At 42.9% G+C, this 226,997-nt stretch carries 245 protein-coding genes, 1 tRNA gene and 7 pseudogenes (2 of these 253 cut by a window edge); 193 read left to right on the top strand and 60 right to left on the bottom strand.

What is annotated here, in order from left to right; genetic code table 11:
• Positions 1-928, bottom strand: the 5' portion of a protein-coding gene (locus G5B60_RS08535) for a UDP-N-acetylmuramoyl-L-alanyl-D-glutamate--L-lysine ligase (RefSeq protein ID WP_164683625.1). 521 nt of this gene lie to the left of the window's left edge; only the first 928 of its 1,449 coding nucleotides appear in the window; its start codon is at positions 926-928; its stop codon lies beyond the left edge, outside the window.
• Between the two features lie 95 nt (positions 929-1,023).
• Here G5B60_RS08535 and G5B60_RS08530 point away from each other — a divergent pair, with 95 nt between their 5' ends.
• The 25 genes and pseudogenes from G5B60_RS08530 to G5B60_RS08410 all read left to right on the top strand — a co-directional run bounded on the left by G5B60_RS08530 (position 1,024) and on the right by G5B60_RS08410 (position 24,151).
• Positions 1,024-2,658, top strand: a complete 1,635-nt coding sequence (locus G5B60_RS08530) for a putative polysaccharide biosynthesis protein (protein WP_164683624.1) — start codon at positions 1,024-1,026, stop codon at positions 2,656-2,658.
• A 133-nt stretch (positions 2,659-2,791) separates the two neighbouring features.
• Positions 2,792-3,886: a cystathionine gamma-synthase gene (locus G5B60_RS08525; protein WP_164683623.1), complete on the top strand. Its 1,095-nt coding sequence runs from the start codon at positions 2,792-2,794 to the stop codon at positions 3,884-3,886.
• A gap of 10 nt (positions 3,887-3,896) precedes the next feature.
• The gene (locus tag G5B60_RS08520; protein ID WP_164683622.1) at positions 3,897-5,057 is read left to right on the top strand and encodes a MalY/PatB family protein; all 1,161 of its coding nucleotides are present in this window, start codon (positions 3,897-3,899) and stop codon (positions 5,055-5,057) included.
• A 162-nt stretch (positions 5,058-5,219) separates the two neighbouring features.
• Positions 5,220-7,550, top strand: a pseudogene (locus tag G5B60_RS08515) (glycoside hydrolase family 68 protein).
• A gap of 124 nt (positions 7,551-7,674) precedes the next feature.
• The gene (gene upp / locus G5B60_RS08510) at positions 7,675-8,304 is read left to right on the top strand and encodes a uracil phosphoribosyltransferase (RefSeq protein WP_164684263.1); all 630 of its coding nucleotides are present in this window, start codon (positions 7,675-7,677) and stop codon (positions 8,302-8,304) included.
• A 116-nt stretch (positions 8,305-8,420) separates the two neighbouring features.
• Positions 8,421-9,017 (top strand): annotated as a pseudogene (locus G5B60_RS08505) (ATP-dependent Clp protease proteolytic subunit); the annotation flags it as partial.
• A 70-nt stretch (positions 9,018-9,087) separates the two neighbouring features.
• Positions 9,088-9,540, top strand: coding sequence for a YlbF family regulator (locus G5B60_RS08500; protein ID WP_164683621.1), 453 nt, complete (start codon positions 9,088-9,090; stop codon positions 9,538-9,540).
• Positions 9,530-9,835 (top strand): DUF2129 domain-containing protein, encoded by a 306-nt coding sequence (locus G5B60_RS08495; protein ID WP_164683620.1) that lies wholly within the window; start codon positions 9,530-9,532, stop codon positions 9,833-9,835. The genes G5B60_RS08500 and G5B60_RS08495 overlap by 11 nt, the downstream gene beginning before the upstream one ends.
• Positions 9,836-9,971: 136 nt before the next feature.
• Positions 9,972-11,144, top strand: coding sequence for an ABC transporter substrate-binding protein (locus G5B60_RS08490; protein WP_164683619.1), 1,173 nt, complete (start codon positions 9,972-9,974; stop codon positions 11,142-11,144).
• A 103-nt stretch (positions 11,145-11,247) separates the two neighbouring features.
• Complete coding sequence (locus tag G5B60_RS08485; protein ID WP_164683618.1) at positions 11,248-12,117, top strand: branched-chain amino acid ABC transporter permease; 870 nt, start codon at positions 11,248-11,250, stop codon at positions 12,115-12,117.
• Between the two features lie 3 nt (positions 12,118-12,120).
• Positions 12,121-13,074: a branched-chain amino acid ABC transporter permease gene (locus tag G5B60_RS08480; protein ID WP_164683617.1), complete on the top strand. Its 954-nt coding sequence runs from the start codon at positions 12,121-12,123 to the stop codon at positions 13,072-13,074.
• Complete coding sequence (locus G5B60_RS08475) at positions 13,074-13,838, top strand: ABC transporter ATP-binding protein (protein ID WP_115268553.1); 765 nt, start codon at positions 13,074-13,076, stop codon at positions 13,836-13,838. Before G5B60_RS08480 ends, G5B60_RS08475 begins: the two co-directional genes overlap by 1 nt.
• A gap of 8 nt (positions 13,839-13,846) precedes the next feature.
• A complete protein-coding gene (locus tag G5B60_RS08470; protein WP_164684261.1) occupies positions 13,847-14,551 on the top strand; it encodes an ABC transporter ATP-binding protein in 705 nt (234 codons plus the stop codon).
• Between the two features lie 246 nt (positions 14,552-14,797).
• A complete protein-coding gene (locus tag G5B60_RS08465) occupies positions 14,798-15,454 on the top strand; it encodes a CBS domain-containing protein (protein ID WP_164683616.1) in 657 nt (218 codons plus the stop codon).
• A gap of 85 nt (positions 15,455-15,539) precedes the next feature.
• Positions 15,540-16,184, top strand: a complete 645-nt coding sequence (gene tmk, locus G5B60_RS08460) for a dTMP kinase (protein ID WP_164683615.1) — start codon at positions 15,540-15,542, stop codon at positions 16,182-16,184.
• Positions 16,181-17,062, top strand: a complete 882-nt coding sequence (locus tag G5B60_RS08455) for a DNA polymerase III subunit delta' (RefSeq protein ID WP_164683614.1) — start codon at positions 16,181-16,183, stop codon at positions 17,060-17,062. The genes tmk and G5B60_RS08455 overlap by 4 nt, the downstream gene beginning before the upstream one ends.
• Positions 17,059-17,859: a PSP1 domain-containing protein gene (locus G5B60_RS08450; RefSeq protein ID WP_164683613.1), complete on the top strand. Its 801-nt coding sequence runs from the start codon at positions 17,059-17,061 to the stop codon at positions 17,857-17,859. Before G5B60_RS08455 ends, G5B60_RS08450 begins: the two co-directional genes overlap by 4 nt.
• The gene (yabA, locus tag G5B60_RS08445; RefSeq protein WP_115268564.1) at positions 17,852-18,172 is read left to right on the top strand and encodes a DNA replication initiation control protein YabA; all 321 of its coding nucleotides are present in this window, start codon (positions 17,852-17,854) and stop codon (positions 18,170-18,172) included. Before G5B60_RS08450 ends, yabA begins: the two co-directional genes overlap by 8 nt.
• A 2-nt stretch (positions 18,173-18,174) precedes the next feature.
• Positions 18,175-19,047, top strand: coding sequence for a 16S rRNA (cytidine(1402)-2'-O)-methyltransferase (gene rsmI, locus G5B60_RS08440; protein WP_164683612.1), 873 nt, complete (start codon positions 18,175-18,177; stop codon positions 19,045-19,047).
• Positions 19,048-19,192: 145 nt separating this feature from the next.
• Positions 19,193-20,428 (top strand): ammonium transporter, encoded by a 1,236-nt coding sequence (locus G5B60_RS08435; protein ID WP_164683611.1) that lies wholly within the window; start codon positions 19,193-19,195, stop codon positions 20,426-20,428.
• Positions 20,429-20,446: 18 nt separating this feature from the next.
• Positions 20,447-20,788, top strand: coding sequence for a P-II family nitrogen regulator (locus G5B60_RS08430; RefSeq protein ID WP_164683610.1), 342 nt, complete (start codon positions 20,447-20,449; stop codon positions 20,786-20,788).
• A gap of 129 nt (positions 20,789-20,917) precedes the next feature.
• Complete coding sequence (serC, locus tag G5B60_RS08425) at positions 20,918-22,009, top strand: 3-phosphoserine/phosphohydroxythreonine transaminase (RefSeq protein ID WP_164683609.1); 1,092 nt, start codon at positions 20,918-20,920, stop codon at positions 22,007-22,009.
• Positions 22,010-22,060: 51 nt separating this feature from the next.
• The gene (locus G5B60_RS08420; protein WP_164683608.1) at positions 22,061-23,236 is read left to right on the top strand and encodes a phosphoglycerate dehydrogenase; all 1,176 of its coding nucleotides are present in this window, start codon (positions 22,061-22,063) and stop codon (positions 23,234-23,236) included.
• 32 nt (positions 23,237-23,268) lie between these two features.
• On the top strand, positions 23,269-23,778 hold the full coding sequence (locus G5B60_RS08415; RefSeq protein ID WP_206225092.1) for a methylated-DNA--[protein]-cysteine S-methyltransferase: 510 nt from the start codon (positions 23,269-23,271) through the stop codon (positions 23,776-23,778).
• 16 nt (positions 23,779-23,794) lie between these two features.
• Complete coding sequence (locus G5B60_RS08410) at positions 23,795-24,151, top strand: arsenate reductase family protein (RefSeq protein ID WP_164683607.1); 357 nt, start codon at positions 23,795-23,797, stop codon at positions 24,149-24,151.
• A 28-nt stretch (positions 24,152-24,179) separates the two neighbouring features.
• Here G5B60_RS08410 and G5B60_RS08405 read toward each other — a convergent pair whose 3' ends face one another.
• The 4 genes from G5B60_RS08405 to G5B60_RS08390 all read right to left on the bottom strand — a co-directional run bounded on the left by G5B60_RS08405 (position 24,180) and on the right by G5B60_RS08390 (position 27,482).
• Positions 24,180-25,007 carry an exodeoxyribonuclease III gene (locus tag G5B60_RS08405; protein ID WP_164683606.1) on the bottom strand — a complete coding sequence of 276 codons (828 nt, stop codon included), beginning with the start codon at positions 25,005-25,007 and terminating at the stop codon, positions 24,180-24,182.
• Between the two features lie 71 nt (positions 25,008-25,078).
• Complete coding sequence (locus G5B60_RS08400; protein ID WP_164683605.1) at positions 25,079-25,942, bottom strand: arginase family protein; 864 nt, start codon at positions 25,940-25,942, stop codon at positions 25,079-25,081.
• 135 nt (positions 25,943-26,077) lie between these two features.
• Positions 26,078-26,842 (bottom strand): nicotinamide mononucleotide transporter family protein, encoded by a 765-nt coding sequence (locus G5B60_RS08395; RefSeq protein WP_164683604.1) that lies wholly within the window; start codon positions 26,840-26,842, stop codon positions 26,078-26,080.
• Position 26,843: 1 nt separating this feature from the next.
• Positions 26,844-27,482, bottom strand: coding sequence for a deoxynucleoside kinase (locus G5B60_RS08390; protein WP_164683603.1), 639 nt, complete (start codon positions 27,480-27,482; stop codon positions 26,844-26,846).
• Positions 27,483-27,811: 329 nt separating this feature from the next.
• Between G5B60_RS08390 and G5B60_RS08385 the strand changes: the two genes are divergently transcribed.
• Positions 27,812-30,136, top strand: coding sequence for a carbohydrate-binding domain-containing protein (locus G5B60_RS08385; protein WP_164683602.1), 2,325 nt, complete (start codon positions 27,812-27,814; stop codon positions 30,134-30,136).
• A 50-nt stretch (positions 30,137-30,186) separates the two neighbouring features.
• Here the strand turns inward: G5B60_RS08385 and tehB are convergent, their stop codons facing one another.
• From tehB to G5B60_RS08370, 3 genes are all read right to left on the bottom strand, one after another.
• Entirely contained in the window at positions 30,187-31,059 is an 873-nt protein-coding gene (gene tehB, locus G5B60_RS08380; protein ID WP_164683601.1) for an SAM-dependent methyltransferase TehB, read from the bottom strand.
• Between the two features lie 110 nt (positions 31,060-31,169).
• Positions 31,170-31,502: a helix-turn-helix domain-containing protein gene (locus tag G5B60_RS08375; protein WP_164683600.1), complete on the bottom strand. Its 333-nt coding sequence runs from the start codon at positions 31,500-31,502 to the stop codon at positions 31,170-31,172.
• 132 nt (positions 31,503-31,634) lie between these two features.
• A complete protein-coding gene (locus tag G5B60_RS08370) occupies positions 31,635-31,970 on the bottom strand; it encodes a helix-turn-helix domain-containing protein (RefSeq protein ID WP_164683599.1) in 336 nt (111 codons plus the stop codon).
• Between the two features lie 160 nt (positions 31,971-32,130).
• Here G5B60_RS08370 and G5B60_RS08365 point away from each other — a divergent pair, with 160 nt between their 5' ends.
• The 6 genes from G5B60_RS08365 to G5B60_RS08345 all read left to right on the top strand — a co-directional run bounded on the left by G5B60_RS08365 (position 32,131) and on the right by G5B60_RS08345 (position 37,147).
• A complete protein-coding gene (locus G5B60_RS08365; protein ID WP_241154525.1) occupies positions 32,131-34,428 on the top strand; it encodes an SEC10/PgrA surface exclusion domain-containing protein in 2,298 nt (765 codons plus the stop codon).
• Positions 34,429-34,572: 144 nt separating this feature from the next.
• Positions 34,573-35,127 carry an LPXTG cell wall anchor domain-containing protein gene (locus G5B60_RS11485; RefSeq protein ID WP_241154524.1) on the top strand — a complete coding sequence of 185 codons (555 nt, stop codon included), beginning with the start codon at positions 34,573-34,575 and terminating at the stop codon, positions 35,125-35,127.
• On the top strand, positions 35,124-35,573 hold the full coding sequence (locus G5B60_RS08360; protein ID WP_164683598.1) for a hypothetical protein: 450 nt from the start codon (positions 35,124-35,126) through the stop codon (positions 35,571-35,573). The genes G5B60_RS11485 and G5B60_RS08360 overlap by 4 nt, the downstream gene beginning before the upstream one ends.
• 155 nt (positions 35,574-35,728) lie before the next feature.
• On the top strand, positions 35,729-35,833 hold the full coding sequence (locus G5B60_RS08355) for a putative holin-like toxin (protein ID WP_241154523.1): 105 nt from the start codon (positions 35,729-35,731) through the stop codon (positions 35,831-35,833).
• A gap of 229 nt (positions 35,834-36,062) precedes the next feature.
• The gene (locus G5B60_RS08350) at positions 36,063-36,515 is read left to right on the top strand and encodes a DUF3290 domain-containing protein (protein ID WP_164683597.1); all 453 of its coding nucleotides are present in this window, start codon (positions 36,063-36,065) and stop codon (positions 36,513-36,515) included.
• Entirely contained in the window at positions 36,512-37,147 is a 636-nt protein-coding gene (locus tag G5B60_RS08345) for a DUF421 domain-containing protein (RefSeq protein ID WP_164683596.1), read from the top strand. The genes G5B60_RS08350 and G5B60_RS08345 overlap by 4 nt, the downstream gene beginning before the upstream one ends.
• 30 nt (positions 37,148-37,177) lie before the next feature.
• Here G5B60_RS08345 and G5B60_RS08340 read toward each other — a convergent pair whose 3' ends face one another.
• Positions 37,178-37,888: a B3/B4 domain-containing protein gene (locus G5B60_RS08340; protein WP_164683595.1), complete on the bottom strand. Its 711-nt coding sequence runs from the start codon at positions 37,886-37,888 to the stop codon at positions 37,178-37,180.
• Positions 37,889-38,074: 186 nt separating this feature from the next.
• On the opposite strand from G5B60_RS08340, the gene metG reads away from it, so the two are divergent.
• Complete coding sequence (metG, locus tag G5B60_RS08335) at positions 38,075-40,072, top strand: methionine--tRNA ligase (RefSeq protein WP_164683594.1); 1,998 nt, start codon at positions 38,075-38,077, stop codon at positions 40,070-40,072.
• Positions 40,073-40,208: 136 nt separating this feature from the next.
• A complete protein-coding gene (locus G5B60_RS08330; protein WP_164683593.1) occupies positions 40,209-41,441 on the top strand; it encodes an aminoacyltransferase in 1,233 nt (410 codons plus the stop codon).
• A gap of 35 nt (positions 41,442-41,476) precedes the next feature.
• On the opposite strand, the gene G5B60_RS08325 is transcribed toward G5B60_RS08330, so the two are convergent.
• The 4 genes from G5B60_RS08325 to lysS all read right to left on the bottom strand — a co-directional run bounded on the left by G5B60_RS08325 (position 41,477) and on the right by lysS (position 45,194).
• The gene (locus tag G5B60_RS08325) at positions 41,477-42,007 is read right to left on the bottom strand and encodes a biotin transporter BioY (protein ID WP_164683592.1); all 531 of its coding nucleotides are present in this window, start codon (positions 42,005-42,007) and stop codon (positions 41,477-41,479) included.
• Positions 42,008-42,029: 22 nt separating this feature from the next.
• The gene (locus G5B60_RS08320; RefSeq protein WP_164683591.1) at positions 42,030-43,376 is read right to left on the bottom strand and encodes an Nramp family divalent metal transporter; all 1,347 of its coding nucleotides are present in this window, start codon (positions 43,374-43,376) and stop codon (positions 42,030-42,032) included.
• A gap of 22 nt (positions 43,377-43,398) precedes the next feature.
• Positions 43,399-43,542, bottom strand: coding sequence for a hypothetical protein (locus G5B60_RS08315; RefSeq protein WP_164682034.1), 144 nt, complete (start codon positions 43,540-43,542; stop codon positions 43,399-43,401).
• Positions 43,543-43,703: 161 nt separating this feature from the next.
• Entirely contained in the window at positions 43,704-45,194 is a 1,491-nt protein-coding gene (gene lysS, locus G5B60_RS08310) for a lysine--tRNA ligase (RefSeq protein ID WP_164684254.1), read from the bottom strand.
• 156 nt (positions 45,195-45,350) lie between these two features.
• Between lysS and G5B60_RS08305 the strand changes: the two genes are divergently transcribed.
• A complete protein-coding gene (locus G5B60_RS08305; RefSeq protein WP_164683590.1) occupies positions 45,351-46,253 on the top strand; it encodes an HAD family hydrolase in 903 nt (300 codons plus the stop codon).
• Between the two features lie 42 nt (positions 46,254-46,295).
• On the opposite strand, the gene G5B60_RS08300 is transcribed toward G5B60_RS08305, so the two are convergent.
• From G5B60_RS08300 to pepF, 4 genes and pseudogenes are all read right to left on the bottom strand, one after another.
• Entirely contained in the window at positions 46,296-46,934 is a 639-nt protein-coding gene (locus G5B60_RS08300) for a histidine phosphatase family protein (RefSeq protein WP_164683589.1), read from the bottom strand.
• Positions 46,935-46,943: 9 nt separating this feature from the next.
• Positions 46,944-47,423, bottom strand: a complete 480-nt coding sequence (locus tag G5B60_RS08295) for an aminoacyl-tRNA deacylase (RefSeq protein ID WP_164683588.1) — start codon at positions 47,421-47,423, stop codon at positions 46,944-46,946.
• A 55-nt stretch (positions 47,424-47,478) separates the two neighbouring features.
• A pseudogene (locus tag G5B60_RS08290) lies at positions 47,479-48,231 on the bottom strand (glycoside hydrolase family 25 protein); the annotation flags it as partial.
• Positions 48,232-48,488: 257 nt separating this feature from the next.
• On the bottom strand, positions 48,489-50,285 hold the full coding sequence (pepF, locus tag G5B60_RS08285) for an oligoendopeptidase F (RefSeq protein ID WP_164683586.1): 1,797 nt from the start codon (positions 50,283-50,285) through the stop codon (positions 48,489-48,491).
• Between the two features lie 205 nt (positions 50,286-50,490).
• Here pepF and ppc point away from each other — a divergent pair, with 205 nt between their 5' ends.
• From ppc to tuf, 3 genes are all read left to right on the top strand, one after another.
• On the top strand, positions 50,491-53,301 hold the full coding sequence (gene ppc, locus G5B60_RS08280) for a phosphoenolpyruvate carboxylase (protein WP_164683585.1): 2,811 nt from the start codon (positions 50,491-50,493) through the stop codon (positions 53,299-53,301).
• Between the two features lie 112 nt (positions 53,302-53,413).
• On the top strand, positions 53,414-54,703 hold the full coding sequence (gene ftsW / locus G5B60_RS08275) for a cell division peptidoglycan polymerase FtsW (protein WP_164683584.1): 1,290 nt from the start codon (positions 53,414-53,416) through the stop codon (positions 54,701-54,703).
• Between the two features lie 271 nt (positions 54,704-54,974).
• Complete coding sequence (gene tuf / locus G5B60_RS08270) at positions 54,975-56,171, top strand: elongation factor Tu (protein ID WP_115268633.1); 1,197 nt, start codon at positions 54,975-54,977, stop codon at positions 56,169-56,171.
• A gap of 145 nt (positions 56,172-56,316) precedes the next feature.
• Here the strand turns inward: tuf and G5B60_RS08265 are convergent, their stop codons facing one another.
• Positions 56,317-56,664, bottom strand: coding sequence for a DUF3397 domain-containing protein (locus tag G5B60_RS08265; protein ID WP_164683583.1), 348 nt, complete (start codon positions 56,662-56,664; stop codon positions 56,317-56,319).
• Positions 56,665-56,836: 172 nt separating this feature from the next.
• On the opposite strand from G5B60_RS08265, the gene rplK reads away from it, so the two are divergent.
• The 29 genes from rplK (at position 56,837) to G5B60_RS08120 (ending at position 83,432) form a co-directional block, all read left to right on the top strand.
• On the top strand, positions 56,837-57,262 hold the full coding sequence (rplK, locus tag G5B60_RS08260; protein WP_115268639.1) for a 50S ribosomal protein L11: 426 nt from the start codon (positions 56,837-56,839) through the stop codon (positions 57,260-57,262).
• Between the two features lie 97 nt (positions 57,263-57,359).
• Positions 57,360-58,049 carry a 50S ribosomal protein L1 gene (gene rplA / locus G5B60_RS08255; protein ID WP_115268641.1) on the top strand — a complete coding sequence of 230 codons (690 nt, stop codon included), beginning with the start codon at positions 57,360-57,362 and terminating at the stop codon, positions 58,047-58,049.
• A 128-nt stretch (positions 58,050-58,177) separates the two neighbouring features.
• Positions 58,178-58,363 (top strand): hypothetical protein, encoded by a 186-nt coding sequence (locus tag G5B60_RS08250; protein ID WP_115268643.1) that lies wholly within the window; start codon positions 58,178-58,180, stop codon positions 58,361-58,363.
• A gap of 102 nt (positions 58,364-58,465) precedes the next feature.
• Positions 58,466-59,200, top strand: a complete 735-nt coding sequence (gene pyrH / locus G5B60_RS08245) for a UMP kinase (protein ID WP_164683582.1) — start codon at positions 58,466-58,468, stop codon at positions 59,198-59,200.
• Positions 59,201-59,209: 9 nt separating this feature from the next.
• Positions 59,210-59,767 carry a ribosome recycling factor gene (frr, locus tag G5B60_RS08240; protein ID WP_115268647.1) on the top strand — a complete coding sequence of 186 codons (558 nt, stop codon included), beginning with the start codon at positions 59,210-59,212 and terminating at the stop codon, positions 59,765-59,767.
• 64 nt (positions 59,768-59,831) lie between these two features.
• Entirely contained in the window at positions 59,832-60,704 is an 873-nt protein-coding gene (locus G5B60_RS08235; RefSeq protein ID WP_164683581.1) for a CvfB family protein, read from the top strand.
• Positions 60,705-60,786: 82 nt separating this feature from the next.
• A complete protein-coding gene (locus tag G5B60_RS08230) occupies positions 60,787-61,002 on the top strand; it encodes a YozE family protein (protein ID WP_164683580.1) in 216 nt (71 codons plus the stop codon).
• Positions 61,003-61,016: 14 nt separating this feature from the next.
• On the top strand, positions 61,017-61,463 hold the full coding sequence (locus G5B60_RS08225) for a hypothetical protein (protein WP_164683579.1): 447 nt from the start codon (positions 61,017-61,019) through the stop codon (positions 61,461-61,463).
• A gap of 404 nt (positions 61,464-61,867) precedes the next feature.
• A complete protein-coding gene (locus tag G5B60_RS08220; protein ID WP_164683578.1) occupies positions 61,868-62,374 on the top strand; it encodes a PBECR4 domain-containing protein in 507 nt (168 codons plus the stop codon).
• Positions 62,375-62,550: 176 nt separating this feature from the next.
• The gene (locus G5B60_RS08215; protein WP_164683577.1) at positions 62,551-63,174 is read left to right on the top strand and encodes a hypothetical protein; all 624 of its coding nucleotides are present in this window, start codon (positions 62,551-62,553) and stop codon (positions 63,172-63,174) included.
• A 118-nt stretch (positions 63,175-63,292) separates the two neighbouring features.
• Positions 63,293-64,306, top strand: a complete 1,014-nt coding sequence (locus tag G5B60_RS08210) for a PhoH family protein (RefSeq protein WP_430523659.1) — start codon at positions 63,293-63,295, stop codon at positions 64,304-64,306.
• Positions 64,307-64,455: 149 nt separating this feature from the next.
• A complete protein-coding gene (gene ybeY, locus G5B60_RS08205) occupies positions 64,456-64,953 on the top strand; it encodes an rRNA maturation RNase YbeY (protein ID WP_164684253.1) in 498 nt (165 codons plus the stop codon).
• The gene (locus tag G5B60_RS08200) at positions 64,934-65,335 is read left to right on the top strand and encodes a diacylglycerol kinase family protein (protein ID WP_164683575.1); all 402 of its coding nucleotides are present in this window, start codon (positions 64,934-64,936) and stop codon (positions 65,333-65,335) included. The genes ybeY and G5B60_RS08200 overlap by 20 nt, the downstream gene beginning before the upstream one ends.
• Positions 65,336-65,357: 22 nt before the next feature.
• Positions 65,358-66,254 (top strand): GTPase Era, encoded by an 897-nt coding sequence (gene era, locus G5B60_RS08195; RefSeq protein WP_164683574.1) that lies wholly within the window; start codon positions 65,358-65,360, stop codon positions 66,252-66,254.
• Between the two features lie 192 nt (positions 66,255-66,446).
• Positions 66,447-68,840, top strand: a complete 2,394-nt coding sequence (locus G5B60_RS08190; RefSeq protein ID WP_164683573.1) for a DUF7601 domain-containing protein — start codon at positions 66,447-66,449, stop codon at positions 68,838-68,840.
• Positions 68,830-69,360 (top strand): signal peptidase I, encoded by a 531-nt coding sequence (lepB, locus tag G5B60_RS08185; RefSeq protein WP_164683572.1) that lies wholly within the window; start codon positions 68,830-68,832, stop codon positions 69,358-69,360. Before G5B60_RS08190 ends, lepB begins: the two co-directional genes overlap by 11 nt.
• Before the next feature lie 62 nt (positions 69,361-69,422).
• Entirely contained in the window at positions 69,423-71,144 is a 1,722-nt protein-coding gene (locus G5B60_RS08180) for a DUF7601 domain-containing protein (protein WP_164683571.1), read from the top strand.
• Positions 71,144-72,133, top strand: a complete 990-nt coding sequence (gene srtB / locus G5B60_RS08175; RefSeq protein WP_164683570.1) for a class B sortase — start codon at positions 71,144-71,146, stop codon at positions 72,131-72,133. Before G5B60_RS08180 ends, srtB (G5B60_RS08175) begins: the two co-directional genes overlap by 1 nt.
• Before the next feature lie 79 nt (positions 72,134-72,212).
• Positions 72,213-73,112, top strand: a complete 900-nt coding sequence (srtB, locus tag G5B60_RS08170) for a class B sortase (RefSeq protein WP_241154522.1) — start codon at positions 72,213-72,215, stop codon at positions 73,110-73,112.
• Positions 73,109-74,560 (top strand): CHAP domain-containing protein, encoded by a 1,452-nt coding sequence (locus G5B60_RS08165; protein WP_164683569.1) that lies wholly within the window; start codon positions 73,109-73,111, stop codon positions 74,558-74,560. The genes srtB (G5B60_RS08170) and G5B60_RS08165 overlap by 4 nt, the downstream gene beginning before the upstream one ends.
• A 155-nt stretch (positions 74,561-74,715) precedes the next feature.
• Positions 74,716-75,537, top strand: coding sequence for a DNA-formamidopyrimidine glycosylase (gene mutM / locus G5B60_RS08160; protein ID WP_164683568.1), 822 nt, complete (start codon positions 74,716-74,718; stop codon positions 75,535-75,537).
• Positions 75,534-76,139, top strand: coding sequence for a dephospho-CoA kinase (coaE, locus tag G5B60_RS08155; protein ID WP_277423795.1), 606 nt, complete (start codon positions 75,534-75,536; stop codon positions 76,137-76,139). The genes mutM and coaE overlap by 4 nt, the downstream gene beginning before the upstream one ends.
• Before the next feature lie 70 nt (positions 76,140-76,209).
• Positions 76,210-77,379 carry a multidrug efflux MFS transporter gene (locus tag G5B60_RS08150; RefSeq protein ID WP_206225111.1) on the top strand — a complete coding sequence of 390 codons (1,170 nt, stop codon included), beginning with the start codon at positions 76,210-76,212 and terminating at the stop codon, positions 77,377-77,379.
• Positions 77,376-77,522: a 50S ribosomal protein L33 gene (rpmG, locus tag G5B60_RS08145; protein ID WP_115268681.1), complete on the top strand. Its 147-nt coding sequence runs from the start codon at positions 77,376-77,378 to the stop codon at positions 77,520-77,522. Before G5B60_RS08150 ends, rpmG begins: the two co-directional genes overlap by 4 nt.
• A 46-nt stretch (positions 77,523-77,568) precedes the next feature.
• Entirely contained in the window at positions 77,569-77,805 is a 237-nt protein-coding gene (gene secG / locus G5B60_RS08140) for a preprotein translocase subunit SecG (protein ID WP_164683565.1), read from the top strand.
• A 71-nt stretch (positions 77,806-77,876) separates the two neighbouring features.
• Positions 77,877-80,192, top strand: coding sequence for a ribonuclease R (rnr, locus tag G5B60_RS08135; protein WP_164683564.1), 2,316 nt, complete (start codon positions 77,877-77,879; stop codon positions 80,190-80,192).
• A 20-nt stretch (positions 80,193-80,212) separates the two neighbouring features.
• Positions 80,213-80,680: an SsrA-binding protein SmpB gene (smpB, locus tag G5B60_RS08130; protein ID WP_164683563.1), complete on the top strand. Its 468-nt coding sequence runs from the start codon at positions 80,213-80,215 to the stop codon at positions 80,678-80,680.
• 190 nt (positions 80,681-80,870) lie between these two features.
• A complete protein-coding gene (locus tag G5B60_RS08125) occupies positions 80,871-82,727 on the top strand; it encodes a GbpC/Spa domain-containing protein (protein WP_164683562.1) in 1,857 nt (618 codons plus the stop codon).
• Between the two features lie 36 nt (positions 82,728-82,763).
• Positions 82,764-83,432 carry a MucBP domain-containing protein gene (locus G5B60_RS08120; protein ID WP_164683561.1) on the top strand — a complete coding sequence of 223 codons (669 nt, stop codon included), beginning with the start codon at positions 82,764-82,766 and terminating at the stop codon, positions 83,430-83,432.
• A gap of 27 nt (positions 83,433-83,459) precedes the next feature.
• On the opposite strand, the gene G5B60_RS08115 is transcribed toward G5B60_RS08120, so the two are convergent.
• Positions 83,460-84,386, bottom strand: coding sequence for a glycosyltransferase family 2 protein (locus tag G5B60_RS08115; RefSeq protein ID WP_164683560.1), 927 nt, complete (start codon positions 84,384-84,386; stop codon positions 83,460-83,462).
• A gap of 134 nt (positions 84,387-84,520) precedes the next feature.
• On the opposite strand from G5B60_RS08115, the gene G5B60_RS08110 reads away from it, so the two are divergent.
• A complete protein-coding gene (locus G5B60_RS08110) occupies positions 84,521-86,248 on the top strand; it encodes a hypothetical protein (RefSeq protein ID WP_164683559.1) in 1,728 nt (575 codons plus the stop codon).
• 33 nt (positions 86,249-86,281) lie between these two features.
• On the opposite strand, the gene gloA is transcribed toward G5B60_RS08110, so the two are convergent.
• The 3 genes from gloA to G5B60_RS08095 all read right to left on the bottom strand — a co-directional run bounded on the left by gloA (position 86,282) and on the right by G5B60_RS08095 (position 88,541).
• Positions 86,282-86,665, bottom strand: a complete 384-nt coding sequence (gene gloA, locus G5B60_RS08105; RefSeq protein ID WP_241154521.1) for a lactoylglutathione lyase — start codon at positions 86,663-86,665, stop codon at positions 86,282-86,284.
• 14 nt (positions 86,666-86,679) lie between these two features.
• A complete protein-coding gene (locus G5B60_RS08100) occupies positions 86,680-87,354 on the bottom strand; it encodes an NAD(P)H-dependent oxidoreductase (protein WP_164683557.1) in 675 nt (224 codons plus the stop codon).
• A 101-nt stretch (positions 87,355-87,455) separates the two neighbouring features.
• Positions 87,456-88,541, bottom strand: coding sequence for an aminopeptidase P family protein (locus G5B60_RS08095; protein WP_164683556.1), 1,086 nt, complete (start codon positions 88,539-88,541; stop codon positions 87,456-87,458).
• A 229-nt stretch (positions 88,542-88,770) separates the two neighbouring features.
• Here G5B60_RS08095 and ccpA point away from each other — a divergent pair, with 229 nt between their 5' ends.
• From ccpA to G5B60_RS08080, 3 genes are all read left to right on the top strand, one after another.
• Positions 88,771-89,772, top strand: a complete 1,002-nt coding sequence (gene ccpA, locus G5B60_RS08090) for a catabolite control protein A (RefSeq protein ID WP_164683555.1) — start codon at positions 88,771-88,773, stop codon at positions 89,770-89,772.
• A gap of 92 nt (positions 89,773-89,864) precedes the next feature.
• A complete protein-coding gene (locus tag G5B60_RS08085) occupies positions 89,865-90,902 on the top strand; it encodes a glycosyltransferase family 4 protein (RefSeq protein WP_164683554.1) in 1,038 nt (345 codons plus the stop codon).
• 15 nt (positions 90,903-90,917) lie between these two features.
• Complete coding sequence (locus G5B60_RS08080) at positions 90,918-92,240, top strand: glycosyltransferase family 4 protein (RefSeq protein WP_164683553.1); 1,323 nt, start codon at positions 90,918-90,920, stop codon at positions 92,238-92,240.
• 36 nt (positions 92,241-92,276) lie between these two features.
• On the opposite strand, the gene G5B60_RS08075 is transcribed toward G5B60_RS08080, so the two are convergent.
• From G5B60_RS08075 to G5B60_RS08065, 3 genes are all read right to left on the bottom strand, one after another.
• On the bottom strand, positions 92,277-93,290 hold the full coding sequence (locus tag G5B60_RS08075) for a hypothetical protein (protein WP_164683552.1): 1,014 nt from the start codon (positions 93,288-93,290) through the stop codon (positions 92,277-92,279).
• A 33-nt stretch (positions 93,291-93,323) separates the two neighbouring features.
• Entirely contained in the window at positions 93,324-93,875 is a 552-nt protein-coding gene (locus tag G5B60_RS08070; RefSeq protein ID WP_115268817.1) for a DUF1307 domain-containing protein, read from the bottom strand.
• 123 nt (positions 93,876-93,998) lie between these two features.
• Complete coding sequence (locus G5B60_RS08065) at positions 93,999-94,763, bottom strand: (S)-acetoin forming diacetyl reductase (protein WP_164683551.1); 765 nt, start codon at positions 94,761-94,763, stop codon at positions 93,999-94,001.
• A gap of 487 nt (positions 94,764-95,250) precedes the next feature.
• On the opposite strand from G5B60_RS08065, the gene thrS reads away from it, so the two are divergent.
• The 5 genes from thrS to G5B60_RS08040 all read left to right on the top strand — a co-directional run bounded on the left by thrS (position 95,251) and on the right by G5B60_RS08040 (position 101,131).
• Positions 95,251-97,197: a threonine--tRNA ligase gene (thrS, locus tag G5B60_RS08060; RefSeq protein WP_164683550.1), complete on the top strand. Its 1,947-nt coding sequence runs from the start codon at positions 95,251-95,253 to the stop codon at positions 97,195-97,197.
• A gap of 31 nt (positions 97,198-97,228) precedes the next feature.
• Positions 97,229-98,008 carry a nucleotidyltransferase domain-containing protein gene (locus G5B60_RS08055; RefSeq protein WP_164683549.1) on the top strand — a complete coding sequence of 260 codons (780 nt, stop codon included), beginning with the start codon at positions 97,229-97,231 and terminating at the stop codon, positions 98,006-98,008.
• A 91-nt stretch (positions 98,009-98,099) separates the two neighbouring features.
• On the top strand, positions 98,100-98,777 hold the full coding sequence (locus tag G5B60_RS08050) for a response regulator transcription factor (protein WP_164683548.1): 678 nt from the start codon (positions 98,100-98,102) through the stop codon (positions 98,775-98,777).
• Positions 98,722-100,185 carry a sensor histidine kinase gene (locus tag G5B60_RS08045; RefSeq protein WP_164683547.1) on the top strand — a complete coding sequence of 488 codons (1,464 nt, stop codon included), beginning with the start codon at positions 98,722-98,724 and terminating at the stop codon, positions 100,183-100,185. Before G5B60_RS08050 ends, G5B60_RS08045 begins: the two co-directional genes overlap by 56 nt.
• A gap of 106 nt (positions 100,186-100,291) precedes the next feature.
• Positions 100,292-101,131, top strand: coding sequence for a hypothetical protein (locus G5B60_RS08040; protein ID WP_164683546.1), 840 nt, complete (start codon positions 100,292-100,294; stop codon positions 101,129-101,131).
• Positions 101,132-101,173: 42 nt separating this feature from the next.
• On the opposite strand, the gene G5B60_RS08035 is transcribed toward G5B60_RS08040, so the two are convergent.
• From G5B60_RS08035 to G5B60_RS08020, 4 genes are read right to left on the bottom strand one after another with little or no spacing between them, the layout of a single operon-like run.
• Positions 101,174-101,824 (bottom strand): amino acid ABC transporter permease, encoded by a 651-nt coding sequence (locus G5B60_RS08035; protein WP_115268831.1) that lies wholly within the window; start codon positions 101,822-101,824, stop codon positions 101,174-101,176.
• Positions 101,825-101,833: 9 nt separating this feature from the next.
• Positions 101,834-102,538: an amino acid ABC transporter permease gene (locus tag G5B60_RS08030; RefSeq protein WP_115268833.1), complete on the bottom strand. Its 705-nt coding sequence runs from the start codon at positions 102,536-102,538 to the stop codon at positions 101,834-101,836.
• 14 nt (positions 102,539-102,552) lie between these two features.
• Positions 102,553-103,356: a transporter substrate-binding domain-containing protein gene (locus G5B60_RS08025; protein ID WP_164683545.1), complete on the bottom strand. Its 804-nt coding sequence runs from the start codon at positions 103,354-103,356 to the stop codon at positions 102,553-102,555.
• Between the two features lies 1 nt (position 103,357).
• Positions 103,358-104,128: an amino acid ABC transporter ATP-binding protein gene (locus tag G5B60_RS08020; protein ID WP_164683544.1), complete on the bottom strand. Its 771-nt coding sequence runs from the start codon at positions 104,126-104,128 to the stop codon at positions 103,358-103,360.
• 273 nt (positions 104,129-104,401) lie between these two features.
• Here G5B60_RS08020 and yycF point away from each other — a divergent pair, with 273 nt between their 5' ends.
• From yycF to ftsY, 15 genes and pseudogenes are all read left to right on the top strand, one after another.
• A complete protein-coding gene (gene yycF / locus G5B60_RS08015) occupies positions 104,402-105,112 on the top strand; it encodes a response regulator YycF (protein ID WP_164683543.1) in 711 nt (236 codons plus the stop codon).
• Positions 105,105-106,451 (top strand): cell wall metabolism sensor histidine kinase VicK, encoded by a 1,347-nt coding sequence (gene vicK, locus G5B60_RS08010; protein ID WP_164683542.1) that lies wholly within the window; start codon positions 105,105-105,107, stop codon positions 106,449-106,451. The genes yycF and vicK overlap by 8 nt, the downstream gene beginning before the upstream one ends.
• A gap of 2 nt (positions 106,452-106,453) precedes the next feature.
• Positions 106,454-107,266 carry an MBL fold metallo-hydrolase gene (locus G5B60_RS08005; RefSeq protein ID WP_164683541.1) on the top strand — a complete coding sequence of 271 codons (813 nt, stop codon included), beginning with the start codon at positions 106,454-106,456 and terminating at the stop codon, positions 107,264-107,266.
• 353 nt (positions 107,267-107,619) lie between these two features.
• On the top strand, positions 107,620-108,315 hold the full coding sequence (gene rnc, locus G5B60_RS08000; RefSeq protein ID WP_206225110.1) for a ribonuclease III: 696 nt from the start codon (positions 107,620-107,622) through the stop codon (positions 108,313-108,315).
• The gene (smc, locus tag G5B60_RS07995) at positions 108,316-111,852 is read left to right on the top strand and encodes a chromosome segregation protein SMC (RefSeq protein ID WP_164683539.1); all 3,537 of its coding nucleotides are present in this window, start codon (positions 108,316-108,318) and stop codon (positions 111,850-111,852) included.
• A gap of 125 nt (positions 111,853-111,977) precedes the next feature.
• Positions 111,978-113,408: a 6-phospho-beta-glucosidase gene (locus G5B60_RS07990; RefSeq protein ID WP_164683538.1), complete on the top strand. Its 1,431-nt coding sequence runs from the start codon at positions 111,978-111,980 to the stop codon at positions 113,406-113,408.
• Positions 113,409-113,472: 64 nt separating this feature from the next.
• Complete coding sequence (locus G5B60_RS07985) at positions 113,473-113,712, top strand: SemiSWEET transporter (protein WP_164683537.1); 240 nt, start codon at positions 113,473-113,475, stop codon at positions 113,710-113,712.
• Between the two features lie 130 nt (positions 113,713-113,842).
• Positions 113,843-114,157, top strand: coding sequence for a PTS cellobiose transporter subunit IIB (locus G5B60_RS07980; RefSeq protein ID WP_115268851.1), 315 nt, complete (start codon positions 113,843-113,845; stop codon positions 114,155-114,157).
• A gap of 43 nt (positions 114,158-114,200) precedes the next feature.
• The gene (locus G5B60_RS07975) at positions 114,201-116,204 is read left to right on the top strand and encodes a BglG family transcription antiterminator (RefSeq protein WP_164683536.1); all 2,004 of its coding nucleotides are present in this window, start codon (positions 114,201-114,203) and stop codon (positions 116,202-116,204) included.
• Positions 116,201-116,515: a PTS cellobiose transporter subunit IIA gene (locus tag G5B60_RS07970; protein ID WP_164683535.1), complete on the top strand. Its 315-nt coding sequence runs from the start codon at positions 116,201-116,203 to the stop codon at positions 116,513-116,515. The genes G5B60_RS07975 and G5B60_RS07970 overlap by 4 nt, the downstream gene beginning before the upstream one ends.
• A gap of 14 nt (positions 116,516-116,529) precedes the next feature.
• On the top strand, positions 116,530-117,051 hold the full coding sequence (locus tag G5B60_RS07965; RefSeq protein WP_164683534.1) for a hypothetical protein: 522 nt from the start codon (positions 116,530-116,532) through the stop codon (positions 117,049-117,051).
• An 18-nt stretch (positions 117,052-117,069) separates the two neighbouring features.
• Entirely contained in the window at positions 117,070-118,422 is a 1,353-nt protein-coding gene (gene celB / locus G5B60_RS07960) for a PTS cellobiose transporter subunit IIC (RefSeq protein ID WP_164683533.1), read from the top strand.
• A gap of 155 nt (positions 118,423-118,577) precedes the next feature.
• Positions 118,578-119,390, top strand: coding sequence for a Cof-type HAD-IIB family hydrolase (locus G5B60_RS07955; protein WP_164683532.1), 813 nt, complete (start codon positions 118,578-118,580; stop codon positions 119,388-119,390).
• On the top strand, positions 119,371-120,201 hold the full coding sequence (locus G5B60_RS07950) for a Cof-type HAD-IIB family hydrolase (protein ID WP_164683531.1): 831 nt from the start codon (positions 119,371-119,373) through the stop codon (positions 120,199-120,201). The genes G5B60_RS07955 and G5B60_RS07950 overlap by 20 nt, the downstream gene beginning before the upstream one ends.
• Positions 120,202-120,890: 689 nt before the next feature.
• Positions 120,891-121,817, top strand: a pseudogene (gene ftsY, locus G5B60_RS11795) (signal recognition particle-docking protein FtsY); the annotation flags it as partial.
• 62 nt (positions 121,818-121,879) lie between these two features.
• On the opposite strand, the gene G5B60_RS07940 reads toward ftsY, so the two are convergent.
• Positions 121,880-122,443, bottom strand: a complete 564-nt coding sequence (locus G5B60_RS07940; RefSeq protein ID WP_164683529.1) for a TetR/AcrR family transcriptional regulator — start codon at positions 122,441-122,443, stop codon at positions 121,880-121,882.
• 168 nt (positions 122,444-122,611) lie between these two features.
• On the opposite strand from G5B60_RS07940, the gene G5B60_RS07935 reads away from it, so the two are divergent.
• Complete coding sequence (locus tag G5B60_RS07935) at positions 122,612-123,763, top strand: carotenoid 1,2-hydratase (RefSeq protein WP_164683528.1); 1,152 nt, start codon at positions 122,612-122,614, stop codon at positions 123,761-123,763.
• 64 nt (positions 123,764-123,827) lie between these two features.
• Here the strand turns inward: G5B60_RS07935 and G5B60_RS07930 are convergent, their stop codons facing one another.
• From G5B60_RS07930 to G5B60_RS07920, 3 genes are read right to left on the bottom strand one after another with little or no spacing between them, the layout of a single operon-like run.
• Positions 123,828-124,643, bottom strand: coding sequence for a TIGR03943 family putative permease subunit (locus tag G5B60_RS07930; RefSeq protein ID WP_164683527.1), 816 nt, complete (start codon positions 124,641-124,643; stop codon positions 123,828-123,830).
• Positions 124,643-125,545 (bottom strand): permease, encoded by a 903-nt coding sequence (locus G5B60_RS07925; RefSeq protein ID WP_164683526.1) that lies wholly within the window; start codon positions 125,543-125,545, stop codon positions 124,643-124,645. The genes G5B60_RS07930 and G5B60_RS07925 overlap by 1 nt, the downstream gene beginning before the upstream one ends.
• Before the next feature lie 3 nt (positions 125,546-125,548).
• Positions 125,549-125,680 (bottom strand): SPJ_0845 family protein, encoded by a 132-nt coding sequence (locus G5B60_RS07920; RefSeq protein ID WP_115268879.1) that lies wholly within the window; start codon positions 125,678-125,680, stop codon positions 125,549-125,551.
• Between the two features lie 161 nt (positions 125,681-125,841).
• Here G5B60_RS07920 and G5B60_RS07915 point away from each other — a divergent pair, with 161 nt between their 5' ends.
• From G5B60_RS07915 to G5B60_RS07885, 7 genes and pseudogenes are all read left to right on the top strand, one after another.
• Entirely contained in the window at positions 125,842-127,974 is a 2,133-nt protein-coding gene (locus G5B60_RS07915) for a Tex family protein (RefSeq protein WP_164683525.1), read from the top strand.
• Positions 127,961-128,398 (top strand): SprT family protein, encoded by a 438-nt coding sequence (locus G5B60_RS07910; RefSeq protein ID WP_164683524.1) that lies wholly within the window; start codon positions 127,961-127,963, stop codon positions 128,396-128,398. Before G5B60_RS07915 ends, G5B60_RS07910 begins: the two co-directional genes overlap by 14 nt.
• A 65-nt stretch (positions 128,399-128,463) precedes the next feature.
• The gene (locus G5B60_RS07905) at positions 128,464-128,733 is read left to right on the top strand and encodes a PspC domain-containing protein (protein WP_115271596.1); all 270 of its coding nucleotides are present in this window, start codon (positions 128,464-128,466) and stop codon (positions 128,731-128,733) included.
• A gap of 199 nt (positions 128,734-128,932) precedes the next feature.
• Complete coding sequence (gene hprK, locus G5B60_RS07900) at positions 128,933-129,865, top strand: HPr(Ser) kinase/phosphatase (RefSeq protein ID WP_115268885.1); 933 nt, start codon at positions 128,933-128,935, stop codon at positions 129,863-129,865.
• Positions 129,862-130,656 carry a prolipoprotein diacylglyceryl transferase gene (lgt, locus tag G5B60_RS07895; RefSeq protein WP_164683523.1) on the top strand — a complete coding sequence of 265 codons (795 nt, stop codon included), beginning with the start codon at positions 129,862-129,864 and terminating at the stop codon, positions 130,654-130,656. The genes hprK and lgt overlap by 4 nt, the downstream gene beginning before the upstream one ends.
• A 1-nt stretch (position 130,657) precedes the next feature.
• Entirely contained in the window at positions 130,658-131,047 is a 390-nt protein-coding gene (locus G5B60_RS07890) for a DUF948 domain-containing protein (protein WP_115268889.1), read from the top strand.
• A 26-nt stretch (positions 131,048-131,073) separates the two neighbouring features.
• Positions 131,074-131,508, top strand: a pseudogene (locus tag G5B60_RS07885) (YtxH domain-containing protein); the annotation flags it as partial.
• 217 nt (positions 131,509-131,725) lie between these two features.
• Here the strand turns inward: G5B60_RS07885 and G5B60_RS07880 are convergent.
• The gene (locus G5B60_RS07880; protein WP_164683522.1) at positions 131,726-132,007 is read right to left on the bottom strand and encodes a DUF3270 family protein; all 282 of its coding nucleotides are present in this window, start codon (positions 132,005-132,007) and stop codon (positions 131,726-131,728) included.
• Positions 132,008-132,193: 186 nt separating this feature from the next.
• Between G5B60_RS07880 and G5B60_RS07875 the strand changes: the two genes are divergently transcribed.
• From G5B60_RS07875 to G5B60_RS07865, 3 genes are all read left to right on the top strand, one after another.
• Positions 132,194-133,120, top strand: coding sequence for a peptidase U32 family protein (locus G5B60_RS07875; RefSeq protein ID WP_164683521.1), 927 nt, complete (start codon positions 132,194-132,196; stop codon positions 133,118-133,120).
• A gap of 87 nt (positions 133,121-133,207) precedes the next feature.
• Entirely contained in the window at positions 133,208-134,494 is a 1,287-nt protein-coding gene (locus G5B60_RS07870; protein ID WP_164683520.1) for a peptidase U32 family protein, read from the top strand.
• Between the two features lie 29 nt (positions 134,495-134,523).
• The gene (locus tag G5B60_RS07865; protein ID WP_164683519.1) at positions 134,524-134,721 is read left to right on the top strand and encodes a hypothetical protein; all 198 of its coding nucleotides are present in this window, start codon (positions 134,524-134,526) and stop codon (positions 134,719-134,721) included.
• Between the two features lie 38 nt (positions 134,722-134,759).
• Here G5B60_RS07865 and G5B60_RS07860 read toward each other — a convergent pair whose 3' ends face one another.
• Positions 134,760-136,004 (bottom strand): threonine/serine ThrE exporter family protein, encoded by a 1,245-nt coding sequence (locus G5B60_RS07860; RefSeq protein ID WP_164684249.1) that lies wholly within the window; start codon positions 136,002-136,004, stop codon positions 134,760-134,762.
• 110 nt (positions 136,005-136,114) lie between these two features.
• Entirely contained in the window at positions 136,115-137,050 is a 936-nt protein-coding gene (locus tag G5B60_RS07855) for a dihydroorotate oxidase (RefSeq protein WP_164683518.1), read from the bottom strand.
• Positions 137,051-137,281: 231 nt separating this feature from the next.
• Here G5B60_RS07855 and G5B60_RS07850 point away from each other — a divergent pair, with 231 nt between their 5' ends.
• The 5 genes from G5B60_RS07850 (at position 137,282) to csn2 (ending at position 144,432) form a co-directional block, all read left to right on the top strand.
• Positions 137,282-137,974 carry a phosphoglycerate mutase gene (locus G5B60_RS07850; protein ID WP_115268903.1) on the top strand — a complete coding sequence of 231 codons (693 nt, stop codon included), beginning with the start codon at positions 137,282-137,284 and terminating at the stop codon, positions 137,972-137,974.
• A gap of 459 nt (positions 137,975-138,433) precedes the next feature.
• Complete coding sequence (cas9, locus tag G5B60_RS07845) at positions 138,434-142,573, top strand: type II CRISPR RNA-guided endonuclease Cas9 (RefSeq protein ID WP_164683517.1); 4,140 nt, start codon at positions 138,434-138,436, stop codon at positions 142,571-142,573.
• Positions 142,573-143,439 (top strand): type II CRISPR-associated endonuclease Cas1, encoded by an 867-nt coding sequence (gene cas1 / locus G5B60_RS07840; RefSeq protein ID WP_164683516.1) that lies wholly within the window; start codon positions 142,573-142,575, stop codon positions 143,437-143,439. Before cas9 ends, cas1 begins: the two co-directional genes overlap by 1 nt.
• A complete protein-coding gene (gene cas2 / locus G5B60_RS07835) occupies positions 143,436-143,780 on the top strand; it encodes a CRISPR-associated endonuclease Cas2 (protein ID WP_164683515.1) in 345 nt (114 codons plus the stop codon). The genes cas1 and cas2 overlap by 4 nt, the downstream gene beginning before the upstream one ends.
• Positions 143,767-144,432: a type II-A CRISPR-associated protein Csn2 gene (gene csn2, locus G5B60_RS07830; protein WP_206225109.1), complete on the top strand. Its 666-nt coding sequence runs from the start codon at positions 143,767-143,769 to the stop codon at positions 144,430-144,432. Before cas2 ends, csn2 begins: the two co-directional genes overlap by 14 nt.
• A gap of 201 nt (positions 144,433-144,633) precedes the next feature.
• On the opposite strand, the gene G5B60_RS07825 is transcribed toward csn2, so the two are convergent.
• The 4 genes from G5B60_RS07825 to G5B60_RS07810 form a co-directional block, all read right to left on the bottom strand.
• Positions 144,634-145,827: a tyrosine-type recombinase/integrase gene (locus tag G5B60_RS07825; RefSeq protein WP_164683514.1), complete on the bottom strand. Its 1,194-nt coding sequence runs from the start codon at positions 145,825-145,827 to the stop codon at positions 144,634-144,636.
• A gap of 463 nt (positions 145,828-146,290) precedes the next feature.
• Positions 146,291-146,917 (bottom strand): hypothetical protein, encoded by a 627-nt coding sequence (locus tag G5B60_RS07820; RefSeq protein ID WP_164683513.1) that lies wholly within the window; start codon positions 146,915-146,917, stop codon positions 146,291-146,293.
• 17 nt (positions 146,918-146,934) lie between these two features.
• Positions 146,935-147,315 carry an ImmA/IrrE family metallo-endopeptidase gene (locus tag G5B60_RS07815; protein ID WP_164683512.1) on the bottom strand — a complete coding sequence of 127 codons (381 nt, stop codon included), beginning with the start codon at positions 147,313-147,315 and terminating at the stop codon, positions 146,935-146,937.
• A gap of 24 nt (positions 147,316-147,339) precedes the next feature.
• A complete protein-coding gene (locus G5B60_RS07810) occupies positions 147,340-147,699 on the bottom strand; it encodes a helix-turn-helix domain-containing protein (RefSeq protein ID WP_164683511.1) in 360 nt (119 codons plus the stop codon).
• Between the two features lie 303 nt (positions 147,700-148,002).
• Here G5B60_RS07810 and G5B60_RS07805 point away from each other — a divergent pair, with 303 nt between their 5' ends.
• The 4 genes from G5B60_RS07805 to G5B60_RS07790 all read left to right on the top strand — a co-directional run bounded on the left by G5B60_RS07805 (position 148,003) and on the right by G5B60_RS07790 (position 150,152).
• Positions 148,003-148,212, top strand: coding sequence for a transcriptional regulator (locus G5B60_RS07805; protein WP_164683510.1), 210 nt, complete (start codon positions 148,003-148,005; stop codon positions 148,210-148,212).
• A 76-nt stretch (positions 148,213-148,288) separates the two neighbouring features.
• Positions 148,289-149,218, top strand: coding sequence for a DUF3102 domain-containing protein (locus tag G5B60_RS07800; protein ID WP_164683509.1), 930 nt, complete (start codon positions 148,289-148,291; stop codon positions 149,216-149,218).
• On the top strand, positions 149,215-149,631 hold the full coding sequence (locus tag G5B60_RS07795) for an ORF6C domain-containing protein (protein ID WP_164683508.1): 417 nt from the start codon (positions 149,215-149,217) through the stop codon (positions 149,629-149,631). Before G5B60_RS07800 ends, G5B60_RS07795 begins: the two co-directional genes overlap by 4 nt.
• A 239-nt stretch (positions 149,632-149,870) precedes the next feature.
• Positions 149,871-150,152: a hypothetical protein gene (locus G5B60_RS07790; RefSeq protein ID WP_164683507.1), complete on the top strand. Its 282-nt coding sequence runs from the start codon at positions 149,871-149,873 to the stop codon at positions 150,150-150,152.
• On the opposite strand, the gene G5B60_RS07785 is transcribed toward G5B60_RS07790, so the two are convergent.
• On the bottom strand, positions 150,149-150,334 hold the full coding sequence (locus G5B60_RS07785) for a hypothetical protein (protein ID WP_164683506.1): 186 nt from the start codon (positions 150,332-150,334) through the stop codon (positions 150,149-150,151). The two genes, G5B60_RS07790 and G5B60_RS07785, sit on opposite strands and share 4 nt — an antisense overlap.
• A 139-nt stretch (positions 150,335-150,473) precedes the next feature.
• Between G5B60_RS07785 and G5B60_RS07780 the strand changes: the two genes are divergently transcribed.
• The 3 genes from G5B60_RS07780 (at position 150,474) to G5B60_RS11640 (ending at position 151,208) form a co-directional block, all read left to right on the top strand.
• Positions 150,474-150,650 carry a helix-turn-helix domain-containing protein gene (locus G5B60_RS07780; protein ID WP_164683505.1) on the top strand — a complete coding sequence of 59 codons (177 nt, stop codon included), beginning with the start codon at positions 150,474-150,476 and terminating at the stop codon, positions 150,648-150,650.
• Between the two features lie 113 nt (positions 150,651-150,763).
• The gene (locus tag G5B60_RS07775; RefSeq protein ID WP_164683504.1) at positions 150,764-151,027 is read left to right on the top strand and encodes a DNA-binding protein; all 264 of its coding nucleotides are present in this window, start codon (positions 150,764-150,766) and stop codon (positions 151,025-151,027) included.
• Between the two features lie 46 nt (positions 151,028-151,073).
• Positions 151,074-151,208: a hypothetical protein gene (locus G5B60_RS11640; protein WP_277423794.1), complete on the top strand. Its 135-nt coding sequence runs from the start codon at positions 151,074-151,076 to the stop codon at positions 151,206-151,208.
• A gap of 123 nt (positions 151,209-151,331) precedes the next feature.
• On the opposite strand, the gene G5B60_RS07770 is transcribed toward G5B60_RS11640, so the two are convergent.
• Positions 151,332-151,982 carry a DUF4145 domain-containing protein gene (locus G5B60_RS07770; RefSeq protein WP_164683503.1) on the bottom strand — a complete coding sequence of 217 codons (651 nt, stop codon included), beginning with the start codon at positions 151,980-151,982 and terminating at the stop codon, positions 151,332-151,334.
• A 78-nt stretch (positions 151,983-152,060) separates the two neighbouring features.
• Between G5B60_RS07770 and G5B60_RS07765 the strand changes: the two genes are divergently transcribed.
• The 26 genes from G5B60_RS07765 (at position 152,061) to G5B60_RS07640 (ending at position 168,286) form a co-directional block, all read left to right on the top strand.
• On the top strand, positions 152,061-152,885 hold the full coding sequence (locus G5B60_RS07765; RefSeq protein ID WP_164683502.1) for a phage replisome organizer N-terminal domain-containing protein: 825 nt from the start codon (positions 152,061-152,063) through the stop codon (positions 152,883-152,885).
• Entirely contained in the window at positions 152,869-153,660 is a 792-nt protein-coding gene (locus G5B60_RS07760; RefSeq protein WP_241154518.1) for an ATP-binding protein, read from the top strand. The genes G5B60_RS07765 and G5B60_RS07760 overlap by 17 nt, the downstream gene beginning before the upstream one ends.
• Before the next feature lie 145 nt (positions 153,661-153,805).
• On the top strand, positions 153,806-154,153 hold the full coding sequence (locus tag G5B60_RS07755) for a hypothetical protein (protein ID WP_164683501.1): 348 nt from the start codon (positions 153,806-153,808) through the stop codon (positions 154,151-154,153).
• Positions 154,150-154,431, top strand: a complete 282-nt coding sequence (locus tag G5B60_RS07750; protein WP_164683500.1) for a hypothetical protein — start codon at positions 154,150-154,152, stop codon at positions 154,429-154,431. The genes G5B60_RS07755 and G5B60_RS07750 overlap by 4 nt, the downstream gene beginning before the upstream one ends.
• 317 nt (positions 154,432-154,748) lie before the next feature.
• Entirely contained in the window at positions 154,749-155,753 is a 1,005-nt protein-coding gene (locus G5B60_RS07745) for a recombinase RecT (protein ID WP_164683499.1), read from the top strand.
• Positions 155,750-156,550, top strand: coding sequence for a PD-(D/E)XK nuclease-like domain-containing protein (locus tag G5B60_RS07740; protein WP_164683498.1), 801 nt, complete (start codon positions 155,750-155,752; stop codon positions 156,548-156,550). The genes G5B60_RS07745 and G5B60_RS07740 overlap by 4 nt, the downstream gene beginning before the upstream one ends.
• 26 nt (positions 156,551-156,576) lie before the next feature.
• Positions 156,577-156,768 (top strand): hypothetical protein, encoded by a 192-nt coding sequence (locus tag G5B60_RS07735; protein ID WP_164683497.1) that lies wholly within the window; start codon positions 156,577-156,579, stop codon positions 156,766-156,768.
• A complete protein-coding gene (ssb, locus tag G5B60_RS07730; RefSeq protein WP_164683496.1) occupies positions 156,761-157,186 on the top strand; it encodes a single-stranded DNA-binding protein in 426 nt (141 codons plus the stop codon). Before G5B60_RS07735 ends, ssb begins: the two co-directional genes overlap by 8 nt.
• A gap of 113 nt (positions 157,187-157,299) precedes the next feature.
• A complete protein-coding gene (locus G5B60_RS07725; protein ID WP_430523648.1) occupies positions 157,300-157,758 on the top strand; it encodes a RusA family crossover junction endodeoxyribonuclease in 459 nt (152 codons plus the stop codon).
• A 144-nt stretch (positions 157,759-157,902) separates the two neighbouring features.
• A complete protein-coding gene (locus G5B60_RS07720; protein ID WP_164683495.1) occupies positions 157,903-158,325 on the top strand; it encodes a hypothetical protein in 423 nt (140 codons plus the stop codon).
• A 1-nt stretch (position 158,326) separates the two neighbouring features.
• On the top strand, positions 158,327-158,731 hold the full coding sequence (locus G5B60_RS11480; RefSeq protein ID WP_164683494.1) for a DUF3310 domain-containing protein: 405 nt from the start codon (positions 158,327-158,329) through the stop codon (positions 158,729-158,731).
• A 1-nt stretch (position 158,732) separates the two neighbouring features.
• Positions 158,733-159,503 (top strand): DNA-methyltransferase, encoded by a 771-nt coding sequence (locus G5B60_RS07710; protein ID WP_164683493.1) that lies wholly within the window; start codon positions 158,733-158,735, stop codon positions 159,501-159,503.
• A gap of 48 nt (positions 159,504-159,551) precedes the next feature.
• A complete protein-coding gene (locus tag G5B60_RS07705) occupies positions 159,552-159,845 on the top strand; it encodes a hypothetical protein (protein WP_241154517.1) in 294 nt (97 codons plus the stop codon).
• Positions 159,835-160,086, top strand: a complete 252-nt coding sequence (locus G5B60_RS07700; protein WP_164683492.1) for a hypothetical protein — start codon at positions 159,835-159,837, stop codon at positions 160,084-160,086. Before G5B60_RS07705 ends, G5B60_RS07700 begins: the two co-directional genes overlap by 11 nt.
• Positions 160,083-160,499 (top strand): YopX family protein, encoded by a 417-nt coding sequence (locus G5B60_RS07695; RefSeq protein WP_164683491.1) that lies wholly within the window; start codon positions 160,083-160,085, stop codon positions 160,497-160,499. The genes G5B60_RS07700 and G5B60_RS07695 overlap by 4 nt, the downstream gene beginning before the upstream one ends.
• A gap of 67 nt (positions 160,500-160,566) precedes the next feature.
• The gene (locus G5B60_RS07690) at positions 160,567-160,866 is read left to right on the top strand and encodes a DUF1372 family protein (protein WP_241154515.1); all 300 of its coding nucleotides are present in this window, start codon (positions 160,567-160,569) and stop codon (positions 160,864-160,866) included.
• On the top strand, positions 160,866-161,453 hold the full coding sequence (locus G5B60_RS07685; RefSeq protein WP_206225091.1) for an NAD(P)-dependent oxidoreductase: 588 nt from the start codon (positions 160,866-160,868) through the stop codon (positions 161,451-161,453). The genes G5B60_RS07690 and G5B60_RS07685 overlap by 1 nt, the downstream gene beginning before the upstream one ends.
• Complete coding sequence (locus G5B60_RS07680; RefSeq protein ID WP_164683490.1) at positions 161,453-162,556, top strand: DNA cytosine methyltransferase; 1,104 nt, start codon at positions 161,453-161,455, stop codon at positions 162,554-162,556. Before G5B60_RS07685 ends, G5B60_RS07680 begins: the two co-directional genes overlap by 1 nt.
• 355 nt (positions 162,557-162,911) lie before the next feature.
• Positions 162,912-163,382 (top strand): hypothetical protein, encoded by a 471-nt coding sequence (locus G5B60_RS07675; protein ID WP_164683489.1) that lies wholly within the window; start codon positions 162,912-162,914, stop codon positions 163,380-163,382.
• Positions 163,382-163,918, top strand: coding sequence for a DUF1642 domain-containing protein (locus tag G5B60_RS07670; RefSeq protein ID WP_164683488.1), 537 nt, complete (start codon positions 163,382-163,384; stop codon positions 163,916-163,918). Before G5B60_RS07675 ends, G5B60_RS07670 begins: the two co-directional genes overlap by 1 nt.
• The gene (locus G5B60_RS07665; protein ID WP_164683487.1) at positions 163,911-164,177 is read left to right on the top strand and encodes a hypothetical protein; all 267 of its coding nucleotides are present in this window, start codon (positions 163,911-163,913) and stop codon (positions 164,175-164,177) included. The genes G5B60_RS07670 and G5B60_RS07665 overlap by 8 nt, the downstream gene beginning before the upstream one ends.
• A 157-nt stretch (positions 164,178-164,334) precedes the next feature.
• On the top strand, positions 164,335-166,125 hold the full coding sequence (locus G5B60_RS07660) for a hypothetical protein (protein WP_164683486.1): 1,791 nt from the start codon (positions 164,335-164,337) through the stop codon (positions 166,123-166,125).
• Positions 166,118-166,993 carry a hypothetical protein gene (locus G5B60_RS07655; protein WP_164683485.1) on the top strand — a complete coding sequence of 292 codons (876 nt, stop codon included), beginning with the start codon at positions 166,118-166,120 and terminating at the stop codon, positions 166,991-166,993. Before G5B60_RS07660 ends, G5B60_RS07655 begins: the two co-directional genes overlap by 8 nt.
• Before the next feature lie 15 nt (positions 166,994-167,008).
• Positions 167,009-167,218, top strand: a complete 210-nt coding sequence (locus G5B60_RS07650) for a hypothetical protein (RefSeq protein ID WP_164683484.1) — start codon at positions 167,009-167,011, stop codon at positions 167,216-167,218.
• Between the two features lie 3 nt (positions 167,219-167,221).
• A complete protein-coding gene (locus G5B60_RS07645) occupies positions 167,222-167,371 on the top strand; it encodes a hypothetical protein (RefSeq protein WP_164683483.1) in 150 nt (49 codons plus the stop codon).
• On the top strand, positions 167,372-168,286 hold the full coding sequence (locus G5B60_RS07640) for a hypothetical protein (RefSeq protein WP_164683482.1): 915 nt from the start codon (positions 167,372-167,374) through the stop codon (positions 168,284-168,286).
• A 229-nt stretch (positions 168,287-168,515) separates the two neighbouring features.
• Here G5B60_RS07640 and G5B60_RS07635 read toward each other — a convergent pair whose 3' ends face one another.
• The 12 genes and pseudogenes from G5B60_RS07635 to G5B60_RS07580 form a co-directional block, all read right to left on the bottom strand.
• Positions 168,516-168,848: a hypothetical protein gene (locus tag G5B60_RS07635; RefSeq protein ID WP_164683481.1), complete on the bottom strand. Its 333-nt coding sequence runs from the start codon at positions 168,846-168,848 to the stop codon at positions 168,516-168,518.
• Complete coding sequence (locus G5B60_RS07630; RefSeq protein ID WP_164683480.1) at positions 168,838-169,044, bottom strand: hypothetical protein; 207 nt, start codon at positions 169,042-169,044, stop codon at positions 168,838-168,840. The genes G5B60_RS07635 and G5B60_RS07630 overlap by 11 nt, the downstream gene beginning before the upstream one ends.
• On the bottom strand, positions 169,001-169,915 hold the full coding sequence (locus tag G5B60_RS07625; RefSeq protein WP_164683479.1) for a hypothetical protein: 915 nt from the start codon (positions 169,913-169,915) through the stop codon (positions 169,001-169,003). Before G5B60_RS07625 ends, G5B60_RS07630 begins: the two co-directional genes overlap by 44 nt.
• Entirely contained in the window at positions 169,905-170,411 is a 507-nt protein-coding gene (locus G5B60_RS07620; RefSeq protein ID WP_164683478.1) for a hypothetical protein, read from the bottom strand. Before G5B60_RS07620 ends, G5B60_RS07625 begins: the two co-directional genes overlap by 11 nt.
• The gene (locus G5B60_RS07615) at positions 170,408-170,788 is read right to left on the bottom strand and encodes a hypothetical protein (protein WP_164683477.1); all 381 of its coding nucleotides are present in this window, start codon (positions 170,786-170,788) and stop codon (positions 170,408-170,410) included. The genes G5B60_RS07620 and G5B60_RS07615 overlap by 4 nt, the downstream gene beginning before the upstream one ends.
• An 87-nt stretch (positions 170,789-170,875) precedes the next feature.
• The gene (locus tag G5B60_RS07610; protein WP_164683476.1) at positions 170,876-171,253 is read right to left on the bottom strand and encodes a type II toxin-antitoxin system HicB family antitoxin; all 378 of its coding nucleotides are present in this window, start codon (positions 171,251-171,253) and stop codon (positions 170,876-170,878) included.
• Between the two features lie 38 nt (positions 171,254-171,291).
• Positions 171,292-171,483, bottom strand: a pseudogene (locus G5B60_RS07605) (type II toxin-antitoxin system HicA family toxin).
• Between the two features lie 416 nt (positions 171,484-171,899).
• Entirely contained in the window at positions 171,900-172,340 is a 441-nt protein-coding gene (locus G5B60_RS07600) for a hypothetical protein (RefSeq protein ID WP_164683475.1), read from the bottom strand.
• Positions 172,341-172,448: 108 nt separating this feature from the next.
• Positions 172,449-172,664: a hypothetical protein gene (locus G5B60_RS07595; protein WP_164683474.1), complete on the bottom strand. Its 216-nt coding sequence runs from the start codon at positions 172,662-172,664 to the stop codon at positions 172,449-172,451.
• Between the two features lie 27 nt (positions 172,665-172,691).
• Entirely contained in the window at positions 172,692-172,979 is a 288-nt protein-coding gene (locus G5B60_RS07590; RefSeq protein ID WP_164683473.1) for a hypothetical protein, read from the bottom strand.
• Positions 172,980-173,022: 43 nt separating this feature from the next.
• Complete coding sequence (locus G5B60_RS07585; RefSeq protein ID WP_164683472.1) at positions 173,023-173,691, bottom strand: hypothetical protein; 669 nt, start codon at positions 173,689-173,691, stop codon at positions 173,023-173,025.
• 123 nt (positions 173,692-173,814) lie between these two features.
• On the bottom strand, positions 173,815-174,081 hold the full coding sequence (locus G5B60_RS07580) for a hypothetical protein (protein ID WP_164683471.1): 267 nt from the start codon (positions 174,079-174,081) through the stop codon (positions 173,815-173,817).
• A 1,515-nt stretch (positions 174,082-175,596) separates the two neighbouring features.
• Here G5B60_RS07580 and G5B60_RS07575 point away from each other — a divergent pair.
• Complete coding sequence (locus G5B60_RS07575; RefSeq protein WP_164683470.1) at positions 175,597-175,803, top strand: helix-turn-helix domain-containing protein; 207 nt, start codon at positions 175,597-175,599, stop codon at positions 175,801-175,803.
• 7 nt (positions 175,804-175,810) lie between these two features.
• Positions 175,811-175,881, top strand: a tRNA-Cys gene (locus tag G5B60_RS07570).
• Between the two features lie 163 nt (positions 175,882-176,044).
• Here the strand turns inward: G5B60_RS07570 and G5B60_RS07565 are convergent.
• A pseudogene (locus G5B60_RS07565) lies at positions 176,045-177,335 on the bottom strand (IS4 family transposase).
• Between the two features lie 164 nt (positions 177,336-177,499).
• Here G5B60_RS07565 and G5B60_RS07560 point away from each other — a divergent pair.
• The 41 genes from G5B60_RS07560 (at position 177,500) to G5B60_RS07360 (ending at position 213,598) form a co-directional block, all read left to right on the top strand.
• Positions 177,500-177,889, top strand: coding sequence for a hypothetical protein (locus G5B60_RS07560; RefSeq protein WP_164683469.1), 390 nt, complete (start codon positions 177,500-177,502; stop codon positions 177,887-177,889).
• Complete coding sequence (locus G5B60_RS07555; protein ID WP_164683468.1) at positions 177,879-178,628, top strand: phage minor head protein; 750 nt, start codon at positions 177,879-177,881, stop codon at positions 178,626-178,628. Before G5B60_RS07560 ends, G5B60_RS07555 begins: the two co-directional genes overlap by 11 nt.
• A complete protein-coding gene (locus G5B60_RS07550) occupies positions 178,564-180,198 on the top strand; it encodes a DUF1104 domain-containing protein (protein WP_164683467.1) in 1,635 nt (544 codons plus the stop codon). Before G5B60_RS07555 ends, G5B60_RS07550 begins: the two co-directional genes overlap by 65 nt.
• A complete protein-coding gene (locus tag G5B60_RS07545; RefSeq protein WP_164683466.1) occupies positions 180,199-181,560 on the top strand; it encodes a hypothetical protein in 1,362 nt (453 codons plus the stop codon).
• An 11-nt stretch (positions 181,561-181,571) separates the two neighbouring features.
• The gene (locus G5B60_RS07540) at positions 181,572-182,129 is read left to right on the top strand and encodes a hypothetical protein (protein ID WP_164683465.1); all 558 of its coding nucleotides are present in this window, start codon (positions 181,572-181,574) and stop codon (positions 182,127-182,129) included.
• A 76-nt stretch (positions 182,130-182,205) separates the two neighbouring features.
• Positions 182,206-182,535: a hypothetical protein gene (locus G5B60_RS07535; RefSeq protein WP_164683464.1), complete on the top strand. Its 330-nt coding sequence runs from the start codon at positions 182,206-182,208 to the stop codon at positions 182,533-182,535.
• A gap of 4 nt (positions 182,536-182,539) precedes the next feature.
• Positions 182,540-183,121 carry a hypothetical protein gene (locus G5B60_RS07530; RefSeq protein ID WP_164683463.1) on the top strand — a complete coding sequence of 194 codons (582 nt, stop codon included), beginning with the start codon at positions 182,540-182,542 and terminating at the stop codon, positions 183,119-183,121.
• A gap of 177 nt (positions 183,122-183,298) precedes the next feature.
• A complete protein-coding gene (locus G5B60_RS07525; protein WP_164683462.1) occupies positions 183,299-183,646 on the top strand; it encodes a hypothetical protein in 348 nt (115 codons plus the stop codon).
• A gap of 9 nt (positions 183,647-183,655) precedes the next feature.
• Positions 183,656-183,862 carry a hypothetical protein gene (locus tag G5B60_RS07520; protein WP_164683461.1) on the top strand — a complete coding sequence of 69 codons (207 nt, stop codon included), beginning with the start codon at positions 183,656-183,658 and terminating at the stop codon, positions 183,860-183,862.
• Positions 183,863-184,186, top strand: a complete 324-nt coding sequence (locus G5B60_RS07515; protein WP_164683460.1) for a hypothetical protein — start codon at positions 183,863-183,865, stop codon at positions 184,184-184,186. It begins immediately after the preceding gene.
• On the top strand, positions 184,186-185,319 hold the full coding sequence (locus G5B60_RS07510) for a hypothetical protein (RefSeq protein ID WP_164683459.1): 1,134 nt from the start codon (positions 184,186-184,188) through the stop codon (positions 185,317-185,319). The genes G5B60_RS07515 and G5B60_RS07510 overlap by 1 nt, the downstream gene beginning before the upstream one ends.
• Before the next feature lie 3 nt (positions 185,320-185,322).
• Positions 185,323-186,519: a hypothetical protein gene (locus tag G5B60_RS07505; protein WP_164683458.1), complete on the top strand. Its 1,197-nt coding sequence runs from the start codon at positions 185,323-185,325 to the stop codon at positions 186,517-186,519.
• A 15-nt stretch (positions 186,520-186,534) separates the two neighbouring features.
• On the top strand, positions 186,535-187,329 hold the full coding sequence (locus tag G5B60_RS07500; protein ID WP_164683457.1) for a hypothetical protein: 795 nt from the start codon (positions 186,535-186,537) through the stop codon (positions 187,327-187,329).
• Positions 187,320-187,598 (top strand): hypothetical protein, encoded by a 279-nt coding sequence (locus tag G5B60_RS07495; RefSeq protein ID WP_164683456.1) that lies wholly within the window; start codon positions 187,320-187,322, stop codon positions 187,596-187,598. Before G5B60_RS07500 ends, G5B60_RS07495 begins: the two co-directional genes overlap by 10 nt.
• On the top strand, positions 187,576-188,082 hold the full coding sequence (locus tag G5B60_RS07490; RefSeq protein WP_164683455.1) for a hypothetical protein: 507 nt from the start codon (positions 187,576-187,578) through the stop codon (positions 188,080-188,082). The genes G5B60_RS07495 and G5B60_RS07490 overlap by 23 nt, the downstream gene beginning before the upstream one ends.
• The gene (locus G5B60_RS07485) at positions 188,066-188,545 is read left to right on the top strand and encodes a hypothetical protein (RefSeq protein WP_164683454.1); all 480 of its coding nucleotides are present in this window, start codon (positions 188,066-188,068) and stop codon (positions 188,543-188,545) included. The genes G5B60_RS07490 and G5B60_RS07485 overlap by 17 nt, the downstream gene beginning before the upstream one ends.
• Positions 188,542-189,144 (top strand): hypothetical protein, encoded by a 603-nt coding sequence (locus G5B60_RS07480; protein ID WP_164683453.1) that lies wholly within the window; start codon positions 188,542-188,544, stop codon positions 189,142-189,144. Before G5B60_RS07485 ends, G5B60_RS07480 begins: the two co-directional genes overlap by 4 nt.
• Positions 189,145-189,148: 4 nt before the next feature.
• Positions 189,149-189,346 carry a hypothetical protein gene (locus tag G5B60_RS07475; protein ID WP_164683452.1) on the top strand — a complete coding sequence of 66 codons (198 nt, stop codon included), beginning with the start codon at positions 189,149-189,151 and terminating at the stop codon, positions 189,344-189,346.
• A 14-nt stretch (positions 189,347-189,360) separates the two neighbouring features.
• Positions 189,361-190,713, top strand: a complete 1,353-nt coding sequence (locus tag G5B60_RS07470; RefSeq protein ID WP_164683451.1) for a hypothetical protein — start codon at positions 189,361-189,363, stop codon at positions 190,711-190,713.
• Between the two features lie 17 nt (positions 190,714-190,730).
• Positions 190,731-194,627, top strand: coding sequence for a tape measure protein (locus tag G5B60_RS07465; protein WP_164683450.1), 3,897 nt, complete (start codon positions 190,731-190,733; stop codon positions 194,625-194,627).
• The gene (locus tag G5B60_RS07460; RefSeq protein ID WP_164683449.1) at positions 194,627-195,739 is read left to right on the top strand and encodes a hypothetical protein; all 1,113 of its coding nucleotides are present in this window, start codon (positions 194,627-194,629) and stop codon (positions 195,737-195,739) included. Before G5B60_RS07465 ends, G5B60_RS07460 begins: the two co-directional genes overlap by 1 nt.
• Positions 195,740-197,035: a hypothetical protein gene (locus tag G5B60_RS07455; RefSeq protein WP_164683448.1), complete on the top strand. Its 1,296-nt coding sequence runs from the start codon at positions 195,740-195,742 to the stop codon at positions 197,033-197,035.
• Between the two features lie 8 nt (positions 197,036-197,043).
• On the top strand, positions 197,044-198,345 hold the full coding sequence (locus tag G5B60_RS07450; protein WP_164683447.1) for a phage tail tip lysozyme: 1,302 nt from the start codon (positions 197,044-197,046) through the stop codon (positions 198,343-198,345).
• Positions 198,346-198,355: 10 nt separating this feature from the next.
• Positions 198,356-198,568, top strand: a complete 213-nt coding sequence (locus G5B60_RS07445; RefSeq protein WP_164683446.1) for a hypothetical protein — start codon at positions 198,356-198,358, stop codon at positions 198,566-198,568.
• Positions 198,552-198,869 carry a hypothetical protein gene (locus tag G5B60_RS07440; protein ID WP_164683445.1) on the top strand — a complete coding sequence of 106 codons (318 nt, stop codon included), beginning with the start codon at positions 198,552-198,554 and terminating at the stop codon, positions 198,867-198,869. Before G5B60_RS07445 ends, G5B60_RS07440 begins: the two co-directional genes overlap by 17 nt.
• Positions 198,862-200,061 (top strand): hypothetical protein, encoded by a 1,200-nt coding sequence (locus tag G5B60_RS07435; protein WP_164683444.1) that lies wholly within the window; start codon positions 198,862-198,864, stop codon positions 200,059-200,061. Before G5B60_RS07440 ends, G5B60_RS07435 begins: the two co-directional genes overlap by 8 nt.
• Before the next feature lie 12 nt (positions 200,062-200,073).
• Entirely contained in the window at positions 200,074-201,048 is a 975-nt protein-coding gene (locus G5B60_RS07430; protein ID WP_164683443.1) for a hypothetical protein, read from the top strand.
• Position 201,049: 1 nt separating this feature from the next.
• Positions 201,050-201,328, top strand: a complete 279-nt coding sequence (locus G5B60_RS07425; protein WP_164683442.1) for a hypothetical protein — start codon at positions 201,050-201,052, stop codon at positions 201,326-201,328.
• A gap of 11 nt (positions 201,329-201,339) precedes the next feature.
• Complete coding sequence (locus G5B60_RS07420; RefSeq protein WP_164683441.1) at positions 201,340-201,717, top strand: hypothetical protein; 378 nt, start codon at positions 201,340-201,342, stop codon at positions 201,715-201,717.
• A 133-nt stretch (positions 201,718-201,850) separates the two neighbouring features.
• The gene (locus G5B60_RS07415) at positions 201,851-202,672 is read left to right on the top strand and encodes a peptidoglycan recognition protein family protein (protein WP_164683440.1); all 822 of its coding nucleotides are present in this window, start codon (positions 201,851-201,853) and stop codon (positions 202,670-202,672) included.
• Between the two features lie 409 nt (positions 202,673-203,081).
• Complete coding sequence (locus tag G5B60_RS07410) at positions 203,082-203,510, top strand: Panacea domain-containing protein (RefSeq protein WP_241154514.1); 429 nt, start codon at positions 203,082-203,084, stop codon at positions 203,508-203,510.
• Positions 203,494-204,393 carry a hypothetical protein gene (locus G5B60_RS07405; protein ID WP_164682187.1) on the top strand — a complete coding sequence of 300 codons (900 nt, stop codon included), beginning with the start codon at positions 203,494-203,496 and terminating at the stop codon, positions 204,391-204,393. The genes G5B60_RS07410 and G5B60_RS07405 overlap by 17 nt, the downstream gene beginning before the upstream one ends.
• Before the next feature lie 112 nt (positions 204,394-204,505).
• On the top strand, positions 204,506-204,697 hold the full coding sequence (locus tag G5B60_RS07400) for a hypothetical protein (protein WP_164682033.1): 192 nt from the start codon (positions 204,506-204,508) through the stop codon (positions 204,695-204,697).
• 383 nt (positions 204,698-205,080) lie between these two features.
• Entirely contained in the window at positions 205,081-206,448 is a 1,368-nt protein-coding gene (locus G5B60_RS07395; RefSeq protein ID WP_164683438.1) for a UDP-N-acetylmuramoyl-tripeptide--D-alanyl-D-alanine ligase, read from the top strand.
• A 117-nt stretch (positions 206,449-206,565) separates the two neighbouring features.
• Entirely contained in the window at positions 206,566-207,378 is an 813-nt protein-coding gene (locus tag G5B60_RS07390; protein ID WP_164683437.1) for a dihydrodipicolinate synthase family protein, read from the top strand.
• A gap of 85 nt (positions 207,379-207,463) precedes the next feature.
• Entirely contained in the window at positions 207,464-209,008 is a 1,545-nt protein-coding gene (locus G5B60_RS07385) for a peptide chain release factor 3 (RefSeq protein WP_164683436.1), read from the top strand.
• Between the two features lie 10 nt (positions 209,009-209,018).
• Complete coding sequence (locus G5B60_RS07380; RefSeq protein WP_164683435.1) at positions 209,019-209,399, top strand: PH domain-containing protein; 381 nt, start codon at positions 209,019-209,021, stop codon at positions 209,397-209,399.
• 122 nt (positions 209,400-209,521) lie between these two features.
• Positions 209,522-209,902, top strand: coding sequence for a hypothetical protein (locus G5B60_RS07375; protein ID WP_164683434.1), 381 nt, complete (start codon positions 209,522-209,524; stop codon positions 209,900-209,902).
• Between the two features lie 137 nt (positions 209,903-210,039).
• Positions 210,040-211,587 carry a DEAD/DEAH box helicase gene (locus G5B60_RS07370; protein ID WP_164683433.1) on the top strand — a complete coding sequence of 516 codons (1,548 nt, stop codon included), beginning with the start codon at positions 210,040-210,042 and terminating at the stop codon, positions 211,585-211,587.
• A gap of 107 nt (positions 211,588-211,694) precedes the next feature.
• Positions 211,695-213,026, top strand: a complete 1,332-nt coding sequence (locus G5B60_RS07365) for a DUF3114 domain-containing protein (RefSeq protein WP_241154558.1) — start codon at positions 211,695-211,697, stop codon at positions 213,024-213,026.
• Positions 213,023-213,598, top strand: coding sequence for a hypothetical protein (locus G5B60_RS07360; RefSeq protein ID WP_164683431.1), 576 nt, complete (start codon positions 213,023-213,025; stop codon positions 213,596-213,598). The genes G5B60_RS07365 and G5B60_RS07360 overlap by 4 nt, the downstream gene beginning before the upstream one ends.
• Before the next feature lie 28 nt (positions 213,599-213,626).
• On the opposite strand, the gene G5B60_RS07355 is transcribed toward G5B60_RS07360, so the two are convergent.
• On the bottom strand, positions 213,627-214,139 hold the full coding sequence (locus G5B60_RS07355; RefSeq protein WP_164683430.1) for a DUF308 domain-containing protein: 513 nt from the start codon (positions 214,137-214,139) through the stop codon (positions 213,627-213,629).
• A 197-nt stretch (positions 214,140-214,336) separates the two neighbouring features.
• Between G5B60_RS07355 and gdhA the strand changes: the two genes are divergently transcribed.
• The 6 genes from gdhA (at position 214,337) to G5B60_RS07325 (ending at position 218,474) form a co-directional block, all read left to right on the top strand.
• Complete coding sequence (gene gdhA, locus G5B60_RS07350; protein ID WP_164683429.1) at positions 214,337-215,689, top strand: NADP-specific glutamate dehydrogenase; 1,353 nt, start codon at positions 214,337-214,339, stop codon at positions 215,687-215,689.
• A 480-nt stretch (positions 215,690-216,169) separates the two neighbouring features.
• Positions 216,170-216,679 carry a GNAT family N-acetyltransferase gene (locus G5B60_RS07345; RefSeq protein ID WP_164683428.1) on the top strand — a complete coding sequence of 170 codons (510 nt, stop codon included), beginning with the start codon at positions 216,170-216,172 and terminating at the stop codon, positions 216,677-216,679.
• Positions 216,676-217,086, top strand: a complete 411-nt coding sequence (locus tag G5B60_RS07340) for a peptide deformylase (RefSeq protein WP_164683427.1) — start codon at positions 216,676-216,678, stop codon at positions 217,084-217,086. Before G5B60_RS07345 ends, G5B60_RS07340 begins: the two co-directional genes overlap by 4 nt.
• Entirely contained in the window at positions 217,086-217,838 is a 753-nt protein-coding gene (locus G5B60_RS07335) for a class I SAM-dependent methyltransferase (RefSeq protein ID WP_164683426.1), read from the top strand. Before G5B60_RS07340 ends, G5B60_RS07335 begins: the two co-directional genes overlap by 1 nt.
• A gap of 108 nt (positions 217,839-217,946) precedes the next feature.
• Entirely contained in the window at positions 217,947-218,219 is a 273-nt protein-coding gene (rpsP, locus tag G5B60_RS07330; protein WP_115268942.1) for a 30S ribosomal protein S16, read from the top strand.
• 15 nt (positions 218,220-218,234) lie between these two features.
• Positions 218,235-218,474 (top strand): KH domain-containing protein, encoded by a 240-nt coding sequence (locus G5B60_RS07325; RefSeq protein WP_164683425.1) that lies wholly within the window; start codon positions 218,235-218,237, stop codon positions 218,472-218,474.
• 83 nt (positions 218,475-218,557) lie between these two features.
• Here G5B60_RS07325 and G5B60_RS07320 read toward each other — a convergent pair whose 3' ends face one another.
• On the bottom strand, positions 218,558-219,835 hold the full coding sequence (locus G5B60_RS07320; RefSeq protein ID WP_164683424.1) for a 2-hydroxycarboxylate transporter family protein: 1,278 nt from the start codon (positions 219,833-219,835) through the stop codon (positions 218,558-218,560).
• A gap of 16 nt (positions 219,836-219,851) precedes the next feature.
• Positions 219,852-221,474, bottom strand: coding sequence for a malolactic enzyme (locus G5B60_RS07315; protein WP_164683423.1), 1,623 nt, complete (start codon positions 221,472-221,474; stop codon positions 219,852-219,854).
• A gap of 151 nt (positions 221,475-221,625) precedes the next feature.
• Here G5B60_RS07315 and G5B60_RS07310 point away from each other — a divergent pair, with 151 nt between their 5' ends.
• Positions 221,626-222,534 carry a LysR family transcriptional regulator gene (locus G5B60_RS07310; RefSeq protein ID WP_164683422.1) on the top strand — a complete coding sequence of 303 codons (909 nt, stop codon included), beginning with the start codon at positions 221,626-221,628 and terminating at the stop codon, positions 222,532-222,534.
• A gap of 4 nt (positions 222,535-222,538) precedes the next feature.
• On the opposite strand, the gene G5B60_RS07305 is transcribed toward G5B60_RS07310, so the two are convergent.
• Entirely contained in the window at positions 222,539-222,823 is a 285-nt protein-coding gene (locus G5B60_RS07305) for a GIY-YIG nuclease family protein (RefSeq protein WP_164683421.1), read from the bottom strand.
• Complete coding sequence (locus G5B60_RS07300) at positions 222,804-223,559, bottom strand: tRNA1(Val) (adenine(37)-N6)-methyltransferase (RefSeq protein WP_164683420.1); 756 nt, start codon at positions 223,557-223,559, stop codon at positions 222,804-222,806. The genes G5B60_RS07305 and G5B60_RS07300 overlap by 20 nt, the downstream gene beginning before the upstream one ends.
• Before the next feature lie 108 nt (positions 223,560-223,667).
• Between G5B60_RS07300 and G5B60_RS07295 the strand changes: the two genes are divergently transcribed.
• The 3 genes in view from G5B60_RS07295 to G5B60_RS07285 are tightly spaced (at most 59 nt apart) and all read left to right on the top strand, a layout consistent with a single transcriptional unit that may run on beyond the window.
• Positions 223,668-224,408 carry a lysophospholipid acyltransferase family protein gene (locus G5B60_RS07295; protein ID WP_115268954.1) on the top strand — a complete coding sequence of 247 codons (741 nt, stop codon included), beginning with the start codon at positions 223,668-223,670 and terminating at the stop codon, positions 224,406-224,408.
• A gap of 59 nt (positions 224,409-224,467) precedes the next feature.
• The gene (locus G5B60_RS07290) at positions 224,468-225,148 is read left to right on the top strand and encodes a helix-hairpin-helix domain-containing protein (RefSeq protein ID WP_164683419.1); all 681 of its coding nucleotides are present in this window, start codon (positions 224,468-224,470) and stop codon (positions 225,146-225,148) included.
• Positions 225,132-226,997 carry the 5' portion of a DNA internalization-related competence protein ComEC/Rec2 gene (locus G5B60_RS07285; RefSeq protein WP_164684234.1) on the top strand. The gene runs 372 nt beyond the window's last position, so only the first 1,866 of its 2,238 coding nucleotides appear in the window; its start codon is at positions 225,132-225,134; the stop codon falls past the right edge of the window. Before G5B60_RS07290 ends, G5B60_RS07285 begins: the two co-directional genes overlap by 17 nt.

Genomic DNA, 226,997 nt, shown 5'->3' with positions numbered 1-226,997 from the left:
AAGCGAGCGCCGCTGCGGTAGCATTTTCTTGGTTAAAATGCCCGATGAGCTGGATACTGTAGTCCCCTGCACATGTACCCGTCAAGCTAAAGCTGAAGGCTTTAGAATTTGTGATACGGTTATCACTTTGACTTCCGTAAAAGTCATGTGGTTTGTTAGCGACTTGCTCAGCAACGACAGCGAAGTGCTCCATGTCGCTATTGACTACAACAGCTCTGCTATTGTCCATTAAAAGACGCTTGTGGTAGAAATAATCCTCAAAGCTAGGGTGCTCAATCGGTCCGATGTGGTCGGGGCTGATGTTGAGAAAGACACCGACATCAAAGGTCAAGCCGTAAACCCGCTTCATGAGATAAGCCTGACTAGACACTTCCATGACCAGGTGCGTTCTGCCGTTGTCACGTGCCTGTGCCATCATGGCAAAAAGGTCCAAGCTCTCAGGTGTGGTTAGCTGAGACTTAAAAAAGGTCTTTCCATCGAGTGTGGTGTTCATGGTTGAAAGAAGCGCAGGCTTGTGATGTTCAGCTAGGATATTGTAAGCAAAGTAAGCGGCTGTTGTCTTTCCCTTTGTCCCTGTGAAGGCGATGATGGCGAGGTCATCTTGAGGATTGCCATAAAAGGCTTTAGCGATAAGGCTCATGGCTTGTCTGACATCATTGACAAGGATAGCTGGAATACCGACCTGATAGTCTTTTTCAGCGACATAGTAGCCTAAGTCAGCAGCCACTGCCTTTTCTAGGTATTCTGGTTTAAAGTTTGCCCCCTTGACAAAAAAGAGGGTCTCGCTATCGACATCTCTGCTGTCATAAGAGAGCTTTTGAAAGGTTTTGTCTTCTGACCAGTCGTAGTGATAGGTGTCATTTAGGACAATATCTCGAAAATTCTGGTCTTTTTTTAAAATCTCTAAAATATCTGCTATAGTAATCATAAGTCTATTTTAGACTTAATGTTCTCGTTTTACAAGTCTTGTGCAAAAGTTTATAATAACTTTAGGAAATTCAAACTTTTTATAGAAAGAAAACTATGTCAGAAACTAGAAAACTATCTCAACAAGAGACAATGGTGCGTGGGACTGCTTGGTCCACAGCTGGAAACTTTATTAGTCGTCTTATCGGGGCTCTCTACATTATCCCTTGGTACGCTTGGATGGGAAAAAACGGTGCCGAAGCCAATGCCCTCTTTGGAATGGGCTATGAGATTTACGCCATGTTTTTATCCATCTCAACCGTCGGGATACCTGTTGCTGTCGCAAAACTCGTCTCTAAGTACAATACCTTGGGGCAGTCTGAGACCAGCATTTACATGGTCAAAAAAATCCTCCACATCATGGCGCTTCTAGGAGCTATCTTTGCAGCTATCATGTATATCGGAGCACCGTTTTTTGCTTCGCTCAGTCACGGCGGAGAGGATTTGGTGCGGGTGCTGAGGAGTTTGACCTTGGCGGTTCTGGTCTTTCCATCCATGAGTGTCCTGCGGGGGTATTTTCAAGGGTATAATAACTTAAAACCTGGGGCTATGAGTCAGATTGCTGAGCAGATTGTGCGTGTCATCTGGATGTTAGTCACTGCTTTTTACATCATGAAATTCGGCTCAGGCGATTATGTCAGTGCGGTGACGCAGTCTACCTTTGCTGCCTTTGTCGGTATGTTTGCTAGTATCGCTGTCTTGGTGTATTTTTTATGGAAAGACGGCTCACTTGGGCTTATCTTTGGCAAAAGCTCAACCAGCCACTTAGTCATTGATACCAATGCTCTTGTCATCGAGACGGTGCGTGAGGCGATTCCTTTTATCATCACAGGTTCAGCCATTCAGGTCTTTAAGATTATTGACCAGTTCACTTTTGGAAATGCCATGGCTTGGTTTACCGACTACTCAAACACCGAGTTGCAAGTGCTCTTTTCTTACTTCTCAAGTAACCCAAGTAAGGTCACTATGATTTTGATTGCCGTTGCAAGCTCTATTGGTGGTGTGGGGATTGCGCTTCTAACAGAAAACTATGTCAAAAAAGATAGAGTTGCTGCTGCAAGGCTGGTTATCAACAACATCCGCATGCTGATGATATTTATCATCCCAGCGGTTATCGGAGCGACGATTTTAGCAAAACCGCTCTACACGGTCTTTTATGGCGTGCCACAAGGGCAGGCTCTTGGCTTGTTTGTCGTGTCGCTTTTGCAGGTCATTATTTTAGCTATTTACACGATTTTAGCGCCAATGCTACAAGCCCTGTTTCAAAATAAAAAAGCCATCAAATACTTTGTCTACGGTATGGTGATTAAGCTGATTATTCAGATTCCATTTATCTATGTCTTTCAGGCTTATGGACCGTTGTTGTCAACTGCGATTGGGCTTATCGTCCCTATTGTCTTGATGTATCGTGAGATTCATGCCATCACCCACTTCAATCGTGAGGCGGTCAAGAAGTCAACACTTCTCGTTTGTATCTTGACAGCTATCATGGGAGTTGCGGTCTGGATTGCTTACTGGCTGCTAGGATTTATCCTGCCAGAGGGCGGGCGTGCTACCAGCTTTGTCTACCTAGTGGTGATTGGCTTTATTGGCGTGGCTGTTTATGGTAGCCTAGCCTTATTGACACGTCTCTTAGACAAGGTCATCGGCAGTCGAGCTGACATTTTACGTCAAAAATTTCATATTTACTAAAAGAGGAAGGACTTCCTCTTTTTTATAGTCTTAAACTATAGCTAAATATGAAAAATGACAATGTAAAACCCTCTATAAGACTAAGAAAAATCGTGGTACAATAGAGGGCAAACAGATATAGGAGGAGACTATAATGGTTAGAGAACAAGGAATTGATACGATTTTAGCGCATGCAGGGATAAACTCAGATGAAGCAACAGGCGCTTTGACCGCTCCCATACATTTTTCAACGACCTATCAACACCCAGAGTTTGGGCAATCAACGGGATACGACTATACCCGCACCAAAAACCCAACCCGCTCGACCTTAGAAAAGACTTTGGCAGCTATTGAAAAAGCTTCCTATGCCCTAGCGACAAGCTCAGGCATGAGTGCCTTGGTGCTTGCTATGGAGATTTTCCCAGTTGGCTCAAAAGTGGTGGCAGCACGTGATTTGTACGGCGGTTCTTTTCGTTGGTTCAATCAAAAAGAAGCAGAAGGACGCTTTTCTTTTACTTATACCAATACACAAGAGGACATGCTAGCAGCCATCACAGAAGAGACGGATATTGTCTTTATCGAGACACCGACCAATCCTTTGATGATTGAATTTGATATTGCTGCAGTTGCTCAAAAAGCACACGCTGTTGGTGCTAAAGTCCTTGTGGACAATACCTTTTATAGTCCTATCTATCAAAATCCTATCACGCTTGGTGCAGACATTGTCATCCACTCAGCGACCAAGTACCTCTCAGGGCACAATGATGTTTTAGCTGGCGTTGTCGTGACGGATGACGATAGTCTTTACGAAAAGCTCTTTTACAATGCCAACACAACAGGACCAACCTTGTCGCCGTTTGACTCCTACCTGCTCATGCGAGGCCTCAAAACGCTGAAGCTACGCATGGAGCGCTCAACACAAAACGCTCAAGCTATCGTTGCCTTCCTGCAAGAACACCCAGCTGTAAAGGAAGTGCTCTATACAGGCAAGGGCGGTATGGTTTCCTTCAAAGTGAACAATCAAGACAAGATTCCGACTATTTTAAATCACCTTGAGGTCTTTACCTTTGCAGAGAGTCTCGGGGGTGTGGAGAGTCTCATCACTTATCCGGCGACACAGACCCATGCGGATATTCCTCGTGAGGTGCGCTTGTCTTACGGCTTGACCGATGACCTGCTGCGTTTATCGATCGGTATTGAGGATGTTAATGATTTGATTGAGGATTTGCGCTTAGCTTTTGAAGCCTAAGGAGGACGATATGGGATATGATTTTACGACGCTACCAGAGCGTTTTGCAAGCAATGCCTACAAATGGCAAGAAACACAAAAAGATAAGGAGGTCTTGCCTCTTTGGATAGCAGATATGGATTTTGTCGTTTTTCCAGAAATGACAGCTGCGCTTGAAGACTTTGCTAAAAGCCAAGTCTTTGGCTACGACGCTCCCAAGGACAGCCTCTATCAAGCTGTTCTAGACTGGGAAGAAAAGCAGCACGGCTATGTTTTTGATAAAGAAGCCATTCTCTTTATTTCAGGCGTTGTGCCAGCTATCAGTGTCGCTATTCAGGCTTTTTCAAAAGAGGGAGAAGCGGTGCTTATCAACAGTCCTGTCTACCCACCTTTTGCACGAACGGTAAAGCTCAATAAACGCCGTCTCATCAGCAATTCCCTTGTCGAGCGTAATGGGCGCTTTGAGATTGACTTTGAACAGCTGGAAAAGGACATTGTGGACAATGAGGTCAAGGTCTATGTCCTCTGCAATCCCCACAATCCTGGTGGTCGTGTCTGGTCAAAAGAAGAACTGCAAAAAATCGGACAGCTCTGTCAAAAACATGGTGTTATTTTGGTGTCAGATGAGATTCATCAAGACCTGACTCTTTATGGCAATAAACACCACAGTATCAATACAATTAACCCAAGTTTTAAGGATTTTAGCCTTGTTCTGACCAGTGCGACCAAGACCTTTAACATCGCAGGCACCAAAAACAGCTTTGCCATTATAGAAAATCCAAAACTACGCAGAGCCTTTAGCCAACAACAGTTGGTCAACAACCAACACGAGGTCTCAACTCTCGGGCTCATCGCTACAGAGGTCGCCTACACCAAAGGAGGAGCATGGCTAGAAGCGCTAAAACCTGTCCTTGAGGACAATATCAACGAGGTTGTCACTACCCTCAGTCAAAAAACAGCCATCAAGGTCATGAAGCCAGAGGGAACCTATCTGGTTTGGCTGGATTTCTCAGCCTATGGGCTACCACATGAAGAGCTCAAGGATAAAATCCGCAAAGAAGCAAAGCTGGTTCTAAACGATGGACTCAGCTTTGGCGCAGAAGGAGACAAACACTTCAGACTCAATGCAGCCGCGCCAAAATCGCTCATCACAGAAGCGCTTGGTCGCCTAGTTGCCGTTTTTGGAGTGTAATGTTCGGTTTTATCTCTATCAGATGACAAAAAGTTTAAGAAAGCGTTAAGAATCACTTGACAAGTGTCAGAGATTGTGGGTACAATAGGAGATAATAATTTTAATCATTAGGAGAAAAGCATGACTTATTCACGTCTAGCACGCTTGCAAGCCGAACAAGCGATGAAACAGGAAAAACGGAAATACAGCATTCGTAAAGTATCAACGATTGGTGCGACTTCAGCTTTGATTGGGAGCCTTGCCTTTATGTCAACACAGGCAAAAGCTGACGAAGCGACAACTGCTCAGACTGAAACATCAGTTGTTGCGGATAATGCTGTGCAAACCACTGACCAAACAGCAGATGTAGACAATACAGCAACAGCAACATCTACAGCAGCTGAAACACCAGCAGCAATATCAACTACAACAGCGTCAACAGAAGAAGCACCAGTAGTAAGCACAGCTACCAGTGCTGGTGAAGAAAATAACACAACTTCTGAAACTGCTGAAGCTACTGCTACGTCAGAAACAACAGCTGCTACAGCAACAGCAACTACTGTCAAAGAAAATGACGAAAAAGCAAACGCAGCTGACACAAGCAAGGCAGACAAAGTGCAAGCCACAGCAGAAGTGGACAAGCTAGCTGTTGATGAAAATGGACTGACTGAGTAAGCTAAAAAGATTGCTGAGGAAGCAGGACTTGACATCGCAAAATTAACAGACGCTCAAAAAACAGCGCTCAATAAGATTTACATGGATAGCATTGCTGAGACAGGCACTCAAATGACCTACAAGCAGTTCCAAGAAATCGCAGACACCTTGCTTGCCCAAGATGAACGCTACGCTATTCCTTACTTCAACGCTGCCGCTATCAAAAACATGAAAGCAGCAACAACTGTTGATGCGCAAACCAAGCAAGTCGCAGACCTTGATGTGTGGGATTCTTGGCCAGTGCAAGACGTGAAAACAGGTGAAGTGGTCAACTGGAATGGCTATCAACTGGTCGTTGCCATGATGGGTATCCCAAATACTAACGACAACCACCTCTACCTTCTCTACAATGACTACAAAGATAACAACTTTGATAATTGGAGAAATGCAGGCTCTATCTTTGGCTATGGTCTTGACGCAATCACACAGCAATGGTCAGGCTCTGCCATTGTCAACTCAGACGGCACGATCCAACTCTACTATACAAACGTAGACACTTCAGATAACAACTCTAACAACCAAATGCTAGCAACAGCTACTTTGACTCTAGCTGTTGAAAACGGTCAAGTGGTGATTAAGTCTGTGGATAACAACCGTATCTTGACTCCTAAAGGTGGAGACGGCTACTACTATCAAAGCTACAAGCAATGGCGTGCGACCTTTACAGGTGCGGACAACATCGCTATGCGTGATCCACATGTCATCGAAGATGAAGATGGACAACGTTACCTTGTTTTTGAGGCAAGCACTGGTACTCAAAACTACCAAGGCGAAAACCAAATCTACAACTGGAAAAACTACGGTGGTGACGCTGCCTTCAACGTTTCTAGTCTCTTTGATATCTTAGCAAACGAAGACATGCGTATCCGTGCATCCTTTGCCAATGCTGCTATCGGTATCGTGCGCTTGACAGGCAATGAAAAAACACCAAGCATCGCACAATACTACACACCACTTCTCTCATCAACGATGGTGAGTGATGAGATTGAGCGTCCAAACGTTGTCAAACTTGGCGGTAAATACTATCTCTTTGCAGCTTCTCGTCTCAACCACGGTAGTAACGACATTGCTTGGAACAAGGCAAATGAAGAAGTTGGCGACAACGTTGTCATGCTTGGTTATGTCTCAGACAAGCTCACATCAGGTTACAAACCACTCAACAAGTCTGGTGTCGTCTTGACAGCTTCTGTGCCAGCTGACTGGCGTACAGCGACTTACTCTTACTATGCTGTCCCAGTTGAAGGTTCAGATGATACGCTTCTTGTCACAGCCTACATGACAAACCGTAACGAAGTCGCTGGTAAAGGTAAGAACTCAACTTGGGCACCTAGCTTCTTGATTCAAATCTTGCCTGACGGGACTACTCGTGTGCTTGCTAAGATGACTGAACAAGGTGACTGGATTTGGGACGCAAGCAGTGAGACTCAGACAACTGTTGGAACACTTGAGACATCTTATCTCCCAGGTGAAAATGATGGCTATATCGACTGGAACCTCATCGGAGGCTACAACCTAAAACCACACATGCCATATAAACCAACAGACCCAACCCCTCCACACACACCAGAAAATCCAGATAAACCAGACACACCAACACCTGATAGCCCAACTCCAAACACACCAACGCCACCAAACAAAGGTCAAGGCAAAGTGCCAAACGTGCCTGCTATCGCAAAAGCTGGTATCCTACCTACTACTAGAGATAGTGACAACAGCCTAGTTGCAACTATCGGATTTGCTATTCTTGCTTCTATGACAGCTTACGTCGCATACGGTGGTTACAAACGCAAATACCAATAAGAAAAAGAGGGTTCTCCCTCTTTTTTGATAATAGTTAGAAAACGTTCGCAAAATCTGGCTTTTTATGGTATAATGCAGACACATAAGAAGTAGAAACTTCAAAAATTAGAAGGTGGTCATGAAAATGGGAAAATTTCAAGTTATTTCACATCCATTGATTCAACACAAGTTATCAATTTTGCGTCAAACCTCAACCTCAACAAAGGATTTTCGTGAGTTGGTCAATGAAATTGCGATGCTCATGGGTTATGAAGTATCACGTGATTTACCAGTAGAGGATGTTGAGATTCAGACACCAATGGCAAAGACAGTTCAAAAGCAATTGTCAGGGAAAAAACTCGCTATTGTGCCTATCCTACGTGCTGGTATCGGTATGGTTGATGGTCTTTTGAGCTTGGTACCTGCAGCTAAGGTTGGTCACATCGGTATGTACCGTGACGAGGAAACCTTGCAGCCTGTAGAGTATTTGGTAAAATTGCCAGAGGATATTGACCAACGTCAAATTTTTGTAGTAGACCCAATGCTTGCAACAGGTGGTTCCGCTATTCTTGCTATTGATTCTCTTAAAAAACGTGGCGCAGCCAACATCAAGTTTGTCTGCTTAGTTGCCGCACCAGAAGGGGTTAAGGCTCTGCAAGAAGCACACCCAGATATTGACATATACACTGCAGCACTCGATGAAAAACTAAACGAAAACGGCTACATTGTCCCAGGTCTTGGAGACGCTGGCGATCGCCTTTTCGGTACAAAATAAAAGCACACACAAACTGGTTTTTACCAGTTTGTTTTTTATTTAAAATCGTGTTTCTTATTTGACCTTTTTTGACCAATACGTTATAATAATAACAATTATCAAAGAAACGGAGAAAAAGGATTATGGTTCCAGTAGTTATTGAACAAACAAGTCGTGGTGAACGCTCTTATGACATTTACTCACGTCTTTTAAAAGACCGTATTATCATGTTGACAGGTCAAGTTGAGGATAATATGGCAAACTCTATCATTGCACAGCTCCTCTTCTTGGACGCTCAAGATAGCACTAAGGACATCTACCTTTATGTCAATACCCCAGGTGGTTCTGTGTCAGCAGGTCTTGCTATTGTCGATACGATGAACTTTATCAAAGCGGACGTGCAAACCATCGTTATGGGGATGGCGGCGTCTATGGGGACAGTTATCGCCTCAAGCGGAGCTAAAGGCAAACGCTTTATGTTGCCAAATGCGGAGTACATGATTCACCAACCAATGGGTGGTACTGGTGGCGGCACACAGCAAACAGACATGGCAATTGCTGCTGAGCACTTGCTTAAAACCCGCCAAAACCTTGAAAAAATCCTTGCGGATAATTCAGGACAACCCCTTGAAAAAGTACACTTGGACGCTGAGCGTGACAATTGGATGTCTGCTCAAGAAACCCTTGAGTATGGCTTCATTGATGAAATCATGGAAAACAACGCCCTAAAATAAGCGCTAAGTAAGCACCAGTCATTAGTGATTGGTGCTTTTGTTAAGCCCTAAAATAGTGTATAATGAAATTATGTTAATCATTGATGACCAGTTATTAGAGTTAGATAATACGATTGAGGAGCTTGTCACAGCGATCACTCAGACAGAGCAAGCAAGGGCTTATCAAGCGGCAAAGATAGCCTTTGATAGAGATGAGAGCTTACAAGAGATGATAGTTGATTTTACGCTTAAAAAGACAGCCTATGAGCAGGTGGCGGATTATGCTGCTTATCTACCAGAGGTTAAGGACAAGAAAAAAGCGCTCTATAAGCTCAAACGACAGCTTGATTTGCACCCAAAGGTCATAGCCTTTAGACAAGCAGAAGTAGCTCTCCAAGAGCTTTTAGCGAGCGTGACTACAGCTTTAGCGCAGGCAGTTTCACCAAAGGTTTTTGTCGATACAGGCTTGCCCCTAGCGCCTCATAAAGCTCCTCACAAGAAAAATGGTAGCACAATTAGAGAAAGTGACGAACATGATCAATAATGCCAAACGAAAGAGCTTAGCAGTTTATCTGTACTACAATCGTGATGTGAGAAAATTGCAAAAATACGGTGATATTTTGTACCACTCTAGGCGCATGCGCTATGTGATTTTATATCTCGATGCGATTTTATGTGAAGATACGATAGCTGAATTAGAAAAATTAAAATTTGTTAAGAAAGTGAGACCCTCAAAACAAGATGATCTTGATAGAGATTTTGTGGGAAATCTTTCTAGAATCGCAGCAGATGAACAATTAAAAATTACGCCACAAAAGGATATAACGCTACTCAAATAAAGGTGAAAGGGCTTTTTCTGAAAGCCTTTTTCAAATGATTTGCAATAAATTAAAAGAAAAGCCTTGACAGTTTTCTGATAATTCTGTATCCTTATACATGTATTTAATTTTAAGATAGAATTAAGGAGAAGGATAGATGAAGAAAAAATTTGCTCTTGCAGCAGTTGCCTTTATCTCTACTGTTTTTTTAGCAGCTTGTAGTTCTCCGCCTAGTGTCAGCTCATCAGCAGCTGGTACAGAGATTGGTGAGACATTTAAGCTTGGTTTGAACTTTGAGTTGACAGGAAGTGTGTCTGCTTATGGCTCGGCTGAGAAAAAGGGTGCCATGATGGCAGTCGAAGAATTGAACAAAGCTGGTGGTATTAACGGGAAAAAAATCGAAGTCACCTCTAAGGATAATAAATCAGATAACAGCGAGGCGGCGACGGTAGCGACGAGTCTTACGACTCAAGAAAAGGTCAATGCTATCGTTGGTCCAGCGACATCTGGTGCGACAGCGTCAGCAGCGCCAAGCTCACAGCTAGCAGGTGTTCCACTGGTGACACCGTCTGGTACGACAGATGACTTGACGGTTACGAAAAAAGGTGAAACCAAGGAGTACGTCTTTAGAACGACCTTTATCGACAGTTATCAAGGTCAAATCCTTTCAACCTTTGCTTCTAACAACCTCAACGCTAAGAAAGTTGTCCTCTACTACGATAACTCTAGCGATTACGGAAAAGGGATTGCTAAAGAGTTTAAAAAGCACTACAAAGGCACTATCGTTAGTGAGCTTGCCTTCCAATCAGGCGATACCGATTTCCAATCTGCCTTAACTAATATCAAAAAACTTGATTTTGATGCCATTATCATGCCAGGTTACTACAATGAAACAGGTACCATTATCAAGCAAGCCCGTGAAATGGGCATTAGTCAGCCGATTGCTGGACCAGATGGCTTTGCGGATGCCAAACTCATCGAGCTTGCCGGCAAGAAAAATGTCAATGACATTTACTACATCTCAGGATTTTCAGCAGCCAGCTCTGATAAAGCAGCAGCCTTTGCTAAAAACTATGAGAAAAAATATGGCGAAAAACCTTCAATGTTTGCTGCCCTAGCTTATGACTCTGTCTATATGGTCGCAAAAGCGAGTGAAAATGCTGAAAATTCAAAAGATATCGCAAAAGCACTGGCTAAGTTGAAGAATTTTGAGGGTGTGACAGGTAAGATGACTATGAACAGCAAGCACAATCCTGTCAAGTCAGTCCCTGTTATTGGTTTGACAAATGGCGTAGAAAGCTCATCAGTCATCGTCAACCCTGACGAGTAGGAAGTTTACATAGAGTTAGTAAGATGGGAAGTGGAGTGACTGCCAAGTCGTGTCAGGTTTCTTCTGCTTCCCTTATTATTTGTTAGAAAGTTGGGTGAACAACATGTTACAACAGCTCGTTAATGGGCTTATCCTAGGAAGCGTTTATGCGCTGCTCGCTCTAGGATATACAATGGTTTATGGTATCATCAAGTTGATTAACTTTGCTCACGGTGATATTTACATGATGGGGGCGTTTATCGGCTATTATCTCATCAATACCTATCATATGAATTTCTTTGTGGCGCTTGTCTTGACAATGGTTGTCACTGCCTTTTTAGGAGTGGTTATCGAGTTTCTCGCTTATCGTCCACTGCGCAATTCCACACGTATTGCAGCCTTGATTACAGCCATTGGTGTGTCCTTTTTCCTAGAGTACATCATGGTTTACTTTGTAGGGGCTGACAAGCGTGCCTTTCCACAAGCCATTGAGACCGTCAAATACAACCTAGGCTCTATCAGTATCACAAATGTGCAGCTGATTATCCTTTGTGTCTCTATCGTTTTGATGGTTGCCTTGCAGTTTATTGTCAAGCAAACCAAAATGGGGAAAGCCATGCGTGCGGTGTCTGTTGATAGCGATGCGGCGCAGTTGATGGGGATCAACGTCAACCATACTATCAGCTTTACCTTTGCCCTTGGCTCAGCGCTTGCAGGTGCTGCTGGGGTCTTGATTGGACTTTACTATAACTCAATCGACCCATTGATGGGGATGACACCAGGTATTAAAGCCTTTATCGCTGCTGTTCTTGGAGGAATTGGTATCATCCCTGGTGCAGCACTTGGTGGTGTGTTGATTGGATTGCTTGAGACCTTCTCTATCTCAGTTGGTTGGTCAAGTTTCAGAGATGCCGTTGTTTATGCTGTTTTGATTATTATTTTACTCATTCGTCCAGCAGGTATTCTTGGAAAGAATGTAAAGGAGAAGGTGTAAAACATGAAACAAAATCTAAAACCAATACTGTCTTGGGCTGCTGTCATTGTTGTAGTTTATCTTCTGCTCGCCTTTTTGACAGGTACAGGTATGTTAGGTGCCTACTACATTCAGATTATGATGGGAGTGGGTATCTCTATCATCATGGCTATGGGGACAAACTTAGTGCTTGGTTTCACAGGGCAATTTCCTCTTGGTCAAGCAGGATTTATGGCGATTGGAGCTTATGCGACAGCTATTATCACAGGCTACAATGACACTTATGCTGGCTTTTACCTCTCAATGTTAGTTGGTGTATTGATTGCTGGGGTGATTGCAGTCATCGTTGGTTTTCCAACGCTACGTCTAAAGGGAGACTATCTAGCGATTGCTACACTTGGGGTTGCAGAAATCATCCGTATCGCTATCGTCAACGGTGGTGAGCTTACTAATGGTGCGGCTGGTCTTACAGATATCCTCCAGTACACTTCATGGCCAGTTGTTTATGCCTTTGTTGTTGTGATTGCGATTTTGATGTTGAATTTCTTGCGTAGCTCTATTGGACGTGAGGTCATCTCAGTGCGCGAGGACGAGATTGCAGCTGAGTCTATGGGGGTTAATACGACCAAGATTAAGGTCATGACCTTTGCCTTTGCGGCTATGACAGCAAGTATCGCAGGTTCTCTTTATGTCGGCTACATCGGTACCGTTGTACCAAAAGACTTTACCATTATGAAGTCCATTGACTATCTCATCATCGCTGTGCTAGGTGGACTAGGCTCTATGACAGGAACCATTGTGGCTGCGATTGTGCTTGGTGTATTGAACATGTACTTGCAGAATTTCTCTGACTTGCGTATGGTCATCTACTCTCTAGCGCTTATCTTAGTCATGGTCTTTCGTCCAGGAGGTCTCCTTGGCACTCGTGAGTTGAAATTATCAACGCTCTTTAAAAAAGATAAGGAGGGCAAAAACTAATGGCACTTCTTGATGTCAAACATTTAACGAAAAACTTTGGCGGACTGACAGCTGTAGGGGATGTGACCTTGGAGCTAAATGAGGGTGAGTTGGTTGGTCTTATCGGACCAAACGGTGCTGGTAAAACAACACTCTTTAACCTTTTGACAGGCGTCTATGAGCCAAGTGAAGGGACGATTACACTGGATGGCAATCTCCTAAACGGCAAAAAGCCCTATCACATCGCAGCTCTTGGGCTTTCACGTACTTTCCAAAATATCCGTCTCTTTAAGGAAATGACTGTTTTAGACAATGTGCTTGTTGGGCTTGCTAACAGTCACAAGCAAAATATTGTCGCAAGTCTCTTGCGCCTACCAAGCTACTACAGTAGCGAAAAAGAGTTGAGACAAAAAGCCCTAGATTTGCTTGCTATCTTTGATTTGGATGGCGAGGCAGACACTTTGGCTAAGAATCTTCCTTATGGACAACAACGTCGTTTGGAAATTGTGCGTGCTCTTGCTACTGAGCCTAAGATTTTGTTTCTTGATGAGCCAGCTGCTGGGATGAATCCGCAAGAAACGGCAGAATTGACCCAGTTGATTCGTCAAATTAAAGAAGAATTTAACATCACAATCATGTTGATTGAGCATGATATGAGTCTTGTCATGGAAGTAACAGAGCGTATCTACGTTCTTGAGTATGGACGTGTGATTGCGCACGGAACGCCAGATGAGATTAAAAACGATAAGCGAGTAATCGAGGCTTATCTTGGAGGTGAAGCATAGTGAGTGCAATGTTAACAGTTGATAATCTATCCATCCATTATGGCGTTATCCAAGCTGTCAAAAATGTCTCCTTTGAGGTGAACGAAGGCGAGGTTGTGACGCTTATCGGAGCGAATGGTGCGGGTAAAACATCTATTTTACGTACCATCTCAGGGCTTGTACGCCCAAGTGAAGGCTCTATCTCTTTCTTGGAAGAATCTATCGAAAAAGCACCTGCTCGAAAAATCGTCGCCAATGGGCTATCACAAGTCCCAGAAGGACGTCATGTTTTTTCAGGATTGACCGTTATGGAAAATTTGGAAATGGGTGCATTCTTACATAACGACCGTGAGCAAAATCAAAAAAATCTGAAGATAATTTTTGAGCGCTTCCCACGCTTAGAGGAACGTAAGAATCAAGACGCTGCAACGCTCTCAGGTGGTGAGCAACAAATGCTTGCTATGGGGCGTGCGTTGATGAGCCGTCCTAAATTGCTCCTTCTTGATGAGCCATCTATGGGGCTTGCTCCAATCTTCATTCAAGAAATCTTTGATATTATCCAAGACATCCAAAAGCAAGGCACAACGGTGCTTCTCGTTGAGCAAAATGCCAACAAAGCGCTAGCTATTGCTGACCGTGGTTACGTGCTTGAGACAGGAAAAATCGTCCTCTCAGGTACTGGACAAGAGCTGCTCGCCTCTGACGAAGTGCGTAAAGCTTATCTTGGTGGTTAAAAAAACAGAAGCCTAGGCTTCTGTTTTTTGCATGGACTTGGTCTGTTGATAGGCTATAGAAATCATAGCCATTTAATCATTTTATTCTATGCGATTGCACAATTTCCTTTTTATCGTCTTTTTTCAGGTGCTATTATAACAAAATATCTTATTTTTGAAAATATGAGCAGAAAACGATGTGAAAACGGTTAAAAAAGTGATATAATAGAATAGAAAAAGATTTCGCTTTAGAAAGAGGAAAGAGCTATGGCAGTTAAAGATTATATGACAAAAAAAGTTGTGTTTATTTCACCAGATACGACGGTGGCGCAAGCAACAGACCTTTTGCGTGAGCAAGGTTTACGTCGTCTCCCTGTGATTGAAAATGACAAACTAGTCGGTATTGTGACAGAAGGCGTTATGGCGGAGGCAACGCCATCAAAAGCAACCAGTCTCTCTATCTATGAGATGAACTATCTGCTCAACAAGACTAAAATCCGTGATATTATGATTAAAAAAGTCTACACGGTGTCACGCTATGCTAGTCTTGAGGACGCTATCTACATCATGATGAAAAATAACGTGAGCATTTTGCCTGTTGTGGACAATGACCAAGTCTATGGTATCATCACAGACAAGGACATTTTCAAAGCATTCCTAGAAGTGTCTGGATATGGTGAAGTGGGAACTCGTCTTGTACTTTTAGGTGAGGATAGTGTAGGCACACTTGCCAAGGCTGTTGACGCTATTTCTAAAGCAGGAATTAATATCAAACGTATTGTGATTGCGGAGCACAATACGAGCAAATCCACTATTGAAATTCAGCTTGAAGGGCACCACTCTGATGATAAAGTCAAGGCGATTTTTTCGGATGTCCCTGTAACCATTGAGGCTGTTGAGCAAACGCAGGCTAAGGCTCTTTAAGTTGAAAACACCGCCACGCTTAGCGGTGTTTTTTTGCTGATTTTTTGGTACAATAGAAGAAATTACAAAAGGAGAACTACAGGCTATGACAAACGGCTACTTGCTATCATTTGAAGGACCAGATGGAGCAGGCAAAACAACGGTTTTAGAGAGGCTGCTTCCTCTTTTGAGAGAAGAAGTATCTCAGCCTATTTTAGTCACTCGTGAACCCGGAGGTGTTCAGATTTCTGAGCGTATTCGTGATGTGATTTTAGATGTCAGTCACACGCAGATGGATAGTAAGACGGAGCTTTTGCTCTACATCGCAGCTAGACGTCAGCACTGGGTGGAAAAGGTAGCCCCTGCACTAAATGAGGGCTGTCTTGTTTTGATGGACCGTTTTATTGATAGCTCGGTGGTCTATCAAGGAGCAGGGCGAGGGCTTGATAAGGCAGCTATTGCTTGGTTAAATGACTACGCTACTGATAAACGAAAGCCTGATCTGACCTTGTATTTTGATGTGCCGTCTGAAGTGGGCTTAGAGAGAATCAATCAAAATGCCAGTCGTGAGGTCAATCGCTTAGACTTAGAAGCGCTAGAACTTCACCAAAAGGTCAGAAATGGCTATCTGGCGCTGGCTGAGAGCGAGTCAGATCGCATTGTGACCATTGATGCGACAAAACCGCTTGATGAGGTCGTCAAAGAGACCTATGATACCGTTCTTAGATTTTTGGAGAAGGCTGTCCTATGACATCAGAGATTGAACAGTTACAACCTCAGCTTTTTCAGCAGTTTAAGACCATTTTACAGACCAATAGGCTCAGTCATGCTTATCTTTTTTCAGGTGGTTTTGCTAGCTTTGAGATGGCGCTATTTTTAGCGCAGAGCCGTTTTTGTGACAATCTCCAAGACAAGCTGCCCTGTGGTAGGTGTCGTTCTTGCCGTTTGATTAGTCAAGGGGAGTTTTCAGATGTCAAGCTGGTGACACCTAGTGGCAATAGTATCAAAACTGAAACTATCAGAAACTTGATTAAAGAATTTTCAAGTTCTGGCTTTGAAGGTGAAAATCAAGTCTTTATCATCAAAGACTGTGAAAAAATGCACGTCAATGCCGCAAATAGTCTCCTAAAAGTCATCGAAGAGCCACAGAGCTCGGTCTTGATTATTTTACTGACTAGCGACGAGAGTAAGGTGCTGGCTACTATCAAGAGTCGTACGCAAGTTTTTCATTTTCCTAGAAATCAAGCCTATCTCGAGCATATGGCGGAGCAAAAGGGCTTTCTAAAGAGCCAAGCTTATCTCCTAGCTGGTGTGGCAAAGGACAGTGCAGACCTCGAGCAGTTGATAGCAAACAATCAGAGCTTAGCGCTCATCAATGAGTGTCAAGAGTTTGTGGACATGCTGCTCAAAAATCGCAATCAAGCCTATCTTGAGGTTTCACGCTTAGCCGCACTTGCTAGTGATAAGTCTGAACAGGAGCTTGCTTATCAGTTTTTGACCTTGCTGCTAGCCAAACACCTCAATGAAAAAGCCGCACGAGCGCTTTTAGAAGGGCTCCATCAGTCCTATGACATGTGGAGAAAGAACGTCAGTTTTCAAAATGCACTAGAATATATGGTATTATCATGACACAAGTAGTAAAGATAAAAGATAGAGAAACAGGGCAGGTGAACTATCTGGAAACAGAAAGCGCCCTTGCTCTAGAGAGCTTTGTTGTTGTCAAGCACAAAAAAGGCACGCACTTGGCACAAGTCATCACAAAACCTAAAGAGATAGAGGCAAATCGCCTGCCAAGTAAACTGCCTACCTTTGTGAGACAGGCAAATCAGCGTGATTTTCAGATAGCGGATGAAAACCGAAAGCAAGCAGCAGACGCTTTTTCTGATGTCAATGAACTCATCAGGCGTAGCAAGCTCAAGATGAACCTAGTGACTATTGTTTTTCCGCTGGATCGTGACCATGTGCTGATTACCTTTACGGCTGATGGGCGTGTGGACTTTAGAGGTTTGTTGCGTGATTTGGCGAGCTATTTTCGTATGCGGATTGAGTTGCGTCAAATCAATAGCCGAGAGGAGTCAAAAGTCTATGGTGGTCTTGGACCTTGCGGGAGAGCGCTTTGCTGTTCGACTTTTCTAGGTGAGTTTCCGCCTGTTTCCATCAAAATGGTGAAAAATCAAGGCCTGTCTATCACCTCAGGCAAGGGCAATGGGCTGTGCGGACGGCTAAAATGCTGTCTCAATTACGAAGAAGCTTTTTATGAGGAAGCAATGGCTGACTTTCCTGATATTGGTGAGCTCATTGATACTCAAGATGGTCAAGGAGAGGTTTTAGCGATTGACATCTTTGCCAAAACCATCAAAGTCTCCTTAAAAGGAGCGGTGGTTCCTGTTATTTATACCCTAGAGGAGTTTCAATCACATGGATAAAAAAGAATTGTTTGACGCTTTTGATGATTTGACCCAAAACTTGATGGTCACTTTAGCAGAAGCTGATACGCTCAAAAAACAATTTCAACAACTCATCGAAGAAAATACCCAGTTGCGCATTGAAAACACCAAGTTGAGAGAGCGCTTGGGTCAGCTCGAGCATGAAAAGCAGGCTAAAAACTCGACGCAAGGAAAAGAGCACTTAGAGAGTATCTACGAGGATGGTTTTCATATCTGCAATTCCTTTTACGGACAGCGTCGTGAAAATGAAGAAGAGTGCATGTTTTGCCAAGAGTTGTTAGATAGGGGCTAGCCATGCAAGTACAAAAAAGCTTTAAAGGCAAGAAAGAGCTGGGGACGCTCTATCTGGTGCCTACCCCTATTGGGAACCTTGAGGACATGACCTACCGATCGATTACAACGCTACAGACCGTTGATTTTATCTGTGCTGAGGATACAAGAAACACAGGGCTTCTCTTAAAGCACTTTGAGATTGACACAAAGCAAATCAGTTTTCATGAGCATAATGCCTATGAAAAGATTCCTTATCTCCTTGATTTGCTAGCGTCTGGAAAATCGCTGGCGCAGGTTTCTGATGCTGGGATGCCATCCATTTCTGATCCAGGGCATGATTTGGTTGTGGCAGCTATTGAGAAAGACATCCCTGTTGTGGCATTGCCTGGTGCTAGCGCTGGTATCACAGCGCTTATAGCCAGTGGCTTAGCGCCGCAGCCGCATGTTTTTTACGGCTTTTTACCTCGTAAGAAAGGACAGCAGCAAGCTTTTTTTGAGGCGAAAAAAGACTATCCAGAGACACAGATTTTCTACGAATCGCCTTATCGTGTCGTAAGCACGCTGGAAAATATGAAAACGGTCTACGGCAATCGACCAGTTGTCTTGGTGCGAGAACTAACCAAGGTCTTTGAAGAGTACCAACGTGGCACCATCACAGAACTTTTAGAAGCCATCAAAGAAACACCTCTAAAAGGTGAGTGCCTGCTCATCGTTTCTGGAAAAATGCAGAATAAAGAGTCAGAAAATCTAACATCTGATGTTGACCCTGTACAGGCAGTAGAGCAGTATATTTCTAATGGATTAAAGCCAACACAGGCTATTAAGAAAGTGGCAAAAGAGCTTGGCAGAACACGTCAAGAGGTCTACGATGCCTATCATCAGCTAAATAAGTAAGAGAATGCAGCATTTCTCTTGCTTATTTTTTTAGCTGACAAGAGATGATAGATTAGAGAGAAAATTCAGAAAAATAAGAAAAAGTCATTGACTTGCCAAAAACATTGTGTTATATTATCTAACATATTATTTCAGGAGGTCATTTATGAATACTGGTAGTTTAGCATTTATCTTTATCTGTACTGGTTTGGTCTTTTTTATGGTACCTGGTTTAGCTTTCTTTTATGGTGGGCTTGGTAGGCGTAAAAATGTCATCAATACCATGATGATGTGTGTGGTGCCGATTGCCATAGGGACACTGTTGTGGTTTGCAGTAGGTTATTCTCTATCTTTTGGTGGAGATGGGGATTTTATTGGAAATTTCAGTCATCTCTTTTTTAATAACGTTAGTGAGACGACGAGCAGTAGAGGATTAGACATTCCAGATGCCTTGTTTGCCATGTTTCAGATGATGTTTTCCATCATAGCAGTAGCCATTCTAACAGGGGCTGTTGCCGGTCGTATGCGCTTCTTGCCAATGGTGATTTTCATGGTTTTCTGGCTGCTGTTGGTCTACTATCCATTTGCACACATGGTCTGGGACGAGGGTTTTCTTGCACAGCTAGGAACCATCGACTTTGCAGGTGGTGATGTGGTACACATCACATCTGGTGTCTCTGGCTTGGTGTTAGCCCTTATGCTAGGAAAAAGACGCAACTATCAGCGCTTAGAATACCGTCCGCACAATGTTCCCTTTGTGTTGCTTGGAGCAGGGATTCTCTGGTTAGGTTGGTTTGGTTTTAACGCAGGCTCTGCTCTTTCTGCAAATAGCCAAGCCGTTCACGCTTTACTAACCACGCATTTATCAGCGGCTGCAGCTATGTTTTCTTGGATAGTGATTGAGGCTTGCCTCACTAAAAAGGTCTCTCTTGTCGGTGCTTCGACAGGGTTAATCGCAGGGCTCGTTGCTATAACACCTGCTGCTGGTTTTGTGTCCACATGGAGTTCTATTGTTATCGGTCTTGCGGTCAGTCCTATCTGTTATGCAGCCATCTCTGTTTTGAAACATCGCTTGGGCTATGATGACGCCCTAGATGCCTTTGGTTGTCACGGTGTCGGCGGAATTTTTGGAGGTTTAGTGACGGGTATCTTTACCCTACCTAGTCTGGCGCTAGATAAAGAAAATGTTGGGATTATCTATGGTAATGGTCATCTTTTATGGGTTACGATTATTGCTATTCTTGTGACGGTGCTATGGTCTGCGATTGCCACTTTTGTGATCATCAAGGGGATTCAAATCTTTATGCCAATACGTGTCACAGAGCGTGCAGAGGCGATTGGTCTTGATGATAGCGAGCATGGTGAGACCGCCTACCCAACCTTTATGGGATTAGACTCGTAATTTAGAGAGGAGTTGTCAATGAAAAAAGTAGAAGCGATTATCCGTTCGGATAAGTTAGAAGATTTAAAAGACGCCATGACAAAACAAGGGCTTGCTAGAGGGATGACCGTCTCACAAGTCCTAGGTTATGGAAATCAAAAAGGTTTTGCAGAGTATGTTCGTGGTCAAAAGGTCATCCCAGCCCTTCTTGCCAAGGTCAAAGTAGAAGTCGTCACCAAAGACGATGAGGTTGAAAAATTGGTTGCACTGGTGCGAGAAGCCGTCCAAACTGGCGACGTCGGTGACGGCAAAATCTTCATCATCCCAATTGACGATGTGATTCGCATTAGAACCGGAGAACACGGCGCAGATGCCTTGTAGAAGAGTAAGATAAAAAGGATAGCGGTGCTATCCTTTTGCTTTTGAGAAAAATATCACAAAAAACCGCTGAAATCTTTACAAAATTCAGAAAATTGTGTTATAATCGTAAAATATAACGGAGGTATTCTTATGACAATTTATAATTTTTCTGCAGGTCCTGCAGTTTTACCAAAACCAGTGCTAGAGAAGGCACAGCGTGAATTTCTTGATTATCAAGGCAGTGGTATGAGTGTTTTGGAGATGTCTCACCGCTCCAGCGAGTTCGATGCCATTATCAAGGACGCTGAGTCGACTTTGCGTGAGTTGATGGCAATTCCAGACAATTATAAAGTCATTTTTTTACAAGGGGGTGCCTCCACTCAGTTTTCGATGATTCCGCTCAACTTTGCAAAAGGCGGCAAGGCTTATTATCTTGTTGGTGGTTCTTGGGGGAAAAAGGCTTACACTGAGGCGGTTAAGCTCTCTGAGACCATTCCTTTTGAGCCGATTTTACTAGCTTCATCCGAGAAAGACAATTATAATCATATCCCGACTTTTGATGCGTCAGCGATTGACAAGGAAGCGTCTTATGTCCATATCACGACCAACAACACCATCGAAGGCACAGCTATTTATGACTTGCCAGATACCAATGGTGTGCCAATTATCGCTGATATGTCGTCTAATATCTTAGCAGTGCGCTATAATGTCGAGGATTTTGCTATGATTTATGCAGGTGCGCAAAAGAATATCGGACCTGCTGGGGTGACAGTAGTCATTGTGCGTGAGGATTTCTTAAACGACACACCAGCCCTATCAAGCATGCTTGATTACCGCATTCAAGCGGACGCTGGCTCACTTTACAATACCCCACCAGCTTACAGTATCTACATCTCAAAACTCGTTTTTGACTGGGTCAAGGAAATGGGCGGTGTGGACAAGATGGAAGCGCTCAACCGTGAGAAGTCTCAACTCCTCTACGACTTCATCGAGCAATCAGACTTTTACACCAGCCCTGTCATCCATAAGGAAGAGCGCTCTGTTGCCAATATTCCTTTTGTGACCCCAAGTAAGGACTTAGACAGCAAGTTTGTGGCTGAAGCGACTCCGCTTGGTTTTAAAAACATCAAAGGACACCGCTCAGTGGGTGGTATGCGAGCTAGTCTCTACAACGCTTTCCCACGTCAAGGGGTTGTGGATTTAATTGCATTTATGGAAAAATTTGAAAAAGAAAACAGCTAGAAGCTGTCAAGAGAAAAGAGAAAGGCGTTAGCAATAACGAGTGTGGTGCGTATGGTTTTTAGTGTCAGAACCTATAACAATATCAATCAAATCGGTCTCAAAGAGCTGGGCAATCAATTTCAAGTGGACGGTGATAAGGCGGACAATCCAGATGCCTTTATCATCCGCAGCCAAAACCTTCACGGCGAGACTTTCCCAGAAAACTTAAAGGCAATCGCAAGAGCGGGAGCAGGAACCAACAACATCCCAATTGAGCAAGCCACAGAGCAAGGCATTGTCGTCTTTAACACCCCAGGAGCCAATGCCAATGCGGTGAAAGAAGCTGTGATTGCTTCCTTGCTCTTGTCAGCTCGTGATTACATCGCAGCCAATACTTGGGTCAATCAGCTAACAGGTGACGACATTCCAAAGCAAGTCGAAGCAGGGAAAAAGCAGTTTGCAGGTAGTGAAATTTCTGGCAAAACACTTGGTGTCATTGGGTTAGGAGCGATTGGAGCACGCATTGCTAATGACGCTAGACGTCTTGGTATGAACGTCCTTGGTTACGACCCTTATGTCTCTATTGAAGCTGCGTGGAACATCTCAAGCCATGTTAAGCGTGTCAATGATTTGAAAGAAATCTTTGCTAACTGTGACTATATCACGGTGCATGTGCCTTTAACGGATGACACCCGTCATACCTTTGACAAGGATGCTTTTGCTAGTATGGCAAAGGGTACAACGATTATCAACTTTGCGCGTGCTGAGTTGGTGGACAATCAAGCGCTCTTTGATGCCATTGAGACAGGTGTTGTCAAGCACTATGTGACTGACTTTGGGGACAAGGACTTGCTTGGTAAAGAGCATATCACAGTCTTTCCTCACGTGGGTGGCTCAACAGCAGAGGCTGAGCTTAACTGTGCCATCATGGCAGGGAAAACCATCCGTCGCTTTATGGAGACAGGTGAAATCATCAACTCTGTCAATTTCCCACGTGTTGAGCAAGCCTTGGTGGCGCCTTACCGCATTACCTTGATTAACAAAAATGTCCCAAATATCGTCGCTCGTATCTCAACAGCCGTGTCAGACCTTGGCATTAACATTGACAATATCATCAACCGCTCTAAAGGCGATTACGCTTACACCCTTTTAGACCTTGATGAAAATGACCAAGCTAAAATTGACCAATTAGTTGCAAAATTTGAAGCAAGTGATAATATTGTACGTGTACGCTTGATTGAAAAATAAAGCAGGACTTTATTTGGGAAAGGCTATTTCATATGACATCTATCAAGGTTTATAAAACCATCTACATCTCACCGATAGGACAATTGTATCTGGTTGCGACAGATAAGGCACTGATAGGCGCTTGGTTTTTAGGGCAAAAGCACTATGAAGCAAAACTAGAGGACGCTGATGTCCAGCAGAGCACAAACCCAATTTTAGCTGAGGCTGTGTCTTGGCTGGACGCTTACTTTGCAGGAAATAGCCTGCCTAGTAAGCCAGCGTTATCGCCTATCGGGACGCCTTTCCAGCAAAAGGTCTGGCAGGTGCTAGCCAGCATTCCACAAGGTTCTGTCATGACCTACGGTGAGATTGCAGATTGTCTAGGATGTCAGTCTGCTCAGGCTGTTGGCGGTGCTGTCGGTCGTAATCCCTTGTCTATTTTCATTCCTTGTCATAGGGTGTTAAGCAGCACTGGAGAGTTGACGGGCTATGCCGGTGGCTTGGATAAAAAGATATGGCTCTTAGAGCATGAGGGTGTCCAACTGAAAAACAGCCTTTCTTAATCAAAAAGGAGAACACATGTTACAATTTTACCAATACCCACCTTGCACGACCTGTAAGCGTGCCAAAAAGGAGCTAGAAGAGTTAGGACTTGACTTTGATAGTATCAATATCAAGGAAAATCCACCGCAAGTGGAGCAGTTTGAAGCCTGGCTTGCTCAAGGTCGCTTTAAGCTCAAACAGTTTTTTAATACCAGCGGTCAAGTTTACCGTGACCTCGGGTTAAAGGACAAGCTCGCTAGCATGGATGAAAAGGAAGCTCTGACTTTACTAGCAAGTAACGGCATGCTCATTAAGCGTCCTTTGCTGATAAAGGACGGCGAACTGCTTCAGATTGGGCATCGCACAAGTTATCAAGATTTATGGAAGCAATAAGAAAAGACTGGTCACTTGACCAGTCTTTTTAGATGTCAATCTCAAGTACAATAGGGGTGTGGTCTTGGCGGCTACCAGAGTCGATCATATCGGATTTTGTGATTTTGTCTGCGATACGATTGCTAGCTAGCCAGTAGTCAATTCTCCAGCCGGAGTTGTTGATTTTACTGGTCTTGCTGCGTTGCGCCCACCAGCTATAGACATTTGGCACATCACCGTGCATGTAGCGGAAAGTATCAGTAAAGCCTTTACCAAGCAGTTGTGTAAAGCCATGACGCTCCTCGTCAGTAAAGCCAGGTGATCTGCGGTTGGCATTTGGATGAGCAAGGTCGATTTCCTTATGGGCAACATTGTAGTCACCAGTAGCAAGGACTGGCTTTTGGCTATCAAGTTTTTCTAGATAATCAGCGTATTTCTCGTCCCAGACTTGGCGCTCAGCCAGACGTTTGAGACCGTCACCAGCGTTTGGCGTGTAGACTTGTGTGACAAAAAAGTCCTCAAACTCAAGGGTGATAATGCGCCCCTCACTGTCCATGGTTGACGGTGCGTCGATTTCTGGATAGGTGATGATGGGCTTAAGCGTTTTGCGGTAGAGAAACATGGTGCCAGCGTAGCCTTTTCTTGCAGGCTCAACAGATGAGCGCCAACTAACAGTATAGTCTGGGAAATAGTCCTCTAAGATAGTCAGGTGTTTTTTAGTTGGTCCTTTGCTAGAGAGCTTGGTCTCTTGAATGGCAATGATGTCTGCATTTTCCTTAACCAAGGTATCAAGCACCTCACGAGATAGCAGTGCACGAGCGGAGTCGCTCGTTAGAGCAGCATTGAGTGAATCAATATTCCAAGAAATGAGTTTCATAAGCATCCTTTAGTCTTTTTAGCTTTATTATAGCAAAAAAGCACAGACTTTGCCGTGTCTGTGCTTGGTTTTTAAGAGTTGAAAATGTCAATCTTCTCAAAGGCTTTGCGCAGGTAAATAGCATCCCAAGGCAAATGCTCTGCAATAGACAAGCCAACGAGTTCGGTTTGTGTACTCATGTCTTTGAAGATACCAACGACTTGGTCAAGCGTCAATTCACCAACAGCTGCTGGGAAAGCCTCAACAGTGCTCTTTGGATCTGCTGGATAGACAGACCTAAAGTCATAAGGCGAGAGCACATCCAAGTCAAGATGGACAGCAAGCACTTCGATCTTATTTTCTTTTATCCAGTTAAGGATAACTTGGTTATTCTCTTTGAGATCGCTAGGCGTAGCGTAAGCGATTTTATCTAAAACGAGTGGGCGTTCTTCCTCACGGAGGTCTTTGTCAATCAGTCCAGCATACATGACTTTTTGGCTATCAATAGGGCGTTTGACCTTGTCATCAAAGCTCTTAGCGCCTTGTCCCATGAGGTTAGCGAGAACCATCTCATGGAGATGGCTTGAAAAGTCAGGTGTGGCAATGTCTGGGTGGGCGTCCAACCAGAGAACACCGAGTTTGTCGCCGTATTTTTCAGAGAGGTAAGCAAACGGTGCTTGAGAGATAGAGCAGTCGCCTCCAAAGGTGATTACCTTTTCAGGAGCTTTTTGGGCTAGAACATCCAAAACGGTCTGCGTTTGGTCTGCTAGCTCATCATAGCGGTCAATCCCATTCTTAGTTGCCAGCGGAGCATCAAAGTTTGTCGGCACGTCCATTTTAATCATTTCATCCTTTGATGAAGGTGGCGCAATAACGCTCAAGAGCTCCGCACCAAGAACATAGTTGGGATTCATGCCTCCTTGCCATTGTGGCAGGAGTAAACGTAGTGTCGTCATAAAAGACCTCCTTATTGAAGTTTTTGTGTGGAAAAGCGCTCTAAAGCACATGCTTTAAGAACGTTGCATATGCACTAAAATGTCCACGGTTACCTATCTTAACAGAAAGAAAGACAAGTGTCAACCCTCAAAGCTTTAATTGCCTTTGCCCTTTTTCCAAATCATAATGCCAACGCAGCCTTGCGCCATCATGCCAAGGTAGCCAAAAGCTGCGATGGGATTGCCAACAGATAAAAAGAGAAAGAAGCTGAGTAAATCCACCAAAAGCCAGATATAAAAGCCGTCGATGTGCCCTTTGACTTGGCGTTGCTGTGCGGTAAAGGACAGCCCGTTTGTGATAGCGTCTAGGATGATACGTGTCCCACCCATGAGATAAGACACCGCACCAAGACCAATAGTCCAAAAGAAAATAGCAATCAACACATCTCGCACACCAAAGTGCTTATCAACGACCAACTCACCCGCTTCGTTGCGGCGTTTTTGCCAGCTATAGTGTCCGACAAACTCGGTAATCAGGTAGTAGACACTGGTAAACATGTGCCCGTAGACATGCTGGATACCAGCTACTGATATGCTAGCGATATTTTGGATACCATTGGCTTTAAAGGTGTGCTGCCACTGCAAAGCCAGCGTCCATGTCCCGATAAAGCCAAAAATGGACATAATAATAGAGAGGGTGTTGAGCAATGTAAAATCCCCTCTCAAGATAGTCGGTAATATCCCATAGCTGGTAAAGCCAAGTGAGACACAAAAGGCGATAACCGCAAAGACTTTTTCCGTGCGGTTAAAGCGTGACCAAGCGATGTCAAAGGCTTTTTTGAGGGATAAGTTGTTGAGATTGTTGTCTGTTTCTACTGTTTTTGTTACGTCTAGTGCTGTGTTTGTTGTTTCTGTGTCCACCTTAGTCTCCTATTCCTAGCTCTTGCATTTTTTCTTTGATTTGCCCAAAGACTTGTTGCCAATCGTCGTCGCAGGTAATGTCAATATCGTCTGTCTTGATGAGCATTTTTGGGCTATAATCGTATTTGTCATACCATTCGTGATAATGGTTGTGAAGCAGACGATAGTAGTCCTCAAGACCATTGGTTTCCGTCGGTTGCTCATAGCTGCGCCCACGTTTTTTGATATTACTCATAATATGCTCAAAACTAGCGTCAAGGTAGATGAGAAGGTCTGGCGCTTTTTTAGGCATGCCGTCAAGCTCTTCCATCATATTGTCTAAAAGCTCAAGGTAGATACCGTACTCCTGCGTTGAAATGCTGCCTTGTAGCGTGTTGATAAAGGTAAAGAGCGCATCTTCATAGATAGAGCGGTCAAGCACATTGTCATCCTTGTGATAAGCTTTTTTGATAGCTTTAAAGCGTTTGTTGAGAAAGTAAATCTGCAAAGCAAAGCCGTATTTTTCAGGATTTTCATAGTATTTATCCAAAATAGGATTGTCCTCGACAGGCTCAAAAAAAGCTTCAGTTCCCAGTTCTTTGGCTAATTGGGCGGTGTAAGTGGTCTTACCAACGCCAATCATCCCTGCTAATATAATCACGATTGTGATACACCTCCAGTTAATCGTGCTAGGATATGCATCTCCTAACACCAATCTATCATCATATGATGTTTTTTAAAATCTCTTTGCAACAACATATTGTGTTACAAATAAAATTTTAGCACTATATATTGTGTATTGCAAGCCTTGATATTTTTTTATTTTGTGATATACTGATAACCTTTAGTCAAAAAAAGGTGTGACATATTTGTCTATTTTATCGACAATTGTGACAAGTATAAGCAAAACTTAAGCTGTTTTTCGGAAATGTTTAAGCTGGGCTCTCTATACTAGCAAACAACTAATTGTTAAAAAATAAGGAGTTCATTATGACATCAAAACACACCAAACAAACCTTTTCTTTTCGTAAGTTTAAATTTGGCTTAGCCTCGGCGCTGATAGGTCTTGCGACCTTTGGGATTATGGCAGGAAGTGCAAGTGCAGATGAAGCAAGTAGTAGCGAGCCTAGCTCAGCTCTTGTCACTCAAACAAGTGATTCAACGACGACAGATACCGAAGCTTCTACGGCTACTACAGATACTACTAGCATAGATACAACACCAAGCACCAACACAGCAGCTTCTACCGAGTCTAGCAGCACAGCTTCAAATAGCAGTGAAAAAGCAAGTGCAGATTCAGTAGAAACTACTACAGAGGTAAGCACAGATGTAAATGCAGAAAGCGAAGCAAACACCAGTCAAGAGTCTACTACAACAGAGAACACCATAGATACAAGTGCTAGTCCAGAGGAGACAGATAGTGTCACTAGTGAGACAAGCACCAACTCAACGTCAGGCAGCGCAACAGACACTCAGAGTGTCACAGTAAGCGCAGATAGCACGACAACTATCGCTGACAATACCAGCTATGTCATCACAAATGCTGGGACTTACACCTTTACAGGTACGGCAGAAAACAGCTCCATCAGTGTCTCTGAGAACGTCTCTGGTCAAGTGACGGTCAATCTTGACAATGTCAACATCACAAATAGTGCGCCAGCTATCTCTTCACAGGGCTTAGCGACTGTACTTCTCGTGACATCTGGCACCAACAACATCACCTCAACCTCATCTGTTGGTATCAACGTTAGTGGTGACCTCAATTTCGCAGGTGACGGCTACACTGCGATTGCTTCTGGCTCTGGTAGCAACGGTATCTATGGCGACACTGTGACCATCGAGTCAGGGACTTATGTCATCTCGTCTGGTAGTGACGGGATTGAAGCCACGACAGCTATCAACTTGCTCGGAGGTGACATCACTATCATCGCTGGTGGGCAAGGGATGGCAACCATTGACACAGAGGACTTGACCATTGGTGACATTACCATTGATGGGGCAAATCTGACCATCACCTCAACCGACCGTGGTATCCACGCTGGGCACAATTTCACGCTTAACTCTGGAAATGTCTCTATCAAGACGGACGATGAAGGTATCGAGGCTTGGTACTTGACCATCAACGGCGGTACGCTTTATGTGGACGCTGCAGATGACGGACTCAACGCTACGCCAAATGAAAATGCTGGCATGCTAGCGACAGACCAGATTGAGCTTAATATCAATGGCGGTACAGTCTATGTCAATGCTGGCGGTGACGGCTTTGACTCTAATGGAAATCTCACCATTACAGGTGGTACTATTGTGGTCTATGGTGGCTCTGGTCAGGACGGTACCGACACAGCGCTTGACTATGACGGTGAGGGTATCATCACAGGTGGCACGCTGATTGCTGGTTCAGCAAATGCAGCTATGGCAGAAGCCTTTGACAGTAGCTCTAGCCAAGATTTCCTAGCGACAAATCTCACAGCAAGCGCAGGGGAAACAGTGACCATTACAGATAGCGCTGGAAATACCGTTACGAGCTTTACCACACCGATTAGCCTAGCGCACTTGGTTTACTCAAGCGCTAGCTTGACAGACGGTAGTGACTATACTATCAGTGCGGGTAGCAATACTACAACAACGACAGCTACCACAGAGTACACTAATACCAATGCCCCAGGCGGTCAAGGTGGTCCGATGAACGGGCAAATGCCAGGTGATGGCACAACCCCACCAGCTCTACCAGATGGTACGACCCCAAGTGATATGCCAACACCGCCAAATGGAAGTGGAGCATTTGATGGCACAGCTCCAAGCGATGTACCGACTCCACCAAACGAAACGAACGGCACAACGCCGCCTGAGCGCCCAACTGGTGATAATAGCAACCAAGCAACGACTACTCAGCCACAAGCACCCTCTGACGCAACCCCAATAGCCCAAACAGGCAAGGAAGCACCATCGACAAACACGGGTTCACAAAATGCTCCTGCTGATATGATGCCTACAGGAACACAGGGCAAACCTTCTGCCAACTTAGGAGCACCAGCTGGAAATGCTATCGGAGGAGGCTTTGCCCCAAGCCAAATGCCACCAGTAGATGGTAAATCAGCTCCAAGCACCCAAGTCCCAGCTATGCAAGCGCTTAGCCAAGTTGGTGAAGGAGGGTTTACGTTAGCTAGTCAGACAAATTTACAAAAAACTGCAACAGCTAGTCTCCCAGAGACAGGAGATAGCACTGTACACTACGAGTATGCAGGACTAGGCGTCATCGGCTTAGCCACAGCTCTTGGCTTAGCAGGGCTTAAAAAGAAAAAAGAAGACGCTTAATCATAAAAACACCGCTAGAGTTCTAGCGGTGTTTTGTGTCTGAAAAAGGGTTAGTTGATTTTGCGTGCCAGCATAGTGGCAAATCGCAGCTGGATACGGTTGCCGTTTTCGTCTAAGCGGTGAAGCTCACCGACATTTTCATTGTACTTGAGCAACTCCCAGTCTTTGTAGTAGTCTTTGAGCTCGCCCTCTTTGAAAGTAAAAGGAAAAGGCATAGGGCATGGATAATCCTTGGTATCCATAGCGCAGACGATGAGATTGTAGCCACCAACCGCAGTGTGTTCCTGCATATTGTGGATAATGTCAGGAATACGCTTAGCGTCTAGAAACATCAGCACAACTGTGGAGATGATAAAGTCGTAAGTCCCACTGATATCAGCAGTGGCGATATCGTAGGCTTTTGTCGTGAGAGATAAGTCTTCACGGCTGGCAAGATTTTCTAGAAAGGCAAGGCTTTCGGCATTCTTATCCACAGCAGTGACATCGTGTCCAAGTAAGGTCAAATAAAGCGCATTGCGCCCTTGTCCACAGCCCAAGTCTAGCACACGACTATTCTCCTTTAGATAAGGAGCGCTAAAGATAGCCTCAGAGTGGGTCTTTGTCAGGTGGTATTTTTTAGCGAAATAATCCTCTTTTTGGCAATAAAAAGTCAGATAAAAGCGCAGGTTGCTGGAGGCTGGCTTGATACGGTGCCAGACCTGCGGCTCCACAAAAGGAATGGAAGAAGCGCTATCAAAGCGAGCCTCAGACACAACCTCGCCCTCCTCATCCAACTCAAAATAATCCAACATCCCCTCTAAAATCGTGAGTTTTCCCCAAGTGCCGACCTTGGTGTTGTGCATATCTAGGAAAAGCTCTGGAATATCGTCCGCCCCCCAGACAGGTAGCTGCTTGTAGGCAATCAAATCTTTGGAATCTATCATAGTATAGTCCTCTCTTATATTAAACTACTGCCATTATACCAAAATTGCGGGCAAGACGCTTGAAAGCTAAACGGAGATTAACACAAAAAGCCAAGTCATTTCGACTTGGCTTATGTGATATTTTTGACAATTTCATTAAAGGAGGAGATGATAGTGCTCTGTTTGTCTTCTGGTAGGTGGGTTATATTTTCCAGTAGCGTTTCAGGTTTTATCGTATCTTCTGAGAATTGAAAATGGAAAAATTCTTCAACTGTGAGGTCTAAGGCGTCGATAACCTTTTGTAAGGTCTGGATTTTGAAATCATACTTGAGATTTTCCATATTTTGAATAGCTTTGATACCCAATCCTGCTTTTTCAGAGAGTTTTTCTTGACTTAAGCTCTTAGCCTTACGACATTCTCGAATTCTCTTTGCGACATGTTCTTGTAGTTTATTGTGTTCCATAGTGTATCCTTTGTATACTATTTTACTATCTATTATTTATCCGTTTAAGTGTAGTTAAAATATCTAAAATTGATAAAAAGTATGTTGTATAGTATGTATATCTACAAAAAAGCCAAGTCACTTCGACTTGGCTTACTCTACTTGTTTTATAATACTTCTGAGGGCTTTTATAATCGGCTCTCTTTTTTCTTTGGGAAGATGTTCGATGTCTTCGATGAGTTGGTTAAATTCAGTCTCTCGTCGTTGCGTTTCGACGTTGAAAAAGGTGTTGACATCAACATCCAATGCCTTCATAATCTTTTCGATAGTGTCTACCTTGACGTTTAGCTGTTTGCTTTCTAAGCGATAAATATAGTTAAAGCCAAGGTTAGCTTTCTCTGCTAGGTACTCCTGTGTGAATCCTTTTTCCAGTCTTAGGTGTCTGATTTGTTTAGCTACAAATTCTTTTAAGCTGTCATTGTTAGTCATGGTGTCACCTCACTAACTATCATACAGATTTTTTCCGTGAGAGTTACCACCTACAAAAGACTGAATTTATTTTAAAAACATAACACAAAAGTCTGTTTAATGTGCTATAATTAGTTTAGGACAGTCTTTTAAGACAGTTAATGAAAAAGGAGAACCAAATATGTTTAAAAATAAGATTCAGGGTCATGGCTCTATTAAGAAGTTGCGTACTGGTGCGGTGGTATCGGTATTGGCTTTGTCTGTTGTTGGTGTTAGTGGGGTAGTTAGTGCTGATGAGGTTACTAGCTCTGATGTAGCTGGTGTGACGGCTGTTTCTAGTTCAGCTAATACAGCTACAGCAACTAATGGAACAGCTACTAATACAGATAATGAAACGGCTACGGCTAGTGAAGTAGCTAAGACTGAAGAGACTAAGGTATCTGCTGAGCAGGTAGCGGTGGCTCAGGAGAGCGCTAACAAGGCTAATCAGGCGGTTACGGCTCAGGAAGGGGTTGTATCTAGTGCTAGTTCTGCTGTCACTTCACAAGAGGGGGTAGTGGCTGACCTTAACAACCAGATTAAGGAAGCTGATGCTATTAGTCAGGCGGATGTTGATTCTGCTCAGGTAACTGCTAATCAGGCTAATTCTGCTTTGGCTAGTGCTAATTCTGCAGTAGCGTCTGCTGAGGCTAGTGTAGCTGATACTTCTTCTAAGGTAGAAGCCCAAGAAGGGGTAGTAGCTGAGGCTCAGGCTAGTGCTAGTGAGACGGCTCAGGCTGTGGCTGATGCTGAGAAAAAAGTAGAAGCTTTGTCTACTGAAACTGACACTAGTCAACTTAAGCAGGACGTAGCTGATTTGACTACTAAGGTAGCTAGTGACACTGAAAACGTTCAGTCTGCTCAGGATAGCCTTGACGCAGCTAAGTTGGCTGAGACTAACAAGGCTCAGGCTATTGAAGACCAGAAAGCGGTAGTAGCTGGTGCTGAAACTAATGTTGACAAGACGGCAGCTACTTATGCTGACGCCCTTAACAACCAAAAAACAGCTCAGTCTGCTGAAGACCAAGCTAAGTCAGTTCTTGATACGGCTAAGGCTGGTACTCAGGTAACTGAACAGGTTAAGGTAGGCGAAAATACTACGGTTACTGGTGATGGGGTAGCCCTTACTAAGGGTATGGCTTATTCTAGCAAGCTTCGTACGAATGGGGTATTCACTACTCAGGCGTACATTGACGCCATTAAAGCCCTTGGTAATGGTACTGGTAGCGTTGAGGCTGTTAAGGCAGCTATCGCTAAAGGCAGTGAAGCTTTCCCTGTATCTCTTGGCACTTTGGCAGCTGCTGGCTCATTCTCTTATAAGTCTTGGTTGAAGCAAACTAAATATACTTTCGCTGACACTGATAGCACTACTAAGTATGCTGTTGAGGACTTATCCGACGAGCAGTTGACTGATTTGTCCTTGTTCTATGTTGCCTTGGTAAACGATATTCGTGCTAAGGTTGGTAGTCCTCTCCTTACTGTTACTAGTGAGAGCGTAGCTTTGGCTAAGCAGACGGTGGCTGAGATTTTCAAGAATGCTTTTCCTGCTTATGCTGGTATGGGTGATGCTGAGCGTAGGGCTAATGGTTTTTGGAATAGTATGAGTGGTCTTGATATTGATGCTGGACCAGGTCATGTTACGGATAACCCTCTTAAGACTGCTGGTAGGGTAGATGCTCAGGAGGCGGTACGTCGTTCTAGTTCTTCTGACAAAACTATTATTGCACAAGAACCTGCTAACTATGTTCAGTACGCTAATAATGACGGTCGTAAGTTGACTATGGCTGAGTTTAAGGGGCATATCCTTAGAGCAGTAGGGGAACAACTTTATGGTACTGAGGGTAATGGCTTTATTGGAGAGGCTTATGGGGGTATGGATGGCGTTGGACCTAAGGATTTCTCTGCGGCTTTGCGTATTCTTGGGTTAGATGGTAGTGGTTTTACTACGGCAGCTTTAGATTTTGAATTTACAGAAATCTTCAATGGTGCTGTAGACCGTGCAGCTCGTATGCATACCGTCCTCGGCAACTCCCAAGGTACTGCCATTGCCAACCCTTATATGGCTGTCACCAACGCTAAGACGGTTGTAACGCCTATTTATGAGACTGTTACTCGTACGGTGGTTGACTCTGCTAAAGTAGCCGAGGCTCAGACTGCTTATGATAGCGCTGTTGCTAATAACAACACTGCTAAGGCAGCGGTAGCTAGTGCTGAGGAAGCTTACACTTCTGCTCAAGAAGCTTTGGCTAATGCTCAAAAACAGCTTTCTGATTTGCAGTCTGGTACTGTAGACATCCCAGCTTTAGAGCAGGCTCTTGCTAATGCTAAGGCTCAGTTGGCTACTGATGAGTCATCTCTACAGACAGCTAAAGAAACGCTTGCTTTGGCTTTGGCTAGTGCGGTAGATAAGGCTAAGGCTCTTGAAACGGCTAAGGCTTAGCTTGCTCAGGCTAGTGCTGACAATGAGAAAGCTCAAGGGGTACTTACTCAAGAGATTGAAACGCTTGAAGTCCTCCGTAAGGCTCGTAGCGTAGCTGGTCAGGCGCTTGAAGACGCTCAGTCTAAGTTAGCTCAGGCTCGTACTGTGGCTGAGTCTGATAATGCTAAGGCTAAAGATTTGGCTGATAAGTTTGCTAATAAGGCTGGGGTATTGGCTACGCTAAACGCTCAGCTTACCGAGGCTAATAGTAAGCTTGCTGGTTTGCGTGCTGAGTTGGAGACTGCTCGTGACCTCCTTGCTACTCTCAAGGCTGATGCCAATGCTAAGCAGGCTGAGTACCTCCGCTTGGCTACCTTGAAGGCTGAGCAGGACGAGGCTGAGGTTCAGCGCTTGGCTCAAATCAAAGCTAAGGCGGATACTATTATTGCTGGGGGTGGTGTCCCAACACCTGTAGTCAATGAAAAAGGTGAAGTTGTTGACTATGTTGATGGCAAGAAATCAGTTTCATCTGTAGCCCCTACCAAAGTTGTGAAGCAAGCAGGGGTAACACAAGTTGGCGACAAGACCACTTACTCACGTGTAGAGCGTGCCAAGACATTACCAAACACAGGCTCACAAGAGTCATTACTAGGTTTACTCGGTGCAGGTATCATCACAAGTGTAGGTCTAGGTTATGTTGGGAAAAGGAGAAGAGGATGAGTAATACAAGAAAATGTTTGAAAGAGTTACTAAAATATAATCTATCTGTAGAAGGTTTTACAGTAACGAATCAAGGCAATTACCTAAAAGCGGTTAGAGAAAAAGAAAAATACCGTATCTTACCAGTAACTAGGACTATTCCAGTTAACTCTGAGACAACTACAGTAGAAGCAAATAAAGAAACTGTTAAAAAATTCCAAAAGAGAAGTGACCCTAGATACATAGACTGTATAGCTTATGTCATTGGAAAAGTCAATAATGAGAGTGTCGAAGGTTTTGAATTATTCATTATCTCTATTGAGGAGTTTGAGAAGTATGTTCAACCAGATAAAAAAACAGGAGATGTTCTATCTCGAGCTTCAGAACATTATCATTATAATTACGCAAAATACACTACAAAAATCAATGAACTTACTCATGTTTCATGGGTGAAAGCAACTAAATAATGTAAAACCTCTTCCTATAAAAGTGTAGGAAGAGGTTTTGCAATATGATATAATATTTTATGTAGAAAAGTGAAGACGGTGGCTCTTGTTTTCTGAAAGAGAGGTGACGCCTATGGGCAATTCATCAAAATCTGACAGAAAGGAGGTAGCCTAATTTGTCAGTAGCAGAAGCACTACAGGTTATGTTTGCTTTTGGTGGATTCATCATCAGCTTACTAACACTCGTTGTTGCTTTGATTATGCTCAATAGACAAAAATAATCCGTCCAAACTTTGACGAGGTGGAACGGATTATCTTTTGATTGTTCTACAAGTCACCGTCTAAACGGTTCTACATAGGAGTTGAGTTCCCGCTCAACTCTTTTTCATTTTTATTATAACATTATTTACAGAAAGTGCAAAGAGAAAGCAAAAGCCCTAGAAAATACTAGGACTTCAATTTACGGGCAAGACGCTTGAAAGCTAAACGGAGATTACTTATAATAAAGCTATGAAATTTTACTCCTATGATTATGTTTTGAGTCAGATTAGCTCGAGCAACTGGCTTATGCTTGGTTTTTTGATTGTTCTTTTGCTCGCAACTATGGCAATGTCTGTGCAGGCTTATCGACACAAAAAGGACAGTAAATATCGTGAGCTGGTGATTATCCTTGTGCTGACAACGGTGCTTATGGCATGTATCAGTATCAGTAATTTCCAGACCAATAGCGCCTCGGACAATCAATACCGCACGTCGCTTCACTTTATCGAGGTAGTCTCAAAGGAGCTGGGTGTGGATAAGTCTAAAGTCTATGTCAATACTTCGGCTGCGACAGATGGGGCTATTCTCAAGGTCGGCAATCAATTTTACCGAGCCATCTCAGGCAGTGAGACGGACGCATATTTGTTGGAAAAGCTAGAGTTGGTGAGTAGTGACGTGGAGCTTGTGGAGGTGGATAAATGACGCTGAATTACCTAGATGTAGCCATTAAGCTGGCTATTGGTTTGCTGTCTTTGATTTTGGTTATCAATATCTCTGGCAAGAGCAATCTAGCGCCGACCTCTGCTAGTGACCAGATTCAAAACTATGTGCTGGGTGGTATTATCGGCGGTGTGATTTACAGTCCAGCTATTTCTATCTTGCAGTATTGCATTATTCTCCTCATCTGGACGGTTTTGGTCTTGTCCCTCAAGTGGCTCAAAACCAACTCCTCTCTTGTCAAGCAGGTGGTGGATGGTAAGCCCATTGTCCTCATCAAGCGAGGGGTGCTGGATGTAGAGGCTTGTCGCAGTGCGGGCTTATCTGCGTCTGATGTGGCGCTCAAACTCCGTGGGCAAGGCATTTTCAAAATCAAGGATGTCAAACGTGCGGTGCTGGAGCAAAACGGTCAGCTCATCGTGGTGCAGGCGGGCGAGGAAAATCCCAAGTACCCACTGGTGACAGATGGCGTTATTCAGCAGGATATTTTGGACAGTATGGATAAGAGCGAGAGCTGGCTTCTGGATAAGCTAGAAGAAGCGGGCTACACTGATGTGTCTCAGATTTTCATTGCTGAGTATAGCAATGGTCAACTCGATGTCGTCTCTTATGATTAAATAACCTCAGCATTCAAGCTGAGGTTATTTTTAGTCAATCGTGTAATCTGGTGCGCCTGTAGTCAGGTGGTGAATGTCACCTGTGACACCGAGTTCGTCAGCTAGCAGTTGCTTGAGTGCTTCCATGGCAGCTCTAGCACGCTCTGCTTGCTCTTGGTTGATAGCTTCGATAACAAGGATAGCGTCTTTTGTCTCCTCAGTTAGCATGGTACGCTTGGCTTCCCGCCAGTTGAGGCAACGGCAGATAGCACCCTCCTCATCGTAGTAGATGAGTTCCTCAGGAAGAGCAGGAGCGTCTTTTTCTGCGCCAAGCGGGAAGAAAGGCTCGCCACCTTTGGCTTTTCCAAGGTGCAAATCACCTTGGATCTTTTCCAAGTCCTCACCCCCACAAGGCAGACCATAGCTTAGCGAGATGCTGTTGTAGAGGTCAACAAGCGGATTGATTGGGTTAAAGCGCTTGCCTTGGCTAACTCTTTTGAGCAACGCTTCAATAGATGACCTTGCCCCTTTTTTGGTTTTGAATTTGGTAAAAGCTTCACGCCATTCTTGGATGACTGTGTTTGATGTGAAAGGCTCTTCGGTGATGAAATGCTCAGCTTTCTTGCTCGCCTTATCTAGAAGCTCCTGAAAATGTAGGTCTTTTGACTCGTCAATGTGATTGTCTAGCCCCTTAACCACAAGGATACTAATCTGTGCTTCTGGAAAGAGTTCCCAAAAAGTGCTATCGATTTTGACTTGCATATATTTACCTCTCTTTTATAATTATAAATCAACTTTATTATAGCACATCAGTTGCAAAATGCAAGGCTTGGTTTTTTTCTATCTCGCAAAATCCTAGTTTCTATGGTATAATAAGGTGCTATAGCAGTTAGCTGACTTTCGTAGTCAGCCAACAAAACAAGCTCATTTGCTTGGAAAGGATTTATCATGACTGAAAAGAAATCATTTTACATTACGACTCCGATTTATTACCCATCTGGTAAGCTCCACATCGGCTCTGCCTACACGACCATTGCCTGCGATGTACAGGCTCGCTACAAGCGTCTTTTGGGATACGATGTTTATTATCTCACTGGGCTTGATGAGCATGGGCAAAAGATTGAGCAAAAAGCCAAGGAAGCAGGCATTGACCCGCAGACTTATGTGGATGGCATGGCTGAGAGTGTCAAAGAGCTCTGGAAATTGCTGGACATTTCCTACGATGTCTTTTATCGTACGACCAATCCTGAGCACGAAAAGGCTGTTCAGCGCATTTTTGAGAAATTGCTAATGCAGGACGACATCTATCTGGGTGAGTATGCAGGCTGGTACTCTGTCTCAGACGAGGAGTTCTTCACTGAAAGCCAGCTGGCTGAGGTTTTCCGTGATGAAAATGGCAAGGTGACTGGCGGGATTGCCCCAAGTGGTCACGAGGTGGAGTGGGTCTCTGAGGAGTCTTACTTCTTCCGTATGGGCAAGTATGCTGACTGGTTATTAAACTTCTACAAGGAACACCCAGACTTCATCACGCCAAATAGTCGTATGAATGAGATGATTAAAAACTTCATCGAGCCAGGCTTAGAGGACTTGGCGGTTTCTCGTACCAGCTTTACTTGGGGTGTGCCTGTGCCAAGCAATCCTAAGCACGTCATGTACGTCTGGATGGACGCCCTCTTTAACTACTACACAGCGCTTGGTTTTGAAAATGATCTTGAAAACCGTGTGGACAAGTTCTGGCCAGCAGACATTCACATGGTCGGCAAAGATATCCTGCGTTTCCACTCTATTTACTGGCCAATCTTCCTCCACGCTCTAGGACAACCTATTCCAAAACGCTTGGTAGCACACGGCTGGTATGTCATGCAAGATGGAAAGATGTCTAAGTCTAAAGGAAATGTCGTCTATCCAGAAATGCTGGTGGAGCGCTACGGACTTGACCCGCTTCGCTACTATCTCATGAGAAGTCTACCTGTAGGCTCTGACGGTACCTTCACACCAGAGGACTATGTTGGTCGTATCAACTACGAGCTGGCAAATGACCTCGGCAACCTCCTCAACCGTACGGTGGCTATGGTCAATAAATACTTTGACGGCAAGGTGCCTGCTTTTGCGTCTGGTGTAACAGCCTTTGACGACAGCCTTGAGACAGAAATCGCTAGCCAATTAGCTACTTACCACAATGAAATGGAAGCCGTAGACTACCCACGTGCGCTCGAAGCTATCTGGGCAATCATCTCTCGCACCAACAAATACATTGACGAGACAGCACCTTGGGTCTTGGCAAAAGACGAGGACAAACGTGACGAGCTGGCTGCGGTTATGAGCCACTTGGTGGCAAGCTTACGCGTGGTAGCGCACCTCATTCAGCCATTTATGATGACAACATCAAACGCCATCATGACACAGCTAGGTCTACCAGAAGTAACTAGCCTTGAAAACTTGGCGCTTAGCGACCTGCCAGAAGGTCTTACTGTCGTTGCCAAAGGAACGCCAATCTTCCCACGTCTTGACATGGACGAGGAAATCAGCTACATCAAAGAGCAAATGGACGCTGGCAAACCCGCTCAAGAAAAAGAATGGGTGCCAGAAGACGTCGAGCTCCTCGAAAACAAAGCGCAAATCAAGTTTGAGGACTTTGACAAGGCAGAAATCCGTGTGGCAGAGGTTATCGACTGTCAAAAAGTCGAAGGCTCTGACAAGCTCCTCCAGTTCCGCTTGGACGCAGGAGACAGTGAACACCGCCAAATCCTCTCTGGTATCGCAAACTTTTATCCAAATCCAGAGGAGCTGATTGGGCTTAAAGTGCAAATCGTTGCCAACCTCAAACCACGCAAAATGATGAAAAAATATATCAGCCAAGGCATGATTCTCTCTGCTGAGCATGAGGGTAAACTGACCCTGCTCACTGTGGATAAGTCTGTACCAAACGGCAGTATTATTGGTTAAATAAAAGCTTAAGATTATCTCAAGCTTTTTTCGTTAAAAAATAATAGGAAAATAAGACAATATTTACTTTCATTTAAGATGATGGTGCTAATCTATAAGTTAATGAGTTTTTAAAAAATGCAATAAGGAGAAGAAAGTGTTAAAAATTTTATCCAAAGAAGCCTATCAAGAAGCTAGCAAGAACTACACAGAGCGCTCTTTTATGCAGACGGTGGAAATGGCAGAGCTGCTTGAGCGCCGTGGTTTTAAGGTCACTTATCTTGGTTGGGTGCGTGACGGTGAGGTGACCGTGTCAGGTATCCTCTACACTATGCCTGAGACAGGTGGTCTTCGTATGGAGGTCAACTCCGGTCCAGGCTCCTCCAAGCCAGAGGATTTAAAGCATTTTTACAGTGCTCTGCGTGATTATGCCAAGGCAAATGGGGCGCTAGAGCTTATCATCAAGCCCTACGACACTTATCAGACCTTTGATAGCAACGGTCAAGCGATCAGCGAGGAGAGAAAAGAGTTGATTGCTGACCTGACGGACCTAGGTTATGCGTTTGATGGCTTGCAGACGGGCTATCCGGGTGGTGAGCCAGACTGGCATTATGTCAAGGACTTGACTGGCTTGACAAAGGAGACCCTGCGCAAGTCCTACAGCAAAAAAGGGCGTCCTTTGGCAAATAAAACCAGCTCTTTTGGTATCAAAGTGCGGACTCTTACACGTGACGAGCTGTCTATCTTTAAGGAAATCACCTCATCGACCTCAGAGCGCCGTGAGTACAAGGACAAGTCTCTAGACTACTACCAAGACTTTTACGATAGCTTTGGCGATAAGGCGGAGTTTGTGGTGGCAACGCTCAATTTCAAAGACTATCTAGCCCATCTCCAAAAAGATATGGCGACTCACCAAAAAGAGCTAGATGAGGTCAATGAAAAGTTGGCAGAAAATCCCGACTCAGCCAAGCAAAAGAAACTAAAAACTCAGCTAGAAAAGCAGTTAGCCACTTTTGAGACACGAGTGGAGGAGGCAAAAGCTTTTATCGACAAGTATGGTGAGGAGGATGTGGTTCTAGCTGGCAGTCTCTTTATCTACACACCGCAGGAAGTCGTCTATCTCTTTAGCGGATCCTACACGGAGTTCAATAAATTTTACGCTCCCGTGGTCTTGCAAGAGCATGTCATGACAAAAGCCATCGAAAAAGGTATTCCATTTTATACCTTCCTAGGCATTCAAGGTATCTTTGATGGGAGTGACGGGGTTCTGCGCTTTAAGCAAAATTTCAACGGCTATATCGTGCGCAAAATGGGGACTTTCCGCTATTATCCAAAACCAATGAAATACAAGATGATTAAAGGCGTCAAAAAACTGCTCAGACGTTATTAGACACCAAAAAATCCCAGTTTCAACTGGGATTTTTTCTATGCTTGGAAATAAGTCATATTTTTCAGACTTTGGCGTAATTTTGGGATAATGAGACTGATAAGAAGGATTTTCACCAGCTCAACAGGGATAAATGGTACAAATCCTGCTAGGATACTTGCTGTCCAAGTTAAGTGCCCGAGGTAATGCAGGGATATAATCCCGCAGACAAAGAGACACAAATCGCCAAGGACATTGGCACCAAAGAGCATGACGATGTTTGTCTTAGGAAGGAGACTAGTCACCAAGGCATAAAGGAGAAAGCCCCAGATAAAGCCAGAGTTGGGACTGGCTAGAGTGGCAATCCCAGACCCACCGCCTGCAAAAACAGGTAGTCCAATAGCACCAAGCAGGATGTAAAGTGCGACCGCAAGAAGGGCTTCACGCCACTTCAAGAGACTAGCGACCAGCCCAACGGCAAATGTCTGCAAGGTAATCGGCGTTGTTCCGATAGGAATGGTCAACTGTGAGAGAACAGCTAAAATAGCTGTTGAGACACTAATCATCAGTAGTCGGTAAATAGTAGGCATGTAAATCTCCTTTATATATCTATTAGAACAGATCAAAGATCAGTTTGATGTTTAAAAAGGTCAGAACGGTCGCCACCGCATAGGCAATGACAGTGTTCCATTTGGCATTGGTGAATTCTCCCATGAGCTTTTTATTAGATGTAAAATAAATCAATGGGAAAATGGAGAATGGCAGAGCCACCGATAGGAAAACTTGTGAGTAGACAATGAGCTGGTCAAGCACGGTTTCCTTGTCACCAAAGAGGATAGCTGCGATGATGACAGGAAGTAGCGCAAGCAAGCGTGTTGTCAGGCGGATGAGCCATTGAGGCATCTTGAGATGTAAGAACCCTTCCATGACGATCTGTCCCGTCAGTGTCCCTGTGATGGTTGAGTTTTGCCCACTAGCTAAGAGTGCAATGGCAAAAAGTGTAGAGAGCAGGCTACTTGCGACGCTTCCAGCGATAGTGCTGTCTGAGAGGGCATTGTACATCTGCGCAAAAGCGCTAATCTGGCTAGCATGCCCATAAAAGAGCGAAGCCCCTAAGATGAGCAAGAGCGAATTAACGATGAAAGCCATAGACAGCTGGAGGTTTGAGTCCCAAGTCATAAATTTCACCGCTTGCTTGATGGACTCAGGCTTGTCATAGTCAACCTTGCGGGTCTGCGAGATAGAAGAGTGCAGGTAGAGATTGTGCGGCATAACAGTCGCACCGATAATCCCTAGAGCTAGTGTCAGCTTGGTATTACCAGCGACAACTTGACTACTATCAAAGACCGACAAGCTTGGGATATAACCCATCAAAATCCCCGAAACGCTAGGTTTTGAGATGACGGTCAGATAGATGAAAATGACTAAAATAGTCAAAATAAGTGTCGAGACGATTGCTTCAATCTTGCGAAAGCCCATTTTCATGATAGACAGTAACAAAAAGACGTCTAATATCGTGATGAAAATAGAAAAGAGCAGTGGCCAGCCAAAGAGCAGGTGCAGAGCTATCCCTGAGCCGATAACCTCGGCAAGGTCAGTCGCCATCAGTGCCAACTCCAAGATGACAAAGAGAATATAGCGAATGCCTCGTGGCAGGTGATTGGCAGTGGCTTGTGCTAGGTCTTGGCGCGTGACGATACCCAGTTTTCCTGCCATTTGCTGCAGTTGCATTGCCATCAGTGATGACAAAAGCACCACAGAGAGCAGGAGATACTTGTAGCTAGCGCCCCCCACGACACTGGTAATCCAGTTACCTGGATCCATGTAGCCAACGGCAACCAGTGCCCCAGGTCCTAAAAAGGCACGCAAAGTCCGCCAGAAAGAGGCGTTTTTAGGGACATCAATACTTTGATTGACCTCACTAAGAGAAATTTTTGACGCCGTGTGATGAGATTTCATAAAACTTCTTTCTAAGAAAAGACTACTTTTTAGATGTCACATAGTCCGCAATCCCTATAATAGCAAAAACAAGCCCCAAGATAAGAAAGACAACCTTTCCAGCTACGAGACCATAGCCCATAAAGATAGCAGCTGATAAAAAAGTAACCCAATATCGTGACATCATACGCAGTTCTTTTCACTCCTAATACTTAATACCCCTATTATAACCTAAAAAAGCACAGATTAAAAGTTAAGCATGCTTGCTTTTTAAAAAAATTAACCGTGCTTAAAAGTAGAAGAGTTGGAGGTTAAGAAAAAAACTGCTGATAAACAGCAGTTCTTGTTTTATTTCATCGTTGGAAACAGCAACACATCACGGATGGTTGTGGTGTCAGTAAGCAGCATGACAAGGCGGTCGATACCGATACCGAGTCCGCCAGTTGGTGGCATGCCGTACTCAAGCGCTTCGACGTAGTCGTAGTCGATGCCAGTCGCTTCGTCATCACCAAGCTCTTTGGCAGCGGCTTGTGCTTTGAAGCGCTCAAGTTGATCAATTGGGTCATTGAGCTCGGTAAAGGCATTACCGTATTCTTTGGTCATGATAAAGAGCTCAAAGCGGTCTGTAAAGCGTGGGTCGTCTGCATTTTTCTTAGCAAGCGGTGATACTTCGACAGGATGACCGTAGACAAAGGTTGGTTGGATAAGAGTTTCTTCGACAAATTCTTCAAAGAAAGCATTGATGATGTGCCCTACACTAGTAAAGTGTTTTTCAACAGGGACCCCCTTGTCAGCAGCTAATTGCTTAGCTTCGTCTAGACTCATTTCACGCCAGAAGTCAACGCCAGTCACTTCTTTGATAGCGTCCACCATGTGCACACGCTTAAACGGCTTGTTAATCATGATTTCAGTGTCTTGATAAGTGATAGGACCGTCACCCTTAACTGCCTTAGCAGCGTGTTGGATGATACCCTCAGTCAGATCCATGATGTCTTGGAAATCCGCATAGGCTTGGTAGACCTCAATAGAGGTGAACTCTGGGTTGTGTGTAGCGTCCATGCCTTCGTTACGGAAGATACGTCCAATCTCATAGACACGCTCCATACCACCGACAATCAAGCGTTTGAGGTGCAATTCTGTTGCGATACGAAGCACCATGTCCATGTCTTGCGCATTGTGGTGCGTGATAAATGGACGAGCAGCAGCACCACCAGCTTCATTGTGCAAAACAGGTGTTTCCACTTCAAGGAAGCCAAGCCCATCAAGGTAACGACGGATTTCAGAGATGATTTTAGAACGTGTGACAAAGCGCTCAAAGCTGTCACGGTTAGAAATCAAGTCGAGGTGGCGTTTGCGGTAAATGGTCTCAATATCAGTCAGTCCATGGAACTTCTCAGGCAGTGGGCGAAGCGCCTTAGAGAGGTGGGTGATGTGTGTCGCCTTGATAGAGAGCTCACCCATATCCGTGCGCATAACCTCACCTTCAACCCCTAAAAAGTCACCAAGGTCAGCTTTTTTGAAGATGTCGTAGTTTTCTTCACCGACAGCGTCTTTTCTGACATAGATTTGGATTTGTCCATCTCGGTCTTGGAGATGTGCAAAGCCAACCTTACCTTTACCACGCTTGGTCATCAAGCGCCCTGCGATGATAGCTGTTTCGTTGATTTCGTGCAATTCTTCTTTGGTTTTGTCAGCATATTTTGCTTTTAATTGACCAGATGTTGCTGTGCGCTCAAATCGTTTCCCAAAAGGGTCGATTCCTTGCTCAGCTAAAGCCGCCATTTTTTCACGGCGGACAATTTGTTGGTCATTTAATGTTTCATTATGTTCGTTTGACATCATTTCCTCCAAGTAGTTTCTCTCCGCTATTATACCATAAATACAAAGAGACTTCACTATATTTTTAGATTGTCAAGGCTTTCTATTGTGATACTTGTCACATTGCAATAATTTTCTAAAAAAGGTATACTAATAAGGAGTAGAAAGGACTAAATAATGATTACTTCCATTGTATTTGATGTTGATGATACTATCTATGACCAGCAAGCGCCTTATCGTGTGGCTGTTGAGAAGTGTTTTCCAGACTTTGATATGACTTGTATCAATCAAGCCTACATTCGTTTTCGTCATTATTCTGATGTTGGTTTTCCACGTGTCATGGCTGGTGAGTGGACGACAGAGTATTTCCGATTTTGGCGTTGTAAAGAGACGCTTCTTGAGTTTGGCTATCGTGAGATTGACCAAGAAAGCGGCAGCCATTTCCAAGAAGTCTATGAAAAAGAGCTGGAAAATATCACTATGCTGGATGAGATGCGCATGACGCTTGACTTTCTCAAGTCCAAAAATGTGCCGATGGGAGTGATTACCAATGGTCCAACAGAACATCAGCTCAAAAAGGTGAAAAAGCTAGGGCTATACGACTATGTCGACCCTAAGCGTGTCATCGTCAGCCAAGCGACTGGTTTTCAAAAGCCTGAAAAGGAAATCTTTAACCTAGCGGCTCAGCAGTTTGACATGAATCCTGCAACGACCCTTTATGTGGGCGATTCCTATGACAATGACATCATGGGAGCTTTTAATGGCGGTTGGCACTCTATGTGGTTCAACCACCGTGGACGCAAGCTAAAGCCAGGTACCAAGCCTGTCTATGACCTTGAGATTGACAATTTCGAGCAGCTTTACGGCGCTGTCAAGGTACTCTTTGACCTGCCGGACAATAAATTTATCTTTGACGTCAATGACAAGAAAAATCCTGTCCTTGAGCTGGGGATTAACAACGGCTTGATGATGGCAGCTGAGCGCCTGCTTGAGAGCAATATCAGCATTGACAAGGTCGTGATTTTACTGCGCTTAACACCCCAACAAGAAAAAGTCCTGCGCATGAAGTACGCACGCTAATCCATATCAAAAAGGATTTTGGAAATGTCCAAAATCCTTTTTTTAAGCGATGGTTTCAACGGTTTCAAGATAAGTCTTGTCGTTCCAAGTGAGGCAGTCGTAGTGCTTGCAGTCTGTGGTTTCAAGGACAGTGACACTGGCATTGTCAAGTCCTCCATTTTGGCGGAGTTCACCGATGTCGTAGCCTAAGAGGGTACGAATAGACGCCGTCAGATTGGCACCGTGCCCGACGATGAGGACATTTTGATAGTCCTTGTCAGCGAGTGTTTGTAAAAAGCGCTTGACCCGTATGGTGGTATCATGTGGCGTCTCTGCTTCAAAATAGCCCGAGTGAAAAGCAGCTAGATTGTGATGAAAAGCGGTCATCTCCTGCGGATAGATGTCTGTGATGACTGAAACCTTTTGCCCTTCGAGTCTGCCGAGATTCCATTCTCGTAGAGCAGGTGTTGTGGTGATTGCGATAGGCTGATTGTTTTGCGCCATGATGACCTCTGCACTGTCCACAGCCCGCTTTAAATCACTAGAAAAAGCAGCGTCAAAAGAGACATTTTGTAAAAATGCTCCAAGCTCTGCAAGTTCCTCACGAGCCTCAGATAGCAGTGGCGAGTCTCCCTTTGCTCCCTGAAAGCGCCCTTCTAAGTTCCACTCCGTTTTTCCGTGTCGTACAAAATAGATTTTCATTATTTTCCCTCAATGTGTTTCTAATAAATCTGCAAAGTCAGCAGAGACAAAGTCAGCTAGTGTCTGGCTGTCAATGCGAATGGAGCGCCCAATCTCACCAGCAGAGACAATCAAAAAGCCCTTGTCTCTTGCGGTATTGTCAATGTAAATCGGAAAGGCATGCTTTTGGCGGATACCGACAGGATTGTTGGCACCGTGGACATAGCCAGTTGTTTTTTGCAGGTCTTTTTGTGGAATCATGCAGACCTTTTTATTGCCAGAGACCTTGGCGAGTTTCTTTTCAGATAGGTGCTCAGTGATAGGGACGATACCGATAAGAGGACCTGTCTTGTCCCCGATAAGGGCTAGTGTTTTGTAAATGTCAGATTTAGCAATGTCGTCTGGAAGGTCATCCTTTAGCGCATTGAGAGCAAGGCTATCGTGCTCTATTTTTGCCTTGTCTAAGATTTGGTCAACCAGTGTTTTTTTGAGTTTTTTTGCTTTTGCCATCTTTATCCTTTCTCGTCTTATTGTCGTAAAAACAGCGCGTCCTAAAAGGTACACGCTAGTTTTTAGAAGTCACTTTGCCAAAGAGTTTTTCGTAGTTTTTTTTAGTGTCCTTGGTCACTGCGATTTGATTGAGGTCAAGGACATTGTCAAATCCAGGCAAAACTCCCTGTGACGTATATTGGTGCAAATCATAGGTGAGTGTCGTGTTTGGCGCAGCCTCATAGTAACCTGAGTCGGTACCATAAGTTGGTATCCAAACAGCGTCAAACCCTTTTGTAGAAATGCCCTGTTCTTCCATAAAGTAAGTACCGATATAAAGCCCAACATTCTTAGCACCTAAGCGTCTCAGCTCGTCACGAAAAGCCTTGACCCCTTTATTCATATTGGACATGGTCTTTTCCTCAACGTCAATCCAGTAAAAGGTTGGGTTGTAAGGAGAAGCGTTTTTATAAAAACTTCTAGCTTCTGCCTTCATCTCCTTGACGCTTTTACCTAGAGCGTAGCTGTAGACAGCGACAGGGACATTACGCTTTTGAAAGGCGGTGATATGCTCTTTAAAGGCTTTATCCACACCTGTTGTATAGGCAGCGTTGTTGCTGCTAGTAATCTGTGAGCCTCCATAGACACGGACAATAGCGCCTGAGATATTGTTGGATAAGGTATCGTAGTCAATCTCGCTAGGACGTTGCCAGCCCGAGACATCAATTATCGGTTTTAGAACAAATTCGTCTTCATCTGTGGTGCTTTTGGTCGTCTTGGTTGTGCTGGTTTTGCTGACAGAAGGGATACTATTTTTAGCGTCGGTCAGCTGCTGCTCATAAGCTTTTTGCATTTTTTGATGGCTATAGAGCAAACAAAAAGCGAGAAAACCAAGAAAGAGATAGACCACAATAGGCTTAATTCTTCTTCTCATTTGGTTTTATTGTACCGTAAAATAGCTAAAATAGCAAAGTTTTTCGCCTGCTTTCTTCTATTCTTGGGAGAAATAGACTAAAAATGATAGCGTTTTACATATCACAAGACATGTCTCACGATAAAAAGCCTCCTTGTGGAGACTTTTGTGAATTATTGTGAGATAGCTTCGCTGTAGGCGATAATGCTATCAACCGTGTCACTCAAGAACTGAATGGTGTCACGCAGTGGCTTATCTGTACTGATATCGGCACCGATGATTTTAGCCGTCTCAAGCGGTGTCTTGCTGCCGCCAGACTTGAGAAAATCAAGCCAGTCAGAAGCGCCATTAGGACTTGACTTGAGGTGGAGATAACCGCTGGTTGCGATCACCAAACCTGCTGAGTAAGTGTAGCTGTAGAGCCCCATGTAGTAATGGCTTTGGCGCATCCAAGTCAGAGCTGCGTCGTCATCAATCTCAACCGCATCGCCCCAGAAGTCGCTCAAAACTTCCTTCATGATAGCATTTAATTGCTCAGCGCCAAAGGTGCCACCCTCTTCGATGAGAGTGTAAACTTTACGTTGAAAGGCAGCTTCCAGCAAGTGCGTGATGAAGTTGTGGAAGTAAGTATCTGTCAGTCTGTGAGCCAGCGCAAAGCGTTTTTGACGAGCTGTGTCAAAGGCATGCTCTAGGTAATCACTGAGCAAAAGCTCATTGAAGGTTGACGGTGCTTCGACATAGTAGGTCGACATGTGCGTGTTAAAGTAGCTTTGGTGATTGTCAGAAAAGATAAACTGTCCAGAGTGTCCAATCTCATGGATGAGCGTGTAGACATCGCTCATACGTCCTGTCCAGCTCATCAGCACATAAGGGTGTACCTTGTAAGGGTCAGCAGCGTAGCCACCAGAGTCCTTGTTGGCGTTGGCTGCAAAGTCCACCCAGCGCTCTTTCTGATAGCGCTCAACCTCTTTTGTGTACTCGCTTCCTAGACTAGCTACAGACTTCATGACAAGGTCGTAAGCCTCATCAATAGTCACATCAGGATTGAGTTCATTGTCAATATCTAGTTTCCAATCGGCAAAGGTCATCTTCTCAAGCCCATTGACCTTGGCGACATGTTTGAGGAATTTTCTAGCGACTGGGGCAAACTCCGTCATGATGAGGTCAATCTGACGGTCAAACATGGAGCGGTCAACCTCCTGCTCAGCAAGGAGGTAGTCAAAGACGGAGTCATAGCCACGCATGTCAGCGATGAGCTTTTCAGACTTGACCTTGGCGAGGTAAGCCGCAGCTGCAGCATTTTGATGTTGTCTCAGACCTTTTGAGAAAGAGCGAAAAGCCTTCTCACGAATATCAGCGTCCTCGTGGTTTTGGTAGAAGTTTTCATAGAGGACAAAGGAGTTGGTGTAGGTCTTACCGTCCACCTCAAAGTCCTCCATGGCAAAGTCGCCAGCCCGCATTTTGGTGTAGATGTCGTAAGGTGCGCCCATGACTTCGTTGAGGTTGGTGAGTGCCTTTTCGACCTCTGGCGCTAGAAGGTGTGCTTTTTGGATTTTTGCCTGACGAATGGCTGCGCTAAAGTGCGGATTTTCCTCTAGTTCATCTAAAATCGCCTCATCAGCCTGCGCTAGAGCCGTGTCAAAGAAACTCAGCTCAACGCTAGCCTTGGTCATAAAGTCACTACCAGCCTTAGCGATTTGGGCAAACTCTTCATTGCTAAAGTCTGTCGTTTGTGGCATGAAAGCATAAGTGTCAATGTGGCTCATCTGGATGTAGATTTGCTCGATTTCCATCAAGGCTTGTGTGAAGTCATCGACATCTGTCAGTTTGTTTTCATAGTTTTTGCGAAAAACACGCACATCCTCTAGCGCTTTTTCAATCGCCAAGAGAAAGTCTTCACGGTCTTTATAGAGAGCGGTCAAATCCCAGAGCTCATTCTCGGGAAATTCTGAACGTTTTTTGAGTTCCATAGGTGTCTCCTTTGATTTTATTCTATTTATTAGTATAACACAATTGAAAACGATAACAACGAATTTTACTATCTTTTTCTGTCAGAATATTCGTAAATAACTGGTAATTTTTCAGAAATAAGTTTACTTTTAAGGTCAAAAAGGGTATGATAATAGCAAGAAGTCTTTAATGTATCATTAAAGCCAGATGAGAGGAGTGAAATCTGTGACGACTAAAAAGTTAGAAAGCAGTAGCAGCAATGGGCATATCACTGAAGAGGTCGCTATTTTGAAGCGTCTGCTGGATGAGACTGCCCAGCAATTGGTAGGAGAGGAAACTTTTGAGACCATTCAGGAGTTGGTGTCTCTCTCAGCTACTGACCAGTATGTGGAGCTTGAAAAGCTAGTAGCTACGATTAGTAATGATGAGATGGTTGTAGTGGCGAGATATTTCTCTATCTTACCGCTTCTTATCAACATCTCTGAGGATGTTGACCTTGCTTACAAGGTCAATTATGCCAATAACACTGACAGTGACTACTTGGGGAAATTATCAGCTACCATTGATACCGTAAGCGACAAGGACAATGCCAAGGAAATCCTAGAGCATGTCAATGTCGTACCAGTCCTAACTGCCCACCCAACGCAAGTACAGCGTAAAACAGTCCTTGAGTTGACCACTCAAATCCATGACCTCTTACGCAAATACCGTGATGTGCAGGCTGGTATCGTCAACAGAGAAAAATGGCTGGATGAGTTGCGCCGCTATGTTGAGATTATCATGCAGACCGATATCATCCGTGAGCGTAAACTCAAGGTCAAAAATGAAATCACCAATGTCATGGAATATTATAACGTTTCCTTGATTAAGGCGATTACAAAACTAACTACAGAGTACAAAAAACTAGCGAGTGAGCGTGGTCTCACACTAGACAACCCACGCCCGATCACTATGGGCATGTGGATTGGTGGTGACCGTGATGGTAACCCATACGTCACAGCTGAGACACTACGCATGTCAGCGACTGTCCAAAGTGAGGTTATCCTCAATTACTACATTGAGAAATTAACCACGCTTTACCGCACATTCTCACTCTCAACCACGCTTTGTCAGGCGTCTGATGCGGTTAAGGAAATGGCAGAGCACTCAAACGACACCTCTGTTTACCGTGAAAACGAGCCTTACCGCAAAGCCTTTAACTATATCCAATCAAAAGTCATTCAAACGCTGATTGAACTCAAGACAGATGGCATTCCAAAACGCACTACGACTCTAGGAGATGTCTACACCAGCACCAACAACGCTAGTGTTGTTGCTCGCTATGTTCAAGACAAATTGACTGAGGTAGCGTCTGAGTTTAAGCAAGAAGTCTTTCCACACTACACAAGTGCAGCTGACTTTAAGCAAGATTTGTTGACCATCAAAGAGTCCCTAGAGGCTAATGGCGACCACGCTCTTATCAAAGGTGACTTTGAAGAGTTATTGCAGGCTGTTGATGTTTTTGGCTTCTACCTAGCAAGTATCGACATGCGTCAAGACTCTAGTGTTCATGAGGCTTGTGTGGCAGAATTGCTCAAATCTGCTCACATCGTTGACAACTACAGTGAACTATCAGAGGATGAGAAATGTCAAGTTCTCCTAAAAGAACTGCTCGAAGACCCACGTCCGCTGTCTGCAACGCATGCGCCTAAATCTGAATTGCTGGAAAAAGAGCTGGCTATCTTTAGGACAGCTCGTGAGTTAAAAGACCAGCTAGGAGATGATGTCATCAAGCAACATATCATCTCACACACAGAAAGTGTCTCTGATATGTTTGAGCTTGCCATCATGCTAAAAGAAGTTGGTCTAACAGACAGCGAGTCTGCTCGTATCCAAATCGTGCCTCTCTTTGAGACGATTGAGGACCTTGACAACTCACGTGCCATCATGACACAGTACCTTGAGTACGATATTGTCAAAAAATGGATCGCAGCCAATAAAGGCTACCAAGAAATCATGCTGGGCTACTCTGACTCCAATAAAGACGGTGGCTACCTCGCTTCTGGCTGGACACTTTACAAAGCACAAAACGACTTGACCAAGATTGGGGATGACCACGGTGTCAAGATCACTTTCTTCCACGGGCGTGGTGGTACTGTTGGTCGTGGTGGCGGTCCATCTTACGAAGCCATCACTTCTCAGCCATTTGGCTCTATCAAGGATCGTATCCGCCTAACTGAGCAAGGGGAAATCATCGAAAACAAATACGGCAACAAAGACGCTGCTTACTACAACCTAGAGATGTTGATTTCAGCTTCTATCAACCGTATGGTCACTCAGATGATTGCTAATCCAAGTGAGATTGACGGCTTCAGAGAGATTATGGACGCTGTGGTACAAGATAGTAATGTCATCTATCGTGATTTGGTGTTTGGTAATCCTCATTTCTATGATTATTTCTTTGAAGCAAGTCCGATTAAGGAAGTTTCTAGCCTCAATATCGGTTCACGTCCAGCAGCTCGTAAGACCATCACTGAGATTTCGGGTCTGCGTGCCATTCCATGGGTCTTCTCATGGTCACAAAACCGTATCATGTTCCCAGGTTGGTATGGTGTTGGCTCTGCCTTTAAGCACTTTATCGACCAAGACGAGGCAAATCTGGCTAAACTCCAACACATGTATAGAACTTGGCCATTCTTTAACTCCTTACTATCAAATGTAGACATGGTGCTGTCAAAATCAAACATGAATATCGCCTTCCAATACGCTCAACTGGCTAAGGAAGAAGAAGTCAGAGACGTCTTTAACATCATCCTAGATGAGTGGCAGTTGACCAAGAATGTGATTTTAGCCATCGAAGGACATGACGAGCTCCTAGCAGAAAGCCCAAGCTTACGTGCTAGTCTTGATTACCGCTTGCCATACTTCAATGTGCTTAACTACATCCAAATCGAACTCATCAAGCGCTTACGTAATGACCAGTTGGGTGAAGATTATGAAAAACTCATTCACATTACCATCAACGGTATTGCAACAGGCTTGCGTAATTCAGGCTAATAGAAAAACCTACAGTGTAAAAGCTGTAGGTTTTATCTTGCTGTTCAACTTTTACTTTGCCTAGCAAAGATGTTATAATGGTAAATGCAAGTTTTGAATGAACGAGGTATTTATGAAAATTGAGAAACGCCATTTGCTAAATTACTCTATCCTCATTCCTTATTTGATTTTGTCGGTGCTGGGCTTGATTGTTATTTATTCGACGACCAGCGTCAGCTTGATTAGTAGTGGGCTCAATCCTTTTAAGTCCGTGCTCAATCAGGCAGGATTTTGGGTAGTGAGTTTAGCAGCTATCGCTTTTATCTATAAACTCAAGCTAAACTTTTTGAAAAACGGCAATGTTCTGCGAATTGCTTTGATTGTCGAGATGATTTTGCTCTTTATTGCTCGTTTCTTTACACGAACGGTCAATGGAGCGCACGGCTGGATTGTGCTTGGTCCTATTAGCTTTCAGCCGGCGGAGTATCTTAAGGTCCTTATCGTCTGGCTCTTAGCCTTTACCTTTGCTAGAAAGCAGAAGTTGATTGAGACCTATGATTACCAAGCGCTGACCAAGCGCAAGTGGATTCCTAGGAGTTGGTCAGACCTCAAGGACTGGCGGGTCTACTCACTTGTTCTTATCGGTATGGTTGTCATCCAGCCTGACCTTGGAAATGCGGCGATTATCGTATTGACAGCGGTCATCATGTACTCTGTCAGTGGGGTGGGCTACCGTTGGTTCTCTGGGCTTTTGACAGCTATAGTGACCGTATCAGCTGCCTTTCTTGGCTTGATTGCCATTGTTGGTGTAGAGACCATGGGAAAAGTGCCCATCTTTGGTTATGTCGCTAAGCGTTTCAGCGCTTTTTACAACCCCTTTAAGGACGTGACAGACTCAGGGCACCAGCTGGCAAACTCTTACTACGCTATGAGTAATGGTGGTTGGTTTGGGTTAGGTCTTGGTAACTCCATTGAAAAGCGGGGCTATCTGCCAGAGTCAACGACCGACTTTGTCTTTTCCATCGTCATGGAAGAACTAGGTGTTATTGGTGCTTGTCTCATTTTAGCCTTGGTCTTTTTCTTGATTTTACGTATCTTTCACGTGGGTATCAAGGCGAAAAATCCTTTTAACTCCATGATGGCGCTGGGTATTGGAGGTATGCTCTTGATGCAGGTCTTTGTCAATATCGGTGGTATCTCAGGGCTCATCCCATCAACTGGGGTTACTTTTCCTTTCTTGTCCCAAGGGGGAAATAGCCTTCTCGTTCTCTCTGTAGCGGTAGGGATCGTCCTCAATATCGATGCCAATGAAAAACGGGACGCTATCTATAGAGCAGAAGCAGAACAAAAAGAGCAAAGACGACAAGCCAAGATGATTTCCCCAACGGACGACAAAATTATCCCCTTTAACCGTCAAGCCTAAAAAAGTTTGAGTGACAACTCAAGCTTTTTTTACTATAATAGAGAAGTCCAATGTGACACTTATCGCATAGACAGTAGAACAAGCAGAAGAAAAAAGCAGCTAAGGTTATCCCACTTCACCCTTTTTTTAAAAACAGAAAACAAGTAAAATTTGAAAAAGGCGTGGTTAAGGCTTGCAATTTTACCGGAATTTGTTAAAATAATAAGGTAAAGTTAGACTGTATTGCCTACCGTCTATCTATAAAATATATTTTATTGGAGGCTTTTCCTAAATGGCAAAAGAAAAATACGATCGTAGTAAACCACACGTTAACATTGGTACAATCGGACACGTTGACCACGGTAAAACTACTTTGACAGCTGCAATCACTACAGTTCTTGCACGCCGTCTTCCATCAGCAGTTAACCAACCACAAGACTACGCTGCAATCGATGCTGCTCCAGAAGAACGCGAACGCGGTATCACAATCAACACTGCACACGTTGAGTACGAAACTGAAAAACGTCACTATGCGCACATCGACGCACCAGGACACGCGGACTACGTTAAAAACATGATCACTGGTGCCGCTCAAATGGACGGTGCTATCCTTGTAGTAGCTTCAACTGACGGACCAATGCCACAAACTCGTGAGCACATCCTTCTTTCACGTCAAGTTGGTGTTAAACACCTTATCGTCTTCATGAACAAAGTTGACTTGGTTGACGATGAAGAATTGCTTGAATTGGTTGAAATGGAAATCCGTGACCTTCTTAGCGAATACGATTTCCCAGGTGATGACCTTCCAGTTATCCAAGGTTCAGCTCTTAAAGCTCTTGAAGGTGATGAAAAGTACGAAGACATCATCATGGAATTGATGAACACTGTTGATGAGTACATTCCAGAACCAGAACGTGACACTGATAAACCACTTCTTCTTCCAGTCGAAGACGTATTCTCAATCACTGGACGTGGTACAGTTGCTTCAGGACGTATCGACCGTGGTACTGTTAAAGTCAACGACGAAGTTGAAATCGTTGGTATCAAAGACGAAATCCAAAAAGCAGTTGTTACTGGTGTTGAAATGTTCCGTAAACAATTGGATGAAGGTCTTGCAGGGGACAACGTTGGTGTGCTTCTTCGTGGTATCCAACGTGACGAAATCGAACGTGGTCAAGTATTGGCTGCACCAGGATCAATCAAACCTCACACTAAATTCAAAGGTGAAGTTTACATCCTTACTAAAGAAGAAGGTGGACGTCACACTCCATTCTTCAACAACTACCGTCCACAGTTCTACTTCCGTACAACTGACGTAACTGGTTCAATCGAATTGCCAGCAGGTACTGAAATGGTTATGCCTGGTGATAACGTTACTATCGACGTTGAATTGATCCACCCAATCGCCGTTGAACAAGGTACTACTTTCTCTATCCGTGAAGGTGGACGTACTGTTGGTTCAGGTATCGTATCTGAAATCGAAGCTTAATTAGTATTAAGTTCCCAAATTAACAATTATAGTCAGACAACTTTAATTGTAACGAGCTCTTTGAGCTCGTTTTTTTGTAGACAAAAACCACTAGCAGAGCCAGTGGTTTCATTTTTGGAAAAAGAAAATGCCACAGTAGTGGCAATCAGATAAGAAAGATGTAGATGACAAGACCAAAGTAAAATAAGAGGGTGACAAGAAAGCCCACTCGCCAAAAGAGTTTGATAAAACGCTTGTAGCTAAAGCGGTGCTTTTTAAAAATCAGAAAAGCAGCAATGGCTAGAGCTAAAAGGCTAAAGAGTGAGATGAGGTAGGGCAAAAGTCCATGGGTCAGAAACTTGTCAGAAACAAGGATAATCTCTAAGACATAGAGTGGAAAAGCAACGTCTGGAAATAGGAGCTTTAAGCGGTTAAGCCCAAAGAGCTTGACGATAATATAGGAAAAAATAGGGGTTAAAACAAGTAGCAGTAGGGCAATAAACTTATACATCATAGTATTATTTTACCTCTTGTGAGGAGACTTGTAAACTTTTTTAAAAGAAAAACTTGGTTTACCTTGATTTATTTTAAAAATGCGTTATAATAGTTAGGTATGCTAAAAAGCATATCTGTGGGAGGTAAAAATCTACAATTACCGAACGAACCACAACAGGAGGATATTTAAAATGGCTAAAAAAGTCGAAAAAGTTGTTAAACTTCAAATTCCTGCTGGTAAAGCGACACCAGCTCCACCAGTCGGACCAGCTCTTGGTCAAGCAGGAATCAACATCATGGGATTCACTAAAGAGTTTAACGCTCGTACAGCTGATCAAGCTGGTATGATCATCCCAGTTGTTATCTCAGTATATGAAGATAAATCATTTGATTTCATCACAAAAACTCCGCCAGCTGCTGTTCTTTTGAAAAAAGCTGCAGGTGTTGAAAAAGGTTCAGGTGAACCAAACAAAACTAAAGTTGCTAGCGTTACTCGTGCACAAGTACAACAAATCGCTGAAACTAAAATGCCTGACCTTAACGCTGCAAACATCGAGTCTGCAATGCGTATGATTGAAGGTACTGCTCGTTCAATGGGATTCACTGTTACTGACTAATAGTCCCCACTAAACCCGCACGACTTCATCAACATCTGATGAGTGACGTGGGAGATTTCACTAAAATCGCTAGACCACATTACAAGGAGAAAATATAATGGCTAAAAAAAGTAAAAACTTGCGTGCTGCTCTTGAGAAAATCGACAGCACTAAAGCATACAGCGTAGAAGAAGCTGTAGCTCTTGCAAAGGAAACTAACTTTGCAAAATTTGACGCAACTGTAGAAGTTGCATACAACCTTAACATCGACGTGAAAAAAGCTGACCAACAAATCCGTGGTGCAATGGTATTGCCAAACGGTACTGGTAAAACATCTCGTGTACTTGTATTTGCACGTGGTGCCAAAGCTGAAGAAGCAAAAGCTGCTGGTGCAGACTTTGTTGGTGAAGATGACCTTGTTGCTAAAATCAACGGTGGATGGCTTGACTTTGATGTTGTTATCGCAACACCAGATATGATGGCTATCGTTGGTCGTCTTGGACGTGTGCTTGGTCCTCGTAACCTTATGCCAAACCCTAAAACAGGTACTGTAACTATGGATGTTGCAAAAGCTGTTGAAGAGTCTAAAGGTGGTAAGATTACTTACCGTGCTGACAAAGCAGGTAACGTTCAAGCGCTTATCGGTAAAGTATCATTTGATACTGACAAATTGGTTGAAAACTTCAAAGCTTTCAACGATACAATCGTTAAAGCAAAACCAGCTACAACTAAAGGAACTTACATCACAAACCTTTCTATCACAACTACTCAAGGTGTTGGTATCAAGGTTGACCCAAGTTCACTTTAATTGTGAAAAGACCCGTTTAGGGTCTTTTTTTGTGGGGAAAATAAATCATGTATTTAGCAGGCTTATAGTGGTATTTTAGAGGACTTGATGATACACTAATAGTAAACTAAAGAAGTAAGGAAATGATTATGAACGAATTTGAAGCATTTAAAAAGACTTTGTCGCAAGAGAGCCTAACGGACATCTACAATGAAACCAAGACAGAAGTGACAGAGGATTACTTGGAAGGAACAGAAGCCTTTTCAGTGGCTCTGGCGACGCAAATGGCGGTCAATCTGGTCGAAAAATACCATGAATGGCTAAAGGAAAAATAAGCTACTTGTCTGCCACTAGGATTGTCAAAAAATCCTGCCTAGGCACTAGGAGAATAATGCAAAATATGATAAAATAGATAGGATAAAACAAGGAGAATTAAAATGGTTGAACCGAAATATCATCGTATTTTGATTAAATTGTCTGGTGAGGCATTGGCTGGTGACAAGGGTGTTGGTATTGATTTGCCGACTGTTCAGGCTATTGCAAAGGAAATCGCAGAAGTACATCAGTCTGGTGTGCAGATTGCGCTTGTTATTGGTGGGGGCAATCTCTGGCGTGGTGAGCCAGCGGCTGCTGCCGGGATGGAGCGTGTCCAAGCGGACTACACTGGTATGCTAGGTACTGTCATGAACGCTCTTGTTATGGCAGATAGTTTGCAACAATGTGGTGTAGACACACGTGTGCAGACAGCTATTCCAATGCAAAATGTGGCTGAGCCTTATATCCGTGGGCGTGCGCTTCGTCATTTGGAAAAAGGACGTATCGTCATCTTTGGTGCTGGTATTGGTTCCCCTTATTTTTCAACGGATACAACGGCTGCGCTTCGTGCGGCTGAGATTGAAGCGGAAGCTATTCTCATGGCTAAAAACGGCGTGGATGGTGTCTACAATGCCGATCCTAAGAAAGATGCCAATGCTATCAAGTTTGACGAGCTGACACACGTTGAAGTGATCAAGCGTGGTCTCAAGATCATGGACGCTACCGCATCTACCCTATCTATGGACAATGATATTGACCTTGTCGTCTTTAACATGAATGAAACAGGTAATATCAAGCGTGTTGTCTTTGGTGAGCAAATCGGGACAACTGTATCAAATAAAGTATCTGAGGAGTAAAAGAGTATTATGGCAAACCCTATTATTGATAAAGCAAATGAGCGCTTTGAGCAGTCGCACCATTCGCTTGCTCGTGAGTTCGCAAGCATTCGTGCAGGACGTGCAAATGCGTCACTACTTGACCGTATCGAAGTGGAGTACTACGGTGCTCCAACACCACTTAACCAGCTAGCGTCTATCACTGTACCAGAAGCACGTGTTCTTTTGATTTCTCCTTTTGATAAAGGGTCTATCAAGGATATTGAGCGTGCTATCAATGAGTCTGACCTTGGTATCAACCCAGCCAATGACGGTTCTGTCATCCGCTTGGTTATCCCAGCTTTGACTGAGGAAACACGTAAAGAGCTTGCAAAAGACGTGAAAAAAGTCGGTGAAAATGCTAAGATTGCTATCCGCAACATCCGCCGTGACGCTATGGATGAGGCTAAAAAGCAAGAAAAAGCCAAAGAAATCACAGAAGACGAACTCAAAGTGCTTGAAAAAGACATCCAAGCAGCTACAGACGCAGCTGTCAAGCACATTGACCAAATGACAGCTAATAAAGAAAAAGAACTCTTAGAAGTTTAATCAGACAGAACTCAGCTGGCTTGGCTAGCTGAGTTTGTTTGCCAAAAGAAGCATGAGATAAGATATGAATACACATTTAGCAACAATGGTCACAGGGCTTGTGACCGATGAAAATACGGACTATTACTTTGTCCAAAAAGACGGTGTGACCTTTGCCCTTGCAAAGCAAGAAGGAGTACACAAGCTCGGGGACATGGTCGAGGGCTTTGTCTACACAGATAAACATCAGAAAAAGCGCATGACGACCGTCAAGCAAGAGGCAAGTCTAACCAGCTACGGCTGGGGTGTGGTGACTGAGGTGCGCCGTGACCTTGGTGTCTTTGTCAATACAGGGCTTCCTGACAAGGAAGTGGCGGTGTCCCTAGACGTCCTCCCAGACCTCAAAGACCTTTGGCCTAAGAAAGGCGACAAGCTCTATGTCCGCTATGAGCTGGACAAAAAAGAGCGCTTGTGGGCGATTCCAGCCAGTCCAGAGGTCTTTCAAAAGATGGCACGTCCTGCCTATGACAATATGCAAAACCAAACCTGGCCTGCCATAGTCTATCGTCTTAAGCTGTCTGGGACCTTTGTCTACCTGCCTGAAAACAACATGCTGGGCTTCATTCACCCTAGTGAGCGCTATGCTGAGCCACGTCTCGGTCAGGTGCTAGAGGCTAGGGTTATTGGCTTTCGTGCGGTGGATAGAACGCTCAATCTCTCCATCAAACCACGCTCCTATGAGATGTTGGAAAATGATGCGCAGATGATTTTGACCTATCTAAAGGCAAATGGTGGTTTTATGACCTTAAACGACAAGTCCTCACCCGCTGACATTAAGGCGACCTTTGGTATCTCCAAAGGGCAGTTCAAAAAAGCCCTTGGTGGTCTCATGAAAGCTGGCAAAATCAAGCAAGACCAGTTTGGTGTCGACTTGATTGAAACAGACGATAAAGACTAATTTGTTTAAAAAGGATGTTTAGAGTTTCTTCTAAGCGTCTTTTTTGTTACAATAAAAGTCAACTTTTAGAAAGGAGAGCGGAATGCGAAAATCATTTTACACTTGGCTGATGACTGAGAGAAATCCAAAGTCAAACGGTCCCAAGGCGAGATTAGCGGACTTGGTCTTTGAGGAGACGACTTTTCCAAAGCACAGTTCGGACTTTGAGACCATAAGCCGTTATCTAGAAGATGAGGCGAGTTTTTCCTTTAACTTGGGTGATTTTGACCAGATTTGGGAGGAGTATCTGGCGCATTAGGAGGTTACATTAGGATGAGTAGGAGTGAGGAGTATTATGACAAGGTGTTAAGCACTTTGGGTGAGTGTTTGCACAAGGATGAGGTTATTTTGGCGAAGTCGCCTGTTGGACGCAAGGGTTCTTTTTATGTGGCTGTTTTTCGGGATAAGTACTATTATAAAGTGCTACGCTTTAGCGACCACAAGGCAGCTGTCCCTTATTTGGCTATCCCAACGATTGACTACACGGTGTCACGGTCGGTTTTACGGGCTCGCATTGAAAAAGCCCTGAACGAGCCGTGGGCACGCTTTACCTTTGAGTCTTTTTATGCGCTCAAGGTGATTGAAAAATGGGCAGAACATCGTGTGTCTATCTTTTATGAAGAGGCTTATCGGCAAAAGTACTATCAAAAGCAGTCTTTTTATTTGCGTGAGGACTATGCTCTTGAGGGCAAGCGCATTTATCTGAGTGAAAATGTCTAAAAAGAGTTGCGCCGTCTCTGGAGTAATCTAGAGGGCTTTTCTGATGTATTAGACAGATTTAATTATTGGAATACTGAAATACATAAATAGGTATTTAGTTAAATGCCTATTTATATATTTGACAAAACGTTCAAAAAAAGCGATAATATTAGTGAACAACACAGGATAATACCTCCTTCTTGTTCCGACCTCATCGTCGTTAAACCTCGGCTATATCTGTGGTGACACAGACGTATGGTAGAAGCGCACTGTACGGCTTGGCAGAGCTTAAAAACTGTTCCCTGGTGATAAGCCTAAAAAGCACTAAAGGGAGTTAGTGACCAGCCATCACTAATCGTTGACCTGGGCAGTGGGTCGAAACCTGCCTAGCGCTTTTTTTTTGAATTTTTGTAATGGAGTTTTGCGTGGACTTAAGAGAGCTTGTTAAAGATTATAGAGAACATTTTGTGGGAAAATCGTGCCAAGTTTCTACCAATTATGCTGATTTAAAAGCCTTGGTTGTTACTTTTCAAGCTACAGATTTGCACCATCTTTTTGGACTTCATAAGCTCACTAAGGACTACGCTAGCCTGACTCTAGAACAAATCGAAAGCAGTGTTTTTGATTTGGGAGAATTTAAACAATCTCCAAATTTTAGAGAGGTGAAACAAAGAATAGGACTGTATCCGTTTATCTCTGATATTTTTATCGAGCAAGCAACCGACTACTGCGTCATACGAAAAGATTTATCTAATAACAGCATGAACCTTGACTTGGTTTTCTTTGAAGGTGACAAACGTAATGTGAAAGTTCTCGGACTGCGAAAAGATAAGGAAGGCATCTATAGGCTGGTGACTCTTCATGAGGCATCCGCCAAGAAGTATGCTCGAGTCAGAAAGACGAAGATAACGAGTATAGTCTGGCTATCATAATACTTAATCCCTCAACACAGCGTTGAGGGATTTTTTGTATATGAGATTGCCCCAAATTCACCCCAAAAGTTTATAAAAAAGTAGTAAATTACAGCAAATACATTGAAGAAAAAACTAGTAAAATTAAGTTTTTTCTGCCTATTCTGTTACAGTTTTTATTTTCAAATTCCCTCTTGGTGACTGGGCTTTTAAATATCAGACGGGATATTGCTAGTCGAGACTTGCCTCTTTATCTGACGACTATCTCGACGGTTTTTAGTCATTATTTTGACCGTGAGTATGGAAAGACATGGACACAAAAAGCTCAGCAAATCAGCTGGCAATTGCCAAACAGCGCCTCCTTTGAAGCGAGAAAAAGTCGTCCCAAAGAAGACGTGAAAGTAGCCTATCAGATTGACATGAGTCGGCTCTATCCTATCTCATCAGAACCTTACTATCCGACCTACCTCTATCAAGTAGCTGCGCTCCCTTTTTGGCGACGCCTTTGGCAAAGGCTTTGTCAGATATTTAATAAAAAGAAGCAAGTGGCAGAAGAAAAGGCGCCTTTTGAAAAAGCAGAAGCGCAGGCAGTAATAGCTCCTCAAGATAAAGAAAAAAGAGAACAAAAGCTATCGCCAGATGATGTGCTACTTGCTGAGAAAAAACGGCTCGAAAAATACAAGAAAAGCACGCACTCGCTAAAGGATGTAGCCGTTAAAAAACGGCATATGGTCGGTATAGAGACGACCATGTCTGCCCAGTCCCTTGAAAAGCTCCAAGCCCTAAGAGATAGTCTAGCCAAAGAAGATGAAAACCACTAAGCCGTGGTTTTCAAGCACCAAATGGCTGATAAAATGGTATAATAAAGTGATACAGAGCAAGGGAGAAAAGAATTTGCAAGATTACTCAATTGATATTCAACTGGCTCATCCGGATGATATGATGAGTCTCTTTGGAACGAATGAACGGCATTTAAAAGTTATCGAAAAGGCGCTAGATGTGACTATTCACGCTCGGGTGGAGCGTGTGCAGGTCATTGGTGAGGAGTCAGCTGTTGAAACAGCGAGACTGGTCATCAATGCCCTCCTTGTCCTTGTCGGGCGTGGCATGCTGGTCAATACCTCTGACGTAGTCACTGCGCTTAACATGGCGCAAAATGGGACTATTGACAAGTTTGTAGCCCTCTACGAAGAAGAAATCATCAAGGACAACTACGGCAAGCCTATCCGTGTCAAGACACTGGGGCAGAAAGTCTATGTCGATAGTGTCAAAAAGCACGATATCGTCTTTGGGATTGGACCAGCTGGTACTGGTAAGACCTTTCTAGCGGTGACTTTGGCTGTGACAGCGCTCAAGCGTGGTCAGGTCAAGCGTATCATCCTCACACGTCCAGCAGTTGAAGCGGGCGAGAGCCTTGGTTTTCTGCCAGGGGACTTAAAAGAAAAGGTCGACCCTTATCTGCGTCCTGTCTATGACGCACTCTATCAGATTTTAGGGAAAGAGCAGACGACACGGCTCATGGAGCGTGAGATTATCGAGATTGCGCCGCTTGCTTATATGCGTGGGCGAACGCTCGATGACGCCTTTGTCATTCTCGACGAGGCGCAAAATACTACCATCATGCAGATGAAGATGTTTCTGACTCGCCTTGGCTTTAACTCCAAGATGATTGTCAATGGTGATACTAGCCAGATTGACCTGCCAAGAAATGTCAAGTCTGGTTTGATTGACGCAACGCAGAAGCTGAAAAACATCGAGCAGATTGACTTTATCTATCTGTCCGCTAAGGACGTGGTGCGCCACCCAGTGGTCGCTGAAATCATCACCGCCTACGAGGAAGATACCGAAAGACCCGACATGCCTAAGGAAAGCCAGACAGAAGACAAAGACACTAGGTCTGGTCTCACCAGCTATGAAGTGATTGGTGAGCTGCCAACTTCTGATAAGAGCTGATATTTACCACAAGTCCCTTTAAAAAGGGGCTTTTTTGGTCTAAGTATGGTATAATTTAACAGATGATGCAGATGATGCAGATGATGCAGATGATGCAGATGATGCAGATATTGCAGATATTACAGAACAGTTGGAATGTGAGAAGAAAGATGTATGTAGAAATGATTGATGAGACGGGTCAAGTCTCAGAAGCTATCAAAAAGCAAACGCTGGATTTGCTGCAGTTTGCGGCTGAAAAAACTGGCAAAGAGGACAAGGAAATGGCGGTGACTTTTGTGACCAACGAGCGTAGCCATGAGCTTAATCTGGAGTATCGTGATACCGACCGTCCAACAGATGTCATCAGCCTAGAGTACAAGCCAGACGAGGCTATCACTATCGATGAGGACATGCTGGCGACTGACCCAGACCTAGCTCTTATGATGTCAGAGTTTGACAGCTATATCGGTGAGCTCTTCATCTCGGTGGACAAGGCTCATGAGCAAGCCCGTGACTACGGTCACTCCTTTGAGAGAGAGATGGGATTTTTAGCGGTGCATGGCTTTTTACATATCAATGGCTATGACCACTACACCCCAGAGGAAGAAGAAGAAATGTTTACGCTGCAAGAAGAGATTTTGAGCGCCTATGGACTTACAAGACAATAACCAAAAAAAGTGGAAAAATCGTGATTTACTAACCAGCATGGAGTTCGCCATGACAGGGGTCGTGACGGCTTTTAAAGAAGAGCGCAACATGCGCAAGCACATGGTGTCGGCTGTCCTTGTGATTATCGCTGGTTTTATCTTTCAAGTATCGGCTATCGAATGGCTCTTTTTACTGCTTAGCATTTTTTTGGTCGTGACCTTCGAGATTATCAACTCGGCTCTTGAAAATGTGGTGGACCTAGCTAGTGGTTACCACTTTTCACTCCTTGCTAAGAACGCCAAGGATATGGCAGCTGGAGCAGTGCTGGTCATTTCAGGCTATGCTGTTTTGACGGGCTTGATTATCTTTGTGCCAAAGGTGCTAAGACTTATCTTTAGATAGAAAGGACGAAAAACAAGGAACGATGTTTAAGTCAGGTTTTGTGGCGATTTTGGGTCGCCCAAATGTAGGAAAATCAACCTTTTTGAACCATGTCATGGGGCAAAAAATCGCTATCATGAGCGATAAAGCCCAAACCACTCGCAATAAAATCATGGGGATCTATACGACAGATAGTGAGCAGATTGTCTTTATCGACACGCCAGGGATTCACAAACCAAAGACGGCGCTTGGGGACTTTATGGTGGAGTCTGCCTATAGTACACTGCGTGAGGTGGATACTGTGCTCTTTATGGTACCAGCGGACGAGGTTCGTGGTAAGGGCGATGACATGATCATGGAACGCTTGAAGCAGGCAAAAGTCCCTGTGATTCTGGTCATCAATAAAATCGACAAGGTGCACCCAGACCAGCTCCTCGAGAAAATCGAGGACTATAGTGCTCAGATGGACTTTAAGGAAATCGTGCCTATCTCGGCTCTGCAGGGCAATAATATCCCAAGACTCCTTGAGATTTTAAAAGATAACCTAGAGGAGGGCTTCCAGTATTTCCCAGCGGATCAGATCACAGACCACCCAGAGCGCTTTTTGGTGTCTGAGATGATCCGTGAGAAGGTCTTGCTCCTCACTCGTGAGGAAGTGCCTCACTCTGTAGCGGTGGTGGTAGATAGCATGAAGCGAGACGAGGAGACCGACAAGGTGCATATCAGAGCCACTATCATGGTCGAGCGTGACAGCCAAAAGGGTATCATCATCGGCAAAAAAGGCGCTATGCTCAAGAAAATCGGTAGTCTCGCCCGCCGTGACATCGAGCTCATGCTAGGCGACAAGGTTTATCTGGAGACTTGGGTCAAGGTTAAGAAAAACTGGCGAGACAAGAAACTAGACCTGGCAGACTTTGGGTACAACAAAAAAGAATACTAAAAAACATTTAATGGCATTTGCCGTTAGATGTTTTTTTGTGCCTGAAAACCCTTAACTAAAGCGTAAGTTAAAAAATAATAACAAAAAAATTAAAAAAATATTGTATAATCGTTGGACAAAAATGACAAAATAATATAAACTATCAGTAAATTAAAAAAATAAAACGTTTACCAAAACGAAAACGGAGGCTATATGATTATAAAAGATAGTATTAGGTTTATCATAGCGAGCATAGCCATGGTGCTCTTTGTCCTCTTTGGATGTGGCACTAGAACGGCTTATGCGAACAGTGCGAGTGATACTGTTCCAGAAATATCAAAAACAATTGAAGCTGTAGAAGTAAAAGGTGAGGAGGATGCCTATGAGTTATCTCTAAGTATAAATCCCAAAAATGTGACGCTAACAGAAGCGGAACCGTTAGATGTTATCTTTGTCATTGACTTGTCTGACAGTATGAATAAAGAATTAGACGATAATGGGACACGTCTTGAACATTTAAAAAATGCCTTAGCAAAAGATGGAGGGTTGATTGATAGTATCTTGTCTAGTTCAGCTAACCGCTTATCTCTAGTAACCTTTGCGGGTAAAAATGCTAAGGAATATGGTTTCAATAAGCCTAATCACAGTGAGGAAACCTATCAGGATGCTACGATACTTAGTAACTGGGACAGTGGTGCCAGCGTAGAAAGTTTAAAAACAGCAGTAGAAAAATTGGAAACAGATAAGACTAGTGAACAAACCAATATTGCTGCTGGATTGTTAAAAGCTAATGACCTATTGAGTAATGCTCGTGATAAGGCTAAAAAAGTAATTGTGCTGTTAACAGATGGTAAAGCCAATCACTACTACGATAGTAGTGGTCACAGTACATATGGGAGTGAGAACAATTCAAGCCTTCTCAAAAGTCTAACGGGTGCTGCAGAAACTCTCAATAAAAGTAGTCTTGACGCTCTCTACTCTATCTCATTTGTAACCACAGACGCTCAAGCACACTTACAGAAAGTTCATGATACTTTAGATAATAAAACAATTGAAAATAAAATTTTCCAAGCTGATGATGAAGAAAAATTGCTTGACTGTCTTAGGGAAATCTCAAAAAATGTTACCAATCTGATGTTTACAAAAGTTGTAATTACTGACGCTTTGTCAGAATGGGTGGAGTTATTAGACGGTGAAACCTCTGATATTCGTTTGGTGAAAGTAGAAAATAACGATGAAAAAAATGAAACTGTACTAGATGATACAGATGTAAAAATCACCACAACGACTAATGAGTCGGGTAAGGTCACGGTCACTGCGACCTTTGCTGAGAACTATTGGTTTACAGAAGGTTATAGTTACATTTTGAAATTCAAAGTGAGGTTAACCCAAGCAGCGTATGATGAGTTCGCTGATGGTGAAACAAAGCCTAGTCGACTACCATCAAATGCTGAGGCAACCCTCAACTACTACTATGGTGATGAAAAACAGGATGAACTAACCTTTGAAACACCGTATATCGATAGCGTAACCCTTAAAATTCCAATCACGGTTGAGTGGGACATGCTAGATGGTCAGGAAGTTTCCGAAACCTCTGTCAAAGTAGAGTTGTTCCAAGATGGCGGTGAAAACTCTTACCGTAAGGAAGACGTAACAGGTGACAAGTGGACAAGTTCATTCACAAGTGTTGCCAAAGGTAAACACACTTATACGGTTGAAGCGCCAGACATCACAGGGTTTACAAAAACGGTTGAAAATGTCGGGACAGACGCTAAGCCAGAGTTTGTCGTCACCTACAGACAAAATCCAACTTTAACCATAAAAAAAGTCCTTGAAGGTCTTGATGGCGAGGATAGCTCTAAAACATTCAACATTGAAGTAGAAGCAAGTGACGGTGAGGGCAATCCACTACATGCCACATACGGTAAAACAATCTTTGTAAACGGTAAGGCGACTGTAGAAGTGAAAGCAAATGGTGAGGTTAAAATCCCATATCTACCAAGAGGGACAAGCTACACTGTCAAAGAAAGCGACGCTTCTAGTGAGGGCTACACAGTCAGCTACGACAAGGAAAAAGGAACATTGGATAAGGAAAACGTGGTGGTCACAGTCACCAACACCAAACTCCCAAGTCTGACCATTTCAAAAACAGTTACGGGGGATTATGGTGATAAGCAAAAAGACTTTACCTTTAACATCACACTATCAGACGAGAACGGATTTATTTCAGGTGAGTTTCAAGCTGAAAAAGGTGATGAAGCGACAACAGTGACCTTTACGGATGGTAAAGCAAGCGTAGAGCTGAAACATGGTGAGAGTATCACTATTACAGATTTACCATTTAAAGCGAACTACGAGGTGTCTGAGGATACGACAAAGCTCAATAATAACTATACAGTGACCTATAACGGTGAGCAAAAAGACAGCGTGACTGGTACGCTTAGCAAAAATATAACGATTGATGTCGTGAATACCATGACTGAAATCACCTCAACAGGTGGCAATAGCTCACACGGCAGTGCCGTTAAGCTAGGTGTTATCGGTGGTTTGGCGGTTCTTGTCGCCTTGGCACTTGTGGCTAGAAAGGTGAGAAAAGATGACCTTTAAGCGCAAAAAGCGCCCTAAAAAACAGCGCTCCCCGCTACTAGCTGACCTGCTCTATCTGCTCAGAAAGCTCCTGCTCATAGCAGTCGTGCTTGCCAGTCTCTATGTCTTTCTCTTTGGGCTTGTGCGCTACCAAGGGACAGACATGAAGCCTGCTATCAAGGACGGGGACTTGGTCGCCTACTATCGTCTCGATAAGTCCTATCAGGTCGGCGACCTCCTAGCCTACGGCTATAAGAGCAAGACCTATATCGGACGAGTGGTGGCGAGTGGCGGAGATGTCGTGGACATCACAGACAAGGGTCTCCTCGTTAACGGCTCTCTCCAGCAGGAGAGCAACATCTACACCGACACGCTCCTCTATGAGGAGGGAATCAGCTTTCCCATCACTGTCCCCAAAGACCACATCTTTGTCCTTGGGGACAACAGGGAGCAGGCGCTTGATAGCCGTATCGTAGGCGCTATACCAAGTAAAAAAACCTATGGAAAGGTGGTGATGCTTATGCGAAGGCGTAACTTCTAACCAAAAGAGATGTAAAAGAAAAAGTCAGATAACATAATAAAATGAATGAAGGAAAGTGAGACATGAAAATGAAAAACAGCTTACTTAAAAAGACAACAGCAGGACTCTTCACAGCAGCAACCATCCTCACCATGGCAGCAGCAAGCACGACAGTGTTGGCGGATAATGAAATCGTAGGTGCAGAAGATAAAGATATTAACGTTACTTTCGGAAAAACGTTGCATTTTTCAAATACTGTAACTTTGCCGGAAGGTAAATCAACAACAATTACACGAGCAGATGGTACTACTTTGACCTCTTCCACGGATTTATGGTTTGCCTTCCAATTTACGGCAGTAAGGTCAACAGTATGTGACGTAAATGAGATGCCTACAATTGGAAAGGATAAGGTTACCGTTGCCACTGATGGAGAGTCGGATAAATCATATAAAAATGTGGTAGCAATTACAGATTTTTCTGGTACAGATAGTAGTGGTAAAATCACCAAATCATCATATGATATCATTGATGATGATGATTTTACTAAATCTGGTCGAGCAGGTGAGTATGTCTATAAGGTATCAGAGCTTAGTAATAGTAACTTCGTAGAGCATGAAAAAACTGAAACAAATGATGGTGCTGGCTGGTTTAAAGACTCTATGACTTATGATGATACAGAATATACAATGCACGTTTTTGTTAAAAATAAAGAAAATGACACTGGTTGTTATGTATCATCTGTTTACTTTGAAAACGGAAAAGGCGAGAAAGTTGATACAAAGGAACTTTTCAACAACACTTATCTTAAAGAAGCTGGTAAAAACCCAGACGCCAATAACAGCAAGTCTTCTCTAGGTATCACAAAAACGGTTACAGGTGAATATGGTGATAAATCCAAGGAGTTTGACTTTAATATTACACTTTACCCACCTACAGAAACAGCAGTGTGGACTGCAATTAAGAATAAAGTTACTAAAGAAAGTAGTGAGTGGTCAAGTCTGAGCAAAGATAGCAACGGTAACATAGTTATAACCGCCTACGTTCAGAATATCGAAGAAGCTGACAATGTTCCAAGTGAGAGCATTAATGATGGCAAATTAACTCTAAGTAACTGTGTTGCAAAAGTGACGTTAACAAAGAAGAATGCTGACACAGACGAATGGATAGCTACAACAGTAGAATATGCTGATAGTAATAAATCAACTGTAAACAAGGATGAAACAACTACTGACGGAGTACCTTTCCAACTCAAAAACGGTCAATACCTCACATTCGTATCACTCCCAGCAGGGTTTTCATACACCGTAACGGAAAAGTATTCTAACAAATACGTCTACGATACCTCTGCAGTGCTATTTGAGAATGTGAATATTATAAATGGTAGCTCATTAAATAGCGACGCAGCAATCAAAGAACGTTTAGCTGTAAATAGTAAATGGTTAGAGAAAGGAATTACAGAATGGCCTACCGACAGCTCTAGTGGTATGTATTACACTGGAACTACTGCACCTCGACTACTTCAATATTCTGAGGATGAAGAAACTAATATGGGTGTGACAATAAAAACTAATGAAGAAACTAATGTTTCAACAGTATCATTTAGTAAGATTATTGATGGCGTTACTACAACCGACAAATTCCTCATCGGTGAGCACGACAACTCCTTTGACGTGACTAATAATTTGGCGGACACTAAACTTCCTACTACTGGTCTTATCGTGAAAAACTTACCATTTATCGTCATGATTGCACTTGGTGTCTTAGCCTTTCTTGGTCTTACCAAGAAACGTCGTGCTAACGACTAATGGAGACGGCAAAAGAAAAAAGGAAAATAGGATACATCCGTAGAGGGATAGCAGTCCTAGACAGCGTGATTAGCCATGTGCTACTCTTTGGCGCTAGTCTCGTCTTTCTCCTTGGCTTTTACGCCCTGTGGGATAGCAACCAAGTCCAGCTAGAGGCATCCTCTAGCCAGTACCAAAGCTATAAGCCCACAAGCGATACCACAGATGAGCTTGCCACCTTCTCTGGCTTTCAAAAGCTCCAAAAGATCAACCCCGATGTCCTTGGTTGGCTCAACATCTATGGCACAAACATCGACTACCCCTTAGTACAGACGACTGATAACGATACTTACCTCAACAAAAACGCCAAGAAAGAGGATAGCGTAACAGGAGCCCTCTTTCTGGACTATCGCAGCAGTCCGAACTTTGATGACTTTAACACCATCATCCATGGTCACCACATGGAAAACGGTGTCATGTTTGGCGATATTGATAAGTTTGTGAAAAAAGCCTACTTCAAAAAACATCGCTACGGCACGATCTACTATAATGGCGAGGAAAAAGGTATCGAGATAGTAGCCATCCTAGAGGCAGACGCCTATGACAGCACAATCTATCAACCAGGTATCTATGGCGAGGAAAACCGCTTAGCATATGTGGACAATCTCCTTTCAAAAAGCTTACACAAACGAAACATCACCCTAACAGCAAACGATCAACTCGTCCTGATGAGTACCTGCTTTTTAGATGTGGCAAATGGACGCTACCTGCTAGTCGCAAGGATAACAGACGACGTACACCCCAACCCCTTTGATAAAAGCAATAACACACCCTTTCCTTACAATCTATTTGATGACTCGCTTTTAGGCAAATGGCTGAAAAAAATTCCCCTATTCGTCTGGTATCTCATCATAGCAGTGCTAGTCATCCTGCTCATAGTGCTTGCTATCATCCTCTACAAACACCTTAAGAGATATTATGAAAAACGTAAACAATTGAAAAAAGCCTAGTAGTATTACTAGCACTACACAGAGGAGTTGATAGGTATCAACTCCTATATTTATAAGGAAACTTAAGAAAGGACTGAATGTGTTGACGAAAAAAGGTTTTCTAGTAGTTGGTCTGGTCTTGCTTGTGTTTAGCTTTGCTGGTCTTGGTGTATCGGCTAGCGACTATGACGACTACAAGCCAGATGAGAGTAGCGAGCTTGCGGGATTTTCCAGCCTGCAGGCGATAAACCCTGAGGTTATTGGCTGGCTGACGCTCTATGATACGCCTGTTGATTATCCGCTTTTGCAGTCAGAGGATAATCACAAGTATCTAAGTCTTGACGCTCTGGGCAATAGCAACAGTGTGGGCTCTATCTTTCTAGACTACCGCTCGTCAAGCGACTTTTCAGACTTTAACACCATCATCTATGGGCACCATGTGGCAGGCGGGCAGATCTTTGGCAGTCTCAAGTACTTTGTGGATGAGGACTATTTTGCTAAGCACCGCTATGGCAGTATCTACTATGGTGGGCGTGAGCGTGGGCTTGAGATACTAGCCATCCTAGAGGCAGACGCCTATGACGAGACCATCTACCAGCCAGCGGTCAAGACGACTGAGGAGCGCCAAGCTTACTATCAGTACCTGCTCTCAAAGGCAAAGCACAAGCGTGATGTGACCGTCAGTGCTAGCAGTAAGCTGGTTTTGCTAAGCACCTGCTTTGTCGATGTGACCAACGGACGGCACCTGCTCGTCGCTAAAATCACAGACAAGGTCACACAGGGAGTAGCGACATCAGCCAGCACAGAAAAAAGTGGCTTTCTCCTTGGTTTAGCTGATCTCTATGACAGGCTGACTCTAGTGCCTGTCTGGCTGCTCTTTGTTCTTGCCTGTGTCCTGCTTGTCCTTGCCCTCATGATGATTGGCGTGATTCTCTACCTAAGAGCACGTCTGAAAACGATCCTAACACTCTCACGAAAAAACAATAAGGAGGCTATATGAACAAACGACAACTCATCGCTCTGGTGACCATCTCAGGCATGCTGCTGTCCCCTTGTGCCTATCCCCTAGAGACGCTCGCAAAGGCAGATACGGTCTTGGAGGATGTGTCTAGCGAGCTAGACAACCTCGAGGAAAAAGATACCAGCCTAGAGGATGAAAAGGCAGAAGACACAGATACTAAGGATACCATTGGCAGCGACACGTCAGACAATGATACATCTGATAGTGCTACAGATGATAGTAGCGACAAAGATATAGAAGAAACGCCAAGTCAGCCTAGCACCCCTAGCCAAGGAGAGGAGACCAAGGAAGATACCGACACGTCAAACTCTACTAGCTCGACCAGCACTCCAGCTGTCGTCCCTATCCCACAGCCAAGCGTGCTACCTAGCTACCAAGCGCCAGCCCTCTATCCTCCTATCAGCTCGAGTACACTTGATGAGGACTACTCAAATGACATCAAGCCCGTCTATGTCAAGGACTGGTCTGGCGAGGATGCTTACAGCCACCACTTGCTTTGCCAGCGCTACGGTATCACAGCAGAGCAGTTGGATGGCTTCCTAGACGCTACAGGTATCGCCTACGACAAGAGTCGTATCAACGGTGAGAAGCTCCTTGAGTGGCAGGAAAAGAGTGGGCTGGATGTCAGAGCCATTGTCGCTATTGCCATCATGGAGAGCTCACTCGGCACGCAAGGTGTTGCTAGCAATAACGGTGCCAACCTCTTTGGCTACGGTGCCTTTGACAATAACCCTGACAACGCCAAAAACTATGACGATGACAAGGCGGTCTGTCAACTGACAGCAGTGACCATCATCAAGCACCAAAATACCAGCTTTAAGCGCCAAGACATCAAGGCGCAAAAGCTAGCAGAAGGAACGCTTGATGTTAGCAGTGAGGGCGGTGTTTACTTCACCGACACATCTGGCAGTGGTAAGCGCCGTGCCGAGATTATGGAGGCGCTCAATGACTGGATTGACTCTCACGGTGGCACGCCAGAAGCACCGAGTGAGCTGATAGAGGCCAGTGGCTCTGCGACTTTACAGAGCGTGCCTGCTGGCTATGCGTTGAGCAAGAAAATCAACGTCTCAAACTACATCAGCCAGACCTACCCTTGGGGACAGTGCACTTGGTACAGTTACAACCGTGCTCGTGAGCTAGGTGTCTTTTACGACGCTTATATGGGTAATGGCGGCAGCTGGAAAGACAAGGCAGGCTACGCTACGACCACTACTCCCAAAGTCGGCTATGCCGTGTCCTTTAGCCCAAACCAAGCTGGCGCAGACAGCACTTATGGACATGTGGCGATTGTCGAGGTGGTCAATGAAGACGGCTCTATCCTCATCTCAGAGTCCAACGTCCTAGGACTGGGTATCGTGTCTTATCGTACCTTTAGCGCCCAAGACGCTAAAAAGCTGACCTACGTCATCGGCAAAACAGCGCCGTAAGTGTCAGTAAGCTGTTCATTTTTCTTTCATGCACTTTAGTCAAAATTATGATAGAATGTATAGGTCTAGTCGGTTAGAAATAGAGAGTGAGTGTGCTGCTGTACACTCTCTTGTTTTTGACTTTGTGACTATTATCCTAGAAAGTGAGAATGTCTATGCCAGAACTTCCAGAAGTTGAGACCGTCAGACGAGGTTTGGAGCGTCTGATTGTCGGACGAACCATCACAGATGTCGAGATAAAAGTGCCAAAGATGATAAAGCTAGATAGCAAGGTCTTTCAGCAAGAGCTTGTGGGGGAGACCTTTCGAGCTGTCAAGCGCCGTGGCAAATACCTGCTCCTTGAACTTTCTGACAAGGTCATCATCTCGCACCTGCGCATGGAGGGCAAGTACCTGCTTTTTTGTGACCAAGTGCCTGAAAACAAGCACTTTCATGTCTTTTTCAGCCTAGATGACGGCTCGACCTTGGTCTATCAAGATGTGAGAAAGTTTGGCACCTTTGAGCTAGTGGCAAAGTCGCAGGTAGACACTTACTTTGAGCGTAAAAAAATCGGACCAGAGCCGACTGTGTCTGACTTTTTGCTTGCCCCTTTTAGGGAAAAGCTGGCAAACTCTCGTAAGCCAATAAAGCCACTGCTTCTTGAGCAGACCTGGGTGGCAGGTCTTGGCAACATCTATGTGGATGAGGTCTTGTGGGCAAGCTCTATTCACCCAGAGCGCCCAGCAAAGAGCTTGACGGATGAGGAAGCGGAGCGCCTGCATGATGAGATTATCCGTATCTTGCAGCTGGCTATCACAAAGGGCGGCTCCACCATTCGCACTTATCGCAACGCTCTTGGCGAGGATGGCACTATGCAGGACTATCTGCAGGTCTACGGCAAGACTGGTGAACCTTGTCCTAGATGTGCCACACCTATCGAGAAAATCAAAGTTGGAGGGAGGGGGACGCACTTTTGCCCGTCCTGTCAAAAGAGATGAGTCATATTATCGGGATAACAGGCGGTATCGCTTCAGGCAAGTCGACAGTTGTCGAGATGATACGTGAGGCAGGCTATCAGGTCATTGACGCTGATAAGCTGGTTCATGATTTGCAAAAAAAAGGTGGCAGGCTCTACCAAGCCTTGCTAGCGCACTTTGGCAGCTCTATCCTAGATGAGAGGGGCGAGCTTAATCGCTCCAAACTTGCTAGGATAATTTTTGCCAATTCTGAAAATCTAGCGCTTTCGTCACAATTGCAAGACAGTATCATCAGAGAAGAGCTGGCAAAGGCACGTGATAGTCTAGAAGAGCGTGAGCAGGTCTTTTTCATGGACATTCCTCTCTTGATAGAGGGTGGCTATGTCGACTGGTTTGACAGCATTTGGCTGGTTTATGTGGATGAGAGGACACAGCTCGCAAGGCTCAAAAAACGCAACCACTACACCGACGAGGAAGCGCACAAACGCTTAGATAGTCAGATGTCGCTTGCAAAAAAGAAAGCTTATGCCGATGTCATCATTGACAACAACGGCAGTGAAAAAGCGCTAAAAGAGCAAGTCGATAGCCTTTTAGCACAGTTAGCACTTGATAAGTCGTGCTAAGAAAACTATAATGTAGAAAGAAGATGATGATATGCCAATTGAAACGGTGAATTGGCGACAAAATTTGAAAATCGCCTGGTTGGGGAATATCTTTACAGGCGCTAGTTTTTCCTTGGTCATGCCCTTTATGATTCTCTATGTGGAGGAGCTAGGGGCACCAAAAGGGATGGTCGAGCTCTATGCGGGGCTTGCAGTTTCCCTATCTGCTCTGGCTTCGGCGCTAGTAGCCCCCTTGTGGGGTTGGCTGGCTGACCGCTACGGGCGTAAGCCTATGATGGTCAGAGCTGGCTTGGTCATGACCTTAACCATGGGCGGGCTTGCCTTTGTGCCCAATGTCCACTGGCTGTTATTTCTAAGGTTACTGAATGGGATGTTTGCAGGCTATGTGCCAAACTCCACAGCACTCATTGCCTCGCAGGCGCCCAAACAGCACTCTGGCTATGCTCTAGGGACCCTGTCGACTGGTGTGACAGGAGGTATGCTGATTGGACCCTTGATGGGTGGGATTTTAGCTGAGTGGCTGGGGATCCGACATGTCTTTTTACTGGTCGGCTTTATCCTCTTAATCTGCAGTTTGATGACTATCTTCTTTATCAAAGAGGACTTTGAGCCAGTCTCACGTGAGGAAGCCATGCCGACGAGAGAGGTCTTTAAGGAGGTCAAGAGCTTACAGATTTTGATTGGTCTTTTTATCACCAGCATGATTATCCAAATCTCAGCCCAGTCGGTCGCACCGATTTTGACCCTCTACATTCGTCACCTAGGGCAGACGGAAAATCTCATGTTTGTCTCTGGTTTTATCGTCTCTGCCATGGGCTTTTCCAGCATGCTCAGCAGTTCACGCTTAGGACGGCTTGGTGACCGTATCGGCAATCACCGCCTCTTGCTCATTGCGCTCTTTTATAGCTTTTGCATGTACTTTCTCTGTGCACTAGCCACAACGCCATTGCAGCTGGGGATTTTACGTTTTCTCTACGGTTTTGGGACAGGAGCGCTCATGCCAAGTATCAATTCGCTCCTGACTAAAATCACGCCAAAAGCAGGGATTTCACGGATTTTTAGCTACAACCAGATGTTTAGCTATCTAGGGCAGGTGCTAGGTCCTATGGTAGGGTCAAATGTGGCGGCTAGTCTCGGTTATCGCTCAGTCTTTTTTGTGACCTGTGGCATTGTCTTTGTCAACTTTTTGTGGAGTTTTATCAATTTTAGAAAATATCTTAGAGTTAAGGAAATCGTGTGAGAGTTAAAATCAATCTAACCTGCACTTCATGTGGCAGTCGCAATTATCTAACCAGTAAAAATAAACAAAATCATCCTGAAAAAATCCAAGTGCCCAAGTACTGTCCCAAAGAGAGAAAAGTGACCTTACATGTTGAAAGTTAGGACACTTTATGATAAAATGAAATTTGACTAGTGTGGAGGAGATAACATGTATAAATTACTCTTGACCTTGTTACTTATTTTGTCAGCAGTGATTGTCATTGCGGTCTTTATGCAACCTCAAAAAAATCCAAGTAGCAATGTGTTTGATAGTAGTGGTTCAGAAGCTCTTTTTGAACGTACCAAGGCACGTGGATTTGAAGCATTTATGCAGCGTTTGACAGCAATTCTTGTCTTTTTCTGGCTGGCAATTGCTCTAGCGCTTGTAGTTTTATCAAGTAAGTAATAAGTGAGCTTGACCGACGTCTGGCTCCTTTTTTATCTTTCTCCCCAAAATCGAAATAGAATTGAGAACACATGAAAGAACGTATATTAGATTATTTAAAAAAAGAAGGCAAAAGCAGTGTCAATGACTTGGCGGCTGCTCTTGAGATGACAGGTAGTAAAGCCTTTCCAAAGCTGATAAAGGACATCTCGCACTTAGAGAGTCAAGGGCTTATCCGATTTGACGATAGTGGCAAGCTCTCATTGCGCACCAAAAAGAAAGCCAAAAAGGAAGTGACGGTGACAGGGACTTTTCGTGCCAATAAAGCTGGTTTTGGCTTTTTAGCGATGGATGATGACGAGGATGATTTGTTTATCGGGCGTGGTGATGTGGGCTACGCTGTGGATGGCGACATCGTTGAAGCGGTCATTAAAAAGCCTGCCAATCGCCTAAAAGGCACAGCAGCAGAGGCTCGAGTAGTCAGTATTGTTGAGCGCAGTCTCAAGACTGTTGTCGGCAAGTTCATCCTTGACGATGAGCGTCCTAAGTACGCTGGCTACATCACCTCTAAAAATCAAAAAATCACTCAAAAAATCTACATCAAAAAAGAACCCATTGTCCTTGATGGGACTGAGATTATCAAGGTGGCTATTGACAAATACCCAACCAAGCACCATGATTACTTTGTAGCTAGTGTGCGTGATATTATCGGACACAAGGACGATGTGGGGATAGATGTGCTAGAGGTGCTCGAGTCCATGGACATCGTGTCTGAGTTTCCAGAGGAGGTTCTAAAGGAAGCTGACGCAGTGCCAGATCGCCCGTCTGACAAGGATCTTATAGGACGTGTTGATCTGCGAGGTGAGACTACCTTTACTATTGACGGGGCGGACGCTAAGGACCTTGATGATGCAGTGCATATCAAAAAGCTAGATAATGGCAACTTTGAGCTGGGTGTGCATATCGCTGATGTGTCTTACTATGTCAAGGAAGGCTCTGCGCTTGACCGTGAAGCGCTAAGCCGTGGGACATCGGTCTATGTGACAGACCGTGTGGTGCCAATGCTGCCAGAGCGTCTCTCAAACGGTATCTGCTCGCTCAATCCAAATGTGGAACGCCTCACCCAGTCCTGTCTCATGGAGATAACGCCTAAAGGCAAGGTCGTCTCACACCAGATTTGTCAATCGGTCATCAAGACGACATTTCGTATGACCTACAGCGATGTCAATAAAATCATCGCTGGCGACAAGGAGCTGATAGAGACTTATCAGCCAATCGTTGAGAGCATTCACTACATGGTCGCTCTGCACAAGATTTTAGAGGGCATGCGGACTTTCCGTGGGGCGCTTAACTTTGATACGCAGGAAGCGAAAATCATCGTGGATAAGAAAGGTTTTCCTGTGGACATTGTCCTGCGTGAGCGTGGGCTTGCGGAGCGTATGATTGAGTCCTTTATGCTGATAGCCAATGAAACGGTGGCTGAGCACTTTGCAAGACTCAATCTGCCTTTTATCTATCGTATCCACGAGGAGCCAAAGGCGGAAAAACTGCAGAAGTTTATGGACTATGCTAGTCTCTTTGGCGTGTCTATCAAAGGAACAGCCAATAAAATTAGCCAGTCAGCCCTGCAAGACTTCATGAAAAAGGTGGAGGGCAAGCCAGGCAGTGACGTGCTGTCTATGATGTTGTTGCGCTCCATGCAGCAGGCACGCTACTCTGAGCACAATCACGGGCACTATGGGCTTTCTGCAGAGTTTTACACCCATTTTACCAGCCCGATTCGCCGTTATCCTGACCTTTTGGTGCACCGCATGATTCGTGAGTACACTCTAGGCGATAAGGAAAAGGCAGAAAGCTTTGCGGCTAAAATCCCTGAAATCGCTAGTCAGACCTCGACCTTGGAGCGCCGTGCTATTGATGCGGAGCGTGTCGTTGAAGCCATGAAAAAGGCTGAGTACATGGAAGAGCACGTCGGCGAGGAGTTCGATGCCGTGGTAGCCAGCGTTGTCAAGTTTGGTCTCTTTGTCGAGCTGCCAAATACCATCGAGGGGCTCATCCACATCACGACATTGCCAGAGTTTTACCATTACAATGAACGCACCATGTCCCTTCACGGTGAAAAGTCTGGTAAAGTGTTCAAGGTCGGACAGCAAATCCGAGTGAAACTCATCCGAGCAGACAAGGAAACGGGCGATATTGACTTTGAGTACTTGCCAAGTGATTTTGATGTAGTGGAAAAAGTGCCTAAGGACAAGAAAGATAAAAAGGATAAGAAAGGCAGAAAGCCACGTCATTCTAAGGAAGCGCACGCTTCTAGCCGTAAAAAAGGACAGGGCGACAAAAAGGGCAAGAACAAGAAACCCTTTTACAAAGATGCCGCACGAAAAAAGCAAAAACGTAAGCGCTAAAGACGCTAGTGGAGGTAGAGATGGCGACAGTAAAAGACAAGACACTTGCGCAAAATAAAAAAGCAAGGCATGACTATACCATTGTGGACACCATTGAGGCAGGGCTGGTCTTGACAGGGACGGAGATTAAGAGCGTCCGTGCCGCAAGAATCACCCTAAAAGACGGCTACGCTCAGATTAAAAACGGCGAAGCTTGGCTGATTAACGTCCACATCACACCCTATGAGCAGGGCAATATCTGGAATCAAGACCCTGATAGGACACGAAAACTGCTTCTTAAAAAACGTGAAATCGCAAAACTAGAAGCGGAGCTAAAAGGGACAGGCATGACCCTTATCCCCTTAAAAGTCTACATCAAAAACGGCTTTGCCAAAGTCCTTATCGGACTGGCTAAAGGGAAACACGACTACGACAAACGTGAGTCCATCAAACGCCGTGAGCAAAACCGTGACATCGCAAGACAGATGAAAGCTTTTAACGGACGATAAAACCTTCAAAGAGAGACGATAGTGTCTCTTTTTTTATAACCACACTAATAATCATATTTTCCTTAAAATAAACTTAAACAGGTTGACAAATGTCAGAATATTTCTTATAATAAATGTTGAAACCGCATACTTTTGTTTCTTGGGAGTTTAGGAGGAGCAAAAGAGAAATGCGTAGGAAAGAAGGAATATTATGAAGAGAGAACTCAACCGTTTTAGCTTTCGCAAGACAAAGGCTTTTGGGCTTTGTTCAGCAGCTATTGCTGTTTTTATCTTAGCCAATGGGGCTAATAGCGCTTTTGCAGATGATGTTCAGTCTGATAATTCAGATAATTTAACCTTAGTCGATAGCTCCATAGCTGATAGCAGTGACACCTCTGATACAGCGGAGAGCACGACGGTATCTGTGCCAGAGAGTGCGATTTCTTATGATGAGAATGACGCATACGTGCCAAGTGAGGTAGAAGAAGCGATTGTGCAAGCTGTCACAGAGGTTAAGGCTGCAGGTGGAGAAGTCGAGGTCGTTGAGGACGAGCCTATTAAGCTAGCTTATGACGAATACTATGATACAGAGGAAAAGGTTGCCTCTATCAAAGAGGACACCAAAACTTACCTAGACGCTCTTAGCACTTACCAAAAAGAGCAAGAAAGTTATCAAGAGGAAAAAGCAAGCTATGATGAGACCGTAGCCCAGCTAACTGCGGACTATCAAGACGCCCTAACCAAGTATCATAACGAACTTGCTAAATATCAAGAAGATCTTGCCAGCTACAATGAAGCCAAGTCTGCCTACGAAGCTTACGTCGCTGAGGTCAAAGCAGGTGGTCAAGCTGCGGTTGAGACTGTGCAAAAACTCACCTTTACCACAGAGCCAAATGCTATAGTCACTGTTGCTGGCATTAGCCAATACCTAACAAAAGAAGCGGTTGAGCGCCTTGGACAATCAGGAATGTGGGCACAATATACTAGTGGCAATGTTTCTGCTAATGATCTCACAACTAGCAGTCCTTATCAAAATGACGAGGATCAGTGGGCTTACATCAAAGAAGGGGATAGCTATACTGTCACTTACACCAATCTGACCAATTCTGCCTACGAAGATAGCGCTATTAAAAAGGTCGTCTACCATTATCATCTCAATTCTAGTACAGCAAGTGATGGTCAGGCGATTGTTCGTATTCACCGTGACCCTACGACAACTGCGACAATGGGTGCTAGTACAGATGATACCAGCAAGTCCCTATCTATGGACGTGACGGTTCAATTCTTTGATGCTGACGATAATGAACTGGCTGTCGGTGATCGTAATAACGCTATTATCTCTATCAATTCGCTTAATCACTGGGAAGGTGCTGCCTATGTGACATCTGAAAAACCAGGTCTTTTGACAGTTGAGACAAGAGCTACAGACGGTACAGTGGTCAGAAGCCAGTACAACCCTTATGAGGGCGACCTTGTCCCTAGTGCTGATGGCGGTCGAGCAGTTAGTCGGTCACAGTTAGCGAGCACTCTATCCTTTACAGATGACAATGGTGAGGTTAAGGTTGTTAACATCAGTGAGGATAACCCTCTAGCTATCGTGGTTGACAATCAAGCAAGTAGCGCAAGCAGTGTCTACGCTAGCGGCGCTGCAAATGGATATACGACCTCAACTGGTCGTCTAACATGGCACAATGATGCTACAGATACGGATATAGAGGATGTGCTTGGGGTGTACACCATTGACCCTGCGACAGGTCTCATCACCTATACGCCCGAGGTTAAGTACGATGGCAGTCACCACATTGAGCGTGTGGGCATTGGTAATAACCAGTTCATCAAAATTCCAGGGTCTTCTATTACCTTACAAGATAATGAAGCCTACGCTGTTAACGACAATCAGTATATAGCACACGGTGCCACCTTTAACGGTGAGTCTAGTGGACAAGCTAGTGATGGGACTGAGGTTACTGGCTGGGATAGTCAGAGCTCGCCTTACTATTATTACGGCGGTGCAGGTGTCCTTTTAGATGATGCTCACCTAACCTTTAGCGTTGATGGCAATCAATAAGGAGACACTAGCGTCTTTTGGTTTGCCATAAACTCTGTGGTTAGCCTGCCTAAGCTCCCAGGAAATCCACCACAAGCGCCTGTTGCCCCTGAAAAGCCAGTCTATCCAGATGAGCCCGAAAAACCAAGCAGTCAAAAGCCAGAAACGTTGACGCTCTACTATGAAGCCATTCTTGAGCCTACGATTCATGTCGGCGATGTTCTCGTACACTACGTGGATGAGGACGGTACTGTCCTTAAAGAGCCTGTAGTTGCAGTAGAGGAGGATTTTGTAGGTGCATCCTATGACACCAGTGCCCACCGCTTAGCCACTATCACAGTAGATAAGGACAGTCAACCAGTGATTTATAACTTTATCAGAGTGCAAACTGGTGACAAGGAAGTTGGCGAGATTGTCGAAGGAACGACGCATGTGACTTACATTTACAAAAAGGTCGTAGAGCCGGTGGACAATCCAACTCCTAAGCCAACGCCAGAACCATCATCTGCCCCTACCCCACCATCTCCTAAAGAGAAGACAGGTATGCCAGTCTATCAAGCTCCTATGTCAAGAACGCCTCGCTACCACAAGCCTTATACAGCGGTCGTTAGAGAATTGCCAAAAACAGGGGACAAGGATGACACTGCCAGCTTCACTTTATTTGGTGCGACTTTGCTAGCAGCAACACTAGGCTTAGCACCACTCTCTAAAAAATCTAAACCATAAGAAAACATCAGGCAAAGCCTGATGTTTTTAACGTTTCTCCTTGACAATATAGACAGGGCGTTTTTTGGTTTCGGTGAAGATTTTAGCGATGTATTTGCCGATGATACCCAGACAGAGTAGCTGAATACCTCCGATAAAGAGGATGATGGACACGGTACTTGCCCAACCAGAGACAGGGTCGTTCCAGATGAGTTTACGAATAACGATAAATAAAATAGCAAGGCAAGAAAAGACAAAGCTCAACGCCCCAATCCATGTGGCGATACTTAGTGGCATATCAGAGAAATTGACAAAACCATCAATGGAGTAGCGCAACAGGCTAAAGAAGTTCCAGCTGGACTCGCCTGCGACACGCTCACGGTTTTCAAACTCGATGTAGGTCACATCAAAGCCAACCCATGAAAAAATCCCTTTTGAAAAACGATTGACCTCCTCAAGCGAGAGGATACTGTCCACCACTTGGCGAGTCATCAGACGAAAATCACGTGCCCCATCGACCATCTCGGTGTCAGAGACGGTATTGATGAGCCTGTAGAAAAGTTTGGCAAAAAAGGAACGAATGGGGGGCTCGCCCTTACGGTCCGTGCGGCGTGTCCCCACCACGTCATAGCCTTCTTGGATTTTTTGGTACATCTCTGGTAGCAATTCTGGTGGGTCTTGGAGATCAGCATCCATGACGGTGATAAAGTCACCTGTCGCCGCTTCAAGCCCAGCGAGGAGCCCTGCTTCTTTGCCAAAATTGCGTGAAAAGGAGATGTAGTGGACGTTAGGATAGCGGTCAGCCACCTCACGTAGCACCTCTAGAGTCTTGTCTTTTGAGCCGTCATTGACAAAGAGATACTCAAAAGAGAGCTGGTTTGCCATGTCTTTTTCGACCTTTTGTGTCGCTTCTAAAAAAGGGTGAATGGTCTCTTCTTCGTTATAACAAGGGACAACAATGGATAATACAGGCATGCTCTTTCCTCACAAGTCTTTTTTACCTATTTTAACACGAAAAGCTTAAAAGTGACAACTTAAAGTTTAAAAATTTCAAAGAAGCATAAAATAGTGTATAATAGAAGAAATATTACATTGTTCCGGAGATGATTATGTTTCAGTACATATCTAAGCACTATCACCGCTTATCAGAAAAGCAAAAGGGCGGACTTGCTATTTTTGCCATCTGCCTTTTTGCTTTTTTACTCTTGCTGCCTCAGCTGATTAGTGGTGGCTCTATCGCAGGGAGTGACTTTTTATTTCACTACAACCGTTTTTACGAAACGGCAGAGCAGATTAAGACGGGAAACTTCAGCTATTTTATCTCGCTGTATGGCTTTAATGGCTCGGCTCGGATTGTCAATGCTCTATATGGTCCTTACTTTGCTTACTTGCAAGGGGCTATTCTACTTTTGAGTAAGACCTGGTACACTTATCAACTGGTGTCACGCTTTCTGATAGCCAGTCTAGCTGGGCTGTCCATGTACCGTTTGCTACGCTTTATTCCTGTTAAGAGGCGGACGTCCTTAGCCATAGCGCTGCTGTTTATGACGACCTTCTCCATCCAATATTGGACCTTTAGACAAGGTTTCAATAGTTGGGGAGCGGCTCTTATGCCTTGGTGTCTCATTCCAGCCATTGATTTTCTAAAGACTGGTCGTGTCAAAGTCATCAGCTTAGCTGTCGCTGTTGCCATCATGACGCAGGTGCATATGCTTAGTACCCTCATGCTGGTTTTGATGTACATTCCTTTTTACCTCTATGGTTTTATCAAAAGTCAGCACAAGCTTGAGGTCTTTCTAAAAGGAACGGCAGCCGCCTTGCTGTGTTTATTACTCACGGCAAATGTCTGGCTAGCGATTCTCCAAGTCGGCTCAGGCAATGAGCTGGTGCAGCCTTTCATCAACTCCAAACTCTACATCATGACGGTCAACCAGCGCAGTATCGAGTGGCTGATAACCCCTTACCCTTTGGTTGTGATTGTGCTTTATGTGCTTTATTTTAGCTTTAGGCACTGGCGCCACTATGATAAATTGCTAAGAACAGCTACGACAGCCTTTTTCATCTTTTTGGTGCTGTCGACCAGTATCTTTCCTTGGTATCAGGTCAATAAACTCAAGCTTAATCTGGTCAATCTCATCCAGTTTCCATTTCGCTTTTTCATCCCGACAACTGTGCTTTTACTCCTTGTCTTAGCCTTGGTTATTGAGCGCTATCTGGATGTCAAGTATAGCAAATGGGTGGCAGCGACTCTTCTTGCGGTCAATATCATTGGCTTTGCGCAAATTTCGTATCGCTCAACCTTGAAGCTCTGGGATTATCACAATGCGGCGCCTATTAAAAACGCTACACACCAGTTTGTGCTGGGTAGTGACAGCGACATCAGAAAGAGTTTTCATAGTCAAGACCTTAGTCGCCTCTTGAGTCTTGCCATCAAGTCAACACCAGACTATCTCCCCGCTCAAAAAGGCAACAAAGAAAATAAATACGTCCTTTATGAGTACTACGTCTTATCCAATGACAACCACTTTGAGGAGTCGCAAAAGGGGGATAAGCTGACAGTGACGTGGACAGGTGACAAGGCTGGGCGTGTTGCGCTTCCTATCACCAAGTACAAGGACACCCAGCTTATCCTAAACGGGCAAAAACTCACCGAGTTTGACTACACGCAGACAGGAATTGGCACCATCAGTGTCAACCAAAAGGTCGGCAAAAACACACTTGTCGTCAGCTACCGTGTCTCTTGGTTCAAGTATGTCCTTATCGGCAATGCCCTTGCTTGGCTAGCGACCCTAGCCACTTGGCTTTATACAGGTTTCAAAAGGAAAAAACAAATCTAGCAAAAAACTCTCTCCGACTAGGAGAGAGTTTTTTTAGAATGCTTTTAAGTTAATGACTTCGATTTTATAGCCGTCTGGGTCTTGGATGAAGTAGTACATCTTTGGACGTCCAGGCAGTCCAGACAGGTCTGTGACAGGATAGCCTGCTGCCTTGTGCTTTTGGTGGCTTTCTTCGAGATTGTCAACGCCAACGGCGATATGCCCATAGCCGTCTCCAAGGTCATAAGCCTCGTGGTCGTAGTTGTAGGTGAGCTCCAGCTCATAGCTAGGGTCATCCTCTAGAGCTAGATACACCAAGGTAAATTTATAATCTGGAAAGTCATTGCGGCGCACTTCCTTAAAGCCAAGCGCTTCTTGGTAAAAAGCAAGTGAAGCGTCCAAGTCCTTCACACGGATACAAGTATGTAAAAATTTCATGTTTATCTCCTTTTCTAGTCTACCCATGTCACCACCGCACTGCGGTCTTTTCTGACACGTTTATGTTTAGGTTCGCTAGCACGATAACCAAAAGATACCATGGTAGCGAGTTTTTCCTTGTCTGGGTCAATCAAGCCGTGCTTGACTAAAACGTCATTGACCTCATCATCGTGAAATCCCTCAATGGGACAAGAGTCAATGCCGATAAAGCTGGCTGCTGTCATCATATTGCCAAGAGCGATATAGGTTTGTTTTGCTGCCCATTCCCACAGCAGGCGCTCATCGTCTGCCATTTTCTTGTGATTTTTTTGGAAATCCTCGTATCTCAAAAGACGACTGGCAATCATGTCCTCGTTAAGTTCTTTACGATAAAGACTGTCCTTGACAGCTTGACTGTCATAGCGAACGTTCTTTTCGGCAAGGAGCAGCACAAAGTGGCTAGCAGTGTCGAGCTGAGAGCCAGCGCCCCAAGAAGCAGGTTTTAAGTCATCAGCGATTTTTGCAATGGCTTTTCTGTCCAAAACGACAAAGCGCCAAGGCTCAAGTCCGATAGATGATGGGCTGAGCCAAGCCATATCAAGGATGTATTCCATATCTTCTCTTGGGATATCCTTGTCATTGTAGACACGAATGGAAACACGGTAGTCAAAGGCTTGTCTGACCTGTGCTTTGATATCTTCTTTGGTCATATCTTACCTCCATTTTTCTTTCTATCATAGCATGTTCACAGGAAAATTGCTAGTTTTGTGCAAGGGACTATAAAAAAGAGACCCAAGGTCTCTTTTTGTGATTAGCCTTCAAAGAAGCGGAGTTCTTTTGGTGTTTGTGTAAAGGCGTTGAAGCCGTCTTTTGTGACATAGCCGCAGTCCTCGATACGCACACCGACTTTTCCTGGGATGTAAATACCAGGCTCGATAGAAAAGCACATGCCCTCTTCAATGACAAGGTCATTTCCCTCCATGATAGAAGGGTACTCGTGGACATCCATACCGATACCGTGACCAAGTCTGTGGTTGAAGTATTCACCGTAGCCAGCTTTTTCGATGACTTGGCGAGCAGCGTGGTCGACTTCGCTTGCGGTAACCCCTGGTTTGACAAAATCTTGCGCAGTGAGTTGTGCTTCAAGGCAGAGATTGTAGATGTCTTGTTTAAACTGGTCAGGTTGTCCAACAGCGACGGTGCGGGTCATATCAGAAGCGTAGCCCTCATACATGACACCAAGGTCAAAGAGGAGCAGTGCATTGTTTTCGATACGGTTAACTCCAGGCTCACCATGTGGGTTTGCGGCATTGTCACCAGTTAGCACCATGGTTTCAAAGCTCATTTTGTTAATGCCTTGCTCTTTCATGCCAAACTCGATTTTCGCTAAAATGTCAGTCTCTGTGCGGTTTAGAGAAATGTTATCAATTCCAATTTGCACAGCCTTGTCAGCATATTGCCCAGCAATCAACATCTTGTCGATCTCATCTTGAGATTTGATGAGGCGCATGCGTTGGATGAAGGGTGTAAGGTTTTCAAAGTGCCCTTCAAAGACCGTTTGAAGCCCTTGGAACTTAGTGACATTCAAGTTGTCAAACTCAGCAAAAAGTTTTTTGCCAGCAGTTGACGGCAGACCAGACTTGATTTTTTCCCAAGGGTTTTCAGAGTCAACATAACCAAAGACAGGGAAGTTTAAGAGACTAGTCGCCTTAGCCAGCTCAAGAGCTGGTACAAAGAGTACAGGTTCACGATCTGCATAGACAAATAAAAACATCTGGCGCTCATGTGGGTCACAGACAAAGCCTGTTATGTAGTTGACAGTGACAGGATCTGAGATGACAGCTAAGCTAGCCCCTTCTTGATTGAGGTAAGTTTGGATTTGAGTAAGTTTAGACATAGGATTTCCTTCTTTCTGTCTACTATTTTTCCAAAAATCACGCTAAAAATCAAGCATTTGTGGCAGAATTGTCCAGCAAAAAAGAGGACTTGAAAACTTTTGCAAAAAAAATAAGACCAAACACTTGAAAGTGTTTACAAAACATGTTAAAATCATATTGAAAGCGAGTTTTCAATTTTTTGAGGTAAGTATCGTTAACCGCTTAAAAGTAAATGAAAGGAAGACAGATATGAATACTGATGATACGATTACGATTTATGATGTCGCTCGTGAAGCCGGTGTTTCGATGGCGACAGTCAGTCGTGTTGTGAATGGCAACAAAAATGTAAAAGAAAACACACGCCAAAAGGTTCTTGAAGTAATTGAACGCTTGGACTACCGTCCAAATGCCGTTGCACGAGGGCTTGCAAGTAAAAAAACAACAACTGTCGGTGTTGTGATTCCAAACATCGCAAATGCTTATTTTTCAAATTTAGCACGAGGTATTGACGACATTGCCGCTATGTACAAGTACAATATCGTCCTTGCTTCTAGCGATGAGGATGATGAAAAAGAAATCAATGTTGTGAATTCTTTGTTTGCTAAGCAGGTGGATGGTATCATTTTCATGGGCTATCACTTGACTGAAAAACTACGTGTTGAGTTTTCACGCTCACGTACACCGATTGTCTTAGCGGGTACTATCGACCTTGAGCACCAATTGCCAAGCGTTAACATCGACTACCAAAAGGCAGTTAGTGAAGTGGTGGATTTATTTGCTAAGACGCATAAGGACATTGCCTTTGTGTCTGGACCTTTGATTGATGACATCAATGGTAAGGTTCGCCTAGACGGCTACAAGGAAGGTTTGAAGCGCAACAACTTGCCATTTAAAGAAGGGCTTGTCTTTGAAGCGAAATACCACTACCAAGACGGCTACAATCTAGCACAACGTGTGCTCAACTCAGGTGCGACAGCTGCTTATGTGGCAGACGATGAGTTGGCAGCGGGTCTGCAAAACGGTCTCTTTGCAGCTGGCAAGTCAGTGCCAGAAGATTTTGAAATCATCACCAGCAACGACTCCTCTGTGACACAGTTTACACGTCCAAACCTAAGCTCCATTAGCCAACCTGTCTACGACCTTGGTGCCGTTAGTATGCGTATGTTGACAAAGATTATGCATAAAGAAGATTTGGATGAAAAAGAAATTGTCCTTAATCACGGTTTGGTCAAGCGTGGTTCTACACGTTAAGTACAAAAAAGCTAGAGAGCGTCACTGCCTCTAGCCTTTTTTATTGTAAGATTGCTGAAAAAAATCAAAAATTACGGTATAATAGTGACATTATGACAAAAGAAAAAATCAAAGTCAATATGCTAAGCTCAAGTGAAACTGTTCCTGGACAAGGTGTTTCAGGAGCCTATCGTGAGCTAATGCGCCTTTTAAAACGAGACGCTAGAGAAGCTATTGACCTTACCGAAAATAAACGTATCAAAGCTGACATTACGCATTATCACACGATTGATATTCCTTTTTATCTGTCGACTTTCCGCAAAAAACGTGTCGGGCGTCGGATTGGCTATGTGCACTTTTTGCCAGACACCTTGCAAGGAAGCCTTCGTATTCCTAGGATTGTACAGCCTATTGTGGCAAAGTACGTGACCAGTTTTTACAACCGCATGGACCACTTGGTTGTTGTCAATCCTAGCTTTATCGAAGACTTGGTTGCTTTTGGAATTGACCGTGATAAGATTACTTACATCCCAAACTTTGTCAACTCAGAAAAATGGTTTAAGCCAAGTGCTGATGACAAAAGTGCGGTGCGCAAGCGTTATGGTTGGAAAGACGAGGATTTTGTCGTTCTTGGTGCTGGACAAATCCAAAAACGTAAAGGCATTGACGATTTTGTCACACTTGCCAAAACCAATCCCGACATCCAGTTTGTCTGGGCAGGCGGTTTTTCATTTGGTGGGATGACAGATGGTTATGACGCCTACAAAAAGCTCATGAAAAATCCACCAGCTAACCTGACCTTTACAGGTATTGTGGACGCTGATGAAATGCGACAACTCTACGGAGCTTGCGATTTGTTTTTACTACCAAGCTTTAATGAGCTCTTTCCAATGACCATTCTTGAAGCTGCAGCGTGCGGAGCGCCGGTTATGCTGAGAGACTTGGAGCTTTACCGTATCATCTTAGAGGGGATGTACTTGCCAGCTAGTGACGTCTCAAAAATGAGCGAGGCGATTAGGCACTTGCGTACACATCCAACAGAGCTTAACCACCTCCAAAGTCAATCCGAAAAAATTTCAGAGACATACTCAGAAGAGCGTTTGCTTGAGACTTGGCTTGACTTTTATCGCCAGCAGGCAGACCTCAAATAACTAAGGAGGGGTAGTATGCGTATTGGATTATTTACAGATACTTACTTCCCGCAGGTGTCTGGTGTTGCGACAAGCATAAGGACACTAAAGGAAGAACTTGAAAAACATGGACATGATGTCTATATCTTTACCACAACGGACCCAGAGGTCAAGCGTTATGAAGATCCGACCATCATTAGGTTGCCTAGTGTGCCTTTTATTTCCTTTACAGACCGCCGTGTCGTCTATCGTGGCTTGATTTCCTCTTACAAGATAGCAAAAGCCTATAAGCTGGATATCATCCACACGCAGACAGAGTTTAGCCTTGGGCTTTTGGGGAAATGGATTGCTAGTGGTCTGCATATTCCGGTTGTTCATACCTACCACACCCAGTATGAGGACTATGTGGGCTATATTGCCAAAGGGCGTTTGATAAAGCCAAGCATGGTCAAGTACATCATCAGAGGTTATCTCAGCGACCTTGATGGGGTGATTTGCCCGTCTCGTATCGTGCTCAATCTGTTAGAGGGCTATCATGTCAAGATTCCAAAGCGTGTCATTCCGACAGGTATCCCTATTGAGGAGTATGTCCGTGAGGACATCACAGAAGAAGACAGAGAAGAGCTGCGCCATGAGCTTGGGATTGCACCAGATGAGACTATGCTGATGAGCTTGTCTCGTGTCTCATCTGAAAAAAACATCCAAGCTATCTTCAAGAGCCTGCCTGATGTCTTAGCGCAAAATCCTAAGGTCAAGCTGGTGGTCGTTGGAGATGGTCCTTACCTCAAGACCTTAAAAGAATTAGCTCGTCACTTGAAGTTAGAGCAGGCTATTATCTTTACAGGGATGGTGCCCCATCAAAAAGTAGCTTATTATTACAAGGCATGTGACTTTTTCATCTCAGCGTCAACCAGTGAAACGCAGGGCTTGACTTATATTGAGAGTCTAGCCAGCCACCGCCCTATCATCGCCCAGTCCAATCCTTATCTAGACGATGTCATTGACCACAAGATGTTTGGGACACTCTATGCCAAAGAGTCAGACCTCGCTGCGGGTATCTTAGACGCTATCGAAAATACACCTGAGATGACCGAGGCTCGCTACCAGAAGAAATTGTACGAGATTTCAGCGCAGCATTTTGCCCGCTCAGTCTACAGTTTTTACCTCGATGTCCTCATTTCTCAGGAAAATAAAAAACGCCGCAAACTTTCTATGGCGATGAAGAAAAATGGACCAAAGGTGAGCAAGACGTCTTATAAACTGCCTAAGCAAGTGCTAAAAATCACCGGCTCAACCTCTAAAAAGGTCATGCGAGCGCCTAAGCGGATGATTATGTCTATCAAAGATTTTCTAGATTAAAAAAGCCTTCTCGTTTACTCGAGAAGGTTTTTAGGATTAGTTAGAAGAGCTAGATGTTGCTTGGTTAATCATGTCGTTAAACTGTTGCAACTGCTCTGCAGTCATGTGCGTCTTGTCATCTGCAAAGGCGCTGTCTAGCTGTTCTTTGGTGAAATCACCAGCGTTTTCTTTGACGTAGTTGTAGAGCTCTTCAAATTGCGATTGGCTGTATTTGTAGTGGGTCTCCATCAGACTTGTGAGCTGTGTTGTGGATAGAACAGAGCTTGCTTCAGGTGCTTGTGGAGAAGTGTAGTCCACATCTTTAACTGTCATTTTAGCATTGAGCGATGAGATACCGAGCGTCTTGCTGTTTTTAAAGACAAGAGAAGCGGTTGCTGTTTGCTTGCCATTTTTGTCAATGCTGATACGCAGGCTTGATTTGTTTGAGAGAAGTGAGCTGAGTGATAAATTGTCGCTAGCCTTGCTGTTACTTGACTTGATAGCGTCATTGAGGAAGCTTGAGAGCGTTTTGACCGTCAAGGTCAAGATAGCATTGTCCTTAGAAGTGCTAAAGTCATCATCGCTAAGAGTTTTGAGCCAAGAAACGTCTGTCAGACTAGTGTAGTCGTCAAACTTGAACTTGTTATCTGAAATGTCAGAAGCATTGATGTATTTGCCTGTAAAGTCCCCACCTTCAAAGGAAATCTGTGAAGATTGGTTGAGATTTTGTAGTTGCATGAGAGCATCAAGGTTCATATAAAGATTGTCCCCGATAGCAATAAACTCATAGCTAGGTAGTTTTGAGTCAAGCTGAGCTAGATCAATTTTAACGCTTGCTTTTTTCCCTTTTGGCGAAATGTTTACTGTGGTTGTAAAGGATTTATTGTTGAGATTTTTCAGCGAGCTATCGTCTGTTTTGATGTCAGAGATAGTCGTTGTTATCTGGTAAGCATGGTTTTTAGTCGTTGCGTTTTCTTCGATACGACTGATAAAGGAGTCTTTAGCGCTCTTGCCACAAGCGACCAGTAAAACCAGCAGTGGCAAAAGAAGAAGTAGTTTTGTTTTTTTCATTTAGTGTATCCTCGTTTGGCGATTGTACGCAGTTTATTCTTCTAGATTTTGGAGCGTTTGAAATTGACCGTTTTTAATCGCCTTATAACCTTGCTCTTTAAGCGTTTTGGCACTGAGTTTGTAGCTGATATAGGCTATTTTTTTGTTTTGGCTGTTGCCGTCCGTTTGAGACCCTTGAAGAGCTAGCACCTCGTTTGGGTCGGCTTTTTTGTAGTTGATAGAGACCGTCTCAAGGACGTAATTTCCTTTGAATTCCAGTGTTTCTTTGACGCCTTTGACACCGTTGTAGGAGTCTTGGACCTTTTTGAGTTTAGCCTTGATAGTGTCTAGATTATCTGTTTTGGCGCTCTTTTTAAGCGCAGCATAGGTGATACGGTTTTCAGCTGTTTGCTTGGTCACCTTATCACTGTCTTTTGCCATATAGTAGGTAATCCGCAAATCAGTACCCTTTTTTTGGCTAAAGAGCTGAAACTCTTTTTTGACTGTTGTGCTAGCAAAGGCGCTAGGTGCGCTAACAAGCGTAGTCGCAACGAGTAGCAGACTCATAAAGAGCAAGGTTGTGATTTTTTTAGGCGTTAATGTCATTTGACGCTTCCTTTCTAGTTTACCATAAAGCGAGTTCTAAACCTAGTGAAATTTGAAAATAAAAGCTAAAACTTTTGCATTAAAAAAGAGTGGAGGACAAAAGCCCTCTCGCTCTGTATAGGTTTAGTGGAATTGCATACCACCATCAACAATAAGTGTTTGTCCTGTTATGTAGTCAGAGTCCTTGCCTGCTAGGAAACTAACGGCATTGGCAACATCCTCGGGCTCAGACAGACGTTTTAGGGCGATGTCTTTAGCAAAGGTTTGCATACCCCACTCGTCATCCTTACCAGCGTTTTTGCCGACTTGGTGGGCAATGTCAAACATCATCGGAGTCTTAACGATACCAGGAGCATAAGCATTAACCGTGATACCTTCATCGGCAAGGTCACGAGCGAGAGTTTGTGTAATCCCACGGATAGCAAACTTAGAAGAGCCATAGACGGTTAGGTTTGGATTCCCAACGACACCTGCTTGTGAGGTGGCGTTGATGATTTTTCCGCCGTGACCTAGCGCTTTAAAATGTTTGTGCGCAGCCTGTGCTCCCCAGATGGTACCTCCGACATTGATGTCAAAGACATTCTGGAATTGCTCTTCTGTGATGGTATCAAGCGGTGTTGTTGGTGCGACACCAGCATTATTGATGACAACATGTAAGTCACCAAATGCTTCAACCACCTTGTCAAAAGCAGCGAAAACCTCGTCACGTTTTGCGACATTTGCCACAACAGCAATAGTGTTCTCGCTTGAGATAGCGTCCACAGCTTTTTGCGCTGTTTCGGCATTATAATCTAAAATCCCAACTTTAAAGCCATCTTCGTGTAAACGCTTAGCAATGGCAAAGCCAATCCCTTGACCTGCTCCTGTTACAATAGCCACTTTAGTCATAATGTATTCTCCTTTTCATAACATAGACCATTAGAAAATTCTAATATAAGTGATTTCTTTCACGTTCAGTATAGTCTTTTTAGCCAGAAATGTCAATGAAAAAAGTAACCGTTTTCTAGAGAGCCATATAGGGCTTGAAAAAGTTTGATTTCGTGATATAATGTTAAAGAAGACATGTCGGGTAGAAAACCTATCTTAAGAGCGAGCACTGGCTGGTGGAAAGGGTGCAAGATAGGCTTACTTGATACTCCTTCCAAGCTGTTATGAAAACATAATAGGGTAGTGCCTTATAGCTAGCAGAGGTCTTACAGGGAGCTATTCTTTGTGTGGACAAATGAAGGTGGTATCACGTTGCGACGTCCTTTTTGGGCGTCGCTTTTTGGTTTTCAAAAATATCGCCTTGAGCATTTGAAAGCTAAAAAGACCGCTGTAAATACCCTTTTAGAGAGCAGCTTGATGTCGACAATAAAACAAAAGGAGAGACTTTATGATTAACATTACTTTTCCAGATGGTGCTGTGCGTAGTTATGATGATGGCAGCACAACTTTTGAAATCGCCCAATCTATCAGCAACTCCTTGGCAAAAAAAGCCTTGGCTGGTAAGTTGAACGGTAAATTGATTGATACGACGCGTCCTATCCACGAGGATGGTAGTCTTGAGATTGTGACACCTGACCATGAGGACGCACTGCCTATTTTGCGTCACTCAGCGGCTCACCTCTTTGCGCAAGCAGCACGCCGTCTTTTCCCAGATATTCACTTGGGCGTTGGTCCTGCCATCGAGGACGGTTTCTACTACGATACGGACAATGAAGCTGGGCAAATCTCAAACGAAGACCTGCCTCGTATCGAAGAAGAGATGAAAAAAATCGTCAAAGAAAACTTTCCAAGCATTCGAGAGGAAGTCACTAAAGAAGAAGCGCGTGAGATTTTCAAAAACGACCCTTACAAGTTAGAGCTCATCGAGGAGCACTCTGAGGATGAGGGTGGGCTCACTATTTACCGCCAAGGTGAGTATGTCGACCTCTGCCGTGGTCCACACGTACCGTCTACTGGTCGCATCCAAGTCTTTCATTTGTTAAATGTCGCTGGTGCTTACTGGCGTGGCGACAGCAACAATGCCATGATGCAACGTGTCTATGGTACCGCTTGGTTTGACAAGAAAGACCTCAAAAACTACCTCAAAATGCGTGAGGAAGCTAAAGAACGTGACCACAGAAAACTGGGTAAAGAGCTTGACCTCTTTATGATTTCTCAAGAAGTGGGACAAGGGCTTCCATTCTGGTTGCCAAATGGTGCGACTATCCGCCGTGTGCTAGAGCGCTACATCACAGACAAAGAGCTAGCGTCTGGCTACCAACACGTCTACACGCCACCTTTGGCTTCTGTTGAGCTTTACAAAACCTCTGGACACTGGGAACACTACAAGGAAGACATGTTCCCAACCATGGACATGGGAGACGGTGAGGAGTTTGTCCTTCGTCCAATGAACTGCCCACACCACATCCAAGTCTACAAAAACCATGTGCACTCATACCGTGAGTTGCCTATCCGCATTGCAGAGCTTGGTATGCAACACCGCTATGAAAAATCTGGTGCGCTTTCTGGTCTTCAACGTGTGCGTGAGATGACCCTTAACGACGGTCACATCTTTGTCGCTCCAGACCAAATCCGTGATGAGTTTAAAAAGACCTTGCAGTTGATTATTGATGTCTATGAGGACTTCAACTTGACAGATTACCGCTTCCGCTTGTCTTATCGTGACCCTAAGGACACGCATAAATATTATGACAATGACGAGATGTGGGAAAATGCACAATCTATGCTCAAAGCAGCGCTTGATGATATGGGTGTGGATTACTTCGAGGCAGAGGGCGAAGCAGCCTTTTACGGACCAAAACTGGACATCCAAGTTAAAACTGCCCTTGGTAATGAAGAAACACTCTCAACCATTCAGCTGGACTTCCTCTTGCCTGAGCGCTTTGACCTCAAGTACACAGGACCAGATGGTGAGGAGCACCGCCCAGTCATGATTCACCGTGGGGTTATCTCAACTATGGAGCGCTTCACAGCTATCCTCATTGAGACTTATAAGGGAGCCTTCCCAACTTGGCTTGCCCCTCATCAAGTGACGGTTATTCCGATTTCAACTGAAGCACACCTTGATTATGCTTGGGAAGTTGCCAAAGTCTTGCGTGACAAGGGCGTGCGTGTGGATGTGGATGAGCGCAATGAAAAAATGCAATACAAAATCCGCCAAAGCCAAACACAAAAAGTCCCTTACCAACTCATCGTCGGGGATAAGGAAATGGCAGACGGCACAGTCAATGTCCGCCGCTACGGCTCAAAAGCTACAGAAGTGCAAACAATTGACGCCTTTGTTGACACTATCCTAGCTGATATTGCCCGCAAATCTCGTGTGGAAAAGGACTAGAAACATTTAGAAATGAGAAAGAGGATTAGATATGGATGTGTTTACACAGCTTTGGAAAGCTTTTGCCGATTTACCAATGGTAGAAGCTATTGCGCTAGGGGGTTCTCGCTCAACTCAGGTTTATGATGAAACGTCTGACTATGACCTGTATATCTACTGTTCATCTGTACCAGATGAGGAAATGCGCAAGGAAATTTTAGCGAAAACCTGCCAATACACAGAAATTGGTAATCACTACTGGGAATTAGAAGATGATTGTACTCTGAAAAATGGCGTTGATATCGACATTTTATATCGAAATATCTCTGATTTTACAGCTGACTTGGCAGATGTTGTAGAAGATGGTCATGCTAGATGTGGTTATACGACATGCTTCTGGCATAATCTCTTGACGTGTAAGCTTCTTTACGACCCTCATAAAAAACTGGAGAAACTCAAGCAGCGCTTTGATATTCCTTATCCTCAAACGCTGAAACAAGCCATTATCAAGCAAAATATGGATTTGTTAACAGGTAAATTGCCTTCCTACGATAAGCAAATGATGAAAGCTAGTCGTCGTGGTGATTGGGTCAGTGTTAATCACAGAATAGCAGCTTATCTTGCTTCTTATTTTGATGTTATTTTTGCTGTTAATGAACTGACACATCCTGGTGAAAAACGTATGGTCAGCTATGCCAAGGAGCATGCGAGCACATTACCAGTTGATTTTGAGGAAAATATCAACAGTCTATTAGAGCTAGCAATGGCTGAGCCAATTAACCTTAGCAAGTGTTTGACACAGTTGCATACTAATCTTAAAGAAATTCTCTAAAACCGAGCCGCTAAGATAGCGGTTCGGTTTCTTTTAAAGACAAGTTAACGATTTTAAGCTATACTAGACATAAAAGCGTCAAGGAGGATGTATGGCTAAGGTTTATATTGCTGATGATGATAAAAATATTAGAGAGTTGATCGCTTCTTTTTTGCGAGAAGATGGCATTGAGGTGGAGCTGTTTGAGACGGGTGACCAGCTTTTGCTGCGTTTTTTAGAGGCGCCAGCAGATGTGGTGGTTTTAGATGTTATGATGCCAGGTAGCAGTGGCTTTACCATTGCTGAGAATCTGCGTAAGCGCTCTGATGTGCCCATTATTTTACTGACAGCCAGAGACGCAGATAGCGACTTTTTAGAGGGCTTTAGCGCAGGAGCAGATGATTACTTTACCAAGCCTTTTTCCCCGCTCAAGCTCAGTCTTCGTATCAAGGCGATTTTGTCTCGTCAGCTGCAGCAAGATAGCACGGGTGAGCTTAGCTATCATGGTCTGCAACTCTCAAGCAAAAACCGCTCTGCTATTTACCAAGATAGTAACATCAAGCTGACCAACACAGAGTTTGAGTTGCTTAAGCTGCTTCTTGAGCGTAAGGAGGAGGCTGTCTCACGTGATGAGCTTTTGGAGCAGGTCTGGGGCTATGAGAGCGATGTGGAGACGAGGGTGACGGATGATACCATCAAGCGCTTGCGCAAGAAATTAAGAGGAGTAGAGAGTCATGTCGTTATTGAAACGGTTTGGGGCTACGGCTTCAAACTCACCTACAAAGACTAAGAGAAACGGGCGCTTGCGACTGCGAACAACTCTCTTTTTGCAACCTTTTACCATTTTGCTGTTTTCTTTTGGCTTGATTTTTCTTTTGTTTAACGGTGCTATGCACTATGTCATTAATAGCCAAGCAGACAAGGCGATTGAGAGTCAATTTCACCAGCTGGATAGGCTGTTTATGGGGGAGAGTAGTGCTCAAAATACTACAAGGACGATATTTAGCAGTACTTATGTTATTGTTGACCAAGAGTTCAAGGTGCAGTATGTCTCGGCAGCTTTAGGAGATGAGGAGGAGGCTTACTTTTCAGAGGAGATTGCCCGCTACGCTCATCAAAAGGACGAAGAAAAGCGCCTGTCTGATATGGACAATATTGGAAAAGTCACGCTTGATGACACCACCTACATGGTCAAAATGGCGACCTACACAGGCAAGCTAGAAAAATACTACATCAAGAAAAACAGTGGCAAACGCTCCCAGACCTACCGTGTCTTTGTCTTTGTCGATGTCAGTCCTGCTAGCTATCTTAGTTGGTGGCTGAACAGCTCACTGCTTCTTTTGATGGTCATCATCGGGCTTATTGCTAGTTTGTTCATTTACCTGACTGGTAAGCGTGTTGATAGTGCTTTTACTAGCTTAAAGGACAGTATCACTCGTCTCGGCAAGCGCCAAAAACTGGGTAAAAAAGAGGAGTTGCCCTACGAAGAGTTTAATGACGTGATGATGACTGTTGCGAAGATGAGTGATATGATTGACGCCAATCAGCGCAGCCAACAGCTCTTTTTCCAGAATGCCTCGCATGAGTTAAGGACACCGCTCATGTCCATTCAGGGCTATGCAGAAGGTCTCAAAGAAGGCGTGCTAAAGAATCCCAAAGAAGCGGCAGGTATCATCTATGATGAGAGTCAAAAAATGACAGAGCTGGTGGATGACATCCTTACGCTATCAAAACTAGAAACCATACAGACACAGCTAAACTTAGAAAAAGTCGTCTTAGATAACCTCCTCTATGATGTCAGCTGGCGCTTAAAGCACAAGGCAGACGAGAGAGGTTTGGTTTTTGACCATGATTTTCACGATGACAATTGTGAGCTGGTGCTGGATGAGACGCTTATGGAGCGTGCCTTTCTCAATATCATCAGCAACGCCGTCCGCTATGCCAAACACACCATCACTCTCAGTACAGAGTTTTTGGAGAACAAGGTTGTGGTGCATATCGCAAACGATGGACCTGAGATTAGCAGGGAAATGCAAGAGCATATCTTTGAGCGCTTTTACAAAGGGGAGAAAGGTCAGTTTGGCATTGGGCTTTCCATGACCAAGGACATCATCGAGCGCCACGGTGGGCAGATTTCTCTAAGGTCACAAGCTGACAAGACGACTTTTAGTGTGGCACTACCACTTGTGGCAAATTAGTCTAAGATTTTGCCACAAATCTGCCACAGTTTTTCCCAGAACTTACCGAGAACTTCTAGCTGGCTTTGAGTATACTAGATATATCATTACAAACGAGGTAACGTATATGTCATTTAAAAAATCACTAAAAGATAATAGCCAAAAAGTACAGAAAAGTTTAACCAAAAACTGGAAGAAAACCGTGTTGTTTAGCTTAGCTTTTCTAGCGGTAGGGGGTGCAGGAGTTGCCATTGGTAGTAAAGTCGCTGACCACCCAGAGCATGGCGACCGCATGAGTCGCAGCTATGATAAGCTAGACAGCTCAAAAAGCTACGGTGCACCCCAATCTAAAAAAGGTATGGGACACGGCTCTTATCAGTACGATAAGCAGAATGTCATGACCTATGACGAGTGGAAGACTGCTGTGGAAAACTCAAGCCTCTCAAGCAGTGATAAAAAGACTTTCCTTGCAGCTCTTGAAAAATCAAAAGATAAAATCACAAAAGCCAGTGACCTATCCACTCAGCTCGACAAACTCTACACCGATAACTTAGAAAAATTGGACAAAGAGCTGGAAACATTGGTGTCAAAAAATAGCAGTCTCTGGCAAAAGGTTGATGACGCTGATGAATTGCGCTCACTTTCTGGCTTGGACCTTGATGATTTGACAGACTTGAAGCAGTCTATCAATGAAAGTAGCCTCTCTTCTAGTGAGAAATCAACCTTGCAAGCAGACTTAGACAGTATCAAAAAGCTCAAAGAGCAATACTCAACAGCCTATGCAACTTATGTTGAAAAATCAGCGGAGCTTGAAAAAGAACTGGAAACCGCACAAAAAGCTGTGACCACTAGCTTAAAAGACAACAAAGTCACAAACAGCATGATTTCAGAAGTTGTCGGTCGCCCGTCCATGTCCTTTGACTGGGATGACAAAGATGACAATGATAGTGACACAGACGAAGATTAAAAAGTAAAAAAGAAACTCATTTTCAAATGAGTTTCTTTTCGTTTATTCTGCCGCCTGTGCCCAGCGTTTTGCCAAGTGGCGTGAGAACATGGAAATAGCAAAGTTAATGACAAAGTACAGTCCAGCAACGATACCGTAAAGGGTAAAGACCTGACTCGCTTCAAAGTAGCGTCCCATCAAGATTTGGCTCTTACCAAATAACTCTTGGATGGCAATAACAGAGTAGAGAAGTGAGGTGTCCTTGATGACCGTTACAAACTGTGAGATGATAGCAGGCAACATCTTGCGAAAGGCTTGTGGAAAGACGATATAGATAAAAATCTGATAGTTGGTAAAACCTTGAGCAAGCCCAGCCTCAGTTTGTCCGTGGTCAACGGCATTGAGTCCTCCACGGATGATTTCAGCAAGAGCCGCTGACGTAAAGACTGTAAAGGCAGTGATACCAGCTGGTACAGATTTCATTTGAAAGACTAGAAAAATAATGAAAATCCACAACAAGTTTGGGACATTACGCACAAACTCGATGTAAATGCTGGCTAAGATTTTGAGCAGACGATTGTGGCTATTGCGCATAACAGCAAGGATGGTTCCAAAAATTGTAGAGAGCACAATAGCAAAAAATGAGATATAAAGTGTCAATCCCAACCCTTTTAGGATAAAGATGAGATTACTTTGGGTTAAAACTTGTGACATAATCCCTCCTTATAGTGAATACGAATCTTTATTGGCTTCTTCCATACGACGTGCCCAAGTGGCAAGTGGGAAGCACATGATAAAGTAGAGAACAGCCGCTCCGATAAAGGCTGGCACGTAGTTAGTGGTGTCGTAAGCCCAAGCCTTTGCGACAAACATGATGTCAGCTCCAGAGATGATGGCAACTGTTGATGTGTTTTTGATTAAGTTAACCACTTGGTTGGTCATCGGAGGTAGGATAGTTCTGATGGCTTGTGGCAAGATAATCATCCCCATGGTCTGTGGATAAGTAAACCCTTGGGACAAGGCAGCCTCAGTCTGACCTCGTGGCACTGCTTCGATTCCTGAGCGGATGACCTCAGCGATATAAGCACCGTGATAAATCCCCACACAGATAATAGAAGTAAAGAAAGCGTTAATCATGATACTACCGTCAGACACGATAGCTAGTCCGTAGTAAACCACCACAAACTGAACCAGAAGTGGTGTATTTTGGAAAATCTCGACGTAGACACGTGCGATAGCACGTAAGAGTTTATTTTTAGTAGATGACATGGCGCCAAAGAGAATTCCAAGTAATAATGCTAGAATCAAAGCGCCAATAGACATCCCTAGCGTGTAGACAAAGCCCTTTGCAAATTCACCAAAGTTGGCAAAGAAATCAGCCCAACGTGACAATGCAAACGGACTCGCAGTTGAAGTTAAATATACCATTAGGCGATTCCTCCTTATGAATTGGCTTTTGCAGGGGTGAGATTGTATTTTTTGTAAATCTTCTCAAGACTGCCGTCTTTTTTCCATTTGGCAAGGAGCTTATTGATGTAGCTCGTGATTTGCGTATTGGATTTTTTAGTGGCAATCCCGTATTCTTGCGTATTAAAGCCGTCTTTTAAAATGGTCGTCTTTGAGCTGACATATCCAGAAAGGATAGACTTATCCACTGAAAAAGCGTCGATACGCTTAGCATAGAGGGCTACAGCTAGCTCAGGATAACTACCAAGCTGCATGTACTTAAAGGTCAAGCCGTGCTCTTTTGCGTAAGCTTCGAGATTACTCTTAGTTGTCGCTCCTTGAGAAACGCCGATGGTTTTACCGTTCAAGTCAGAGATTTTGGTAATGCCGCTGTCTTTACGGACGAGAAAGCCAATCTCATCGTAGTAGTAAGGGTTTGAGATACTGTAGTTTTGCTTACGCTCGTCTGTGATGGTGTAGGTTCCGATGAGGATATCGATTTGCCCATTATCCATCAAAGGTTCACGTGTTTGTGTGGTAACAGGGACAAAGCTGACTTTGACACCCATGGCTTTTGCGATTTTTTTAGCGATATCAATCTCCATACCTTCGTAGGAGTTGCTATCAGCGCTGTAGTAACCAAAGTTTGGGACGTCCTGTTTGACTCCGACTTTTAGAACACCTGCTTCTTGGATTTTTTTGACTTGCGCAGGGGTGCTATCAGCCTTGACAGCTGTTGGCAAGAGCACAAGCAAAGCAAGAAGAGTGAGGATGATGGAGGCTAGTTTTCTTTTTTTCATACTATTCTCCTTTGGCATTGACACGTTCGCTGGTGTGATTGATGATATTACTCAAGAACTGTCTAGCACGTGGCTCAGTTGGATTGTCAAAGAAGCCTTGGACATCCGTTGTATCCACCAAGATTTGCCCCTCAGCCATAAAGATAATGCGGTCAGCCACTTCACGGGCAAAGCCCATCTCGTGGGTAACGACAACCATGTTCATGCCTTCACGAGCAAGGTTTTGCATGACAGTAAGCACATCACCGATAGTCTCAGGGTCAAGCGCAGATGTCGGCTCATCAAAGAGAAGAAGCTTAGGGTGCATAGCCAGTCCACGAGCGATAGCAACACGCTGTTTTTGACCACCAGAGAGCATACCAGGATAAGAGTCCTTACGATCCCACATGTTAACGTAGGTCAAGTATTTTTCAGCGGTTTCTTCGGCTTGTTTTGGTGAAATGCCTAAAACTTTAATAGGTGCAAGTGTTACATTTTCTAACACTGTTTTGTGAGGATAGAGATTGAAATGCTGGAAGACCATACCAACTTCTTTGCGCAATTGAACCAATTCTTTGTTCGATGCGTTAGCAAGTTCGTGTCCATTTACGATTAAACTTCCTGTTTCAATAGACTCAAGCGCATTCATGGTGCGGATAAGGGTTGATTTACCAGAACCTGAAGGTCCTAAGAGAACAACGACCTGTCCTTCTTCAATCTCAAGATTGATGTCACGAAGTGCATGATAATCACCATAGTATTTGTCGACATGTTTGTATTCGATAAGTGCCATAGTATTTCCTCCTACTTTTCAGTAAATAACAGAGAAATCTCTGTTAGATTTTATAACATAACTATTGTAGCATGAATTCTAGCAGACGTCAATGTTTTCAGAAAATTTATAAAATAAATAATGTGATGAGAAACAAAAAGTAAACAAACGTGTTAAGAAATGTCTAATGGTGTATTTATTGTTAAAAATTTGGTATACTATAGGTTAGATTCGTGTATGAATAAATTTTTTGCCTGTTTTCTTACATTTTGCAGGTATTTACAGGAGGGCGATATGAAAAAAATTCTAATCGTTGATGATGAAAAACCTATTTCAGATATTATTAAATTTAATTTGACCAAGGAAGGCTACGATGTGGTCACTGCTTTTGATGGCAATGAAGCGCTTGAGGTCTTTAACCAAGAGTCACCAGACTTGTTGATTCTTGACTTGATGTTGCCAGAAAATGACGGTCTTGAGGTAGCACGTGAAATCAGAAAGACCAGCCATGTGCCTATTATCATGCTATCTGCAAAGGACAGCGAGATTGATAAGGTCATTGGACTTGAAATCGGAGCAGACGACTATGTGACAAAACCCTTTTCAAACCGTGAATTACTAGCTCGTGTCAAGGCACACCTGCGTCGCACAGAAAACATCGAGTCCGCTGTCGCAGAGGAAAATAACGAAGCTGGCTCTAATATCATCACTATCAATAATCTCCAAATCGTTCCAGACGCTTTTGTTGCTCGTAAGCATGGGGAGGACATCGAGCTGACCCACCGTGAGTTTGAGCTTTTGTATCACCTGGCGACACACGCAGGTCAAGTCATGACACGTGAGCACTTGCTTGAGACTGTGTGGGGATATGATTATTTTGGTGATGTGAGAACGGTGGATGTGACGGTTCGTCGCTTGCGTGAAAAAATCGAAGATACACCAAGTCGTCCAGAATACATCTTGACACGTCGTGGTGTGGGTTATTATATGAAAGATTATGGCTAATACCTTAGGAAATCTTAAAACATTTGAGTTTATACTCTTAGTTTTACTGGCTTTTGTTGGACTCTATTTTATCTTTTTGACTTATCGTGATATTCGTTTGGTGAAAAATCTTCGCCTCCTCACAGATAAGGTGCGAGGGATGATTGAGGGAAAACAGTCTGTCGATGTTGAGCTAAAGGGCGAGCCAGAGATGGTTGAGCTTGGCAAGAGCTTAAATGAGCTCAATCAAGCTTACCAAAAGACACACGATAGCCTCGCTCAAGAGAAAAATCGACTGGCAAATATTCTCACCTACATGACTGATGGTGTCCTAGCTACAAACCGAGCAGGGCGTATCACCATGATTAATGAAATGGCGCAAAAGCAGTTCAATCTCTCAGAAAAAGAAGCTCTTGGAAAGTCTATCATGGCTATTTTAGGGGATGATGTGGATTATTCCTTTCGAGAGTTGGTGGAAAAGACGCCTGACTTGACGCTCTACCGCAGGGATGAGATGGGTGAGTTTATCACACTGCGCATTCGTTTTGCCAGAAACCGTCATGACAGTGGTTTTGTGACGGGACTTGTTGCGGTTTCACACGATGCGACAGAGCAGGAAAAGGAAGAGCGTGAGCGCAGACTCTTTGTCTCTAACGTTAGTCATGAGTTGCGCACACCCTTGACCTCAGTCAAGTCTTATCTCGAAGCCTTGGACGAGGGTGCGCTAAAAGAAGAAGTCGCTCCTAGCTTTATCAGAGTGTCGCTTGATGAGACCAACCGCATGATGCGGATGATTTCAGATTTGCTTGCGCTGTCTCGTATTGACAATCAAGTGACGCAGCTAGAGGTGGAGATGACTAACTTCACTGCCTTTATCACAGCGATTCTCAATCGCTTTGACCAAATCACAGCGCAACAATCCACTCATAAAAAGATTGAAATTATCCGAGATTATCCGCTGAGCCCGATTTGGACAGAGATTGACACCGACAAGATGACCCAAGTTTTAGACAATATCCTAAACAACGCCATCAAATATTCACCAGACGGCGGTAAGGTCACTGTTAGTATGCAAACAACGGAAAGCCAGCTGATTTTATCCATCTCTGATGAGGGCTTAGGGATTCCAAAGAAAGATTTGCCTTTGATTTTTGACCGTTTTTACCGTGTGGACAAGGCACGCAGCCGTGCACAGGGTGGTACTGGTCTTGGTTTATCCATTGCCAAGGAAATTGTCAAGCTCCATAAGGGCTTTATCTGGGCAAAGAGCGATTATGGCAAGGGGTCAACCTTTACGATTGTCTTGCCGTATGACAAAGAAACCGTCGTTTATGACGAATGGGAAGAAGAGGAAGATTAAGCATGCTTGAAGAAAAAGGGTTTCAGTACAGTATTTTAGCTTCTGGTTCTAGTGGCAATGCCTTCTACGTCGAAACACCTAAACAAAAGCTCTTGATTGATGCGGGATTGACTGGTAAAAAAATTACCAGTCTTTTAGCTGACATCGGACGCACACCAGAAGATTTGGATGCTATTTTAGTGACGCATGAGCACTCAGACCATATCAAAGGTGTCGGCGTTCTTGCCCGCAAATACAAACTCGATGTCTATGCCAATGAAGCCACGTGGAAAATCATAGACGACAAAAACATGATAGGAAAGCTTGATGTCGCTCAAAAGCATGTCTTTGGGCGTGACAAGACGCTTACCTTTGGTGATTTGGATATTGAGAGCTACGGGGTGAGTCACGATGCGGTTGATCCGCAGTTTTACCGTCTGATAAAGGATGACAAGAGCTTTGTCATGCTGACAGATACAGGCTATGTCAGTGACCGTCTAGCAGGTCTGATTGAAAATGCAGACGCTTACTTGATTGAGTCCAATCATGATATTGATATTTTGCGCTCGGGGAGTTATCCGTGGAGTTTGAAGCAGCGGATTTTATCTGATAAAGGACATCTCTCCAATGAAGACGGCGCAGAAACCATGATTAGAACAATCGGTCAACGCACAAAAAAAATCTATCTTGGGCATTTGAGCCAAGAAAATAATATAAAAGAATTAGCGCATATGACGATGGAGACCCAACTCATGTCAGCCGACTTTGGCGTTGGCAGTGACTTTAAGGTCTTGGACACATCGCCAGATCATGCGACCCCTTTGACACGGATTTAGAGAGTGGGACAAAAATCGGTCATTTCGTAGAAATGCGATTTTGTCGTCCCACCTCCGCAAAATTGAGTAGGGTTCTAAAAGTTGATTTATCAACGTATTAGAGCCCACTAGCAGGGATTGATTGGCACCAAAGTGCCTAATCAATTGTGCATGGGAAACTCTAAAGCGACTAAAGTCACTAGAGTTTCTCCAAACCACTGCGTCTCGCATATAAATCTATAAATTGAGAAGCTGAAAACTATTTGCCTCAGCTTCAAAAGAGGTTTTTCACAAACAAAGCCTCTTTTTCATTTTTTGATATTTTTGGTATAATAAGAAAGACTTTTATATAGACATGAGAGGGAGAATAAAAAATAATGAAAACATTAGAAGAAAAACTGTCAATAGACTATGGCATTGTCTTTGATGATAAATCTTTATTAGACACGGCTTTTACACATACATCCTATGCGAACGAACACCGTCTCCTAAAGATTTCACATAATGAGCGTTTGGAATTTTTAGGAGACGCTGTTCTGCAACTGATTATTTCACGCTATTTATTTGAAAAATACCCGAAAAAACCAGAGGGTGATTTGTCTAAACTGCGCTCTATGATTGTACGTGAGGAAAGTTTAGCTGGCTTTTCACGCTACTGTGGCTTTGACGCTTATGTCAAGCTTGGTAAGGGTGAGGAAAAGTCAGGTGGACGTGAGCGAGCAACGATTTTAGGAGACTTGTTTGAAGCCTTTTTAGGTGCGCTTTTGCTGGATAAGGGAGTGGACGCCGTTGAGACTTTTCTCAATCAAGTAGTCATTCCTCAAGTTGAAAAGGGCAATTACCAAAAGGTGCGTGACTACAAGACAGCCCTTCAAGAGAAACTACAGGTCAATGGTGATGTGGCGATTAGCTATCGTGTCACTAAAGAGTCTGGACCAGCCCATGCCAAGGTGTTTGAGGTGAGCGTCTTTGTCAATGACAAGGCAATCAGCTCTGGTAGTGGCAAGTCTAAAAAACAAGCAGAGCAAGCAGCTGCTAAAGAAGCGCTTGAGCGACTGAGTGAGGACTAAATGTTTCTAAAAGAAATTGAGCTGCAAGGCTTTAAGTCCTTTGCAGATAAGACAAAAATTGAGTTTGACAGAGGTGTGACTGCCATTGTCGGACCCAACGGCTCTGGTAAGAGTAATATCACAGAGAGTCTGCGTTGGGCGCTGGGAGAGTCTAGTGCCAAGAGTCTGCGTGGTGGCAAAATGCCAGACGTTATTTTTGCAGGGACACAGAGTAGAAAAGCTCTGAACTATGCCTATGTTGCGGTGACACTTGATAACAGCGACCAGTTTATCGAGCAGGCGAGTGAGCTGATACGTGTGGAGCGTCGTATTTTTAGAAATGGTGACAGCGAGTATCTCATCGATGGGCGCAAGGTCCGCTTGCGTGATGTGCATGAGCTGTTTATGGATACAGGTCTTGGACGTGATTCCTTTTCGATTATCTCGCAAGGACGTGTCGAGGAAATCTTTAACAGCAAGCCGCAAGAGCGCAGAGCGATTTTTGAGGAAGCTGCTGGTGTCTTAAAATACAAGACCCGCAAAAAAGAAACACAGACCAAGCTCAATCAAACGCAGGACAATCTCGATCGCCTAGAAGATATTATCTACGAGCTGGATACACAAGTCACTCCACTCAAAAAACAAGCAGAGACAGCCAAGCGCTTTTTGGAGCTGGATGGTGAGCGAAAAGTGCTTGATTTGGCGATTTTGGTTGAGGACATCAAGGAGCAAAAGCTGGCACTTAGCACTCAAAAAGAAGAGTTAGCAGCTGTCAAGGAGAGTTTGTCTGCCTATTACGACAAGCGCCAAAAACTAGAGGACAAAAGTCAGAAGCTCAAGGACAGGCGCCGTAAACTCTCAGATAAAAGCCTAACAAAGCAAAAAGAACTGCTGGATGTCACTCAGCTAAGTGCTGATTTGGAGCGCCAGATTGAAGTGACCCAGCTTGCTAGTGACCAGTCCACTCAAAAAGCAGCGCAGCTCACGGAGCAGGCTAAAAAGCTTGAAGAGACGATTGAGCAGACCAAGGCTGCTCTAAGTGAAAAAACAGCTAGTCTAGCTAGCTTAAAAGCCAAGCTAGAGCAGGAACGCTCAAGTATTGCAAAACTAGAGACGGATTTGGAGCAATATCGCCACAATCCCGACCAGCTCATCGAGCAGTTGCGTGAGCAGTTTGTGGATATAATGCAAAAGGAAGCCGAGCTTTCTAACCAAAAAACGGCTCTCAAAGCGCAAAAAAACAGTCAAGAACAGCAGTCTGCCTTTAGACAAGAAGAAATCCAGCAATTAGCGCAAGAGCTCTCTAAGCTCAAGAAGGAAGAAGCCAACCAGCAGGCGCTATTAGAGGACGCCAGTCAGTCTGTCAAAGAGCTACTAGAGCAGTACCAAGAAAAGGCAACAGCGCTTGAAAGCGCTGAAGCAACTTATCGTACTCAGCAAGACCAGCTTTTTAAGCAACTGGATAATATCAAGTCTAAAAAGGCGAAAAAAGCGAGCCTTGAGTCTATCTATAAAAACCACAGCCATTTCTACGCTGGTGTCAAGGCGATCTTGCAAGAAAAGAGTCTGACTGGCATTATTGGTGCGGTTAGCGAGCATCTCTCCTTTTCACCACGCTATCAGACAGCGCTTGAGATAGCGCTTGGTGCGAGTAGCCAGCATATCATCGTTGAGGATGAAAATGCAGCCAAGCAGGCAATTGCTTTTCTAAAGCAAAATCGACGTGGGCGAGCGACCTTCTTGCCACTGACCACGATTTCCTCTCGCCAGTTGGCTTCACATCAGCTTGAAACTTTGGAGACTAGCCAAGGGTTCTTGGGGATTGCCAGTCAGTTGGTCAGCTATGAGCCTAAGCTATCTCATATTATGAGTAATCTCCTTGGTTTGACGGCGATTTTTGATAGCATTGAACATGCTAATCAAGCTGCCAAGCGCCTGTCTTATCGGGTGCGTATAGTGACCTTGGATGGTACAGAGATTAGAGCTGGCGGTTCTTTTTCTGGTGGGGCCAATCGTGGCAATAACACGACCTTTATCAAGCAAGAGCTCGACCAAGTGGAAAAAGAGTTGAAAACACTTGAAGAGAAGCAAATAGCTCATGAAAAAGAGGTCGCTTCGCTAAAAGAAAGGCTGGAATCTGAGAGAGAAAAACTTGCCCTTATCAAGGAAGAGGGCAATCAAAAGAGGCTAGAAGAACAGGCAGCTCAACTGTCCTACAAGCAAGTCACGGAGCGTCTATCAGATGTTGAGGAGACTTATCAAACTCTGAAAGGCCATGTTGAGAATGAGTCAGAGCCTGCTTTCGATACTCTTTGGCAGGAGCTAGAGGAGGAGCTAAATGAGCTAGCGCAGAAAAAAAGTGCGCTCTCACAGCAAATCGAGCAACTCAAGACCGACAAAGACAGCTTTGACACTGGTGTGGCCCGTCTGTCAGAGCAGCTATCGCAGGCAAAATTGCAGGAGCGTGAACTGCTTAGTGAGATGAAGTTTGAAAAAGCCAATCAATCTCGCCTAAAAGCTGATGTAGAGAGTTACCAAACAGAACTCACCAGCCTAACAGCAGCCCTTTCTCAGCAAGACCAAGCAGATGATAGTCTCTTGCCACGCTTAAAAGCACAGCTAGAGCAGGCAAGAGAGCACAAAAGCAGCTTGGAGCAGGAGCAAATCAGTCTGCGTTTTGAGCTAGAAGACCTTGAAGCGCAAATCGATGAGACCAATCAAGCGCTAGCAAAAGAAAGCCAGCAAAACGAGCAATTCATCCGCAAGCAGGCGCAGATTGAAGCTATGATTGAAACCATTGAAAAGCAGCTGCGTCAATTTGCTCGTCGCTTGAGCGAGGAGTATCAGTATACTCTAGAAGACGCCAAGGAAGAAGCACATGTGCTTGAGAACCTTGAGCTTGCTAGAGAGCAGTTGCGCACGCTTCAGCGTCAGATTAAGGACCTAGGTCCTGTCAATCTGGACGCTATTGAGCAGTTTGAGGAGGTCAGTCAGCGCCTTGATTTCCTCAACACGCAAAAAGAGGACTTGGTAGACGCCAAAAATCTCTTGTTGACGACGATTTCAGATATGGATGAGGAGGTCAAACAGCGCTTTAAGCTGACCTTTGAAGCCATTCGAAACAGTTTCAAGCAGACCTTTACGCAGATGTTTGGCGGAGGAAGCGCCGACTTGATGTTGACGTCTGAGGACTTGCTAGAGGCAGGCATTGAGATATCAGTGCAACCTCCAGGCAAGAAAATCCAGTCGCTCAACCTCATGTCTGGTGGTGAAAAAGCCTTGTCCGCTCTAGCTCTGCTATTTGCCATCATCCGTGTCAAGACCATACCGTTTGTTATCCTAGATGAGGTCGAAGCCGCGCTCGATGAGGCAAATGTCAAGCGTTTTGGGGACTACCTCAACCGCTTTGACCAATCCAGTCAGTTCATCGTTGTGACGCACCGCAAGGGCACCATGGCAGCAGCTGACAGTATCTATGGGGTCACCATGCAAGAATCTGGTGTCTCACGTATCGTCTCCGTCAAGCTAAAAGACGCTGAAAACTTGACGACGGCTTAGTTGTCGTGACTTATAGATAGTATGAGAAATTTCCTCATTTTTGAGGAAATTTTTTATATGTTCAAAAGTGTAACCGCTTGCTATAATAAAAGAAAAAGCAAATTCAAACTAAGGAGGACTTGAGGATGTCAACACTACCAAAAGATTTTTTGTGGGGCGGTGCAGTCGCTGCTCATCAGCTAGAAGGTGGCTGGCAAGAAGGCGGTAAAGGCGTCAGTGTAGCAGATGTCATGACAGCGGGTCGTCACGGTGTGGCACGTGAAATTACAGCAGGTGTAGTGGAAGGAAAATACTATCCCAACCATGAGGCTATTGATTTTTACCATCGTTATAAGGAGGACATTGCCCTCTTTGCAGATATGGGCTTTAAGTGCTTTAGGACATCAATTGCTTGGACCCGCATTTTTCCTAAAGGCGATGAGCTTACTCCAAATGAAGAGGGGCTTCAATTTTATGATGATCTCTTTGATGAGTGCTTGAAATACGGCATTGAGCCTGTGGTCACCCTGTCTCACTTTGAGCTGCCTTATCACTTAGTGACAGAGTATGGTGGCTTTCGCAATCGCAAGGTTATTGATTTCTTTGTCCGCTTTGCAGAAGTCTGCTTTAAGCGCTACAAGGATAAGGTCAAATACTGGATGACCTTTAACGAAATCAACAACCAAGCCAATTACCAAGAGGATTTTGCACCTTTTACCAACTCAGGCATTGTCTACACTGATGAGGACAATCGTGAGGCGGTCATGTATCAGGCAGCCCACTATGAGCTGGTGGCGTCAGCCCGTGCAGTCAAGATCGGGCATGAGATTAATCCAGACTTTCAGATTGGCTGTATGATTGCCATGTGTCCTATTTACCCAGCGACTTGCAACCCTAAGGATGTCCTCTTAGCACAAAAAGCCATGCAAAAGCGTTATTACTTTGCGGATGTTCATGTGCATGGCTTCTACCCAGCGCATATCCTTAAATATTGGGAGCGCAAGGGCTACGAGCTGGACGTGACAGAGGAGGATAAGCAGGATTTGCTTGCCGGTACGGTGGATTACATCGGCTTTAGCTACTATATGTCCTTTGCTATTTCTTATCATCGAGACAATCCACATTATGATTACATTGAGACAGAGGATTTGGTGAAAAATGACTATGTCAAGGCTTCGGAGTGGGACTGGCAGATTGACCCAGAAGGTCTTCGCTATGCCCTCAACTGGTTCACAGATATGTACCATCTGCCTTTGTTTATTGTGGAAAATGGTTTTGGAGCCATTGACCAAGTGGCAGAAGACGGCATGGTGCACGATGACTATCGGATCGATTACCTAGCAGCCCATATTGCTGAGATGAAAAAGGCAGTCATTGAAGATGGGGTTGATCTCATAGGTTACACTCCTTGGGGCTGTATTGACCTCGTCTCTGCAGGAACTGGCGAGATGAGGAAGCGCTATGGCTTTATCTATGTAGACAAGCACGATGATGGGACAGGTACCTATGCTCGCAGCCCTAAGAAATCCTACGCTTGGTACAAGCAAGTCATCGCAACAAATGGTGAAGAATTGTAAGACAAAAGAGAAAGTGACAGTTGTTGCTTTCTCTTATCTTTAGGAAAATAGAAAGGAAATCAGCATGATTGGTGCAATCGCAGCGGTGTTAACGACTCTAGCTTTTTTGCCACAGGTGATTAAGACCATCAAAACCAAGGATACGTCGGGAATTTCTCTGGGTATGTATGCTATGCAAGTGACAGGGATTGGGCTTTGGCTGGCACACGGGATTCACATTGGCGATATGCCACTTATCCTAGCTAATAGCATCTCCCTTGTCCTGTCAGGGACGATTTTGTACTATAAGGTTCGGTCTTCGTAGGGATTGATTTTTGACTTGCGGAAATACACGAAAAAATTTCCGCATTGAAGCGGAAGAAAAAGCTATTTACAATGTAAGCGTTTTATATTATCATAATCTTATCATAAAAATAGTAAAAGGAGTCTATATTATGGCAAAAGCATTGATTATTTGTGCAGGTGGGATGTCATCCTCAATGATTGCAAAGAAAACCGCTACACTTCTTCAAGAACAGGGAGAAAACATCGAAATGGATGCTGTAGGTGTCCCAGAAGGTCAAAAACGTATTGAAGCAGATAAATATGACCTTTATCTGGTCAGCCCACAAACAAAAATGAACTTCAAGCAATTAGCAGATGCAGCTGCTAAAACAGGAAAACCTATTGTCCAAATTCCTCCGCAAGCCTATGTTCCTATTCCTATGGGAATTGAAAAGATGGCTAAATTAGTCAAGGAAAATATCTAGTCACTGTTTCTCAAAATGCTTGCCATTTTGGCTGGGGGTTGTGGTGTTACATCAAAAAGAAATGCGGATGCTCCAGTTTTTAGTGGAGAATAAAAAACGATTTGTCACTAGTAAAGAGCTAGCTGCCTATCTTGGTTGTTCTGATAGAACAGTACGCACTTACTATAAGACGATTTTAGATTATCTAAAATCAGCCTATGACGGTGTGACTGTCTCTTCTAAACCAGGTCGGGGCTATCAGCTTAAGGTTGACAATGAGGACGTTTATGCGACTTTCTTAGAAGAAAATCCGATCAATGAGCATGGTATTTGCTGTAGCGAATCCATTGATATCAATGATCGCTACAACTATCTTTTAAACAAACTACTCTTTGAACAAAATGAGATTTACTTTGATGACTTAGTTGATGAGCTTTATGTCAGTCGCTCGACCTTATCAGCAGATTTCAAGAAGATACGATGTAAGTTAGCTCCTTACCATCTCAAAATTGAAAGTAAGGCAAATAAAGGCGTCTTTGTAACAGGCTTAGAGCGTGATAAAAGACGATTTATCATCGATCACTTTATCGATTCTGGTTTTATTCACACCATGCACTCTTATGTGGATAATCGTTTGTTAAATCAGGTGATTTCCTTTGAAGAGTTGACAATCATTGTCTTGGATGAATGCCGTGAGGCTCATTTGAAATGTTCTGATTTTGCGATTCAAAATTTGATTATTCATATTGCATTGACCATTCGGCGGGTGACAGAGGGTTTTCAAATTTTGCAGATTGATGAATCAGCCCATTTACAAAATTTGCCTGAGAGCGAAGTCGCTCATCGTATCTTAAACCGCATTTCAACGGTAACTCATATTGATTTTCCGATAGAAGAGGTGGATTACATTACCCTTCATTTGGTATCTAAAGGTTATGGTTTATCGCATGGGCATTTTAGTAATTCATCTGAGATGATTCGTCAAGAGTTATTGCAAGCGCTTCATAAGGTGAATGATGAGGTGGAAGTGGATTTCCAACTGATTGAGGGACTAGTTGCCCACCTTGCTACCTTGCTTATTCGACTAGAAAATCAAGTCGTTTTGGAAAATCCTTTAAGCGATGACATTCAAACAAAGTATCAAGATATGTTTTGCTTGGGACGTCGCGTTATGGACGCTATGCCAACTTTTAAAGCTTTCAATTTGTCAGACCATGAAATTGCTTATGTTGCCCTACATTTTATGGCAGCAAAGGAAAGGAAGAAAGAGGAGAAGAAGTTCAACATTTTAGTTATTTGTGCAACGGGTTATGGAAGTGCGCAAATGTTAAAAAGCCGCATAATCAACGAATTAGGTAACCTAGTCCATATTGTTGATGTGATTGGTTATTATGAAATTACGGATGAAAAACTCCAAGGGATTGATTTCATTATATCATCCATTGATTTGTCAAATTTAATTTTTAATATGCCTGTTTTTACGGTTTCAGTCTTTCTCAAAGAGGAAGAGGTTCAGAAAGTGCGACACGAGATTTCCTGCCTAAGAAAGTCTGATAAGGAAACAATCGTCCATTCTGATGAAAAGGCAATAGATGATATAGAAAGTCAGTTTGATGCTTATTTCTCAGAAAAATCATTTTTATACTTGGACAAAGCAGATAAGGATACAGTTATTAACAATCTGCTAGCTAGTATGGCTGAAGGAGAGGGAGAGCATTTTGTGGAGAGGATGCAAAAAATGCTAGCCCAGCGTGAATCGATGAGTTCTGTCATTTTTAGTGACCGTGTTGCAGTCCCTCATCCGATAAAAGCAGTTGCTAGCAAACATCAAATTGGTGTCGCTATCATTAAGGATGGTTTGAGATGGAACGCTGACTATCCTCACATCCAATTTGTCTTTTTGTCCTCAATGTCCATTTATGACAATGACGGTTTACCCGAGCTTGTTTCTTACATTGTAGATTTGGTTGATCGAAAAGACATTCAGGAGCAGCTCTTAGATTGTCAAACATTTGAACAGTTTAAGGCATTATTTTTGAAAATAAAAGAAAGGAAACCGCATCAATGAACACAGAAGAGTTGCAAGTGGCAGCTTTTGAGATTATTTTGAACTCAGGAAATGCCAGAAGTATTGTACACGAAGCCTTTGAGGCGATGCGAGAGGGCAAGTACGATTTAGCTACAGAAAAATTAAAGGCTTCTAACGAAGAGCTACTCAAAGCCCATCAAGCACAGACCGATCTTTTACAAGAGTATGCTTGTGGTACAGAGATTAATGTTGAGATTATCATGGTACATGCCCAAGACCACCTCATGACCACCATGACACTTAGAGAAGTGGCGCTTGAGATGTTGGAATTGTACAAGAAAGTGGGATAAGGAAAGGAAGCCCAATGCATAAGAAAAATGTTAGAGAAACGCATTCTCAAAAATCAAGAGAGACATTAAAGAGAGAAACGGCTTTAAAAAACTCTTTTTTCAATCGTTATATGCTGTTTAGGTATTCTTTGGCATTGTTTTTCTTTTCTAACGTCTATTGGCTTATTATCTTATGGACGCAAGTGAGTTTTTATATTATCATTCCGATAATTTTGCTTATCTTTATTGTCTGGTCTTATGCGGAGCAGTTTAGGATGTATGGGACAAAAAACGTTTACTTGACAATAACAAGAGGGACACTTTATTTTCAAGGGATAGTTCAGCTGTTGCTACTTTTAATGATTGTTATGACCAATCAATTTTCAACGCTGTTTCCGATTTTTGCGGATAATCAAGTCGGTCATCTCTTTATTGCGATTATCTTAATCTTAGGTTTACTACTTGTTTTCTATAATTTAGGAAGAATACAAGAGATTTTAGCCAATAAAGATAGGTATTATGTGCGGTTTCAAACGATTGAAAAATATCATCACTAATATTTAGGAGGAGTTCTCATGGACGAACAAAAAGGATTCTTTGGGCTGTTGGATAAATATCTGATGGGACCAATGGGAGTTATTGCGCAGTACAAGGTTGTGCGTGCGATTACGGCTGCAGGTATGGCAGCAGTTCCATTTACAATTGTTGGGTCAATGTTTTTAGTATTCAGCATTTTGCCGCAATCTTTTAAATTTTGGCCTGTTGTTGCCCAGCTATTTTCAGCATCATTTGATAAATTTACAGACTTGTATATGGTTGCTTATTATGCCACTATGGGAGCTTTGTCTCTATACTTTGTTTTATCAATGGCGTATGAGTTGACGAAAATTTACGCAGAGGAGGAAGACTTAGATTTGAATCCTCTTAACGGTGCTTTACTTGCCTTGTTTGCTTTTATCATGACGGTTCCTCAAATTGTTTTTGATGGTGGTGTCATGTCAGCAGTGACAAGTTTGAAAGAAGGCAGTGTTATTGTAGATGGCTGGGCGATGTCTAATGGTGTCACTCGTTTTGGAACGGGTGGGATTTTCACAGGGATTATCATGGCTGTTATCACCGTCTTGCTTTATCGAATGTGTGTAAAGCACAACTGGGTTATCAAAATGCCTGAGTCTGTTCCAGAAGGTGTCTCTCGTGGATTTACAGCTCTTATTCCGGGGTTTGTAGTAGCCTTTGTGGTTATTCTGATTAACGGTGCTTTTGTTGCACTAGGAACAGACATATACAAGGTTATTTCTATTCCGTTCTCATTTGTCGGTCACCTGACAAATACATGGATTGGGCTTGTCATCATCTATCTATTGACACAAGCTCTTTGGATTGTCGGTATCCACGGTGCCAATATCATCTTTGCTTTTGTCAATCCAATTGCTCTTGCCAATGTAGCAGCCAATGCAACTGAAGGAGCACGCTATATTGTTGCGGGTGAATTTTCAAATATGTTTGTTATTGCTGGTGGTTCAGGAGCTACACTAGGTTTGTGTATTTGGTGTGCTTTCAGGGCTCGTTCTCAACAATTAAGTGCTATCGGAAAGGCCTCTGTTGTGCCAGGTATCTTTAATATCAATGAACCTTTAATCTTTGGTTTACCTATTATCTATAACCCAGCTCTAGCTATCCCATTTATCTGCGCTCCAATTGTTTCTATGACGATTTATTACTTTGCGATGAAATTAAATCTCATTCATGCCATTGTGGCTCAAGTGCCATGGCCTACGCCAGTGGGGATTGGGGCATTTATTGGTACGGCAGATGTCAAAGCTATTCCTTTAGCGATTATCTGTGCTATCGCAGCCTTCCTCGTTTATTGGCCATTTCTTCGTCGCTATGATAGACAACTCTTAAAAGAAGAGGGTCTATCTGAGTAATAAGTAAAGAAAAATCAACTATCTCCGTCAAGCTAAAAGACGCTGAAAGCTTGACGACAGTTTAGTAACTTTCTTTTAGAATAAAAGGGCTTTTTCGGTCAAGAAAGCCCTTTTTATGATACAATAGAACTATATTGCCTATGAAAGAGATGGATATGATAAAACTAGTAGCAACTGATATGGACGGCACTTTTTTAGATGCCAATGGGACTTATGATAAGAAGCGCCTGCAAAAGGTCTTAGCAGGTTTTAAGGAAAAAGGGATTTTGTTTGTTGCGGCGTCTGGTCGCTCACTTCTAGCCCTAGAGGATTTGTTTGCCGATTTTCGTGACCAGATGGCTTTTGTCGCCGAAAATGGCAGTGCTCTAGTGGTTGATGGCGAGTTGACTTTTGAGGAACATTTGACCAAGGAGCAATATCTGGAAATCACTCAACTTCTCACTTCTAGCCCCTACATGAATGGACACGATTACCTCTTGTCAGGAAAAAACGGCGCTTACGTCCATCAAGATGTCAGCGACGATTACGTGACCTTTATCTCAAACTACTATGAGAATGTTCAGCGTGTGCCGTCTTTTGAGGATGTGGACGATGTGATTTTCAAGCTGACGGCGAATTTCACAGCAGAAACGGTGCGTGAGGGCGAAAAATGGGTGACCGAGCGTCTGTCCTATGCCAATGCAGTGACAACTGGTTTTCAGTCCATTGATATTATCCTAAACACTGTCACCAAGCGAACAGGACTCGAGGCTCTTTGTGAGCAATTGCATATCAAGCAAGAAGAAGTCCTTGCTTTTGGGGACAATCTCAATGATTATGAAATGCTAGAGTTTGCCGGCACCGCTATTGCTACAGACAACGCACGTGATGAGATAAAGGCGATTAGCCAAGAAGTGATTGGTCCTTGTGAGGATGAGTCTGTGATGACCTACATGGAGGAGATGTTAGATGACAAGAAAAGACATTAAGATTATTGCCATTGACCTTGACGGTACTTTGTTCAATGCCAAAAAAGAAGTGAGCGAGGAAAACCGTAGAGCGCTTGAGCGTGCTCGCCAAAAGGGCGTGAAAGTCGTCATCACGACTGGTCGCCCGCTAAAAGCGATTGGCAACCTCCTGTCTGATCTTCACTTAGTGTCTGACGAGGACTACTGTATCACTTTTAACGGTGGGCTTGTGCAGCGCACGACAGGCGAGATTTTGGACAAGTCTGCTCTGACCTATGAGGACTTGAAAACCATTCACTCTTACCTAGAGCCACTGGGGCTTCCCTTTGACGTGCTTAGTGACGGTATCGTCTATAGCTTGCCGTCTAAGGGCAATAAATCGCTCTACCACACAGCCAATCCCTTGCTGACCTTTGTCGAAGTGGAGCGCTTTGAGGATATTCCTCTAGATGTCCCTTACAATAAAGTAGTAACGGTGACAGATGAGCACTTTTTAGATGAGCAATTAACTAAATTGCCAGAAGCTGTTTATAGCGATTATGAAGCCTTCAAATCACGGGAAATCATCTTTGAAATCATGCCAAAAGGCGTGCATAAAGCCAGCGGTTTAGCGCACCTCTGCGACCACCTAGGGTTGACTAGTGATAATGTCATGGCGCTAGGTGATGAGGCAAATGATATCAGCATGCTTGAGTGGGCAGGGCTAGGGGTCGCTATGGCAAATGCCACAGACCAAGTCAAACACATCGCAGATAAGGTGACCACACGCAGCAATGAAGACTCCGGCGTTGCCGAAGCGATTGAACAGTATGTATTAAGAGAGGAAGACTAATGGGTTTATTTGACCGATTATTTGGACGTAAAAAAGAAAACGAGAGTGAAGTAGTAGACACAGCGCCTACTGCAGAACAGTCAGCAGAAGAAGCAAGCAGTGAGCTTGTAGAGGAAAAGGTGACTTCTGAAGATACAGCAGAAACAGCTGTTATCACTGAGGAAGTCGTAGAAACGATTGACTCGAGCGAAGAAGAGGACACTGCCCAAAACTTAGAAGTTCCAGTTGATGTTGCAAGCGTTGAAGAAGCGGTCGAGCAAGACACAACTCCACAAGAACCAGAAGATGCGATTGTTGAAGAAGCAACTGAAACTAGCGAAGTAGCTGTATCTCAAGATTCAGTTGAAGATGAACCAACTCAACAATCAGAAACACCAGTCGAAGTTACTACAACCGTTGTTGAAGCAGTTGAGCTAGACACTCCACAGGAGTCAGAAGATACGGTTGAGGAGAAAACAGAGTCCTCTGAAGTGACCAGTGACGGCGAGGAGATAGCTGACTCACAAGCACCTGCTACAGAGGATAGTCCTAAGGAAAAAACGACACCGTCAAAGGCTGAGCAAGATTTCATGGCAGAATACTACGCCAAGCGTGCGGCTATTGAAAAGTCGCTAGCTGACGGGACATTTGAGCAAAATAAAGCTGAGGAAAAAGAAAGCTCTACAGAAGAGCCTGTAGTCGAAGTCGTTGAGACCACCGAGGAAAAATACAACCGCAGCTTGAAAAAAACACGTACAGGCTTTGGCGCAAGGCTCAATGCCTTTCTTGCCAATTTCCGTCGTGTGGATGAGGATTTCTTTGAGGAACTCGAGGAGTTGCTTATCCTGTCTGACGTTGGGGTCAATGTTGCTACACAATTGACAGAGGATTTGCGCTATGAAGCCAAGCTAGAAAATGCCAAGAAAGCCGATGAGCTTCGCCGTGTCATTATCGAAAAACTGGTGGACATTTACGAAAAGGACGATGTCTACAATGAAAGTATCAATTTCCAAGATGGCTTGACCGTCATGCTCTTTGTTGGTGTCAACGGCGTCGGCAAAACCACCTCTATCGGAAAACTTGCCTACAAGTACAAGCAAGAAGGCAAGAAAGTCATGCTGGTCGCAGCTGATACTTTCCGTGCTGGAGCGGTAGCGCAGTTGGTTGAGTGGGGGCGCCGTGTGGATGTGCCTGTCGTGACAGGACCTGAAAAGGCAGACCCAGCCAGTGTCGTCTTTGACGGTATGGAAAAGGCTGTCGCTGAGCAGGTGGACATTCTCCTCATTGATACCGCAGGACGCTTGCAAAATAAAGATAATCTCATGGCAGAGCTTGAAAAGATTGGACGTATCATCAAGCGTGTCGTCCCAGACGCACCGCACGAAACCCTGCTAGCGCTCGACGCCTCAACGGGACAAAATGCGCTGAGTCAAGCCAAGGAATTTTCAAAAATTACACCGCTCACAGGTATCATCCTCACTAAAATTGACGGTACCGCAAAAGGTGGTGTGGTGCTCGCCATCCGCCAAGATCTGGATATCCCAGTCAAGTATATCGGCTTTGGTGAGAAAATCGATGACATCGGTGAGTTCCACTCAGAAGACTTCATGCGTGGTCTTTTGGAGGATATCATCTAATAAGCACTAAAAAACTATCTTCTCACTTTATGGTATCAGTAGAAGATAGTTTTTTAGTGACCTTATTCAAATACCTTTTTTAACATCTTTTCGACGTCAAAGATTAACTGCTCTTTAGAACATGTTTCTTGGTGCTTTAACCACCAGCGACTAGCATAGATGAGACTCCCAAAAAGCATTTGGACATAGAGAGAGGTATTGGCATTTTCTCTAACATCTCTTTTTAGTTTCTCTTCAAGATAATCTGTTGTGGCCTTTGAGGAGATGTTAATCATATGTTCAAGGACTTGAAAATTATCCGTCTGTTTGAATAAATTTGGATGGTTTTCTATGAATGCTAACCCTTGTTCAAAAATAGCTAGGTAAAGTTGATAAGTGGAAGCGTCTTTAGAGAGATCTTGCGCTTTGGACAAATAGTCTGCCTGTAAATCTTGAATCATAAAGCTAAAAAAATCATACTTATCGGAAAAATGATTATAAAAAGTTGCAGTGCGGGTCTGTACTTTAGCACAAAGTTCTCTAACGGTAATACGCTCAAAACTTTTTTCATCAAGCAAATCTTCCATAGCTTGAATGAGAGCTGCATAAATCTTTTGGGTTCTTAAATCTCTTATTTTTTCTGGCATCGTATTTCCTAACATGATATAAAGCGTAGCATATTTTTTCTAAGTGTCAATTAAGTTGTATTTATACCTAGATTGACCTTTTTTTGATAATTCAAAATGATTATAATGTAGAACATAGTAGAAGTCAACTAGACAGCTACTAAGGATATGAATTGGAGGAATAGAACTATGGTACGTGCAAGACTTATGGATAAACCTGAAGATTTTCAAAATCTAGGGATTAACCCTGATAAGGTTGAACTTTGGGAAGGCGGACGTCGCAATTCAGACGCTATTGGAAATAACGAAGTGTGGTATTTTGATGGTAATTTTGACGATGGTAGTAAAGTGGTTATTGGTTTTAGACCAAAGACAGTAGCTGGTATGCGTGAGACGGGTTGGACACCAAATCTTAATCTCGCTATCACAAGACCAGACGGAACAACGACTCAAGAGTTTACTTTCTATGATGGTAATGATTGTCAAATGAGTACTGAAAAAACGGATGTCACTTACGGTTCAGATTATTGTCGTGGAGACTTTAAAGACTATGATATTCATATCGAAAGTACAGAAAGTCTTGCTTGTGATTTGCATTACCATGCTGTGGTTGAGCCTTTTAGACAAGGAACGTCTGTTATTGCATTAGGAGATAATGACGAGTATTACTACACTGACCTCTGTGTCCCTAGATGTGAAATTACAGGTAGTTTAACTTACGATGGAAAAACAGTAAATGTTCACGGTTATGGTTATCATGACCACCAATGGTTTAATATCTCTTTGTTTGAGGCTTTCCATCACTGGTTGTGGGGACGTATGTACACTGAAAAATACACTCTCTACATTTATGATTTCGTTTGTTCTGAGCGCTTTGATTTTGCTAAAGTTCCTTTCTTTATTGTGGCAGACAATGAGACAGGAAAGATTATTTTTGAAACCAATGGGAATTTCAGCAGACAAACTGAACTTGAGATGATGAGTGTTGGCAAAGCATTCCCAAAAACAAGTCACTATACATTCGATAATGGCGATGAGAAAGTGACATTCAACGTTACTTGGCAACAGATTTTGGAGACAAGGGATTCTTATGGCATAGCTCCTGCCAATCAAGCAGAGCTTGAAAAAATCGCAAAAGAACGTGGATTAAGTGATATGCAAAAGGTTGTCAGTACGACAAAGGAACAATATGACGCTATGGGAATACAGCCTACTTATATGCGCTTTTTCGCAGAAGGTGAAATTGCTGTCACTAAAGATGGTGTCACGACTACTAGCAAGGGGGATATGATTTACGAATACAACTATGTCGGAAAGCCAGACAAGCGTGCAGAAGTTTAGGACAAATTACTAAAAGAGCATCCTCTGAGGAATGCTCTTTTAGTTGTTTGCACAAAAGTTTTATCTAAAACACACGATAAACATAAGGGTTATCGGGTTTGCTGGTTTCTTTGGCTTCTGTGATATGCAGAACCGGCAGGGTTTGCTTGAGGGTTTGGTTGTACTCAAGCTGGATTTCTCCGGTAGCTGTTACCCAAGTGTTGTCCTTGAAGGTTTGACTCGTGCCAGTCGTGAGAAGTCCGTAAACGCCAGAGTCTGCGATACAATGGATGATCCCAAAGCGAAAGAGGAATTGATAGCCTGCGTGTTTGGGTTCATTGTAGACAAAGCCTGTGTAGGTGATTTTGCGTCCGGTAAAGCTGTCAGGATAGAGATAGATGAGCTCCATCACTTCCATATAGTTGTCCGTGGTAATCTTGACAGGTCCAGTGCCTTGGTACTTTTTAAGCTCTTTTTTCATCTCTTTTTCGTAAGCGCTAGAGGTGAAAAAGCTGCTGGTATCAGGTTTTAGGTACTGAACAGAAGTCCCGTCCTCACTGACACCGGACTTGCTAGAGCCAGCCGCCAGCGGGAAATTATAGCCTTTAGCTGAAACGGTCGTAGAGTCAAGTGTGACAGTCGGCACCAAAAGTCCAACCAAAACTGGAAAGAGCAGGATAAAGGGGCTGGTAAACTTCGCCCATTTGCCGACCAAGTGGCTGTGCAGTTTTATCTTTTTCATCCAGATGGTCAGCTGCACCACAGCTAGGATGAAAGACAGCACCATAGAGATATAAGCCAAATAGGCGTAGTGTGTATTGATGTACTGGTTGAGCTTGCCTGTGATTTGCAGGTACATGGACAGCTCAAAGTAGCCTGCTAAAACTAAAAAGCGAAACATCACATCACCCCCACAATCAAGCAGTATAGAGCCACCAAGGTCGATGAAATCGTGACAAATTGGATGATGAACTTGGGTTTAAAGCTCTTTGCCATCATCATGAGGTTTTTAATATCGACCATCGGTCCAATGAGTAAGAAGGCCATGACAGGCGCTACACCAAAGGTTGAAAGCAGCGACGCTCCGATAAAGGCATCCGCTTCACTACAAAGTGAGAGGATAAAAGCAAGCAACATCATGACTAAAATCGCCATGAGAGGGCTGTGTCCGATGGTGGTCAAAAATCGTGTTGGGACAAAGATTTGCATGGCAGAAGCCACCAAAGTCCCAAAGACCAAGTAGCGCCCTGTGTCGAAAAATTCATCAACAGCATGCGCTAGCGCTAAGAAAATCTTGCGATACCAGGTCTCTTCCGAATAATCATGAAAATGAGTGTGCCCTGTGCCGTCTTTTAAGATGTCATCATCAAGGACGTAAGCCAGCAGACAACCCAATATCAAAGCAATCAGAAAGGCTCCGACAAGTCGTAACCAGACAAAGCGCATGGAATTCCCAAAAGCAGAGTAAGTTGCAAATAAAACAATGGGATTGATAATCGGTGCGGTTGTCAAAAAAGGAATAGCCGTGTAGGAGGGCACTTTCTTCTCTAGAAAACGGTTGATGATGGGCACGATCCCGCACTCACACGATGGAAAGACAAAGCCAATCAAAGTCCCAAAGACAATTCGCAAGAATTTGTGCTTGGGTAAAAAACGATTGACCACATCTGGAGTGATGTAAACCTCGATAAAACCTGAAAAAATCGCCCCTAAAAGCACAAAAGGCAGTGCCTCGATGATAATGGAGAGAAAAATCGCAAACCATTGCAGGACATTATCAGGTAACTGATTGAAAATCGCCATAGGCTAGATGGTTTCCTTATCTTTTTTATCTTTAGCGTCTTTTTGTTTTTTCTTTTCTTGCTCAGGGTCGATGATAGTCGCAAATTGAGCGAATCTGCGCTCTAAATCGTCTGAACGTTTATGTGTTATCGCCATAAAAAATCCTTCTTTCTAAAAAACTGTGAGAAAACTCACTGATGATTATTATACTACACTTGTCTTAAAATAGCAGAGCAAAAAACTCCCTAGGCTAGGAGCTTTGGGATTAAAATGATGTCCTCTTATCTTTAGCCTGTTCTTGTGGTATAATGGAAGGTATGGAAAATGCAAATATCAAACAGATCGCTACAGATCTTGGTCTAGGTGACCAGCAGGTTGAAAAAGTTATCGAGCTGACAAGTGAAGGCAACACCATCCCTTTCATCGCTCGTTATCGTAAGGAGCTAACGGGAAATCTCGATGAGGTTCAAATCAAGAGCATTATCGAGCTGGACAAGTCCCTCACGGCCCTCTCTGAGCGCAAGGCAGCCGTTCTTGCCAAGATTGAAGAGCAGGGGAAGCTCACTGAAACGCTGAAAAAAGCCATTGAGGACGCCAGCAAACTAGCAGATGTAGAGGAGCTCTATCTACCTTACAAGGAAAAACGTCGCACTAAGGCGACCATTGCTCGTGAAGCTGGGCTTTTCCCTCTGGCACGTCTCATTTTGCAAAATAAAGCGTCGCTTGAAGCAGAAGCTGAGAGCTTTGTTTGCGAGGGATTTGAGACAGCGGACAAGGCTCTTTTAGGAGCAGTTGATATTTTGATTGAAGCCTTGTCTGAGGACGTGTCCATTCGCTCCTTTGTCAATCGTGAAATCGAGCAGCATAGTCTCATTACATCAACGCTCAAGGATGAGTCGCTTGATGAGAAAAAGATTTATCAGATTTACTACGACTTTAGCGAGCCTGTGCGCAAAATGCAGGGCTACCGTGTCCTAGCGCTCAATCGTGGGGAAAAGCAGGGCGTTTTAAAAGTGCACTTTGAGCATAATCTCGATGTCATGACACGCTTTGTGGAGGCTCGTTTCAAAGAAAAAAATGCCTACATCCAAAAAGCCATTCAAGAAGCGCTGAAGAAAAAAATCATTCCCGCCATGGAGCGTCGCATTCGCTCAGAATTGACAGAGCGTGCCGAAGACGGCGCTATCTCACTCTTTGCACAAAACCTGCGCAATCTTCTCTTGGTCTCACCCCTAAAAGGAAAAATGGTGCTCGGTTTTGACCCTGCCTTTAGGACAGGAGCAAAGCTAGCTGTAGTGGATAAAACAGGAAAACTCCTCACCACACAAGTCATCTACCCGGTCCCACCAGCCAACCAAGCTAAGATTGCTCAGTCCAAAAAAGACTTGGCGAAGCTCATCGAGGACTTTGGGATTGAGATTATCGCTATCGGAAACGGTACAGCCAGCCGTGAGAGCGAAGCTTTCGTTGCTGAAGTGCTCAAAGACTATCTAGCTGTTTCTTATGTCATTGTCAATGAAAGCGGAGCGTCGGTCTACTCTGCTAGTGAGTTGGCACGAAAGGAATTTCCGGACCTGACAGTTGAAAAGCGCTCAGCTATTTCCATCGCTCGTCGCCTCCAAGACCCGCTAGCTGAGCTGGTCAAGATTGACCCCAAGTCTATCGGCGTGGGGCAATACCAGCATGACGTCAGCCAGAAAAAACTAGCTGAAAACCTTGACTTTGTCGTGGATACCGTGGTCAACCAAGTCGGTGTCAATGTCAATACCGCAAGCCCAGCCCTTTTATCTCACGTTTCAGGATTGAACAAAACCATTTCTGAAAATATCGTCAAATACCGTGAGGAAAACGGCATGATTGCTTCACGTCAAGACATCAAAAAAGTCCCACGTCTAGGGGAAAAAGCCTTCGAGCAGGCAGCTGGTTTCCTGCGTATTCCAGAGTCTGACAATTTCCTTGATAATACGGGCGTTCACCCAGAGAGCTACAAGGCAGTTGAGCGTCTGCTTGATAAGCTGGACATCACTCAGCTAGACGACAGCAGCAAGCAAAGATTGCAAGCTATTCAAGTCGCTGATATGGCAGAAGAACTCGCTATCGGGCAAGAAACACTAAAAGACATCATCGAGGACTTGCTAAAACCAGGGCGTGATTTGCGGGACCACTTTGCGGCTCCAGTCCTTCGCCAAGACATTTTGGACATTTCAGACCTGTCTCTTGGGCAAAAGCTAGAAGGCACAGTGCGTAATGTCGTGGACTTTGGGGCGTTTGTGGACATTGGTCTCCATGATGATGGTTTGATTCACATCTCGCAGATGAGCACGACCTTTATCAATCACCCTAGCCAAGTGGTCTCTGTCGGTGATATTGTAACGGTTTGGGTCTCAAAGATTGACACTGAACGTGGTAAGATTAACCTGTCCTTAGTTGCGCCAAATGAACTTAACTGAGTATGTCAAAAAAGTCTCCCAAGAAGACTTTAACAAGCCCTTTTTGCACCAAGCTTATTGGAACACTCGCCTAAGAACAACTGGCGGGCGCTTCTTTCCAGCGGATGGTCATTTGGACTTTAATCCTAAGATTTACCAAGCTTTTGGCTGTGAGGTTTTTCGTAAAATTGTACGGCACGAGCTCTGCCATTACCATCTCTACTACGAGCACAAGGGCTTTCGCCATCGGGATAAAGAGTTTAAAGAACTCTTAGCTCAGGTAGACGGCTTACGCTATGCACCTAGGCTTAAGAACGAAAACAACGCTTATCTCTATGAATGTCAATCTTGTCATAAAGTCTACAGCAGAAACCGCCGTATCAATACTTTAAAATACGTCTGCGGTTCTTGCCGTGGACAGCTCATTCTCAAAAATCAGTCGTAAGGCTGATTTTATTTCACCAATCTTTTGCTACAATAATATCATAAAAGGAGGAGAGGGTGTTTCGTATGAAATCAATGTTTTATAAAAAACGCCAAAACAAACTACTGTGCGGTGTTGTGGCTGGTTTAGCCGATAAGTTTGGCTGGGATTTGCCTATAGCACGTGTAGTGGCAGCGCTTTTGATGTACTTCTCAGGAATTGGGATTATCCTCTACATCTTGCTAGCTATCTTTCTTCCTTACAAAGAAGATATCGAGCGTGATAAGTATGGAACAGGACCTAGAAAACGTAAAGATGCAGAGGTTGTCCGTGATGACGACGGCTGGTTTTGGTAAGAAAAGCTGGTAAAGAAACAGGATTACAAGCTAAAACATAAAAAAGCAAAGCTTAGTTGATGACTAGGTTTTCTTTTTTTTGCTGTAAAAATAGGACACTCAAGCAGTTTTTGAACTGTCTTTTTGTGGGTATATTATGGTATAATACTAAATGATAACCATCTACCACATTCGTGGGTTTGCTAACAAGGAGATAGACATGTCAGTAACAGTACAGATGTTAGTGGATAAGTTGAAGTTGGAGATTGCTTATGGCGATACCTCTCATCTTGAAAAAGAAATCACAACAGCTGATATTTCACGACCTGGTCTTGAGATGACAGGGTATTTTGATTATTATTCCCCTGAGCGCTTGCAGCTCTTTGGGATGAAAGAGTGGTCTTATCTGACCAAGATGACCTCACATAACCGCTATCAGGTCCTAAGCGAGATGTTTCAAAGTGAAACGCCTGCTGCTATTGTCGCTAGAAATTTAGACATTCCAGAGGAGATGCTAAGAGCGGCAAAAGAGCACAATGTCGCTATTTTAAAGAGCCATGTGCCCACTAGCCGTCTCTCAGGAGAAATTTCTGGATATTTGGATTCTTGCCTAGCTGAGCGTATCAGTGTGCATGGTGTTCTGATGGACATCTATGGCATGGGTGTTTTGATTCAAGGGGACTCCGGTATCGGAAAGAGCGAGACAGGTTTAGAGCTTGTCAAGAGAGGACATCGCTTAGTGGCTGATGACCGTGTCGATGTTTTTGCCAAAGATGAGGAGACCCTCTGGGGTGAGCCTGCTGAGATTTTAAGACATCTGCTTGAAATCCGTGGTGTCGGAATCATTGACATCATGAGCTTATACGGCGCTAGCTCTGTTAAGGACTCTTCACAAGTGCAACTCTCTATTTATCTTGAAAACTTTGAGACAGGCAAAGACTTTGACCGACTGGGAAATGGCAACGAAGAAATCGAGCTCTCTGGTGTCAAAGTCCCTCGTATCCGCATTCCAGTCAAGACTGGGCGCAACGTCTCTGTGGTCATCGAGGCTGCTGCTATGAATTATCGTGCTAAACAAATGGGCTTTGATGCGACAAAGACCTTTGAAGAACGTCTCACAAAACTCATCAGCCAACACGAGGAAAACCAATGATTAACCCAATTGCTATTCAGCTAGGTCCAATTGCCATTCATTGGTATGCTATCTGTATTGTTTCTGGCTTGTTGCTTGCTGTTTATCTGGCTATGAAAGAGGGAGAAAAAAAGGGCATTCGCTCTGATGATATTCTAGATTTTATTCTCCTTGCCTTTCCGATAGCTATCGTTGGTGCAAGGATTTATTATGTGGCGTTTGAGTGGGGCTATTATAGCCAGCACTTAGACGAGATTATAGCCATCTGGAATGGCGGTATCGCCATCTATGGAGGCTTGATTGCAGGGCTTCTAGTCTTACTTGTCTTTTCTTATCGCCGCATGATAAATCCTCTCAACTTTTTGGACGTTGCAGTACCAGGTGTGATGATTGCACAAGCCATTGGACGGTGGGGAAATTTCATTAACCAAGAAGCCTACGGAAAAGCAGTTGACAGTTTAAACTACTTACCAGCTTTTATCAGGCAGCAGATGTACATTGATGGTAGCTACCGTGTTCCGACCTTTCTCTATGAGTCTATTTGGAATGTTATCGGCTTTATCATCATCATAGCGACTCGCCACAAGCCTCATCTCTGGAGACAGGGCGAGATTACTGCCTTTTATCTCATCTGGTATGGCTGTGGGCGCTTTGTCATCGAAGGCATGCGCACAGACAGCCTCTACTTTATGGGCATGCGTGTGTCGCAATGGCTATCTGTACTTTTGGTCATTATTGGTATTGTTTTTATCGTTTATCGCCGTCTAAAGGGCATTGGTCCTTACTATTTGGAAACCAAGGAGGAAAACTAACATGGAGAAAACAGCAGTTCTCATTATCGCTATCGCCTTTGCTGTTTTGGTCTTATATGCGATTGTTTTATTGCGCAAATTGTCAAATGCCGTTGATGAAGCAAAGACAAGTTTACAAGTATTAACAAGTGACATTAACGTCACATTGCATCAAACAAATGACATCCTCGCAAAAGCCAATATCCTAGTCGAAGATGTCAATGGCAAAGTAGCGACAATTGATCCACTGTTTGTTGCCATTGCTGACTTATCAGAGAGTGTGTCAGACCTCAATGCACAAGCACGTAGCCTAACCGAGCGTGCTAGTAGCGTGACAAGTGGCGTTGCTAAAGCCAGCTCTGCCTTTGCTGTTGGTAAGGTAGCCAGCAAGCTGTTTAAGAAAAAGGATTAGGAAATAACACATAGAGGACAAAAATTATGAGTAAATGGATGAGTACTATTATCGTTGGAATCGCCTCAGGTGCAGCAGCTGCTTATTTCTTGAGTAGCGAAAAAGGAAAAGAAGTCAAAGACCGTGCTGCTAAAGCTTACAAGGCTTATCGTGAACACCCAGAAGAATATCACCAAAAAGCAAAAGATAAAGCGCACGAATATTCTAGCTTAGCTGTAGATACCTTTAACGATTACAAAGAAAAATTTGAATCTGGTGAATTGACCAAAGAAGATGTCGTTTCTGCTGTCAAAGAAAAAAGTGACGAAGTAGTCAGCAAAGCTGGTGATGTCATCAACCACGTCAAAGCAAAATTCAACGACGTCGCAGAAGCAGACAAGGATGTTGTTGACCCAGATGATGTCAAAGCGGAAGTTGATGACATTATCATCGAGTTAAAAGACATCAAAGCCAACAAAGAAGCACAAGTCGCTGAAAACTTTGAAGAAGTCGCAAAAGCCAGCCAAGAAGAAAAAGCAGCTAGCGCTAAAAAATCTAAAGAAGAAAAAGCAACTAAAGAAGTCAAAGAAGATAAGACAAGTAAAGCGACTAAAGAAGACAAAAAAGAACAAAAAGATTAAAAAAGAGCGCCGTAGGTGCTCTTTTTAGTTAGAAAAAACACACTCAAGTGTGAGCGTGTTACTTCAATGATTTTATAAGTGCCTTGATACCGATTCTTAAACCAAAACTAGCTAGCAGAGCGAGCGAAATCGCCCAGAAAGGAGCAAAACTAATTGTCAGAAATAAAAAGGTAATGAAAACAGTGCTAATGGCAAACCCAGAGAGTTGTGCAAAAAAGACCAAATCTTTGTATTTAGCTGTATTTGTATCAATCGCCTTAAATGACTGCGATTTTGGGGTAGTATGAGCATTATTTTCGGTATCAATAGTGTGTTGCTCATGTTTTATTGGTGCTGGCATAGCATTCTCCTTTAAACATTCCTATTTATAGTATCACAAAGACTAGGGTTTGTCATCTATTTTTACAATTTTTTCATCATAAATCCTGAAAATGCCCTAGAAAAGTCTCAATAAAAAGTCACTTTCAGAGAACTTTTAAGCCCTTTGATAGGCATTTGGGTTAATTTGTGGTAAAATGGGACTGTTATGGAAAAAATAATCATTACTGCTACTGCGGAGTCTATCGAGCAAGTCAAGGATTTGTTGGCTGCTGGAGTGGACCGCATTTATGTTGGTGAGGAAAATTACGGTCTTCGCCTCCCTCACAATTTTACCTATGATGAGTTGCGAGAAATCGCAAAGCTTGTCCACGACGCAGGACGTGAGTTGACCGTTGCCTGCAATGCGCTCATGCACCAAGACATGATGGACAATATCAAGCCCTTTCTTGACTTGATGAAGGAAATCAAAGTGGACTATCTGGTCGTTGGAGACGCAGGTGTTTTTTATGTCAATAAACGTGATGGCTATAATTTCAAGCTCATCTACGACACCTCTGTCTTTGTCACATCCAGTCGTCAGGTTAATTTCTGGGGCGAGCACGGCGCTGTTGAGACAGTGCTAGCCCGTGAGATTCCATCTGAAGAGCTCTTTAAGATGTCAGAAAATCTGGACTTTCCTGCTGAAGTGCTGGTTTACGGTGCTTCTGTCATCCATCACTCAAAACGTCCTTTGTTGCAAAATTACTATAATTTCACGCACGTTGATGATGAAAAGACCCGTGAGCGTGGGCTGTTCTTATCAGAACCAAATGACGAAAACAGCCACTACTCTATCTACGAGGACAAGCATGGCACCCACATCTTTATCAACAACGACATCGATATGATGACCAAGCTGTCTGAGCTGGTTGAGCATAACTTCACACACTGGAAACTAGACGGTATCTACTGTCCTGGGGACAATTTTGTAGAGATTGCAAAATTGTTTGTCAAAGCGCGTGATTTGATGCAAGAAGGCACATTTAGCCAAGACCAAGCTTTCTTGTTTGATGAGGAGATTCATCGCTTACACCCTGTTGGACGTGGACTGGACACAGGATTTTACGACTTTGACCCAGACACGGTCAAATAATCACCGATTAGCATGAGAGAGTTTCTAATTTCAGGGCATGCTAATCCTACTTTATACACCTTACAATCTTGAAAATTGGAGAATCGTATGACAAAAACATTGAAACGCCCAGAGGTCTTGTCACCAGCTGGGACGCTTGAAAAATTAAAAGTAGCTATTGACTACGGTGCAGACGCTGTCTTTGTCGGAGGACAGGCTTATGGACTGCGTAGCCGAGCAGGAAATTTCTCAATGGAGGAAATGCAAGAAGGCATTAACTATGCGCATGAGCGTGGAGCAAAGGTCTATGTCGCAGCCAACATGGTCACCCACGAGGGCAATGAAATCGGTGCTGGCGCATGGTTTCGTGAGTTGCGTGACATGGGCTTAGACGCCGTTATCGTCTCTGACCCAGCGCTTATCGTGATTTGTGCGACAGAAGCACCAGGTCTTGAGATTCACCTCTCAACTCAAGCTTCTTCAACCAACTACGAGACCTTTGAGTTTTGGAAAGAACTTGGTCTGACTCGTGTTGTGCTTGCTCGTGAGGTGTCTATGGCTGAGCTTGCTGAAATCCGCAAACGCACAAGCGTTGAGATTGAAGCTTTTGTACATGGCGCTATGTGCATTTCTTATTCAGGGCGTTGTGTGCTATCAAACCACATGAGCCATCGTGACGCCAACCGTGGAGGGTGTTCACAGTCTTGCCGCTGGAAATACAACCTCTACGACATGCCATTTGGTCAAGAACGCCGCTCACTAAAAGGTGAAATTCCTGAAGAGTTTTCCATGTCTGCTGTTGATATGTGCATGATTGAAAATATCCCAGACATGATTGAAAATGGTGTTGATAGTCTCAAGATTGAAGGGCGCATGAAGTCTATCCACTATGTTTCAACCGTGACCAACTGCTACAAAGCAGCAGTTGACGCTTATATGGAAAGCCCAGAAAAGTTTGAAGCTATCAAGGAAGACTTGATTGATGAGCTGTGGAAAGTCGCTCAACGTGAATTGGCGACAGGATTTTACTACCAAACGCCAACCGAAAACGAGCAGCTCTTTGGCGCTCGCCGTAAAATTCCACAATACAAGTTTGTCGGTGAAGTGGTGGCGTTCGATCCTAAAAACATGACCGCAACCATTCGTCAGCGTAATGTTATCCTTGAGGGGGACGCTGTTGAGTTTTACGGTCCAGGATTCCGCCACTTTGAGTGCTACATCAAGGACCTTCACGACTCTGAGGGCAATAAAATCGAGCGTGCTCCAAAACCAATGGAGCTTCTGACCATCACTGTTCCCCAAGCTGTAAAACCGGGTGACATGATTCGTGCCTGCAAGGAAGGACTTGTCAATCTCTACCAAAAAGATGGCTCAAGTAAAACTGTCAGAGCCTAAGCGACCAATTATTTGCTAGAGGATATTAGATGAACACTGTATTTTATCTCTTTTTAGCGATTTTACTTTTATTTACTATTACTAAAATAGCTTTGCTGATGGTTTATATGCGAAGTATTAAGCCAGAAGTAGATGAGAATGGTCATATTATCAAAAAGCCAGTCGAAGACTTGTCTGAAGCTGATAAAAAAGAGCAAGAAGAAGAGGAATATGACCGAGATTGGTAAGCGAAAACCCTTTAATCATAAGATTAAAGGGTTTTTCATTAGGATAAAAAGCGTGTTTTGAAAAAATGCCTTGGAATTTGCTGAACAATGCTAATGGCAAGTGCAATCATAAAAGCAGTGATAAAGCAAGAGCGTAGATAGACCATTGCCAGCTGGTCAGCGCCAGTCAATAAAAAGTAAATGGCACGGTACAAACTCAGCCCAGGAATGAGCGGCATCATACTCGTCGATAAAAAGATGGTCATAGGACATTTTCTCTTGATGGCAAAGACACGTGACAAAAAGGAACCAAAAAGCCCAGGGACAAAGACCGCAAGCGCTTCAAGGTGGTAATAGTACATGATGACGAGATACAAAAGCCATGACAAGCTACCTAAGATACCCAAGTCAAGAAAATAGCGCTTTGGCACTTGAAAGAGAATAGCAAAGGCAATTGTCCCGACACCAGCCATAACGACTCGTACAATGAGCTCAAAAACGGTCTCAATATTAGCTGAAAAATTTTGTTGCAGAGGATTGGCAAAAGGCAGCAGCTCAGTCACAGCCACCACTCCGACAGAAATAGAGATACAAACAAGAAGAGACGACATCAAAAGAGCTAGACCTGTTGAGAAATTATTTTGCGAAAACTCTCTGACCGAGCTGGTAAAAATAGCTCCTGGCACCAACATCATGAGCGCTCCTAAAAGGATAAGCCCACGGTAGTGACCAATGCCCATAAGGTGCAGTAGGTTAACCGATAGACAAGCAGCAGAGCTTCCGATGATAGTCAATAAAAAACCTGTGTGGACAAAGCGCCCCACCCGATGTAGCACCAAACCTAGAAACACCCCTGTTATTGCAGCCGCAAATGAATCGCTTAGCGAGCTGCCAAGAGCGAGTGAAAAAGCACCAGCCCCCGCAAAATAAGCTAAGAGATAATACCAGATATTGTAGTCTCGCATTCGGTCAATAGTATCAAGCTGTTTGGAAATGGCTTTAGCAGATGGTGTAGGGTTTAGTATCACTTGACGTGAGAGGGTATTGACTGCTTCTATTTTTCCAAGATTGATATTTTGCTCATAGACATTGAGAATAGCAGCTTCTTGCTGCCCTTGAGCATTGACAGCGGATGCCATGATACCATTACTAATGACGTAAGCATCAAAATCTTTCATGCCCAGAGCTTTTGCGATATAGCCCATGGTTTGTTCGACACGATAAACTTCAGCGCCACTTTCAACGAGAATCTTCCCAGCTTTTAGGACTATCTGAAGGGTGTTATAGTTATCTTTAGCAGACATGGTCATAGCGTTCACTTTCTAAAATAGAGTCTCTTTTATTATAAGGGCTAAAGCGCTATTTGACAATCATTTTTAAAGAAAGATAAAAAAGTTGAGAAAAGCTCAACTTTTTAGTCAATATAATGTAATTTTCCACGAAAATCTTCAAGAGTTTCATAGCCTTTTTCAACCATGATGGCTTGCAGTTCTTTTGTGATACGCTCAAAAGCCTGCGTACCTTCTTTTTGGAGGACAGTACCGAGCTGCACCATGCTAGCACCGCAGAGGATGTGCTCAAAAGCGTCACGACCTGTTTTGACACCGCCAGTTCCGATGATTTGGATAGAAGGATTGAGACGTTTGTAGAAAGCATGCACATTAGCCAGTGCCGTTGGCTTGATGTAGTCACCACCTAATCCACCAAAGCCATTTTTCGGTTTGATGACAACAGTCTCATCCTCAATCACAAGCCCATTTCCAATAGAGTTGACACAGTTGACAAAGACAAGTGGGTATTTATTAAAGATAGCTGCCGCTTGGTCAAAGTGTACAATATCAAAATACGGTGGCAGTTTAATCCCAAGTGGCTTAGTATAGTAGCTAAAGACCTCTTTTAAAATGGTACCTGTTGTTTCAAAATCATAGGCGATTTGAGGTTTCCCAGGGACATTTGGGCAAGAAAGGTTGAGCTCAACAAGCCCTTGATAATCGCTTTCTTGCACTTTTTTGAGGATAGTGTGGGTTTCATCTGGTGACATGCCAACTAGTGAGAGAACATGGGGCTTACTGCCGACACGATTTTGCTCTTCAATGACATAGTCTAAATAATAATCAAGACCATTATTAGGCAACCCCATTGAGTTGATAGAGCCAAGGTCGGTGTTGACATAGCGTGGCTCAGGGTTACCAGCACGAGCTTCTAGTGTAGCGGTTTTTGTGACAAAAGACCCAGCAGCAGAGCTCTCAACCTTCTCTAGCTCCTCACGTGTCATACAAAATACCCCAGCAGCGTTCATCAAGCAGTTATCAAACTGAAAATCTCCGATACGAGTTGCAGTAGAAACCATAATATCCTCCAAGAAAGTTTTGTTTTATTCTATCATTTTCATCTAAAAAGGGCAATAGTCCCTTATAAAATTCGTAAAATACGAACAATGATGTAAATAGTTGTTAAATGTTCATCTTATAAAAACGTTTCCACAAATAAATTCACTCTAAAACTAGCTTTTTTCCCTATTTTCGTGTAAAATAGGGAGGTAAGTAAAGGCAGTTGCCTAAATAAAAGGAGACATATCTAAATGGTAAAATTAGTATTTGCACGCCATGGTGAATCAGAATGGAACAAAGCTAACCTTTTCACAGGTTGGGCTGATGTTGATCTTTCAGACAAAGGAACACAACAAGCTATCGACGCTGGTAAATTGATCAAAGAAGCTGGTATCGAGTTTGATGTTGCTTACACATCTGTTTTGAAACGTGCGATCAAAACTACTAATCTTGCGCTTGAAGCTTCTGACCAACTTTGGGTGCCAGTTGAAAAATCATGGCGCTTAAACGAACGTCACTACGGTGGCTTGACTGGTCAAAACAAAGCTGAAGCAGCAGCTAAATGGGGTGATGAGCAAGTTCACATCTGGCGTCGTTCATACGATGTATTGCCACCAGCAATGGCTAAAGACGATGAGTACTCAGCACACACGGACCGTCGTTACGCATCACTTGATGACTCTGTTATCCCAGACGCTGAAAACTTGAAAGTTACACTTGAGCGTGCCCTTCCTTTCTGGGAAGATAAAATTGCACCAGCTCTTAAAGACGGTAAAAATGTTTTCGTTGGCGCACATGGTAACTCAATCCGTGCCCTTGTAAAACACATCAAACACTTGTCAGACGACGAAATCATGGATGTTGAAATCCCTAACTTCCCACCATTGGTATTTGAATTTGACGAAGATTTGAACGTGACAAACGAATACTACCTTGGTAAATAATAAAAAGCTAGGCTCATCCTAGCTTTTTTGATGTCTAAATGAATATAAGAAAACAGGCACCGATTCGGTGCCTACTTTTTTGCAAAGTTGTTTACGGACTAAGCCTTATTTTAACTCGCTGTGTTGTTTCGAATAGTTCCAACATAGACAGTATAGCATTTTTACATAAACTTATCAACTCTTTTGCTCAAAATAAGTTAAATATGGTATAATGAAAACGGTTGTATACTAATAGTAGTCTCTCTAATGACTGATAGAGAGACTACTAAAAAACTTTGGAGATAGTATTAGCTGTTTTGGAACCATTCGAAACAACACAGCTCTAAAACTAAACATAATACATGATTCCAGTTTAACAAAAAACAATTATTTTGTCAGAAATCAATTGTCTTTTGACTTGAAAATTTGTGAAAATTGTATTGTAATCATTACAACTAAGATTTTATAAAGGAGTTTTCTATGAAAAAATACTCAATTGGCCTTGATATTGGTACAAACAGCGTCGGTTGGGCAGTTGTGACCGATGACTATAAAGTTCCATCAAAGAAGATGAAAGTACGTGGTAATACCAATAAGACGGCAGTTAAGAAAAACTTATTAGGAGCGCTCTTGTTTGATGGCGCTGATACGGCTGAAGGGACACGTCTTAAGCGAACTGCAAGACGGCGTTATACACGTCGTAAAAATCGTCTTCGCTATCTTCAGGAGATTTTTGCTGAGGAGATGAACAAGGTTGATGAGAGTTTTTTTCATCGTTTGGATGAGTCCTTTTTAAAGCCAGAAGATAAGAGTAGTGAGCGTCATCCTATTTTTGCAAATGAAGTTGAGGAAAAAGCTTATCACAAAGCCTTTCCTACAATTTATCACCTCAGAAAACACTTGGCTGACAAACAAGAAAAAGCTGATTTGCGTCTTGTTTATTTAGCATTGGCGCATATTATCAAGTTTCGTGGGCATTTTTTGATTGAGGGGGATTTGGATGCTGAGAATACAGATGTTCAAAAGCTATTTGAAGCATTCGTAGAAGTGTATGATAAGAGTGTAGAGGATAGTCATCTCTCTGAGATAGAGGTGGATGCGGCTACGATTTTGACTGAAAATAGCAGTAAGTCACACCGTTTGGAAAAGCTTATCAAACACTACCCAACAGAAAAGAAGAACAGCTTTTTTGGTAATCTTATCGCTCTATCACTTGGTTTGCAGCCCAATTTTAAAGCAAATTTCAAACTATCAGAAGATGCTAAGCTGCAGTTTTCAAAAGACAGCTACGAGGAGGATTTGGGTGAAGTGTTAGCTCAAATCGGAGATGATTTGGCTGATGTCTTTGTAGCTGCTCAAAATCTCTATAATGCTATTTTATTATCAGGAATTTTGACGGTAAATGACGACACAACCAAGGCAAAAGTCTCTGCCTCAATGGTTAAGCGCTACACAGAGCACGAGGAAGACCTCGCTAAGCTGAAGCGTTTTATCAAGGAAAAAGCACCTGAAAAGTATACTGAGATTTTCAAAGACGAGAAGAAAAATGGCTATGCAGCCTACATCAAAAATCGAAAAAATAAGGGATACACTAAAACTAGTGTGAAGCAGGATGATTTTTACAAATATCTAAAAGGCATTCTCTCAAAACTGGACGGTAGTCAGTATTTTCTTGATAAAATCGAGCGTGATGACTTTTTGCGTAAGCAGAGAACCTTTGATAATGGAGCGATTCCGCACCAATTGCATTTAAAAGAGCTCCGGGCAATTTTACGCCGTCAAGCGACATACTATCCATTTTTAGCGGAAAATCAAGATAAGATTGAAAAAATCTTCACCTTTAAAATCCCTTACTATGTTGGTCCTTTAGCACGTCAGAAAGGACGTTTTGCCTGGGCAAGTTACAGCTCTGATGAAAAAATCACGCCTTGGAACTTTGATGAGGTGGTGGATAAGGACAAGTCTGCAGAGGACTTTATCACAAAGATGACCTCATATGACCTTTATTTGCCAGAGGAAAAGGTGCTACCAAAACACAGCTTCGTCTATGAAAAATTCACCGTTTATAATGAGTTGACCAAAATCAAATATATCGATGAGCGAGGAAAATCAATTTATTTTGATGCAAAGACTAAGAAGAGTATTTTTAATCAGGTCTTTAAAGAGGAGCGAAAAGTCACTAAAGATAAGCTGTTAAGCCATTTAGACAAAGTACATCCTATACTAAGAGCTGTTGACATAGAAGGACTTGATGAGGAAAAGAAAACCTTCAACGCCAGTCTTGGCACCTATCATGATTTGAAGAAAATCTTGGACAAAGATTTCTTAGACGATGAGGCGAATGAAGATATTATCGAAGATATCATTCATACACTGACCTTGTTTGAGGATAAACAGATGATTTATAAGCGCCTGCAAAAATACAGTCATCTGTTTACAAAAAAAGAGCTAAAACAACTAGCACGCAAGCATTACACTGGCTGGGGGAAACTGTCTCATAAACTTATCGATGGCATTCGCAATAAAGAAACGAATAAGACCATTCTGGATTATTTGATGGATGATGGTAATGCTAATCGTAACTTTATGCAGCTCATCAATGATGAACGGCTATCTTTCAAAGAGACGATTAAAAAAGCACAGGTCATTGATAAGGTGGATAATATTAAAGAAACCGTCAGCCAGCTGGCAGGCAGTCCCGCCATTAAAAAAGGGATTTTGCAGAGTGTGAAAATTGTTGATGAGCTGGTTAAGGTAATGGGGCATGCGCCAGAACATATCGTCATTGAAATAGCTCGTGAAAACCAGACCACTAACAAAGGGCGTAAGAACTCACAACAGCGTTTGAAACGTCTTCAAGATGCTTTAAAAGATTTTGGTAGTAAGATTTTAGACACGAATAAACCGTCTTATGTGGAAGATAATATTGAAAACGACCATCTCAAAGATGATAGGCTGTTTCTTTACTATCTCCAAAATGGTAAGGACATGTACACAGGTGAAGCGCTTGATATTGATCACCTTAGTCAATATGATATTGACCACATTATTCCTCAAGCCTTTATCAAGGATGATTCCATAGATAATCGTGTTTTGACAAGTTCAGCTAAAAACCGTGGTAAGTCAGATGATGTGCCGAGTCTTGAGGTTGTTAAGAAACAAAAGGCTTACTGGGAGCGATTACGTAAGTCAAAACTCATCTCTCAGCGTAAGTTTGATAACTTGACGAGAGCGGAGCGTGGCGCTTTGAGTGAAAACGATAAAGCAGGCTTTATCAAGCGTCAACTGGTAGAGACTAGACAAATCACCAAACATGTCGCACAGATTTTGGATAAGCGCTTCAATACCAAGCGAGATGAGGATGACAAGGTCATCCGTGATGTTAAGATTATCGCCCTTAAATCAAGCTTGGTTTCTCAATTTAGGAAAATTAATGAGCTTTACAAAGTGCGTGAAATCAATGATTATCATCATGCACATGATGCTTATCTTAATGTCGTTGTGGGTCTTGCTCTGCTCAAAAAATATCCAAAGCTAGAGCCTGAATTTGTCTATGGTGAGTATAAAAATTACAACTTGCGCAAGATGATTGCGACTACCAAAGACAAAGCGACTGCTAAGTCTTTCTTCTACTCTAACTTGTTAAATATCTTTAAAGATAGGGTCGAGTATCCAGATGGCAAGATAGTAGAGCGTCCAGTTATTGAGACATGCGAAGAAACAGGTGAAGTCGCATGGAACAAAGAAAAAGATGTCACAACAGTTCAAAAAGTGCTTGCCTATCCACAGGTCAACATCGTAAAAAAAGTTGAAAAGCAAGCAGGTCGTTTTTCAAAAGAGTCTATTTTACCAAAGGGTGACTCTGATAAGCTCATCGCAAGAAAGACGAAGGATGTTTATTTGGACCCTAAAAAGTATGGTGGCTTTGACAGTCCAACAATTGCCTACTCTGTCTTTGTTGTCGCTGATGTTGAAAAAGGCAAAGCTAAAAAGCTGAAAACGATTAAAACGCTAGTTGGTATCTCTGTTATGGAGCGTCTTGCTTTCGAAGAAAATAAAGTTGCTTTCTTGGAGAGCAAGGGCTATAAAAATATACAAAAAGATACCTTGATTGTCCTGCCTAAGTATAGCCTATTTGCCTTTTCTGATGGGAAAAAACGTCTGCTAGCAAGCGCTGGTGAGCTGCAAAAAGGAAATGAAATAGTCTTACCACAGAAACTCTCAACCTTGCTTTATCATGCACACCGCATTAACAATCTCAATGAGCCAAAACATTTAGAGTATGTCAAAGCTCATAAAGAAGATTTCAAACTTTTGTTATCTTATATTGAGGTATTTGCCTATAACTACATCGACGCTGAAAAGAATGTCATCAAAATCAAGGCTGCTGCAGAAAGAATCAACGATTATTTTCCGATAGAAGAGATTGCACCGTCCTTTATCAATCTCCTTGGTTTGACGGCACTGGGTGCACCGGCTGATTTTACTTTCCTTGGTGAGAAAATCCCACGCAAACGTTATACGTCAACCACAGAATGTCTCAATGCCACCCTCATCCACCAATCCATCACAGGTCTGTATGAGACACGCATTGATTTGAGTCAGCTGGGGGATGTCTAATGGGTTGGCGAACGATTGTGGTAAATACCCACTCAAAACTCTCTTATAAGAACAATCATCTTATTTTCAAGAATGCTCATCAGACGGAGATGATTCATCTCTCGGAGATTGATATTTTGCTACTTGAGACGACAGATATTGTGCTGACGACTATGCTAATAAAGCGTTTGGTGGATGAAAATATTTTGGTGATTTTCTGTGATGATAAGCGCCTGCCGACAGCTATGCTCATGCCCTTTTATGGACGGCACGACTCGAGCTTACAGCTGTCTCGGCAGATTGCTTGGGATGAGACGGTCAAGGCAGAAGTGTGGACAGACATCATTTCACAAAAGATACTCAATCAAAGCCTTTACTTAGGTGAGTGTGGTTTTTATGAAAAATCGCAGGCGATTATGGACTTGTATCAGGGCTTGGAGCTGTTTGACCCTACTAATCGTGAAGGGCATTCTGCACGGATTTATTTTAATAGGCTTTTTGGGAATGACTTTAGTCGTGACTTGGATTGTCCTATCAATGCAGGTCTCGATTATGGCTACACCTTGTTGATGAGTATGTTTGCTCGTGAGGTGGTTATTACAGGTTGTATGACGCAGTTTGGGCTGAAACACGCCAATCAGTTTAACCAGTTTAATCTTGCCAGTGACATCATGGAGCCTTTTCGCCCTATTGTAGACCGTATCATCTATGAGAATCGTGACGCTAGTTTTGTCAAAATGAAACGTGAGCTTTTTACTATGTTTTCAGAGACTTATGCTTACAAGAACAAGGAGATGTATTTGACAAATATTGTCAGTGACTATACCAAAAAGGTCATCAAGGCGTTGAATAATGGTGGAAAAGGAGTTTCTGAATTTAGGATATGAGTTATCGATATATGCGAATGATTTTGATGTTTGATATGCCGACAGACACTGCCGAGGAGCGAAAAGCCTACCGGAAATTTAGAAAATTTTTGCTCAATGAGGGCTTTATTATGCACCAATTTTCGATTTACAGTAAGTTGCTGCTTAATAACACCGCAAATAAAGCCATGGTTGATCGCTTGCAGGAAAATAATCCTAAAAAAGGCAGCATTACGCTTCTTACGGTGACTGAAAAGCAGTTTTCACGGATGATTTATCTCAATGGGGACAAGGACACAAGTGTCGCCAACTCGGATGAACGAGTGGTTTTTCTAGGGGAGGCTTATGATGTTGAAGATTAATTTTCCCATACTAGACGAGCCCTTGACTTTAGCGCAAGAGACTGTTTTAGTCGTAGAGGATGTTACCGTGTTTTCTTCTTTGGTTAAGCATTTTTACCAGTATCAAGAGGATGATGAACTCAAACTCTACGATGAAAAGATGAAGTCACTAAAAGCGTCTGAGCTTATGCTGGTGACGGATATTTTAGGTTATGATGTCAATGCACCTGCCATGCTAAAGCTTATCCACGCTGATCTTGAAGAGCAGTTGAATGCTAAGCCAGAAGTCAAATCAATGATTGAAAAGTTGGCATCAACGATCACAGAGTTGATTTCCTTTGAATGCTTGGAAAATGAGTTGGACTTAGAATACGATGAAATCACCGTTTTAGAGCTCATCAAGGCGCTGGGTGTCAAGATTGAGACAGCAAGTGATAGCATTTTTGAGAAATGCTTTGAAATTTTGCAAACTTATCATTATTTGAGTAAGAAAAAGCTCTTAGTTTTTGTCAATGTTGGTGCTTATTTGACCAAAGACGAGGTGGAAAAAGTCGTTGAGTACATTCGTCTGTCTCATCAAACGGTGCTTTTCATTGAACCAAGACGATTATACGACTTTCCGCAGTATGTGCTGGATGAAGATTATTTCTTATCTTCTGAAAACATGCTATAATGAGAGTAATAACTGGAACCATTTGAAACTGAAATCTAGCTGAGATGAACGGCGCGATTACGAAATGTCGGGACAAAAATTGGTCCACGAGGTTTTAGAGCTGTTAAAACATTGTGTCTTAACAGCTCTGAGAATATCAGAAAATATCGGAGTTTTAAAGGGGGTCAACTATTATTTGAGTAGTTGTTTTTTGATATTTTTCTATATAATTTCGATATTAGGCGGGGATTTTAGGGGGGAGTTTTGAGGGGATATTTGGTCGATAAAAGCATTGGAGACTCGCTCAGAGAGCTCATCGTGTACCTGGTTGTATCTATCAGTCATATACACCTTGGTGTGTCCGAGGACTTGGCTAAGAGCTTCTATGGAGACGCCAGCAATAATGCTTTGTGTCGTAAAGAAGTGCCGCATCATGTGTGGTGTTATTCTAAAGCCAACTTGGTCGTTGACCTTGTCAAACTGATAATTTAATCGGTTGGGATTGATGAGTTCACCATCTTCTCTAAGACTGATGTAGTCCCATTCGTCCTCTTTGATGATGCCATGTTTCTTTTTGATACGCTCAGCTTCACTCAAGAGGTATTGGATAAGCTCTGTCCCTGTTTCATCGAGTGTGACCCAACGCTCAGAGCTTAGTGTCTTTAGACCATGTCTGCCGTTTTTAGTGTGGTTACATCGGCTATCGTGCAGAGAGAGCAGTGCTCTGCCATTGATATTTGTTGTTATATCGCATGTTCTAAGCCCAAAAACCTCCCCTCGGCGGAGACCAAAGATAGTCAGATAGGTCAGTGCAAAAAAGGTCTTAGGCATTATCTCTTGGGCTTTTTGTATCCAAATACGGAACTGCTCTAAGGTAACCTTTTTATTTTGGGGAGGGATTGCACTCTCACCGATGTAAATTTGTTTAAGGCGGTTTGTGGTGATGTTACCATTCAAAACAGCGTCATTTAGCATTGCCATAAAGCAAGAGTTTATAATTTTGACGCTATCTCTAGGCTTGACCTTGAGCAGACCTGCAATATGGTTCTCGTACTCATTGCGAGATAGCTCCTTTAATTTAATATCGCCATAGTGTGGCAAAATGTGATTTTTAAAGGTACTCTTGTAGTACACCTCGGTGTTTGGTGTCCAACGGTTGGTCTTAGTTCGCTTGTTGTAGAAGATTTTCCAATAGTCTGCTACGGTTATATTCTTGTTGATGACTATTGTTTGCTCTTCGATTTGTTTGTCCATATCGGCAAGGACAATGCGTGCTTCTGGTAGGGTTTTTAGCCCACTCTTGGTAATTTCTTTCTTCTTGTTTTGAAAGATGAAAGAACGTCTGACGTAGTAGAATTTACCTTGTGATGTGTGGTAGGTAAAGATATTTGGGTATTTAGTTTTTGTGTACTTCATGTTTTTTCTCCTTGTAATAGCGACTTCTGGACAAGGTCTTTTTTACATGGAGATTTTTTTGGCATCACCCCCTTTAAATCGGTTTTTTATTTTGTTTTTTTCGTTTGTATGCGCTATACTTAATATAGTGGTGTTGGAAGTCCACCACTAAACTTTCTTCATACTTGGTTTACGTTCATGTTGTTTACTTAACGAGTCGGCTTTAGTTCATTGTTTGTCCATTTCTAAATGAGCTATTTTCTTTTATTGCGGAAAACTCTCTATATCATTTCGGGCCTCTTAAAGTTCAGGCGTAGTTAAAATTCACGTTTCGTTTTCCATGAAATCTTTTGAAAAAAAGGTTTTGCTCCTAAATTATTTTTTTTCAATATCCTTTAATACGTGTTGATTTCTGCGGTATGACTGCTAGCTTGTGGATAGGCTAGCAGTTTTTTTATGTACTATTATTTTCCGTTTCTTCTTGTTACGGATTTTCACGCTGTTGTCTTAACACTTCTGATTGGTGCTCTAATTGTTGTTTTCTAAATTCGGACATAACAGCATAATCTTGCCCAGCAACTCCATTAGGCTGACCGTTAGACCAAGCGCCACCGACACCAAGAGTTGCACCCTGTTGCGCCTGCTGTTGAGCGGCGGCTTCGGCTTGTCTCTGTGCCTCGGCTTGTTGGGCAACCGCTTGCTCAGCTTGTCTTTGAGCTTCTTGTTCGGCAGCGATTCTAGCCTGTTCTTCACGTTGAGAGATAGCATTTTTTACAGCGTTTATCCTATTTTGAAAACTCGCTTTTAATTGCTGGTCGGTGATTTTATCGACAGCGGTTTGTGCAGGAGTGACGTTATTGTTAGTTTGGTTATCTTCTAGGTTTTTCGTGGCAGTTTCGGCTTCATCTTTTAATCTCTTTTCAGCTTCCGCTTTCGCCTTTTCTTGAGCTTCAACTTGCGCTTGAAGCTTTCTCTGTTGTTTTTCTAGCTTTTTTATTTTCTGTTCGTAGGTGGAACTGTTAGTTGTCTTTGAGTTGTCAGAACAAGCTGCTAATACTACAGATGACAGTAGTGCAACGCTTATCATTTTTGTGCTTTTTCCTAATTTCATTTGAGTCTCCTTTTATTTCATTCAATCAAACTGCGATATTCTTCCATAACCATAACCTCATCAGCGACAGTTGTTAAGTTGTGGCACTTCATAAAATCGACGTAGTTAAACTCTCTAGCATCCTCAAGAGTTGCTAGAGCTTCTTTTACAAGATAGTGGATCATAGTGCGATTAGCCTCTAGCTCGTATTCTTCCCGAAAAACTTGGTAAAGATGTGGTAGATGCCCTCTGTGACCTAGCTCATGCAAAGCGACTTTTATCCTGTCATTTTCAGCGATTGTGTCGCTAAGAAACATGGTTTTTAATGGAGGTATATAAAACGCCTCATCCTCGTACAACTCGTTTTCAAAGATTTCGATTTTTACACCGAACTCATCAAAAATTTCCTTTTCTGTCACAGGCAACAACCCTCTCCCTTTGCTTTATTGTTTTCTAAGATAAATCTCAATGATATTTTGAATGGCTTTTTTGTCAGCGTCTGTTAGAGGCTTGCCGTTGAAACGCATAGCTGTGCTGGCTAGTTCCTCAACATCCACCTCTTGCCCCTCAAAATAGAATTTTTCTTTGTCGCTGGCGATGTTTGGGTTATCGGTGCGACCTAATAAGTAGTCCATAGAGACATTAAAGAAATCAGCAATTTCTTTTAGTCTTTCAGCGCTAGCTTTTTGTCTTTTTAAAGAATATAGCGTATTTTTGCTGTAACCTAGTTTTTCTTCTACTTGATTTAAGGAAAGTCCTTGCTTTTTAGCTAATTCCTTAATTCTTTCAAATGTTGAAAACATTGATTTGACAACCTTTCTGCGAGATTGACAAAAAATATCAAATTATTTATTTAAAAATAGTTGACAAAGTTAAATAAATAATTTAAAATAGTTTTTGTAAAGTTAAAGAGTTGGTAAAAAACACTTGTAAAAACTCTATTTCAATTTAATAAGCTTTGGCGAGCACAAACATTGATTATAAGTAGTTTAATCAAGCGTTTTCTTCATGACTTAATTTTAAATTATATATTTAATTTTGTCAAGATGTTTCGTTAAATAATTTACTAACTCTTTAACTGATTTTATAAAAAGGAGGTGATGAGCATGAGCAAACAACATCAAAAGTGGTGTGACTTAGTTAAAGAGCGTTTGAAAGAACGCAATTGGAGCCGCTCGGATTTTGCTATCGTGCTGGGTGTGACACCAGCAGCTGTAACACGTCTTTTAGATGACGGTCACGGTAGTGATGATTTGAAACTGCGTGTTAATCGCAAGCTGAAAATATCAGAAAGTTGGAATAAATTTGGCGAGTAAACACAAAAAATCCACAGGCAAATCGTTTCATTGCCCGTGTGATTGAAGATTTTAAAATTCGGTAGGGAGGACAAACATGAATGAAGTAGCATTATCAGACAATCTTGCGCAGATTGAACTTGAAATCAACCACCACAAGCAAATAGCAGGACAGTCTATTTGGGAAATTGGCAGACGGTTGAACCACGTTAAGGAGCACGATTTGGCGCATGGGCAGTTTATGGAGTGGTTGAAGAAAATTGAAATCGACCACACAGCTGCTAAAAGAATGATGAAAGTAGCTCATGAACTTCCAAATAGTGCAACGTTGCACCATTTAGGTTCGTCAGCTCTCTACTTAATTGCCACTCTTCCAGATGACGAAAAACAAACACAGCTTGACCGTATCGAAAACGGCGACAGCCCAACTGTACGAGAACTCCAAGAGGTCAAGCGCCAACTTAAATTATCACAAGCAGATAACGAGCGCTTAAAAGCCCAAAATGAGAATTTGGCGGAACAAGCATTATCTAAGTTAGAGCCTAAGATTGTCGAAAAAGAAGTGATTAAGGAAGTAGTCCCTGGCGACTATGAAGCTAACAAGGCGCTTAACAAGAGCTTGCTAGAGCGTAATAAAGGCTTGTATGATGAATTGCAAGAACTTGAAAAACGCTATTCGTATGAGCGTAAGCGCCGTGAAGAATATGAGCAAGAGCGTGCAGAGGTTGACAGTAAGTCTGCCAAGTATGACGAGTTAACCAAGGCTATCAAGGAGTCAGAGGGCGAGCTTAATGCCTATCAGACTAAGATTACAGACTACAAGAAACTACTTAACTTCCTTACCAAAGGTAATGAGTTTTTAGCCAATTATGGCGGTATCGTTTTCTTAGACCAGCTTAAATATTTACAAACGGACAATAAGCTGAAAAGTGAATTTGAACTCTTTGCCAGTAGTTTAAGTCGTTTGTCTAGAGACGTGAATAGTATGTTAGGTGAATTTGAAATTATAGAGGGGGAAACAGTATGACTTATGATATTGTAGGACGAAGTAGAGAGCATGAGATCCAAGTGGCAGAAATTACAATTATGCGCAAAATGATTGATAAAATGGAAAATCACGAGTATCGCATAACTAATCTTGAGGACACCATGAGGGTTAATGGAGTACAAGAGAAACACTTGGAACATGCTGTAAATAAAAAAGTTATTAAGTTGTTAGGCGGTAAAGATAGCAACGCTTATCGTAATAACTCGCTACGTGGCAGAGTATATGCAGCGCTTAACAAGGAAATTAAACGCAAGTTTGCTATTCCACGAAGAAGCGAGTTAGCTGCTAAAGATTACGAAAAAGCGATGAATTTGATTGAGAACTGGTTGATTGATAGGGAGCTAGAGCTTGAAATAGGAAATTGTAATAATCAGTTGCAATTGGTCAACTAGGAGGAAACATGGAAGAAGTAAATGCAAAAAGGAGGACAAGTTAATGTCTGAGTTGGAACGTCTTGAATTTGAAAACAAGGAACTGAGAGCGGAGTGCGAATTTTTGCGTAAAATGCTCACTGATGAACGTAGATTCTTTTTTGGAAACCTTGAAGCATGATTCTCTGGTCGATGAATTAGAAGGCTCTGAAATCGATGACTCAAAAACCATCCACTTTGACTAACAGAAAGGAATAGATATGTTGTACGATGATTTTCTAAACATGCGAAAAGTTATGAGAGATTTTCTCAATGAACGCATCGAAAATGTCGATATTACTGACACTGCTGATTTGATGGCGTTAGCCAGTCTGCTCCAAGCTTCTAGAAGATTAGAACTTGACGATGGTTACGGTGCTGGTGAAGGTGGGTATCTTTCCGATAATATATCCAAGCTCATTACCCGTTGTATCGAAGAAAGAAAAGAAAACCCCACCATATACCTTTATAGAGCAATAGCAGAGTTATTGAAATATTTTTAGAAAATTTCAGCGACTGTAAGTAGATTGACGAGGAGTGTACTACCTGCCTTTGTTTCGAGAATAACATAGTCACTATCATCCATGACGTCAACGATAGATGAGAATTGCCTTGCTTGTCCGTTAATAAAAACAAGTGTAACAATTTTATTCTGGGCTAGTGTGTTTGCAATAAATTCTTTCATAGCATTAAATTCCTTTATTGATTTTATGTGACTAATGATTTTCACAAGGAGTTAAGGGGTCTTATGTAATCATTATCATAATTTCATTATAGCGGTATATAAAATTATTCGCAATATTAAAACTCGAAGGAGGAATACTATGTGGAAAAAACTAAATCATATCTTGGTTGAAAAAGGGATGACTAAAAAGGAACTCGCTGAGAAATCTGGAGTGTCTAGTAGAACTATTCAAAACATCAGAAATGAGAGTATTTCTTGGAAGAACATGGTGAAAATTGCTGATGCACTAGATGTTAGCTTAGATGAGTTTCGCTAAGCACAAAAAAATCCTCTGTGTAGGAGCACAAAGGATACAAACAACATGTTAAAGCAATATGGACTATTATAGCACGAATGCTTGAATAAGTCTATATGCTGAAGGTGAACGCTATGGACAATATATTTGAAAGTATTAGCAATTGGATAAAAGAGATTATCCTCAAGACGGTAATGGAGTTGAAAGACATTGAGCGAGAGAACGAAAAAGACGGTTTTCCGGAACTCATGGATGTTGAAACTACCTGCAATTTCTTAGGGATAAAATATGACACTTTTACTAATCACTATCGCTACCTAGCAGGATTTCCAAAAGAACTCCCCGGTAAGCGTTGGTCGAAACGAGCTATCAAAGAGTGGCTCACTAAACAAATTTAAAAAAAGACTTCTGGACAAGGTCGACAAACATTAAGGAGGACACAACATGAAATTATTTAACTTTATTTTCAGTAAGAAACAAGAGTCAGTAGAAGTGCCACAGCGAGAGTGGCAGAGCTGGGAAAAGTCAAAAGAGGCATACAATAAAGCTCACGGCATTTCAGAGGACAGTTTGATTTAGAGGAGGTGGTTAACATGGATGAATTACAAAAAGTTGCTCTTAATGAAATTTTACGAACAGTCACTTATCTCGCTGATGAAATAATTGAACTAAACAAGAAAATTGATATTCTCATCGAGAAAGTCAATGATTTAGAAAATCTCGGGCATCAAGAAGAGCTATCTGATACTCAATGTTCTTCAACAGACCTTTTGTAAATCGCTTTAGGGTTTGCAAGTCTTTGTCAGTATGTTTTCTGACATAGTGTGTCTCATCATTAGCTAACCATGTTGTCGCTTTTGCTAAAGTGTAGAGGTCTTTGTCAGTGATGTAAGTATTGATAAGGTCTCCAAGGTACATCCTTTTGATTTTAGAACTATCATCTGGAAGTTTGAAACTGTAGAAGTCCTTTAGTAAGAACTCGATAGCTTTACGAATACCGATACCGACGAGTTGGTCGTAGCCGTCTTGCTCAGCTTGCAGAGCTTGCGTGAGGGTTTCAGTACCTACTGGAGATACCTTTACAATGTTGCTTGTGATTTCTTCTGGGCGCTTAAACCTTTTGTTTGCTGAAACAAGTTGAGGTTCTCCCCAAGACAGGTCATACTTGTTAACCCAAGCGTTCTTACAAGCAGGGCAGAACAGAGAGAGGTACATCAAAGCAACATTATCTTGAAAGTAATGGCTTTCGTTCTGGACGCTCGGGACTATATCGTGGTTACAAAAAGGGCAGATATTAGGCACTGGAAGAGCTAGACGAGTTTTGTAGAGTGGGTGCTTAGTGATAAGATTCATGGGGTCGCTCCTAAAGAAATTATTACTTGTATTATATCACAAAAACAAAGATAGTGAAGAAAATGGAGGTGGTTGTTATTGGCAAAAAATAACAGACGATACTACTGGTTACAGTTAGCTCAAGATTTCTTTAAATCAAAAGAAATGAAACTATTACGTAAAATGCCTGGTGGCGACACTTACACAATTATCTACTTGAAGCTAATGCTTATCAGTCTTGAGGATAGTGGCAAAATCTATTTTGAAGAATTAGCTCAAGACTTAGCAGAAGAGATGTCACTACTAATTGACGAAGATACAGAAGCTGTCAGAATGACATTGATGTTCTTGAGTCAAAAAGGACTACTTACTAAACATAGTGACTATGAGTTTTTTCTTGAACAAGTACCAGAAATGATAGGCTCTGAAACAGCTAGCACAAGGCGTTCTCGTAAACATAGAGAACAGAAAGCGTTGCATTGCAACACCAATGCAACAAAGTGCAACGGAGATATAGATATAGATAAAGAGAAAAAGTTAGATATAAATCTAGATATAAAGTCAGAAGTAGAAGTAGAGAAAATTGGAAATTCTACTACTGCTGATGAAAAATCAAATTCTAATGTCTTTGACTATTATCAACAACGCATCGGTATGATAGACGGTTATCAATATCAAAAACTAAAAGACTATTTAGAGTACGACCACTTTGAAGAGGGGCTCATCAAAATAGCTATTGACCGTGCGGCTGATAATGGTAAACGTAACTTTGGCTACATCAATGCTATTCTGAAAAACTGGGCACAGAACGGTATCACAACCGTAGTCCAGCAAAACGAAGACCAACGCAACTATGAAGAAGCCAAGGCTAAGCGTAACCAAAAACCAGAAAGAGAGGCTACGGAGTATGACGACCTTTTCTAATAGTGCTGAACGCATGGCTGAGCAGGTCAGACAGTACGCTGATAATTCTGAACCAGCTGACGGCTATTGTGAAAAGCACCAAATGGCGCATATCAAGGTTATCAGAGGTGAGCCGTGGAGTGGCTGCCCTAAGTGCTGGTCGGAGGAGACTGCTGCTAAGGCAGAAATCGAAGGTCAGAACAGGCATGAAGAGGAGCAACGGCGAAAGCGGATGTACTACCTCAACAAGCTATCCATCATGGATGAGGAACTCGAGCAAGCGACCTTTGATAATTTCAAGACGGATACGGCTAGACAGCGAGAAGTCTTGGCATGGGCTAGAAGCATGGCTCGGTATTACTACGAGGGCGGTCGTGGCAATGTCGTTATGACTGGTGAAGCTGGTCGTGGGAAGAGCCACCTTGCTTATAGTATCATCAAGGCACTGTCTGAGACGCAGGGGTCACTGGCTATCATCGTCAATGTCGTAGACCTGCTGGATGAAATCAAGAGCGACTTTAATCAAAAGCAGTTTTGGTTGAACAAGCTGGTTGAGGTTGACTACTTAGTCCTTGATGACCTTGGCGCTGAAAAGATAAGCGACTGGTCGAAAGAAATCATCTACAGCATTCTCAATAAGCGGACACGGACAATCATCACAACAAACCTGTCTTCTAAGGAGTTAGCTGGCAGCTACGGCAAGCGGATTGCCTCAAGGCTACTCAAAGGCTGTCCCAAGGAACACATCATGGACTTTGCAGGACTAGATGATGAGAGGGTTAAGCTATGGACATAAACGATAAGTTATTGGCTGAGTACCCAGACGTGTGCGCTATGCTTGCTGATGAGCATATCGAACGGCTACAGAAGTTACCACCGCAGTTATTGCATGCGAAATTAGAGATGTACAAAAATTGGATGAAAATTGGAGGAGTAATCAGATGGACGATAAATGGACAAACAAAAAATTAACTAACCGCACAGTCCGTGTGAACAAGGACGCCGAGAAAATCTTGGCAGAGGTCGAAGACCTCAAAAATGATTTTAAGGCGAAAGCAGAACTTTTTAAAGTCTTAAGTATCATCGGTAACAACGAAACATTAGGATATGTTGCCAAATTTTTTGAAACTACTGATTTGTTGTTGGGCAGGGTGCTGGAAGGTGTACCTTATGAAAAAGTTTTGGAGCAAAATCGAATTGCGAAAGGTATCGAGAAAGACAAAGATGAGGTGTTAAACAGCTTATTCGATGCTATTCTAAACGAAGCATCAGAGGAGGACGACGAATGATGGGCTACTTGACGGAGCGTGCTCAAATTAAGGAGCTAAACGAATTTTACAAGAAACGTGACGCTGACAAGGCAGAGCGTATCCAAAGTCTGCAAGATGAAAATGATGAACTGCATAAGGATGTGTTCAACATGGGTTTGGAGGAGGAACAGTATCAAAAGGTATTAGCAGTATTCAAAGATGTACTGGACGCTTTACCAACCTACAGCGTTGATAAAACCTTGGAAGAGTTGGGTAATTATCACCGTGCTATGCTGATAAAAGCAGGAGTACTGTGATGTGGTCGTATGAATATGTCTGCAAGAACTGTGGATACCACTGGACAGAAATCTCAGCTTATCCGACGCATGAGTGCCCAGAGTGCGACGCAGAAATCGACCAACCAATTTGGCAGGGGAGTGCTTATGACTAGAATAGCCCTAGAATCGATTTTAAGGGGTCTCTCGTGTCGTTTAGGTGTCCTTGGGTATAATTGTATTGATTTACTCTAAAATGTCTCTACGGACGTTTTAGAGGGGGAAATCGATAAAAAAGGAATAATCGAACTATCACATCGGTTATTGAAAAAATATATTAAAAAGTGAGGTATTAACTAATGGCAAATCAACTACAACAATATAATAATCAGACGAATATAGACAATATGTCGCTGAACGCCGCTTTTGACACTCCGGTTGTAAAGCAAAGATTTGAATCAGTTTTGAAAGGTAAAGAAGACCAGTTTATTGCTACGTTGTTGTCAGTGGTAAAAAATAATCATATGCTAGCAAAGGCAACTAACTCAAGTATTATGACTGCTGCGATGACTGCTGCGACTTTGGATTTACCAGTCGACCCAAATCTCGGCCTTGCCTATATTGTCCCGTATAACAGAAGTTACAAAGATGGTAATAGCTGGCGTAAAGTTAACGAAGCGCAATTTCAAATCGGATATAGAGGATTGATTCAATTAGCACAACGTAGCGGTAAGATTAAGGGTATCAATGCAGATATTGTTTATGAAGAAGAATTTATTAGATTCGACAAAGTAAGCGGAAGACTTGAATTAAGCGGTGATTATATTGACAGTGGAGAAATTAAAGGATATTTCGCTTATGTTGAATTAGTAAACGGTTTTAACAAAACAATCTTCTGGACAAAAAACAAAGTTATTGAACACGCTAAAAAGTACTCTAAAACTTTTGATAAAAAAACCGGGAAATTCAAACCTGGCACACCTTGGGATACAGAATTTGATGCAATGGCAACTAAAACCTTATTAAAAGAAATCATTAGCAAGTACACTCCGATGTCTATCGAAATGGAAAAAGCTATTAGAGAAGATAATGAAGATTCAACCGTGGGTAGTCCTGAAATCAAAGATGTAACACAAGAACAAAATGACTTGTCAGATTTGATTGGCGGTCAAGACGCTAAAGCAGCTTTACCAGAAAATACCGCTGATGATAGCGCAGCAGAAAAACCAGAACAAGAGCAGGAAAATCCGCCGCAAGATACTTCTTATCCAGCTGATGAAATACCTAGTCACGAAGACGAGGGAAACTATCCTAAAGCAAGTGATGGTAACTTATTCGATAATCTCGGAGATATGATGCCATGACACAAAAACTAGACTTACTAGGAAAGGATTACTACAGCCGTGAGTCAAATCAACGATACTGGTCTATTAGTCAGTACAAGCGTTTTAGAGAATGCGAGGCGAGGGCGCTTGCCGAATTACGAGGGGATTGGACAGATACCAGAGATAACACTGCGCTCATCATTGGCAACTATGTCCACTCTTACTTTGAAAGTAAAGAGGCTCATACCAAATTTATAGACACCAACAAAAGCGAGTTAATATCATCTCGAGGGGCAACTAAGGGTAAATTGAAAAGTCAGTTTTTAGTTGCAGAGCAGATGATTGAAGCACTGAAAAAAGATGATAATTTCATGGCTCTTTATCAAGGTGAAAAAGAGGTGGCAGTTACTGGTTTTCTTGGTGGCATTGAGTTTAAAGGGAAAATTGATTGTTTGAACGTTGAGCGTGGCTATTTCGTCGACATCAAAACAACTAAAGGACCAGTAGATGATACAGTCTGGAATGGCAAAGAGCGCGTCTATTGGTTTGAGCATTATGGCTATATTTTGCAAATGGCTGCTTATGTCAAAATGCTTGAGGATACCTATGGCAGACCGTTTGAGCCGATTATCTACGCAGTAACCAAAGAAACACCGTCTGATACGCTTGCTATTAGAGTGCAAAATATCAATGCTATGGTTGCTGAAATAGAAGAATTGGAAAACTACATTGTCAGACTTGATGCAGTAAAGCATGGTCAAGAGAAAGCTATACCATGTCAGCATTGCGATTATTGTCGAGCAAACAAACTCACGCAACGAGTGATGATCTATTGAGAGGTGGAAAAATCCAGGAGGGGAAGATGGCGACTAATGAAATTGAAATCAGTAATGAGCAGGCATTGATGGAAACACAATTACAGATTGGAAAACAGGTCATGATGGCTTTGCTTGAATTACATAGTGACAGCAATAAAGGTGGGATAATTCTACCCATAAAACTAAATGACATAGATTTTAATGTCACGATTGAGAAGGAGGTAGCGGATGATTAACAATGCAGTTCTGGTTGGTCGTATGACCCGTGACGCAGAGCTTCGCTATACGCCACAAAATAAGGCTGTAGCGACATTCACTTTAGCGGTCAATCGTAACTTTAAAAATCAAAATGGTGAGCGTGAGGCGGATTTTATCAATTGCATTCTCTGGAATCAGCCAGCTGAAAATCTAGCAAACTGGGCTAAAAAAGGCATGCTGATTGGCGTTACTGGTCGCATTCAGACACGTAACTACGAAAATCAGCAAGGCCAGCGAGTCTATGTCACAGAGGTTATTGCGAATAATTTCCAAGTGTTGGAAAGTCGCAACAATCAGCAGGGTGGACAAAGTCAAGGTGGTTATCAGAATGGTGGACAGTCGGCTTTTGGGAATAACCAACCTATGGACATCTCTGATGATGATCTGCCATTCTAATTTTATGAGAAAGTAGGTAAACATGACTTGGGTAGTTGAAATACCAAAACAGAAGCCGATGCTTTTGCTGATAAATTACATGCTTGGAAACAAATTTATGAGGTGTAATCAATTTGATAATCATTGTACCGTTTGAACCGAAACCGCAAGACCGTGTGAGATGTACTTGCAGAGGTGGTCGTTTTGCATCGGCTTATGAAATAAAAGCGATGAAAGATTGGCGTAATGCTGTGACGGAGTGGTTTAAAGAAAACTACAAGGGAGAGTTTTTCGACAAACCGACTCGAGTAGAAGTGACTTTCTACATGAAAGCGCCGAATGTTGTCAGCAAAAAACCGGGTCCAAAGGCTCTCCAAAAAACATGGGAAAAATACTATCGTTTCACGGAAGAGCGTATCTGGCACGATAAAAAAATCGACATTGACAACTTGATGAAATCGGTGTTTGACAGCATGACTAAAAGCGGAGTGGTCTGGACAGACGATGGGATTGTAAGCGAAGTGACAGCACGTAAGCTCTACAGTCCAAATCCACGAATTGAACTCAAAATAGAGGAATTAAATGAATTATGAAGTAATTGTTTATAACGCCGAGGGGGAGGTTAGTTTCCGTGAACGTCACGACTCGCATTTTATGGCAAGAGTGACAAGGCACAGACTGGAGTTAACTTATCCACCCGAGCGTGGTTATAGCATAGAAATTGAAGAGGTAGGAACATGAACATTTACCGTTACACGATAGTTGAGACAGGCGAAGTGTTCGAGGGGACACGCAGACAAGCTTGTGAGCATTTTAAATGCGGTCTTGGCAAGCTAGATAAAATGCGAAATGATAAGAGGTTGCTGCGTGAAGTAGTTGATAAAACCCCCAATACGCACGAAAAGCGACAAGTTAATGTCTATCGTTTTGAATATCAAGATGATGTCTTTGAAGGGACGAATAACGAAGCGCAGGCTCACTACAATTTGCAGGAACACAGCTTCAATAAAGGTTTACGTGATGGGAAAATTAAACGAGAATTTCTCAAGAAAGGCTACAGGAAAGTTGAGTCCGATAGACAGAGTTCTCCAAAGGAAAAAGAGTATATCAGGGCAACTTACCTTGAGCGGGCACAATTAGTAGATATGGGGTTATTGTGATATGGATAATGGATTATGGCGTACTTGCCTTGTTTGTGGCAATGAGTTTTCTTCTGCGTTTTCAGATTGCCCTGAGTGTCACTTGAAAGTTGGTGGGACATTGTATATCAACTTAAAACCAACAGAGGAGGGTTCTTACCTCAAACAAGACGGAGAAAGCGACTTCGACCCAGTACATAAGCCGAGCCACTACCAAGGAGAGTATGGGTTGGAAGTTCGTTCGGTGGTTGAAAATTTCATCGGCGACTTGCAAGGTATGGCTGCGGCTGATTTTAAGGACGTTGTGAAGTATATCTTGCGCTTTCAAAAAAAGAACGGCTCGCAGGATTTGCGGAAAGCTGAAAGGTGCTTGAAGTGGCTTGCGGATGCTGTTGAGAAAGAGGAACGAGAGAAAGGTAAAAAATAACATGGATGAGAGACAGAAAACGTTTAAGTGTGAGTTGTATAATGACCACTTTGAAAATGCCAAACGGTATAACATCCCTAGGGCACAGCTGATTATTGCTGACATCCCTTATAATCTCGGTAACAATGCCTATGCTAGTGACCCTCGCTGGTACAAAGACGGCGACAATAAGAACGGTGAGAGCAAGCTTGCTGGTAAGTCGTTCTTTGATACAGACAATGACTTTAAAATCAATAATTTCTTTGATTTCTGTAGTCGCCTGCTCAAGAAAGAACCTAAAGCCAAAGGGCAAGCGCCAGCGATGATAGTCTTTCACGCGTGGCAACAGCGTGACATGGTAATTGAGTGTGGAAAAAGACACGGCTTTAACAACGCTTATCCGCTGTATTTCACAAAGAAATCAAGTCCACAAGTCTTAAAAGCTAACATGAAAATTGTGGGAGCGGTTGAGGAGGCGACGGTCTTATATCGTGACAAGTTGCCTAAATTCAACAACGGTGGGGCGATGATACTTAATCATGCCCCTTGGGAAAAAGATAGCTCTTACCCAACTATCCACCCCACACAAAAACCGATACCTGTTTTAAAACGGCTGATTGAAATTTTCACGGATGAGGGTGATGTTGTGATTGATCCAGTGGCTGGTAGCGGTTCGACTTTGCGGGCTGCGATTGAGATAAATCGCAATGCTTACGGCTTTGAGATTAAGAAGGACTTTTATCGCAAGGCTAAAGAGCAGATGCTTTCCACGTTTCAACCGAGTTTATTTTGAGCGAGGGGTGCAGATGACGATTGATGATTTTTTGGAGGATGATTGAAGATGTCGACTTTTGATAAAAGGTCTTATTCTTGCCTCTTTGGATTGGTTGTTATAGGTTGGGGGTACAGCATGTATAACTTATATTTTCAAATCAACCAAAAAGCTCCAGAGTTGCAAGGAACTTTTGAGACTGAGGATGAGGCTTTGGAATATATGGAATATTTGATAAAGACTAAATCGAGTATTCCTAATAGGTTTTATCGTAGGGTCTGGGAAAGTGATGGAATGACTAAGGTTGATTATGGCGCACACAATGCTTTTTACTTGATTGAGGAGGTAAGCGATGAAATATAAAAAGAAACCTGTTGAGATTGAGGCTATTAGATTTACAGGCTCAAATTATGAAGAAATTAGAGAATTTATTGGAAAAAATACTTTATGCTCTGATTTAAGTATCGTAATACCAACACTTGAGGGGGATATGGTAGCCCAAAAGGGTGATTATATTATCAAGGGTGTTCAAGGTGAGTTTTATCCTTGTAAACCAGATATTTTTGAAGAGACATATGAGATAATTTCGGAGGACTTGAAGTGATACCAAAATTTAGAGCGTGGAATAAGGAATGGAAGAGCATGTTGAATGCAGATGATGTTTGGATTATTGATTTCCAAAGTCGTTGCATTCAGTATGATGTTGATGAATATGTCATGTGTATAGTAGATTTCAAAGACATTCACTTAATGCAGTCAACAGGTATGAACGACAAAAACGGTGTTGAAATCTTCGACGGCGATATTGTCAAAGTTGAAGTGCCGAACACAGCTATGAGTGGTATCTATGGTGTCAGACAGTTTAGGTCTGGCGCTTGGAGGATTGATAGGCGCACAGACGGTCGAGAGCTGTGGCTTACTGTTGAAGACGCTGAAGTCATCGGTAACATCTATGAGAATAAGGAGCTCACAGATAATCTCTGGTGGTTGGACGATAAGAATTTACTTGGAAAATAGCTAAATCCAGACATAACAAAGGTTTTGGCTATCACGGAATTTACTTAGAAAATAAAAAGGAGTGAAGATGACTAAATACGAGACAATCCCAGGAATGTCAATAGTTATTTTGTTATTGATAGTTATAGTTTGTCTTAACGATAATGATCGTTTGCGCCATCAGCTCAAAGCACAACAGCCCAAAATCATCATTCACAAAGTCGATAACGCAGGTGGTTCGATTGTTGGCAAAGTCACAGACAAGGAAGTCATCGAGGGGCGTTATACTATCACTATCGGCGCTTACGGACGTTTTCTCGTCACAAAAGAGCAGTTCGATAGTATTCATGTTGGCGATGAGATTCCAGAGTATTTGAGAGGAAGCTGATGGAAAAAGATTGGGTAGGTAATAAAACAGCAATCTTTAAGACGTTGGGCGCTCAAGGTCATAGCTTAGAAGAACGAGAAGTGAATGATTATTACGCTACAGAGCCAAAAGCGACTAGACTATTGTTGGAAAAAGAGCTATTTAATCACAATGTTTTAGAGCCAGCCTGCGGTCAAGGACACATATCGAAAGAATTATCATCTTGGGGTTACCATGTTGTCAGTTATGACAAGATAGACAGAGGATTTGGAAAGGTTGGAGATTTCTTTGAAATAAAGAAATGGACCGGTGATATTATAACCAACCCGCCTTACAAATACGCTTTGAAATTCGTTGAGCACGCATTGTCTATAGTGGGAACTGGCGCTAAGGTGGCTATGTTTCTAAAAATTCAATTTTTGGAAGGAAAGGCTAGAAAACACCTCTTTAAGGAAAATCCTCCTAAAGTTATCTACGTAGCCAGTTGCCGTCTAAATTGTGCTAAAAACGGTGAATTTGATAAGTATACCTCTAGTGCGGTTTGCTATGCTTGGTATATTTGGGAAAAAGGCTATAAAGGTGAGCCAATCATAAGGTGGATTAACTGATGAAATTTTTAGACTTATTTGCAGGTATCGGTGGTTTTCGTTTTGGTATGGAAGCCGCCGGACATACCTGTGTTGGATTTGCGGAGATTGATAAATTTGCAAGAGCTAGCTACAAGGCTATACACGATACGAAAGGAGAGGTTGAATTTCACGATGTCACAGCAGTTACAGACGAGTCTATTCGACAACTTGGACACATTGACGTTATCTGCGGAGGATTTCCGTGTCAGGCTTTCAGCGTTGCGGGAAAACGCAAAGGATTTGAAGATACAAGAGGAACTCTCTTTTTTGAAATCGCACGGTTCGCATCTATTCTCAAACCTCGTTATCTTTTCCTTGAAAATGTCAAAGGCCTCCTCAATCACGACAAAGGAAATACCTTTGAGACAATCCTCGCAGCGCTTTCAGAGCTGGGGTACGATGCAGAATGGCAAGTGCTTAACAGCAAAGACTTTGGCGTCCCCCAAAACAGAGAGCGAGTGTTCATTATCGGACATCTTAGAGGAGAATGTACCAAGCAAGTATTTCCTATCGGAGGAGAAGGTGAAAAACTTGATAATCAATCAAAAATCAAAATCGTAGGGAATACGAAAAACCCTCAAGGAACTAGTCTAGGGACGAGAGAGTTTGTTTACGATTCTGATGGCATTATCGGTGCTTTAGTAGCCACAGACTATAAAACGCCTAAGCAAGTAGCTATCCCAGTGTTAACTCCAGATAGAGCAACGAAACGACAGAATGGCAGACGCTTTAAAGAGGATGGAGAGCCTATGTTTACATTGACTGGGCAAGATAGGCACGGTGTTGTGGTAGTGGGAAACTTACCGGGCAACCACGAGCAAAACTCAAGAGTTTACCATCCTAAAGGAATTTCACCGACCCTAACAACCATGCAAGGCGGAGGACAAGAGCCTAAAATCATCCAAAGTGTAGATGAGTTTCAAATCCGTAAATTAACCCCTCGTGAGTGCTGGCGATTGCAAGGTTTTCCTGACTGGGCATTTGATAAGGCTCAAGCGGTTAACTCAAATAGTCAGCTATACAAGCAAGCAGGAAATAGCGTGACAGTGAATGTGATTGCTGAAATAGCCAAGAGACTGTAAACTACGAGCCGTGAACCTCGTTAAAAGCGAACTAGAACCAAGATATTGTGTAGTCAGACTGGTGTTTATAGCTGTTCGATTCGGCTACTGGCTATACGTGCTGGGATTCACGTTAAAAGCAGCCAAAGACTAAGCTAAGCAGGCTTATAGCAATTTTATTTTTTTGGTAGCCAGATTGGTGTATGGACGTTCGACTCGTCCACTGGTTATTGCCGTCAGACAAATCTTTCAACGATACCATTTTTAGATTTGCTCCTTAAATTATATTTTTTACAGTCTGACGGCGGGCGCTGTGGTTTGTGAAAGGGTCACAGCGTATAGGTTGCGCAACCATTAAAAAAAGAGGTGAAAACTGATGAAAAAATACGAACTACTAAAAGATGACACAAAAATTATGTCAGGACGTACACTATATCGTATTAAAGCATTACGAGATTTTGGCAATGTTGAAAAAGGCGATTTAGGTGGCTATATTGAGAGCGAAAACAATCTAAGCCACTATGGCAATGCGTGGGTTTATGACAATGCTAGGGTCTTTGACAATGCAAGGGTCTGTGACAATGCAGAGGTCTTTGGCGATGCAGAGGTCTATGGCGATGCAAGGGTCAAGTCAGATGACGACTATATAGTTTTCAAAAACAACTGGTCAAGCGGTCGCTACTTTACTTACACTAAATCAAACAAAATGTGGAAAGTCGGTTGTTTCTACGGTACAGGTCAAGAGCTGATAGAGAAAGCTTATGCAGATAGCGAATTATCTGGCAAGTGCTATGAAGCTTATGTGAAGCTGGTTGAACAGTTAGAAGAGATTCAGGAGGATAAGTGATGAGTGAGGAACTAAAATATAAAGTCGGGGATGAGGTGTTGTTGAAGGCAACTGTGAAGGAGCTAAGTGAGTCTTTATGTACTCTTGATTTTGGTTTGCTTGGAAAAGCGATTCAATATCAAGCAACTATAGCACAAATGGATATAAACAAAAAAGTGAAAATACCTCAGTTTATAGCGGATATAATTGTAAGTCTTAAAGAAAACGACATGACATTGTATGACGCCTTAAATATTTATAGCCTTGACGATGACATAAATGAAATTGATGATTGGGTTCAAGAAAATAGCGACACTTTTGCTCGTGCATGGCTAGATGGCTATGAGGTTGATAAGGAGAAGAGGTATATGGTTATACCTAAGCATACAAATCAGATTCTGGTTAAACAAGGTGACTCTTTTATTTTTACGTTACCTAATCCTTTTGATGAAGAAGATGGGAAACATTTATTCACCAAACAAGAACTAATCGATGCAGGCTTTGGTGGTGTGTTTGATAACGAAATGTTTGAAGTTGAGGAGGCGGAAGATGATTAAAACATACCGCAAGAAACCAGTTGAAGCTGTTCAATGGACTGGGGAGAATGTTGAGGAATTGAAAAAGTTCTTTAATGGGTCTAAGAATAGGTATGGGTTCTATCTGCTCCCTGAAACGAACAGAATATCTATTGTGGCACGAAAAGGTACTGTGATTGCTGAAATTGGAGATTATATCATCAAGGGTGTTAAAGGTGAGTTTTCCTCTTGCAAACCAGACATTTTTGAGAAAACTTATGAGGAGGTACAGAGTGACTAACAACACAGCGAGCCTTGTTCTGGGGCTACTGATTACTGGCACTGTGCTGGTGCTGGCTTATTTAGACAGGAAAAAATGAAGAACAAAAAGAATTAAGCGACTTAATGCCATGAGTCGCTTTTTTTAGTACCCTAATAGGACAGAAAGGAGGTAAGCGATGACTCAGTATGTGAAAGAGTTTGATGAGTTGGTGGCACAAGAACTTGACTATGTGAAATTTATCCGTGGTGGTGACGAGCTGGTCTGTGACGCATACGAAGAGCGACAATTCAAGTTGCAACAAATCGAAGTGATGAAACGAGCGGTCGAGAAAGCTAAGGAAAACAGCGCAAAAATAGCAGCCTACCAAAAAGCACTCGCAACTTATCAAAGAGACTTTGCAAACTATACTCAAAAGGTCAATAGTCTAAAAGCAAGGTATGCTAGTCAATTACAGTCTTATCAGGCTTCTTTAGAAGTCTACAAAGCCAACAGAGCTAGTTATGACAGCAAAAAAGCAGCCTACGACGCAGCAAAGCAGCAATACGATAGTGATTTAGCAGCCTATCAAGCAGCTTATGTAGAGTATCAGAAAAAATTAGATGAATACAACAGCTGGCAAGGAGGAAATACCTCGAACGGCTGGCTAGAAGCATGGGGAACGTACGCTAAAAGCGGTCCTTATAACAACGTCACCATGGGTGGTAGTCCTAATGGTAGCATGTATGGACTCAACCTAACCTCTGCTAAAAATGCTGGTTTTGGTAACGGTGTTAAATTCAACTCGCTTAACGATGCAGGTACGTCTGTTAATATCGAGTTATCTTTAGTTGGCTATGGGTCTAATGCAAGCGGACAGGCTATTCTTAATCAGAAGTATGTGCGAGGTAACTTTACCTACGACTGGTATGTGGATGTTTACTACTCCATAGACAATCAAGCGAGCTGGGGAACGATTGAGCGGAATATTCTTGTCGCTAAGCATGCCAGCACCCAAGGTCTCGCTTATGGGGCTAATTGGCACTTATCTACAATCAAGTGGAGCAAGACTTTCACCCTGCCTAATAATTTCACTCACTTAAAGTTTGAAGTGCGTGGAGATGAGCCAGCTCAGCGACACCAAAACATCTTTACAAGGCAACAGGTTATCAGACCAACGAAACCTGTAGAGCCGACAAGACCGACAGAACCTACTCCCTTTAATGAATTGCCACCTAGCATACCAACAGCGCCTATTGAGCCTCATTACCCAACAGAGCCTACAGCACCTCAAAAAGTAGTTGTAGAGCCTGCTATTATTGTATACCACGAGCCTTATCTCAAGTGCAATGTCTGCTATGACGGCGGTAGTCCTGTGGCTACGCCTTATGAAAGTGCAGAGTTGGCAGAGGTTATGGAAAATCCTCTTGTGATAGCCTCAAAAGATTGTCAGTGGGTCTACTATGATGAAAACTTTGACCCAACAGTGGTAGTGAATCAAATCAAGGCAGCATTGGCGCTTCTCAGCCAACAAGGAGAAACGCCTGGCAAGCTCATGATACCGCCTATCATGACGACTTACTGTAAGTGTTGTGTAGACTGTAACTGTCAAGAATTTGAAGCAGGGTGGAATATGTGCGACAAGCTCCATGAGGAGGCGGATGTTTTCAAGAATATGCGTGCCGGTGTCGCTATAACTCCTCGCTGTGACATTCCAATTATGGCTTGGCAAGTTCTCTTTAGATTGCATTGCATGATTGGAAAAATCATCACAGCGGTTTGCTGGCTAACAGATAAGCTCTCTCAAATGTGGGATAATGCCGAGTGCTTGCAAAACCGTATCAAGGCTTTAGAAGCGTATTACAAAGTCATACATAGCGATTGTGATACTAAGCTAAAAGAGGATATGGCTGAGCCTATAACAAGCGTAGTGGGTGTATCTGTTTCAACAAGTATTTCTACATCATCAGGAGGAAGTCGCAATGGCTAATAAAAAAGCAACAAGCAGAGACTGTGTAGACTGTGCTTGTGAGAAGATAGAGCCTGGTTACGATAATTGTACGGCTCTTATGGATGCAAACGATGAGCATATTCTATGTGCTCTAAATAGTATCCAAACCACAGAAGATTATACGACCTTGCCAAAGAAAATGGCGAAAGTTCTGTATCAGTTTTGGTGTTTATTTAAAAACATCATCGCCCAAATCTGTTTTTTGACCTCGGAACTCAAGCGCTTATGCCAGACGCTAGCCTGTCTTAATAAGCGCATAGATGACCTGCAAGAGTCCATTATCGCAGCGATGATTGATAATGTTGCCTTTGGTCTAGCAAGTCGGACTAGTGGTGGCGGTTCGTCAACTGGTGGGGTTACTTACATGAAATCTAGTGTCAATCAGAAAGACAAGACCTTTAAGTTTGTATGGAACATGGTCTTTTCAGGGGCAGAGGTAGGTGTCGGTGAGATTAACGGTAAGGTGGACGCTGACTATACCGCTAATAAAGACGGCACAGTGACAGTTAATATCAAGTCCTATACCATTACTACCCTGTCCTATAAAGCTAAACGTGCAGGCTCATCTAGCGCTAATATCTCTATTTCTAAGATAGACGGCACTAAAATTGTCAATCAGACCTATAACCCATACAGTACATGGAATCAGAACGTTAATAAGACCGTGACAGTGGGCAAGGTGGTAACTTTGCATCCAAAAGCCTCAACTGGCGACATTGCCCTATTCAACATTGCGGATACATGGCAGCTAGACCCTACCTATGGAACGGCTTACGCCAAGTATGATAATAATAACGATAAAATTCCAGACTTTACAAGTCCTTGTCCGATTGATTGTCCAAAATAGAAAAGGAGTGCATAAATGGTGTACACATTACCTGAAAAAGATAGACGTTGTGAGGTGAAATACCTCAGAGACCTAAAAGCTAGTGATAATATCCCACCAGTTCCAAAAGTGGTAGAATGCAAAAATTGTTGTTGCGGTGATGACAACAAAGGCACATCAACAAACATCAGTGCCGGCGGGGCATCGACAGTAACAAGGGATGTCATCATTGATGAAGAGGAGTAGAAAATGACTAAATTAAGCTGTAATGCGTGTGGTGATTGCTGTAATGAGATAGAACTAGTCGCTGTGGTAAAGCTAGATGACGGCACGTTTAGACGGTTTTATAGCGATGGCTCAAGCGATGTTTTTGACCCAAGTATAACAGAGGAGGGCTAAATGGCAGAAGAAGTAACTGAAATTCAAAGCGCATCCGTGGAAAAAGACAAGACAAGCGACTACTACAAATTTCCCGATGACTCGGATAGTAAGTGTTGGTATAATGATTGTGAGTGCGATGACATTCTAGCAGGGGATTGTCACGCCTTGAAAGAAGAAAATGATACAGGCGTTGGCAGACTGGCTTGTATGGCTAACCAGTACAATTGCCTAGACCAAGACTTTATTGCTCGTTTTCTCTCTAAACAGGCTTGCCAAAACGACCACTATATCGAGAATCTCTGTGGTCTATGGGGGCTTATGGAGTGCATAACAGGCTACCTAGGGCAATTTAAGCTAGGTGAGCCTAAAGTACAGTATCTCCGCAACAGCAAGGTCTCTGACTCTGATTTTTACCATGATATTAGTCAAGAGTATGATTTAGAGATTTTCATGGACTCTACTACAGGGATTGTTGAAAATGAAAGTGACGATAAGCGAACAACAGCAGCAGACCAAGACTACAAGGTGGATATTCGCTGGTGTGCTGACGGAACGTCTCTTAACCCTAAAGCGGATAACACTATGGAGATGGCGGTCTATACCAGTGATGAGACCTATTCAGAGGATATGGCAAAAGAGCGCTCTGTGCACTGGCAAATGACGGGGCTTTCTGACGGCGCTATGGAGATGTACGACACTATCACGCTGAAAAAAGGCGAGCATATCAAAATCCGCTTGCTTTCTGACAATAACAGCGGTGGTATCTTCCGTATGCACCAGTTCAAATTGGTCTATACCCCTATGATGTCTAGTATAGAGCTCCCGGATTGTCTAAAAATGCCTGACAAGTCAACTACTCCTTGTGATTGTTGCGATGACGGTGCAAGTGCTGGTATGATTGACACAACGAAAGCGGTCACAAAAGCAGAATAAGAAAAAGGGGTCGTTTTCGACCTCTTTTAACTAACAGCACGAAAAATCAAAAAAAGATAGCTAGTCAAGCTATCTTTTTCTTTGAGATTAGAGATTTATATGAAAAAGAAAAAATGAAAAATATTTAGTGATTATGCCCCCAAAAACACTAAATTAGGAAAATGTTGAAGTCATCACACTTCATACTCTTATTATACCATATGTCGAGGTATTTCAGAACATTAACGCTCTATCTTTTTCGCCTTTTGTCTTCTAGGCGGTGGTCTCTGTTTGAAAAGTAATTTATATCTTGCTTGGTGATGTTGGGGTCTACACACCTAGCAAACATAGCTTCTTTCAAGTGACTTTGCCATTTTTCAGGTCTTTTCGCCCCTTTTGGTGGGAGATAACGACTAAGAATTTGATATTGCTTATCTCTGTAGTAAAAAATAGTATGACCGCTTTCATCCACAGGTTTGAAAAGTGTTTCATAGGCTTTTCTATCTAACTTGACAAAACGGTCTATATCCTCGTACATGGTCTTTGTAAAGGCGTTTGAAATTTTAGGGATTTTATGTCTCAAATATCCACAGCTCCTCGCCTGTAGTAGCTCTCAAAACGCTAATTTCGCCATTCTCACTGATAACCGTCCGTTTTTTACGCCATGCAGACGCTATCTTTCTCATCTTTTGATAATCGCATTTTTCGATGGTGTAGTAGCATCCGCCTAGCTCATCAATCAATTTCAAACAATAATTTTTGGTTGCCTTCGTAGTCATACCATGCCCTCGTGTATCGTATGCGACCCACTAAACTTTTGGGGTCTACCTGTTGTGTTGTCCTAAATGGTCTCAAAACCAAACGCTGCCAACTATCAATTAGTGCTAACACGTCATTTGGGTAAAAGCGCTTGGTGTACTCTGTCTTGTGGTCTAAACTCATGTAGTAGTCTATTATTTTATCTATGGTCTTGTCGTGATTATATTTCTTGCTGTTGGAGAGGTCTCCGAACTCTTTCATAGCCTTAAAATAGCCCTCGGGCTTATAATCGCAAAGATTATCCTCTATCATGAGCTCTTGCACGTAGGAGAGCGCCCTCGCAAAGTTGAAAATGTCCCTATTTGTTAAAAAATTGAACTCTGAGCGATTAGCGATGCTGTAATAAATATCTCGCACACTAGAATAGCGCCATAGGCTCGCAGGAGCGTTTCTGAGGAAGATTTCAACAAACTGGTATAAACTATCACCTGTTAAGTTTTGGACGCTCTGACGCCCGTCTATGCCGTTGTAGAGACATGTTATATAGTCTTGCTTGATAATCTTGGCTTTCTCAAACTGATTGCAGATTGTCTCGTGTAATTTTGGGACAGTCAAGAGGTCAAAACAGTGATTATCTTTACATGCGCTATCTAGCACTTCGTCATCACACACGATAACCGTTAAAAAAATAGAAAACACTCTTTCAAAGAGACTAGCGCTAGACGTTGCTATCGTGATACAGCGTTGCATGAGTGGGTCTAGGTACTGGCAAGGCTGATTAAGCTCAAAAGGTATGATTACGCTTGTTTCACTTGTCGCCTCTTGACAGTAATCGAACCATTCTAGGCGCTTTTCCATGTACTCTTTGAAAGTAATAGTATCATAATCCATCTTGCTCAAGTTGGTCGGCTAGGCAAGCGCTGCATGCGGTGACCTCGTAGCCAAGGAAGCGAGCGACAAAACGGTTTGTCCTACGCTCGGCATCTAAAAAGCGGTCTTTGCTCTTGATGTCTTTAAGGTCTACCTGCCACACCTCAAAAGCGGTGATTTCAGCCACTAGGATGTGTTTCAGACTACACCATAGGTCTTTATTGCCTGACTCGTTCGCAAGCGCTAGGAGGGCTTTCATAGCCTCACGGCGTGCCCCTGTGATGTCTATGAGCTCTGTCTCAGCGAAAAAGAGATTATCCTCCGTCTCTGCCAACTCTTTCTTTTCTTCGTCCGTGAGCTCACTTGTGTCGCCTCCCATGTACCAAAACTCTATCTGGTCTTCGTACTTTTTGACAAGAATGTTTAAATGGTACTCCGCAGCAATCATGTTTTTAATCTGAGTCAGCATATCCTCAACTTTGCCAACGGAAGAAAGGCGCTTTTCTGTCTCTGTCATAGTCTTAACTCCTTTAATTCTTTGTATTTTTGTCTATAATAGCCGTCATCGCTACCAACAAAAGACAAGCTATTATCAGATAGTCTAAAAAAGAGGTACAGCCTATCATCAAGATACTTGTATGTGTCAAAATCGCCGATATAGAGCATGTAGGCTACGCCTTTAGGCGGATTGTAGCGGAAGCATGTCATAAGATCATCAAAATTATCACAAAAAGGAATTCTCTTTGTGTAGTGCCTTCTTAACGCAAGCAAGCCCTCTCGCCACGACTTTAAAACGTAGTCTATACCATCAGCATTCACAAGATAAAGTGTTTCTAGCTTTTCTTCGTTGCTTAATTTGATATAGTCTGAAAGTAGCATACAATCACAATCCAAAAGCTGCCCTCCTTTTATGGTATATACCAATTATAGCACAAGGACAAGCAAAAAAAAGCTCAGAAAAATCTAAGCTTTTCATATTTTTTAAATTTGTAATTTTGCTTCTAGTGCTTTTGTTAGTACCTCAGAATAGTTCAATCCTTTGCGGTCTGCTAGTTTAGTCAACCACTCGGGGACGGTTACATTTTTTCTAATCGCTTTATTATCTTTGATAAGTGGTGTCGGGTCAGCTTGCACCATTGTGACAAAGCCGTCAGATACGTGTAAATCCTCGATATTGCTCATTTTAGGCAACTCTAGCCCTTCGTCAATATAAAGTGCGATAGTACTCTCTAAAAACTCACGAGCGTTGCACATTGCGTCTTCTAGGCTATCGCCTTGGGTGCCTCCGCCAAACTCTGGGAACTCAACCCAATAGCCTATACCCTCTTTATGAAAAATTGCCGGATAAGATTTCAACATAATTTTCTCCCCCCTTAAAAATGAAAGAGAAGGGGCGCTTACAGCAACCCCAAATCTTTCAAGATTTTCTTTTCTAGTCCTTTTCCTAAGTCTTTGTTTCCATGAACTGGGATAGTGACTATTCTCGGAAAACCTTCTTTCTTGAAATGGTGGTGACTTCCTTCGATTCAGATTTCTACCCATCCGTTTTTCTTTGCAAGTTTCACCATTTCTTTGCCTATAAGTGGCATAAGCGCTATTACCTCCTTACACCATTTATTGTATACGCATTATGCGCATTTGTCAACCCTTTTCTATCAAAAAAAACACGCTTTTTTTAGCGTGTTTTCAACCTTTTTTTACCTCTACCATTCATCGGTATCTTCGTCTTTTAATAGTTTATGGTCTTGTATCGCCTCATATATCGCCTTAATTGTCCTTACAATCACGAAAAGGACTATATAGAACCCTACAAACACAAAGGAAAACATAATAAGTACAGGACCTAGTGTTAATAGCGACCATAATTCAAACATGTGCCTACCTCCTAAAAATCAATCTTTCCATAATTTCACAATAAACGCCCATAGGTATTTAATGACCTCTTTCAACGTTAAAACGAGAAAGGCAAAAATGCCTATTAAGAAGAAAATAACAAAAGCTCCTGCTAAGGTGTCCATGGTGTTCCCTCACTTTCATTTTTTTCTAATTCTAACTGTTGCTGTTCTCGTTCTTTTTCCCTGTTTCTCTTATAATTTTCAACGTATTTTCTAGGAACTGGGGGGATTGCTGGGCGCTCTTGCCCCAGTTTCATCCGTGTCTCTGCTGTAAATTTGCCAACGTTACGGCAATACTTGGCAAGGTTGTATAATTTCATAACATTTACAAATGTCATATTTTGTAACTTTGCTTTACCATTGCGTAGCTTAGATATAGTTAGTAAACTAACCCCTGTACGTTTTGTAATATAGCTCGTGTCTATCTCATAGCGTTCTAACTCGGTATCCCACGCTTCTAACATTGCGGTGATTTCCGATTTCATGTGGTAATAAGAAGGTGGGAGCGTGTTTGGCGTTGGTTCTATTAGTTTTCGTGCTTTTCTTGGCATATTTTTCCCTCTCTTAAAGTCGATTCAATTATATTACACCATGAAAAGCGAGCTAAAGCAAGTGTTTTCATGGTGTTTTTTTTACAAAAGGATAAGGAGCAGCGCCCCTCACCTATGTTGGATTTGCATATAAGCGCCTCGGCGGCTTGCGATAATTTCATTCCGCTTTTTTTCCGCCTCTCTCTTTTCTCGCTCTTGGCGCTCTTCCTCGCTCTCTATGTCTATAGTCTCGTAACTTTTAAGGCTTAAAGCTAAAATCAGTAAGCCGATAAAGACAATATAAAAGATTAGCAGACCCAGCGGGCTTAAATTTAACTCTTCCATTATTTTCACCTTTTCCTTTTTACGAGCCTATGCAGCTTTTTGCTCTTGTCTTATGTATCCTTTGTAAGTCAAGAAGTATTTAGCGACTTTTTCAAACTCGTCAAGCGTCATCTTTTCAATGACTTTAGTAACAATCAAACAATAACGACGATACTCAGGCATATCATGCAATGAGCACCATTCTGATAACTCTGTCATTGTGTCTATAACGACCCACGGGTCAAAAACGTCAATAATAGCATAATTGTAGCCTATTTCAATCGCCCCTAGCTCTATAATTTCGTTTTGCATCATTCTTAATAGTTCTTTTTTCATGATTCTTTATCCCTTTCTATAAAAGCAGGCTGTTGCCTGCTTATTATTTTACCCATTCACGTTCTAACAAAAAACTAAGAGTAAGTTGTTTTACATTGCCGGCAAAGTCAACGCTAACGACATCATCGTTCTCTTTGATTGCTTTTGTAAGTTTACCTGTTCCAAAATTTGGATGTTCGATAACTATTTTTTGAGCTTCTTCAACAGTGTGTGTTGTCCAAAATGTTGTCAATGAGTCAGCTTCTTTTTCCATTCGTTCTTGTTCTTCTCTTTGGATTTTTTCACCCATTGTTTCACCATTTTGAAGCCCCAAAACATCTTCTTGATATAGTTCTAAGCATTTTCCGGCACGATTGATAGTGACTTCAACGCCTAAACTATGCATCAAATTTTCATGGTCAGTGTCACTGGTTTTAATTGTGGTGTATTTTGTTCCGTAAAAATCGAAGTTATCATTACCTTCGTTTTCTTTACGAATATTGTAGAGTTCTTTTGCCAAGTCGTAAACCTCAGGCAACACTTTGTAAGTGTAGAGGCTACGTCCATTTAATTCATTGCTATCGTACCAAGTGCTTTGAGAAGTTTTGGTTTTAATTTCTTTCAACTCATTAAAGTTGATTGTTTCTTCTGCATTAGCTTTTGCAAGTTCTAAAACCGCTGGATGATTGTTGATAAGGTTTGCTAGTTCGTATGCTCTTTCTTGTTGTGTCATTTTATTTACCTCTTTTTGATTGTATTTTTAAGTTTTTGCTGATAAGGCAAGGGGCAAAAGCCCCAAAAGCGATAGCATAAATGTTTTTTCAGTTCTCACGGTTGCGACATTAACAATAATTGTTTAATAATGCGTGTTGTTTTCGTAAAAACAAGCGTCTAGCTCTTGCAAGCGTTCGTAATATTTTTCAATATAACCAAGCTTGTAAGCCTCAAAACTGATATGAGTGTTGTCATCCATGAAAGTTGTGTAAGATACGTTAAAGTCTTTTGTTTGTATAGGGTCACAATCGTAGCCGTTGAAAAAGATTTGTTCTAATGCGTCGGATGTTGATAGCTCCCAAAACATTTCATTAACGTGATCGACTTTGATAACTTTGACGTCATTCATATTCATATTCCCTTGACAATAACCCCAAAACTTGATACAATCAAAAAGTAAGCTAATAAAGCCATAGCGCTTTACAAGTTTACAGACATATCACCCAAAAAGTCTTTTTGACTTTAAAGGGTTCGGGGCTATGTTGCGTTACTGTTTGGCGATCGTCACGCAACATAGTTTTTTTATTGTCTCTTTCTATTTAGTTTTTTTAGTCAGATAGGTGATAAACCTTTTTTATTTTGGTTTATCACCTATCTTTATGTTTATATTATATAACTTTTTAGGGCTTTTGTCAAGCCTTTTTAAGCAATTTTTTTAATTTTTTTTGGCTTATTTTCCTTGATTTTATGCGGGTTTAGACCACTTTTGACAAAGAAGTAGAAAAGCCCTTTTTTACTTAAAATAGTTTAGTCAGTTTTATAATAATTGTTATAAGCGATATAATGCAATCAAGCCCCATAACAACAATAGCAATTTCAACCAAATGCGTTTTAACAAAGTTTTTCATTGACTTTTTTCCCCTTTTCATATAAAATCAAAATCAGCAGGCAAGCTATTATAACTAACTTGCTTACTGATACTTTAGAGCTAGAATAGCGTTTCTAATATCATTTTAATTATATCAATCAGAAAGCCAATCACGCTGATATAATATAAAATAATATTGCGCTTTTCTTGCTCTTTTTGTTTTGTCTTTTCAAGACGCTTTCGGCGACTATCCAAGACAATCACCCCCCTTTCAATTTGATTTTAAAAGGTAGTGAAATCCCTTGTAAGCTATTAACCAACTTACATTATATATTATATCAAATTAAGCCTATAATGTCAATGGATTTAGACTATAAAAAGCCTTATTTTATGCGGAATTAAACAATTTTTTAAGCGTGTTAATAGTCACGTCAGATTACTGATTTTCATTATAACAAATAGATACAAAAAAGCTAAAGTCTTGATAATTTTCAATCGCTTTTGTATAATCGTAAACGATTTACAAAGCGTTTCACGTTTTGATAAAGCGATTTAGATTATACAAAAGTGATAAGGTGAAATATAGCCGGGCGTGTCGTGATTGAATGTATATGTAATTTTGTGATAAATTAAAGGGTTATTAGAGGGTGTGGGGGATTGATTCGTCTTTCTATTTTTTGCTTATGAATATGATTAGATAATTATTAGACGTTTAATAATTTTATAATGATATAAAAAAGCGTGTGGCGTGTGTGCTGTGTGGTGTATAATCGTGCGTATATATGCAGACGTATAATATAATAGTATAATATGCGTGTAGTGTAATGCGTGAATGATTGTGTTGAATACGTGAAAAGCGTTGATATAATGCGATTTGTATGCGTGTATCGATTGTTTTAAGTGTCTGAAAAATAGTAATTTTTCGGAAAGATAAAGCGAATAAGCAGACAGACAAAAGAGTAAGCCCGATTAAAAAATTGGCGCAGATTGGTCGTCGCCCTTTTCCCCAATTCACCAACACAATTTTTTCCCAAAATATCAAATAAAGGCTAAAATATGATATTAACTACCTTAGGACGTAATCTAAGACGTATCCGTAAAGCAAATAAGGAGACATTGAAAGCAGTAGCAGAAGCGACTGGAATATCCTATCCGACTTTATCAAGCATCGAGACTGGCAAGAGTGATGTCAGAGTGACAACCTTAGCTAAGCTCGTTAATTACTACGGCTGTTCATACGCTGATGTCTTTAGGGAATGGTAATGCTAATGCCCATGTAGCCAAGTGGTAAGGCAGAGCTCTGCAAAAGCTTAATCATCGGTTCAAATCCGTTCATGGGCTTAATATAAAAAAAGATGACCTACAAATTAAGCCAATGTCATTAAGTTAAGTATTTAAGCAGCTAAAGAAACTATTCCCGTCCGAGCAATTGATGACAAGACGGGAATAGTTTTTGTATTTAGGGCGCACAAAAAGGAAGTTTTTTAACCCAATTTTTCAACTATTATGTTACTCTATAAGTGAAGCTTACAGGTACCTTGCTTTTTATCTTTCTTTGGAAGGTTCGATTGGGTCGAATAATGGATAAATGCTTAGCAATGTAGGTTTCTAATTGGAAGGAAGTAAGTTCTTCTCTAAGAAATTTTCGACAGGCATAAACAGCGTCTGAAAAACAAATTTTATAAGTCTGTTTTAACTTTGGTGTTTTAATGGTGACGTGTGAGGTTAGCCATTTACAAACATTAAAGTTGATAAAGCGAGCATAGATTTCTTGGAGAATCCCTTCCTTCTTTTTCGCGTGAAAATGAGTCAGACCGATACTATATTTTAGGTCACGAAAACTGGTCTCTATACCCCATCTGTAGGCATAGAGATCTTTTAATTTTTCTGGAGAATAATCGGTGTTTGTCACCAAAGTTTCAAAGAAACCTGGCTTGATTTCGAGGTGCACCATCCGAAAATGAAGACCATAAAAACTGATTGGATCACTTTTTCGACTAGAACATGGCAGAAAGTCAAAGGAGGCATTATGAGGTAAAAAATGATACTGATTAGGGAAGTTCCGATACAGGTGTTTCATGTCATTGGTTTGTTTGCGACAGATGTTTAGGTCAAATGCCTCATCAAAACAAGGAGTATCAGGGAGATGAAACCCCTTTTTCATAGAATTATTTCCATCGCGAATACGAATAATATACGACCAATTTTTCTCCTGGCAATGCGCCATGACATCGTAGGATTCATACCCCCTATCCATTATCACCAGAGCTTGTTCAAAAGGGACAACTCTCCATCATGTCGATGAAAGCCGCACGCTCATCAACCTCCCGATTATCCTGAATTCGTAGGTCATGGTAAATCTCTTGTTCAAGATTGTAGAGAGCATTGATATGAATGAGATTGTAAGGAGTGTGGTGTGGTCCAGTTTGGAACGAGGTTGTTTTATCAGAACGATTTCTTGGTAGAACCACATCACTACCATCAACAGCTAGGATAGGGAGATCTTTAGAAGTTGGAATTTTAGAAGTAATATTGGCAAACAGGGTTTTAAAAGCTTGATGTTTGATTCGATATCGTCGTTGGACAAAGGCAGATTGAGTGACTGGCAAATCTAAATCAAGTAGCTCTTTGGCTAAGGTATTACCACCCATGGTCAGTATAGCTTGAATCATGGTTTTCATCGTTAGCTGACTTTTCCGACTAAAATCTTTTTCAGGATGAAGCACAAACTGGTTTGCGGTGGAAACGATGTCGTTAATACTATCAAGTAAATGAGCTTTAATCTGGTCTAGCATGATTTTCCCCTTTTATTTCTAGTGTAACATAAAAAAACTAACCTACCACAAAACGTGATAGGTTAGCTAACTTAATGACATTGACAAATTAAGCGGGTCGTTTTTTTGTGCTCTCAAACTAGCTATACTGACGGTAATAAGACTTTGTAGAAGGAGGATTAGCTATGTTCGAGGAATTAGCAAAGGCTAAGACCTACTCTGACAACATGAAGGCTCTGTCTGAATTATCTGTGCCAGATTTAGAGGCTTTAAAGATGTTGTGGGGATTAGAGCCTATCGACCGTGACGCTATATACAACTATGGTGAAGATAAGTTTTCGCTCTTGCCTGCTGGTACAATCGCTAAGATAAACGCTCTAAAGCAGACCTTAGCAGCGCTTGAGGACAGCGATGAGCGTGAGAAGTGGGCTAATCGTATTGAGGGACGTCCTACGCAGAAAACACTCAACATCAATCAGAACCACAATAGCATTGAAGAGTTGGAGAGTTTTACATTTGATAAGGTCAATTCAATCTTTAGTGAGATGGAGACGGAGATAGCGAATGAGCAATAGATTTGAGGAAGAATTTCAACGTTTCTTTGATGAGCTAGTCTCACGGTTGAGTGCCTATCTATCTGCTATTTTTGATGATGATGAAGTGGATGAAGAGTGGAAAGAACAAATTATTGAGCTCTTGAGTGCAGTGTATGTTTCATCGTCTGCGGATGAGGTGCTTTCTATCTTGCAGCAGACTGATGTCATGTATGACGAAGGAATGATTAACGCTATAACGTCTCAAATAAGCTCTAGTAGCTTCGTAGAGGACGAGAAAGACCGTCTGGGTACAATTATATTGGCTAACTTCAAAAAGCTCCTAGAGGGCGCTCGTGAGCTTAAGAGAGATGTTTCTAACTCTGATAATAAAACTCTCAAGGAGGAGTTCATGGCAGCCTCTATGTACATCATGCTACGGTTTGCCACATCAGAGGTCCACATGGCACAAGAAAAGGCTTCTTTACATGCTGGATTGTTGGTGGAGGAAGTGGCTAGTCAGTACCTCAAAGAGATAACAGAGAATAAACAAGCAGAGGTAGTGCTCTATAAGACGTGGCATTGTCACCATGACGGCAAGACCTGCGATGTTTGTCTCGCTATGGATGGTACTCGTGTTCGTGTGGATGAAGCATTTCTTGATGAGATAACCGATGATTTTTTCGGTTTAGATTATACAGGAGGTCAAATAACTTATGCCCACCCAAACTGCCGATGCTGGGTCACTTACGACGCAGAGGAAGTTATTATCAAACCGTGAGAAGCTAAAGATACTCCTTGATACATTGACCCCACAAGAACATCTCCAAAAGGCTGTTAAAGGCTGGGTCCCACGTCATTTTAAGCGCAATACTATCCGTGAGCGTGAGGGAAGAACTAAAGAGTTAGAATACTATAAGTTGGGCTACACCACAGCTCTGTCCCGTTTTGGGATTGAGTTATGGTGGAGTCAAGCAGTGCAGTTTGGTGCTTTCTTAAGCGGAAAATATAAGACAGGCTATTGTATTGCTACTCCACGTTATGGGAAATCTTTTCTGTGTGGGGTCATGTCGGTTAACTTTGCTTATGAAGGTGAGAAATGCTATGCCGTTGGTTCTACTCAAGAGTATTCAACCATCATCATTAACCACGCACGACAGATTTTGGTGAATGCCCACCCAGATATTCAAGAAAAGCTATCTGCTGAGGAAGATTTACCAGCAGTGCAAAAACGTTTGAAGCGTGGGTTGAGTTCTTTTAGTACCGAGGGTTTCTCTTTTAACAATGGCGGACTACTTGAAGGGCTTTCTGCTGGTGGTAACTACACAGACCCCTCTAAAATCCACGTCATTGGTCGTGGTGGAAATATGTTTGGGGATGAAGCGTCTGATATTTCATCCACAGCCTTAACACACATGGGTCGGCGTGAGTTTGAAAGTGATACTGGTGAGAAGTTGATTTTGTATCTGATTTCTAACCCACGCTCACTAAATGAGTTCTACGACCGCATGATAAAAGATGACCTAGCGGATGATGAGTTCGTTATGTGGTTAGATGTGGTGACAGCTCTTGAGGAGGGCTCTCTCAAATACACCAAAGAAGAAGTGATGAAGCTAGACTTTGCTGCGACAGAAGATAGTATCCGTGAGAACCTTTTGTGCGAATTCCCAACAGAGCGCAGTAAATTCTTCGACGCTGCTCCTGACATCCTAGATGAGTTTGACATCAAGCAAGGTGATTTAGAGTTCTACCTTGGTATCGACAGTGCCTATAAAGGTGCGGACAGCATTCAAGTAACTCTGTCTTGCTTAGATAAGAAAAATCACCTCACAGCCATAGACACTACGGACATCAAACCTAAGGAATGGATAGACGGTGTGACAGCTCGTGAGATTGTGGATAAGATTATCACTCTTGCAGATAGGTTTCGTGTTAAAGCCATTGCCATTGACTCTGGGGGAGGTGCTCATATCGTCCAACCTTTGAAGATGGCTAGACTCTCTGGACGGCTTTCTTGTCCTGTATTTGATGTTGATTTTGGTGGTAAGCCATCAGAGGTCAAGTTGTTAGCAAAAGACCCTAGTGCGGAATATGCCTTTAATAAGCGTGCTGAACTACACCTTATGCTTCGTGGGATGATGGAAGCGCAGAGGGTATCCTTTACTCGCAAAGTGTGGGACGCTATCAGTCGTGAGATGTCCTATGTAAGTGAGGTGCAGAAAGAACATGAACGAAAGGTTAAAATAAGACCTAAAGCAGAAATTAAACGCCTGCTCAAACACTCTCCCGATGAATTGGATAGTGTCATGTTGGCTCTGCATTGTGTAGAATTATATTACTTGGAGGAGTAGATGAACGCTTGTGATATTTGCGGAAATACCGAGTGCGGTCATGATAGAATGGCACAAGCATTCGGCTTAGATAAAGATAAACAGCTTTTTTATCGCAACAACGGCTTTCGAGAGTCGCCACTGGACTTTGATAGTTTGATGTGCATTGAAAAGATGGCGAATGACCTACCAGACGTAGACTATATCTTAGATAGCATTGTCAATTACATGTTTACCAATGAATTAACAACTGGTAAAGAGGGTGGTGCTCAAAAGGATAAAGAGAAGCTCGATGATTGGCTGATTTCTAAGAATTACAATGGGCAACGTCAGATTGATGTCCTACGTGAGGTGGCAAAAGGTTATCGTAAATATGGCTACTACGGTCTTCTAGCGACCCAAGGTGGCATTGTTGGGGTGCACCCCTTGAACATCCTAGCGGTAACCATTGACAATCCTGATATCCCTGTCTTGAAACAGACACTTACCTATGTCATTCGCCGTACGGGTCTTGCTAACGGCTATCACGGCGACCCTGTGTACGGTAATGGTGAAACCACCTCACCTCTTAGTATCGAGAATTTAAAACGTATTCTAGCTGACCCTAAGCAGTTTGAAAAAGACTATTTAGTGGTGAGTGACAAGGAATTTTCATGCGTGCGACTGGATACAGGTAAAATTTTTGGAACAAGTCCGCTTCTAAAAGACCGAAAACGCATCCGTCTGATTTATAATATTATTGATAGGATGAATTACGACATTGAGCGCAATGGTGTAGGGACAATTGTTATTCAGACAAAAGACAGCTTGATTGACGAGTTAGAAGAAGGCGCTGGAGAGGGTGTTATCCCTGCTGGCGGTGAGCTTTTGGACGTTGGTCGTACAGCTAAGAAAAATCGTGATGATAAGATAGCTAAAGAGCTTAAAGACATCGCAGAACAGCTCAAGGAGACGGAAAATAACGATGTTATCGCTCTTAGTGGACGTTTTGGAGAATTGAAACAGCTTGAGCGTGACACCAAGATTGTGGATTTCACAAACTACCTGTCACAGTATGTCCCAGCGATTTTATGTCAGATGTTTGGTGTCCCTGCTCGTTTGTTTGATTTAAACAAGACGGTGTCTAATATTGGGACGTATAGTATCATTGACAATGCGATGAAAAATGTCATCATCCCTATGCGGACCTACTTTATCAATCAGTGCTCAGATGTGATTAAACACGCTTCTGGTATCAGTGAAGAAGTAACCTTTGCTAGTTATGAGTTCACCAAGGACTATAACTACTCAAATGACAATACCATCCTAGATGTTTATGAGCGCTTATTGCAATTAAAACCTGACCTTGCCGAGGCTTACTTGGCTAAGAATATGATTATCTAATGGAGGACCTTATGGCTGAAATTATCGAAGAAAAAGAAATGCAGGAGTCTGTAGTGAGTATTAAACAAGCGGTGCAAGCAGCGACGACAGACGACACTCCAGTTGCTATCGTGACAGAGCATGAAAAACAGGTTAATGGCGACCCTAAAAAGGCGATGACAAAAGGCGGCGACATTTACACGCTTGATTTCTGGTATCCATTGAGCGATGAACGCTACAGTGAGTATCCAAAAGTTGATGGCAAGCCTTACCGATTGGTGACGAAACGCTTTAAATCAGACGGCATTTCTGCCAACATGGTATTGAAAATGCAGTCCTCATCACTCCTGTTGGTACAGACTATGTCCAAATTCATCAAGGATGGTAAGGTAGAACTACCTAGTGATGATGAAGCTATCGCTTTTGTCAGTGAAATCGGTAGCGAGCGTTTTGAAGATGCTTGTTGGTTGGTTGCTTCGACTGTTCTTGGTATTGATGAACACGAAAAAGGTAACCTCTACACGATTAACTTACTAAATGTAGTGGGTCAGATTATCAACAATAATCCAGAGTTTTTTCAAATGGATTAGATACCATATTGCTTATTTCTGGGGACGTGAGTGTGGTCTCATCGGCGAGCCAAGGGAAGAGTATATCGGCTTAGCTATGCAGGAAGCTCTCCCTATTGGCTTGTCTGAGGGCGTAGAGTATGCGCTGGCTATCTCTAAGCACTATGGCTGGTCGTTTGACTATTGCTACAAACAAATGCGCTATGGGGATTTGAGTGTCCTCTACGCCAAACTAGCCAATGACAAGGCGTTTGAGAACTACAATAACTACATCTCTTTGGATGATGAAGCAAGAGCTAAGTTTGTCAAAGACTGGGGTGAGCCAAAACCTTTTGAGTTTGACATCAACACCCCAGAACGGCAAAGAGAACGTCTCGAGAAGAGTAAAGTAAATAATCCACTACAAGCAATGTACAAGAAAGGGTAATGACATGACAGATTACATGAATGACGTTTTAGAGATGATTGACACCAAGCGAAAAGAGATTAAACCAGCTTATGAGCGTGGGGCAAAGCCTGTTTATGGCGTTCGAGAGTACGCAGAGCTGACAGACCTTGACGCTGGTATCTTGAAGCAAGGTGGTGTGATGAACTTAGCTGAAAAAGTCCCGACCTTTGGGGTTAATGGCAACATGCTACGCACACCACGTACAGCTTATGCAGCTAACCTCTCTATCGTCTTTGATAATCGAGTGAAGGTGGATACATGGACTGACCCAGAAAACGACAAGGAACAGCAAGTGTATGTTTTTGTCATCGACCAAGAGGCACTGCTCAAGCAAAAGACGGGTAAACTCGGTAAAGAGACTGTTACCGCTTATGTCGTTGGTAAGAAAAAAGGCAATACCAAGGCTATTGAGGTCAAGGAAGTGCGTATCATCTCTGAAAAAGAGTTCTTGTCAGAGTTCACATCTAGCCTTGACATTGACTCTATGGAGGAAGTCATGGACGTCATCAACCAGTACAAGCTCAACTATGGCTCAGATAAGGTTATTAAAGAATTACAATTTTAGTGAGACTAGGTTATATAAGCAGGCAGGGAATAGTGTTACTGTTCCTGTCATTGAAAGAATAGCCCAAAATATAGCGGAAGCTATCAAATAGTAGAAAGTCAAAATTAAGCGACACCTTTAATGTGGTGTCGCTTTTTATTATGATGAAGCTATATTTTGACGGAAAGGAATACGCACATGGCAAAAAAGATTAAACGTAAAATCATGACCTTGGAAGTTACCCTTGGCGGAAAAGAATTTACATTCAAGACCCCGCAAGCAGAGGACATCTTAGCGCAAATCAAAGCGATTGAGAAGCGTTCTGCTGGAATTGACATGGTGCATTTCAAGAACCAAGAAACAGGTAAACTTGAAGGTTATACATTCTGCTGTGGCGAACACTACGCTATTAGCTTTAGCACTGATGAAGTGACTTTGAAAGAAACAGAAGTAGATTGCTACGGCTACCCAATTACCTATATCGGTAATGAGGAAGGTGTTACAACTGCTGTCTCAAACGGTGTTGTAAAAGTTACAAAAGCGTAAGGAGTAGCTATGTTAGGAACACAACAAACCTACGATGAATATCTCAAAGAGGTTCGTGCCAAGCAATTTGGTTGGGTTGTCGAAGAACCAACACCACTAGGGGATGAGGTTGCCAAGGCTGTGACGTCTGAAACTAGCGATAAGACAGAAAAAACAGACGCTAAGCCTAAGACAACTAGAAAACGCACGACCAAAAAGACTGAGGAGAGCGAGTAGATGGCTAAATTTCGTATCCAACGCTTTTTAAAGCGTGATATTGTAGCTCGTGTGAACTACACCAATGGTAACGTAGCCGTCTCCCAACGCAAACTCTTTGAGTTTTATCCTAGTGGTAAAGCAGAAGACGGTGGATGGTATGAAACAAGCGACCAAGTGCTTATTGATAGCTTGAAACTGCAAGTTGAGCAATTGCCTTATAGTCCACAAAACGAGGCAGGCTTAAAGCGTGACGGTGTTGATTACAGTTACGCTTACTGTCCCTCATGCGGCAATAAGCGGGTGCGCAAGTTAGAATATCATCTATTTGAGGTGATTGACTAATGGAAATACTCTCTAAAATTGCACAATCTATTGAGATGGAGCGAGTGGGTCGAGTTGAAGCCAAGGCTGAACTCGACAACACCATCAATCTCTCTCAAGAAGCGAATAATAATACTGTCATGCTGAAAATGAGCGCTCCTAGTCAAGAGGAAGGTTATATGACCTTGCTATCTGAGGGGGCAGTGTTGTTTAGTAATGACACGATACGTCTCTATATTACTAAAGGAACACTGCAGAAATTCTATGACAGCATTGGAGATGACTATGAGGGGTATATCTCGACAGGTCACAGAGATTTAAATGCTTATCCTGTACGTGAGGGTTACTATCGCAAAGAGGATTTGAAAGTGGTTGTTGATGAAAACGGCAGAGCTGACCTATTGGTTAAGCCACATGTCAACACCAAGATGAGTAATGTCCGTGACATTATTCTACAAAACGAACCCTTTGCGATTTCGTCTGAATTTCAGTTTGCCCCTAAAGAGATTAAAGACGATGAGCTGGCAGAGTATGCTAAGTTAGCAGCCTATAATCTCTCAAAAGGTGGCACAGAGGACTTTCCTATCACAGACAGCCTTCACATTAAAGGATTTTCACTTGTCGGAAACCCCGGAAATGCTAAGAGCGGTGGCTACAGTCCATCCATTCTCTTGAAAACAGAAGATAAGGAGATAAAAGTGAGTAAAAATTCAATTCTCGATAGTATGCTGGCATCCTTAACTGGCAAACCCAAAGAGGATGAGCAATTACAGTCTACTGATGTAGGCGAAAAGGAAGTGGCAGAGGAAACTGTAGAAGCAGAAGCTGAAACAGAAGTCAAAGAGGATGAGCAAGCCACTTCTGAAAAAACAGAAACAGAAGACCTTACAGTTGCTATTTTGGAAAAAGCGAACGAAGTGATTGAAGCGCAAAATATCAAAATCCAAAAACTCGAAGAAGAATTGGCTAGCTACAAGGTTAAAAAAGAAGTTTCAGAAGAATTTTCTGCAGCGCAAAAGACACAGTTCGACCGCCTTAATGGTCTGCTCGAAAAGTTTAATGCCACAGTAGAAGAACCTAAAACAGCTTCTGAAAAGCTATCTGATGACAAAGAAGTCAATATCTTTGGTCGAAAATCTATTTGGGAGGTCTAATACATGGTAATGCAAAGCATGGATTTGATGATTAACGAGTCTCTTGAAACCTTGTCAGCGACAATGGATGAGACTGTTAATAAGCTGGAACAGCTCAACCAAGAGTCTTTGGCTGAAAATGGTATCCCATTTGGGATTTCTCGTGACTGGTCTAAGGCGACACCTTCTCTAGGTGAAATCAACTACCAAGACCCACTCGTTGAGAAAATCATGAAGCGTTTTGAGAGCATGAGCAAAGGCGTCCTCAAAAAGGCTGCTAATGGCGATTTTATCATCGAAGGTCTTAACTGGGGTATGGTGATGCCAGATTTTTCTGACGACAACGGCGACTCTTGCTGCTTTACATCAGAGTTTACTTTTGAAGTGACAGGTCACGCTACACCAGTGCGCTACCTTTGTTACAAAGATTGCCGTTCACGCCTTGACTACTTGATGGAAGATAAAATCCACTTCAAACAAGGCGACCTTATCAATCGTTTTCAACAGCTTGGCTGGTCTTATTCACAGGCTCGTGACTTTATGGCTTGGTATATTTTTGCCTACATCGTAGAGCGCCATATCGTCCAAGGCATGCTCAACTACTCAGGTCAAGGATTGCGTCCGTTTGCTGGTGTAGCTGAAATGATGTCTAGCCCAGCAGTAACGCCAATTGATGCTGGCGGTTCTGTTATCGGAGCTTTCCGTCAAGTGGACTGCTTTATCAGCGTTCTTGATGACGATAGCGCTAACTATGCCATTTTCGGTCATAAATTGACCATCAATGGTATTAAAGCCGCTATCCAAAAAGACCGTGACGGTAACTACCCAGAAGGTTGGTCTAAAGATGGAAACTCTATTTCTTTCCGTGGCATTCCATTCTACGCATCACGCTGGATTCCCTACGACCTTGAAAAAACAATGACTGGTGAGCTTTATATCATTGACCTTAACAAGGTGGAGGCTGTGACACAGTATGATTTGTTTGTGCCACAATCTTCTGTCTACAACCGTCGTGAGGAAGACCCTAACGTGGCAGGATGTGAAGTCCTCTGCACTAAGTATGAAAACTTTGGAGCTGTTGTGACAAACTCTCCTATCTCTCATATCTTGGTAGCCAATGTGCCGCTCGATGCAACTTGCCCAGCGACAGTATTTACACGTATCCAAAACTTGTTGACTAGTCACAGCCCATACCCTATGGCGACTATCCCAACAACCTAGTAAGGAGGACAGGCGATGGCTGATGATACAACAGTAGAGCTTTTGAAATTCTCAGAGGTATTTTCAGAGCATTGTCCGTGTTTTAACTGTGATGATGGCGTACTCGTCCAACAATACATGGGCACGTTCTTTAATGTCCTTGCCCGTCTCTTTTGTTGGGTAGATAAGGATTGTGCCACTATTCTCAAGACAGAGCGACAAGAGGTGATAGAGCTTGGCGATTATGAGGTCTGCAATTGCAAGGCTATCTTTGAGTTGAAGCCTTATTATCACAAGGGCTTTGACCCTGCGACTATGAGGCTCTATCTACATGTTCGCCAAGGCTTAGAGCGTGAGATTATAGAGCTTGACTCTAGCTTGTACAACTGGGATTGGGTAGAAGAAACTTTCATTGTGGATATGTCACAATACGTCAAGCCTTGTTGTAAACAACAGTGTGCTTGCGCTTGTAAGACCACCTATAAGCTCGTTGCTGTCTATGAAGCAGGATACACAGCAGAGACTATACCAAAATGTGTCATCGAGAGCCTATGTCATTTCATGAATGTCTTTATCGCTTATCAGAATGACTGTGGCAGTCTCAATGACTGTATGATGATGGACAGACTAGCTGTTGGTTCTACTCTCAAAAAGAAACAAGTAGACAGCTTTGTGAGGGAATGGGAAGTAGATGACGGTGACATTAACCGCATTTACATGAAACTTATCTACAAATGGGCATTTCAAACCCTTAGCATGCTTAGTTTGTGCGAGAGGGAGTATGACCCTAGATGGGATGTTGCTATCGGAAGGAAAAAGATATGCTTATAAAATATAATGGTGAGTATGCTCGTGAAGTCAGAAGCTACAGCGGGTGCTCTAAATGTGGCACTGGTCGCACGACTGGTGGCAAGGAGGTCTATAAGACCGAGACTAAGATTTTTGACGGCACAAGGTTCTTGCATTGGCGTGTCGGTGAAACACTGAACGTTGATGAGCTCATCGGTCGCTATCTTTTGCGCAAGACCTACGTAGATAAGGACGGCACGGAAAAACACCAATTTGAAGAGGTGAGCGATGCCACTACCACAGACCAATAGAGAAATCGTCCTTATCAGACAAGGCGGTGAAAAGCCTATGTTTGATGAGAACAGTAGACAGATTTTCAAGTGTATCTGGGAAGAGGTCGAGCATTTCTACTGTATCGACCACTATCCAGAGGGCAACGGTACAGGAAAGACGTCTACGACCACGACACATGGACTAGAAGTCAATAACCATCGTGAAAAATTCTTTTTCAGCGCCTACAATCAGCCGCATGGTTGTGATTTCAATATCTTTAACGGTTACTACATTATCCAACGTATTGCCACTAAGTGTAATTACTATGGCTGTGATGGTGAAGTAGGCTATCGTTTTTGGAAGGTCATTGACTCAAGGGCGATGGAGTTCATGCCGGGCTGTTTTGAAATTCTCCTTGTCGGTCAGAACATGACTGGACGTGAGGAAAAACAATTGCTCTTAGAGTGTCAACCGTTCATCCATCAATTACAAGGGGTGATAACGCATGACCACGAAGAATAAAAAAGTTCATTTATCTGACATTAAAGGCAAAGAGCTCCTAGAAGATTATGCGGACTATGTCAAAACTACCGCTATGGAAGCTAGAGCGATTGTGTCTGTGCAAAGTGGTAGCTTGCAACGTTCTACGGTTATCAGAGATGAAAAAGATGGCTTTACTATCTATGCTTCTCCAAGTCTATTGCGCTACCTGAGCAAAGAAGAAGATTACTACGCCTATCAGTACGCCAAGGAAGGCTATCCTAATTGGGACCCGTTTCCTTATATTGAGGCGGCAGCGGAGCAAATCGCTCGTAGCCCTCGCTACAGTGTGGGTGATAGCGGTGAGTGGAGAGCTAAATACAAAGGTGTCAAGCGTAACGGCGCAGGTAGTTCTGATGACAAGGGGCTGGATAACGGTAAATTGCAAGCCTTTGTTAACCAAGGAGGCATGAGGGTAAAAATTCCTAAGAGGTTACGGAAATGAGTGCTAGCGAAATTTTTATTAACTTTAAGAAGTACCTGCAATCTTTTGGTTACGAGGTTTTGGACTATATTATCCAACCTGTTAATTTGGATGAGACAGACCCCTACAAGCGCTATGAAAACTTCGATGTGCAGTTCAATGAGCACTTTGGCACGTCCGAACACTTCCAAATCAACCACGGTGTCGCATTCCCATTTCTAGCTATGGATGTCAATCCAGAAACATCCGCCAATGGCTGTTTTCAACGGTATGTAATTAGCTTTGCGGTCTATTACTCAACGGTATCGCCGCCTGCTGGTCGTGTGTGTATCGAAAATACACCCGAGGGGAAACTAGAGTATCGTGATGGCGTCTATTGTGCCATAACAAGAGCGCTTGTCCACCGTGTTAGAAGTTTCAGAAGCGGTCTTAAATCTATAACCTTTGCTCAAGATGTCGCAGCGATTGAGGATTGGTACTTGCCTATTTCAATCGCAATCACTGACATCGGAGACTTGCAAGATTTTGATAATGAGGTAACGGATGAAGTGGAGATGTTCGCTTTTCCTGTGACGCTCTCTCAATATATCTGTATGCCCTATAATTTTAAAAGGAGATAATAAAATGGTAGAAAAACCATTAGACCTCGAGCAATTCTTCTATACTCGCAACGAAATTGCTCAACAACATAATAACCGTCTTGAGATGCAAGCAATGACTCGTGTCCGTGAGCACATGGTAGCACAAGCTCAAGAAGAAGCTAAGGCAGCATCCCAAGCTAAGAAAAAAGCTACTAAAGCGGATGATGATAAGGCTAAATAAGAAAAGGAGACAAGATGACAAATTGTTATGTTGATATGACCCATCCTCTGTACGGTTACAACGCACAATCAAAAGACGATAACATCATCGTTGCTGTCAACGAGGAAATCCGTCCTTGTGTGCGCCAAAAAACAAGCAAGTACATTGAGTTGACCGCAGGGACTGGGCATTACTACCAATCAAAAGATGTCCCGGAAGACCAGCTTAACTGCGGACCTATCAAGTGTTTGAATACTGGAACACTCTGGGCAACGCCAACAGAGGGTAAAGTTGGCGCAAAATACCGCATTCGCTCTCGTGCTGAGAACTTCGCCCTTGGTTTCTATGCAATGTATCTCAACTTGACTAAGGCAGGTAACTATACGCTGAAAGTCACTATCTCAGACTACAATGACATCGCTCAAAAGGATGCTTACGTCTATACGCAATCATTCACAGCTCACACTGCTGGGGAACACTTGCGAGTGATTGACCTTGCGGACAGTACAATCATTACCCAAATCGGTACTGGTTGGAAACCGGGGCAAGAGGGGATTGTCTTTAATGTGGTGATTGAAAACACCGATACAGAGAAAGCGACAACACAACTAGGATTGTCCTCACTCTATATCATTGCAGACCGTTCTGAATTGCGTAAATTCACCAACGTCTTGCTTTCATGTTTGACATCCTTTACCCACAATGTGACTGTGGATGCTACGGATGCGACATGCTTTGGACGTCAATATGACCCATCGTCTATTGAAATCTCAAAAGAAATCACAGCAACAACGACATCATGCAACGACTGGTGGTTAAATCCGCTACAATCCATGTCCAAGAAGATGACAAGTGGTATCCCTGTGACAGACCAGTTCACAGTCGTGTCTAAGACTATTGATGGCAAAGAATACGGCTACTTGCACCTAGAAGACCTCTACTACGAAGATTGTAACTCTATCTTTATCAGTGGCGACACTTGCTCATGCTCTATCATGTCCAATGTGCCATTGACACCGGGGTCTAACCTAGAACTCGATGAGTTTATCGTCTTGTCACAAGCGCACTATGCAACAGAGCGTGGTGGCGTCTTGGTTGATAAATACTACATCGGCAAAGACTTGCTTGTCACTTATAACGCAGAGCGTGATGTTGAGTTGATTGTAGCCAATGAAAAACGCTTGAAATCAACTAAATTCCGTGTCATTCAGAAAGTGGTTAATACTCGTGGTATCGAAGAATACCTTGTCTTTAACAACGTTCTCATTACTGAAAATTCTCGTGAGTTTGGTGTTGATGGTGAGATTACACTTTCATTGACCTTTGTCGTTTCTCGTGATGATGATGGTAACTTCTACGAAATTCGCCGTAACATGGAAGACTTTTAGAATAACGGAGGGTAAGCATGTCTATTCGCACAATTGGGGTCAAAATAACAGGTAAGAAAGATGTCGAGGACTTACAAAAATCCCTTAATAATTCTGCTGCCCTCATCAAATATCTAAATAAAAACATCAAAGATTTGAAAAAAGATGGGGGTAAAAACTCATCTTTTTCTATTGATGTGGGTATCAATACTAGTAGAGCTGAAAGACAGATAAAAGGGTTAGAGAGTACCGTAAAATCATCCATTTCTAGCATTAGCAAAGTAGTCGCAACAAGTTCTAAATCAATACCAAAGGGGTTGGTGAGTGATGACCTTGTGAAACAATACGGCTCTATCGGTAAGCAACTTGAAGATGTTGCTGAAACTCTTGGCAAAAGGGTTGAGAAATCCCAAAAGAAACTCACCAAGAAGCTCTGGAAGCTAGGTGATAAAGCCTACGATAGTTTTGTAGACGGGTTTGTTGTCAAAGGCGGTGTCGCTAATGAGATAGCGGATAAGATTAACAATGACATCACTAGTGCTATCGCTTTAGTGAGAGCTAAAAAGTTAAAAGTCCCTATAAAGGCGACTGCTGGTTATACTTTATCAACCACCAATAATGGCTATATTGACACCAGCGATAAAGCTCTTAGGAAAGCTCAGGAACGTCTGTTGTCCTACAGCAACTTTTCAAGCAATACCTCTGGTCTCAATAAATTCGTAAAGAATCTACAAAAGAATGAGAAAGAAGTTCGTTCGGCAAGTGGGAGTATCCTAGATTCGCTTAAAAAGCTAGCTTATTCAGACGTTTGGGACAGACTGCTCAAGAATTATTTGAAATTGAGCAAGGTGTCTCTTAATACAACGCTAAAGCCTGCTGCTAAAATCGGCTCTTTCCTTGGTAATAGCGTCCAAGGTCAACTAGCACAGACAGGCGCATTTGTCCAAAGAGCTTACAGTAATGCTTTTAACACTATCCAAAATACTGGTAGTCGTGTCTTTTCTAGCTTAGTATCAGAAGCACAAGAGCTTGGTGATGCTGTAACGGACTACGGTGTTCAAATGGCGGCTCTTGGAATGAGCCAAGAAGACATCGCCAAAAATGAAAAAGAAATCATTGATTACGGTAAGGCGACAGCTTATAACGGTAAAGACCTTATCGCAACGACGGGTGTCTTCCAAGCGCTAGGGGTTGATGACTCCATCGGTTTGACAAAAGCACTCGCAGGTATCGCAGCAGGTACAAAAGACCCCAATAAGGCTTTTAATGGCATTCAGAAACAGCTCCAAGACGCTTTACAATCTGGTAAACTCCAGTGGCAAGATGTCAAAATCATTCAACAATGGCAATCTGCTTTAGCCACTAGAAAGATGAATGACTACCTGAAAAGCAACGACCTTTTGGGTGGTTACAACTCGTTGAAAGAAGCTATAGCAGAGGGGGCAATCTCTGTTGAGACTTACGTCCAAGCAATCAAGGCAGTTGGTTTGTCAGATGAATTGCAATCGCTGACAAATACTATTAAGACTCCAACCAACGCCCTCCAAAACTTAAAAGAAAATCTTTCGCTTATCGCCATTGGTACAGAGGGTGCTGACGGAGCATTCAAAGGTTTATACAACACCTTGACTAAAATTATCAAGGGGACTGCCCAATGGATTGTTGATAACGAAGGAGCTATTAGACGTTTCGGCGCTTTGACAGACCAATGGGTTGATAGAGGCAAGGCGTATACCCAAAACATCAGAAACACTTACGGCGAGCCATTCAAGCAAAACACATCATCACTCTTTAGAGGTATGCTAGATGGTTTCGATACAGCAAAGGTAGGTAGCGCTGGGAATACTCTTGCTAACACTATCTCCACTTGGGGAACTCCAGAGCGGGGACGTATCTTAGGGGACTTTGGAAGTGATTATCTTGCTTCATTCGTCAATCTAACTGATACCTTTGCGACACTTGGAGGTAAGTTGGTAGATGCTGGTGCCCTCGATATTCTCACAGGAAAACTCAACTTGTTCAATAATATCATTTGGGGTATTAGTCAGTCGCAGGCACTTCCTGTTGTAGTGTCCATGTTTAACAAGATTTATGAGTTCTTGAATGGCTTAGCGACTAATACAGCAGTGACGAGCGCTGTGGATGGTGTAGTGACGACCTTGGCTAACACTATCAACGGTATCCTAGAACTAGCTATCAACGCTAGCAAGACTCCAGAGTTTAATCAATTTATCACCCTCCTAGGAACTGAAATTGAAAATCTCATCAGAGGTCTTGGTGAGGTATTCACAGAGCTGGTAGTTGGTGCTGGTAAAGCTCTAGCTAGTGATACTGGCAAGAGGACGATAACTTCCATTCGTGAGTTTATTGTGCAACTGGCGCAATTTGTTCTTAGCATGATTAAAGCTGTCAGTGATGACGGCACGGTCGAGGATGGTTTACGCAATATTCTAGGGACATTCAAAAATATTCTTAACTTCTTATCAGCAATCCTCAAATTTTTAAACAAACATCCAGCCATAACCAAAGCTATCTTGTGGACAACTTTAGCTGGTTTTGCTAGTTCAAAAGTCTTACGAGGCTTGGCTGGTTTAGGTAACTTCATCCTAAAAGCCAAAGGTGTTGAGAAGACGTTGACTGGTCTTGACTTCGTGAAAGGTGGCTGGGGATATTTGAAACAACTTCCTAGCTTCTTAAATGAGCGCTTGCTCGGAATTGCTCCAGAAGGTGCTTCGCTAGGTGCTAAAGCGACTGGTTTTAAAGGTGGCTTGAAAGGCTTTGGTATTGCAGCAGGAGGAACGCTGGCTGTCAATGGTATCAATGCTCTTATCCAAGGCAGTAACATGTCTCAAAGTACAAAGACTGGGATGGGTGTTTCAACTAATGCTGTGAACTGGGGTATGACTGGGGCGACCGTAGGAAGTATGGTGGCTGGTCCTGTTGGGACAATAGTCGGCGGAATTATTGGTGCAGCAGGAAGCATAGCAGTCGATACATTCAACGGCATAAAAGACCTAAAAACGATGTCTGTTAAAAAAGCCCAAGAGACCATCGAAAGACTCAATCCTATTTTGGAGAAAGCTAGGGCATTGCCGTTTGAGGTTGTTAATCAGTCATTTGAACAAGCCTACAGTGAGACTGGCGATATAAATACCGCTATCCAACAAGCTCTTGAGCAAAACGGTATCTATAACGAAGAATTGCAAGCTAAAATTGTTGAGCGTGTCAACAACGGTCAGACCTTCTCGCAAGCCTATATGGAGTCTGTCAATGAATTGCAAAAGGAAATTAACCATTTGCAAGAAAAAACAGAGGAAGCTGTTAGACAGGGTAAGGATTCTGTAACTGTCGGTGATGAGTTCTGGGAAGATGTCAAAACAACTTGGGACGGAATAATGGGCTTCGTTGGTGGTATCGCCAATGGTATTAAAAATTTCTTTGTAGGCATTTGGGAGAAACTAAGAAACTTCGAGGACGACCTCAGAAATGCTTGGGATACGTTTATCGGCTGGTTTCAAGGGAAAGATATGCCTAAGATAGATAAAACACCTGTCAACGATAAACTGGCTAAGAAATACCTTGGCAAGGGCTACAACAAAAAGAACAAAAACAAGTTCAATGGCGGTCTTATCTATCGTGCTAACGGTGGTGGTGTCGATTGGACGGCTCGTGGCACAGATACTATCCCTGCTATGCTAACCAAGGGTGAGTATGTCCTACGCAAAAAGGCTGTTGATAGCATTGGCACAGCTTTTCTAAATCGTATGAACCGCTACGGTGCAAGAGCACTAACTACGGTCAATAATGGTGGTAATCGCACAATTATCCACAATTACTATAACACCAACAATGCAAGAATGACCCAAAACATAGATAACAAGTCGCAATACCTTAATGGTATGGACGGCTTAGATAGATTGATGAGGTATGTTTGATGAGTGAAAACTACTGTTGTGAGGATAAAGTCCAGCCACGGCGTTATATCCAGTACAATGACCTATCTTTCCAAGGCACAGAGAATGTCAAAAATCAATCTGAGTCGCTGTCTTTTCGCTTGTCGAAGACAGCTCGGCTCTTTAGTGACGGCTCATACGTGGCGAATAGCAATCGTCAACTATTAGTTGACAGTAACTCCATTAGTCTACAGTTACGCTTGCGCACTAACAACTGGTCTGCTGATAATATCACTGTCCACAGAGACTTTATCATGCGTGAGTTGATGGTAGGAGGCAAGCTCTGGGCGATTGACACAGGCTACCAGCTTATTTGGTGCAACGCTTACTGTACTAGTATCCAGTCTGCTAAGGATTGGGTTGCTACGGATGATGGCTACTTGGTCTTTAATGTTGAGTTTGACAATCCAGACGGTGTGTGGCACAAGGCAAAAGAAAGCCATGTTTATTTAGAGGAGTGGGACTTATGCGACTTTACCCACATGAAAGCGGACTGTTTGAGGCAAAATAGTTTTTGCAATAACGAAGACTTAATCTGCCTTAACAACTGCGCTTGCTGTGAGTCGTCTTGTAAGGATGTTGCTGGTCTTCTGAATTACTGTGAAGCGCAGGCAGATGCTGTTTTCTGTCGTGACTTCTTTGAGGAATGCGATAGCAAATACCGTATTGTCTATAACTGTAAACTAAGTCTTGATACGTGCAATTTAAAAGATACTTACCCTATCCATAAGTGCGCTTACTGTGTTAATGATGTCATGGTCGGAGAGTTTTTCTCGGACACTGTCAAAGATAGCGGGATGTGGTCTGTGGCGATTGAGGGGATTTTTAAGAACCCTGTCATCGAAATTAACGGTGTCACCATTAAGCTAAAGGGTGAATACAACGGTGTCGTTACGGTAGATTATAAGGGTAATGTTCGAACCGCTAAAAGCTGGGAATGTCTCACATATAACTACAAGGAAGTGAGCCTTGATGATGTGAATTTCTGTGGGGCAAAAGCAACGGTTCACTACGGCATGAACCACTTTTCTGTAGCAGGCGCTACGAGTGAGAGTGTGTGCTTATTCTTGGATGTAGAAAGGTTGACTGTCTGAATGTACGCAAAGATTATCAATGGAGATGAGGAACGCTATCCCTCACTGGAGATTGCAGAGGATGACTTGCTGACAAGTATTGCTGTGTCTTATGAGCTGATGCAAGTTCCTGCTATCACCTTTACACTACCAGCACGTTATGGCAAGTATTTGAGTGGCAATTCTATTATTGAGCTAAGGACAGACGACTTTGTCTATGTGGGCTATGTCGTCAATAAGCAATTGGATGTGGCGAACTACACGATATCTGTCAACACCTCTCATATTGTAGGGAGGCTCGATAAGCGCAATCTGCCGTCTAACGTGACTGCTAAAGGCAACACTGTGAAAGATGTTTTTGACATGATGTGGGCTTTCTGGGTTAAGAAGGATGGTGTTATCAAGGATGAACTTATGGCGCTCTTTACCTACAATCTGATTGGCAATGAAGTTGTCGAACAGACAGTGGAGTACGAGTTTTCTCATGAGAGTGTATTAGAGTTTTTAACCAAAATCTGTGAGCTGACTGACAGCATTTATTGGCGTATCAATCGTTTCAATCCTTATCAGATTGATGTAGGTGTCTTTGGTGATAAGAAAGAGGTCTTAATTGATAAGGATAACTACTTTATCAGTATGAATTCTGTTGATGAAGATTACTCTGAAGTCATGACACACGCTTATGCGCTGTCTGATAAGTCGGACGGTGGAGCGTCTACTCTGACACTGCGTGACATCTTTTGGAATCACAAAGACTGGATAGACCCTAAGTTTCCGATTGATATTATCCAAGACGAAGAAGCACGGATAAACTCACAACGCAACAAGGACTATCCACGGCTGATAGTTTTTGCCCCAGAGAACGAGACGGAGATGTACTATATCACGGATGTTGAGGGATTGGCTCTTGAGCGTGGTGTGAGTTATTGGGGGACAATCACTAATAACGATGTGCAGACCATTGCCAAAGACAACGAAGCCTTAACAGACGATGACCGCTTGCAAGCGACCTATCAAATGTACAAAAAGGCTATCCGTAAGATGAAGAACTCAAGACGGCATATCACTTATACCATAACAACAAGTCCGCTCCCTAATCGGACGTTGAATGCTGGTGACAAGGTGATGTTTATAGCCGATGTTGACCTTACCGAGCTGTCAGATTGTAGCAATTACTACATCAAACTCTTGAAAGAGAACGATTGGTTTTACATCACACGGCTGACAAGTAACTACGAGGTCGGCAATGCACTAACAATGAAGGTAGAGCTGTCTAAGGCGCTCTATAGTGACCGTGATACGCAAGCAAGTGAATAGGAGGGAATATGGTTACAGCAGTTGGAAAGCTCGTCAGAACGGTAGGAAATACCAAATCACGAGTGATACAAACATCTAGGCAACGCAGGGGTGGGGTTACTGACCTTGCAGGGATTGATTATGTCGCTGAAATCAGAAACGATGCAGGGACAATCTCTTCTACAACCTCATCAACATCAGGTATTATCAGCGGTAATACCTCTACTTGGGAGGGAAGAGTAGCTATTGTCGCTAAAGCGGTTAAGCAATCTGTGCCCACAGCAACGGTCAATGGCATTGCAGGGATGATTGGCTGCTTCACTATTGAGTCTAACTTGGAGTCCAAAAGGGCAGAGGGAGATTATCTCCCTGCTCCTATTGGTGCAAGTGACAGCTCATGGGATGATGACAGCTGGCTTAGTATGAGTGGTCCGCAAATCTACAGTGGGGGTTATCCTAATATCGTCCACCGTGGGCTTGGTCTAGGGCAATGGACAGACACAGGAGATGGTGGCGACCGCCATACACGCTTACGCAACTTTGCCAAGGCTAACGGCGCTAAGTGGTATGACCTAGGCTTGCAGATTAAGTTTATTTTTGAAGGTGACGCTCCTAGTTCAATTGAAACAGCTAAACGATTGCTGACAAGCAATACTGACGTCACTAATGCTACAGCAAACTTTTTGGCGCAGTGGGAAGGTGTTCCGGGCAACAAACTTGGTGAGCGTATCGCCAAGGCGCAACAGGCTGTCCCTATCATCGAGAAAGCTCTCAAAGAAGCAGAGGAAAAGCCGAGCGAGAGCGCCAGCAATTCAGATAGTAGTAGCGCTTCCGAGAGTGAGGGCATAGATGACAGCGCAAGTTCAAACACAGTTGGGACAAGCACAAAAGTATCTCCTATAGCCTACTTCCCTATCACTATTAGTCAAGACCTAGACCGATTCCAGAAATGGTATTTTAAAATCATCGCAGAGGAATTGGATACTGATAAAAACCAAGAGGGGAATGTACCGTTGGCGGACGTCCAAATCGCTGTTCTTGCTAGAAATACAGCAGAAGGTGCTAGCGGTCAAAGTATGGAAATCGACCTCACAAACATCCTCAAAAAGCAACATCCTTGTGATTGGGTAGGGAATAGCTCGGGAACTCCAGTCACTTACCCCAATGCTCTACCAGAGGACGGTTTTGACTTAATGAAGGCAGCATGGGACTTATCGGACGAGCAGAGAAAAGCGTTGTTCAGCTCTGGGCAAAAAACGTTCTTCATGAAAGCTATCGGCAACCACAAGATTACTTTTCGTAACTTCATGAAGTTTAGTCATATCAACTAGGAGGTGCGCAGTGGAACTCTATAAACGCTACGATAGAGCCATGACACAGTTAAGGAAACAAGAAGTCAAGGCTTATCGCCTTGCTAATCACCTAGATAACCACCCACGAGATTACCAAGCTCTTATCGACCATCAGCGAGCTAACAGTGAGGTCGCAAGAGCTAAGGTGGCACTCACAGAGATAAAATCACAAATGGAGAATGAGTATGACGCAATGGTATAAGTGTCTTCTAAGAGCTGGTGAATTGTTTGAGGAACGCTATCAAGCGGTGCTGAACAATGACGAAGAGTTGATGAATGAGATAACAGTGATACAGCACTGCAAGTGTCGAATTACTATCGAAGAAGATGGCTTCCTGTACACTTTTTTTCTAGTCAATAACCACCTGCCATCTCAAGAGTTGATTATCAAAGATTTAGAGACCAAGAAAGAACGGCGGTATCGTTACGATGATAAACGTCTACTGCAATTAAGCAGGACGTTGAAGCGACAGATAAAGAGGGGGATAATGATATATGGCTAATGCTTATGATATAGCCCTTAGTGTCGTAGGGAAATCCATTGACATCGAGACCAATGGCTTTAAGGCGATTGATAAAGTTACCCTTAGTCCTAATCGTGGGACGCTTTATCAGTGTGTTGACCTACCTAACTATGTCGCTAATAAACTAGGTTACGAAAGTTGGAACGGAGTTGCTGGCAGTGCTTTGACCGGTGACGGTGTCTCAATGTGGAGTACAGTTAATCGCAACAACGCTGACGTCATCCCTTTTGACGCTTCACAGTTGAAAGTCGGTGATATTGTATCAACTGCACCTAATCATATTTATGTTTATGGTGGTGGAACATTCCCTAAAATCACAGCGATTGAACAGAATATGAACGGTCATTCTTGGGTGGATAAAACCAATTACAATCGCACAGCTATTGGAGAGTCACCAACGCATATCATCCGTTTCAAAAATCAAACGGAGTCAACTGGCGACGCTGATAGCTCTAGCAGTGAGTCGCTCGGTAGTTTTGACAAAACCACCAAGTGGGTAGCCTATGAGGTTATCTGTGATGAAATCCAAGTTGGCGAACGCACTTTCTATAAGTGTAATATTGTCTATGGTCAACCACAGAATACTCAAGTCGCTGTGTGGCTTAATACTGGTGTGACAGTCAGTGTTGGTCGTGAATGTCTTAAGGAACGCCCAGACCTTGATAAAACGGTCACGGTACATGATGAAGAAGCGGAAAAACTGGCTAAAATGCAAGCTGAACTTGACGATGTTAAGAAACAGCTTGCTGACAGAGAAAGCGAGGATGTCCCAAGTGTGGATGTAAGTGCTCCAACAACAGAAGAAACCTATGCGACATCCAATCGTCAATACTACAATGACGGAACGTTTATCGAAGACGGCATCCGCTATGATAGCAATGGCAATCCTGTCAACGGCTGGTATTACCTAGATGGTAAAAGACGTTTCTACAGCAAAGGCAAGGATGAGACAGCTCTAGCTAAAAAAGCCAGCAAAGCACAAAAAGCCCTCAACGGTGGGGTTAGTGTCGGAAGTAAAGCCGAGAAGGAAGCTGAAAAGAGGGCTAAAGAAACCAAGCAAAGAGAAAAAAATAGAACAACCGCCACAGCTGATATGCTAACTGGAGTTGCGACAGGGAATATCGGTAAAGTCATCGGCGGAGCTATTAACTTTATGGGCAACATGTTTTAGAAAGGAGAACTCATGACTTGTCAATCATGCAGAGGTAATAGTATTCGTTTGTGTACATCGTGTAATGGTCCTAAAAAGACAGAGTTTTGCAGCGATTGTATGCCGTGGTCTGAGACATGGATAAAAAAAGTTGATACCGTGCCAGACCCATTTGACGCTGACATCAATCATATCTATCAGACACCTGATAACAAGCTATACATTTTGAGTAATGACCGCTTGAAAATGGTAGAGGTAGGCAGTGGCGGAGGTAGCATTTACGATGATAGTGAACTCAAAAATCGTCTAGCTACTCTTGAGACGAAAACAAGTGAGCTGGAAGCTAAGCCAGATAACGATACGACCTATACAGCAGGAACGAACATATCTATTGACGGTAATGTCATTTCTGCAATTGTACAGTCTTACGATGATACAGATGTCAAGAATAGAATAGCTCTTTTAGAAAGTGAACTAAATAATAATACGGCTTATACTGCTGGTGATGGTATTGAGATTTCGTCTGATAAAGTTATTTCAGCTGTTGAAAGATTACCTATTTTTGTTAAATCTGACACTCCGACAAAAATTTATTCTTTTCGTATAACACCGTATACTTCGATGGCGAAGAAAGATATGACGACAAATACTATTGTCTATAATGCAACTGTTAATACACCCTACCAATCAGGCATTATGGTAGCTCAAGATGACTTAACAAGAGAATACCAGCTGTCTTGGCAAAATTTACTGACAGACTATAATGTTATGTCAATCATGAGCGCTACATTCAATGAACGACAGATTTTAAATAAGTCTTCGTTTGTTAGATTGGACAGTAGCAATAACATCTCATTTACAGTACAAGATTTTGATGATGGTGTTAACATTGTATCAGTTGCTAATGGAAAACGTCCCTCAAAAACACAAAATAACAAAGAAGTATCTTGCGCTATTTCTTGGATGCGTCTCGATGTCACTTATTACAAAATAGAATTGGAGAACTAATATGACTAAAACTTATATTATCAAACGAGAATCAGACGGTGTTTCAACTTTTGTAGGTAAATTCAACGACTATACTTTTATGTTTGACACCGGAAATGCTCCATATGAATTTTCAGCTATCAACGTGGCAATTAAAGTTGCTGATACTCTTAATATGTTTATCCCTAAAGGTGTTGAACCTTATCGAGTTTTTGAACTCGCTTCGACAGATGGCAAAGATACGCCAAAACCTCCTAAAGAAGTTGTTGAAGAAGAGCACGAAGTGGAAATCGAAGAATAGGTGGTGACGTTTTGGAACATTTGAATAATTTAATTGGCGAGTTGCTAAGAAGCCAAGTTGTTATAACTCTGTTATCTGGAACAATTATTGGCTTTCTAACTTATGTAACAGCTAAACTTAAAGCTATGACAACGCAGGCTGAGACAGACCAGCAAGTATTAACAGAACAAGCAGAGAGTGCTAAGCGTAGCGCATTACGCACTGAATATCTTGGCATTTACAACTCACAAATGTTTACTCTCGAGCAGAAGTACGGAATGACTCGAGATATTATGCGAGAATACGAGATTCTTAATGGTAATCATTACTTGCATGCTTTAGACCAGGCTTTAAAAGAAAAATTGGATAAAGAGCTTGGCGAGGGGCAGCAAGATGGAGAAATAGTATGAAAAAAATACTGATATCTTTGTTAGCAGTAGTTGCGATACCTATTTTGCTAACAACACTACTATTGATCAACATTGGAGAACTTTTCTCTCATAGAGAGTACACTAAAGAAGATTGGAAACGAGGTGCTATTGAATGGTAAAAAATATCAACGGCGATATTTACTCAGATTTAATCACGGTTGCACGACCAGAAGCCTTTTGGTCTGGCGGTGAGCGGAGCTTGTCGGCTATTCGCTACATCGTCATCCACGGTACAGCGACGACTAATATCGTGGGCGCATACAGCACTTGGCTGAAGTCTCGCAACAATCAGACTAGCGCTAATTATCTAGTCACAGACAACGATATAATGGGTTGCGTTGGTGAGAACTTTATTGCTTGGCACAGTGGTGGTACTGGAGCAATCACTAACGCTAACTCTATCGGTATTGAGCATATCAATAGCTCTATTGGCAACTACAATGACGCCAGCACTTACCTATTCTCTAACCAAACATTGGAAAATGGGGCACGCTTAACAGCTGAAATCTGTAAGCGCCTTGGGCTAAAGCCTGACCGCTCAACCATTAAAATGCACCGTGAGGTGAGTGCAACAGCTTGCCCGCAAACACTCAATATTGACGACTATGTGCGCAGAGTTCAAAAATACTACAATGGAACTCAAAGCGCAGCTACTCAAACGCAACAACAATCAACTAAAACACAATCAGGAGGATTATTACCTATGGAGTTCACATTTCAAGTTTCTGGCGACAAAGCTTATGACCCTCGCACAGTATATTATGCAAACTCAGCACGTGGCATTTACCGTGGTCTGACTGATATTGACGAATGGAATGTTATCAAAAACATCTATAAAGACTCAACTGGTCGAGATATGCCTCACTATAAATGGGACGCAAAAGCGCCTTGGTATGTTCGTGCCATTGTAGGTATGCAATTGAAAAAAATTTGATATAATAGAACTAAGATATTTTGTACATAACGTGAGCTACGCCAAAAAATAAAACAGAATTGAGGAATCTCCTTTTGACCACTTATCGTCAGTGGCTAAAGACGAAGTAGCGAACGTAGTAAAGCCCCTTTGGTTGAGACCAGAGGGCTTTTGTGTGTCTTTGGAGAAGTTTAAATAGCGAAATAGTGAAATAGTGAAATAGCTAAATAGCTATTTAGCGAAATAGATAATTGACAAAAAAACAAAAATATAATACACTTATTTTAGTGTTAACAGAAAATCTGTTCAAAACAGACCATCTGTTAGAAACAAGTGCATATAAGTTGGTAATATAATTTTAAAAATAGCACAGGTGACAGATGTGACACTGTGTTTTTTTGTGTAAGTTAGGGAGGAAAGACTAATGACAATGAGAGAGTTTGCAGACCACATACTGGCTAGAGCGCAAGAAACAAAACATCCCGTCACTAATTTATCCTTGCAAAAAATTATGTACTTTGTTTTACGCAACTCATCACAGATATTGACTCGAGACGAGCAAGAAGAGATATATTCTGAACCATTTTTAGTATGGCGGTATGGTCCAGTAGTTGAATCGGAATATAATCGCTTCAATATCTTTGGGTCCTCTGAGATAGTAGGGGAGTATCAAGCTAATCAACGTTATGAAAAACTAAATCCTTTAATAGATAAATTTCTAGATGTTGCACCATTTAGAATGGTTAGCGCAAGCTATACTCACCACTTTTGGAAAAATAACCAAGAAGCTATTGTCTATGGCCGTAGCGATATAAGTTATCCACTTGATGATGTATTAAGAGATGGAACAACAAACTGATTATTTAGGGGCTTTTTTACAAATTCTTGATAAGGAAAGCAATAATAGTTATAGTTCTGCAAGCCAGTCTAATATTGTAGATGAACTAGATTCTGTAACTCCTCCTGCTGACACTGTTGATTCTGCAGAGTTAGAAGATGATATAAAAGCTTTACTAGATAAAATTCCGACAACTGATACAGTGATTATTGATTATCAGTTTGTAGCAAGAAAAGTTTATACTAGTCAGTATGCTGAATTTACAAGTTTTTTCCAAAAAGTAAAAATTGTATTACAAGACTTGGAAGAAAATTACGATGAAAAGCCTGTTGTCACACTAAAAAAGATGTTAAACCAAGCAGAGTTATCTCAAGTTCAAAAAAGTGAGCTTTATAATTCTTTGCAGAGTGAATTACATAACACTTATATGTCGTTAGAACAAGAAAATCAACGATTAACGCGAGAGATCAATGCGTCTTATGAAAGGTTAGCAGGCTTACAAAATGAACTGAACGAAAATATACCTGAAAAAATCAATAATATGTACGGAGAAATTATTGGTATTCTTGGGGTGTTCTCAGCTTTTGTTTTTGTTATGTTTGGAGGCTTCTCTAGTTTATCAGAGATTTTAGATAATTTAGGTGCTAAAGAAGTGTCTTTAGGTAGGACTTTAATGATAGCTAGTATCCTTATTGGTTTCATTTTTACCATCGTATATGCTTTGTTGTTGTGGACTTCAAAAGTATCTGGAAAATCTATAGTGGACAAAAGTTGTGATTGTCTTGGGCGTTGCAATAATATTTTTCATATCTACGGAAGACATCGATTTTATTTGAGTGTTGTTTTGTTTAGTTTGTTGTGCTCAGCGGTATTAGCGATTCTTATACAGCATTATAATTGGTAAAAGTTTGTTGCCTTGTGACAACATAGAATAGGGTTTAATTGAATCAACATGACATAAATGTCATGTTGGTATTTTTTGTTTTGTGATAGACTAGTGTTGAAAGGTGGTAAATATGAATAATACATTATACAATTTTATTGAAGCGATTGCACTTGGACAATTGGACTATCAAGGAACAGCGAAAGTCGTTCGCAAAGACGGCAAAATTTATGACTTTGTCCTTGACGGCGAAGAGATACAACCACACGAAACTGTGAGCGTTGAAAAGCTAGAAAGTGTGATAGCGGAGATTACTAGCTATTAAAATTAGAGTGATTTTTTGATAGTGTTAGAAATGATAGAAAAAGTATGGTATTATTGATGTGTAACAAAAAAGACCTTGTCCGAGGTCGCTGGGGAAATATAAAATCGGGGAATCGGGGGGGACGCCCTTTAGAAATGGCTTTGTTATGCGGTTTTTATTTTAGAGCTGTGCTGTTTCGAATGGTTCTAACACGAGCTATTTTGCTCTTGCAAGCTTAGCATGGTTTTAGAGTTGTATTGCTTCGAATGGTCCTTAAAATAGAGATCTTATGTTATAATAGAGGTAAGTTTTAGAGCGGAGCTATTTTAATAGCTTCAATGTAAAGTGTACTTATTACGGACGTATAGGTATACTGTTAGTAATAGCTAATAAAGGAAATACGTATGAAATTAACATTATCTGAGATTGCGAAAGTTGTCGAGAGCACACAGGCGTTCTCTGATGTCGAAGACGTCCCCATAGCGTCGGTAGAGTTCGACAGCCGAAAAGTGGTCAAGGGAAGTCTCTTTGTCCCTCTAAAGGGAGCTCGTGATGGGCATGATTTTATTGAGACCGCCTTTGCAAATGGCGCTGTTGCGACGCTATCAGAGCGTCCACTAGACAGTGGCACCTACATCCTCGTTGAGGATTGCCTGAAAGCTTTTCAAAAGTTAGCAGCTTACTACCTTGAAAAAATGCGTGTCGACGTGATTGCAGTGACAGGCTCTAACGGCAAGACCACGACCAAGGACATGATTGCAAGCGTGCTTGAAACCACTTATAAAACCTATAAGACTCAAGGCAATTATAATAACGAGATTGGGCTGCCTTACACGGCTCTGCACATGCCTGATGATACGGAAAAGATTGTCCTTGAAATGGGGCAAGACCACATGGGAGACATCCATCTCTTGTCGCTTCTTGCCAAGCCACGCATTGCAGTGGTGACCTTGATTGGTGAAGCGCACCTTGAGTTCTTTGGCAGTCGCAGTCAGATTGCCAAAGGCAAACTCCAGATTGTCGATGGTATGGACTCAAACGGTATCGTGCTATTGCCAAATGACCCTGTGATTGAGCCTTATTTGCCGACAGAGCAAAAGGTGATTACCTTTGGGGATAATGCAGAGCTTCAGGTGCAAGAGGTCGTTGAGTACAAGGATAGCCTCACCTTTAAGTGCAATGTCATGGAGCGTGCCATTAAGCTTCCAGTGACAGGCAAATACAATGCCACAAATGCCATGCTGGCAGCCTATGTCGGAAAACTCCTTGCAGTTGCGGATGAGGACATCAAAGAGGCCCTTGAGCATGTCGAACTCACCAAAAACCGCACCGAGTGGAAAAAAGCCAAGAACGGTGCTGACATTTTGTCAGACGTCTATAATGCCAATCCAACCGCTATGCGTTTGATATTAGAAACCTTTGCGGCTGTTCCGAAGGAAGCTGCTGGCAAGAAAATCGCTGTGCTGGCTGATATGAAAGAGCTAGGCGAGCAGTCAAAAGACTTGCACAAGCAGATGATTATGAGTTTATCGCCTGAGACCATTGATACGCTTATCTGTTATGGTGAGGACATTGCTGGCTTAGCCGAGCTTGCCAGTCAGATGTTTCCACTTGGTAAGGTCTATTATTTCAAAAAGACCGCTACAGAAGACCAGATGGACGAGATGATAAAGCTTTTGGCGGATACCATCGAGCCAGATGATCAGATTTTACTCAAAGGTTCAAACTCTATGAATCTAGAGAAAGTTGTTACTTTTTTAGAAAATCATTAAAGCTGGAGTTTTCCAGTTTTTTTGTGACTAGGCACGCTTGAAATCACTGCTAAAATCATTTATAATGAGAAGAGTGTGCCTAAGTGCTAGTAGATGTTAATAGAAAGTGAGTAGAGGATGCTGAGTGAAGCTATTCATGTAGCTGTTCCAACGGCTTTTGACAAAGATGAAAATCTAGATACGATTGCGACGATCAAGCATATTCAGCATTTAGCTGAAGCAGGGATGCGTTCCGTTTTACTAGCAGGATCAACGGGTGAGCAGCACAGCATGAGTGCCGATGAGAAGCTTGAGCTCGCCCAAGCTGTGAATAAGACGAGTATCTCCTATGACTTGGAATTCCTATTTGGAGTTTCCGCCGTGCGTCAAAAAGATGCCGAGAAGCTGCTCACTGTACTCAACGAGCTAGAGGGGATAAGGGCTATTTTGCTTGGCTTTCCACCCTATATTCGCCCTTGTCAAGACGAGCTGTTGTTTTATATCCGCTCTTTGGTGAATTTGTCTCAAAAGCCTGTCATTCTCTATGATAATCCTGCTAGGACAGGAACAGGGCTAGATTTTAAAGGCTGGCAAGAGGTGCTCGATTTACCTCAGGTTATCGGTGTGAAAAATCTCTCTGAACAGAGCTGGATTGCGCCATTGAAAGCAAGCCACCCTCATCTTCATTTTTATGCAGGAGGTGAGGAAGACTTGCTCTCTAACATAGAAGCTGGCTGTACGCGCTTGTCCTCTGTTATTGGCAATCTGTATCCGCAGCAAATCTTGGAAGAAGTTGCTCCTCTTTTAGAAGGGAAAAGTCATTGTATCAGTTCAGATTTGCAAGATAAGATTGACCAACTCTCTAGACACAGTAGTATTCCTTATTTAAAAGAAAAGATAGCTCAGAAAGGCTTAACGATGTACTGCCGTGCCCCTTTAGGACAAGGATAGCAAAGAGCAAAAGAGAAATTTGTCCAATGTAGCAAGGCTAAAAAAAGAAAAAATCGAAGAAGTAACATAAAAAGAAAGAGAAACGATGAATTTACAAGAAGCTATACAAAAACGTCGTACCTTTGCCATCATCTCTCACCCGGACGCAGGGAAAACGACTATTACCGAGCAGTTGCTCTATTTTGGGGGTGAGATTCGTGAGGCAGGAACGGTCAAGGGGAAAAAGACCGGAAACTTTGCCAAGTCTGACTGGATGGACATCGAGAAACAGCGTGGGATTTCGGTGACATCCTCTGTCATGCAGTTTGACTATGCTGGCAAGCGTGTCAATATCCTAGATACTCCAGGGCACGAGGACTTCTCAGAGGACACCTATCGGACGCTGATGGCGGTGGACGCTGCAGTCATGGTGGTGGATTCAGCCAAGGGTATTGAAGCGCAGACCAAAAAGCTCTTTGAGGTTGTTAAACACCGCAACATCCCTGTTTTCACCTTTATCAACAAGCTCGACCGTGATGGGCGTGAGCCGCTCGATTTGCTAGAAGAGCTTGAGGAAGTGCTGGGCATTGCCAGCTACCCGATGAACTGGCCAATTGGTATGGGGAAATCCTTTGAAGGACTTTACGACTTGCACAATGAACGCTTGGAGCTCTACAAAGGTGACGAGCGCTTTGCTCGTATCGAAGACGGCGACACACTGTTTGGGGGCAATCCTTTCTACGAGCAAGTTAAAGAAGACATCGAACTTCTTCAAGAAGCCGGTAATGCATTTTCAGAAGAGGCCATCCTGTCTGGTGACTTGACACCTGTTTTCTTTGGTTCAGCGCTGACAAACTTTGGTGTGCAGACCTTCCTTGATACTTTCCTTGAGTTTGCGCCAGAACCACACGGGCACAAGACGGTGGATGGCGAGATGATTGACCCGCTTGACAAGGACTTTTCTGGCTTTGTTTTCAAAATCCAAGCCAACATGGACCCACGCCACCGTGACCGCATTGCCTTTGTCCGTATCGTTTCTGGTGAGTTTGAGCGTGGCATGTCGGTCAATCTGACCCGCACAGGAAAAAGTGCTAAATTATCCAATGTGACCCAGTTCATGGCAGAAAGCCGTGAAAATGTGGAAAATGCTGTCGCAGGGGACATCATCGGGGTTTATGATACAGGGACTTATCAGGTCGGTGACACTTTGACTGTGGGCAAAAATAAATTTGAGTTTGAACCACTGCCAACCTTTACCCCAGAGATTTTCATGAAAGTCTCTGCCAAGAACGTCATGAAGCAGAAGTCCTTCCACAAGGGAATCGAGCAGTTGGTGCAAGAAGGTGCTATCCAGCTCTACAAAAACTACCAGACGGGCGAGTACATGCTGGGTGCGGTCGGTCAGCTCCAGTTTGAGGTCTTTAAGCACCGTATGGAAAATGAATACAATGCCGAAGTGGTCATGACACCTATGGGCAAGAAGACCGTGCGTTGGATTTCGCCAGATGATTTGGACGAGCGCATGAGCTCTAGCAGAAACATCCTAGCCAAAGACCGTTTTGACCAGCCTGTTTTCCTCTTTGAAAATGACTTTGCTCTTCGCTGGTTTGCGGATAAATACCCAGATGTCAAGCTAGAGGAGAAGATGTAGGGAGGTTTTTATGGGACTATTTTCAGGATTGATGGGCAATGCCTCACAGGCAAATGTCGACAAGGTGACAAAGGATTTAGCGCCTGTCCTTTTTGAGGGCGAGCAGGTTGACTTGGCTTTTGTCTTGGTGCGAGATTTGATTGTCTTTACCGAAAAACGCTTGATTTTGGTGGACAAGCAAGGTGTGACAGGCAAAAAGACAGAGTATCGCTCCATTCCTTACAAGTCCATCTCACGCTTTTCCGTAGAAACGTCTGGTCATTTTGACCTCGACGCTGAGCTGAAGATTTGGATTTCCTCTGGTGTTGAACCAGCAGAAAGTCTGCAATTTAAAAACGACAGCAGCGTGCTTGACATCCAAAAAGCACTAGCAGAAGCAGTCTTGCGCTAATCAAGCAATCCTCTATGAGAGTTCATAGAGGATTTTTTGTCTTGCTTTTTCGTTAAAATAAGAGGACAATAGAGGTGAAAATAGGAGTTTATCGTTACTTGAGAGGCTAAAGGAGAGTTGCTATGCAAAAGATATATTATCGTCTATCATCGCTCTTTATCGCATTGACTTTGCTTGCTGATGGGGTTGGTATCGTTTTTCTCTTGGTGAGTAGAGGCACTTTGCGGGCAAGTCCAGGACTGCTTCGTTTTGGGGTTATTCTAAATGCACTAGTTTTTCTTCTCTTTCTTGCCTGGAGCAGTTACCACCTTTATCAAGCGTTTCGGCAAAAACAGAAGTGGCAACCTAAGGCTTGGCAGATAGGCGCTTTTACAGTGCTAGTCCTTCGCACGCTAAACTATGTCATCAAGGAAAAAGATTGGCTATTTGGGCTTAGCATGTTTTTAGGCTATAGCTTAGTGCTTTACTTAATACCTTATTATTTTCGCTCCTCTGTGAAATGAAAAGTTTCTCGGTTTTCAAGTCTCTATCTATCTTTTTTCAAGAAAGTATGTTACACTAAATAAGTTACAAGCTTGTGACGTGAAAAATAAAGAGAGATAAGGCAGCTTCGCACTGCCTTTTTAGAAGAGAGACTACATTGAAATTTACAGAATTAAAATTGTCAGATACGATTTTGTCAGCCGTTGAAAAGGCTGGCTTTAAAGAGCCTTCACCTATCCAAGAGTTGACCATTCCCTTGGCACTAGAAGTCAAAGACGTTATCGGACAAGCACAGACAGGTACCGGAAAGACAGCCGCTTTTGGGCTGCCAACTTTAGATAAAATCCGTGTGGACGAGCCAACCATTCAAGCACTTGTCATTGCGCCCACACGTGAGCTTGCAGTGCAAAGTCAAGAGGAGCTGTTCCGTTTTGGACGTGACAAGGGTGTCAAAGTGCGCTCTGTCTACGGTGGCTCTAGCATTGAAAAGCAAATCAAAGCCTTAAAATCAGGGGCGCATGTCGTTGTCGGTACACCTGGACGCCTGCTTGACTTGATTAAGCGTAAAGCCCTCAAGCTCAATCATATCGAAACCCTCATCCTTGATGAAGCCGATGAAATGCTCAACATGGGTTTTTTGGATGACATCGAAGCTATCATCAGCCGTGTGCCTGAAGAGCGTCAGACGCTGCTCTTTTCAGCGACTATGCCAGAGCCGATTAAGCGCATTGGTATGCAGTTTATGAACCAGCCTGAGCATGTCAAAGTGGCGGCTAAGGAGCTAACGACAGACCTTGTTGACCAATACTATATCCGTGTCAAGGAGCAAGAAAAATTTGATACTATGACACGTTTGATTGATGTCGAACAGCCAGATCTTGCTATTGTCTTTGGTCGTACAAAGCGTCGTGTGGATGAGTTGACACGTGGTTTGAAGCTACGTGGCTATCGTGCTGAGGGCATTCACGGTGACCTTGACCAAGGCAAGCGTCTGCGTGTATTGCGTGACTTTAAAAATGACAATCTCGATATCTTGGTAGCGACAGACGTAGCAGCCCGTGGTTTGGATATTTCAGGTGTGACACATGTCTACAACTACGATATTCCTCAAGACCCTGAGAGTTATGTGCACCGTATTGGGCGTACAGGGCGTGCCGGCAAGCACGGTCAGTCCATCACCTTTGTGGCGCCAAATGAAATGGGTTATCTGTCTATCATTGAAAATCTGACCAAGAAACGCATGAAAGGCATGAAACCAGCCACAGCGCAGGAAGCCTTCAAAGCTAAAAAACGTGTCGCTCTTAAGAAGATTGAGCGTGATTTTGCGGATGACAGTGTTCGTGCGCAGTTCGATAAGTTCAAAGGTGACGCTATTAAGCTGGCGCAAGAGTTTACGCCAGAAGAGCTTGCGCTCTACATCCTGACCTTGACGGTTCAAGACCCAGATAGTCTGCCAGCTGTTGAGATTGCTCGTGAAAAACCATTGCCATTTAAACCATCAGGCGCTAATAAAGGAAAAGGCGGACGTGGTGGCGACCGTCGTAAAGGCAAACGCTATAGCGATAAAGACAAAGGATATCGTGAGTTTAAGCGTACATCCAACAAAAACCGCAAAGACTTTGAAAATAAAGGCAACAAACGTCCACATCGTACATCAAGCGAAAAGAAAAACGGCTTTGTTATCCGCAATAAAGGTAATAAATAAGAGATTGGGACTTTGTCCTAATCTTTTTGTTTTTAGACAAAGCACTATCTCTTGTCTACTGATTTTGGTATAATAATACCATGATGAGGAAAAAGCGATTGATAGGAGTGAGTCTACTAGGTGTAGGCTTGATAGGAGCACTTCTTGGGATTTACATTTGGGTGCGAACGGCAGATAAAACCGTCACACCGTCTTTTGAAAAGAGCGACAGCACCACTTGGCTGTCAAGCAATAAAATAAATCCCATCAAATGGGACAAAACATGGGCAAATTACCAGAAAAAGCTGAAAAAGACCTATGGTGACAAGGCTTCTGAGCTGTCTCGTGAACTGCTAGAGGCAAAAGAACAGCTCAAACAGATTGGTTGGTCAGACACCAGCATTTATCACGGCTTTATCACAAAAATCAGTCTAAAAAGTGATAGCTCAGCCTACACAAATCGTCTGTCAAAGCGCTTAGCTGCTAGCCAGAAAGTTGCGAGTTCTTCTTTTGACGCTCTTCTTGAGAGTGAGATGGCGCTGATGAATGCCCAAAAAGACAAAGCGTCTGCCTTTTCTAGTCAAAAGCGGCGTGGGCGTCACCTGCTTGAGCTTGTCTTGAACACTGTGGACATGCCACTTGAGCTATCTGGCAGTAAGGACGAGACCCTGCAGTTAATAAAGCGTTTTGATAATGACCTTGAGCCAGATGACGCCTTTTGGTCAGCGTTTGCGCTTTGGGTGCAGTATGCTTTTCCCAAAAATAGCCTGGCTCATAAAGGCGACTTTCAGCAGAAAATTCATCAGTTTCGCTATGTGATTTCAGCGCAGCAAGCCTATTATATCCGCAAGCACTATGGCAAAGCCAATCAGACAGACCGTGACGCTTTGATTGCTTATATGAAGGAAATGGATGATTACAATGCTTTCTTGGATGAGATGGGTGTTGAGGATGCGGATGTTTACTATGACTATAGCACAGGTGAGTCCTCACGCTTACACAACAAAGTTGCTCTCAAGCAAACACTAGGGCAGACTCAAATTATCTACCCAGACGGTAAAGAGCAAGTCAACATTAAGATTGTCATGGACTTTCATACGGAGTTTATCTTAGATAGTCAAGGGCATTTTCTAAATGAAATAGACGAAGAAGGGGCGAGCGAAAACGGCATTGTCAACGGAGCGAGTTTTAACTATGCTAATCGCAACGATAGACTGCATGTAGCACTTGATGTCAAGCCCATTAGACCCTTAGATCCACAGTTTAGAAAAGCGATTGTCAAGCCCTTTAAAGCGCCTAATCGTGTTTCTTCGCCACAAAAACAGACCATGCTTAAAAGCTGGTCAGACAGTTATTTTAATGCCAAGGGCTATTATGGTATCAATCATCAAAGTAGAGCTAAAGCCGTCAAAAAAGCCCTCAAACAGCTGGTCAAAGAGGTCACAGGAGGTAAAGGATGAAAAAATGGATTGTTATGTTTATCAGCTTGTTGCTCTTAGTTGGTGCCTATCTGACTTTTTGGTATCCAGGGACAAATCAAGAGGCACCCCAAAAAAGTGTGCAGAGTTTAAAGATTGGACAAACCTACCAAACAGATGATTTCACTTTTAAGCTCATTGACCAAAAGCATTTTATTACCTTGGACGACCATACGGACTATGCTAATCAAGATGAACTTGATGAAGCCTTAGAAGACGATGAGGACGATTACCCTTGGTTAACGGTCTATGAGGGCGAGTACAAGCGTGATGGTAGCAAGATCTATCTACGCCCGACAAGCTCTGCTACCCTTGATTTTGACGATGTTAAGTCCATCAAACAAAAAGCCTATGCCAATATTGACAAGGAGACTTATCAAGAGGATTTTCCAAAGACAGCCCAACTGCAAAAGACAAAGACAGGTTATTATTACCTAGAAACGATTAAGAGTCTATCCATTAACGAAGAAAAGACGCCTATTTACCACTCAAAGAAAACATTGCCAGATAGTTTAGAGGCTTTCCTAAAAAACTATCACACCTCAAACAACTAAAAAAGACCTTGGGAACAAGGTCTTTTGTCTATGGTAGACGGATAAAAGTGTAAATGCTTGAGATACCAATAGCAATCAAGACAAGAGCTACAAAGCGTCCGATGACCGCCGCTGATAAAATAGGCGAGCTAAAGAGGATAATGGCAAAGATAATCGCAATAACCCCACCGATGAGGTAACGGTTAGAGTCTGACTTTGGAAAACCTGCACGACCAAGCTGATAACCTGTAATCAAACGTAAAATACCACTAACCAGTACCCAATAAGCTAAGATAGTAATCACAACACTTGAGCGAGCAAAGGTAGAGCTCGTAATCAATAAGAAGCCAAAGATAATAGAAAGTGTGCTTTGAATCAGCATCCAGATATTACGCTCACCATTGATTTGGTGGAAATAAGTGACGATACCATTGATACCAGAGATAAAGACAAATAAAGCCAAAATCCAGCCAATGGTAGAAATCGTAGCTAGAGGGCTAGCAAACAAATAAAACCCAATAAGAAGGGAGATAACCCCAGCTGTTAGGGAAAAGTATTTCATAAGAACCTCACATATATAAGAAAATTACGCCCTTTATTGTAGCTTGAATTGCCATAATTGTCAAGAAACTTTTACTGATGTGATATTTTATAACATGGAAAACGCTTTTTTCAAAAAAAGTGCAAAAAACGCTTGACAATAATATTCTGAAAATTTATAATATTTTATGTAAATGATATGACATGGAGGAATTACAAATGACAACAGGTAAAGAATATGTTGCAAGTGTTTTTGAAAAAGTGAAAGCTCAAAATGCTCACGAGCCAGAGTTTTTACAAGCCGTTGAAGAAGTCTTCGAATCTTTGGTGCCAGTCTTTGACAAATATCCAAAATACATCGAAGAAAACCTTTTGGAACGTTTGGTAGAGCCAGAGCGCATCGTTTCTTTCCGTGTGCCTTGGGTAGATGACAAAGGTCAAGTACAAGTAAACCGTGGTTTCCGTGTGCAGTTCTCATCTGCTATTGGTCCATACAAAGGTGGTCTTCGTTTCCACCCATCTGTCAACCAATCCATCATCAAATTCTTGGGATTTGAACAAATCTTTAAAAACTCATTGACAGGTCAACCTATCGGTGGTGGTAAAGGTGGTTCAAACTTTGACCCTAAAGGAAAATCTGATAACGAAATCATGCGTTTCTGCCAAAGCTTCATGACAGAGCTTAGCAAACACATCGGCGCTGACACTGACGTACCTGCTGGTGATATCGGTGTTGGTGGACGTGAGATTGGCTACCTTTACGGTCAATACAAACGCCTTCGCAATGAATACACAGGTGTGCTTACTGGTAAAGGCTTGACTTACGGTGGTTCACTTGCTCGTACAGAAGCAACAGGTTACGGTTGTGTTTACTTCGCTGAGCAAATGCTTAACGCTCGTGGCGAAACATTCAACGGTAAAACAGCTGTTGTCTCAGGTTCTGGTAACGTTGCTATCTACGCTATCGAAAAATTGCACAGCCTTGGTGCAAAAGTCGTTGCATGTTCAGATTCTTCAGGTTACGTTTACGATCCAGACGGTATCGACCTTGCCTTGTTGAAACAACTTAAAGAAGTAGAACGTGCTCGTATCGTCAAATACGCAGAAGCTCGTCCAAACGCAACCTTCACGCCAGCAGGTGGTAAGGAAACCATCTGGTCTATCAAAGCAGACCTTGCCTTCCCATGTGCTACTCAAAACGAACTGAGCGAAGCAGACGCTGAAAAATTGGTTGCAAACGGCGTCATCGCTGTTTCTGAAGGGGCAAACATGCCTTCAACACTTGGTGCTATTGATGTCTTCTTGAAAGCAGGTGTATCATTTGGTCCAGCTAAAGCAGCTAACGCTGGTGGTGTTGCTGTATCAGCACTTGAAATGGCACAAAACAGCGCACGCACATCTTGGACATTCGAAGAAGTGGACAGCAAACTTTACGATATCATGAAAGGTATCTACGACAACTCTGCAGCAGCTGCTAAAGAATTTGGACATGAAGGTAACCTTGTTGTAGGTGCCAACATCGCAGGATTCCTCAAAGTCGCTGAAGCAATGTCAGCACAAGGTATCGTCTAAAAATGAAAAATGACAAGAGGCTATGCCTCTTGTTTTTTTGTTATTTGTTAAGGGAGATATTTTTTTGGTATAATAAAAGAAATGGATTTTGGGCTCATCTCCTTGTATTATTTCGAATGGTTCCAAAGCTCTTGTTGGTGTAACCTCGAATAGCCATCCGTTTTAGAGCTGTGCTGTTTCGAATGGTCCCAAAACATCACCGTTTGGAAATGCTCAACAGGTACTGTTTTAGAGCTGTGCTGTTTCGAATGGTCCCAAAACATCACCGTTTGGAAATGCTCAACAGGTACTGTTTTAGAGCTGTGCTGTTTCGAATGGTCCCAAAACCTTAGCTAGCGCAATGTTACTTACAGCATGGTTTTAGAGCTGTGCTGTTTCGAATGGTCCCAAAACTTGTGGCAGTTTTTTATTGTACATTATAGTGTTTTAGAGCTGTTAAAACAACTCGTTCAAAAATATAAGAAGATATGAGGTTTTTATATGGTACTAATAAGAAATGCTTTAGTGAGTGATGCTGAGGCTATTTTAGCGTTTTGTCAACAAGTTGGCTCAGAGACAGATAATTTATCTTACGGAGAAGAAGGTCTAGGGCTTTCTGTTGCAGATGAGGAAGTTCTACTAGGTAAGATTGAGAGGTCTAAAACATCATATTTTTTAGTCGCAGAAGAAGATGGTGACATAATCGCTACGTGTAATTGCAGCGCTTTTCAGAAAAAGCGACTAGTACACCGTGCTGAAATTGGTATTGTGGTTAAGAAGGATTACTGGAATCAAGGAATAGGACGTCAGCTTCTTACACGCCTAATGACGCTAGCTCAGCAATCAGATTTAAAAGTGCTCTCGCTTGAGGTTCGGTCTGATAATAGCAGAGCTATTTATCTTTATGAAAGTTTTGGTTTTCAAAAAATTGGAACTTTTAAGCACTTTATGGAAATTGATAACCAAGCAATTGATTTTGATATAATGGAATTATTATTGGAGAAAAAATGATCAAAAAAATTGTAACAGACCCACTATTTTTAAGTCAGAAGTCCAAAGAGGCTACACAGGCAGATGTGTTTTTGGCGCAGGATTTGCGAGATACTTTGGCGAGTCACCGCAAGCATTGTGTGGGGATGGCGGCAAATATGATTGGAGTCAATAAGCGTGTGATTATCATCCAGATGGCGTTTTTTGATCTGGTCATGTTCAATCCTGTTGTCACTAAAAAATCTGGTCTTTATCAGACGCAGGAGTCTTGCTTGTCTCTGTCTGGAAGTCGTGTGATTGAGCGCTATGAGGAGATTACGGTTCGTTTTTATGATGAAAAATGGCTTCCTAAAACACTGACTTTGACAGGCTTAGAGGCACAGATTTGCCAGCATGAGCTGGATCATTTAGAAGGGATTTTAATCTAGTGACGATTTGTGTGACGACCTCTTTTCGCCCAAGTAGTAGGCAAGAAAGCCAAGCAAAAGAGCTAGCAGAGAGCTTGGGGGCTATTTATAAGGAGCGCAGAAAAGAAAGCTTGAAGCGTCTTATGGGAGATAGTGCAGGGATTTTGGTGGTTTATAAGGACAAGCTCGTCTTTCAAGATGATGAGGGGGAGGTGTTGACGTTTCACCCCGATACGGCTATGCTTCGCTTGAAAGCAGCTCACGATCCGCTTCGAGAGCTGGTGGGCACTCTTCAGAAGACGGTGCTTGATACCACTATGGGCTTGGCGTCTGATAGCATTGTCATAGCGGCAGCTGGGCATGATGTGACTGCAGTGGAGTCTGAGCTTATCCCTTATACTTTAGTTAGCATGGGTTTGAAAACCTATTCGTCTAGCAATGAAAAGTTGACGGCTGCTATGCGCTCCATCAAGACCGTGCACAGTGATAATCTCGCCTATCTCAAAAGTCAGCCTGACCGAGCATTTGATGTCATCTATTGTGATCCCATGTTTCGTCATAGCATAAAAGAAGCGCACAATCTGTCTGGTTTAGCTTCTCTAGCTAATCCAACACCTATGAGTGCGGAGTTGTTGGCAGAGATGAAGCGAGTGGCAAGGGAGAAAATCATCATCAAGGCGCATTTTAAAGATGACGTCTTTGAAAAGTACGGCTTTAAGCGCTTGGTGCGACCTAATCAGAAATTTCACTACGGTGTCATCGAACTTTTTTAAAAGGTGTCAAGATTTTTTCTTGACAGGCTTAAAAGAGCGTGCTATACTAGTTAAGGTAAGGTGATTATCACTACCTAAACTAATCAAATAGAAAAGAGAACATTTAAAATGGCAGTAAAAATCCGTTTAACTCGTATGGGTTCTAAAAAGAAACCTTTCTACCGTATCAACGTTGCAGACTCACGTGCTCCACGTGATGGTCGTTTCATCGAAACAGTTGGTACTTACAACCCACTAGTTGCAGAAAACCAAGTAACACTTAAAGAAGACCGTGTTCTTGACTGGTTGGCTAAAGGTGCACAACCTTCTGACACTGTTCGCAACATCCTTTCTAAAGCTGGAGTTATGAAAAAATTCCACGATTCAAAATTCTCAAAATAAAACGAGTGAAAGCTTATGGATACCATTGAAAATCTCATTATCGCTATTGTAAAACCCTTAATCTCAGCACCAAAGGATTTTACCATCAAGGTGCAAGATACTCCAGAGTTTCTAGAATACCATCTCCATCTCAATCCAAAGGACATTGGTCATATTATTGGAAAAAAAGGGCGCACCATTATGGCGATAAGGTCGATTGTTTATTCGGTACCTACTCAGGGCAAAAAAGTCCGTCTCGTTATTGATGAGAACTAAAAGAACCATCTCTAGTTATTAGAGATGGTTTTCTTTGTATTAGGATAAGAAAAAAGCTACCAAAAGGTAGCTTTTTTGTGGGGTTAGTTAAAGAATTGGATGAGGATACCACCTAGAATGAGGATGATGGCACCTCCGAGACGGTTTGCCATTTGGGCAAAGGCAATCATTTCCATACGGTTAGAAGCAGAAAGTACTGCGATATTTCCTGTACCACCCATTGAGTTGTTGATCATACCAGCACCAATAGCGGCTTCGACAGGGTAGAGTCCCCACCATTTTCCGATAATAGCGCTTGAGAGCCCCATCGCAACAACAGAAGTGAGACTGAGGAGGACAAATTGCCATGTCATGGCGTGGGCTAAGGAGGATAGGTCAATCATAGAAAGCCCGATACCAGCAAGGACAGCATGGGTAAGGTTGGTCATGATGACTTGGTTAAACATCACAACGGTTTCTTCTAGTGGTTTTGGTACAGCGTTGAGGGCTTTCAAGATGAAGACGATAATAATCATGAAAGCATAGCTGTGAATTTTAGGGACAAAACCGTTGAGGATGACACCGATTAAAAGGAGGGAGAAGGCAAACATCATACCAACGCCAATTTTTGTCGCATCAAGGGTGATTTTAGGTTTTTCAAGGTCTTCTTTACTAACGGGAACGAGAACGCCGTGTCCGTTGTATTTAGTATTGGCAAAGGCTTTGGAGATAAAGACTGCGCCAATAATAGCGAGGATATTACCAAGGGTAGTAGCTGGAGCGAGTTGGGAGAGGATGTCCGCAGCATTTCCATGGATAGATTCGGCATAAATCTTAGACAGTGGGACAATCCCTGCTCCCATCCCACCTGCCATCTGTGCAAATGAGATGTACATAACAGAGTGTCCAAACCCTTGTCCTAGAAGCATACCGACAAATCCAACGCAGAAGAATCCAATCACCATTGAAATCAAAGCCACAGGGATAAAGCGTGCAGAAGCTTTGACGAGGAGATTACGATTCATTCCTAAAATAGAACCACAGATAAGAGCTGCGATGTAGAAGTCAAGGAAACCCCAGCCATTCATAAAGGTTGAAGTAGCGGTAACAACATCTTTTGGTACCCAGCCGAGACTTGCTAGGATAGAAGCGGCAATCAAGGTAAAGACTGAACCGCCACCAAGATAGGAGTTAAAGATAGGGAGTTTTTCACCCATCCAGTAAAAGAGATGCCCTAAGACAACCAACATGAAGGTGATACCTAACATGTTAAGTGGGAGTTTGCCCATGGCAATAGTCAGCGCTAGGATAATCACAAATCCTAGATAAAGGGGTAGGCTAACGCCTGAAATTTTTATGTTCCAAATTTTTGATTGTGTCACGTCTAACTCTCCTCAATTAGTATTTTGGATACCATTTGAGGTCACGAACGGCTTTAGCCATGTCTTGTTCTTTGGCTTTAGCAAGTCCTTGTTCTTGCGCTTTTTTAGCAACAGCTTCTGCTACTTTGATAGAAACTTCAGCCACGTATTGGAATGGTGGCAATACTGGTGCACCTGGTTGACCTGGGTCTACAAGTCCGCTTAGAGAGTGCGCAGCAGCACCGATCATTTCGTCTGTAAGAAGTGACGCTTCTGAAGCAATCATACCAAGTCCAAGACCTGGGTAGATAAGAGCGTTGTTGGCTTGTCCGATTTGGTAGTCAACACCTTTGTAAGAAACAGTGTCTGATGGGATACCAGTTGCGACAAAGGCTTTACCGTCAGACCACTTAATAACTTGCTCAGCAGTTGCTTCGATTTTCTTAGTAGGGTTTGAGATTGGGAAGATGATTGGGCGTTCTGTGTTTTCGCACATTGCTTCAACCACTTCTTTGGTAAAGGCACCTGGGTTTGTTGATGTTCCGACAAGGATAGTTGGTTTCACAGTTTTAACCACTTCAAGAAGGTTTGTCATGTCACCAGCATTTTCAAAGTCAGCACGTTTCTTAGCAAATGGTTTTTGAGCAGGAGTGAGGTCATCCATGTCGTCAAAGAGAAGTCCTTGCTTGTCAATCATGAAGAAACGTTTGTAAGCTTCTTCTGGGTCAAGTCCTTCAGCGACCATTTCAGCATGCACACGAGCAGCGATACCAGCGCCGGCAGAACCACCACCATAGCAGAGGTACACTTGGTCTGTTAATTTTTCACCTGTGATGTCAAGGGCACCAAAGATACCACCAAGTACAACGATACCAGTTCCTTGGATGTCATCGTTAAAGGTTGGAATGCTACCTTTGTATTTGTCTAGGATGTTAGCAGCGTTTGAGCGACCAAAGTCTTCCCAGTGAAGGTACAATTTAGGGAAGAGTTTTTCAGCTGTTTGCACGAATTGGTCGATGAAGTCGTAGTATTTGTCCCCACGAACACGCTCGTGACGGTTACCAAGATACATTGGGTTATCGAGCAATTCTTCGCGGTTTGTACCAGCGTCGATAACAAGTGGCATAACAGAAGCTGGGTCAATACCAGCAGCGGCTGTGTAGACCATGAGTTTACCAACAGAGATGTCAACCCCTTGAACACCCCAGTCACCGATACCCAAGATACCTTCAGCGTCAGTGGCAACAATCAAGCGAATGTCACGGTCACCAGCGGCGTTTTTAAGCGTTTCTTCGATATTTTCAGGATGGTTAATATCAAGATAAGCAGCGTATTGTGGGTCTACAAAAAGTTCACTGTATTGTTCGATAGACTCAGCAATAACTGGATCATAAACGATTGGGTTGAACTCAACGATATTTTGATCAAAAAGATAGTAGAAAAGTGTGCGATTTGTGTTGAAAATTTCCATCAAGAAATGGCGTTTTTCAAGATCAGATTCTTTACGTTGGTAGTGTGCGTAAGCTTGTTTAGCTTGTTCTTCGATTGTTTGGACGTAAGGAGGCAAAAGACCAACTAAGCCAAGCTCTTTACGCTCTTCCATAGTAAAAGCAGTTCCCTTATTTAAAAAAGGGTTATTCAAAATATCATGTGATTTCATGACGAACTCCTTTATATGATAAATTATAAGATATGTCTTACGGTATTTATTATAAACCTTTCATTTTCTTATAGTCAAATCTTCAAAAAGTCATAAAAAAATCTTATAACACTTGTCAAATTATGGTACAATAAAGGCGAGGAGAATGCGTATGAATACAAGAGATTTGGAATATTTCCATAAATTGGCAGAGCTGACGTCATTTACTATGGTGGCGGAGTTTTTTGGTGTCAGCCAGCCAACTATTACCTACGCTGTTAAGCGTTTAGAGGAAGCTTATCATTGTGATTTGGTTATCAAAGACCGCTCGCACCGCTCGGTGACGCTGACGGCCGAGGGCGAGATTTTAGACAATCATATCAAAACCATTTTGATGGAACTTGAGGTGGCAAAAAAAACCATTGAGCGCAGTGCTCATCATGAGATTCGAGTGGGGCTTCCGCCTATCATTCGTGCCAAGCTACTGGCTTCCTTGATAGATATGGGGGAGTCGGTTGATTTTATGACGGCTTTTAGTTTGACACCTGTGAGTGGCTCAAGCACTCTTCTTCAGTATTTGCTGGATGGGGATTTGGATTTTAGTTTGTTAGGGAGTCTGCAGCCACTGGGACATCCGAAACTTGAGATAGCAGAGATTTATAAGCGCCCTTTTTACATTTTTGTCTCTAAAAAACATCCTCTAGCCACTAAAAGCAAGATTTCCTTTAAAGAGGTTTTAGATGAGCCTTTTATTATGCTAAATGAAGGGCATATCCACTTTGATGCCTTCAATCAACTCAATACCCGCTACAATAACGAAGCGCAGGTGCTGTTTAAGTTTGAAGACCCGCTTGTCATCGGACAGATGGTGCGTGAAAATCTAGGAATTACTTTTCTGACGGATTTTGTGCTCTTTTCACAGATGGAAGGGCTGGTCAAGATTCCTTTGGTTGAGGAGGAGCAGTTTGAGTTTCACGTTAGCTACGCTTACTCAAAAGATTATAGACCACCTAAGTCTATCAGACGTTTTATGACAATATTAGATCACCTCAAAAAAGAAGAAAAACAACAAACAGACTAGAGAACTAGTCTGTTTGTTGTTTTTGGATGTAGGCGAGTTTATCTTGCCGTTTTTTACGTTTGAAAAGACTCTCAGCACTCATGGCCGCTTTTTTATCTGGAAAGCTTTCGTAGTAGAGGAGTTTGACAGGGCGTCTAGCACGAGTGTATTTAGCGCCTTTACCAGCATTATGTGTCGCAATGCGTCTCTCAAGGTCTGTCGTGTAGCCAGTGTAGAGCGTGCCGTCTGAACACTCAAGCACATACATGTAAGCGACTGCTTTGTCTGATTTAGTCATGCTTTTCTCCATAGTAAATCGAAAAAATAGCATCCGTATAGTCACCATTATCCTTGTGGATAATGAGCGGCGGTAGTATCTTCATGCCGTCTTGCGAGCCGTCTTTGATAGCTTCGATGAGTAGCATATTGGCGTCTTTGCCAGACTTTGGATAGACAAACTGGATACGCTTTGGAGCGAGTTTGTAGCGTCTCAGTGTATCGATGATTTCTAAAAAGCGGTCGGGACGGTGCACCATAGCTAGTCTGCCCTTTGTTTTGAGCGCTTGCTGGCTGATGGCACAGATTTCTTCCAGATTAGTCGTGATTTCATGGCGAGCGAGGAGATAATGTGGACTCAGATTTTTCTTGGACGTCTCGCTGGTCTTAAAATAAGGCGGATTGCAAAAAATCAAATCCACACTGGAGCGTTTGACGTGCTGTAGGAGATTTTTCAAATCATCATTGACCATACTGACCTGCGCTTCGAGCTTATTGAGTGTAATCGAGCGCTGTGCCATATCGGCTAGGCGCTCTTGCAACTCAACCTCAACAATCTGCGCTTTCGTTTGATGGCTAGCAAAGAGCCCAACTGCGCCATTGCCACTACACAAATCAACAATAAGCCCTCTTGAGGGAATTTTGGGAAAGCGTGATAAAAGGACGCTGTCAACTGAGTAAGAAAAAACAGCCTTGTTTTGGATGATTTTGACATCAGACGAAAAGAGCTGATCAATACGCTCGCCGTCTTTTAAAATAGAATCAGTCATAATCTTTATTATAGCAAAATAGACTGACAAGTACACTAATTTTTTCTTTCTAAAATGCGCCAAGCGTGGTAAAATAAGAAAGACTATGTAAGAATAAGGAGTGAAAACGTGTTCTATACCTATCTACGTACACTAGTAGCTTTTCTACTATGGATTGCTAACGGTAACAATCACTATCACAATCAGGACAAAATTCCTGACCAGTCTGAAAACTATATCTTGGTATCGCCACACAGGACTTGGTGGGATCCGATTTATATGGCTTTTGCGACACGTCCTAAAAAATTCATCTTCATGGCAAAAAAAGAGCTCTTTACCAATCGGATGTTGGCTTGGTGGATTCGCATGTGTGGTGCCTTTCCTATTAACCGTGAAAATCCAGGGCAAGAAGCCATCAAATACCCTGTCAAGATGTTGAAAAAAAGCAGTCGCTCGCTGATTATGTTTCCAAGTGGTAGCAGACACTCAACAGATGTTAAAGGTGGGGTGGCTGTGATTGCCAAGATGGCAAAGGTACGTATCGTGCCTGTCGTCTACGCAGGACCGATGACCTTTAAAGGGCTTCTATCTGGTGAGCGTGTGGACTTGAACTTTGGAAATCCCATCGACATCTCAGACATCAAGCGTCTCAACGACGAGGGTATCGAAGAGGTGGCACGCCGTATTCAGTCTGAGTTTGACCGAGCAGATAGTGAGAATGCGACTTATCACAACACGAAAAAGCGCAATCCTCTTACTTATCTCTACCGTATTCCGCTAGGGATTGTAGCCATTCTTATCGTTATCTGTACGCTCATCTTTAGCCTTATTGCAAGCTTTGTGTGGAATCCAGAAAAACATCTCAAATAATACCACAAGCAGAACGCAAGTTCTGCTTTTTTTACGGATATAAATGTAGGAGGAATCTTATGTTTGAAATGATTCGTGAGAAATGTAAAGAACAAAAAGTGCTGATAGCAGCTCTTGTGGGAGTGAGTGGGCTTTTTTTAGCGACCTGTCTTGTGGTTGTTATTGTCGTGCGACCAAAGACGCAGACGACCTTTTCAACGCTTGCCAGCCAGTCAACTAGTCTAGTAGCTTCAAGCTCAAGTACAGCGAGCAGCTCGTCATCTACATCTAAGCCGACAGGTGGCACGATTGTCGTTGATGTCAAGGGTGCTGTGCAAAAAGAAGGTGTCTACACCCTAAAAGAAGGCAGCCGTGTGTCAGACGCTATCGCAAAAGCTGGAGGACTGAGCCAAGACGCCGATAAAAAATCCATCAATCTTGCTCAAAAAGTGACAGATGAAGCTATCATCTACGTAGCAAAGACCGACGAAAATATCAGCGTTGTCAGCCAATCAAGTGCCAGCACAACTGGAAACAGCTCTGCAACGTCAACAAGTAGCCAGTCTGATAAAATCAATCTCAACACGGCAAGTCTCGAAGATCTCAAAAAAATCTCAGGTATCGGTGATAAGCGTGCACAGGATATTCTTGATTATCGTGATAGCCAAGGTGGCTTTAAGTCTGTTGATGAGCTGACTAATGTTTCAGGCATTGGCGAGAAGACATTGGAGAAACTCAAAAATGATGTCACAGTGGATTAAAAAACTACCGCTAAAGCCTATCTATCTGGCAGTCTTACTCCTTGAACTCTACTATGTCGTCTTTAGCAGGCAGTTGCCTGCTTTCTTACTTTTAATCGTCTCCTGTCTTTTCTTGCTGTGGAACTATCCTCTGAAAAAAATCGCCAAGGTCTCTCTTATCTTACTGTTTGCTGCTCTCTTTTTTTGGACAAAAGCGTATCAATCTGAAAAAAGCTATCGCACCGAGCTAAAAAGCCTTGAAAGTGTCGTCTTATTGCCAGATACCATAAAAATCAACGGCGACTTGCTATCATTTACAGCGACGGCAAATGGCAGAAACTATCAAGCCTTTTACACACTAAAGAGCAAGGAGGAAAAGAACAGCTTTGAAAAGCTCTATAAAACGCAGGAACTACAAGTCACAGCAAGCCTTGAAGAAGCCACTCCTCAGCGTAATTTTTCAGGTTTTGATTACCGTGCTTATCTCAAGACACAGGGGATTAACCGAGTCTTGAGGATCGAAAAAATTCTAAAGCAGGAGTCTATGTCTGCTGGGACGCCACGTGGCGTTCTTCGGGAATGGCGGCGTTTAGCTATCATCCAGTGTGCACATTTTCCAGCACCTATGCGCTATTACATGACAGGTTTGCTGTTTGGTTATCTGGATAAGTCTTTTGATGAGATGACGGACCTGTATACGGATTTGGGCATTATTCATCTCTTTGCCCTATCTGGCATGCACGTCAGCTTTTTTGTGGGGCTTTTTCGTAACATGTGCTTGCGCTTAGGATTGAGTAGAGAGCGTGTGCTGTTTGTACAAGTACCTTTTTCCTTTATCTATGGAGGTTTGGCAGGATTTAGCGTGTCTGTCACTCGTAGTCTCATTCAGCAGGTGCTATCGCAATGCGGTCTCAAGAAAATGGACAATCTCGCGGTGACGGTTATGATTTCCTTTGTCCTTATGCCTTCGTTTTTGCTGACCACAGGAGGTGTACTGAGCTTTGGTTTTGCTTTTGTGCTAGCTTTGATTGACTTTTCACATCTCTCACAAAAGCGTGCTAAATGGGTGAGTCTTATCGCCATACCGCTTGGCATGCTTCCGATTATGCTCTTTTATTTTGCTAGCTATCAGCCTTTGTCTATCCTCTTGACAGTTGGCTTGTCCTTTCTTTTTGAGAGTTTGCTTTTGCCACTGTTGACGCTTGCCTTTTTCTTATCACCTCTTGTCCATTTGAGTATCTTTAACGGAATTTTTCAAATTTTGGATAAATCTCTAGCTGTGCTGTCACATCTAGCGGGTAAGCCTTTTGTCTTTGGTACACCAAGTGTTTTTGTACTTGTAGCGCTTTTACTACTGCTTGGATTTTTGTATGATTACTATAAGCGTAAATGGCTTTGTGGTAACCTTATACTAGCGGTGTTATGTTTTCTTTTTATCACCAAACATCCTGTGGCAAATGAAGTGACCATGATTGACATCGGGCAGGGCGATAGTATCTTTATCCGAGATAGTTCTGGAAAGACCCTCTTGATTGACGTTGGTGGCAAGGTCTCCTTTAGTCAAAAGGAGGCTTGGCAGGAGGGCAGTACAGATAGCAATGCCGAGCGCACCTTGATTCCTTATCTGAAAAGTCGTGGCGTCTCAAAGATTGACCAGTTGCTCCTCACCCACACGGATGCTGACCACATGGGTGATATGGAGGTGGTCGCAAAGCATTTTGCTATTGGTGAGGTGCTTGTCAGCCCAGGTAGTCTCACCAACCGCAGCTTTGTCAATCGCCTAAAAGCCATGAATGTCCGTGTGCGTAGTGTGCTTGCTGGCGAGGAGTTGCCTATCATGAATAGCTCTTTGCAGGTGCTCTATCCTCTT

The sequence above is a fragment of the Streptococcus hyointestinalis genome (assembly GCF_011039275.1).
GTDB classification, from domain to species: Bacteria; Bacillota; Bacilli; order Lactobacillales; family Streptococcaceae; genus Streptococcus; species Streptococcus hyointestinalis_A.
The sequence above is the reverse complement of the archived record's forward strand: the minus strand, read 5'-3'. Positions and strand labels throughout refer to the sequence as shown.

What these genes read in the sequence shown, in the direction of transcription:
- G5B60_RS08530 (WP_164683624.1), top strand. Translation starts at nt 1,024, where the DNA reads ATGTCAGAAACTAGAAAACTATCTCAACAAGAGACAATGGTGCGTGGG.
- G5B60_RS08525 (WP_164683623.1), top strand. Translation starts at nt 2,792, where the DNA reads ATGGTTAGAGAACAAGGAATTGATACGATTTTAGCGCATGCAGGGATA.
- G5B60_RS08520 (WP_164683622.1), top strand. Translation starts at nt 3,897, where the DNA reads ATGGGATATGATTTTACGACGCTACCAGAGCGTTTTGCAAGCAATGCC.
- upp (WP_164684263.1), top strand. Translation starts at nt 7,675, where the DNA reads ATGGGAAAATTTCAAGTTATTTCACATCCATTGATTCAACACAAGTTA.
- G5B60_RS08500 (WP_164683621.1), top strand. Translation starts at nt 9,088, where the DNA reads ATGTTAATCATTGATGACCAGTTATTAGAGTTAGATAATACGATTGAG.
- G5B60_RS08495 (WP_164683620.1), top strand. Translation starts at nt 9,530, where the DNA reads ATGATCAATAATGCCAAACGAAAGAGCTTAGCAGTTTATCTGTACTAC.
- G5B60_RS08490 (WP_164683619.1), top strand. Translation starts at nt 9,972, where the DNA reads ATGAAGAAAAAATTTGCTCTTGCAGCAGTTGCCTTTATCTCTACTGTT.
- G5B60_RS08485 (WP_164683618.1), top strand. Translation starts at nt 11,248, where the DNA reads ATGTTACAACAGCTCGTTAATGGGCTTATCCTAGGAAGCGTTTATGCG.
- G5B60_RS08480 (WP_164683617.1), top strand. Translation starts at nt 12,121, where the DNA reads ATGAAACAAAATCTAAAACCAATACTGTCTTGGGCTGCTGTCATTGTT.
- G5B60_RS08475 (WP_115268553.1), top strand. Translation starts at nt 13,074, where the DNA reads ATGGCACTTCTTGATGTCAAACATTTAACGAAAAACTTTGGCGGACTG.
- G5B60_RS08470 (WP_164684261.1), top strand. Translation starts at nt 13,847, where the DNA reads ATGTTAACAGTTGATAATCTATCCATCCATTATGGCGTTATCCAAGCT.
- G5B60_RS08465 (WP_164683616.1), top strand. Translation starts at nt 14,798, where the DNA reads ATGGCAGTTAAAGATTATATGACAAAAAAAGTTGTGTTTATTTCACCA.
- tmk (WP_164683615.1), top strand. Translation starts at nt 15,540, where the DNA reads ATGACAAACGGCTACTTGCTATCATTTGAAGGACCAGATGGAGCAGGC.
- G5B60_RS08455 (WP_164683614.1), top strand. Translation starts at nt 16,181, where the DNA reads ATGACATCAGAGATTGAACAGTTACAACCTCAGCTTTTTCAGCAGTTT.
- G5B60_RS08450 (WP_164683613.1), top strand. Translation starts at nt 17,059, where the DNA reads ATGACACAAGTAGTAAAGATAAAAGATAGAGAAACAGGGCAGGTGAAC.
- yabA (WP_115268564.1), top strand. Translation starts at nt 17,852, where the DNA reads ATGGATAAAAAAGAATTGTTTGACGCTTTTGATGATTTGACCCAAAAC.
- rsmI (WP_164683612.1), top strand. Translation starts at nt 18,175, where the DNA reads ATGCAAGTACAAAAAAGCTTTAAAGGCAAGAAAGAGCTGGGGACGCTC.
- G5B60_RS08435 (WP_164683611.1), top strand. Translation starts at nt 19,193, where the DNA reads ATGAATACTGGTAGTTTAGCATTTATCTTTATCTGTACTGGTTTGGTC.
- G5B60_RS08430 (WP_164683610.1), top strand. Translation starts at nt 20,447, where the DNA reads ATGAAAAAAGTAGAAGCGATTATCCGTTCGGATAAGTTAGAAGATTTA.
- serC (WP_164683609.1), top strand. Translation starts at nt 20,918, where the DNA reads ATGACAATTTATAATTTTTCTGCAGGTCCTGCAGTTTTACCAAAACCA.
- G5B60_RS08420 (WP_164683608.1), top strand. Translation starts at nt 22,061, where the DNA reads ATGGTTTTTAGTGTCAGAACCTATAACAATATCAATCAAATCGGTCTC.
- G5B60_RS08415 (WP_206225092.1), top strand. Translation starts at nt 23,269, where the DNA reads ATGACATCTATCAAGGTTTATAAAACCATCTACATCTCACCGATAGGA.
- G5B60_RS08410 (WP_164683607.1), top strand. Translation starts at nt 23,795, where the DNA reads ATGTTACAATTTTACCAATACCCACCTTGCACGACCTGTAAGCGTGCC.
- G5B60_RS08405 (WP_164683606.1), bottom strand. Translation starts at nt 25,007, where the DNA reads ATGAAACTCATTTCTTGGAATATTGATTCACTCAATGCTGCTCTAACG.
- G5B60_RS08400 (WP_164683605.1), bottom strand. Translation starts at nt 25,942, where the DNA reads ATGACGACACTACGTTTACTCCTGCCACAATGGCAAGGAGGCATGAAT.
- G5B60_RS08385 (WP_164683602.1), top strand. Translation starts at nt 27,812, where the DNA reads ATGACATCAAAACACACCAAACAAACCTTTTCTTTTCGTAAGTTTAAA.
- tehB (WP_164683601.1), bottom strand. Translation starts at nt 31,059, where the DNA reads ATGATAGATTCCAAAGATTTGATTGCCTACAAGCAGCTACCTGTCTGG.
- G5B60_RS08375 (WP_164683600.1), bottom strand. Translation starts at nt 31,502, where the DNA reads ATGGAACACAATAAACTACAAGAACATGTCGCAAAGAGAATTCGAGAA.
- G5B60_RS08370 (WP_164683599.1), bottom strand. Translation starts at nt 31,970, where the DNA reads ATGACTAACAATGACAGCTTAAAAGAATTTGTAGCTAAACAAATCAGA.
- G5B60_RS08365 (WP_241154525.1), top strand. Translation starts at nt 32,131, where the DNA reads ATGTTTAAAAATAAGATTCAGGGTCATGGCTCTATTAAGAAGTTGCGT.
- G5B60_RS08360 (WP_164683598.1), top strand. Translation starts at nt 35,124, where the DNA reads ATGAGTAATACAAGAAAATGTTTGAAAGAGTTACTAAAATATAATCTA.
- G5B60_RS08350 (WP_164683597.1), top strand. Translation starts at nt 36,063, where the DNA reads ATGAAATTTTACTCCTATGATTATGTTTTGAGTCAGATTAGCTCGAGC.
- G5B60_RS08345 (WP_164683596.1), top strand. Translation starts at nt 36,512, where the DNA reads ATGACGCTGAATTACCTAGATGTAGCCATTAAGCTGGCTATTGGTTTG.
- G5B60_RS08340 (WP_164683595.1), bottom strand. Translation starts at nt 37,888, where the DNA reads ATGCAAGTCAAAATCGATAGCACTTTTTGGGAACTCTTTCCAGAAGCA.
- metG (WP_164683594.1), top strand. Translation starts at nt 38,075, where the DNA reads ATGACTGAAAAGAAATCATTTTACATTACGACTCCGATTTATTACCCA.
- G5B60_RS08325 (WP_164683592.1), bottom strand. Translation starts at nt 42,007, where the DNA reads ATGCCTACTATTTACCGACTACTGATGATTAGTGTCTCAACAGCTATT.
- G5B60_RS08320 (WP_164683591.1), bottom strand. Translation starts at nt 43,376, where the DNA reads ATGAAATCTCATCACACGGCGTCAAAAATTTCTCTTAGTGAGGTCAAT.
- G5B60_RS08315 (WP_164682034.1), bottom strand. Translation starts at nt 43,542, where the DNA reads ATGATGTCACGATATTGGGTTACTTTTTTATCAGCTGCTATCTTTATG.
- lysS (WP_164684254.1), bottom strand. Translation starts at nt 45,194, where the DNA reads ATGTCAAACGAACATAATGAAACATTAAATGACCAACAAATTGTCCGC.
- G5B60_RS08305 (WP_164683590.1), top strand. Translation starts at nt 45,351, where the DNA reads ATGATTACTTCCATTGTATTTGATGTTGATGATACTATCTATGACCAG.
- G5B60_RS08300 (WP_164683589.1), bottom strand. Translation starts at nt 46,934, where the DNA reads ATGAAAATCTATTTTGTACGACACGGAAAAACGGAGTGGAACTTAGAA.
- G5B60_RS08295 (WP_164683588.1), bottom strand. Translation starts at nt 47,423, where the DNA reads ATGGCAAAAGCAAAAAAACTCAAAAAAACACTGGTTGACCAAATCTTA.
- pepF (WP_164683586.1), bottom strand. Translation starts at nt 50,285, where the DNA reads ATGGAACTCAAAAAACGTTCAGAATTTCCCGAGAATGAGCTCTGGGAT.
- ftsW (WP_164683584.1), top strand. Translation starts at nt 53,414, where the DNA reads ATGAAAATTGAGAAACGCCATTTGCTAAATTACTCTATCCTCATTCCT.
- tuf (WP_115268633.1), top strand. Translation starts at nt 54,975, where the DNA reads ATGGCAAAAGAAAAATACGATCGTAGTAAACCACACGTTAACATTGGT.
- G5B60_RS08265 (WP_164683583.1), bottom strand. Translation starts at nt 56,664, where the DNA reads ATGATGTATAAGTTTATTGCCCTACTGCTACTTGTTTTAACCCCTATT.
- rplK (WP_115268639.1), top strand. Translation starts at nt 56,837, where the DNA reads ATGGCTAAAAAAGTCGAAAAAGTTGTTAAACTTCAAATTCCTGCTGGT.
- rplA (WP_115268641.1), top strand. Translation starts at nt 57,360, where the DNA reads ATGGCTAAAAAAAGTAAAAACTTGCGTGCTGCTCTTGAGAAAATCGAC.
- G5B60_RS08250 (WP_115268643.1), top strand. Translation starts at nt 58,178, where the DNA reads ATGAACGAATTTGAAGCATTTAAAAAGACTTTGTCGCAAGAGAGCCTA.
- pyrH (WP_164683582.1), top strand. Translation starts at nt 58,466, where the DNA reads ATGGTTGAACCGAAATATCATCGTATTTTGATTAAATTGTCTGGTGAG.
- frr (WP_115268647.1), top strand. Translation starts at nt 59,210, where the DNA reads ATGGCAAACCCTATTATTGATAAAGCAAATGAGCGCTTTGAGCAGTCG.
- G5B60_RS08235 (WP_164683581.1), top strand. Translation starts at nt 59,832, where the DNA reads ATGAATACACATTTAGCAACAATGGTCACAGGGCTTGTGACCGATGAA.
- G5B60_RS08230 (WP_164683580.1), top strand. Translation starts at nt 60,787, where the DNA reads ATGCGAAAATCATTTTACACTTGGCTGATGACTGAGAGAAATCCAAAG.
- G5B60_RS08225 (WP_164683579.1), top strand. Translation starts at nt 61,017, where the DNA reads ATGAGTAGGAGTGAGGAGTATTATGACAAGGTGTTAAGCACTTTGGGT.
- G5B60_RS08210 (WP_430523659.1), top strand. Translation starts at nt 63,293, where the DNA reads ATGATGAGTCTCTTTGGAACGAATGAACGGCATTTAAAAGTTATCGAA.
- ybeY (WP_164684253.1), top strand. Translation starts at nt 64,456, where the DNA reads ATGTATGTAGAAATGATTGATGAGACGGGTCAAGTCTCAGAAGCTATC.
- G5B60_RS08200 (WP_164683575.1), top strand. Translation starts at nt 64,934, where the DNA reads ATGGACTTACAAGACAATAACCAAAAAAAGTGGAAAAATCGTGATTTA.
- era (WP_164683574.1), top strand. Translation starts at nt 65,358, where the DNA reads ATGTTTAAGTCAGGTTTTGTGGCGATTTTGGGTCGCCCAAATGTAGGA.
- G5B60_RS08190 (WP_164683573.1), top strand. Translation starts at nt 66,447, where the DNA reads ATGATTATAAAAGATAGTATTAGGTTTATCATAGCGAGCATAGCCATG.
- lepB (WP_164683572.1), top strand. Translation starts at nt 68,830, where the DNA reads ATGACCTTTAAGCGCAAAAAGCGCCCTAAAAAACAGCGCTCCCCGCTA.
- G5B60_RS08180 (WP_164683571.1), top strand. Translation starts at nt 69,423, where the DNA reads ATGAAAATGAAAAACAGCTTACTTAAAAAGACAACAGCAGGACTCTTC.
- srtB (WP_164683570.1), top strand. Translation starts at nt 71,144, where the DNA reads ATGGAGACGGCAAAAGAAAAAAGGAAAATAGGATACATCCGTAGAGGG.
- G5B60_RS08165 (WP_164683569.1), top strand. Translation starts at nt 73,109, where the DNA reads ATGAACAAACGACAACTCATCGCTCTGGTGACCATCTCAGGCATGCTG.
- mutM (WP_164683568.1), top strand. Translation starts at nt 74,716, where the DNA reads ATGCCAGAACTTCCAGAAGTTGAGACCGTCAGACGAGGTTTGGAGCGT.
- coaE (WP_277423795.1), top strand. Translation starts at nt 75,534, where the DNA reads ATGAGTCATATTATCGGGATAACAGGCGGTATCGCTTCAGGCAAGTCG.
- secG (WP_164683565.1), top strand. Translation starts at nt 77,569, where the DNA reads ATGTATAAATTACTCTTGACCTTGTTACTTATTTTGTCAGCAGTGATT.
- rnr (WP_164683564.1), top strand. Translation starts at nt 77,877, where the DNA reads ATGAAAGAACGTATATTAGATTATTTAAAAAAAGAAGGCAAAAGCAGT.
- smpB (WP_164683563.1), top strand. Translation starts at nt 80,213, where the DNA reads ATGGCGACAGTAAAAGACAAGACACTTGCGCAAAATAAAAAAGCAAGG.
- G5B60_RS08125 (WP_164683562.1), top strand. Translation starts at nt 80,871, where the DNA reads ATGAAGAGAGAACTCAACCGTTTTAGCTTTCGCAAGACAAAGGCTTTT.
- G5B60_RS08115 (WP_164683560.1), bottom strand. Translation starts at nt 84,386, where the DNA reads ATGCCTGTATTATCCATTGTTGTCCCTTGTTATAACGAAGAAGAGACC.
- G5B60_RS08110 (WP_164683559.1), top strand. Translation starts at nt 84,521, where the DNA reads ATGTTTCAGTACATATCTAAGCACTATCACCGCTTATCAGAAAAGCAA.
- gloA (WP_241154521.1), bottom strand. Translation starts at nt 86,665, where the DNA reads ATGAAATTTTTACATACTTGTATCCGTGTGAAGGACTTGGACGCTTCA.
- G5B60_RS08100 (WP_164683557.1), bottom strand. Translation starts at nt 87,354, where the DNA reads ATGACCAAAGAAGATATCAAAGCACAGGTCAGACAAGCCTTTGACTAC.
- G5B60_RS08095 (WP_164683556.1), bottom strand. Translation starts at nt 88,541, where the DNA reads ATGTCTAAACTTACTCAAATCCAAACTTACCTCAATCAAGAAGGGGCT.
- ccpA (WP_164683555.1), top strand. Translation starts at nt 88,771, where the DNA reads ATGAATACTGATGATACGATTACGATTTATGATGTCGCTCGTGAAGCC.
- G5B60_RS08085 (WP_164683554.1), top strand. Translation starts at nt 89,865, where the DNA reads ATGACAAAAGAAAAAATCAAAGTCAATATGCTAAGCTCAAGTGAAACT.
- G5B60_RS08080 (WP_164683553.1), top strand. Translation starts at nt 90,918, where the DNA reads ATGCGTATTGGATTATTTACAGATACTTACTTCCCGCAGGTGTCTGGT.
- G5B60_RS08075 (WP_164683552.1), bottom strand. Translation starts at nt 93,290, where the DNA reads ATGAAAAAAACAAAACTACTTCTTCTTTTGCCACTGCTGGTTTTACTG.
- G5B60_RS08070 (WP_115268817.1), bottom strand. Translation starts at nt 93,875, where the DNA reads ATGACATTAACGCCTAAAAAAATCACAACCTTGCTCTTTATGAGTCTG.
- G5B60_RS08065 (WP_164683551.1), bottom strand. Translation starts at nt 94,763, where the DNA reads ATGACTAAAGTGGCTATTGTAACAGGAGCAGGTCAAGGGATTGGCTTT.
- thrS (WP_164683550.1), top strand. Translation starts at nt 95,251, where the DNA reads ATGATTAACATTACTTTTCCAGATGGTGCTGTGCGTAGTTATGATGAT.
- G5B60_RS08055 (WP_164683549.1), top strand. Translation starts at nt 97,229, where the DNA reads ATGGATGTGTTTACACAGCTTTGGAAAGCTTTTGCCGATTTACCAATG.
- G5B60_RS08050 (WP_164683548.1), top strand. Translation starts at nt 98,100, where the DNA reads ATGGCTAAGGTTTATATTGCTGATGATGATAAAAATATTAGAGAGTTG.
- G5B60_RS08045 (WP_164683547.1), top strand. Translation starts at nt 98,722, where the DNA reads ATGTCGTTATTGAAACGGTTTGGGGCTACGGCTTCAAACTCACCTACA.
- G5B60_RS08040 (WP_164683546.1), top strand. Translation starts at nt 100,292, where the DNA reads ATGTCATTTAAAAAATCACTAAAAGATAATAGCCAAAAAGTACAGAAA.
- G5B60_RS08035 (WP_115268831.1), bottom strand. Translation starts at nt 101,824, where the DNA reads ATGTCACAAGTTTTAACCCAAAGTAATCTCATCTTTATCCTAAAAGGG.
- G5B60_RS08030 (WP_115268833.1), bottom strand. Translation starts at nt 102,538, where the DNA reads ATGGTATATTTAACTTCAACTGCGAGTCCGTTTGCATTGTCACGTTGG.
- G5B60_RS08025 (WP_164683545.1), bottom strand. Translation starts at nt 103,356, where the DNA reads ATGAAAAAAAGAAAACTAGCCTCCATCATCCTCACTCTTCTTGCTTTG.
- G5B60_RS08020 (WP_164683544.1), bottom strand. Translation starts at nt 104,128, where the DNA reads ATGGCACTTATCGAATACAAACATGTCGACAAATACTATGGTGATTAT.
- yycF (WP_164683543.1), top strand. Translation starts at nt 104,402, where the DNA reads ATGAAAAAAATTCTAATCGTTGATGATGAAAAACCTATTTCAGATATT.
- vicK (WP_164683542.1), top strand. Translation starts at nt 105,105, where the DNA reads ATGGCTAATACCTTAGGAAATCTTAAAACATTTGAGTTTATACTCTTA.
- G5B60_RS08005 (WP_164683541.1), top strand. Translation starts at nt 106,454, where the DNA reads ATGCTTGAAGAAAAAGGGTTTCAGTACAGTATTTTAGCTTCTGGTTCT.
- smc (WP_164683539.1), top strand. Translation starts at nt 108,316, where the DNA reads ATGTTTCTAAAAGAAATTGAGCTGCAAGGCTTTAAGTCCTTTGCAGAT.
- G5B60_RS07990 (WP_164683538.1), top strand. Translation starts at nt 111,978, where the DNA reads ATGTCAACACTACCAAAAGATTTTTTGTGGGGCGGTGCAGTCGCTGCT.
- G5B60_RS07985 (WP_164683537.1), top strand. Translation starts at nt 113,473, where the DNA reads ATGATTGGTGCAATCGCAGCGGTGTTAACGACTCTAGCTTTTTTGCCA.
- G5B60_RS07980 (WP_115268851.1), top strand. Translation starts at nt 113,843, where the DNA reads ATGGCAAAAGCATTGATTATTTGTGCAGGTGGGATGTCATCCTCAATG.
- G5B60_RS07970 (WP_164683535.1), top strand. Translation starts at nt 116,201, where the DNA reads ATGAACACAGAAGAGTTGCAAGTGGCAGCTTTTGAGATTATTTTGAAC.
- G5B60_RS07965 (WP_164683534.1), top strand. Translation starts at nt 116,530, where the DNA reads ATGCATAAGAAAAATGTTAGAGAAACGCATTCTCAAAAATCAAGAGAG.
- celB (WP_164683533.1), top strand. Translation starts at nt 117,070, where the DNA reads ATGGACGAACAAAAAGGATTCTTTGGGCTGTTGGATAAATATCTGATG.
- G5B60_RS07955 (WP_164683532.1), top strand. Translation starts at nt 118,578, where the DNA reads ATGATAAAACTAGTAGCAACTGATATGGACGGCACTTTTTTAGATGCC.
- G5B60_RS07950 (WP_164683531.1), top strand. Translation starts at nt 119,371, where the DNA reads ATGACAAGAAAAGACATTAAGATTATTGCCATTGACCTTGACGGTACT.
- G5B60_RS07940 (WP_164683529.1), bottom strand. Translation starts at nt 122,443, where the DNA reads ATGCCAGAAAAAATAAGAGATTTAAGAACCCAAAAGATTTATGCAGCT.
- G5B60_RS07935 (WP_164683528.1), top strand. Translation starts at nt 122,612, where the DNA reads ATGGTACGTGCAAGACTTATGGATAAACCTGAAGATTTTCAAAATCTA.
- G5B60_RS07930 (WP_164683527.1), bottom strand. Translation starts at nt 124,643, where the DNA reads ATGTTTCGCTTTTTAGTTTTAGCAGGCTACTTTGAGCTGTCCATGTAC.
- G5B60_RS07925 (WP_164683526.1), bottom strand. Translation starts at nt 125,545, where the DNA reads ATGGCGATTTTCAATCAGTTACCTGATAATGTCCTGCAATGGTTTGCG.
- G5B60_RS07920 (WP_115268879.1), bottom strand. Translation starts at nt 125,680, where the DNA reads ATGGCGATAACACATAAACGTTCAGACGATTTAGAGCGCAGATTCGCT.
- G5B60_RS07915 (WP_164683525.1), top strand. Translation starts at nt 125,842, where the DNA reads ATGGAAAATGCAAATATCAAACAGATCGCTACAGATCTTGGTCTAGGT.
- G5B60_RS07910 (WP_164683524.1), top strand. Translation starts at nt 127,961, where the DNA reads ATGAACTTAACTGAGTATGTCAAAAAAGTCTCCCAAGAAGACTTTAAC.
- G5B60_RS07905 (WP_115271596.1), top strand. Translation starts at nt 128,464, where the DNA reads ATGAAATCAATGTTTTATAAAAAACGCCAAAACAAACTACTGTGCGGT.
- hprK (WP_115268885.1), top strand. Translation starts at nt 128,933, where the DNA reads ATGTCAGTAACAGTACAGATGTTAGTGGATAAGTTGAAGTTGGAGATT.
- lgt (WP_164683523.1), top strand. Translation starts at nt 129,862, where the DNA reads ATGATTAACCCAATTGCTATTCAGCTAGGTCCAATTGCCATTCATTGG.
- G5B60_RS07890 (WP_115268889.1), top strand. Translation starts at nt 130,658, where the DNA reads ATGGAGAAAACAGCAGTTCTCATTATCGCTATCGCCTTTGCTGTTTTG.
- G5B60_RS07880 (WP_164683522.1), bottom strand. Translation starts at nt 132,007, where the DNA reads ATGCCAGCACCAATAAAACATGAGCAACACACTATTGATACCGAAAAT.
- G5B60_RS07875 (WP_164683521.1), top strand. Translation starts at nt 132,194, where the DNA reads ATGGAAAAAATAATCATTACTGCTACTGCGGAGTCTATCGAGCAAGTC.
- G5B60_RS07870 (WP_164683520.1), top strand. Translation starts at nt 133,208, where the DNA reads ATGACAAAAACATTGAAACGCCCAGAGGTCTTGTCACCAGCTGGGACG.
- G5B60_RS07865 (WP_164683519.1), top strand. Translation starts at nt 134,524, where the DNA reads ATGAACACTGTATTTTATCTCTTTTTAGCGATTTTACTTTTATTTACT.
- G5B60_RS07860 (WP_164684249.1), bottom strand. Translation starts at nt 136,004, where the DNA reads ATGTCTGCTAAAGATAACTATAACACCCTTCAGATAGTCCTAAAAGCT.
- G5B60_RS07855 (WP_164683518.1), bottom strand. Translation starts at nt 137,050, where the DNA reads ATGGTTTCTACTGCAACTCGTATCGGAGATTTTCAGTTTGATAACTGC.
- G5B60_RS07850 (WP_115268903.1), top strand. Translation starts at nt 137,282, where the DNA reads ATGGTAAAATTAGTATTTGCACGCCATGGTGAATCAGAATGGAACAAA.
- cas9 (WP_164683517.1), top strand. Translation starts at nt 138,434, where the DNA reads ATGAAAAAATACTCAATTGGCCTTGATATTGGTACAAACAGCGTCGGT.
- cas1 (WP_164683516.1), top strand. Translation starts at nt 142,573, where the DNA reads ATGGGTTGGCGAACGATTGTGGTAAATACCCACTCAAAACTCTCTTAT.
- cas2 (WP_164683515.1), top strand. Translation starts at nt 143,436, where the DNA reads ATGAGTTATCGATATATGCGAATGATTTTGATGTTTGATATGCCGACA.
- csn2 (WP_206225109.1), top strand. Translation starts at nt 143,767, where the DNA reads ATGTTGAAGATTAATTTTCCCATACTAGACGAGCCCTTGACTTTAGCG.
- G5B60_RS07825 (WP_164683514.1), bottom strand. Translation starts at nt 145,827, where the DNA reads ATGAAGTACACAAAAACTAAATACCCAAATATCTTTACCTACCACACA.
- G5B60_RS07820 (WP_164683513.1), bottom strand. Translation starts at nt 146,917, where the DNA reads ATGAAATTAGGAAAAAGCACAAAAATGATAAGCGTTGCACTACTGTCA.
- G5B60_RS07810 (WP_164683511.1), bottom strand. Translation starts at nt 147,699, where the DNA reads ATGTTTTCAACATTTGAAAGAATTAAGGAATTAGCTAAAAAGCAAGGA.
- G5B60_RS07805 (WP_164683510.1), top strand. Translation starts at nt 148,003, where the DNA reads ATGAGCAAACAACATCAAAAGTGGTGTGACTTAGTTAAAGAGCGTTTG.
- G5B60_RS07800 (WP_164683509.1), top strand. Translation starts at nt 148,289, where the DNA reads ATGAATGAAGTAGCATTATCAGACAATCTTGCGCAGATTGAACTTGAA.
- G5B60_RS07795 (WP_164683508.1), top strand. Translation starts at nt 149,215, where the DNA reads ATGACTTATGATATTGTAGGACGAAGTAGAGAGCATGAGATCCAAGTG.
- G5B60_RS07790 (WP_164683507.1), top strand. Translation starts at nt 149,871, where the DNA reads ATGTTGTACGATGATTTTCTAAACATGCGAAAAGTTATGAGAGATTTT.
- G5B60_RS07785 (WP_164683506.1), bottom strand. Translation starts at nt 150,334, where the DNA reads ATGAAAGAATTTATTGCAAACACACTAGCCCAGAATAAAATTGTTACA.
- G5B60_RS07780 (WP_164683505.1), top strand. Translation starts at nt 150,474, where the DNA reads ATGTGGAAAAAACTAAATCATATCTTGGTTGAAAAAGGGATGACTAAA.
- G5B60_RS07775 (WP_164683504.1), top strand. Translation starts at nt 150,764, where the DNA reads ATGGACAATATATTTGAAAGTATTAGCAATTGGATAAAAGAGATTATC.
- G5B60_RS11640 (WP_277423794.1), top strand. Translation starts at nt 151,074, where the DNA reads ATGAAATTATTTAACTTTATTTTCAGTAAGAAACAAGAGTCAGTAGAA.
- G5B60_RS07770 (WP_164683503.1), bottom strand. Translation starts at nt 151,982, where the DNA reads ATGAATCTTATCACTAAGCACCCACTCTACAAAACTCGTCTAGCTCTT.
- G5B60_RS07760 (WP_241154518.1), top strand. Translation starts at nt 152,869, where the DNA reads ATGACGACCTTTTCTAATAGTGCTGAACGCATGGCTGAGCAGGTCAGA.
- G5B60_RS07755 (WP_164683501.1), top strand. Translation starts at nt 153,806, where the DNA reads ATGGACGATAAATGGACAAACAAAAAATTAACTAACCGCACAGTCCGT.
- G5B60_RS07750 (WP_164683500.1), top strand. Translation starts at nt 154,150, where the DNA reads ATGATGGGCTACTTGACGGAGCGTGCTCAAATTAAGGAGCTAAACGAA.
- G5B60_RS07745 (WP_164683499.1), top strand. Translation starts at nt 154,749, where the DNA reads ATGGCAAATCAACTACAACAATATAATAATCAGACGAATATAGACAAT.
- G5B60_RS07740 (WP_164683498.1), top strand. Translation starts at nt 155,750, where the DNA reads ATGACACAAAAACTAGACTTACTAGGAAAGGATTACTACAGCCGTGAG.
- G5B60_RS07735 (WP_164683497.1), top strand. Translation starts at nt 156,577, where the DNA reads ATGGCGACTAATGAAATTGAAATCAGTAATGAGCAGGCATTGATGGAA.
- ssb (WP_164683496.1), top strand. Translation starts at nt 156,761, where the DNA reads ATGATTAACAATGCAGTTCTGGTTGGTCGTATGACCCGTGACGCAGAG.
- G5B60_RS07720 (WP_164683495.1), top strand. Translation starts at nt 157,903, where the DNA reads ATGAACATTTACCGTTACACGATAGTTGAGACAGGCGAAGTGTTCGAG.
- G5B60_RS11480 (WP_164683494.1), top strand. Translation starts at nt 158,327, where the DNA reads ATGGATAATGGATTATGGCGTACTTGCCTTGTTTGTGGCAATGAGTTT.
- G5B60_RS07710 (WP_164683493.1), top strand. Translation starts at nt 158,733, where the DNA reads ATGGATGAGAGACAGAAAACGTTTAAGTGTGAGTTGTATAATGACCAC.
- G5B60_RS07705 (WP_241154517.1), top strand. Translation starts at nt 159,552, where the DNA reads ATGTCGACTTTTGATAAAAGGTCTTATTCTTGCCTCTTTGGATTGGTT.
- G5B60_RS07700 (WP_164683492.1), top strand. Translation starts at nt 159,835, where the DNA reads ATGAAATATAAAAAGAAACCTGTTGAGATTGAGGCTATTAGATTTACA.
- G5B60_RS07690 (WP_241154515.1), top strand. Translation starts at nt 160,567, where the DNA reads ATGACTAAATACGAGACAATCCCAGGAATGTCAATAGTTATTTTGTTA.
- G5B60_RS07685 (WP_206225091.1), top strand. Translation starts at nt 160,866, where the DNA reads ATGGAAAAAGATTGGGTAGGTAATAAAACAGCAATCTTTAAGACGTTG.
- G5B60_RS07680 (WP_164683490.1), top strand. Translation starts at nt 161,453, where the DNA reads ATGAAATTTTTAGACTTATTTGCAGGTATCGGTGGTTTTCGTTTTGGT.
- G5B60_RS07675 (WP_164683489.1), top strand. Translation starts at nt 162,912, where the DNA reads ATGAAAAAATACGAACTACTAAAAGATGACACAAAAATTATGTCAGGA.
- G5B60_RS07670 (WP_164683488.1), top strand. Translation starts at nt 163,382, where the DNA reads ATGAGTGAGGAACTAAAATATAAAGTCGGGGATGAGGTGTTGTTGAAG.
- G5B60_RS07665 (WP_164683487.1), top strand. Translation starts at nt 163,911, where the DNA reads ATGATTAAAACATACCGCAAGAAACCAGTTGAAGCTGTTCAATGGACT.
- G5B60_RS07660 (WP_164683486.1), top strand. Translation starts at nt 164,335, where the DNA reads ATGACTCAGTATGTGAAAGAGTTTGATGAGTTGGTGGCACAAGAACTT.
- G5B60_RS07655 (WP_164683485.1), top strand. Translation starts at nt 166,118, where the DNA reads ATGGCTAATAAAAAAGCAACAAGCAGAGACTGTGTAGACTGTGCTTGT.
- G5B60_RS07650 (WP_164683484.1), top strand. Translation starts at nt 167,009, where the DNA reads ATGGTGTACACATTACCTGAAAAAGATAGACGTTGTGAGGTGAAATAC.
- G5B60_RS07645 (WP_164683483.1), top strand. Translation starts at nt 167,222, where the DNA reads ATGACTAAATTAAGCTGTAATGCGTGTGGTGATTGCTGTAATGAGATA.
- G5B60_RS07640 (WP_164683482.1), top strand. Translation starts at nt 167,372, where the DNA reads ATGGCAGAAGAAGTAACTGAAATTCAAAGCGCATCCGTGGAAAAAGAC.
- G5B60_RS07630 (WP_164683480.1), bottom strand. Translation starts at nt 169,044, where the DNA reads ATGACTACGAAGGCAACCAAAAATTATTGTTTGAAATTGATTGATGAG.
- G5B60_RS07625 (WP_164683479.1), bottom strand. Translation starts at nt 169,915, where the DNA reads ATGGATTATGATACTATTACTTTCAAAGAGTACATGGAAAAGCGCCTA.
- G5B60_RS07620 (WP_164683478.1), bottom strand. Translation starts at nt 170,411, where the DNA reads ATGACAGAGACAGAAAAGCGCCTTTCTTCCGTTGGCAAAGTTGAGGAT.
- G5B60_RS07610 (WP_164683476.1), bottom strand. Translation starts at nt 171,253, where the DNA reads ATGTTGAAATCTTATCCGGCAATTTTTCATAAAGAGGGTATAGGCTAT.
- G5B60_RS07600 (WP_164683475.1), bottom strand. Translation starts at nt 172,340, where the DNA reads ATGCCAAGAAAAGCACGAAAACTAATAGAACCAACGCCAAACACGCTC.
- G5B60_RS07595 (WP_164683474.1), bottom strand. Translation starts at nt 172,664, where the DNA reads ATGGAAGAGTTAAATTTAAGCCCGCTGGGTCTGCTAATCTTTTATATT.
- G5B60_RS07590 (WP_164683473.1), bottom strand. Translation starts at nt 172,979, where the DNA reads ATGAAAAAAGAACTATTAAGAATGATGCAAAACGAAATTATAGAGCTA.
- G5B60_RS07585 (WP_164683472.1), bottom strand. Translation starts at nt 173,691, where the DNA reads ATGACACAACAAGAAAGAGCATACGAACTAGCAAACCTTATCAACAAT.
- G5B60_RS07580 (WP_164683471.1), bottom strand. Translation starts at nt 174,081, where the DNA reads ATGAATGACGTCAAAGTTATCAAAGTCGATCACGTTAATGAAATGTTT.
- G5B60_RS07575 (WP_164683470.1), top strand. Translation starts at nt 175,597, where the DNA reads ATGATATTAACTACCTTAGGACGTAATCTAAGACGTATCCGTAAAGCA.
- G5B60_RS07560 (WP_164683469.1), top strand. Translation starts at nt 177,500, where the DNA reads ATGTTCGAGGAATTAGCAAAGGCTAAGACCTACTCTGACAACATGAAG.
- G5B60_RS07555 (WP_164683468.1), top strand. Translation starts at nt 177,879, where the DNA reads ATGAGCAATAGATTTGAGGAAGAATTTCAACGTTTCTTTGATGAGCTA.
- G5B60_RS07550 (WP_164683467.1), top strand. Translation starts at nt 178,564, where the DNA reads ATGCCCACCCAAACTGCCGATGCTGGGTCACTTACGACGCAGAGGAAG.
- G5B60_RS07545 (WP_164683466.1), top strand. Translation starts at nt 180,199, where the DNA reads ATGAACGCTTGTGATATTTGCGGAAATACCGAGTGCGGTCATGATAGA.
- G5B60_RS07540 (WP_164683465.1), top strand. Translation starts at nt 181,572, where the DNA reads ATGGCTGAAATTATCGAAGAAAAAGAAATGCAGGAGTCTGTAGTGAGT.
- G5B60_RS07535 (WP_164683464.1), top strand. Translation starts at nt 182,206, where the DNA reads ATGCAGGAAGCTCTCCCTATTGGCTTGTCTGAGGGCGTAGAGTATGCG.
- G5B60_RS07530 (WP_164683463.1), top strand. Translation starts at nt 182,540, where the DNA reads ATGACAGATTACATGAATGACGTTTTAGAGATGATTGACACCAAGCGA.
- G5B60_RS07525 (WP_164683462.1), top strand. Translation starts at nt 183,299, where the DNA reads ATGGCAAAAAAGATTAAACGTAAAATCATGACCTTGGAAGTTACCCTT.
- G5B60_RS07520 (WP_164683461.1), top strand. Translation starts at nt 183,656, where the DNA reads ATGTTAGGAACACAACAAACCTACGATGAATATCTCAAAGAGGTTCGT.
- G5B60_RS07515 (WP_164683460.1), top strand. Translation starts at nt 183,863, where the DNA reads ATGGCTAAATTTCGTATCCAACGCTTTTTAAAGCGTGATATTGTAGCT.
- G5B60_RS07510 (WP_164683459.1), top strand. Translation starts at nt 184,186, where the DNA reads ATGGAAATACTCTCTAAAATTGCACAATCTATTGAGATGGAGCGAGTG.
- G5B60_RS07505 (WP_164683458.1), top strand. Translation starts at nt 185,323, where the DNA reads ATGGTAATGCAAAGCATGGATTTGATGATTAACGAGTCTCTTGAAACC.
- G5B60_RS07500 (WP_164683457.1), top strand. Translation starts at nt 186,535, where the DNA reads ATGGCTGATGATACAACAGTAGAGCTTTTGAAATTCTCAGAGGTATTT.
- G5B60_RS07495 (WP_164683456.1), top strand. Translation starts at nt 187,320, where the DNA reads ATGCTTATAAAATATAATGGTGAGTATGCTCGTGAAGTCAGAAGCTAC.
- G5B60_RS07490 (WP_164683455.1), top strand. Translation starts at nt 187,576, where the DNA reads ATGCCACTACCACAGACCAATAGAGAAATCGTCCTTATCAGACAAGGC.
- G5B60_RS07485 (WP_164683454.1), top strand. Translation starts at nt 188,066, where the DNA reads ATGACCACGAAGAATAAAAAAGTTCATTTATCTGACATTAAAGGCAAA.
- G5B60_RS07480 (WP_164683453.1), top strand. Translation starts at nt 188,542, where the DNA reads ATGAGTGCTAGCGAAATTTTTATTAACTTTAAGAAGTACCTGCAATCT.
- G5B60_RS07475 (WP_164683452.1), top strand. Translation starts at nt 189,149, where the DNA reads ATGGTAGAAAAACCATTAGACCTCGAGCAATTCTTCTATACTCGCAAC.
- G5B60_RS07470 (WP_164683451.1), top strand. Translation starts at nt 189,361, where the DNA reads ATGACAAATTGTTATGTTGATATGACCCATCCTCTGTACGGTTACAAC.
- G5B60_RS07465 (WP_164683450.1), top strand. Translation starts at nt 190,731, where the DNA reads ATGTCTATTCGCACAATTGGGGTCAAAATAACAGGTAAGAAAGATGTC.
- G5B60_RS07460 (WP_164683449.1), top strand. Translation starts at nt 194,627, where the DNA reads ATGAGTGAAAACTACTGTTGTGAGGATAAAGTCCAGCCACGGCGTTAT.
- G5B60_RS07455 (WP_164683448.1), top strand. Translation starts at nt 195,740, where the DNA reads ATGTACGCAAAGATTATCAATGGAGATGAGGAACGCTATCCCTCACTG.
- G5B60_RS07450 (WP_164683447.1), top strand. Translation starts at nt 197,044, where the DNA reads ATGGTTACAGCAGTTGGAAAGCTCGTCAGAACGGTAGGAAATACCAAA.
- G5B60_RS07440 (WP_164683445.1), top strand. Translation starts at nt 198,552, where the DNA reads ATGACGCAATGGTATAAGTGTCTTCTAAGAGCTGGTGAATTGTTTGAG.
- G5B60_RS07435 (WP_164683444.1), top strand. Translation starts at nt 198,862, where the DNA reads ATGGCTAATGCTTATGATATAGCCCTTAGTGTCGTAGGGAAATCCATT.
- G5B60_RS07430 (WP_164683443.1), top strand. Translation starts at nt 200,074, where the DNA reads ATGACTTGTCAATCATGCAGAGGTAATAGTATTCGTTTGTGTACATCG.
- G5B60_RS07425 (WP_164683442.1), top strand. Translation starts at nt 201,050, where the DNA reads ATGACTAAAACTTATATTATCAAACGAGAATCAGACGGTGTTTCAACT.
- G5B60_RS07415 (WP_164683440.1), top strand. Translation starts at nt 201,851, where the DNA reads ATGGTAAAAAATATCAACGGCGATATTTACTCAGATTTAATCACGGTT.
- G5B60_RS07410 (WP_241154514.1), top strand. Translation starts at nt 203,082, where the DNA reads ATGAGAGAGTTTGCAGACCACATACTGGCTAGAGCGCAAGAAACAAAA.
- G5B60_RS07405 (WP_164682187.1), top strand. Translation starts at nt 203,494, where the DNA reads ATGGAACAACAAACTGATTATTTAGGGGCTTTTTTACAAATTCTTGAT.
- G5B60_RS07400 (WP_164682033.1), top strand. Translation starts at nt 204,506, where the DNA reads ATGAATAATACATTATACAATTTTATTGAAGCGATTGCACTTGGACAA.
- G5B60_RS07395 (WP_164683438.1), top strand. Translation starts at nt 205,081, where the DNA reads ATGAAATTAACATTATCTGAGATTGCGAAAGTTGTCGAGAGCACACAG.
- G5B60_RS07390 (WP_164683437.1), top strand. Translation starts at nt 206,566, where the DNA reads ATGCTGAGTGAAGCTATTCATGTAGCTGTTCCAACGGCTTTTGACAAA.
- G5B60_RS07385 (WP_164683436.1), top strand. Translation starts at nt 207,464, where the DNA reads ATGAATTTACAAGAAGCTATACAAAAACGTCGTACCTTTGCCATCATC.
- G5B60_RS07380 (WP_164683435.1), top strand. Translation starts at nt 209,019, where the DNA reads ATGGGACTATTTTCAGGATTGATGGGCAATGCCTCACAGGCAAATGTC.
- G5B60_RS07375 (WP_164683434.1), top strand. Translation starts at nt 209,522, where the DNA reads ATGCAAAAGATATATTATCGTCTATCATCGCTCTTTATCGCATTGACT.
- G5B60_RS07360 (WP_164683431.1), top strand. Translation starts at nt 213,023, where the DNA reads ATGAAAAAATGGATTGTTATGTTTATCAGCTTGTTGCTCTTAGTTGGT.
- G5B60_RS07355 (WP_164683430.1), bottom strand. Translation starts at nt 214,139, where the DNA reads ATGAAATACTTTTCCCTAACAGCTGGGGTTATCTCCCTTCTTATTGGG.
- gdhA (WP_164683429.1), top strand. Translation starts at nt 214,337, where the DNA reads ATGACAACAGGTAAAGAATATGTTGCAAGTGTTTTTGAAAAAGTGAAA.
- G5B60_RS07345 (WP_164683428.1), top strand. Translation starts at nt 216,170, where the DNA reads ATGGTACTAATAAGAAATGCTTTAGTGAGTGATGCTGAGGCTATTTTA.
- G5B60_RS07340 (WP_164683427.1), top strand. Translation starts at nt 216,676, where the DNA reads ATGATCAAAAAAATTGTAACAGACCCACTATTTTTAAGTCAGAAGTCC.
- rpsP (WP_115268942.1), top strand. Translation starts at nt 217,947, where the DNA reads ATGGCAGTAAAAATCCGTTTAACTCGTATGGGTTCTAAAAAGAAACCT.
- G5B60_RS07325 (WP_164683425.1), top strand. Translation starts at nt 218,235, where the DNA reads ATGGATACCATTGAAAATCTCATTATCGCTATTGTAAAACCCTTAATC.
- G5B60_RS07315 (WP_164683423.1), bottom strand. Translation starts at nt 221,474, where the DNA reads ATGAAATCACATGATATTTTGAATAACCCTTTTTTAAATAAGGGAACT.
- G5B60_RS07310 (WP_164683422.1), top strand. Translation starts at nt 221,626, where the DNA reads ATGAATACAAGAGATTTGGAATATTTCCATAAATTGGCAGAGCTGACG.
- G5B60_RS07305 (WP_164683421.1), bottom strand. Translation starts at nt 222,823, where the DNA reads ATGGAGAAAAGCATGACTAAATCAGACAAAGCAGTCGCTTACATGTAT.
- G5B60_RS07300 (WP_164683420.1), bottom strand. Translation starts at nt 223,559, where the DNA reads ATGACTGATTCTATTTTAAAAGACGGCGAGCGTATTGATCAGCTCTTT.
- G5B60_RS07290 (WP_164683419.1), top strand. Translation starts at nt 224,468, where the DNA reads ATGTTTGAAATGATTCGTGAGAAATGTAAAGAACAAAAAGTGCTGATA.